The following is a 224,044-nucleotide window of genomic DNA, read 5'->3' on the forward strand; positions in this document are numbered from 1 at the left end:
ACATGCTGTCGGCTGTTGAACCGCCTGGTTCCGCCCTCCTGGGCGGGTAACTTTTTGTCCGAGCGACAAAAAGTCACCAAAAAGCGCGTTTACGGCCCTGCGGGCGGCCACTCTTATCGTAGTGGGCCGGGGCTCTCGTACGGGGCTGGGCTTCGTTGCAGAGCAGGACTGCCTGACGCCCTGGTGCGCCCGGTGGCTCGGAATTAATGCGATGTTTGAACGAGCCCAGAGCTGTGAGTGGCCCCTGCTGCTGGGGGCAACCTAGGGACGCCTTCGGCTGCGCTGCGCGCCGGCCTTAACGTGGCAGCGCTGGCGTCCATGTCCTGGCTTGCGCTTCGGCCTCGGCGTCGCACGCTTGGGGCCGCGCACACAAAGGTCTTGGTGCAGCGCCGGCAAACTGGCTGGCATTACTTCGTGGGGGCTCCGGCCCTCACCCCCGGCCCCTCTCCCGCAGGCGGGCGAGGGGAGCAAACAAGCGGGCAGGGAAAAAAGGCTGCGGGTTCACCCGCGATAGCGCCAAGCGAGCGCAGCGACGCGTTCCATGCGGCCCCCGACCTGAGAGGCTGCCGCCCACGATAGCGCCAAGCGAGCGTAGCGACGCGTTCCATGTCAGGGCCCCCGACCGGAGATGCTGCCGGCGCGCAGCGCAGCCGTAGGCGTTCCTACGTTGCCGCCAGCAGCAGAGGCCACCCACAGATCTGGGCTCGTTCAATCACCGCATCAATCCCAGCCACCGTGGCGCACCAAGGCGTCAGGCAGCCTTGCCCTGCAACGAAGCCCAGCCCCGTACGAAAACTCTCGCCGACTACGATAAGAGTGGCCGCCCGCAGGGCCGTAAACGCGCTTTTTGGTGACTTTTTGTCGCTCGGACAAATAGTTACCCGCCCAGGAGGGCGGAACCAGGCGGTTCAACAGCCGACAGCATGTCACCAGCAGCGACAGAGGGCGCTAAAACAGCCGACAGCATGTCATCAACAGCGACAACATAGATTCAAACAGACCGACAGCATGTCACCAGCCGCAACCCAAAAACCGATCAAGCCACCTCAACCACCCGTATCTCCACCAGCAACTTCTTAAGCTCGGGCACACAAGACCCACAGTTGCCGCCGGCCTTGACGCAGGCAGTGATCTCAGCCGGCGTCTTCAGATCATGCTTCCGCACCGCATCGCAGATGGTGTTACGCCCTACGCCAAAGCAGGAGCACACCGTCGGCCCGGTATCCGCACCTTTCTCCATTGGCTGGCCGAGCAGCAGGCCGATGCGGTCTGTGTCCTCGAGCCGCTCGCGGCCGAACAGGCCGGACAGCCAGGAACGCGACGGCAGTTCAGGCCGCGTCGACACATATACGCAGGCTTCAAGCCGGTCATTGACGACATAGCCAGCGTGGTACACGCCCGCGGTGCGGTCTTCATATTCGAGCCAGTCCGCTTCCGGATCCGTCACGCCGAGTAGTTCACGCGCCCACGCGGCACGGTCGGATACGGCTTCACGGCCAGCAAATTCGTAGCGCTGGAACTGGCGGCCTTGCACGCGTGTCCAGTACGTCAGCGCCTCGGCCGGCAACTCGCGCCGGCTCAGCACGAAGCCATGCCAGCTGACCCCGAACGGCTCTACCCGCACCGGTGTGTGCTTGAATTCCGGCTCGCCCGAGACCGGGTCGACCACCGGATTGACCAGCGCACCCACGCGCGCATCGGAACTGAACTGCCCGTTCCAGTGGATCGGAACAAACACGCTGCCGCGCGGAATCCCGCCGCCATGATGCACGCGCGCCACCATCGCGCCCCAGCGGGTACTGACGCGCGCCAGCTTGCCTTCGCCCACGCCGCACAGCAGCGCATCCTGAGGGTGCATGTCGACAAAAGGCTCGGGTAAGTGGTCGGCCAGCCGTGCCGATTTGCCGGTGCGCGTCATGGTGTGCCACTGGTCACGCACGCGCCCGGTGTTGAGGATCAGCGGGAAATCTTCGTCCGGCGCATTGGCTGGCGCGCGCGTTGGCGTGGCGACAAAGCGGGCCAGGCCGTCTGCATGCGCATAGCGGCCGTCGCCGAACAGTCGCTGCGAGTCAATCGCAGCGTTGGCAGGAACCGGCCATTGGACCGGCTCCAGGCTGTCGTATTCAGCCTTGTCCAGGCCGGCCAGCCCGCCGATGTCGAACACGCGCGGCGTATCGTCGTTGCGCCAGGCGCTCAGGCGCGCGTGCTCGTCGAAAATTTCGTGCGGCCCGGCATAGTCGAAGCCGGCAAAGCCCATGCGGCGTGCCACGTCGCACAAGATGTCCCAGTCGGCGCGCGCTTCGCCCGGTGCGGCCAGGAAGGCGCGCTGGCGGGAAATGCGGCGCTCCGAGTTGGTGACGGTGCCGTCCTTCTCGCCCCAGCCCAGCGCGGGCAGCAGCACGTGCGCGCCCGCGTTGGTGTCGGTGCGTTCGATGATGTCGCTGGCCACTACCAGTTCGCATTTGGCGAGTGCGCGGCGCACCTGGTCGGCGTCGGGAAGGCTGACCACCGGGTTGGTGGCGATGACCCAGACCGCCTTGACGCGGCCGGCTTCGATCGCCTCGAACAACTCCACTGCCTTCAGGCCGTTGTGGTCCGCCATCACAGGCGACTGCCAGAAGCTTTGCACGACGTCGCGATGCAGCGGGTTGGCCAGCTCCATATGCGCGGCCAGCATGTTGGCCAGGCCGCCGACCTCGCGCCCGCCCATGGCGTTGGGCTGCCCCGTCAGCGAGAACGGGCCCATGCCGGGCCGGCCGATACGGCCGGTCAGGAGGTGGCAGTTGATGATGCTGTTGACCTTGTCGGTGCCGGCGGAGGACTGGTTGACGCCTTGCGAGAACGCGGTCACGGTCTTTTCCGTGCCGGCGAACAGCGCATAGAAATCCAGCACTTCCTGCACACTGAGCTTGCAGGCGCGGGCGACGGCGGCCGGGTCGGAGCAATCGACGTCGGCCGCCTGCAGGGCTTCGTCGAGTCCCGCGGTGCTTGCGGCGATGAAAGTTGCATCGGTATGGTCTTCGCGTGCCAGGTAGCTGAGCAGTCCATTGAACAGCCAGACGTCGGTACCGGGACGAACCGCCAGGTGCAGGTCGGCCAGCTCGCAGGTGGCGGTGCGGCGCGGGTCGATCGCGACGATTTTCATCCCGGGGCGGGCTTCCTTGGCCTTGGACAGGCGCTGGAACAGGATCGGGTGGCACCACGCGGTATTGGAACCCACCAGCACCACCAGGTCGGCCAGCTCCAGGTCTTCATAGCTGCCCGGCACCAGGTCTTCGCCAAAGGCGCGCTTGTGGCCGGCAACGGCCGACGACATACACAGGCGCGAGTTGGTGTCGATATTGGCGCTGCCGATGAAGCCCTTCATCAGCTTGTTGGCGACGTAGTAGTCCTCGGTCAGCAACTGGCCCGAGACATAGAGCGCGACCGAGTCGGGGCCATGGCGGCGGATGATGTCGCTGAAGCCCTGCGCCACGGTATCGAGCGCACGGTCCCACGAAACCTGCTGCAGCTGGCCGTCGGCATCGCGCAGCTTGGGATGGAGCAGGCGGCCTTCCAGGTCCACGGTCTCGCCAAGTGCCGAGCCCTTGACGCAGAGCCGGCCCTGGTTGGACGGATGCTGCGCGTCGCCCGCGATCTCGACCTGGCCGTCGGCGCGCACCGTGGCACGCACGCCGCAGCCGACGCCGCAGTACGGGCAGGTCGTGGCGGTGGTAGTGGTCAGGGTTGCAGATACAACCGGGATGTCGGACAGGTTCACGCGTTCTCCGTGCGGGGTGCGTTATATGGCATTGGCAATGCTCAGGCAGCGAGCGCTTCGCACTGCGCCTTGCCGAACAGCAGGCGCTGGCGCAGCGCCCCAACCGGCGTGCGGCGCTGGATCATGTCGAAATACCACGGCCCGTCCTGCACGTCGCCGTACAGCACGGCGCCGACCAGGCAGCCATCCTGCAGCACCAGGCGCTTGTAGACGCCGCGGCGCGCGTCGCGCAGCACGAGGTCTTCGGAGCCTTCTGCACCGATGAAATCGCCAGCGGAATACAGGTCGACGCCGGTCACTTTCAGTTTAGTCGCGGTGGCCTGCTGCACGTAGCGGCGATGGCCGGCACCGGCGAGATGGGCTGCGCACACACGCGCCTGGTCCCAGATCGGCGCGACCAGCCCGAACGTAGCCTGGCGATGCTGGACGCACTCGCCGACCGCGTAGATGCGCGGATCGTAGGTCTGCAGCGTGTCATCGACGACGATGGCGCGTTCGCAGTGCAGGCCCGCGCCGGCGGCGAGTTCGATGTTGGGGCGCACGCCTGCGGTCATCACCACCAGGTCGGCCGGAATTTCGCTGCCGTCCTTGAAGCGCACGCCAGTGACGCGCTCGGTACCGAGGATCTCCGCGGTCTGCGCGCCCAGCAGGAAATGCAGGCCCTTGCGTTCCAGCGCGCCCTGCAGCAGCGTGGCGGCGGGCTTGTCGAGCTGGCGTTCCATCAGGCTGTCGGCCAGGTGCACCACGGTCACGTCCATGCCCTGGCGCAGCAGGCCGTTGGCCGCTTCCAGTCCGAGCAGACCGCCGCCGATCACCACCGCGTGGCGGTGATTGCGCGCGGCATGCAGCATGGTCTCGACGTCCTGGATGTCGCGGAACGCGATCACGCCTTCGAGCTGGTGGCCCGGCACCGGAAGGATGAACGGCTTGGAGCCGGTGGCCAGCAGCAGGCGGTCATAGCGCACCTCGCGTCCCGACGCGGAACGCACCACGCGGCGCGGTCGGTCGATCGACACCACGGGATCGCCGGCGAGCAGCTCGATGCCGTTCTCTTCGTACCATTCGCGCGTGTTGAGCATGATGTCCGCCACCGTCTTCTCGCCAGCCAGTACCGGCGACAGCAGGATGCGGTTGTAGTTGCCGTGCGGCTCGGCGCCGAACACCGTGATGTCGTACAGGTCCGGGGCGAGCCTGAGCAGCTCCTCGACGGTGCGCATGCCGGCCATGCCGTTGCCGACGACGACCAGCCGCGGACGGGCCTGGGTGGAATCGGACGGCGTCATGCCGGCATCTCCGGAGCTGGGCGTGAAGGCGGTGGTGAGCATCGGGGGCGCGACGAAAGAGGTGGATAAAAGGCGGATCAGGCGGCGAGTTCTTCCTCGGCCTCGCGCATCGCCACGCTGCTGGCGGCAACCCACACCTTGCCGTCGTAGACGCGCGCGCTGTAGGCGTTGACCGACTGCTCCGGCGCTTCCAGGCATTCGCCGGTGCGCAGGTCGAAGTGGTGCTTGTAGATGGGCGAGGCCACCACCAGGCGCTCGCCCAGGTTGCCCACCAGCCCGCGCGACAGCACCGCCGCCTGCGAGTTGGGATCGAAGTTATCGATGGCGTAGACCTCTTCGCCGCGGCCGATGCGGAACACGGCGATCTGCTTGTCATCGACCAGCGCGCACACACCAGTATTGGGCACGATATCGCGAACGGTGCAGACCGCGGTCCAGGTTTCCGGCTGGTGGGGATGGCTCATCACGTTCTCCTTGAATGCTTGCACGATCAGGCTGCTTTTGCGGGCACGGCGACCACGGGAATGTGGCCCAGCCGCGAACGCTGCAATTTCCGTTCCTCCGGCGTGGCCGGGCGGATCTGGCCACGTTCTTCGATGAAGACCAGGTTGTCGTCGCGGCGATCGCTGTTGACGAAATGGCGGAAGCGCTTGCGTGTCTCGGGATCGGTCACGGCCTTTTTCCACTCGTCTTCATAGGTGTCGACCACGTGCTGCATTTCGGTCTCCAACTCGGCGGCGATGCCGAGCTTGTCGTCGAGCACCACGGCCTTCAGGTAGTCCAGGCCGCCTTCAAGGTTGTCGCGCCAGACGCTGGTGCGCTGCAGGCGGTCGGCGGTGCGCACGTAGAACATCAGGAAGCGGTCGATGTAGCGCACCAGCGTGTCGTGGTCGAGGTCGCTGGCCAGCAGTTCGGCGTGGCGCGGCTTCATGCCGCCGTTGCCGCACACGTACAGGTTCCAGCCCTTCTCGGTGGCGATCACGCCGACGTCCTTGCCTTGCGCCTCGGCGCATTCGCGCGTGCAGCCCGATACGCCGAACTTGATCTTGTGCGGCGCGCGCAGGCCCTTGTAGCGGTTCTCCAGCTCGACGGCGAGGCCGACCGAGTCGCCCACGCCATAGCGGCACCAGGTCGAGCCCACGCACGATTTCACCGTGCGCAGCGCCTTGCCGTAGGCATGGCCCGATTCAAAGCCCGCAGCGATCAGCTCTTCCCAGATGAAGGGCAGTTCCTCGGCGCGCGCGCCGAACAGGTCTACGCGCTGGCCGCCGGTGATCTTGGTGTACAGGCCGTACTTCTTGGCCACCTGTCCGACGGCGATCAGGCCTTCGGGCGTGACCTCGCCGCCCGGCATGCGCGGCACCACCGAATAGGTGCCGTCCTTCTGGATGTTGGCCAGGTAGTAGTCGTTGGAGTCCTGCAGGCTGGCGTGCTCTTCCTTCAGCACGAACTCGTTCCAGCAAGAGGCCAGGATGCTGCCTACGGTCGGTTTGCAGATATCGCAGCCCATGCCCTTGCCATGCGCTTCCAGCAGCGCATCGAAGGTCTTGAACTTGCCCACGCGCACCAGGTGGTAGAGCTCCTGGCGCGAGAACGGGAAGTGCTCGCAGATGTGGTTGTTGACCGCCATCCCTTGCTTCTTCATCTCGGCCTTCATGATCTGCGTGACCAGCGGCACGCAGCCGCCGCAGGCGGTGCCGGCCTTGGTGCAGCTCTTGAGCGCGCCGATGCTGGTGGCACCGTCGCACACGGCGCCGCAGATATCGCCCTTGGAGACGTTGTTGCAGGAGCAGATCTGCGCGGTGTCGGGCAGCGCGTCGGCGCCCAGCGCCGGCCTGGCCTTGCCGCTGCTGTCGGGCAGGATCAGGAATTCCGGCGACTCGGGCAGCTCGATCTTGTTGAGCATCATCTGCAGCAGCGTGCCGTACTCGCTGGCATCGCCGATCAGCACGCCGCCGAGCAGGTACTTGCCGCAGTCGGACACCACCAGCTTCTTGTAGACCTCCTTGCGGTCGTCGCTGAACTGGTAGATGCGCGCGCCCGGCACAGTGCCGTGCGGATCGCCGATGCTGGCCACGTCGACGCCCATCAGCTTGAGCTTGGTGCTCATGTCGGCGCCGCCGAACTCGGCAGCCTCGCCGCGCAGGTGACGCGCGGCCACACGCGCCATGTCGTAGCCCGGGGCCACCAGGCCGTAGATCTTGCCGTCCCACAGCGCGCATTCGCCGATCGCGTAGATGTCCGGGTCGGAGGTGCGGCAATTGTTGTCGACCGAGATGCCGCCGCGCGCACCGACTTCCAGGCCGCTGGCGCGCGCCAGTTCGTCGCGCGGGCGGATGCCGGCCGAGAACACGATCATGTCGGTGTCGAGGTGGGTGCCGTCGGCGAACACCATGCGATGGGTGCCGTCCTCGCCGTCGACGATCTCGACGGTGTTCTTGCCGGTGTGCGCGGTCACGCCCAGGCCTGCGATCTTCTGGCGCAGCATGCGGCCGCCGCCTTCGTCGACCTGCACCGCCATCAGGCGCGGCGCGAACTCCACCACATGCGTCTGCAGGCCCATGTCGCGCAGCGCCTTGGCGCATTCCAGGCCGAGCAGGCCGCCGCCGATGACCACGCCGGTCTTCGAGCGCGCGCCGCATTCCTGCATCGCTTCCAGGTCTTCGATGGTGCGATAGACGAAGCAGTCCTTGCGGTCCTTGCCCGGCACCGGCGGCACGAACGGGTACGAACCGGTGGCGAGAATCAGCTTGTCATAGGACAGGGTCTCGCCGGTGGAGACCTTGACCGTGCGCGCGGCGCGGTCGATCTCGACGGCGCGGGCATTCAGGCGCAGCAGCATGTTGTTGTGCTGCTCGAAGAATCCCGCCGGCACCAGCGACAGGTCTTCGGCCGACTTGCCGGAGAAGAACTCGGACAGGTGCACGCGATCGTAGGCGGGACGCGGTTCTTCGCACAGGACGGTCACTTCCAGGTTTTCGGCGCCGGCTTCCGCCAGCGATTCCAGGAACTTGTGACCTACCATGCCGTGGCCGACGATGATCAGTTTCATGATGCTTTCCTTGTCCGGTAGTCAGTCTTTGCTGCCTGATGTTGCTATGGGGTGCTGTGGGGCGATGCGGGTACTCAGTTGGCCAGCGCGCTGTCATACAGCGCCTGCTCCTGGGCCTTGTGCTCGGCGCTGAAGCGGATGGCGATGGCGCACAGGGCAGCGATGGTGGCCAGCACGCCCAGCGCGGTCAGCGTGTGCTGCAGGTCGCCCAGGCCCTTGAGCAGGAAGCCCGCGGCGACGGCGCCTACGTTGCCGCCCGCGCCGATGATCCCGGCCACGCCGCCCAGCGCCTTGCGATCGATAAAGGGCACCAGGGCGTAGGTCGCGCCGCAGGCCATGTGGGTGAACAGGCCGAACAGCAGCATCGCGACCACGGCCAGCGTCACGCTGCCGGCCTGGGCGAACCACAGCAGGCCCAGGCCTTCGCCCAGGATCAGCACGAACAGCAGCGTGGCACGCGCATCCAGGCCGCGGCGGCGGGCCGCCTTGTCCGATAGCCAGCCACCCAGGGCGCGGGCAAACAACGCCAGCAGGCCGAAGCTGGCGGCAGCCATGCCGGCGGCCTTCAGGCTCAGGCCGAAGCGGTCCACGTAGTAGGAGGCGGCAATGTTGTGGATGAAGATCTCGACGCCGAAGCAGGCACCGTAGGTGATGAACAGCAGCCACACGCGGTAGTTGGCGCTGGCGGCGCGGAAGCTGGCCCAGCCGCCGCCGGCTTTTGCGTCCTTCGCGCCGTCCTTGCCGGTGATCGCGATGCCGCGGGCGCGCAGGTCCGAGTAGTTGCCTTCCGGGCAGTCCTGCGTGAAGCGCCAGTAGACGACGGCCATGATCAGCATCAGCACGCCCGGCACCACCAGCGCGAAGCGCCAGCCGAGCGCATGGTCAGCACCCAGCATCAGCACCGCGGCCAGCAGCAGCGGCATGATGGCCTGCGCGGCGCCACCGCCGGCATTGCCCCAGCCGGCCGAGGCCGCGTTGGCGGTGCCGACCACATTCGGTGCGAACATCACCGAGGTGTGGTACTGCGTGATGACGAAACTGGCACCGACCGCGCCGATCAGCAGGCGGAACACCAGGAAGGTCTCGTAGTTCTGCGCCAGCGCCACGCCCAGCACGGGCAGCGCGCCCAGCGTCAGCAGGGCGGTATAGGTCTTGCGCGGGCCGAAGCGGTCGCACATCGGCCCGATCACCAGGCGCACCAGGATGGTCACTGCCACCGCGGCAATATTGATATTGGCGATCTGGCCCGGGGTCAGCCCGAACTCGCCCTTGAGCACCGGCATCAGCGGCGCGCAGGCAAACCACGCGAAGAAACAGACGAAAAACGCCATCCAGGTCAGGTGGAAGGCGCGCATCTGCGGGGTGCTCAAGCTCAGCAGCTCGATGCGGGTGGCTTTGCCGGTCATCGTCACTTGCTCCAAAAAAACAAATGGCGTCCCGCGAGCCGACACATCGATGGTCTGATGAGACAGTTCAGGGGACGCCGTTGTCCTGACAGCCGCTACATGGGATAGCTGCTGCGCATGTGGGGTGGGCCGGTCGCCGTTGACGGGCCCGGACCACATTACGCAAAGGGTGTGCCAGCGCGTGAAGTGACGGCGGGGTGGGCTTTGGAACGCGCAGTGGCGCCGGCGGCAAGTCCCAATGCGCTGTGCTGGGGCGATCGGCGGATCGATGGCACAGTCATGGTGCAGTGCGGTGTGCCGTGCCGGTGCGGTGCAGCAAGAAACGGAAGAGGGTTATGCCTCGCCTTCGGTGCGGCGGGGAGCGACGGGGACGATCTGCATGTCGCGCGGAGACACCAGCACACCATCCTCGTCGACCAGCGCCGCGCGCACCAGCTTGCCGCTGGCCTGCGAGCGGATCTGGACCGGGCCTTCGCCGCAGGATGTCATGTGGCTGTCGCCCCACTGCATCAGGCCGATCAGCACCGGCAGCAACTCCACTGCCGCACGGGTGGGGCGGTACTCGAAGCGCTCGCGCTCGCCGGGCTCGCGGTAGCCGACCTTGCGCAGCAGGCCGGCTTCGGTCAGCGTCTTGAGCCGCGCGGACAGCACGGCGGGGGAACATTCGAGCCGCCTCAGGAAATCGTCGAAGCGCGTGACGCCGTGGAAAACGTCCCGCAAGATAAGAATCGTCCACTTTTCACCGACCAGCGATAGCGTGGCGGCGATCGAGCAATGGCGGAGGGCGGACTCAGTGACGTTCATGATGCAGGCAGCTTAGCATGCTGACTTCATTTGCAAAAGTCAGGTTATTGCCTATACTCTGGCTACAGATAATGTATTCAGGGGTGTGGCATGACAGGCAGGACCGGATCGACCGGAGCGACGACAGAGCAAGCCGCCAGCGAACCGCCGGCAGAAAGCTGGCCCGCGGGCCGGGGCGTGCAGCTGACAATGCGCCGCACCCGCGAGCAGGATCGCGGCGCGCTGCGGGCCATGGTTGACGGACTGTCGCGTGAAAGCCGCTACTTCCGCTTCCTCACCGGCGGGCGCGTGGTCGACGAGATCGTCGATGCGCTGGCCAGCCCGGCGCCTGGCAGCATGGCCCTGGTGGTGGTCGCACCCGACGCGCAAGGGACTCCGGCCATCGTCGCCAGCGCCGAATACGTGGTGACCGGCCGCGTCGCCGAATTTGCGGTGGTCGTCGCCGATGGCTGGCAAGGGCAGGGCCTGGGCCGGCGCCTGATCACGAAGTTGCGCGACCACGCCCGCGCGGCCGGCTTGCGCGCCATGCGCGGCGACGTGCTCAGCGAGAACCGCCGCATGCTGGCGATCCTGCGGGGCCTGGGCTTCAGCAGCCGCCGCAATCCAGAGGACAGCTTCCTGCACGAAGTCTCGATGACGCTGCGGGAGGAAGCCGGCAGCAGCCAGCGGCTGCCGGTGGACTGGTTCGGCGCGTACTGAGCGTTACGCCACGTCCCGGCCGGCGTCGCGCTTGCCGCGCGAAGTCGCCGTGCAACCGACCGAAGCGGTGATGATGCTGGCGATCGCCAGCCACTGCAGCGGGCTCAGCTGTTCATGCAGGAACACCAGCCCGGCCAGCGCGCCCATGGCCGGCTCCATGCTCAGCAGGATGCCGAAGGTACGCCGGTGCAGGCGCTTGAGGGCCACCATTTCCAGCGAATAGGGAATCGCGCTGGACAGCACGCCCACCGCCAGCCCCGCCAGCAGCAGCGGCGGGCTGAGCAGCGCGCTGCCGGCGTGCGCCACGCCAAATGGCAATACCACCAGCGCCGCCATGGTCAGCCCCAGCGACGTGGCCTGGCCGCCGTGTGCATTGCCGGCCTTCTGCCCAAATACGATATAGAGCGCCCAGCCCACGCCGGCGGCCAATGCATAGCCGATGCCAACCGGGTCGAGCGTTCCGGCAGCCTCGCCAACCGGCAGCAACAGCAGCAGGCCCGTCACCGCGCACGCAATCCACAGGAAGTCGATGGCGCGCCGCGACGACATCACCGCCACTGCCAGCGGTCCGGTGAACTCGATCGCAATCGCCAGCCCCAGCGGTACCGTGCGCAGCGACATGTAGAACAGCAGGTTGGTCGCGCCCAGCGCCGCGCCATACAGCGAGATCGCCAGCGCATTGGCGCGCGTCAGGGGGATGCGCCACGGCCGCCATACGCACAGCAGGATCAGCGCCGAGAAACTGACCCGGAGCGCCGTGGTGCCCTGCGCGCCGAGCGCGTCGAACAGATGCTTGGCGAACGACGTGCCGACGCACAGCGATGCCATCGAGCCGGTCAGGGCGAGGACGGCGATAAGGGTCGAGCTTTTTCCGGAGGCGGAGTGCGGCAATTGGAATCCTGGGGGAATGCTCGCGTCTGGTGCGCGATGCAGCCGCATCATGCGGCAAGTCCCCCCATGGCGCCATATACAGGTTCCGGTGCGCGGCGCTGTACAGTTGGTCCGGTCCGCAGGCGCTCAATGGCTGCGCGCTGCCGTCTTGCCCCGCTGTCTCGCGCCGCTTACCCGGCTGCGCTCTGCCGGCACGCCGTTCAGCGTGGCGCGGCGGCTACCGGTGCTGGCGCCTGCGCAGCGCGTGGCGCTGCCGGTGCCGGTGCCTGTGCCTGTGCCTGTGGCTGTGGCTGTGGCTGTGGCTGTGCCGGTGCCGGTGCCGGTGCCGTTGCCGTTGCCGTCGCCGGTGCTTGCGCCGCGCCTGGCGTTGCCGAAGCCGGCGCCCGCTGCGCGGCAGGTGCCGCCGGTCCGGGTGGCGCAGGGCGGGCGCCATTGCCCGTGTTGTCCGCCACCTCCCGCCAGCCGCCGCCAAGTGCCTTGTACAGCGATACCCGGCTGGTCAGCCCGGCGAGCTTGTACGTGACCAGCGACTGTTGCGCGGCATAGAGCTGGCGCTGCGCATCGAAGACGCCGAAGTAGTCATCGACCCCGTTCTTGAAGCGCATCTCCGACAGCCGCCGGGTTTCGCTGGTTTCGCGCACCAGCGCTTCCTGCGCCTTGACCTGGCGCTCATAGGTCGCGCGCGCCGCCATGCTGTCGGCCACTTCGCGGAAGGCGGTCTGGATGGTCTTCTCGTAGTTCGCCACGTTGATGTCCTTGCGCACGTTGGCGGCATCCAGTCCGGCACGATTGCGCCCGGCGTCGAAGATCGGCACCGTCAGCTGCGGCGCGAACAGCCAGGCCATGCCGCCGGAGAACAGCCCCGCCAGGCTGGTGCTGGCCACACCCAGCGCGCCGGTCAGCGAGATGCGGGGGAAGAACGCCGCGCGTGCGGCGCCGATATTGGCGTTGGCGGCCTTGAGCCGGTGCTCGGCGTCGAGGATGTCGGGGCGCCGCTCCAGCAGGCTCGATGGCAGCCCCTCCGGGAACTCTTGCATCAGCGTGCGCGGCTCGAGCGCGTCTGCCGCCGCGCCCGCGGCCGGATTGCCGCCCCCAGCGATCGACTTCGGCAACTGGGTGCCGACCAGCAGCGCCAGCGCGTTCTCGTCCTGCGCCACCTGCCGCGTGTACTGTTCCACGCCAACCTGTGCGGTCTGCACCTGGGTCTGCGCACGATGCTGGTCCAGTTGCGCCATTGCGCCCGCCTGGCGTCCGCGCTGCACCATCTCGGCCGCTTCCTGCTGAGACTTCAGTGTGTCCTGCGACAGCCGCAGCAGCTCGCGGTCCGCGCGCAGCGTCAGATAGGCGTTGGCAACCTCGGCCACCAGCGCGATCTGCGCGCTGCGGCGTGCTTCCTCGGTGGCCAGGTATTGCTCCAGCGCCGCATGCTTGAGGCTGCGCACCCGGCCGAAGAAATCGAGTTCGAATGCGGTAAAGCCGATGCCGGCGTTGTAGGTGGTGATCTGCTGCGACTGGCCCGGCGCGCGCAGCCGCGACGACAGGTGCTGCGACACCAGGCCGGCATTGGCCTCCACCGTCGGGAACTGCGCCGCGCGTTCGATCTGGTAGAGCGCGCGGGCTTCGTCGATAGAAAGCGTGGCTATGCGCAGGTCGCGGTTGTTCGCCAGCGAGAGTTCGATCAGCTGGCGCAGTTGCGGGTCGACGAAGACATCGCGCCAGCCGAGATCGGCGGCGGAAGGTCCGGGCGGCTGCACCGGCTGGGCAGGCTGGCCAGCCTGTCCGGCAGCGGTGCGGGCCTGCGGCGTGCGGTAGGCGGCGCCATCCGGAAACGCCGAAGGAATCGGCGCTTCCGGCCGTTGGTATTGTGGCTCCAGCGTGCAGGCTGCCAGCGCCAGCGACAGCGCCAACACCGAGGTGCGGGGCAGCAGGCGTGGTGTGCGGAAGGAGTGGCGGCTCAGGCTTGGCATGAAGGATTCCCGGAGAGTCAGTGAAAGGCAGTCATTGTTCAGCCCAGCAGCGCGCGCCGCATGAAGCGCGAGATCGCCAGCCGCGGCTGGCCCTGACGGGCGATGTTGTGTGCGGGATCGCTGAACAGCAGGCGGATCAGGCTGTGACGCGCGGCCATGTCGGTATGCAGCGCGATGCCGAGCAACTGGTGCTCGCGCCGTACCACGCGGCACGGAATCCAGCCGGTCTGCGCCAGCCACATCGCGCCCTCCGCGCCGGGCTGGAAGGCGGCAGCCAGCGGCGTAGTCACGGCCACGCCGTTGCAGGACAGGTCGCGCGTGGTGACGCGGTATTCGCGCCCGTCCACGCGCAGCAACGCCGCGGCGCGATGCGGAAAGCGCTCTTCCTTGCGCGGCCGCGGCAGCTCCACGCAGACCAGGAATGAAGCCAGGTACAGCATCAGCGCCACGCCGGTCCATACCGTATTGAAGGCCAGCCCCTGCGCATCGGCATCAACCACCAGCGCGCGGCCCAGCCCCAGCGCCGATAACGCCAGCAGGCCCGCGTACAGCGCCGCGAACTTGCCGTGGATCACCAGCTTCGAACGGTCCAGCCCCTTGTTGGTGACCTTGAACGGCCGCCCGAACGGCTTGAACATCGCGCTGACCAGCGACGCCGTGACCGCCAGCGACGCGACGATCTGCGTGACTTCGGTAAAGATCGGCAGCGCGCGCTGGCCGGTGATCCAGATGCTGTAGGCCCAGTACGCCACCAGCGCGGGCAGGCCATAGGCCAGGAACTGCAGCGGCTCGCCGTACAGCGTGGAGACGCCGAAATACCAGTACAGCAGCGGGCCCGCCAGCAGCATCAGCGTGAATGGCCGCGACATCCAGTGCAGCAGCCCATGCACGTAATGCAGCCGCTGCACCGCGGTGTAGCCGCGCCCGCGCAGCGGCCCGTCGGCGGTCAGTGCCACCTGCACCGTGCCCAGCCCCCAGCGGCTGCGCTGGCTGATGTACTCGGGCAACCCTTCGGCGGACAGCCCCACGCTGAGCCGCTCGTTCAGCCAGCGCGTGATGTAGCCGTGCCGCAGCAGCCGGTAGGTGAGGTGGATGTCTTCGGTGACGGTGCCGGTGGGGAAGCCGCCGACCTGCTCGATCAGGTCGCGCCGCACCACGAACGAGGTGCCGATGCAGAACGCCGTGCCCCACGCATCCTTGGCCGGCTGCATCACGTCGAAGAACGCGCGCTGCTCGTCGACCCAGCACTCGGTGGCGCGCAGGTTGTACTGGATCGGGTCGGCGTTGTAGTAGAACTGGGGCGTCTGCACCACGCCCACGCGCGGGTCGCCGAACAGTCCCACGGTGCGCAGCAGGATGTTGCGGTGGGGCGCGAAGTCGGCGTCGAGCACGAGGATGTATGGCGCGCCGCCGGCTTCGGCGCTGTAGCGCAGGCCGTTGTTGAGATTGCCGGCCTTGGCGTGGGTATTGTCCGGACGGGTCACGTAGTACGCGCCTACGCGGCCGCAGAATTCGCGCAGCCAGTCGCGGCGCGTGTCGTCGAGCACCCAGACGCGGAAATCTGGATAGTCGATCGCCAGCGCCGCAACGATGGTCTTTTCCAGGATGTCCAGTCCTTCGTTGTAGGTGGCGATGAAGATGTCCACGCGCGGCACGTGCGTGGCGCGGCGCAGCGCGGATTCGCCGGCGTCGGCCGCGGGCGAGTGGTTGCTGTTGCGGCCGAGCACCACGATCGACAGCAGCGTGTAGGCCAGCGTCATGCACTCGAACACAAAGAACACATGGGCCCAGGCGCTGGCGAAGGTCGGCTGCCAATCCGGCAGCGTCTCGCGGAGGCGCCAGGTCAGGTAGACCAGCAGCAGCATGCCGGCAATGCCGCCGAACAGGATGCGGTCCATCGGCCGGTCCTGGCGGCACAGCAGCGTCAGCAGCACCATCGCCAGCAGCACGCCGACGTTGATGGCCAGCAGCGACTGGTTCTCGAGGAAGAGGGTGAACATCGTCACTCCTTGCCAGGGGCGTTGGGGGTGTTGGGAGTATTGGGGGTGTTGGCACTGGCCGCGGCAATCGCTGGCGGCGGACACGACGGGTCCAGGCAGCCGCCGGGACGGAACGGATTCCAGCGCGCTGCCGCCAGCACGGCCCACGCGGTGGCGCCAAGGTGCGGAAGGTGGAAGTAGTAGAAGTCTTCAGTGGTCGACGTGGGCCCGATCGATAGCCCCGTGCTGATGCGCGCATCGGGCGTGGCGTAGAGCAGGCCCGAGGGAGCGCGCTGCGACAGCAGCAGCGGCCACAACGGATGCGCCTGTTGCGCGCGGCCGGCGGCCAGCAGCACCAGCGCGGCCTGGCCGGTGCCCTCGGTCCAGATGCCGTCCGGGCTGGCCTTGAAGCCATAACCCGCGCCGGCGCGATGGCGTGCGTCGACCCAGCTCAGCGCGCGGTACCAGTCCCGCGGCGTATCGGGCAGCGCGATCAGCGGCCACAGCACGGCATCGAGCGCGGACGGGCCGGCATTGAGGCCGCGGCCGTCGTCTTTCGTGCCGATCACGAAGCGGCCCTCGCGCGGCTGCCACATGGCATTGACAAAGCCGCGCGACAGCGCCGCGCCGTCGCGCCAGCGCGGGTCGTTGCGTAGGCTGGCGAGCCAGCTGAAGGCGGCATAGGTATCGACGTTGTGCTCGGTCGACTTCCAGCCCTGGCGGATCTGCTTGGGCTCGTGGCCGAAGAAGCCGCCGGTATAGGCCGCGGGTGCGCCGGTATCGGGCACGCTCGCGTGGACCCAGCCCATCAGCGCCGCGGCGCCGTCCAGGTAGCGTGCGTCGCGCGTGGCTTCGTGCACGGCGAGCAGCAGCAGCGCGGCCCAGGCGACATTGCCGGTGGCGGTGCCGGCCTGGTAGGCGTCCTCGAACCAGCGCTTGCTGGGCTCGTCCCACCAGCCGGGCAACGGTGCTGGCCCTGCGGGCAGCGGGCCGGCGCGATAGGCGTTGCGCAGCCGCGCGTCGCGATAGTGGCGGTCCTGCCGGCTGGCCTGCAGCACGGCGTCGGCAATGCGGCGCGCTTCGGCGGGACGCTTGCACGCGACCAGCGCGATGCCGGCCAGCGCGTTGTCGTAGACGAAGGCGGCGTTGCGCAGCGCCGGCACCAGCGGCTCGCCGCCCGGCGCGGGCTCGTAGCTGGCCAGGAACACAGGGCCCGTGCCGGCTTCGCGGCCGACCCGCTCGGTCAATGCCTTGCAGCCCTCGGCCAGCAGGGTTTGCTGCGACGCCAGCGCTTGCGCATGCGCGGCCGCCGGGGCGAGCGCCAGCGCGGCTGGCAGCAACAGCGCGGCGGCGAGCCGGCGCATGCGCGGTGGGGACAACGGTGGTCGGATCATGCTCGTCTCCGTGGTGTCCGTTCGGGTACGTTCAGGACGCTCAGGTCCGTTCAGGTCCGTTCAGGTCCGTTCAGCTCCGTTCAGGTCGGGGGGCTCAGGTCAGCGATGCGCGCAGCTGCCCCAGCCAGCTTTGATCCAGCGTCACGCGCGCCCAGCGGCCCATGCCACAGTGGCCGGAGGTCGCCGGCTTGGTACCGCCCGCGCTGGCCGTGGTCGCCGGAGCGGCTGCATTCGGCTTGTCCGGCAGCTTGCCCAGCGGCCGGTCGAGCTTGGCGATGACGTAGATCTCGTTCTTTTCGATCGGTGGGAACGGTACGAAGTAGCGCGCCTGGTCGCCGTCGGGCGCGCGCGGCAGGATCTCCGCCACCGATGCCGGCAGCGCCGCGGGCAGCCCGTCGACATGCACGTTCAGGCGCGCACCCGGCAACAAGTTGTCGCTGAGGCTGCGCGGGAACACTGCCACCACGCGCGTCTGCGCGCAGTTGCTGGCTCGCGCCAGCGTCGCGCCCGCTGCAACGCGCATGCCGGGCTGCGCGATCAGGTCTTCGATGGTGCCGGGCTCGGTCGCCCGGATCTCCAGGTTGGACAGCCGGTCGATGCGCTGCTGCTCGGTGGCGAGCAACTCGTCGACTGACTTGCCGTACGCCTGGAGTTGCTCCAGTTCGGCGGTCAGCTGCGCGGATTCGGCGCTCAGCGCCTGGCGCCGCTGCGACAGCGATGCGCTGGGGCCGTCCGCCGACGAGGCATAGACCTTGTTGCGCGAGGCTTCGCTTTCGCCGACGGCGCTGTCCAGCTCGGCTTTCACCGCGGCCTTGGCGTTGGTCAGCATCGACAACTGGTAGCGCGAAGCATTGGTGTAGGCCTCGCTCACCGCGCCGGCCCACTGCATGTTCTGGTTGCGGTTGACGATCTCCTGCTGCTGGTCCTCCTGCGCGGTGGCCGACGCCAGCCGTGCCTGCAGCGCGCGCACGCGCGTCGCATGCTCGCGCTGCGCGGCGCCGTTGTAGCGCTGCAGGTCCTGCTCGGTGGCGCCCATCAGCCGGCGATTCGATTCCAGGCGTGCCCGCGCGGAATCGTAGCGCTGCTGCGTATCGAGCTTCTTGCCGGTCAGTTCGACCAGCAGTGAACGGTCGATGTTCGGGTTCTGCACCGCCATCAGCGGCTGGTTGGCGGTGAAGCTCTGGCCCGCTGCCACCTTCTGCTGCATGACGATGCCTTCGACCGGCGAGGTCACCAGGCTGACGGGACTGTTGATCACCGCACGCTCCGATGAACGCGTAAACACATTTGGAAACATCATCGTCAGCACCGCCCACACGATGAACAGCACCACGCCATAGCCGGCCATGCGCGGCACGATATGCCACAGTGGGACGGCCACGGGATGCTGGCGCTGCACCAGGCCGTCGCCATTCGGCTGGGGCCGCGACGCCGGAGCCAGGGTGTGGCGCGGGGGCTGTGGAGGTTGAGGGGAAGAGGGGGACGGTGGGTTGTTGCGCTGGTCGGCCATGGTCTTTGTTCTCCGGCAAGCAATTCAAAAGCATCTCTCCCGGCTGCAGGCATCGCATGCCGGACGAGCAAATTCGCAGGCAAGCGCGTGGCGTCGCGCAAGGGCTGTCGCGCGATGCCCGGCCTGCAAGTCCCCAATTCAGCTTGTTGTCTGCAGCACGCGCGCTGCGGCAATCAGCCGCGGCGGCGCACCTTGCATCGGACCTCGGTCCGGTCCGTGGATTTGCCCGTTCTGTTTCGGGCAGCGTTGAACCGTGGCCATCGCTGCTGTGGGCAGCAGCGATGGCCACGATGTGGCAGCCTGTTGACGCGAAGAATCATTCACTCAGGCCGCCGCGCGTGAGTTAAGGCTAGTCAGTTGCCCCCTGGCTTGCTGTAAGAATGTGTAAGGGCAGGTCGTAGAACTGCTTAATACGGCCTTAAAACTGACAGTTTTCAATGGAGGACGCGACGGCTGCAGGCAAGGGCCAGGAACGTTGGCTGGCGCGGGCTGCAGAATTTCGGACAGGCGCTGACTGATCGCTTGCCAGGCGTTATGCGCGATCATCCGCAGCAAGCGGTGGGGCGACTTGTTCCAGCGGACGGCGTTCGGCATCGATGCCAAAACGCAACGCCAGCAGGCCGGCGACGATGACCAGTGCCGCACCGAGGCCATAGCCCGCGGCCACGGCTTCGCGGCTGCCGCTCTCGATCAGCGCGCCCAGCAACAGTGGCGCGATAAACCCGCCGGAACCGGTACCTACGGCGTAGAACACCGAGATCGCCAGGGCGCGCATTTCCAGCGGGAACACTTCGCTGGCGGTGAGATAAGCGGAACTCGCTGCCGCCGAAGCCAGGAAGAACACTGCCGACCAGCACAGCGCCTGCGCGCGCGCATCGAGCCAGCCTTCGACGAAGGCCCAGCCCGTCAGCGCCAGCCCGATGCCGGCCAGCACATAGGTCGCGGCGATCATGCGACGGCGTCCGATATGGTCGAATAGCGGACCCAGCAGGAAGGGTCCGGCGGCATTGCCAAGTGCGAACGGGAAGATGTATAGCGCTACCCTCGCTTCCGGAACGTGGTAGAAGCGCGTCAGCACCAGCGCATAGGTGAAAAAGATGGCGTTGTAGAAGAACGCCTGCGCCACCATCAGCGCCAGCGTGATCGTGCTGCGCTGGCGATAGCGCCGCAGCAGCAGGCGCATGACCTCGCCCACGCCGGGGGCAGCGCGCCGGCGCATCGCGACGGCGGCGCAATCGGATGCGACCGGCGGCAGCGGCCCATGGCTTGCCCGCACCTCGGCCTCGATCGCGGCGACCACGCGCTCGGCTTCTTCCAGGCGCCCATGCGTGGCCAGCCAGCGCGGGCTCTCGGGCACGTGCCGGCGCACCAGCACGATTGCCACCGCCAGCAGCGCGCCCAGGGCAAAGCAGGCGCGCCAGCCCCAGACCGGCCCGAGCACGCGTGCATCGAGCAGCAGCAGGCTCAGGCCCGCGCCCAATGCCGCGCCGAGCCAGAAGCTGCCGTTGATCGCCAGATTGACGCGCCCGCGCACGCGCGCGGGGATCAGTTCGTCGATGGCGGAATTGATTGCCGCGTATTCGCCGCCGATGCCCAGCCCGGTCAGGAAGCGGCAGGCGGCAAAGAAGGCAAAGCCCGGCGCGAACGCGGTGGCCAGCGTCGCGAGCATATAGACCGCCAGCGTGGCCAGGAACAGCCGCTTGCGCCCGAGCTGGTCGGCCATGCGGCCGAACACCAGCGCGCCGATGACGGCGCCGAGTATGTAGAGCGAGCCGGTCCAGCCGACCTGCGTCGCGCTCAGCCCCAGCGTGTCCGGACGCTCCAGCACGGCGCCGACCGAGCCCACCAGCGTGACCTCGAGCCCGTCGAGCACCCAGGCAATGCCCAGCGCGATGGTGACGCGCCAGTGCCAGCGCGACCACGGCAGGCGGTCCAGCCGCCCGGGAATGTCGGTGCGGAATGCGGTATCGAGCGGAAGGGTGGCGAGCGCGCTATCGGCTGGCGTTGCGTTCGGCATTGCCAACCAGTATAGGCGCCCGGCTTCAGCGGTACAGCACCGTGGGCAGCCAGAGGCCGATGCCGGGGAAGACGTACAGCAGCAGCAGCGCGATCAGCTGGATGCCCATGAACGGCAGCATGCCGAGGAAGATCTGGTTCAGCGTCACGTGCGGCGGCGCCACGCCCTTCAGGTAGAACGCGGCCATCGCCACCGGCGGCGACAGGAACGCGGTCTGCAGGTTCAGCGCCACCAGCAGGCCGAAGAACAGCGGATCGATGCCGAAGTTGTCCAGCAGCGGGATGAAGATCGGCATGAAGATGATGATGATCTCGGTCCATTCCAGCGGCCATCCGAGCAGGAAGATGATGATCTGCGCCAGGATCATGAACTGTACCGGCGACAGGTTCAGCGACAGCACCCACTGCTCGACCAGCGCCTGCCCGCCCAGCAGCGCGAACGCCGCCGAGAAGATCGACGAGCCCACGAACAGCCAGCACACCATGGCGCTGGTCTTGGCCGTCAGCAGCACCGATTCCTTGACCACGCGGAAATTGAGCTGGCGATAGGCGGCTGCCAGCAACGCACCGCCCAGCGATCCCACCGCCGCCGCTTCGGTCGGCGTGGCCAGCCCGAATACGATCGAGCCCAGCACCGCCAGGATCAGCAGCGCCAGCGGGAAGAACGAACCCAGCAGCATCTTGAAGATTTCCAGCCGGGCCAGGCTGAAACGCCAATAGAAGTAGGCGAGCAGCAGCAGCACCACGCCTGACGTGATCCAGAACCAGCGCGGTGCCGGGGTGGCCGCGCTTGCAGCGGGTGCCGGCTGTGCATCGGCTTGTGCGGCCGGTGTTGCAGCGGGCGTTGCAGCGGGAGTCGCGGGCGGCGTCGCGCCTGGTGCCGCGGTGCCCGCGGGAGCGTCTGGCGCCGGCACCGGCGATTCATCCGGCGGCGCCTGCAGATCATCCAGGGGTGCGCTGCTGTCCTCGGCTCCGCCAAGCGCCTGCGGCGCTTCGGCCGCGACGCTGGCGGCCGGCGCGGTCACTGCCTCGTACAGCGTGCCCATGATCACCGCGACGGCCAGCGCGGGCAGCAAGACGATGCCCAATTGGCGCGCGAACGCGGCGACGGATACGTCTGCATTGCGCGGGCCCTTGAATGCGCGCAGCATGCCGGCGCCGAAGGCGGGCAGTGCGCGTACCGCGCCGCCGGCCTGCAGCGTGCTGGCCAGCGCCGGCAGCGGCACCGCACGTTCGCCCTCGGACAGCGGCGGCGCCAGCGACGGCTTGAGCTTGGCGATGATCAGGATGTACAGGATGTAGAGCCCGGTCAGCATCAGCCCCGGGAAGAAGGCGCCGGCATAGAGCTGTACCACCGACACGCCCGCCGTGGCGCCATACACGATCAGCAGCACCGACGGTGGAATCAGGATGCCCAGGCATCCGCCGGCAGTGACTGCGCCGGCCGACAGCGTCGTGCTGTAGCCGGCGCGCAGCATCGCGGGAAACGCCAGCAGGCCCATCAGCGTGACCACGGCGCCGACAATGCCGGTGGCCGTCGCGAAGATCGCGCAGGTCACCAGCGTGGCCACTGCCAGCGAGCCGGGGATCCAGGCCAGCGCCAGGTGCAGGCTGCGGAACAGCTTCTCGATCAGGTTGGAGCGCTCGACCAGGTAGCCCATGAAGACGAACAGCGGGATCGAGATCAGCACGTCATTGGTCATGACGGCATAGGCCCGCTGCACCATCAGGTCCAGCGTCTGCTGCACCGCGATCTCGGGATTGGCGTGGCGATAGGCCAGCCATGAGAACAGCACGCCCATGCCCATCAGCGTGAACGCGGTAGGAAAGCCCAGCATGATCGCCACCACGATCAGCGCGAGCATCAGCAGGCCGAGATGCCCGTTGGTCCAGTCGCCAGGCGCGGGCATGAACCAGATCACGGCGCCGACAATCAGCGCCATCAGCGTCACGCCGAACCAGAGTTCCTTTCTCATCGCGCGGCGTCCTCGCGGTGGGGTGGCGGGGGCGTCTCGACCAGCTCGGCCGTGGGCGTGCCATGCACCATTTCCTTGAGCTTGTCGACGTCAACTTCCTCGACATCGCCTTCGCGCGGCGGCCATTGCCCGCGCCGCAGGCACAGCACGCAGCGGATGGTCTCGGCCACGCCCTGCAGCAGCAACAGCGCGCCGGCAATCGGGATCACCGCCTTGAACGGGTAGATCGGCGGCCCGTCCGCCGCGATCGATGAATGCTCGTTCTGCGCCAGCGAGACCTCGAAGAAATCGATGCCGGCCCAGGCCAGTGCGATCACGCCGGGAAAGAAGAAGGCCAGGTACAGCACCAGGTCGATCGCCGCCTGCATGCGCGGCGACAGGAAGCCATACAGGATATCGCCGCGCACGTGCCCGCGCTTGGCCAGCGTGTAGGCGCCGGCCAGCATGAACAGCGTGCCGTACAGCATGTTGCTGGCATCGAATACCCAGGCGTGCGGCGCACCGAGCGCGTAGCGCGAGAATACCTCGTAGCTGATCATCAGCGTCAGCGCGATGATCAGCCACGAGCCGGCCTGGCCGACGAAAGTGCTTACCCGGTCGATACCGAACAGCAGGCGTTGCACGATGGTGTCCCGGCGCTGCTCAGCTGCGCTTGGAGAAGTAGTGGCTTGTCGCCAGCCGGAAGTCGACGTTGGTGTCGTTCTGCCAGCGGGTGGCGCGCTGCGCGAAGGCCTTCATCGAGTCGTTGACCTTCTTGAACATCGGGTTTTCCTTCTCCTTGCGCGCCACGATCTCGTCCCAGACCTTGAGCTGCGCCTGCAGCACCGAGTTGGGCGTCGCATAGAACTTCACACCCTGCGCCTGCAGCGCCTGGTAGTCCTTGGAATAACGGTCGATCGCCTTGATCGACATTTCCGCCGACGCCGCCTCCACCGCGTTGGCGATCAGCGCCTTCATCTTGGCGGGCAGCGCGTCATAGCGCTTCCGGTTGAACAGGATCTCGAACTGCTCCGAGGGCTGGTGGAAGCTGCGCAGCATGCAGACCTTGGACACGTCCTGGAAGCCCAGTGCGCGGTCAGAACTGGCATTGTTGAACTCGGCGGCGTCGAGCAGGCCGCGGTCCATCGCCGGCACGATTTCGGCGCCGGGCAGCGCGTTCACCGCGGCGCCCAGCCCGGTGAAGATGTCGATCGACAGGCCGACCGTGCGGAATTTCAGTCCCTTGAAATCCTCCGGCTTGGTGATGGGCTTCTTGAACCAGCCGAGCGGCTGCGTCGGCATCGGCCCGTACAGGAACGAGACCACGTCGAGGTTCAGGCTGCGGTAGATCTCTTCCTGCAGCTGCTTGCCGCCGCCGTACTTGTGCCAGGCCAGCAGCATGTTCGGATCCATGCCCCACGCGGGGCCGGAGCCCCACAGCGCCAGCGCGGAGTTCTTGCCGTACCAGTACGCGATCACGCCGTGGCCGCCGTCGAGGGTGCCCTTGCTGACGGCATCGATCAGGTCGAACGCCTTGACCACCGCGCCGGCGGGCAGCAGTTCGATCTTCAGGTCGCCGCCCGACATGTTGTTCACCTTGGTGACGAAATCGCCGGCGAACTCATGGAAGATGTCCTTGGTCGGCCATGTGCTCTGCCAGCGCATGGTGACCGGGCCCTGCGCCTTGACGACTGCGGGGAATCCCATTGCCGCAGCGCCGGCTGCTGCCCCGGCGGCGCCGCCGAGAAAGCCGCGCCGCGAGACGCCACCCGCGCCGCCAGTTTCGGGAGCAGCCTGCTTCGCCTCTGTTTTCCTCGTCCTGGATGCCATGATTGCCTCCATGTGTGGGTGGAATGACCGCGAGCGCTGGCCATGGGCCGAGGCAGCTCGCCACTGTCTTGAACACCGGAAAAGTCGGGAAAATCGGGAAAGCGCCGGACCAGGAAGCTGCACGCGCGCTGTGCAGGGTGGCCCTTGATTACCTTCATGGTAGGAAATGGACAGAGAACCACAATCTAGGGATTACCCGCGCGGTGAGGGCTGGCTCACTTTAATGTTCCAGCGCGCGCGCTGATGCGGCATTGCGGCAAGATTCAGACGCGTGCAATCCCTACCGTGAACTCGCCCTCGAGCGCGCCGCCGGCTTCTCCCGGCTGGCTGACGCGCAAGGTGCTGGGCCGGCTGCCGGCAATCGGATCCCGCGTGGTCGGCCGCGTCGGCACCCCGTGCGCGCGGTAGGCAGGGTGGCTGCCGAGCACCTCGCGGCTGAGCGCATCGTCGAAATACAGCTGGCTGGTCAGGACTTCCGACCGCGCCAGCAGCACCTTGTAATGGATATGGATGGCGCGCGAGGGATACCAGCCGGGATAGATCGTGGTGAACGTCGCCACGCCGTCCGCGCCCGTGGCCTGCACGCCGCGCAGGTAGCGCGCCTGGCGGTTGGTGGTGCTTTCGCCGCTGTAGCTGCCATCGGCGTCGCAGTGCCAGACGCTGACCAGCGCGCCCTGGACGGGCGCGCAGCCGCGCTGCGCCTCGACCACGCGCAGCCGCAGCCGCAGCGGCTGGCCGGGGCGGCCGTCGCGGATGTCGGCACGCATCAGCGCGTCGTCAAGGTAAAAGGGCCCTTCGGTCGCCTCGGGGGTGAGCAGGCAGGCTGCCGGCGCCTGCGCGCCTGCGGTGCCGGCGCCGGCGAGCGCGAGCAGGCCCGCTAGTTCTTGCAGGAAGTGGCGGCGCGCGGTGTCGGGACGGGCTGTCCCGACAAAGCCGGCGGCAGGGTGCACGTCCATGTGGGTCAGCCGGTTGGGTGATGAGCGGGACGCCTCAGCGTCCCATGGCTTTCAGCATCGAGTAGCCGTGGCTGGTGATGCGTGGTTCCTGCCGGCAACCGTGCAGGACTTCAAGCTGGACCAGTTGTTTTTCGACCAAGGCATTCAGGTCGGTGGGATCGATCTGGCGGGAATCGCTCGAATCGAGGGAGTCGGGGCCGTCGCTCAATAGTTGTCCATCGGGCGCGCTCGTCCCCGAAGGATGAAACGGCGGGGACCAAGAGGCACTTCCGGAGAGCGTTTCCTAGTAGCAATAGCGTAGCAAGTTCATGCGGGCTCAGCACGTTCATCTCCTTGGCTAGAGGGGGCGTTTGCTGGGAGTCTGCAGGGCGCACGCGGCGCCCGCGCGAAGAAGCGCGCCGTGGAAACCATGGCACTTGCGGTGGTGCGTGCTGCGTTGCGGCGAGAATGCTGCAGCGCGGTGCCCATTCACATGCCCGGTCTCAGGCGGCTAGTTTCTTTGACGGCACCGGTAGCGCACGGTTCCTTGCCTGGGCGCGCCGTTACAAGTTGCCTCGCGGTCACCGGTGTCAGAACCATTATCGGCCAGCGACGATGACAGTGTGATGGCCATGCCGGCGGCGTGGGCTTGACCTGCGGCGCGCGTGGCCAGTCATTCGCTTTGGCACTGGATCCCATTCAAAACCTTAACTTCCGGCGCGCGGTGCCGGCGTGACAGAATGCAGCGCCCAGGGCGCACCTGCCGCGCGGCCATGGCCTGATTTTTTTTCTCATCCGCATTCCGCACGGAGATCCTTGCATGCTGGCCGCGCGCCTGCTCCTCTGCCTTGCCTTTGTCATCGCCATGCTGACCCACGTTTCCTCCGCTGCCGGCGCTTCGCCGGCCACCGAACTCCATGCCGCCGCGGCCAGCGGGGACACCGCACGCGTGCGCGCGCTGCTTGCCAGCGGGGCCACCATCGACGCCCGCGATGCGCAGGGACGTACCGCGCTGCTGGTCGCCACGCATCACAACCAGGTGCAAGCGGCAAAGGCGCTGATCGAGGCCGGCGCTGACGTCAATGCCAAGGATGCGATCCAGGACAGTCCCTACCTCTACGCCGGCGCGCGCGGCCACAACGAGATCCTGCGCATGACGCTGGCCCATGGCGCGGACCTGCGCAGCACCAACCGCTACGGCGGCACCGCGCTGATCCCCGCCGCCGAGCGCGGGCATGTCGAGACCGTGCGCATGCTGATCGCGGCCGGCGTGGATGTCGACCATGTCAACCGGCTGAAATGGACGGCACTGCTCGAAGCCATCATCCTCGGCAACGGCGGCGCCGCGCATACGGAAATCGTGCGCCTGCTGGTGCAGGCGCGCGCCAACGTGAACCTCGCCGACGGCGAGGGCGTCAGTCCGCTGCAGCATGCGCGCCAGCGCGGCTATGCGCAGATCGAGCGCATTCTCAGCGCCGCGGGCGCGCGCTGAGGTGCCGGCCGCTACGAGGCATTCACGCGACGCGTTGTGGCCAGCTCAGGTGAATCGCCGCAACCTTGCCTCATATATACTGTCAGTGTGCATACAAAATGGTGAAGGCGATGTCTCCGAGAGCAAAGCGCAACGCAACAAGTGAAAGTGGCAGTACGGCAACTGCGGTGCCGGAAGCGGATCCGGCCAAGGAACTGCTCTGGGCACGTCCCGGGTTTCTAGTGCGGCGGCTTCACCAGATCCACGTGGCGATGTTCTTCGAGGAGTGCAAGGCGCCCAATATCACGCCGGTGCAGTACGCCATCCTGACTGTGTTGTCGGTGCTGCCGGGACTAGACCAGACTTCGCTTGGGCAGGAAGTGGGACTGGACCGGACCACGACGATGGATGTGGTGCGCCGGCTGGAGGACCGCGGCCTGGTCGAGCGCCGCGAGAACCCTGCGGACCGGCGCACGCGCCATGTCCACCTGACGCGCGAAGGCAAGAGCGTGGTCACCTCGCTGCGTGCCGACATGGCGCGCGCGCAGGAGCGCATGCTGGCGCCGCTGAAGCCGGCGCAGCGAGAGGTGTTCATGGAATTGCTGGCGACACTGGTGGAAGCCAACAACCAGTACAGCCGCACCGTGCTGCGGAGCATGTAGGCAACAATGGCGGGCGCAATGCCCGCCGCTTCATTGCGGTGTGGCTCAGACCGGATAGACCAGGTCGTTCGCAATGATTGTGGTGTCATACACCACCTGCCGCTCGCGCAGCAGCAGCCTGCCGCCCTGGCGGCGGAAACGATCGTGATAGGTCCCGGCGAGGTGGATCGTGGTGGGACCTTCGACCAGCGTCTGCAACAGCATGAAGTTGGCCTGCGCCACGATCTCGCCGTCGGCGGTTTCATCGCTGACCCGCGTGTTGGTCACCAGGTGCAGGTTGTAGCGCGGCGCGAACATCTGCGTATTGGCGATCGCCGCGGCGCGGTCGCGCATCATGCCGATGCCTTCGGCATACACTAGCCCGACGGGCAGGTTGCGTTCGGCGTTCTCGCGCGCGGTGATGCGGTAGAGTGCATCGTCTGTGAAGAAGCCCGGCCAGTGCTCGACCATGCCGGCGTCCAGTGCCGCGCAATAGTCGGCGTGGAAGGCATCGATTTCCAGCCGAAGTTCGATCGCGCGCGCGGTGCCGAGGGTGCTCTCGCGATAGAGGGAGTAGTTCATCGGTTTCATTTGCTTTTGGATTCCCCGTCGGGCCGCGTTCAGAACCCCATCACGCCGCGATAGTACTGGTACATCGCGCGGATGGCGGATTCGGAGATCAGGGAACTGGACGTGCCGATCTGCTGCGCGTCCAGCTTGAGCACGTTGAGGTCGCTGCTGGAGCGGCGCACGCCTTCCTGCACAAACTTCATCGCCTCGTTGTCCTCCAGCCCGAGGAAGCCGGCGGGGCCCATCAGGTTGCCCTGGCGCAGGCGATGCTGCGTCATTTCCTCGCTATCGTCTTCGTAGCCGAACATGGTCCACAGCATCAGCATGCTGTCGGGGCCATTGGGCACGATCTGGCGCACGCCCAGCGTGTTCATCTCGCGCTGCACGATCAGGTTCGGCCAGATCGTCTGCATCGTCACCGACCACGGCGAGTCGAACTCGCGCACGTACTCCAGGAAGCGTTCGTCCTCCAGGTGCATGCCTTCGTGGTACGAGCGCATCTCCTTCTTGTTCTCGTCGCTGACGGCCGCGTATTTGTCTTCCTTCTTGGCCGATGCCATGGTGCCGTGGCGGCCATGCACGGGGTCGGCGATCATCGCCGACTCGTTGCCCGCCACCAGCAGGCCGAACACCACCAGGAAGGAGTGCAGCAGCGTGGCGTGGTATGGGTCCTTCAGGTTCTCGTGGTACATCTTCCAGTTGCACGGCAGTTCGTTCTTGTAATAGCCGAGCACCTTGAGCGGCTTGCCATTGAAGACCACGTCGAAATCCTTCAGGATCTCCGGCGTCATGTAGTCTTCCAGGCTTTCCATGTCAGGCGCATATGAGGCAAAGATCACGCCGTTGCGCGCCGCCACGTGCAGCTTCACCAGCCCGTGGTCTTCGTTGCGGAAGTCCTTGGGCATGCCGCCGGCGCGGTTGACGCCGCGCTTGAACGGAACGCCCTGCAGGTTGCCCTTAAGGTCATAGGACCACTGGTGGTAAGGGCAGACGAATTCCTTGGCGTTGCCCTGGCTATGGCGGCAGAATTCGGCGCCCCGGTGCGCGCACCGGTTCTCGAACACGTTGATGGAGCCGTCCTCGGCGCGCGACACGACTACCGGAGTCGCGCCGACATACGAGCGTTTGAAGTCCCCGGCGTGCGGGATTTCTGCTTCGAGCGCAACATAGTTCCATGAGCGGCCACGAAAGATTTTCTGCAACTCCAGGTCATGGACGGCCTGGCTGGTGTAGACCCAGTCGGGGATGTAGTGCAGCCCATCCTCGGGCCAGCGGCATTCATCCAGTCCCGGGTTCTTCTTGCCCAGCGTGTGCTGGATCACCGCTTGTGTCTGGTACATGTGGGTCCTCTCAGAGTGTGATGGAACTGTCTGCTTCGGCCTGGCGTTCGCGGACGACCTGCCGCAGCGGCAGCGTGTCGTCGCACAGGCGTGCCAGATGCGCCGAGATGTCGTGCCCGACCAGTGAGCGCAACTGGCGCAGGTCGCCGCCGGCATTCACGGCAATGGCATGGCGCAGGCGGCCTTGGCAGGTGCCGAACAGCATGAACTTCGGGGTGGCGTCATGGTGGGCAGCGCAGCCGCGCCACGCATAGACGAGGTCCGGATGCGCGGCGCCGATCATCTGCAGGTTGCAGCCAAACTGGTCGGTCCAGAACCACGGCAGCGCCGCGGGCTCCGCATCCATGCCAAGCATGGATGCCGCCGCGATACGTGCCTGTTCGTTGGCGTTTTGCCACGACTCGAGCCGCATTTCGGTGCCGAACAGCGGCTGGTACTGGCTGCAGCAGTCGCCGGCGGCGTGGATCTCCGGCGCGTTGGTGCGGCACCGATCGTCGACCTGGATGCCGCCGTTCTGGGGATGAAGCGCCAGGCCGGCGCCGGCGGCGAGCGTCACTTCCGGGGCCAGGCCGATGGCGACCACCACCAGCGGTGCGCGCAACACGGCGCCGCCAGCCAGTTGCAGATGCACGCCATCGCCGCTTGTGCCGCAAACCTCGATGCCGCAACCGAGGTGCAAGGTCACGCCTTGCGCCCGCACCCGGTCTGCCAGCCAGGTGCAAACCTCCGGAGGCAGGGCGCGGCCCAGCAGGCGCTCCGCGCTCTCGATCAGCGTGACCTTCAGGCCCATGCCCGCAGCGGTCGATGCGGTCTCGAGGCCAAGGAAGCCGCCGCCGATCACCACAAGTTCGCCAGCGCGCTGCATGGCGTCGCGCAGACGCGCCGCATCGTCGAGCGAGCGCAGGTAGTGCACATGCGGCGTACCCGGCGGCAGCGCGGGCAGCACACGGGCATTGCCGCCGGTGGCGAGCAGGCAGGCGTCGTAGCCAATGGCGCTGCCGTCGGCCAGGTGCGCGACATGCTGCGCGGCATCCAGCGCTGTGACGCAGGCGCCCAGCCGCAGTTCGATGTCCTGGTCGGCGTAAAAGCTGGCGGGGTGCACGCCGATCTTGCCGTCCTGTTTGACGTCCGCCAGCACGGACTTGGACAGCGGCGGGCGCTCATACGGCGCGTGCCGTTCACCGCCTGCCATGACGATGCGGCCGGCGTAGCCAAGGCCGCGCAGCGCGGCGGCTGCCATGGCACCGGCCTGGCCGGCGCCGACAATCAGGATGGGCGTGTGCTGTGTCATGATCGGCTCCCTTACAGCTCGACCCACACCCGGCTGTCCTCGATCTTGACCGGATAGGTGCGGATATCGCCGGTGGCGGGCGCGCACATTGCCTTGCCGGTGCGGATGTCGAAGCGCGCCTGGTGCAGCGGGCATTCGATGCAGCCGTCTTCCAGGTAGCCGTCCGACAGCAGTGCGTACTGGTGCGTGCAGACGTTGTCGGTGACAAAGAACGCGTCATCGCTGCGATAGACGGCAAGCTGGCGATCGCCCAGCGTCAGCGGCATCACCTCGTCGTTCTGCAGCGTGTCCGCCGCATCGATGTGAATCCATGCCATGGTCATCTCCGTAAATCTAATTTGTCAGTATGCTGAATATATAAGATCAGTGTACTGATGTTTGTGGCGCGAAATATCGTGGTTAACCCTGATTGGTTCGGGCGGTGCCGGGCGTGGCGGCGGCACTGTGCTGCAGCGTGGGACGTGCCTGCCAGCGCGCCAGGATCTCCCCCATGATGCCGCGGCGGAACGTCAGCACGCAGACCACGAAGATCAGACCGGTCACCATGCTGACCGACTCGCCCAGCGTATCGAACCAGCCGATCCCGGTCATGGCAGCCAGCGCATTGCCCGCATCGCCCAGCTTGTTTTCCAGCGCGACAATGACCAGCGCGCCGACCAGCGGGCCGGACAGGGTGCCCATGCCGCCAACCAGCGTCATCAGGATCACGGAGCCCGACATCATCCAGTGGACGTCGGTCAGCGTGGCGAAGCCCAGCACCAGCGTCTTGAGCGCGCCCGCCAGCCCCGCCAGCGCCGACGACAGTACGAACGCCAGCAGCTTGAACCGGTCTGCGTCATAGCCCAGCGAGATCGCGCGCGGCTCGTTCTCCTTGATCGCCCGCAGGATCTGTCCGAAGGGCGAGTCGACGATGCGCATGATGCCGAGGAAGGCTGCGACCGTGACCGCCAGTACGACGTAGTACATGGTGCGGTCGGACGCCAGCGGCAGCACGCCGAACAGGTCGCCGCGCGGCACCGCCTGCATGCCGTCTTCGCCGCCCGTCACCGGTGCCTGCAGGCAGAAGAAGTAGAACATCTGAGCCAGCGCCAGCGTGATCATGGCGAAGTAGATGCCCTGGCGGCGGATCGCCAGCGCGCCGAACAGCAGCCCCAGCAGTGCACCCATGGCGGTGCCGGCCAGCAGCGCCAGTTCCGGCGTGAGCTGCAGCGACTTCATCGCATACCCGCAGGCATAGGCCGAGCCGCCGAAGAAGGCCGCATGGCCGAACGATACCAGCCCGGTATAGCCCAGCAGCAGATTGAAGGCGCAGGCAAACAGCGCGAAGCACAGCAGCTTCATCACCAGCACGGGGTAGGCGCCCAGCCAGGGCGCGAGCAGCAGCGCCGCCAGCAGCAGTCCGTACGCGAGCAGCGGCCGCGTTGCGTAAGTGGGGCTTGCCATCATTTCTCCTTTCCAAACAGGCCGGCCGGTCGCACCAGCAGGACGCAGACCATGGCGACGAAGACCACGGTCGCGGAGGCCTCGGGGTAGTAGACCTTGGTGATGCCTTCGAACACACCCAATCCCAACCCGGTAAAGATTGAGCCGAGGATCGAGCCCATGCCGCCGATCACCACCACCGCAAAGACCGTGATGATCAAGTTCTGCCCGATCAGGGGCGACACCTGCATCACGGGCGCGGCGAGCACGCCCGCGAGCGCCGCCAGGCCCACGCCGAAGGCATAAGTCAGCGTTACCAGCAGCGGCACGTTGACGCCGAAGGCCTCGACCATGCGCGGATTCTCGGTGCCGGCACGCAGGTATGCGCCCAGCCGGGTCTTCTCGATCATGAACCAGGTGGCGAAGCACACCGTCAGCGAAGCCAGCACCACCCAGGCACGGTAGTTGGGCAGCACCATGAAGCCCAGCTGGCTGACACCGGTCAGCGCTTCCGGGGTGGGGTAGGGCAGGCCGGAGACACCATAGACCGAACGCAGCAAGCCTTCGATCAGCAGGCAGATGCCGAGCGTCAGCAGGAGGCCATACAGGTGGTCGAAGCGGTACAGGTGGCGCAGCATGGTGCGCTCCAGCACTACGCCCAGCGCACCGGCCGCGAGCGGCGCCAGCAGCAGCATCAGCCAGTAGTTGATGCCGAGGTAGTTCAGGCCCATCCAGGCCAGCACCGCGCCCAGCATGAACAACGCGCCATGCGCGAAGTTGATGACGTTGAGCAGGCCGAAGATCACGGCCAGCCCCAGGCTCAGGATCGCGTAGAAGGATCCGTTGACCAGCCCCAGCAGCAGCTGGCTCAGCAAGGCGGGCAGGGGTACTCCAGACAATTCCATGACAAGGTCTCCTTACACGCCCAGCAAGGCGTTGAGCGCGGGCATCTTCCGTTCCAGCTCGTTGGCGGCGAAGGCCTCCACGATGCGGCCGTGCTCCATCACAAAGAAGCGGTCCGCCAGTGGCGCCGCGAAGCGGAAGTTTTGTTCCACCATGACGATGGTGTAGCCGCGCCGGCGCAGCGTGGCGATCATCTTCGCCAGCTTCTGCACGATCACCGGCGCGAGCCCTTCCGAGATCTCGTCTAGCAGCAGCACGCTGGCGCCGGTGCGCAGGATGCGCGCTACTGCCAGCATTTGCTGCTCGCCGCCCGACATGCGCGTGCCCTGGCTCTTGCGCCGCTCGTACAGGTTGGGGAACATCTCGTAGATCTCGGCAACGGACATCGGCTCGCGCAGGCCTGTCGCGCCCGTCGCTGCGGCGAAGGCAGGCGGCAGCATCAGGTTCTCTTCGCACGAAAGGCTGGCAAAGATGGCGCGCTCCTCCGGGCAATAGCCCAGCCCCAGCGGGGCGATGCGATGCGTCTTCATGCCGATGGTTTCCTGGCCGAATACGCGCACCGACCCCTTGCGCGTGCCGACCAGTCCCATGATGGCGCGCAGCGTGGTGGTGCGCCCGGCGCCGTTGCGGCCCAGCAGCGTCACCACTTCACCCGGCCGGACCGCCAGGTCGACGCCGTGCAGGATGTGCGATTCGCCGTACCAGGCCTGCAGGCCCCGCAATTCCAGGGCCGGGGTGGCGGTTGCGGTCATGCGGCCTCCTGCTGGTCTTCCGTCGTTCCCATATAGGCTTCCTTCACCTGCGGATTGCGCGAGATCTCGTCATACGTGCCTTCGGCCAGCACGGCGCCGCGCTGCAGCACCGTGATGCGATCGACAATCGACGACACCACGCTCATGTTGTGCTCCACCATCAGTACGGTGCGACCCGCCGACACGCGCTTGATCAGCGCCGTCACGGTCTCGACGTCCTCATGGCCCATGCCCTGCGTGGGCTCGTCCAGCAGCATCAGCTCGGGATCGGCGGCGAGCGTGGTGGCCAGCTCCAGGGCGCGCTTGCGGCCATAGGCCAGTTCGGCCGTGCCCAGATGCGCGAAGCCGGCCAGGCCCACCTCGTCCAGCAGGTACATGGCGCGCGCATCCAGCCGCGACAGCGACCGCCCGCCGCGCCAGAAGTGCCACGACGTGCCCAGGTTGCGTTGCAGCGCGATGCGCACGTTCTCGAGCACGGTCAGCTGCGGGAACACCGCCGAAATCTGGAACGAGCGGATCATGCCGAGGCGGGCGATCTGCGCCGGGCGCAGCGCGGTGATGTCGGTGCCGTTGAAATGGATGGCGCCGGATGACGGGGCGTGGAACTTGGTCAACAGGTTGAAGCAGGTGGTCTTGCCGGCGCCGTTGGGGCCGATCAGCGCATGGATCGAGCCCCGCCGCACCGACAGGGTGACATCGCTGACGGCGGTAAAGCCCTTGAACGACTTGGTCAGCGCCTGCGTGCGCAGGATCACGTCTTGCTCTGACATCGGCGCGCTCACTTCTTGACCAGCGGGCATTCGCTGGCGGAGAGGGGACGGAAGGCCTCGTCGCCGGGGATCGTGCCGATGTACTTGACCAGGTCCCACGGGCCTTTCGATTCCGCCGGCGTCTTGGCCTGGGCCAGGTACATGTCGTGCACCATGCGGCCATCAATCCGGACCTTGCCGTTGCGCACGAAGGCGTCGTTGACGGGGAGGGCGCGCATTTTGTCCGCCACCGCCGGGCCCTCGACGGTCTTGGCGGCTTCCACGGCCTTCAGGTAGTGCAGCACGCCGGAGTAGACGCCGATCTGCCCGTGCGTGGGATACGCCTTGTGGCGCTTGTAGTAGCGTTCGACAAACTCCTTCGACTTCGTGTCGAGGTCGAGCCTGAACGGGTCGACGTAGGTCAGGCCCTGCGCGGCGGGCAGCCCCAGGCTCTTGATATCGGTGATGAAGGTGGACGGCGTGATCACTGTCTGGCCTGCCTTGATCAGTCCAAACTCGCCGGCGGCCTTGACGCCGTTGATCATGTCGTTGCCGGCATTGGCCAGCACCACGACCTTGGCCTTGGACGCCGACGCCGCGACCACCGGGCTGCTGAAGTCGCTGGCATTGAGCGGATGGCGCGTGCTGCCCACGTTCTTGCCGCCGCCGGCATCCACGGCCTTGCGGAAGTCGGCTTCCAGCGACTGGCCAAAGGCGTAGTCCACGGTGATGTAGTACCAGCTGTTGCGGCCCTGGTCGATCAGGCGCCGGACCAGCGGATACGACACCGAATAGGTGTCCCAGGCCCAGTGGAATCCCGTTGGCGAGCAGTTCTGGTTGGTCAGCGCCATGGCGCCGCCGGTGGAGACGATATCGATCTTCTGCTTCTGGCGCGCAACTTCCTGCACCGCGAGCGCGGTCGACGAGTTGGGGAAGTCGACCACCATGTCGACGCCGTCGGTATCGAACCAGCGGCGCGCCAGCGACGAAGCGATATCGGCCTTGTTCTGGTGATCCGCGGACAGCACAGTGACGGGCTTGCCCAGCGCCTTGCCGCCGAACTCCTCGACGGCCATCTGGGCGGCGACGACCGAGCCCTTGCCGGACAGGTCGGCATAGGAGCCGGACATATCGGTGATGACGCCGATCTTCACGCCGCTGGCGTCAGCCAGGGCGGGCGTGGCCTGCGCCAGGCCGAGCAGGGCGGATGACGCGGCAAGGGTGCGGAGGATGCGAGAGATGGACATGGGGGCTCCAGGTTGTCTGCGCGAAGGAATGGAAATTGGCGATGGCTGCATTCGCCCGACGCGGGCGCCATCGCTGCGCTCGCGCGGGAAATAATTCAGTATGCTGAATATATGCCGATGAAAAGGGCGGATTTCTCCGCCCTGCAAGTGCGCCGGGTGGCAGTGCTCAGGTGGAAAGGTCGCGCCCGCGCGTCTCCGGCACGAACACCATGCCGATGACGAAGGCGAGGCCGGCGATGACCACCGGATACCACAGGCCAAAGTACACGTCGCCGCTGGACACGTTCATTGCCGTGACCACGAACGACAGCATGCCGCCAACCCAGCCCGCACCAAGGTGGAAGGGCAGCGACAGCGAGGTGTAGCGCACCCTCGCCGGGAACAGCTCGACCATGAAGGCGGCCATCGGGCCATAGACCATGGCCAGGAACAGGATCGGCACCAGCAGCAATATGAACACCATCGGCGTATTCATCCTGGCCGGATCGGCGCGCTCCGGCCAGCCGGCCTCGACCAGTGCGGCCTTGATGGCGGCGCGGTCGTAGCCCTGCAGCGTGCGCTCGCCGATCCGCACTTCCGCCTGGGCCGGGTCGCTGGCCGGCACGAAGGTGTAGCCCACGCCCAGGTCGGTCAGGTAGCCGCGGATCTTGTCGCAGGCCGACACCGGTTCGCCGAACAGGCGCGCCTTGCAGTCGCCGGCGGTCACCTGCACCGTGCCTTGCCGCTGGAACTGCTCCAGCGCCGGATTGGCGTAGTGGGTCAGCCCCTTGAACACCGGCTGGGTGCATAGCGCAGCCAGCAGGCACGCCGCCACCATGATGTACTTGCGGCCGATGCGATCCGACAGCCAGCCGAAGAACAGGTAGCACGGCGTCGCCACCACCAGTGCGACCGCGATCAGCTTGTGCACGGTCTCGATCGGCACGTGCAGCGTCTTGTTGAGGAAGAACATGCTGTAGAAGTGGCCGGTGCCGAAGATCGCGCCAAGCCCGGCGGCTACCACGAACAGCAGCAGCACAGACTTCAGGTTCACCCACTGGGTGAAGCTCTCGCGGATGGGGGACTTCGAGGTGGCGTTGCCCGCCTTCATGCGCGCAAACACCGGCGATTCATGCAGCTTGCCGCGGATATAGACCGAGATCACCAGCATCACCAGCGACACGATGAACGGGATGCGCCAGCCCCACGCGCGGAATTCCGCCTCGGTCAGGAAGGTTTTGAGCAGGTAGACCACGAACAGCGAGGACAGCAGACCCAGCGTGGCGGTGGTCTGCAGCGAGCTGGTGTAGAGGCCGCGCTTGCTTGCCGGCGAGTGCTCGGCGACGTACGTGACTGCGCCGCCCACTTCGCCGCCCAGCGCCAGGCCTTGCAGCAGGCGGAGCAAAACCAGCAGCACCGTGGCGGTGATGCCAATCTGCTCGTATGTCGGCAGCACGCCCACGCCAACGGTGGCCACGCCCATCAACAGGATGGTGACCAGGAAGGTGTACTTGCGGCCGATCCGGTCGCCCAGGCGCCCGAACATCAGCGCGCCCACCGGGCGGATCAGGAAGCCGGCGCCGAAGGTGGCCAGGCTGGCCAGGAAGGCGGCCGTTTCGTTGCCCGGCGGAAAGAACAGTGCGCCGAAGTACACAGCCAGCGCTGCATAGATGTAAAAGTCGTACCACTCCATCAGGGCGCCGAAGGATGAAGCAAGGATGACCTTGCGTTCTTCGGCAGTCATGCCAGGGGCTGGGGCGCGCGTTTCGGCGCGAGTCAGGCTGATCGTCATGGCGGGGGCTCCTCTTGGTCAGGCCGTTGTCTCTATTGTTTGCTTCCCGGTGGTGCTGGCGTCGGTGGCGCGGTCGTTCATGACCCGCCACTGTGCAACGCCGCATCCCGTCCGGTGCATCAGTCAGTATGCTGATGAGAAGCGCAGTAGGCTGAGCAAAATGCGGGCCAATGCCGGCGCCGCCTGGTGTCTTGCGAAGGCGCCGGAAAGCCCGATTTAAATAGCTATTTCATATTGTCAGTATACTGATCATCTGGAATCAGTGTACTGAGCGCCCCCGGCCATCGTTATAGGTGTTAACCCTCCGCGCGGTGTCTGGACTTTTGAAAATCCGCTGACTAGAATCCGAAACTAATCAGTGTACTGATCAATTGGCGAGACAAGGCGTTTACGCACGCGGGACAAAGCTCGTCACGCAGCGATTCCATCCATCAGGAGCCCCCACCAGCATGACCTACGTGAAGAAGATCGCCCTGGAAGAGCATTTCATGACCCCCGGCTTCCAGGCTTACTCAAGAGGGTTCACGCAGCATATCGATCCCGCGGTGTTCGCCGAGCTCGGTCGCCGCCTTGCCGATTTCGACGAAGAACGGCTTGCCGAGATGGACCGGTGCGGTATCGACATCACCGTGCTGTCGCAAACCGGTCCGGGCGTGCAGGGCGAGCCCGACGCCGGCCTGGCGCTGGTCCGGGCGCGCGAGAGCAATGACTTTCTGGCGGCGCAGATCGCCCGTCATCCGACGCGATATGCCGGCTTCGCCGCGCTGCCGATGCAGGATCCCGAGCAGGCGGCAGCCGAACTGGAGCGCGTCGTGCTGCAGCTCGGCTTCAAGGGCTCGCTGGTGAACGGCCATACGCATGGGCGCTACTACGACGATCCCGCATACGACGCGTTCTGGGAACGCATGCAGGCGCTGGACGTGCCGATGTACCTGCATCCGACTGACGCTTCCGTTTCGCCGCAGGTGCTCGCCGGCCATCCGGAACTGTCCGGGGCCGCGTGGGGATGGGGCGTGGAAACCGCCTCGCACGCGCTGCGGCTGTTGTTCAGCGGCGTGTTCGACCGCTTCCCCAAGCTGAAACTTATCCTCGGCCATATGGGCGAGGGCCTGCCGTACCAGCGCTGGCGTTTCGATAGCCGCTTCGCGGTCTATTCGCATGGCGTCAAGCTGGAGCGTGCGCCGTCGGAGTACATCGGCAGCAATATCGTCATCACTACCTCGGGCGTGTGTTCGCACGGCGCGCTGATGGGCGCCATTGCCGAACTGGGACCTGAGGCAGTGATGTTCTCGGTCGACTACCCCTATGAATCCACCGAAGTGGCCGCGCGGTTCATCGACGGCGCACCGCTCGACGACACCACGCGCGCGCTGGTCTGCCACGGCAACGCGCGACGCCTGCTCAAGCTCTGACCGCACCAACCGGGAACCCCCATGCAAAAAGTCTTTCGTATCGGCCAGATCGTCCCCAGCTCGAACACGACGATGGAAACCGAAATCCCCGCCATGCTGGCGGCGCGCCAGCAGATCCGCCCGGAACGCTTCACCTTCCATTCAAGCCGCATGCGGATGAAGAAGGTGGTCAAGGAAGAGCTGGCGGCAATGGACGCAGAGTCCGACCGCTGCGCGGTGGAACTGAGCGACGCCCGCGTCGACGTACTCGGCTATGCCTGCCTGGTTGCGATCATGGCGATGGGCCATGGCTACCACCGGCAATCCGAGCAGCGCCTGAAGGCACATACCACGGCGAACGGTGGCGACGCGCCCGTCATCACCAGTGCCGGCGCGCTGGTGGATGCGCTGAAGGTAATGGGTGCAAAGCGCATTGCAGTGGTCGCGCCTTATATGAAGCCGCTGACCGAACTGGTCGTGGACTATATCCGCAACGAGGGCTATGACGTCGTCGACTACCGCGCGCTTGAAATCCCCGACAACCTGGAAGTCGGCCGCCACGATCCCGCGCGCCTGCCCGGCATCGTCGCGCAGATGAATACGCGGGATGCCGACGTGATCGTGCTGTCTGCCTGCGTGCAGATGCCGTCGCTACCGGCCGTGGCCAAGGTCGAGGCAATGACCGGCAAGCCGGTGCTGACCGCCGCCATCGCCACCACGTACGCCATGCTGCGCGCGCTGGACCTGGAGCCGGTCGTGCCGGGCGCGGGTGCGCTGCTGTCCGGCGCCTACTGAGGAACGGCCATGAGCACCTTTCAGTACGGAGGCCAGGTCCACGCCAACGGTATCCGGCAGCATTACCTGCGCTACGGCGGCAATGCGGGCGAGCGCGCCGCGCGCGATGCCGTCGTTATCGTGCCGGGCATCACCAGCCCCGCGATCACGTGGGGTTTTGTCGGCGAGCACCTCGGCACGCGCTTCGACACCTACATCCTCGACGTGCGCGGCCGCGGGCTGTCATCGGCGGAGGCGGAGCTCGACTACGGCCTGGATGCGCAGGCGCGCGACGTAACGGCCTTTGCCGAGGCGCTGGGCCTGCCGCGCTACAGCGTGGTCGGCCATTCGATGGGCGCGCGGATCGGCCTGCGTGCCGCGGCGGGACAACCGAGCAGGCTGGCGCGGCTGGTGATGGTCGATCCGCCCGTCTCGGGGCCCGGCCGTCGCCCGTATCCGGCGCAACTCCCGTGGTACATCGATTCGATCCGGCTGGCCCGGGACGGCACCGACCTGGAAGGCATGCGCCGCTTCTGTCCGACCTGGACCGACGAGCAGTTGCGCCTGCGCGCCGAATGGCTGCACACCTGCAACGAAGGCGCGGTGGTGCGCAGCTTCGAGGATTTCCACCGTGATGACATCCATGCGGAGATGCCGCGGGTCAGGGTGCCCACGTTGCTGATCACCGCCGGCCGCGGCGACGTGGTGCGGCCCGAAGACGTCGCGGAGATACGCACGCTGCTGCCAGGCATGCTGGTCAGCCACGTGGCCAATGCGGGCCACATGATCCCGTGGGACGACGAAGCGGGCTTTTATGCGGCGCTGGGGAATTTCCTCGGCGCGCCGCTGGCGCAATCATCGATCAAGGAGCCGACATGCCGGTAAGTGACCACCAGATGATCGAGGCCTGGCGCAAGGTGCTGGGGCTGTCCCGGCTGGAGCCGGGGCAAACGGTCACCATCCTGACCAGTGCCGCCACCCACCCCCAGACGCTGTCCACCGCGCTCACCGCCACCCAGTCGATGGGCGCCATCGTCAACCGGCTTGACTTGCCGCCCGTCAACGGCGAGAAGGCACTGAGCCGCGATGCGCTAGCCTATCTCGGCACCACGCCGCTGACCGGCAACCCGGCGGCCATCGCCGCGCTGAAGGCGAGCGACCTGGTGCTGGACCTGATGACGTTGCTGTTTTCGCCCGAGCAGCACGAGATCCTGCAAGGCGGAACCAGAATCCTGCTGGCCGTCGAGCCGCCGGAGGTGCTGGTGCGCATGGTGCCGTGCGAGGCCGATCGCGAACGCGTGAAGGCCGCCTCACAGCGGCTGGCAAGCGCGAGGGAAATGCACGTCGTTTCGCCCGCGGGCACCGACTTGCGCTGCCCGCTGGGTGATTTTCCTGCCATCAGCGAGTACGGCTTTGTCGACGAGCCCGGGCGCTGGGACCACTGGCCCAGCGGCTTCGCGCTGACCTGGCCGAACGAAGGCGCCGCCCACGGCACCATCGTGCTGGACAAGGGCGACATCCTGCTGCCGCAGAAGACCTACGTCACCGAACCAATCCGCCTGACGGTGGAAGCGGGCTTTGCGACGCGCATCGAAGGCGGGCTGCATGCCGAACTGCTGAGCGAGTACATGGCGTCGTTCAACGACCCCGAAGCGTACGCCATCTCGCATATCGGCTGGGGGCTGCAGCCGCGCGCGCACTGGTCCACGCTGGGCCTGTATGACCGCGAGGCCACCATCGGCATGGATGCACGCGCGTTCGAGGGCAATTTCCTCTTCTCGCTCGGTCCGAACAACGAGGCCGGCGGCCATCGCACCACGGCCTGTCATATCGACATCCCGGTGCGCCGCTGCACCGTGCGCCTGGACGGCGTCGACGTGGTGACCGCTGGCAAGGTGATCGACGGTTTCCGTTACCCGGAGGACAAGTCGTGATGCACAAGGAAATCGGCGCGTACCAGCGGCAGGGTTTCGGCAATGCGCTGGAGCTGGCTGGGCCCTTCGGGCTGCTGATCGTGGACTTCGTCAACGGCTTTGCCGATCCGGCGGTCTTCGGCGGCGGCAATATCCGTGATGCCATCGCCAGCACCGTGCCGCTGCTCGCGGTGGCGCGGCGCGAAGGCTGGCCGGTCGCGCACAGCCGCATCGTGTATGCCGATGACGGCGCCGACCACAACGTGTTCTCGATGAAGGTGCCGAACATGCTGACGCTGAAGGAGCATGCCTTCAACAGTGCCATCGTGGAAGAGCTGGCGCCGCGTCCCGGCGAACTGGTGGTGCGCAAGACCGTGCCGTCGGCGTTCTTCGGCACGTCGCTGGCGGCGTGGCTGACGCAGCGTGGCGTGCGCACGCTGGTGGTGGCCGGCGCAGTCACCAGCGGCTGCGTGCGCGCCAGCGTGGTCGATGCGATGCAGTACGGCTTCCGCCCGCTGGTGCTGTCCGACTGCGTGGGCGACCGCGCACTGGGGCCGCATGAGGCCAACCTGTTCGACATGGCGCAGAAATACGCAACGGTCGCCACGCGGGCGGACGGGCTTGCCGCCATCGGCGTGCGGGGATAGGCGCCCGAAGAGGCCGGCGGCCGCGGGGATGCGGTAAAGCCGCAATTGACAGGGCCGCCCGCATTTCCATAGGATTTTGGTCAGTATGCTGAATAAACCATGCTTATCACCGGAACGGACAGGGCAATGACATCTTCGATGGAACCGGATCACCGGGGTAGAGCCCGCGGCCAGGGCGTCGGCGCCCGCGTGGCGCGCAAGGAGGACGCGCGGCACCTGCACGGCAAGGGCCGCTTCGTGGCGGACATCGCCATGCCGGATCTGCAGGAAGTGGCGTTCCTGCGCAGCCCGGTGGCGCACGCCCGGCTGCTGTCGGTGACCAAGCCGTCCCGCCACGCCGGCGCGGTGATCGTGCGTGAAGACATGACGGCGGCCAGCGACATCGTCGCCGACTCCGCCTTTCCGTCCTACCAGCCCTCGGCACAGCCGCCGCTGGCCAGCAGCAAGGTGCGCTTCGTCGGCGAGCCGGTGGCGATGGCGTTCGCACCCACGCGCGCCGAGGCCGAAGACATCGCCGAGCAGATTGCCTTGTCGTTCGACGAACTGCCCGCGCTGGCCGATGTGAAGCAGGCGCGCCAGCTTGCCGGCGAGGTGCGCGTGCACGACCACTGGCGCGACAACACCTTCCTGACGCTCACCGCCGACAAGAACTTCGAGGCGCGTCAGCGCGAGGCCACGGTCGTGGTGCGCCGAGAGATCGACCTCGCGCGGCAGTGCATGGTGCCGATGGAAGGCAAGGCTGTGCTGGCCTACTGGGACCACCAGTTCGACCAGCTGGTGGTCTACAGCGCGACGCAGGTACCGCATATGATCCGCACAATCCTGGCCCACTGCCTGGGGCTGGAGCAGGAGCGCGTGCGGGTGATCTCGCCCGACGTGGGGGGCGCCTTCGGCTACAAGTGCGTGCTGCAGCAGGAAGAACTGTGCATCGCGTGGCTGGCGCTGACCTACAGGCGCCCGTTCCGCTTTATCGAGGACCGGCGCGAGCACCTGACCGCCGGCGCGAACTCGCGCGAGCACCACTACGACCTGACCGCGTATGCCGATGCGCGCGGCCGCCTGCTGGCGCTCGATGCAAAGATCGTGATCGATGGCGGCGCCTATTCGGTGTGGCCGTTCACCATCGGGCTGGAACCGGGGCAGGCGATCGGCAACCTGCCGGGGCCATACACGTTCGACGGCTACCGCTGCGAAACCACTTGCGTGGCGACGAACAAGCCGGGCTTTGTACCCTATCGCGGCGTGGCGCGTACCGGCGTCTGCTTTGCGATGGAGCTGATGATCGACGCCATCGCCCGCGAAGTGGGACGCGAGCCGTGGGAAGTCCGCTGCGAGAACCTCGTGCCGCCCGAGGCCATGCCCTATGTCAACGTCACCAACAAGCATTTCGACGGCGGCGATTACCCGGCCAGCGTACGCAAGGCCATGGAGATGATCGGCCTGCCCGCGATCCGCGCGCGCCAGAAGGCGGGGCCGCAGGGCAGAACCTATGTCGGCGTGGGTTTCGGCACCTACACCGAGCAATCGGCGCACGGCACCTCGGTGTTCGCCGCGTGGGGCACGCCGGTGATCCCGGGTTTCGATTCGGCAACGGTGCGCATCACGCCGGACGGCGGGCTGGAGGTGCGCGTGGGCGTGCATTCGCACGGGCAGGGCATGGAGACCACCTTTGCGCAGATTGCCAACGAGATCCTTGGCATCGATATCGCGCGGATCAAGGTCGTTCATGGCGATACCGGCCTGACGCCGTTCTCGACGGGCACGTATGCGTCGCGCTCGCTGGTGATGTCCGGTGGCGCGGTGTCGCGTGCCTGCAAGGCGCTGCTGCCCCGCCTGCTGAGAATCGGCGCGCATATGCTCGGCCAGCCGCAGGATGCTGCGGTGTTCCGAGATGGCGCCGTCGTGGCCGGGGATGCGGGCATTGCCGATATCGCGCGCATCGCCAACGCCTGGTACATCAACCCGCACCTGTTGCCGCCGGACGTCGACGCGCAGGGGCTGGAAGTCACGATGGGCTTCAAGCCCGCCGTCGATACCGGCAGCTTCACCTACGCCACGCATGCCGTAGCGGTGGAGGTCGATATCGACTCCGGCCACGTCGAGATCCTCGACTACGTAGTGGTGGAGGACTGCGGCACCATGATCAATCCGATGGTGGTGGAAGGGCAGACCTACGGCGGCGTGGCGCAGGGCATCGGCACCGCGATGTTCGAAGCCATGCACTACGACGGCAACGGTCAGCCGCTTGCGTCGACGCTGGCGGACTACATGCTGCCCGGGCCCACCGAGATCCCGTCGATCCGCATCCATCATTTCGAGACGCCGTCGCCGCATACGGAGTTCGGCGCCAAGGGCATGGGCGAGGGCGGGGCGATCGCGCCGCCGGCGGCCATCTTCAATGCCGTCAATGACGCGTTGCGCGATTTCGGCGTCGAGCTGAAGGAGACTCCGCTGACGCCGCGCAAGATCCTGGAAGCGCTGGATGCGGCAGAGGCCGATGCGCATAACCGGAAGGCTGCCTGACCGATGAAAGCCGTTGCATTTTCCTACCACGCGCCTGGCTCGCTGCCGGGGGCGCTGTCCCGCCTGGGCGCGGATACCGATGTATCCAAGGCCATGGGCGGCGGGCAATCGCTCGGGCCGATGCTGAACCTGCGCCTGACCCGGCCCGATACGGTGGTCGATGTGTCGGCGCTGCGCGAATTGGGCGACGTGATCGCAACCGCTGACGGCATCCGCATCGGCGCCTGCGTGACCCACGCGCAGATCGAGGACGGCGTGTTCGAACCGCTGCGCGGCACCCTGCTGCAGGCCGTTGCCGGCGGCATCGCCTACCGGGCGATCCGCAACCGCGGCACGGTTGGCGGCAGCCTTGCGCATGCCGATCCGGCCGCCGACTGGGTGGTGGCGATGACCGCGGTGGGCGCGCATATCGAGATCGCGTCCGCCGCCGGCACGCGCGAAGTGCCGATGGAATCGTTCATGCTCGGCGCCTACACCACGGTACTGGCCGATGGCGAGCTGATCGCGGCAGTGCGGGTGCCGCTGAAGACCGCGCACAGCCGCTGGGGCTACCAGAAGCTGTGCCGAAAGACCGGAGAATTCGCCGAGGCCAGCTGCGCCGCGTACTTCGACGCCAGCCGCCGCTTCGCCCGCATCGTGCTCGGCGCGCTGGACGGCCCGCCCATGGTGCTGCCCGGCCTGACGCGCGCCGTCGCGGCGCAGGGCGCGGCCGCGCTGACGGCCGATGCCGTCGCCGAAGCCGTCGCGCAAGCCGCGCCGGGCAAGGACGCGATCGACCGCAAGCTGTACCGAACCGTCGTGATGCGCTGCGTCACGCAACTGCTGAACTGAGGAGCGCGCCGTGCAGACCATCGAATTCACCGTCAACGGCCGCCGGGTGTCCGGCGCGTGCGCGGACCGGACGCACCTGGGCGACTACCTGCGCGACACGCATCGCCTGACCGGCACCCACCTTGGCTGCGAGCACGGCGTGTGCGGCGCCTGCACCGTGCTGGTGGACGACAAGCCGGTGCGCTCGTGCATCACCTTTGCCGCCGCCTGCCAGGGCGCCGACATCGTCACGGTGGAGGGCTACGAGGACGACGCGGTCATGGCCGATCTGCGCGCGGCCTTCAACCGGCATCACGCGCTACAGTGCGGCTACTGCACACCCGGGATGCTGGCCACCGCGCGCGATATCGTGCTGCGCCTGCCTGATGCCGACGAAGCGACCATCCGCCACGAGCTGTCGGGCAACCTGTGCCGCTGCACCGGCTATATGGGCATTGTCGCCGCGATCCGTTCGGTGCTGGACGCACGCCGCGCGGCCGCCGGCGTGATCGCACGGCACGCCAGCGCGGCCACCGCCACCGTGCCGTTCGAGGGCTTCACGGTCGCGGACGAGGTGCTCGGCTCGCAGCCGCATCTGGCGACGGCGGCCAGTGCCGAGCCGGAACGCTCGGCCGACCGCAAGGGCTGGTCGCGCATCGAAGGCGGCTTCGTCGTGCCCTATGCATTGGACGAGGTATGGGCCTTCATGGCGGACCTGCCGGCCGTGGCGGGCTGCCTGCCCGGCGCGGTGCTGACGGAAGTGGCCGGGGAGAAGGTCCGGGGCCATATCGCCATCAAGTTCGGCCCCATGTCGGCAAGGTTCGAGGGCGCCGCGCGCCTGCAGCGAGATGATGCGAACAAGCGCGGCATGCTGAAGGGTGCGGGACAGGACTCGCTCAGCAATTCCAAGGCGGCGGGCGATATCGCCTACCAGCTCAGGGCCTTGTCCACCGGCGAGACCGAAGTCGCGGTCGACCTGCAGTACTCGCTGCAAGGGCCGCTGGCCCAGTTCTCGCGCTCGGGGCTGGTGCGCGACTTCGTGCGGCGGATGATCGCCGACTTCGGCAGGTCGGTATCGCGCAGGATGGACCCCACGCTCTCCGATGCCGAGCGCAACCAGGCCGTGCGCCTGAACCCGGTGGCATTGTTCTTCGGCGTGCTGTGGGAGCGTCTGAAGCGCCTGTTCGGCGCCCGCTGAACAACGCTGGCCGGGGAGGCAGGGGCGAGGCGAGGGCTCCCTTGCCCGCCTCCCTTGCCCGCCTCCCTTGCCCGCCTTACCCCGGATGCACTACAACCAGTAGTGCGGTGGCAGTGGTCTTGCCGCCATTGGAGATCGCATGTGCGACATCAGCCGCATAGCGCGCGGTCTCGCCGTGCCGCAGCTTCTTCTCGTCGGCGCCGGCGCGCACCGTCATCGACCCGCCCAATACCGTCAGGTGTTCCTGCGTGCCGGCCTCATGCGGCTCGGAGGCGAGCACGCCGCCGGCCTGGATAGTCAGTTCATACCATTCGAAGCGCCCGGCCAGTTCGATCGGGCCGAGGATGCGCAGGTCGCAGCGGGTGTCGGGACTTTTCAGCGACGGGATTGCGTGCTGCTGGACCACCGTGATGCCGCCGCCGGGGCGCTCCGCGGCGCCGCCGGCGAGGAAGTCGGTCAGGCTCACGCCCAGCGCATTGGCCAGCCGCCACAACACTGCGACGGTCGGGTTGGCCAGGTTGCGTTCGATCTGCGACAGCATCGACTTGGATACGCCGGCGCGGCGCGACAGTTCGTCGAGCGACAGCCGCTGCTGCTGGCGCAGTGCCTGCAGCGCCAGGCCGACTGCCGGCGGGCCTTCGGCTTGCGGGGTCTGGGCCGGGGCTTGCGTCATGGATGGATGTTCGTTATATTGCGCAAAATGTTCGATATACAGAACATGTTCGATTTATCGATCGAATCCTAGCACATCCCCAGCACACCACTGCACATCACCGGGAGCCAGCCATGTCGAATGCCGAGGCATTCTACGCATCCATCCGCACCGAACTCGACGCGATCCGCGAGGCCGGGCTGTTCAAGCAGGAGCGCGTGATTGCCACGCCGCAGGGCGCGCGGGTGCGCACCACCGACGGCCGCGAGGTGATCAATTTGTGCGCCAACAACTACCTTGGACTGTCGTCGCACCCGCAAGTGATCGAGGCCGCGCACGAGGCGCTGCGAACGCATGGTTTCGGGCTGAGTTCGGTGCGCTTTATCTGTGGCACGCAGGACCTGCACAAGACGCTGGAGGCGCGGCTGTCGGCGTTCCTGGGCACCGAGGACACCATCCTCTATGGCTCGGCGTTCGATGCCAACGGCGGGCTGTTCGAGACGCTGCTGGGCGCCGAGGACGCGGTCATCAGCGATGCGCTCAACCATGCCTCGATCATCGATGGCATCCGCCTGAGCAAGGCGCGCCGCTACCGCTACCAGCACAACGACCTCGACGACTTGCGCGTGCAGCTGGAACAGGCGCGAGCGGATGGTGCGCGCTTCACGCTGGTGTTTACCGACGGCGCGTTCTCGATGGACGGCACCATCGCGCGGCTGGACGAGATGCGCGCGATCTGCGACGAGTATGGCGCGCTGCTGGGCATCGACGAATGCCACGCCACTGGCTTCCTGGGAGCGCGCGGGCGCGGCACGCATGAGCTGCGCGGCGTGTTCGGCAAGATCGACATCATCACCGGCACGCTGGGCAAGGCGCTGGGCGGCGCGTCCGGCGGCTTCACCAGCGCGCGCCAGGAAGTCGTGGCGCTGCTGCGCCAGCGCTCGCGGCCGTACCTGTTCTCCAATACCGTGGCGCCGGCGATCGTCGGGGCATCGATCGCGGTGCTCGATATCCTGGAAGGCAGCACCGAGCTGCGCGACCGGCTGGAACAGAACACGAAGTTCTTCCGCGCGGGGCTGGACCAGCTGGGCTTCGACGTCAAGGCGGGCGATCACCCCATCATCCCGATCATGGTCTACGACGCGGAGAAGGCGCAGCAGCTCGCGCAGCGGCTGCTGGAGCTGGGCGTGTACGTGGTGGGCTTCTTCTACCCGGTAGTGCCCAAGGGCCAGGCCCGCATCCGCGTGCAGATGAGCGCGCTGCATGACGAGGCCGCGCTGCAGGCGGCGCTGGATGCGTTCGGCCAGGCCGGCAGCGAACTGGGGCTGATCTGATGGCCGACGGCATTCCCAAAATCCTGATCGTCGGCGCCAACGGCCAGATCGGCTCGGAACTGGCGCTGGCGCTGGCCGAGCGCTACGGCCGCACCAGCGTCATCACCTCCGACGTGGTGCCGACCGGGCGGCATGTGCACATCACGCACGAGATGCTCAACGCCACCGACCGCGGCGATCTGTGCACCGTGGTCGAGCGCCATGGCATCACGCAGGTCTACCTGCTGGCGGCGGCGCTGTCGGCTACCGGCGAGAAGGCGCCGCAGTGGGCGTGGAACCTGAACATGACGAGCTTGCTCAACGTGCTGGAGCTGGCGCGGCAGACCGGGCTGGAACGCGTGTTCTGGCCCAGTTCGATCGCGGCGTTCGGTCCGACCACGCCAACCGTGGATACGCCGCAGAAGACCGTGATGGAGCCGACCACCGTCTATGGCATCTCCAAGCAGGCGGGCGAGGGCTGGTGCCGCTGGTACCACGCCAACCACGGCGTGGACGTGCGCAGCGTGCGCTATCCGGGGCTGATCTCGCACAAGACGCCGCCGGGCGGCGGCACCACGGACTATGCGGTAGACATCTTCCATGCGGCGGTGAAGGGCGAGCCCTACACGTGTTTCCTGAAGGAAGATGAGGCCCTGCCGATGATGTACATGCCCGACGCGCTGCGCGCCACCATCGAACTGATGGAGGCACCGGCGGAACGGCTGAGCGAGCGCGGCAGCTACAACATCGCGGGCACCACCTTCACGCCCGCGCAGATCGCCGCGGCGATCCGCAAGCATGTGCCGGACTTCGAGATCCGCTACGAGCCCGACTACCGCCAGGCGATCGCGCAAGGCTGGCCCGATTCGATCGACGATTCGGTGGCGCTCGCGGACTGGGGCTGGAAGGCGCAGTACGGCCTGGAGGAAATGGTCGCGGACATGCTGGCCAACCTGAGGGCGACGCTGGCTGCCTGAGCGCTACGGCACGGCAGCGTCGATCGCGATCCGCACACCTTCGCTGCCGACTGCCAGCGGACCGCTGCGCCCGATCAGGTCGCCCGACTGAGGCATGGCGTTTCCGCTCGCGGAAATGCGCGCTTCCACCACCACCTGCGTGTGTGCCGACAGCTTGCGGTCAGGCCGCATTGCCATCCCATCGTCCAGCGTGAACATCAGCGGCAGGTCGCGCGCCTGCCGGCGCACCACCGCCAGCGGCATGCGCGAGCCGTCGGCTGGCAGGGCGTAGACGAAGAGGGTGTCGCCCGGCTGCGGCGTGTGCCCGGCCTTTTCGCTGAGCGTGACCATGCCGGTAATCTTCGTTGGCTGCGCAGCGGACGTGCCGCGCGCCGCGGCGAGATTGGCAGAAACGCGCGCCGCAGTCTGCGAATCCGGGGGCAGCAGCCGGTGCAGGTGTTCCCAGTAGCCGATCGCCGCCTGCGTGTCGCCGCGTTCCGCCGCCGCGCTGGCCGCAAGTGCCAGGGCCTTGGGGTCATCCGGATCCAGCGCCAGCGCCCGCCTGATCTCAGCCATGGGCCGGCCTTGGAGCGAGCCGTTGTTGAGGCTGGCCAGCACGTCGGCGTAATCGGATCGCAGCGATGCCACCTCGGGCGCCAGCTCGACGGCGCGGGCGTAGGCCGCGGCCGCATCGGCATACCGCTCCAGCACGCTGTAGGAGCGCGCCAGCATGGCCCAGCCTTCGGGATCGGCCGGGGCTTCGCGCAGCCGCTGCGCCAGCTGGTTGACCATGCCTTCGACCTGCGCGCCGCTGAGCTGGTGCTGGCTGCCGCCGGCTTGCGGCATGTCATCGGCGCGCCAGAGCGCGACCGGGTTGCCCAGGTGCAGGTAGAGCAGGATGGCGGCGCTTGGCAACGCTGCCAGCAGCGCCGCGGCCAGCATCGGAGAAGTGCTGGCGCGGTGCGCGCCGGTGGCGGTGTCGGCGGCTTCATCCAGCAGCCGGCGGCCGAGTTCGTCTCGGGCTTCGGCATGCCGGGTTGCGCTCAGCGTCCCGGTGCGCAGGTCGGCGTCGAGTTCGCGCAACTGGTCGCGGTACAGGTCGACCAGCAGCGTGTGCTCCGGCGTGCCAGGGTCAGGCATGGCGTGGCGGCGCAGCAGCGGCCACAGTAGCCCGGCCATGGCGGCGGCGATCAGCGCGGCGGCGAGCAGCCAGAAGGTCGTCATGGTTGTCGGGGGGCGGAGGGATCGGCGGAGTCGTTGAGCAGGCTTTCCAGGTCGCGCCGCGCGCCATCGTCGAGTGCGGCGCCCATGCCGCGATGACGTGCGCGGGACCGCACGATCGCCCATGCGACGCCGGCTACCAACAGCAGCGGACCAAACCACAACAGCCACGTCAGCGGCCGCAGCGGCGGCTTGTACAGCACGAAGTCGCCATAGCGCTGCACCAGGTAGTCCTTGACTGCCTGGTCGCTGGCGCCGCCGCGCAACTGCTCGCGGATCTGGTGGCGCAGGTCGACGGCCAGGTCGGCGTTGGAATCGGCCAGCGTCTGGTTCTGGCACACCAGGCAGCGCAGTTCATTGGACAGCGCATGCACGCGCGCATCGAGCTCGGCCTCGGTCGGCGCGGCAGCCGCCAGCATCGGCAGGCAGCATAGCCACAATGCAAGCGCAGCGCATAGCCTACGCATGACCGCCTCCCGCCTGCAGTCGCTCGATCAGCGGGATCAGCTTCTGCTCCAGCACCTCGCGCGTGACGGGGCCGACCTGGCGGTAGCGCACCACGCCCTGCTGGTCGATGACAAAGGTCTCGGGCACGCCATAGACGCCGTAGTCGATGCCGACGCGCCCGTCGGCGTCGACCAGCGATGCCGTGTACGGATTACCGAGCCGCTGCAGCCAGTCGCGCGCGGCGCCGGCCTCGTCCTTGTAGTTCAGGCCGTAGAGCGGCACCGGCGCGCGCGCGGCGAAGTCGACCAGCACCGGGTGCTCGGTGCGGCAGGCCGCGCACCACGAGGCCCACACGTTCAGCAGCCACACCTTGCCGCGCATGTCAGCGGAAGCCAGCGTGCGGCCTTCCGGCTCCAGCAGTGGCAGCGTGAAGGCCGGCGCGGCCTTGCCGACCAGCGGCGAAGGCAGCTCGCGCGGATCGTGACGCAGCCCCGCCGCCAGCGCGACGGCCAGCGCGAGGAAGGCGGCGAGCGGCAGCAGGAAGCGGGTCATGCCGGCGTCTCCTCGTGCGTGGAGGCAAGCGCGGGGGCCGCGGGCGCATTCGTCGGTGCCGGAGCGGAGTCGGCCGCGACGCGGCGGCGCAGCCGGTAGCGCTTGTCGCACGCGGCCAGCAGGCCGCCCAGCGCCATCAGCACGCAGCCCGCCCAGATCCAGTCGACGAAGGGCTTGACGTGGATGCGCACGGCCCAGGCGCTGCCGTCGACATTCTCGCCCAGCGCCACGTACAGGTCGCGCGTCAGGCCGCTGTCGATCGCGGCCTCGGTGGTCGGCATGTCCTGGCTGCGGTAGATGCGGCGCTCGGGATAAAGCACTGCCACGCGCTTGGCGTCGCGCGATGCGGTCAGCGTGCCGCGCAGCGCGTCGTAATTGGGGCCGGCGGCCTGCCTCACGCCGGCGAAGCGGAAGTCGTAGCCGCCGACACTGACGGTATCGCCCGCGCGCATCGGCAGTTCGCGCAGGCTTTCCTGCCCGGTGACCAGCGTCACGCCCGCGATGAAGAGGCCGACGCCGGCGTGCGCCAGCAGCATGCCCCAGTAGCCGGGCGCGAGCTGGCGCAGTGCGCCAATCCACTGCCCCTGCTGGTGGCGCAGGCGTGCCGCCAGGCTCGCCACCGCGCTCAGCACGCACCAGGCCGCCAGCAGCAGCCCCAGCCCGGTCATGGCGGAGGCATTGCGCAGTACCAGCAGCAGCCCCAGGCCGATGGCCACGCTGGCGATGCCGGCCCAGCGCAGCCGCCGCGCCATGTCGGGCAGGCTGCCATGGCGCCAGCGCGCCAGCGGCGCGGCGCCCATCAGCAGCACCGCGGGTGCCATCAGCGGCACGAACACCTGCTCGAAGTAGGCGGGGCCGACCGAGATCTTGCCCAGCCCCAGCACATCGACCAGCAGCGGGTAGAGCGTGCCGAGCAGCACCGTGGCTGCCGCCACCGCCAGCAGCACGTTGTTGGCCAGCAGCAGCGATTCGCGCGAGATCGCGGCAAACTCGACACGCCGCGACAAGCGCGGCGCGCGCCACGCGTACAGCGCCAGCGCGATGCCGGTGACCAGGCCGAGCAGGGCCAGGATAAAGATGCCGCGCCTGGGATCGACCGCGAACGCGTGCACCGAGGTCAGAACGCCGGAGCGGACCAGGAAGGTGCCGAGCAGGCTCAGCGAGAACGTGAAGATCGCCAGCAGCACGGTCCACGCTCGGAATGCGCCGCGCTTCTCCGTGACGGCCAGCGAATGCATCAGTGCGGTCCCGGCCAGCCACGGCATGAACGAGGCGTTCTCGACCGGATCCCAGAACCACCAGCCGCCCCAGCCCAGTTCGTAATACGCCCACGCGCTGCCCAGCATGATGCCCAGCGTCAGGAAGGCCCACGCCACCGTGGTCCACGGCCGCGACCAGCGCGCCCAGGCGGCATCGACACGCCCGGCCAGCAGCGCCGCCACGGCAAAGGCGAAGGTCACCGAGAAGCCGACATAGCCCATGTAGAGCAGCGGCGGGTGGAATACCATGCCGGGATCCTGCAGCAGCGGATTGAGGTCGCGCCCCGCCATCGCCGGCGGCAGCAGCCGCACGAAGGGGTTGGAGGCAAACAGCAGGAACAGCAGGAAGCCTGCGCTGATCGCGCCCATCACGCCCAGCACGCGCGCCACCGCGGCCAGCGGCAGCTGGCGGCTGAAGCTCGCCACCGCCAGCGACCACAGCGCCAGCATCAGCGTCCACAGCAGCATCGAACCTTCATGCCCACCCCATACCGCCGCAATGCGGTAGGCAAGCGGCAATGCGCTGTTGGCGTTGGCGGCGACATAGCGCACGCTGAAGTCGTTGGCGACGAAGCTCCATGTCAGCGCCGCGAACGACAACGCCACCAGCGCGCATTGCACGCGCGCCGCCGGCCGCGCCACCGCCATCCACCCCAGCCTGCCGTGCGCCGCGCCCGCCAGCGGCACGGCTGTCTGCACCAGCGCGACCAGCAGCGCGACGATCAGCGCGAAGTGCCCCAGTTCGGCGATCATCGGGGTGCTCCCTGCACCGGCGAGCCGGCCATGCGGCGGTTCACCTGTTCAGCCTGCTTCAGCGCATCGGCGGCTTCGGGCGGCATGTAGTTCTCGTCATGCTTGGCCAGCACCTCGCTGGCGATGAAGGTGCCGTCGGCTTCCAGCTTGCCGCGCGCGACCACGCCCTTGCCCTCGCGGAACAGGTCGGGCAGCAGGCCGCGGTAGAGCACCGGGACCTGCCGCGCGGTGTCGGTGACGACGAAGCGCACGGTCATGCCGTCGCCTTCGCGCCGGATCGAGCCGGGTTCGACCAGTCCGCCAAGCCGGAAGCTGCGCGCCACCGGCGCCTCTTGCGCGGCCACCTGGCTCGGGCTGAAGAAGAACACCAGGTTGGAGCGGAATGCATTGAGCACCAGCGCCAGCGCGATGCCGCCGCAGGCCAGGGCCGCGGCGAGCATGCCGAAGCGGCGCTGGCGCGGCGTCATCGGCCCGTGCCGGCCTGCTTCGCGCTGATGCGGCAGCGGCGCGCCAGCAGCACCAGTTCCAGCGCCAGCAGCAGCGCGCTCATGCCGAACGCCCCGGCGATGAAGATGCCATGAACGCCATATGGCTGCACATGCTGCAACAGCGACGACAGGTTCATGATGTTTCTCCGCTGGCTGACGGTGTGGCGCACGGCGCTTCGCCGCGTTCGCGCAGGATGCAGCGCACGCGCACCAGCGCCACGGCGATGGTGTACATCCAGCACGCCAGCGTCATCAGCAGCATGCCGGCCAGCATAGTGGCGGCCATTGACGGTGCCGCAGTCAGGCTGACCGAAGCGCCCTGGTGCAGCGTGTTCCACCACTGCACCGAGAAATAGATCACCGGGATATTGACCACGCCCACCAGCGCCAGCACCGCGCAGGCGCGCTCGGCGCGGCGCGGCTCGTCGATGGCGGATTCCAGCGCGATAAAGCCTAGGTACAGGAACAGCAGGATCAGCTCGGAGGTCAGCCGCGCATCCCAGACCCACCACGTGCCCCATGTCGGCTGGCCCCACAGCGCACCGGTCCACAGCGCCAGCGCGGTGAACAGCGCGCCGGTTGGCGCCAGTGCCGAGGCCATCATCGACGACAGCCGTGTGCGCAGCACCAGCGCCAGCGCGCAGTAGCCGGCCATGACCAGGTAGATGAACATCGACATCCATGCCGCCGGCACGTGGATGAAGATGATGCGGTAGACCTCGCCCTGCTGCGCGTCGGTCGGCGCCACGGCAAAGCCGACATACAAGCCGGCGAGGGCGAACACCGCCGCCGCGGCGAAGAACCACGGCGCCATGCGTCCGGCCAGCGGATAGAAGCGCACCGGCGCGGCATAAGCCATCCAGCGGCCGGCGCTACGTGCGTGCGGCGTCTGGGCGGTGCGCAGCGAGGGCAGGGGCTGGCTCATGCCGGTGTCTCCATGGCGATGCGCAGCCCGGCGGCAGTGGCCAGCGGGCACAGGAACAGCGACAGCGCCAGGCATGCGCCCAGCAGCGAGAACTGCGGCACCACGTCGAGCCCGGCGTCGGCGGCCGCCGCGGCGCTGGCGCCGAACACCAGCACCGGCACGCACAGCGGCAGCACCAGGATACACAGCAGCACCGCGCCGCCGCGCACGCCCAGCGTCAGCGCGGCACCCACCGCGCCGATCAGGCTCAGCGCCGGCGTGCCGACCAGCAGCGAGGCTGACAGCAGCAGCGATGCATTCCACGGCAGGCCGTATTGCTGCGCCAGCACCGGTGTCAGCAGCAACAGCGGCAGGCCGCTGGTCAGCCAGTGCGCAGCGATCTTGGCCAGTACCAGCAGCGCCAGCGGATGCGGCGACAGCAGCAGCTGGTCGAGGCTGCCATCCGCGTGCTCCTGCGCGAACAGCCGCGACAGCGACAGCATCGACGCCAGCAGCGCCGTGACCCACAGGATCCCGGGCGCCAGCGCGCGCAACTGCTGCGGCTCGGGACCGATCGCCAGCGGGAACAGGCTCGCCGCGATGACAAAGAACACCACGCTGCCGAGCAGGCTGCCACGCCGGCGCCAGGACAGCGACACGTCGTGCGCGACGATGGCGGCCAGGGCGCGGGTCATGCCACCGGCTCCAGCCGCAGCACCGAGCCGCCGGCGCGCAGCAACTGGTGGGTGGCGATCACCGCCATGCCGCCGGCCGCCAGGTGCGCGTCGAGTTGCGCATCGAAGCGCGCGCAGGCGTCGGCATCCAGCGCCGCCACCGGTTCGTCGAGCAGCCACAGCGCGCGCCGCGCCAGCGACAAACGCGCCAGCGCCACGCGCCGCCGCTGCCCTTGCGACAGCGCGCGCACCGGCGCGTGCGCGACACGCTCCAGCGCCTGCGCGGCCAAAGCGCTGGCGACCGCGCCGGCCGCGTCGCTGCCGGCCATGCGCGCGGCAAAGCGCAGGTTTTCAGTCGGGCTCAGGTCCGGGTCGATGCCATTGGCATGGCCGACATAGGCCAGCGCCTGCAGGTAGGCCGGATCGCCGGCGCGCACCGGCCGGCCGTGCCAGTGCAGCTCGCCTTCGTCCGGCACGGCGAGGCCGCACAGCACGCGCAGCAGGCTGGTCTTGCCGCTGCCGTTGGCGCCCAGGACTTGCAGCAGGGAGCCGGGAGACAGCGCCAGGTCGATGCCGCGCAGCACCGGTCGGCCGGCGCGCGACAGGCCGAGCCCTTCACCGCTCAGTGCGGGCGCGGCGTCTGGCCGGACGGGCCGGGCGGCGGGTGGCAGCACGCGTCATTTCTCCTCGGCCTTGGATACGTCCGGCAGGTGGTGCGCGATACCCTTGTGGCAGTCGATGCAGGTCTTTTCCTTGTTGGCCAGGTAGGTCGAGTGCATGGCCTGCGCGCGCGGGCTCTGGCGCGTGAAGTCCATCGACTGGTAGTCATGGCAGTTGCGGCATTCCAGCGAATCGTTGGCCTTGAAGCGGGCCCACTCGTGCTGCGCCAGCGTGAGCCGGTGCGCCTGGAACTTCTCGCGCGTGTCGACGGTGCCGAAGACCTTGGCCCAGACCTCCTTGGAAGCCTGCATCTTGCGGGCCATCTTGTCGGTCCAGTTGTGCGGCACGTGGCAGTCCGAGCATTTGGCGCGAACGCCGCTGCGGTTGGTGAAGTGGATGGTGCCCTGCAGTTCCTGGTAGACGTTGTCGCGCATCTCGTGGCAGCCGGTGCAGAACTGCTCGGTGTTGGTCAGTTCCAGCGCGGTGTTGAACGCGCCCCAGAACACCAGGCCGGCAATAAAGCCGCCCAGCGTCAGGAAGCCCAGGCTGAAATGCGCACTGGGCCGGTTGATGGTCCGCCAGTAGCGCTTGAGCAGGTCGAGCATGGCGCGCATCCGCAATGAGGTTGATGTCGTGGCCGTGCGCTGCTATTTGGCCGCTCCCTTGGTGTCGGCCGCTCCTTTGGCGCCGGGCTTGCGCTTGAGCATCTGCTCGACATCGATGAAGGTATTGCCCACCAGCGGCTTGGCGTCTGCCTGCGGCACGTGGCACTGCGTGCAGAAATAGCGGCGTGGCGACACGTCGGCCAGCACGTTGTTGTCGCGGTCCATGTAATGCGTGATGCTGACCGGGATCGCCTGGGTCTCTTCGGTACGGGTGCGCGCGTGGCAGAACATGCAGCGGTTGAAGTCCTTGTCGACCTGGTAGCCGTCGATCTTGTGCGGGATCGTCGGCGGCTGCATGGTGTAGTTGCGGTTGCGGCGGAGGTCCTTGTTCTCGGTCGGGTACAAGATCGGCGCCTTGGTTTCGTTGCCGATGGGCGTGGACCCGCGCATGGTATCCACCAGCCCCTGCTGCTGCTGCTGCTGCTGCTGCTGCTGCTGCTGCGCGCGCGCCGGCGGCGGCAATGCCGCCAGCACTGCCAGCAGCAGCGAGGACAAGGCCAGCAGTGGCATCCAGGATCGACTCGGTTTCATGGCGTCTCCTGTTGTATCGGCCGCGCTAGACCTTGACGATCTTGACCGCGCACTTCTTGAAGTCGGTCTGCAGCGAGATCGGGCAGGTCGCGTCCAGCGTCACCTTGTTGATCAGCTGGCTGGCGTCGAACCACGGCACGAACACCAGCCCGCGCGGCGGCGCGTCGCGCCCGCGGGTTTCCAGGCGCGAGCGCATGCGCCCGCGCCGCGATACCACTTCCACTTCCACGCCGCGGCGCAGGCCCATGGCCTTCGCGTCCTCGGGGTGCATGAACACCACCGCGTTGGGGAAGGCGCGGTACAGCTCGGGCACGCGGCGCGTCATCGAGCCGGAATGCCAGTGCTCCAGCACGCGCCCCGTGACCAGCCAGTACGGATACTCCTTGTCGGGCGATTCGGCTGGCGGCTCGTAGGGCAGGGCGAAGATCACCGCCTTGCCGTCGGGGTTGCCATAGAACTGGTAGCCGGTGCCGGCCTTCACGTAGGGATCGCTGCCTTCGCGGTAGCGCCAGCGGGTTTCCCTGCCGTTGACCACCGGCCAGCGCAGGCCGCGCGCCTCATGGTAGGCGTCGAACGGCGCCAGGTCGTGGCCATGGCCGCGGCCGAAGCTGGCGTATTCCTCGAACAGCCCCTTCTGCACGTAGAAGCCGAAGGCCTTGGCCTCGGCGTTGTTGTACTCGGCGTTGACTTCCTTGAGCGGGAACTTGTCGACCTGCCCGTTGCGGTAGAGCACGTCGAACAGGGTCTTGCCACGGTATTCCGGCTTCTTCGCGATCAGGTCGGCGGGCCAGACGTCCTCCACCTTGAAGCGCTTGGAAAACTCCATCAGCTGCCACAGGTCCGAGCGCGCCTCGCCCGGCGCGTCGACCAGCTGGTGCCAGAATTGCGTGCGGCGCTCGGCATTGCCGTAGGCGCCTTCCTTCTCGACCCACATCGCGCTGGGCAGGATCAGGTCCGCCGCCAGCGCGGTGACTGTGGGGTAGGCTTCCGACACCACGATGAAGTTGGCAGGATTGCGGTAGCCCGGCAAGCCTTCTTCCATCAGGTTGGCCGCCGCCTGCATGTTGTTGTTGACCTGCACCCAGTAAGCATTGAGCTTGCCGTCCTTGAGCATGCGGTTCTGCAGCACGGCGTGGTAGCCCGGCTTGTCGGGAATGGTGCCCGCCGGCAGCTTCCAGATGCGCTCGGCTTCTTCGCGGTGCTTGGGATTGGTCACCACCATGTCCGCCGGCAGCCGGTGCGAGAAGGTGCCCACCTCGCGCGCGGTGCCGCACGCCGACGGCTGCCCGGTCAGCGAGAACGGGCTGTTGCCCGGCGTGGCGATCTTGCCGGTCAGCAGGTGCAGGTTGTAGACCATGTTGTTGGCCCAGCTGCCGCGCGTATGCTGGTTGAAGCCCATGGTCCACAGCGACATCACCTTGATGTTGGGATCGGCATAGAGCTCGGCCAGCTGGTCGAGCTTGGCCTTGGGCACGCCCGACAGCTTGCTGACGGTGTCTGCATCGTACTTGGCCACGAAGCGCGCGAAATCATCGAACGTGATCGGGCGCGAGGCGCCGGGGTCGGCCGCGTTCTTGGCCGCCTTCTGCAGCGGATGCTCCGGGCGCAGCCCATAGCCGATGTTGGTCACGCCCTCCTTGAAGACCGTGTGCTTGTTGACGAAGTCCTTGTTGACCTTGTTGTTCTTGATGATGTAGTGGGCGATGTAGTTCATCATCGCCAGGTCGGTCTGCGGCTTGAAGATGACCGGGATGTCGGCCAGGTCGAAGGAGCGGTGCGTGAAGGTCGACAGCACCGCCACGCGGGTCTTCGGATAGCTCAGGCGCCGGTCGGTGATGCGGGTCCACAGGATGGGATGCATCTCGGCCATGTTCGAGCCCCACAGCACGAAGGCATCTGCGGCCTCGAAATCGTCATAGCAGCCCATCGGCTCGTCCATGCCGAAGGTGCGCATGAAGCCCTGCACCGCGGAGGCCATGCAGTGGCGCGCATTGGGATCGATGTTGTTGGAGCGGAAGCCGGCCTTGTAGAGCTTGGACGCGGCATAGCCTTCCCAGACGGTCCACTGGCCGGAGCCGAACATGCCCACCGCGGTCGGGCCCTTCTCTTTCAGCACGCGCTTGAACTGGTGCTCCATCTCGTCGAAGGCGCGCTCCCACGTGACCGGCGCGAATTCGCCGTTCTTGTCGTACTTGCCGTTCTTCATGCGCAGCAGCGGCCTGGTGAGCCGGTCCTGGCCGTACATGATCTTCGACAGGAAATAGCCCTTGACGCAGTTCAGCCCCTTGTTGACCTCGGCCTGCGGGTCGCCGTTCGTGGCCACGACCTTGTTGTCCCTGACCGCCACCGTGACCCCGCAGCCGGTGCCGCAGAAGCGGCACGGCGCCTTGGACCATTTCAGCCTGGTCATGTCGCTGTCGGTGACAAAATTCGCGGCCCCCGCGGGCAGCGTGACGCCGGCCACCGATGCCGTCGCGGCGACGGCGGTCTGCTTGATGAAATCGCGGCGGGAGATGTTCATCTTGCGCCCTCCTCGTAGATGGTCTCGCTCATGGCTTCGGCGTCTTCGTTGTGCTGGTAGACAAGCGCGGCCGACAGCACGCCGGGGAGCTGGTGGAGGTAGGTGAGGTGCGCGGCAATGGCGCGCGAAGTGGGCGCTTCGATGGTGACCACGAGCTTGCCCGCATCGCTGGCGGCGTGGACCTCTGCGCCGGTGAGGGACTCGATGGCGCTGCGCACCTGCGCCACGCTGGCCGGATGCGCGTGCACGACGATGCCGGCAATATGCCACTCGTCACTGGCTGGCAGCGGCTGGATGGGGATTGCACATCTGGCTGCGGGCATGCGGAACCTCCGGTTCAATGCCGTTTCAGTCTGTGCTGCAGCTTGTTTTTATCTTGCAACATCGCGCCAATGGCGCGCCGCGCGTTCAGTGCGTTGGGGGGCCGCTGACCAGCTGGGTCATCCAGACAATGAACCCATAGCCTGCCACGATGATGACGGAAAGCACCGGCACCATCACGGCGGTCAGGAACAGGAAGCTGCGCAGTTCTTCCTTCTTGCGCTGCGGATCTTGGACTTCCCCGGTTTCCATCATGGCTCGACGTAATCGGTGAACATGGTCAGGGGCAAGGCACCTGATGCGTAACACCATTAAAGGAAGCTAGGCCGAAGGTGTCAAGACTGCACTCGTGCGGCGTTCTGGCGGCTTATGCATGTCCTGTGCAATGTCTGTGCAGTTCGCGGCGTATTGCTGGGTCGTCGCCCCGGGGAGGCCTACAGGCCAAGGCCATCCGCGCTTCCGATACCCGGCTCGATCGAACGCGATAGAACGGGCGGCCGCGCCGCCCGTGTGGCGCGCCTACTGGTAAGTCACCACCATCATCAAGCCATCCGGCTTGCCGCGTTGCGCGCCAGGCTGGCTGCGGAACACGGGTTCCATGTGCAACTTCGCCGTCGCGACATGCGCACGCGCGCCGGCCCGCACCGGCCGCGCAGGCACTGGCGCCGCGACCGTCCGCCCCGAAGCGTCGACGCAGCGCGCCTGCACATGTGCCGCTGTTGGCGTGAAGGCACACGACGGATTCGCGATGGCGCCGCGAAACGTTATCGTGCCGGTCTGTGCCGCCGCGACGCCGCCCAGCGCCAGCGCCAGGACTCCACCCGCTATCAGTTGCCCGGTGATGCTGGGAACTTTCCCGCTTCGATTTATGGATCTCATGTCATCACTCCGCTGTCGGTGTAGTGCGATGCAAGCCCCCGGGCGATGCGGTGCTGCCACTGCACGGCCGGAAGGGACAGTGCATGCGCTATCTGATGTTAGTGGCCGCAATAGCAATTTCTTGAGATTTGGAACAATGCTGTGACCATTGTTCCGTCGAGCGGGGCGCAGGGCGCGACGGCGCCCTGCGTGGATTCAGCCGGCCTCGGTGTCTTACCGCACGATCAGGCGCGAGCGGGCGAAACCGGCATGCGTGCGCAGCGCCTGCATCAGTTGCTCGGACGGCACGCGGTCGAGATCGGTCACCACATAGCCGGTGGTGCCGCGTGTCTGCAGGTGCTGGCCGGTGATGTTGACCCCCTCCTGCGCCAGCAGCGTATTGAGCGCGGCCAGCGCACCCGGCGCGTTGCCGTGCACGTTGAGCAGTCGCGCCGGTGCCTGCAGCGGCCCCGGATCGACCTCGGGGAAGTTCACCGCACCGATGGTGCCGCCGGTCGCCAGGAAGTGCGCCAGCTTGGCTGCGACCTCGGCGCCGATATTTTCCTGCGCCTCTTCGGTGCTGCCGCCGACGTGCGGAGTCAGCAGCACGTTGGGCAGGTTCTGCAGTTCGCTGACGAACGGATCGTTGTTGGTCTTGGGCTCTTGCGGGAACACGTCGATGGCGGCGCCGCCCAGGCGTTTCTCGCGCAGCGCCGCGGCCAGCGCGGCAATGTCGACCACGCTGCCGCGCGAGGCATTGATCAGGATCGCGCCGGGCTTGAACGCCGCCAGCACGCTCGCATCGATCATGTTCTTGGTGCGCGGCGTGGCCGGGACATGCAGAGTCACCACCTCGGCCTGCGACACCGCTTCTTCAAGCGAGCCCGCGGCACGCGCGGAGCCGTGCGACAGCCGCGCCAGCACGTCGTAGTAAACCACGCGCATGCCCATCGACTCGGCCAGCACGCCGACCTGCGAGCCGATATTGCCGTAGCCGACGATGGCGATGGTCTTGCCGCGCGCCTCGAAGGCGCCGCTGGCGCCCTTGGCCCACTTGCCGGCATGCGCCAGCGTGTTTTTCTCCGGGATCCGGCGCAGCAGCATCACCGCTTCGGACACGACCAGCTCGGCCACCGAGCGCGTGTTGGAAAAGGGCGCGTTGAATACCGGGATGCCCGCGTGCGTGGCGGCTTCCAGGTCGACCTGCGAGGTGCCGATGCAGAAGCACCCGATCGACAGCAGGTCCGGGGCGCTGCGGATATCGTCGCCGCGCAGGTGCGTGGCCGAGCGGATGCCGACCACGTCATGGCTGGCCAGTACCTCGCGCAATTCAGGACCGGCCAGTGCGCCGGTACGGCGCTCGACCTGCAGGCCGGCTTCAGCCAGCCGTGCGGTGGCGCTTTGATGGATGTTCTCGAGCAGGATCGCAGTGGTCACGTTCGTCTTCCGCCTGGAGGGATGGGTATACCCTCTATTCTGCGCGCAAAACGGCACCGGACCCGGGGAGTCCCTGCTGCCGGCAATGACACCGGCAATGACGCCGGCGTTGTCACCGGCACGCCTGGGGCAACGCGCCCGTGCGTTGCCCCGTGCCGGCTCAGCGCGAGCGGCGCGAGTCGCCGCCGAGCGGGTCGACGATGATCATGGTCTGGCGCAGTACGCCGCCGTCATCGAAGTAGGCGCTGAAATGCGCGGACTGCAGGCCGTCCTTGTACATCCGCCACGACCACGCTTCGCGCTTCATCAGGGGATAGTACTGGATGGGTTCGCGGGGCAGGCCGAAATGCTCCTGCACGTCCTTCTTGGTCCAGACATTGACCTGGGCGCGGTAGACCTCCGTTTCGGTCAGCATCTGGCGGTAGCTGGTGAGCCTGCCGCCGGCATCGAAATCGGCGGCGTAGACCTCGTGGCCGAAGGGTTGGCGCGACCACAGCCAGCGGGTGGTGCCGTCGGCCAGGCGGAAGGTCTCGGTGGGTGGCCCGAAAGTCTGGCGCACGGTACTTTCCGGGCTGCCGATCAGCTTCTGGCCGGTCTGTACGGGCTGCAGCGTGGTGCAGCCTCCGAGCGTGCCGGCCAGCCATGCGGCCGCGCACAGGCGGCCGGCCAGCCGAAGTTGCATGCGAAGCTGCATGGCGTTCTCCTGCGGGCGTCATGCCCGCATCCGCCATTCTCCGACCAGTGCGACGGCAGGCGCAAGGTATCCGGCGTGCCGTGACGCCGGGCGCCGCCGGGACGATCAGCAGCGGCCCTTCTTGGCCTGCCCCGGCGGGCAGAAGGACTCATTGCCGTACGCGTCGACGCGGCAATTGCCCTTCTTGGCCTGGCCCGGCGGGCAGCCGGGACCGCCGCCGCCATAGGTGTCATACGGTGCGACCACGCAGCCGCCGAGCAGGACGGTACAGGCAGCGAGCAAGGCGAGGACTGGTTTCATTGATTTTTCCTTATTGTGGGGATCCGGATGCGCCCGAGGATAATGCTTCGGCCTGTCGTCAATTGTAAGGAATCGTGAGCACGCAAGCCGCGCGCGGGCGCCGGAGAGGATGCTGCGCAGGCGTGCGGGGATATCCCCGCACACGGCGCTACGGCAGGTGCCGGCCGGGCGGCAGGGCCGCCGGCGCGCCGTTGGGCCGCGCGGCCTGGCTCGCCGAGCCTTGCCGGCGCGCCATGCCAGCCCTGGCCTGCCCGGAACCGCGAGGCGCAGCCAGCCGGCGGTCGCCGTCGATGCGCTCCGCCGGCGCGGAGAATGCCCCGATCCTGACGGGCTCCCCCATGCCGCCGGTGACGTGCTGCGCCTGGGCGATGCCGGAGGCCGCGGCCAGCAGCGCGGCGGTAACAAGGGAAAGGGCGGGGAAGCGAGGCATGGAAGGTTCCGGTCGTCGGTGCCGTACGGCGCGCAAGCGATGTGTCGCGGCTTCGTGCAGGCGGCGGGAGCATAGCCGAGCTCCCGGGGGCATGTGTGTAATCGATTGTTATCCGGCGGCCATCAGGCTCCTCTCATTCGGAGTTGTTTCGAGCGAGGGCGAATTACTCCGGCACTGACTTGACCGGCAACGACCAGTCTTTGTTATCAGTCATCCTATAACATTATGGCAAATCGCCAAATGAAGGTCCTGGCCAAGGCTAAGGGATAACGCTGACCGTCCTTGCGGCGAATATCGGCAAGGCATTGCGCGCTAAGGCGCTTGCGCCAGGTTTGCCCCGGGTAATCCCCAGCACAATCTTTGCCGCAACCTCGTACAATGTTGTACGACAACGTATTACACAAGCCAGCGGAGACCAATATGCGCGAGAACCGGATCCGGAAGATGTGGGCGGCAGGCCAGGCCGTGGTGAATGGCTGGCTGTCCATCCCCAGCGCCTTTGCCGCCGAGACCATGGCCCACCAGGGCTGGGACTCGCTCACCATCGACCTGCAGCACGGCGCGCTCGACTACGCCGATGCCCTGGCACTGCTGACCGCGATCTCGACCACGGACACCGTGCCGGTCGTGCGCGTGCCATGGAACGAGCCCGGCATCCTGATGAAGGTGCTCGACGCCGGCGCGTACGGCGTGATCTGCCCGATGGTCAATACCCGGGCCGACGCCGAGCGCCTGGTGGCCGCCACGCGCTACCCGCCGCTGGGCTCGCGCAGCTTCGGGCCGATCCGCGGGCTGCTGTACGGCGGCGCCGACTACGCGCAGCACGCCAACGACACCGTGGTGGTGCTGGCGATGATCGAGACCCGGCAAGGGCTGGAAAACCTGGACGAGATCCTGTCCGTCGACGGCCTCGACGGCGTCTATATCGGCCCGTCCGACCTGTCGCTCGCGCTTGGCTGCCGGCCGACCTTCGACGACGTCGACCCGCCGGTGGCACAGGCCATCGAGCACGTGGTTGCCCGTGCCAGGGCGCACGGGCGAGTCGCGGGCGTCCATAACGGCGCGCCGGCGGCGGCGCTGCGCCGCATCGGGCAAGGCTTCGGCTTCGTCACGGTCAGTTCCGATGCGCGGCTGATGGCCGCGGGGGCGCAGCAGGTCATGGCCGAGATGCGCGCCGGACAGCCACGGCAGGCCGCAGCACCGGCGCCCGACAGCGGAGGCTACTAGGCCGTCCGGATCCAAACAACACCGAACCGTACCGATCGCAAGGAGAGCAAAACGTGAAACTCGGATTCATTGGCCTTGGCATCATGGGCAGCCCCATGGCGCAGAACCTGATCGCCGGCGGGCATGAAGTCAGGCTGTCGAGCCGCAGCGGCGCGCCGCAGGCGCTGGTCGACCTGGGCGGCATCGCCTGCGCGTCGGCCCGCGAAGTGGCGCAGGGCGCCGACATCGTTTTCCTGATGGTGCCCGATACCCCGCACGTGGAAGCGGCGCTGTTCGGCGAAGACGGCGTGGCAGCCGGCCTGAGCGAGGGCAAGATCGTGGTCGACATGAGCTCGATCTCGCCGATCGCCACCAAGGGCTTCGCCAGCCGCATCAATGCGCTGGGCTGCCGGTACCTCGATGCGCCGGTGTCCGGCGGCGAGGTTGGCGCGCGCAACGCCACGCTCTCGATCATGGTCGGCGGCCCGGAAGACACGTTCGCGACCGTGCGCCCGCTGTTTGAACTGATGGGCAAGAACATCACGCTGGTCGGTGACAACGGCGCCGGCCAGACCGCCAAGGTTGCCAACCAGATCATCGTGGCGCTGAACATCGAGGCCGTGGCCGAGGCGCTGCTGTTCGCCGCCAAGGCCGGCGCCGACCCGGCGCGCGTGCGCGAGGCGCTGATGGGCGGCTTTGCCTCGTCCAGGGTGCTGGAGGTGCATGGCGAGCGCATGATCAAGCGCACCTTCGAGCCCGGCTTCCGCATCGGGCTGCACCAGAAAGACCTGAACCTCGCGCTGTCCAATGCGCGCGAGATGGGCCTGTCGCTGCCCAACACCGCGACCTGCCAGGAACTGTTCAACGCCTGCGCGAGCCACGGCGGCGCCGGCTGGGACCATTCCGCGCTGGTGCGCGCGCTGGAGCTGATGGCCAACCACGAGATCGGATCCTGACTATGACTGCAACCGCAACGTCCAGCCAGCCCGCCGACAGCATCGCCTGGATCCGGCTGTCTTCCAGCTACCTGCCGCTGGCCACGCCGATCAGCGACGCCAAGGTGCTGACCGGCCGGCAGAAGCCGATGACCGAGGTGGCGATCCTGTTCGCCGAGATCCGGACCGCCAACGGCCACGAGGGGCTGGGCTTCAGCTACAGCAAGCGCGCCGGCGGCCCCGGGCAGTTCGCGCACGCGGCGGAGATCGCGCCGGCGCTGATCGGCGAAGACCCGAGCGATATCGCGCGGCTGTGGGACAAGCTGTGCTGGGCGGGCGCGTCGGTCGGCCGCAGCGGCCTGTCGACGCAGGCCATCGGCGCCTTCGACGTGGCGCTGTGGGACCTCAAGGCGCGGCGCGCCGGCCTGTCGCTGGCCAAGCTGCTGGGCGCGCATCGCGATGCGGTGCGCTGCTACAACACCTCGGGCGGTTTCCTGCATACGCCGCTGGACCAGCTGATGGTCAATGCCGCGGCCTCGGTCGAGCGCGGCATCGGCGGCATCAAGCTGAAGGTGGGCCAGCCCGACGGCGCGCTCGACATCAAGCGCGTGGCCGCGGTGCGCGAGCACCTGGGCGACGCGGTGCCGGTCATGGTCGACGCCAACCAGCAATGGGACCGCCCGACCGCGCAGCGCATGTGCCGCACCTTTGAATCGTTCAACCTGGTGTGGATCGAAGAGCCGCTCGACGCCTACGACCACGAAGGCCACGCCGCGCTGGCGACGCAGTTCGACACCCCGATCGCCACTGGCGAAATGCTGACCAGCGCCGCCGAGCACTGGGACCTGATCCGCCACCGCGCCGCGGACTACCTGATGCCCGATGCGCCGCGGGTAGGGGGCATCACGCCCTTCCTCAAGGTGGCGGCGCTGGCCGAGCATGCAGGGTTGATGCTCGCGCCGCATTTTGCGATGGAACTGCACGTACACCTTGCCGCCGCGTATCCGCGCGAGCCGTGGGTCGAGCATTTCGACTGGCTCGAGCCGCTCTTCAACGAGCGCCTGCAGATCAGCAACGGCCGCATCCAGGTACCGACCGCGCCGGGGCTGGGCCTCAGCCTCAGCGAGCAGGCCAGGGCGTGGACGCGCCAGCAGGCGGAATTCGGCCAGCAACCGTAACCACGACCAGCCAGACACAAGACACACAGCAATACAGGAGACAACCCATGAAAAAGCTGATCGCATCCCTGCTGCTCGGCGCAGCCATGGCCACCGCGCACGCCGCCTGGCCGGAAAAACCCGTCACGCTGCTGGTGCCATTCCCCGCGGGCGGCTCCAGCGACAACGTCGCCCGCATCCTGGGGGCCAAGATGCAGTCGCAGTTCGGCGGCAGCTTCGTGGTCGACAACAAGCCGGGCGCGGCCGGCATGATCGGCGCCGCCATGGTCAAGCGCGCGCCGGCCGACGGCTACACGGTGTTCGTGTCGTCGCTGGGCCCGTTCGTGATCGGGCCGCACTTGACCAAGAATGCCGGATACGATCCGCTCAAGGATTTCGACTACATCAGCGTGGCGGTGCAGGCGCCCAATGTGCTGGCCGTTCCCGCCAGCTCGCCGCACAAGAGCCTGCAGGACGTGATTGCCTACGAGAAGGCCAATCCCAGCAAGATGACCTTTGCCTCGGCCGGCAACGGCACCAGCGACCACCTGACCGCCGAGCTGTTCTGGCAGCAGACCGGCACCACCGGCCTGCACGTGCCGTACAAGGGCGGCGCGCCGGCGCTGAACGACCTGCTGGGCGGGCAGGTCGATGCCACCTTCATGAACATCAACACCGCGATCCCGCATATCAAGGCGGGCAAGCTGCGCGCGCTGGCCATCACCAGCAGCAAGCGCTCGCCGATCCTGCCGGACGTGCCGACCATGGACGAGGCGGGCGTGAAGGGCGTGACGGTCTATTCATGGCAGGCCGTGGCGGCGCCGAAGGGGCTCGCCCCGGAGATCAAGGCCAAGCTGCATGCGGCCGTGGTCGCGGCGCTCAACGATCCCGCGGTCAAGCCCAAGCTGCTCGACCTGGGCTTCGAGATCGTCGCCAATACGCCGGAGCAGTTCGCGGCATTCCAGGCGTCGGAGTATGCGCGCTGGAAGAAGGTGATCGAGGTGGGCAAGATCACGGCCGACTGAGCGCAGGCTGTCAGACCCCTGGTTTGCTCCCCTCTCCCGCTTGCGGGAGAGGGGCAGGGGGTGAGGGCGGGCGCCTGGCAAGCACGATGCCGGTTCGCTCCGTGGATACTCCGGCCCTCACCCCCACCCCTCTCCCACTTCGCGGGAGAGGGGAGCCATGGCGAGGGGCGGCAGCAAGCGCCATCCCATTTGCCCATTTGCCCGTTTGCCCGTTTCCAATTCTCAGCGCTCAGCCCCGCGCCAGCCGCTTGAGCGCCGCGGGCTCCAGCAGTTCGATCTGCCGGTACTGGCGCCGGATCCACCCGGCGTCTTCCCATGACTGCAGGTACTTGGCCACCGTCTGGCGCGAGCGGTTGACCATGTCGCCCAGGTCTTCGGCGCTGATACGCACGACATGGTCGGTGCGGTCGGCCAGCTCCAGCAGCCGCGCCGCCATGCGCGCATCGACCGGCGCCTGCGCCGCGCTCTCGGCGTGGTCGAAGGCCACGCGCAGCCGCGCGCAGATCTGCTGCACGATCAGGTGCATTCCCTCGGGGTGCTGCGCCAGGATCCGGTCGAACGCGCGCCGGTCCAGCACCAGCAACTCGGTATTGCCGACCGCGAAGGCGTCATGCGTGCGCGGCTTGCCGTCGAGCAGCGAGATCTCGCCGAACCACCGGCCGCGCCCGATCACCGAATACACCGACTCGCGCCCGCCGCTGCTGACCCGGCTCATGCGCACGCGTCCCGACACCACCATGCAGAAGTAGGTCGGCGGATCGCCGCGCGCGAAGACCATCTCGCCATCGGCAAAGCGCAGCCGGCGTGCTGCGCCGGCCACGGCGTCGAGCACGCCGGGCGGCGCATTGCGCAGCCAGCCGCTGGCCAGCACGCCGCGCGGCAGCGCCCGCGCGGGTTCGATGCGCTTCACTTTGCTCGCCACCTGTCCTCTCATTGCCGTTCCGGTTGAGCCGAGATTGTCCAATACTTAACAGACTTTGGCACGGTGCGCCGCGACAATGCCTGCGTCCAGTCACACAACTCACCCCCGGGAGACCACGCAGATGGCGCAGATCCAGCTCGTCGATTCAGTAAGAGACCGCGTTTCCGACGCGGAATGGCAAATGCGCGTCGACCTTGCGGCGGCCTACCGGCTGGTGGCCCACTTCGGCTGGGACGACCTGATCTTCACGCATATCTCGGCGCGCGTGCCCGATGCGCCGGACCAGTTCCTGATCAATCCGTACGGCATGATGTTCGACGAGATCACCGCGTCGAGCCTGGTCAAGGTCGACCATGAGGGCCAGCCCGTGCTGGAGACGCCATACGACGTCAATCCGGCCGGCTTCATCATCCACAGCGCGGTGCACGAGGCACGTCCCCAGATCGGCTGCGTGATGCACACCCATACCTCGCACGGCGTCGCCGTCTCGGCGCAGCAGGCGGGCCTGCTGCCGATCTCGCAGCAATCGATGTTCGCGCTGACCGGGCTGGCCTACCACGACTATGAAGGCGTGGCGCTGCGCGAGGACGAGAAGGCGCGCCTGGTGGCCGACCTGGGCAGCTGCAAGCAGATGATCCTGCGCAACCACGGCCTGCTGACGTGCGGGCGCACCGTGTCCGACGCGTTCCTGACCATGTACACGCTGGAGTCGGCGTGCCGCATCCAGATCCTGGCGCAGAGCGGCGGCACGCCGCTGACCATGGTGCCGGAATCCGCCAGCGCCAACATGGGCCAGCAGGCGCGCCAGGCCACCAAGGGCAAGGGCTCCAACCTGGCCTGGCCGGGCCTGCTGCGCCGGCTCGATCGCATCAACCCCGACTATCGCAACTGAAACGCAACCGAGCCGCAACCAACCATGGCCATTCTTGTTCACCTGCCGTCGTTCATGGCGGTCCCCATCACGGCCTTGCTGCGCGAGCAAGCGCCGGATATCACCGTCTGGAACGGCCGCGAAGTCGCGGTGCCTGAAGAGGTCGAGGCCATCATCGCCTGGGGCCTGAAGCCGGGCGTGCTGCCGGCCTATCCGAAACTGCGGCTGGTCTGCGCCGCCACCGCCGGCGTTGACAAGCTGCTGGCCGCGCCCGACCTGCCGCAGGACATGCCGGTCACGCGCATTGTCGATCCCGGCCAGCAGACCGGCATCGCCCACTTCGTGCTGGCCATGGCGCTGCGCCATACCCGTGAACTGGGTGTGTATGCCGAGCAGCGGAGCCGCGGCGAATGGCAGCGCCATCGCGGGCGCGCGCTGTCGCGCTGCCGCGTGGGCGTGCTGGGACTCGGCGAGATCGGCAGCGAGGTGGCGCGCATGTTCGCGGCCATCGGCTTCCCGGTGGCGGGCTGGAGCCGCAGCCCCAAGCACCTTCCCGGCGTGGCGGACTTCACCGGCGACGTCGGGCTGAATGCCATGCTCGCGCAGACCGATATCCTGGTCTGCACGCTGCCGCTGACGCCGCAGACCAACGGCATGCTCGACCGCTCGACGCTGTCGCGGCTGCCGCAGGGCGCTTACCTTATCAACGTGGGGCGCGGCGAGCATGTGGTCGAAGCCGACCTGCTCGCGCTGATCGACGAAGGCCACCTTTCCGGCGCGGCGCTGGACGTGTTCGCCAAGGAGCCGCCGTCAGCCGACGACCCGGTCTGGACCCACCCGCGCATCGAAGCGACGCCGCATATCGCCGCCGATCCGTCGTACGAGCTGGTAGCGCAGCAGTGCATCGAAAACCTGCGCCGCGCGCGCGACGGGCGGCCGCTGCTGAACCAGGTAGACCGGCAGGCCGGCTACTGAGCGGCGCGCCAGCGTTGCATCAGAGCGGCGCGGGCTGCGGGGCCGCCGGCGCAGCGGCCGCGGCGGCTGGCTTGCTGCCGGCACCGCTGTAGGAGAAGTACTTTGCCTTGGCGTTGCGGGCCCAGTAGGCCACGGTGAAGTGCTTGCCGTCACGGCCGTACAGCAGTTCCAGGCTGCCATTGGCTGCGGCCCATTCCGCATAGCCGTTCTCCGCGGAGGCTTCGGTCTTGCGCAGCGAGGCGTAGCGCGCATCGAGCTTGCCGCGCACGTCTTCCAGCGCCGAACGGTCAAAGGTCATGGTGATCAGCGCCACCGTATCCTGCGCGTCGCAGTTCAGCGTCACGCGCGCGAGGCCAGGCAGGTGGAAGCGCTCCAGGTGCTTGAGTTCCACCGTATCGCCGCCGGCCCATTCGGACTTGCCGGTGCGGGCGTGGTTTTCCGCCGGGGCAAGCCGTGCGCATTTCGACTTGCCGAGCTCCAGGCCGAGCGGCGCCGCGGTGTTGGCGGCGGCAGCGGTGGTGGTGGTGGTGCCGGTGCTGGCGGTGGTGGTGGGGGGGGTGGCATTGGCGGCCGCGGGCGGTGCGGCATGCGCGGCAAAAGCTGCAAACGCGGCCAGCAGGGCGGCGCAGAGAGGGAGAGCCTTCTTCATCTTTGGGGTGCTGAACGGATTCACGGGTTCGGATCGATAGGTTAGCGCGGATTCTACGGCTTTTCCCGTGCGCACCGGGGGGACACAACACAACCTGACCCGACCGCAGTCGTCACGCAGCTTCCTACCGCCGTTGCGCCAGCCAGATCCCCGCCCCGATCGCCGTCAGCCCGACCCCGTGGTACCACCGCGGCCAGTCGCCCAGCAGCAGCGTGGACAGCAGCGCCGCGAACACCGGTGTCAGGGTGATGAAGAACACCGGCAGCTGCGCGCCAGCGCGGGCAATGGCGCGGTCCCAGGCGAAGTAGGCCAGTAGCGAGGGAATCGTCGCGACGTAGAGCAGGATCGCGGCGACCTTGCCGTTCCATGGCAGCGGCTGGTCTTGCGCCATCAGTTCCCATGCCGTCACCGGCGCGCTCGCTAGCACGCCGGTGACGATCTGGGCGAACAACAGGACCGGCAGCGGTACGTCGGGACGCTGCTTGCGCAGCAGCCAGGTATAGGCGCTCCAGGCAATGGTTGCCGCCAGCATATAGAGGTCACCGGGCACGAGGTCGAGCTGGGCCAGCCGCGCGGGCTCGCCGCGCACCAGCACGAAGGATACGCCGACCAGGCACAGCAGCGCGCCGGCGACTTGCAGCGGCTTGACCTGCTCGCGGAAGCACAGTGCGCCAATCACGATCAGGAACAGCGGCGTGGACGCACCGATCAGCGTCACGTTGATCGGCGTCGACGTGGTCAGCGCCAGATACTGCAGGGCGTTATAGCTGCCGATGGACAGCACGCCCATGGCCATGATGACGCCGGCGTGCCGGCGCAGCGCCGCACGATGTTCCAGCACGCCGCGCCAGGCAAATGGCGCGAGCAGCAGGCCAGCCAGCACCCAGCGCACGGCGTTCAGCGTGATCGGCGGAATCGTGCCGGCGGCGATGCGCCCGACGATGGCGTTGCCGGCCCAGCTCAGCGGCGGGAAGGTCAGCAGGAACAGGGTGGTCCAGTCGATGCGACCGGAGCCGGCGCGGGTTGCTTCCATGGCGAAGGCGGTGTTGGCGAATCGCGCATTATCCGCCAACACCGGCATGGTACGCAGCGGCGGGACCGCAAATCAGGCGTTGGTCTTGCGTCCCACGCTGCGGATCAGCTGCGTGACCCGCGTCATGTACTGGTCGAATGCCTGGTTCGCCTGGGCCTGGCTGTCGATGGGTCTGGCGACGGTGCGTCCTTCCGCCTCAAGCTTGCCCAGGATATCCGGCCTGGCCAGCGCTTCGCCGATCGCCTTGCGCAGGACCGTGACCCGTTCCGCGGGCGTGCCTGCCTTGACAAAGTAGCCGCCGCCGATGGTGTATTCGAAGTCGGGAATCTGCTTGCTTTGCGAGATCAGCGGGATATGCTTCAGCGCCGGCGGCAGTGCCCGGGAAAAGCTGGTCAGGATGCGCAGCCGGCCCTGCTGCTGCATGGCGTCGAAGCTCGACTGGTAGGGCAGGATGGCGAAGTCGACTTCGCCGCCGGCCAGGCCCTGCAGTGCCGGTGCGCCGCCCTTGTACGGCACGTGCAGCAGCGGTGCGCCGAGCCTTGCGGCCAGCGCGTCGCCCATCAGGTGATAGATCGAGTCGATGCCGACGGTCGCGTAAGTCTGCGGCTTGGCCTTGCTCTGCTTTGCCAGGTCGAGGAATTTGTCCAGGCTGTCGGCGGCCAGGCCGTTTCTGACCATCAGCACGATATTGGCATCGCTGATCGGCGCGGCCAGCATGAAGTCCTGCGGCTTGTAGCGCGCGGCCGGGTTCAGCAGCGGGGCCAGGAATACTTCATTGATCGAGCCGTGGAAGAAAGTGTAGCCATCGGCAGGCGCCGCCAGTACCTTGTTGGCGCCGATCAGCCCGGTGCCGCCGCCGTAGTTTTCGACCACGACCTGCTGCCTGACGCTCTTGGCGATCGATTCGCCGAAGATCCGGGCCGAGGTATCGCTGGCCCCGCCGGCCGGATACGGCACCACCAGCGCCAGGGGCCGGGCGGGGAAGTTTTCAGCGGCAAGCGCGGGTAATGAGCCCAGTGCGCCCAGTGCCGAGCTGCCGGCGGCACAGCCGGCCAGTTGCAGGAAGCTGCGGCGGTTCAGTGAATACATGAAGACTCCCGAAAAAAGCGATGCTCAAACCAGGTAGCTCTGCGCCAGGTGTGCCCAGAATGCGGCGCCCACGGGCAAGGCCTTGTCATTGAAGTCGTACAGGGGGTTGTGGACCATGCAGCCGCCGTCCTCGCCCAGGCCGTTGCCGAGCCGGATATAGGCACCGGGCCGCTGTTCCAGCATGTAGGCGAAGTCTTCGCTGCCCATGACCGGCGGGCGCTCGACCACATTGTCGGCGCCCACCAGCCGGATGGCTGCCTCGCGCGCGTATTCGGTCTGCGCGGCATGATTGACCAGCACCGGGTACTTGCGCTCATAGACCACCTCGGACTGGAGCTGGTAGCTCTGCGCCTGCGCCGCGACAAATTCGCGGATGCGCGTTTCCACCAGCGTGCGCACCTTCGGGTCGAGCGTGCGCACGCCGATCTTGATGGTCGCGTTTTCCGGCACGACGTTGTAGGTGCTGCCGGCCTGGATCGAGCCCACGGTGATGACGGCGGACTTCAGCGCATCGATCTCACGGCTGACAATCGACTGCAGGCCCAGCACGATGCTGGCCGCGCATTGCATCGGATCGATGCCGTGGTGCGGCATGGCGCCATGCGCGCCGCGGCCGCGCAGCGTGACCGTGGCGCGGTCGAACGATGCCATTGCCGGCCCGGCGATTACGCCGATCTGGCCGACCGGCATTCCTGGCGAGTTATGCAGCGCGTAGACCTCGTCACATGGAAAGCGCTCGAACAGGCCGTCTTCCAGCATGCGCAGCGCGCCGCCTTCGTTCTCCTCGGCTGGCTGGAAGATCAGGTTCAGCGTGCCATTGAATTCGACCGACTCGGCCAGGTATTTCGCCGCGCACAGCAGGATCGCCGTGTGCCCGTCATGGCCGCAGGCGTGCATCTTGCCGGCAATGGTGCTGGCGTAGGCCAGGCCGGTCTGCTCCTGGATCGGCAGCGCGTCCATGTCGGCGCGGATGCCGATCGCCCTGGTGCCGTTGCCCTTGCGCAGGGTGCCGACCACGCCGGTCGTGCCCAGGCCGCGATGCACCGCGAAGCCCCACGCCGCCAGTTGTTCTGCGACCAGGTCGCTGGTGCGACGCTCCTCAAAGGCGAGTTCGGGATGGGCGTGGATCTGGTGGCGGATCCGGACAAACTCGGGCGCGATGGCCTGGACGGCCTGCTGCAGGCTGGCGGTGGGGGACTGGGTCATGGTTGTCGGCGTACGTGGTCTTCCGGCCTATTCTCTACGCCCTTGGTCGCGGCATCCATGACAATGTTGAGGCAAAAACGTTGTATAAATAGCAACAATCAAAAAAGGGGGCCCGGCATGATCGGGGCGTGACCAGGCGAAGAAGGAGCAAAGACATGGATGACGTGCTGGACCGCAAGCGGGCGATGTGCCTGCTGCAGATCATCGAAACCGGCACGGTGCGCGGCGCCGCCGAGGTACTGGAGCTGGACCCCTCGGTGGTAAGCCGAGCGGTGGCCAAGCTGGAGCAGGACACCGGCCTGACGCTGCTGGAACGGCGCGGGCGCGGCGTGGTCGCCACCGACGCGGGGCGCCTGCTCGCCCTTTTCGCGCGGCGCCAGCAGGATCTCAACGACACCTTCCTGGCCGAGGTCAACAACCTGAAGAATGCCCAGCGCGGCCATGTCGAACTGGTCTTCGGCGAGGGCTTCGTCGACCTCGTGCTCGAGCCGGTGCTGCAAGGCTTCCTGAGCAAGCACCCGGACGTCACCTGCAGCATCCAGGTGGCAGGCACCGACGAGACCGTGCGCCATATCCTGGAAGACCTGGCGCATATCGGCTTCGCCTTCCAGCCGCCCGATGACGTGCGCCTGCGCTCGCACTATTCGCGGCTGTCGCCGATCCGCGTGCATGTGCGCAAGGACCATCCGCTCGCGCGGCGCCGGCGCGCGCTGACGCTGGCGGACCTGGCCTCGCACCAGGGAGCGGCCCTGGCGGAATCGTTCGGCGTGCGCAAGCACGTGCAGGCGGCGGAGCTGGACGAGCACATCACGCTAAAGGCGATGCTGGTGACCAACTCATTCAAGGTGCTGTGGGAGTTTGCCGCGATGGGGCTGGGTTACATCCTGACGCCGCGCTCGGTGCCGCTGAAGGGCGCGCAGTTCAGGGAACTGGTGTCGCTGCCGCTGGCCAATCCGATCCTGAACAACAGCCGCATCCACATCCTCACGCGGGCGGGCAGGCACCTTTCGCCGGTGGCCGGCAGCATGCTGCGGCACGTAATGAAGGCGTTCCCGCAGATCTGATGGGCGGGGCAGGCATCGTTGCAACAGATGCAACGGATACCTGCTTTCTTGTCACGTCCGGGCGCCGGCGAATCCGCGGTGCCGACGCTGGCACCGGCGCTGGCCGACGCCCTGCTCGCCGCCACGGGCGAATGCATTCGCGCACTGCCGCTGGCGCGGCACGTCTGCGCGCCGGGGGAGCGGCGGCACGCCGCGCCCTCACGCGTGCGCGCCGTCCAGGTAGGGATCGATCGCGCGCGCCGGATCGGCGGAAGGGCCGGTGCGGTCCAGGCCGGCAATGGTGCGTGCGCCGTCGCTGTACGGATCGACGTTGCGAGCCCCATCGGCAAACGGGCTGCGTGCGTCCTGCACACCGCGTGCGCCATCGGTGAACGGGCTGCGGGCGTCCTGCACGCTGCGCGCGCCATCGGCGAACGGGCTGCGTGCATCCTGGACGGCGCGGGCGCCATCGGTGAACGGGTCGCGCGCGCTCGGTGCGGCTTGTGCGCCGGCGGCGGCAGCGGCCAGGGCGATGGCGAAGACGATGCGTTGGGTGAATTGGGTAGCCATGATCGGTTTCCTTCAGGTCAGTGGATCTGCGTCGGGTTTGCGTATCTGCGGGGCCGGGGCTTCGTTTTGCCGCTGGCCACGAGAAGCATTTAAGGAGACCGGTGTATCTGCCCTGTAGCGGATTCCGGACGATTCTGTCAGGACTCGTATCGATGCCGGTCGCGGATACAAAGCGGTACAAACGCGTGCCAGGAATGCCGTTGGCGAGCGGCAATCTGCCGTGTCCGCGCCGTACCGGGCGGCGCGCCTGTCACACGAAAGGGCGGGCTGAAGTGCGCTGCGCGCGCCTTCGAATGCATGGCAGTCCAGGGATTCAGTGCGGACCGGCGGCACGTCGCGCGCAATCCCACGATCCGGGGCACAATGGCGTGGCATCAAAGCCCATAATGCCACCTTTACTGCCACGCAAGGACGCCGACCATGCATCACGTAGCCCTCGCCTTGTACCCAGGCTTCCAGGCGATGAACCTGGCGGTCACAACGGTGCTGGAGTTCGCCAACCGGTCCCTTGGCACGCCGCTGTACCAGGTCCATCTGCTCTCCGAGCAGGGCGGACCGGTGATGTGTTCCGGGGGCTTCGCCGTCAGCACCGAGCCATTCGGCAGGCGCCGCTTCGATACCGTGCTGGTGGTCGGCAACAACGACATCACGCCCACCCCGCCGGCGCTGGTCGGGTTCCTGCAACGTGCGGCGCGCACCTCGCGGCGCATCGGGGCCACCTGCACCGGTGCCTTCAACCTGGCGGAGGCTGGGTTGCTGGATGGCCGCCGCGCCACCACGCACTGGTACTACGCGGAGCAGCTGCGGCGGCGCTTTCCCAACGTGGGCGTGGAAGAGGACCGTATCTTCATCATCGACGGCCCGGTGTGGACGTCGGCCGGCATGTCCGCCTGCATCGACCTGGCGCTGGCGCTGGTGGAGAAAGACGCCGGCGGCGCGGTCGCGCGCGACGTGGCGAAAAAGCTGGTCGTGTACCACCGTCGTGCCGGCGGGCAATCGCAATTCTCGGCATTGCTCGACCTGGAGCCACGCTCCGACCGCATCCGTGCCGCGCTGGACTTTGCCCGGCAGAATCTGCAAGCCGAGCTTTCCGTGGAGCAGCTGGCAGAGGCGGCGCATCTGAGCCCGCGGCAGTTCGCGCGCGCATTCCGGGACGAAACCGGCCAGACGCCGGCGAAGGCTGTCGAGCACCTGCGCGTCGAAGCAGCGAGGCTCATGATGGAGAGCGGGCGCCACGCCATCGACGTGGTGGCGCGGGATACCGGGTTCGGCGACCGCGAGCGCATGCGGCGCGCGTTCCTGCGGGCCTTTGGACAACCGCCGCAGTCGATCCGGCGCCTGGCGCGCGGCGTCGAACCGCAGGCGGCTTAGCGGGCGTCATGAGCCTGCCAGGCATCCGCTACGCTGGTTGCAACGTATTTGTAATAACCACCTAACGCAATTGCACTGGCCCCTGTCGGGCTCGCGCCGCGTCCGTCACGCCGGCGCCGCATACTGCCCGCGCAACTTTAAAAAGTGCGTGCGGATCTACGGCACGTTTGTTGCTGGACAAGGGCAGGTGAGCCATCCGGCCCGTCACCTATCCACGTCCCCACGGACATCACCAAGGAGCCGCCATGAATATCGTCTGGCTAGTTGGCGCAGTTGTCATCATCCTCGCGGTGCTCAGCTTCTTCGGCCTGCGCTGATCGATGGCTGGCAATCGCCTGGCGCTGCCGCGGTTCGTCACCGCTTTCGCGGCGCCGACTTACTCGTTTTTATTTTTCTTCCTTCGTACTGAGGGGCGCGTACCGGGCGCGCCCTTACAGTTCCGGCGTGCCCAGCGCCCGGCTGATGCGCAGTGCCGCCAGCGTGCTGATCACGCCAGACAGCAGGTAGAGGCTGACCGCCACCAGCCCGAACAGCGACGACAGCCCCAGCGCCACCAGCGGCGCAAATGCGGCGCCGAACAACCAGCCGAAATCCGTGGTCAGCGCCGCCCCGGTGTAGCGGAAGCGGGGTTCGAAGTTGGAGGTCACTACGCCCGCCGCCTGCCCGTACGACAGTCCCAGCAGGCCGAATCCGACCAGGATGAAAATATTCTGGCCGGTGGCGCTGCCGCCCAGCAGCCACGGCGTGACCAGGCTGAAGACACCGATCAGCACTGCCATCGTCGCCAGCGTCGTGCGGCGCCCGATGCGGTCCGCCAGCCAGCCCGAGATCAGCGTGCCGATAAACGCGATAAAGCCACCAGCGATCTGCACAGCCAGCACCTCGGAAATGGTCTGCGCCTGGTGCAGCACCGCCCACGACAGCGGAAACACCGTGACCAGGTGGAACAGCGCGTAGCTGGCCAGGGCCGCGAACGCGCCCAGGAAGATGTTGAAGCCCTGCGCATTGACCATCTGCAGCGTGCTGATCGGCTCCAGTTCGTCTTCTTCGAGCAGCTGCGTGTATTCGTGCGTGACCACCAGCCGCAGCCGCGCGAACAGCGCCACCACGTTGATGGCGAAGGCCACGTAGAACGGATAGCGCCAGCCCCATTCGATGAATTCCTGCGGCGTCAGGCTGGTATGCAGGAACAGGAACAGCGACCCGGCGATGATAAAGCCGGAGGGTGCGCCAAGCTGGCCGACCATTGCATACCAGCCACGCTTGTCTTCCGGCGCGTTCAGCGCCAGCAGCGAGGGCAGGCCGTCCCAAGAACCGCCGAAGGCGATGCCCTGCAGGAAGCGGAACAGGGCCAGCAGGTAGATCGACGCGGCCCCGATCGACGCGTACGACGGCAGGAACGCAATCCCCACCGTGGCGGTGCCAAGCAGGAACAGCGACGCTGTCAGCTTGATGCCGCGGCCCCAGCGTCGCTGGATGCGCATGAACAGCGCCGTGCCGAACGGCCGTCCGATGAACGCGAAGGAAAAGATCGTGAAGCTGTACAGCAGCCCGGCCAGCTCGCTCGCGAACGGAAAGTAGACCGCCGGGAAGACAAGCACGGAAGCGATGCCGTAGACGAAAAAATCGAAGTACTCCGACGCCCGCCCGATCACCACGCCTGTGGCGATTTCGGCAGGTGCCACCTCATGGTGGCCTGGGGCCGGAGGTGCGGTCGGCGACGCTCGGTGCTGGTGGGACAGGCTGGCCATCGTCAGTCTCCTCTCGAAGGGGAGTGCTTCGATACTGCACTTAATCTCGCACAGTCACAAGAATAGCGCCTAAACTGCCATAGAAAATCGAAAGGTGGATTCATCGGTGCCTGCCGATATCCCTCAGACGCCACTTCCGTGACTATGGGCCACTTCGACATTGCAGTCCCGCATTCCCGTGTGCCGAGAAGACTACTGCAAGGATGTGGCGCGGTAGTCATGGTGGCTTGCCTGTCCGGCTGTGATGCAGTGCTGCTCTCGCCATCCGGCGACATGGCGGTGCGGCAGCGCGACCTGATCATCATCGCCACCTGCCTGATGCTGCTGATCATCGTGCCGGTAATCATCCTCACGCTGGCATTCGCGTGGCGCTACCGCGAAAGCGCGACCGACGCGCCCTACAACCCCGACTGGGACCATTCCACGGTGCTGGAACTGGCAATCTGGGCCGCGCCGCTGCTGATCATCATCGCGCTGGGCGCGGTAACCTGGGTCAGCACCCACCAGCTCGATCCCTACCGCCCGCTCACGCGCATCGACGCCAACCGGCCCGTCACCGCCGAGGTCAAGCCGCTGCCGGTGCAGGTGGTGGCCATGGACTGGAAGTGGCTGTTCCTGTATCCGGAGCAGGGCATCGCCACGGTCAACGAGGTGGCAGCGCCGGTGGACCGGCCCATTGCCTTCCACATCACCGCCACCTCGGTGATGAACGCATTCTTCGTGCCGTCGCTGGCCGGCATGGTCTACGCCATGCCCGGCATGGAAACCAAGCTGCATGCCGTGATCAACAAGCCCGGCGAGTACGAGGGCATGTCGGCGAACTACAGCGGCGAGGGCTTCACCAACATGCGCTTCAAGTTCCACGGGCTGTCGAACGAAGACTTCGACCGCTGGATCCAGCAGGTCAAGTCCTCGGGCCAGGGCTTGTCGACGGATGCTTACCTGCAGCTCGCGCAGCCCAGCGAGCGCGTGCCGGTGCAGCGCTACGCCAGCGTGGCGCCCGGCCTCTATGACCTGATCCTGAACCGCTGCGTGAGCGGCGGCCGGTGCCTGGCCGACACCATGGCACTCGACCGCAGCCGCGGCAAGTTCGACCCGTCGCGCGAGATCTGCACCGCGAGCAATACCCAGGCGGTTGCGCCTGCGTTCGCGGCCGGCGTTGCCCGCAACGAGGGCCGGCTGCTGCTGCAGTAAGGCGCGGATCTCCCGGTTTTTCATTTATCCCAGCGGTACTGGCCAGCTACCATCGGCCACGGTTGGTTACTTCAGGCCCCAGGTGACAAACATGCCCGAGCGCTCGGAACTCGCCAATTTGATCTTCGGACGGCTGACGTGGGAAGCCATCCCGCTGCATGAGCCCATTCTGATCGGCACCTTCATCGCGGTAGTGCTGGGCGGGCTGGTGCTGGTCGGCGCGGTCACCAAGTATGGCCTGTGGGGCTATCTCTGGCGTGAGTGGTTCACCAGCATCGACCACAAGAAGATCGGGATCATGTACGTGATCCTGGGCATCATCATGCTGCTGCGCGGGTTTGCCGACGCGGCCATGATGCGCATCCAGCAGGCCATCGCCTTCGGCGACAACGCTGGCTACCTGCCGCCGCACCACTACGACCAGATCTTTACCGCGCACGGCGTGATCATGATCTTCTTCGTGGCCATGCCGCTGGTCACGGGGCTGATGAACTTTGTCATGCCACTGCAGATCGGCGCGCGCGACGTCGCGTTTCCCTTCCTCAACAACTTCAGCTTCTGGATGACCACGGGCGGCGCCATCCTGGTCATGATGTCGCTGTTCGTCGGCGAATTCGCGCGCACCGGCTGGCTGGCGTATCCGCCGCTGTCCGGGATCATCCACAGTCCGGATGTCGGCGTCGACTACTACATATGGTCGTTGCAGGTGGCCGGGGTCGGGACATTGCTATCCGGCATCAACCTGCTAGTGACCATCGTCAAGATGCGCGCGCCGGGCATGACGCTGATGCGCATGCCGATCTTCACCTGGACCGCGCTGTGCACCAACGTGCTGATCATCGCCGCCTTCCCGGTGCTGACCGCCGCGCTGGCGCTGCTGTCGCTCGACCGCTACGTCGGCACCAATTTCTTCACCGCCGACCAGGGCGGCAGCGCGATGCTGTACGTCAACCTGATCTGGATCTGGGGCCACCCCGAGGTCTACATCCTGGTGCTGCCGGTGTTCGGCATCTTCTCCGAAGTGGTCGCCACCTTCTGCCGCAAGCGCCTGTTCGGCTATGCGTCGATGGTCTATGCCACGGTGGTGATCACGGTGCTGTCCTACCTGGTGTGGCTGCACCACTTCTTCACCATGGGGTCGGGCGCCAGCGTCAATTCGTTTTTCGGGATCACGACGATGATCATCTCGATCCCGACCGGTGCCAAGATCTTCAACTGGCTGTTCACGATGTACCACGGCAAGATCCGCTTCGAGGCGCCGATGCTGTGGACCATCGGCTTCATGGTCACCTTTGTCATCGGCGGCATGACGGGGGTGCTGCTGGCGGTGCCACCGGCGGATTTCTCGCTGCACAACAGCCTGTTCCTGATTGCCCACTTCCACAACGTGATCATCGGCGGCGTGGTGTTCGGGCTGATGGCCGGCATCCATTACTGGTTCCCGAAGGCGTTCGGCTATCGCCTGGTCTCGTCGTGGGGCAAGGCCTCGTTCTGGTTCTGGCTGACCGGCTTCTACTTCGCCTTCATGCCGCTGTACTGGCTCGGGCTGCTTGGGGTGACGCGCCGGATGAACCGTTTCGACGATCCGTCGCTGCAGATCTGGTTCCAGATCGCCGCCTTCGGTGCCGTGCTGGTCGCCATCGGCATCGCCTGCTTCATCATCCAGCTGGTGGTCAGCTTCCTGCGCCGCGAGGAGCTGCGCGACCTGACCGGCGACCCGTGGAACGGCCGCACGCTGGAATGGTCCACCTCGTCGCCGCCGCCCCAGTACAACTTCGCCTTCACGCCGGTGGTGCACGACACCGACGCCTGGTGGCACATGAAGCAGAACGGCTACACGCGCCCGCTGCAGGGCTTCAACCCCATCCACATGCCGAAGAACACCGCGGCCGGCATCGTGCTGGCGGGGCTGTCCACGCTGTGCGGCTTCGCGCTGATCTGGCACATCTGGTGGCTGGTGGTGGCGGCGTTCGCGGCGACCATCATCGGCGCGATCATCCATACCTTCAACTACAAGCGCGACTACTACATTCCGGCCGACCAGGTGGTCCGGACCGAGTCGTCGCGCACACAACTGATGGCAGGCCATGGTTGAGACCACCTATCCCCAGTACGTGAGCGGCACCTCCACGGCGGATGAAGTGCCGCCGGGGGGCTTCACCTTCCACCTGGCCGAAGAGCACCACCCGCAGAACGGCACGCTGCTCGGGTTCTGGCTCTACCTGATGAGCGACTGCCTGGTCTTTGCGTGCCTGTTCGCCGGATATGGCGTGCTGGGCCGCGAATACGCAGGCGGGCCGAGCGGGGCCGAGCTGTTCGAGCTGCCGCTGGTGGCGCTGAACACCACCTTCCTGCTGCTGTCTTCGATCACCTATGGCTTCGCCATGCTGCAGGTGCAGCAGAACCGCATCGCCGGCACGCAGATCTGGCTGGCGATCACCGGGGTCTTCGGCGCGGCCTTCCTGGCGGTCGAGCTGTATGAGTTCGCGCACCTGATCCACCAGGGGGCCGGGCCGCAGCGCAGCGCGTTCCTGACCTCGTTCTTCGCGCTGGTCGGCACGCACGGGCTGCACGTGACCTTCGGCATCATCTGGCTGATCGTGCTGATGACGCAGGTGGCGCGGCACGGGCTGATCACCGCCAACAAGCGCAGGCTGATGTGCCTGTCGATGTTCTGGCACTTCCTGGACGTCGTCTGGATCGGCGTCTTTACCTTCGTCTACCTGATGGGGGCCCTGCCATGAGCGCACACGACGAGACGCTGGACGGCCACGGGCATGGCCACGAGCACGAGGAAGACGTAGGGCCGCACGCCACGCTGGGTGGCTACCTGACCGGCTTCGTGCTGTCGGTCTTCCTGACCGCGGTCCCGTTCTGGCTGGTGATGGGCGGGGTGTTCGAGAACTCCCGCACTACCGCCATCGTGATCCTGCTGATCGGCGCGGTGCAGATCGTGGTCCACATGATCTACTTCCTGCACATGAACGCCAAATCGGAAGGCGGGTGGAACATGCTGTCGCTGATGTTCACGCTGACGCTGGTGGTCATCACGCTGACCGGATCGCTGTGGGTGATGTTCCACCTGAACAGCAACATGATGCCGAAGATGCATCATGAGCGCACCGTGGCGCCGGGTGCGACGATCGTGCCGCCCAAGACCCCGTAGTCCCGCATGCTTGCTAATGGGCCGCTGCCTTCTGTGCGCGGCCCTGCGCACGTTGCCCCGCGGGATGGGAACCCGCTGCCCCGACCAGCAGCCAGCAGCACAGTTGCACCGAGCGCTCCATCAGGCGGCGCCGCCCGGCGCTGTCGGCTTCGATGTAGTCGACGCACTGGTGGAACAGGTAGGGCACGACATAGGCGCAGAATTCATCGATGAGCGGACGCGAGAGTTGCGGACACAGTTCGAGCCGCTCGATGTCGTCGGCCATCTCGGCGGCAATGTCGTCCAGCACCGCGCGGATTGCCGCACGCAGTGCCGGCTGCGGCCCGGTGATGCCGCATACTCCCACCACGAACGCATCCGGGTGATGCCGGGCATACAGGAACAGCGCCTCGCACGCGCGGCTGGCCACCTCCTTGGGGTTGTCGCGCGCGGCCGCCCAGCGCACCGAGCGCAGCATCGGCCGCAACTCGGCGCTGACCTCGGCCACGGCGATCAGCGCCAGGTCTTCCATGTCCTGGAAATGCCGGTAGAACGTATTCGGGTTGAGGTCGGCCTCGCGCGCGATCTCGCGCAGCTTCAAGGCTGCGAAGCTGCGCCTGGCGGCGGCCAGCTTCAGCGCGGCGTCGATCAGGCGGCGTTTGCCGTCGGCAATGGCTTCCATGCGTATTAGTAGTGATGCTCGGTTTTTGGTCGACACGCTGCGTTGACACGGTGTCTACGGTTGTCTACCCTTCGCCGAGGTAGACAGTTGTCTACGTTAGACGAAGCGGCGGCAGATGGCAATCGTCCCGCCGGCCCCGGACCCTTACCGCGCACGCCCCCGAGCCATGCCGCAGCCAACCGTGTCACCGGGCGCCGACGCCCTTGCCCAGCCAACGCATCCCGCCGCCCCGTCGGCGGCCCGGCCGATCCCGCGCGATCCCGGCTGGCCGCTGGTCGGCAACCTGCTGCAGATCAAGCCGGGCGCGGTGGGCCAGCACCTGCTGGCGCGCAGCCGCCACCATGACGGCATCTTCGAGCTGGACTTCGCCGGCCGGCGCGTGCCGTTCGTGACGTCGGTCGCGCTGGCTGCCGAGCTGTGCGACGCGGCGCGTTACCGCAAGTACATCGGCCCGCCGCTGTCCTACCTGCGCGGCATGGTCGGCGACGGCCTGTTCACCGCGCACACCGACGAGGCCAACTGGGGCAAGGCGCACCGCATCTTGATGCCGGCGTTCAGCCAGCGCGCGATGAAGGGCTATTTCGACGTGATGCTGCGCGTGGCCAACCGGCTGGTCGACAAATGGGACCGGCAGGGCCCCGATGCCGACATCGCGGTGGCCGACGACATGACGCGGCTGACGCTCGACACCATCGCGCTGTCCGGCTTCGGCTATGACTTCGACTCGTTCGCCAGTGCGCAACTGCACCCGTTTATCGAGGCCATGGTCGGCGCGCTGGAGGAGGCGATGTCCAAGCTCACGCGCCTGGGCCTGCAGGACCGTTTCATGCACGCGGCACACCGCAAGTTCGACGACGACACGCGCTTCATGCGCGAACTGGTCGACGACGTGATCAAGCGCCGCCGCGCCGCCGATGAAGGCGGGCGGCAGGGCGCCGCCATGGACTTGCTCGGGCTGATGCTCGAGGCGCGCGATCCCGACACCGACCAGCGCCTGGACGACGAGAACATCCGCAACCAGGTCATCACCTTCCTGATCGCCGGCCACGAAACCACCAGCGGGCTGCTGACCTTCGCCCTGTACGAGCTGCTGCGCAATCCCGGCGTGATGGCGCAGGCGTATGCCGAAGTGGATGCGGTACTGCCCGGCAACGCCGCGCCGGTGTACGCCGACCTGGCGCGGCTGCCGGTGCTCGACCGCGTGCTCAAGGAAACGCTGCGGCTGTGGCCCACCGCGCCCGCCTTCGCCGTCGCGCCGTACCAGGACACGCTGCTCGGCGGCCGCTACCTGATCCGCAAGGACCGCCGCGTTTCCGTCGTGCTGACCGCGCTGCACCGCGACCCCGAGGTCTGGGCCGATCCCGAGCGCTTCGACATCGACCGCTTCCTGCCGGATAACGAAGCCAGGCTGCCGCGCCACGCCCACATGCCGTTTGGCAACGGCGAACGCGCCTGCATCGGCCGCCAGTTCGCGCTGACCGAGGCCAAGCTGGCGCTGGCGCTGATGCTGCGCAATTTCCAGTTCACCGATGCGCACGACTACCAGTTCCGTATCAAGGAAACGCTGACGATCAAGCCAGACGGCTTCACCGTCCGCGCGCGCCGGCGCCGGCCGCACGAGCGCATCGTCGGGATACCGGTCGCCGGAGAAGAACAGGCGCCGCTGGCCGGCGCGGAAGTGCAGGGCGCGGGCCGGCCGCTCGCCGTGCTGTGCGGATCCAGCCTGGGCACCGCGCGCGAACTGGCCGAGCAGGTCCACGCCGGCGCGCTTGCAGCGGGCTTCGACGCCACCTTGCGCGACCTCGACGAGATTGTCGATGCGTTGCCGACCAGCGGCCTGGCCGTCATCGTTGCCGCCACCTACAACGGCCGTGCGCCGGACTCGGCGCGTCGCTTCGAGGACCTGCTCGAAAGCGGCGCAGCCAGCGGATACCGCGCGCCGGACCTGCGCGTTGCGGTGCTGGGCTGCGGCAATTCGCAATGGCCGACGTACCAGGCCTTCCCGCGCCGGGTATTCGAGTTCTTCGCCAGCGCCGGCGCCACGCCACTGCTGCCGCGTGGCGAGGCCGATGGCAACGGCGACTTCGACCAGGCCGCGGAACGCTGGCTGGCGTTGCTGTGGCAGGCGCTGCAGGGCGGCGACGGCACCAGCGGATCGCCACAAGCGCCGGCGGTGCAGGTACGGCTGCGAGGTGTGGCCGAGATCCGTGCGACGACGCTGCCGCCCAATACACAGGGCTTCACGGTCCTGTCGAACACCGAACTGGTGAGCGATCCCGACGGCCTGTGGGACTTCACGTGCGAGGCGCCGCGGACATCCACGCGCGACATCCGGCTGCGGCTGCCGGAAGGCGCGTGCTACAACACCGGCGACCACCTGGCCGTCTATCCGCAGAACCGGCCTGAAATTGTCGCGGCGCTATGCGAGCGGATCCATGTCGACCTGGACGCTATCGTCACGCTGTCCGCCGCGCCCGGCGGGGCACGCGGGCTGCCGGTTGGCGAGGCGCTCTCCGTGCGGCAATTGCTGACGCATTTCGTGGAGCTGCAGGACGTCGTGTCGCGCCAGACGCTGCGCAGCCTGGCGCAAGCTAGCCGTTGCCCGTTCACGCGGCAGTCGCTGCAGCAGCTTGCCTCGGACGACGAAGCGGCCGGCTATGCCGCGCAGGTCGCGCAGCGCAGGCTGGGTCTGGCCGATGTTCTCGACCGGTTTCCTGCGATCGAACTGGACCTGGCCGGCCTGCTTGCCTGCACCGTGCCGATGCGGCCGCGGTTCTACTCCATCGCGTCGTCGCCGCTGGTTTCGCCTGACATGGCGACCATCACCGTCGGTACGGTCCGCGCGCCGGCGCTGTCGGGCCGCGGCTTGTTCCGCGGCGTGGCTTCCACCTGGCTGCAGGGCCTGGCGCCCGGCGCGGTGATAGCGGGAGCGATCCGCACGCCCAATCCGCCGTTCGCGCCTGAGGCGCCGGACGTACCGATGATCCTCGTCGGGCCCGGGACAGGCATCGCACCGTTTCGTGGCTTCCTCGAAGAACGCGCAGCGCAGCAGGCCGCGGGAAAGGCGGTAAGGCCGGTGCAGCTTTACTACGGCTGCCGGCATCCTGCGCACGACTGGCTGTACCGTGAGGACGTCGCGCGCTGGCAAGAGCAGGGCGTGGCCGAAGTCCATACGGCGTATTCGGTCGTCGATGGCGTGCCGCGCTTCGTGCAGGATCTGCTCTGGCAGCGCCGGGAAGACGTCTGGGCGCAGCTGAACGCAGGCGCCGTGTTCTATGTGTGCGGCGACGGCCGGCAGATGGCGCCGGCGGTCAGGCAGGCGCTGATCCGGATCGCCGCGGAGCAGGGCGGGATGACGGAAGCGGCGGCATCGGACTGGCTCGCGGCGCTGGTAGCGGCCGGGCGTTACCGGCAAGACGTGTTTAACTGACTAGCGTTACGTCACCGCGCCCGGCAGGTGCCGTCAGATCACAGGGAGATGCAACTGGCCATCCGTGCCAAGCACACGGCCATCGGGCGTCGCCGGCAGATGGGTGAGTTCGAACGCCAGGATCTGCGGCGGCGTGCGATAGATGCCGCCATGAATCGAAGACATGGCGCTGGCGTCGAGGGGGCGGTGACCGGCAAGGTCGCGGATGATCAGGGTGCTCATGACAGTTCTCCCGAGGATTGGCGAGCGGGGCGCTCTGACAGGGGAATTGCAATCCTCGTGCCTGTCGGGAGTTAGCTCATTTCCGGCATGTAAGCGGCTGGGAGGTGATGGTGACGGCGCGGCGATCATGCGCGGTGTTGGGTGGCGCCGTACACTGGTGCGATCGGGGAGGGGCGCGGTGCCAACACCGGCGTGTTCGCTCCCGGTCTCGAGCATGGCCAGCATGCTGCCAAGGCTGGCGCCGAGTCCCCTCGAGGGAGGAATTAGAATCTTGGCGCAGGCCCACACTCTTCAGGAGAACTCATGTTTGACCACGTCAAATTCGGAGTCAGCGACTATGCAGCGAGCAAGGCGTTCTTCCTCAAGGCACTCGAACCGCTCGGCGTAGTTGTTGTCTCGGAGGGGCCGCCGACGTACGGCGTCGAGCTCAGCGCGAAGCGCAAGGCTTCATTGTGCCTGTTCCAGACCGAGGAGAAGCCAGCGCATCTTCACCTGGCATTCATGGCCGAGAATCGCCAGCAGGTCGAAGCCTTCTATCGCGCGGCTCTGGAGGCGGGCGGCAAGGACAACGGTGCGCCTGGTCTGCGCCCGCACTACCACGCGAACTACTATGCGGCGTTCGTCATTGGTCCGGACGGGCACAACATCGAAGCGGTTTGCCAGGAACCCGCAGCCCTGACCTGACTTGATCAGCAGAACCCGCGGGACAGGATGGCGGGCGAGAAGCCGTTGCCGCCCTGTCGAACCTCTGCCGGATCACCCGCGCATCCGCAACAGATCATCGTAGGAGACCAGCTTGCGTTTCTCGTTGGAAAGGGTCTTTCGCCTGGACGTCGAACGGGCTGGCTGGCCGCGCTCGAACTTGGCGGCGGCACGTGCGTCCTCCCGCGCGTAGGTCTGGGCGGTCTTCGCTTCCGCCTTCAGGCGATCGGCTTCCAGCCGCGCGGCAGAGCGCTCCTCCCGGGCAATATCCTGCACCGCCGACATGATCTCGGCTCTCAGCAACTCGCGCCTTTGCCTGGCAGCGGCGCGGGCAGCCTGCAGTTGCTCTTTCCTCTGCCGCAGCCAGTCCCTCCGGTTAACCGGCGCAGGCCTGGCCTCTGGCGGCACGCTCAGGCGCAAAGCCCTGCTGATTGAAACTTTCTCAGCCAGCGTGCGCGGCGTTTCCTGCTTCGCATCACTCACGCTGCATCACTCCTCCGGCATCGCATAGATGCGGTCCATACATCACCAGTTGAAGTCCGTTAACTCATCCGCACAACCTTACCATAGGACTCAATCCTGGGTCCGACGCGCTCCCTGGCGTCGGTAAAGCGCAGCAGAGGGCCTGACGCCCTCTGATCTCACGATACGGCGGATCCCGCTCTATCGGGCTGTTTCGCGCAGCGGCCGGAATGCAGACCTCAACTCCGCGCTAAACAACTCCGGCTCTTCCCAGGCCGCAAAGTGACCGCCCCTGGCAACCTGGTTGTAATAGACCAGGTTGGGATACGCCCGCGCCAGCCAGGCCTTCGGAGGCCGGTAAACCTCGCCGGGAAAGACGGTCACTGCCGCCGGAACGGTAACGGGGCCGCCCTTTGCCGGTGCGGTGCTCGTTTCCCAGTAGATCCGTGCGCTGGATTCACCGGTGTTCGTCAGCCAGTAGAGCGAGATATTGTCGAGAATCGCGTCCCGGCCGAGCGCCCGTTCGGGATCGCCGCGCGTATAGACCCAGTCGGCCAGCTTGTCATAGATCCAGGCCGCCAGCCCCACCGGCGAATCGGCCAGGCCAATGCCGATGGTTTGCGGCCGCGTCTGCATCAGGGCGGCGTAGCCGAATCCCTTGTTGAGGAAATCCCTCGCCTCGTCGAAGACCTGTTTTTCCTCGGCGCTCAGGTTCGGCGGGGCGGGTTCGCCGGTCTTCAGCGCCATCGCGAGCGCGGGCGGCAGCGTCGTGGCGCGTTCGATGCGGTTGACGTGGATGCCGAGCAGCCCTTCGGGCGCGAGCCGCCCAAGCGCGTCGGAGATGATCGCGCCCCAGTCGCCGCCCTGCGACAAGTACCGCGCATAGCCAAGCCGCTTCATCAGCACGTCCCACGCGCGGGCGATGCGGTCCGGGTTCCAGCCGGTGTCCTTGGGCTTCTGTGAAAAGCCGAAGCCCGGCAGCGACGGGATCACGAGATGGAACGCATCGGCGGCGCTGCCGCCGTACGCGGTCGGATCCGTCAACGGGCGGATGCTGTCGAGCAGTTCGAACACGGAGCCCGGCCAGCCGTGCGTCATGACCAGGGGCAGCGCGTTCTCATGGCGCGAGCGGACATGGATGAAGTGGATATCCACACCGTCTATGTTCGTCACGAACTGAGGCCAGGCATTCAGCCTTGCCTCGGCCTTGCGCCAGTCATGCCCGGTGGCCCAGTAGCGCACGAGCGGCCGCAGCTTGTCGACTTGTACGCCCTGGGACCGGTCAGGAACGGTTTCCGGATCGGGCCACCGCGTTGCCATCAGGCGGCGGCGCAGATCGTCCAGGGCCGACTGCGGGATGCGTGCGCGGAACGGGCGGATCGCGTCCGACGCCACGGCGCGCGCTGGCGCGGGCTGCGCGGCGAAAGCCAGGCGTGACGAAAACAGCGAGAGCGCCGCGCCCGCCGCGCCGCCCAGTAACAGGGACCGGCGCGACGGGTCGGTGGCGTCATTCGACGATTTGGCGTTCATGGGATGCTCTTTCATTGCGCGTTCGTCGAGCGGGACGGCTTGGCGGGTACCAGCAACGGCACGTCTTTCCTGCCGAGTAATCATTACGGGATGGTCCAGATTGAGAGTGTGGTGTGCCACGCGGAGTCAAGCGTCGCCGGCGTGGCGTGTACCGGCGGCGCGATGCAAGCGGACCGGATCGGACTGATGACGGGAGCCGCCTGCTGATGCGATTCAACGAAACGCGGCGCGAACGTCTGCCACGGTTCGATGGGGATCCTGCAGATGCGGGTAGTGCCCGATGCCCGGCAGCGCGGTGAATTCCGCATGCGCCTTCCGCGCGAATTCGATGCCCATTTCTTTCCGGATATAGAAGTCCTTCTCACCCCAGACCACCTTGACCGGTGTCTTCAGCCGGTGCAGGTTCGCCTCCAGAAACGCCTGGTCCCGCGTGAAGTGCGAGTAGTAGTGATAGAAGGCGTCGGCAGACGTCATCGCGCCGTGACTCCATCCGCGGGCCATGTCGTCCTGGAGTTCGGGCGAGATGTCGAACTGCGCTTGCGGCGGCAGGCCGCGCCGGTACGCGTTGCGCAGAACGTCGTCGCGGCTCCTGTTCAGCTGGGCGCGAGCCTGTTCGGCCGACGGCTGCGATTTCAGGCTTTGCAGGCTTTCGTACATGTACTGCGGCCTGTCGAACGGGGCGAAGTCGCCCACGATGATCGTTCTCGCAATGTCCGGCGCCTCGAGCGCCAGCAGCAAGGCCGGCAGCGCGCCGATATCGGTTGCGTAGATGGTCAGCCGCGACGTATCGATGCCCGCCTTGCGGATGTATGCCTGCAGGACTCGGGCATAGTCCCGCGGCGCATAGGAGAACTTGTCCGCAGTCGGGCGCGATGAAAGCCCATAGCCAGGCCAGTCGATGGCATGCACTTCGAAGTCATCGCCCAGCGACAGGGCGATGTCCTTCCATGCGTAAAGGGTTTCGGGGAATCCATGCAGGAACAGGACGGTTCCCTTCGCGCCGGGTTGGTGCACGACCATCCGTCTCAGCGAGATGTCCGCATCGATCTCGATCCATCCGATATCGGGCTGTTGTGCCTGCGTGCCGACGCCGGGGGCAGCATGGGCGATGGCCGGCGCCACGGCGGCGCCAAGGATGAAAACGAAGGCAAGCAGCCGCTGCAGCAGGAGTCTGGGCATGTCAGTAGATCGTGGAAACGGCATGCCGCATCAATGGACCCAGCGCTCGACCTGCGCTTGCAGGCGCGGCCCGACCAGCAGGATGGCAGGAATCACGATCACATAGCCGATGCCCCACGAGCGCAGCCACGTCAGCGCAAAACCTTCCGAGAATCCCATGTTGAGAGCAAGCAGGGCGAACGAGATGATCCCCGTGGTCACGACACCCATCGACAGCGCGAAGGCGACTTTCCGTTTCAGTTGCACGTTCATGGCTACTTCCTTTGGATAAAAAATACCGTTTGGTATATTTTTGGTCAAAAAAAATCAGGCGAGGTCGATGACGGTTTTCTTCACCGCCGACATGACGGCCTGGTTGTAAGCCGCGTTGCCGGTGAGCCGGGAAATCATGATCGCGCCTTCGATCAATGCAATCAGCGTGATCGCGGTCGCCTCGGGGTCGACGTCGTTCCGGAACTCCCTGGAGGCTATGCCCCCCTTGATGACCGCGACGAGATTCGCCTTCCAGCCCCGGAACGCTTCCATGGCCTTGTCGCGCAGGGCAGGGTGGGTGTCGTCGGCTTCAATGGCGGTGTTGAGCAGCGGGCATCCGCCCTTCGGGAAGCAAGCGGGAAGGTTCTCGAACACGCCAGTCAGCGCGAGCAGCTTGTCCTTGCTGGTGCTCTTGGCGGCCATCTGGTCCCGTACCGACGATTGCGCCTGCTTCCAGTTGTAATCGAATGCGGCCAGCGCCACTTCTTCCTTGTTGGCAAAGTTACCGTAGACACTGCCCTTGGTCAGGCCGGTGGCTTCGGTCATGTCTGCGAGCGAGGTTCCGGCATAGCCCTTGGTATTGAAAATGGGCGCCGTCTTCTCGACGATCAGCTGGCGGGTGCGTTCGGCTTTGTTCATGCACGCCAGAATATACCAATCGGTATTTTTGTCAAGGGCAGCCCGCGCAAGTGAAGGGTGGTCCATGCCGCATGAACGGTTTGCCGAGGCACGCACCATGGTTCCTAATCCTGCTGCTGCACTTCCGGCGGGCGGCGGAAGCTGATTGCCAGGCGGTTGAAGGCATTCATCAGGCTGATCGCCATCGTCAGGTCAGATAGTTCTTTTTCGCTGAATACCGCCGCAGTCCTCTGGAACACGTCGTCCGGAACGTGCGTCTCCGATACGCGTGTCACCGATTCCGCCCATTCGAGCGCGGCCTGCTCACGTTCACTGAAGAGGTCGCCGGCCTCGCGCCAGGCTTGCACGAGCGCGAGCCTGGTGACCGACACGCCCTTCTTCACCAGGTCACGCGTGTGCATGTCCAGGCAGTAGGCGCAGCCATTGATCTGGCTGACGCGAAGATAGGTCAGCTCCACCAAGGTGCTGTCGAGCCCCGACTGCAGGATGTAGCCATAGACGTTGCCAAATGCCTTCACGCCGCCAGGAGACGCTTTCGTGTAGTCCAGTCTCATTTCGCGCTCCCTTCGTACGTAGTCAGATCCTTCTCGTTGCTATCCATGACGAACACGGCCAACAGCTTCGCCGGCTTTGTGCGGCTCGCGTTGCGGCTGACCTGATGATGCGATCCCGGCTCCTCGTGAAAGCTTTCGCCAGCCTTGTAGACGCGCTCCGGGCCATCGTCCACCTTGCTCGCAATGCTGCCCGAGACCACATAGGCATAGATGAACGCCGACCTGGCGTGGTAGTGCGGCAGGGAGGCGCCGCCCGGCGGATACGAGACTTCAACGGCGACGATCGATTTCCCCGGGATGTTCGGGATCGACCGCGAGAAGTTCTCCTTCACCGTTTCAGTGGGGCCGTGCGCGGCCGCGATGCCGCTGAAACTTAGGGCGGCTGCCGCCATGAGCGGTAACAGGATGCGTTGGGGTTTCATCGGTATCTCCTTGGTAGAGCCTCTGGCTTGTAACTACGACTGATAAAGTCGCAGTAAAGATAGTGGATCGTCATCGAAAGCGCAAGCCCCGACGCGCAGGTTGGCTTCGCGTCACCGGCGAAAAAAACTTGCGCTTTAAAACTACGACTCGTATGATCGTAGTTAAGGGGCGCGCCTGCGGCTCCCTGTTACACGAAACCGAGGTTGATTCAGGAGTTGAAGATGTCCAAACGTATTCTTGTCATTGGCGCCGGCTTTGCCGGCATGTGGAGCGCACTGGCTTCGGCCCGTCTGCTTGACCAGGTCGGGCGCACCGACGTGGAAATCGCGCTGGTCGCACCGGAACCCGTACTACACGTCCGCCCGCGTCTCTATGAGCAGAACCCGAACGGGATGAAGGCGCCGCTGCAAGAAATCTTCAAGGCCGTCGGCGTACGGTATATCCGGGGCAAGGTGGAACATATCGATGTCGCGAGCCGCGAAGTGAGCATTGCGGCCGTCGGTGCGGAGGGTTCGCACCAGCGCCTCAGCTATGACCGTCTGGTACTTGCCGCGGGAAGCCGGTTGTTCCGTCCGCAGATTCCCGGGCTGGACCAGCATGCATTCAATGTCGACCAGGTCGCCGACGCGGCGGAGCTCGAAGCGCATATCCATGGCCTGGCCAGTCGCCAGGAAAGCGCCGGGCGCAATACGGTGGTAATCGCGGGTGCCGGCTTCACCGGAATCGAGACCGCCGCGGAAATGCCGGCCCGCCTGCGCGAAGTGCTGGGCGAGAACGCCGCCGTGAACGTGATCATGGTGGAGCGCAATGCCGAGGTCGGACCTGACCTGGGCCCGGGGCCGCGGCCGGTGATCACGCAGGCGCTGACCGAACTGGGCGTGACCTGGAAGCTTGGCTCCGGCGTCGCGGCCGTCGATGCGACCGGCGTCACCCTCGAGAACGGCGAGCGCATCGAGGCGGATACGGTGATCTGGACCGCCGGCGCCCGCGCCAGCGAACTCACCGCGCAGATTCCGGCGGAGCGCGATCGCCTCGGCCGGCTGCACGTAGATCGCGATCTCAGGGTGAGGGGTGTCGATTCGGTGTTCGCCACCGGCGATTGCGCGTACGCCGCGACCGATGATGAAGGCAACTTTGCGGCGATGGCCTGCCAGCACGCGATCAGCCTCGGCCGTTCGGCAGGGCACAACGTGGCGGCGGACCTCGTTGGCGCAGCGCTGATGCCGTATAGCCAGCCGAAGTACGTGACCTGCCTGGACCTGGGGCCGTGGGGCGCTGTCTACACGGAAGGCTGGAACCGGGAGGTCAAGCTGACCGGAGGCGTGGCCAAGGCACTGAAAACGCAGATCAATACCAAGTGGATTTACCCGCCGAGCGCTAATCGTGCGGAAGCCCTGGCGCTGGCTGACCCGCTCCTGCCCGTGGTTGCCTGACGGGGCGCAGAGAGCAGGGAGGGCGATCCGGTGGATCGCCCTTTTTCATTTGCATCCGCGCAGTCGCCTGGGCGGAAAGATGAAGCCCGGAAACAACTGTGGTGGAAGCAGACCACGGTGTCGATCATGGCTGCCTGCAACCCGGTGCGCACGCGCTCGCTGAGGCAAATCCGACCGCAGTTGCAGAAGTCGCTGCAATGAGGCCGGAAATTGATGCATGGGTTTCGTCAGACCGAAGGCTTCTTTTGCGAATCGTGAATTCACATTGCGCTCACGGTCGCCTTATCGTCCCCGATGCCGTGATGGAACTACGTCATCGGAACACGGTGTGACCGATAAAGGAGACGAGGATGAAGCAGGCTTTCGACGGGCTGGCAGTAGTGGTGACGCGGTTGGCAGCGGCGGTTGGTGTTGCGGTTATGGCAGCCCCGGGCGCAGCGTTGGCGGCGTATCCCGACAAGCCGATCCGGCTGATCGTGCCGGCCGCCGCGGGTGGCACAACGGATATCGCATCGCGCCTGGTCGGCAAGCGCATGGGCGAGTTGCTTGGCCAGCCGGTGGTGGTGGAAAACCGCGCCGGCGGAGGCGGCATCATCGGCGCGCAGGCGCTCAGGCAGTCTGCCGCCGATGGCTATACCCTGATGATGGGAAATATCGGGCCCAATGCCATCAACTACAGCCTGTACCGGCAGTTGCCCTACCGCGCGGAGGACTTTGCGCCGATCACCATGGTGGTGTCGGTGCCCAATGTACTGGTGGTCAATGCCAGCGTGCCGGCTCGTACCGTGGCCGAACTGGTCGCGCTGGCCAAAGCGCAGCCCGGCAAGTATTCCTTTGCCTCCTCAGGCACCGGCCAGTCGGTCCATCTTTCCGGCGAGCTGTTCCGCAAGCGCACCGGCACCGACCTCATCCATGTTCCCTACAAGGGCGCGGCACCGGCCGTGGCCGACCTGTTGGCCGGGCAGGTCACCATGATGGTGGACAACCTTCCCAGTTCGCTGCCGCATATCCGGTCCGGCAAGCTGCGCGCGCTGGCTGTGACCAGCGCCAGCCGCGTGCCCGAGCTGCCTGACGTGCCCACGATGAAGGAGGCCGGCGTGGACGACTTCCAGGTGACCGCATGGTTCGGCCTGGTGGCACCGGCCGGCACGCCGCAGGAGATCATCGGCCGGTTGCAGAAGACCGTGGCCGGCATCCTGGACGAGCCCGAGGTCAAGGCAAGACTGGCGGAGCTGGGCGGCGTGCCCGGCGGCGATACGCCCGCTCACTTCGGCAACTTCATCAAGAGCGAGCGCGAGCGCTGGGCACGCGTGGTCAGGGACACCGGCATTCCGCAGCAATAAGCCAACAGGCCGGCCGGACCTGGCTGGCCGCCACGAGGCCATCAACATGATCGACAAGACTGTGGCATCACTGGAGCAAGCGGTGGCCGGCATCACTGACGGTGCCACCGTGCTGGTGAGCGGCTTCGGCGGCTCCGGCATTCCCGGAGCGTTGCTCGACGCGCTGCTCGCATGCGGTGCGCGCGATCTCACCATCGTCAACAACAATGCCGGCAACGGCGACACGGGCATTGCGGCGCTGATACGCGCCGGGGCGGTGCGCAAGGTGATCTGCTCCCATCCGCGTTCCAGTAATGCCGAAGCCTTTATCGAAGCCTATCGCGCCGGCAAGGTGGAGCTGGAATGCGTTCCGCAAGGCACGCTGGTGGAGCGCATGCGTGCCGCCGGCGCAGGGCTGGGGCCGTTCTTTACGCCGACCGCGTATGGCACGGCGCTGGCAGAGGGCAAGGAAACGCGCGAGATCGATGGCACGGGTTATGTGCTGGAGCAACCCTTGCGCGGCGATTTCGCGCTGGTCAAGGCGCATCGCGCGGATCGCTGGGGCAACCTGGTCTACCGCTATGCGGGCCGCAACTTCGGGCCGGTGATGTGCACCGCGGCGCGCCACACCATAGTCCAGGTCGATGAAATCGTGCCGCTGGGCACGCTGATGCCTGAACAAGTGATGACGCCTGGCATCTTCGTCCACGCCGTGGTGCAGACCGGAGAACGCCATGCCGCGTGAGATGCCGCTGTTCCAGCAACTGCCCCGGCTCAGCCGCCACGCCATGGCGCGCATTGTGGCCGCCGACATTCCGGACGGCAGCTACGTCAATCTCGGCATCGGCATGCCGACGCTGGTGTCGGACCAGCTGCCGCGGGACCGGGAGATCATCCTGCACAGCGAGAACGGCATCCTTGGCATGGGCCGGGTGATCCGCGACGGTGCGGCCGATCCCGACCTGATCAACGCCAGCAAGGAGCCGATCGCGTTGCTGGCGGGCGCTTCCATCTCCGACCATGCGATGTCCTTCGCCATGATGCGCGGCGGCCATCTCGACGTCACCGTGCTGGGCGGCTTCCAGGTCTCCGCCAGGGGCGACCTGGCCAACTGGTCAACCGGTGAGCCCGACGCGATCCCCGCCGTGGGCGGTGCCATGGACCTGGTGGCAGGAGCGGCCAGGCTCTTCGTGATGATGGAGCATGTCACCCGCGACGGCCAGCCCAAGATCGTGGAGTGCTGCAGTTATCCGCTTACCGGCCTCGGCGTGGTGGACCGCATCTACACGGACCTGGCTGTGATCGACGTGCAGCCCGGCGGCGGACTGCTGGTCACCGGCCTGGCCGAAGGCGTGTCCTTCGACGCGGTGGCGGCGCTGAGCGCGGCGCCGCTCATGTTGAGTGCGCAGTGCCGGGTGTTGCGCTAGTCCGCGCCAGGCCGATCTCGGCTTCCAGCATTTCGAGGTCCTGCGCCGATACCTGCAGCCCCTCGCTGCGCGCCCGTAGCGCCTGTGCCGCTTCGCGCTCGCCCGGCATCGCGATCGCATCGAAGCCGTCGGCGAGGGGCGAGGCCTTGGCGCGGCTGACCAGTTCGTCGGCGCGCGCGAAGTAGTCGCCAAGCGGCAGCCCCGCATCGGGCCTGAATGCGATAAACGCATGCCCGACGTCCTGCGGCTGGGTGAAGTCGCTGTTCTGGTTGCGCACCTGGCCGCCGAAGGCAGCACCGGACATCACGCCCGCCATCAGCTCCATCATCAGCCCGAGCCCCGATCCCTTGGGCCCCGCCATCGGCAGCACCACGCCATCGATGGCGGCGTTGGGATCTGTGGTGGCCTGCCCGGTGGCGTCGAGCGCCCAGTCCCCCGGGATGGTTTCGCCGCGGCGCGCGGCGCGGCGGATCTTGCCGAAGGCCACCACGGAAGTCGCCATATCCAGCACGATCGGCGTGCCGCGGGCCGGCGCGGCAAAGGCAAACGGGCTGGTGCCGAGGAACGGCGTGCGCCCGCCCCACACTGGCATCAGCGGCGGCGCGTTGGTCAGCACCAGCGCGCCGAGCCCCGCGTCTAGCAGCCTGCTGCAGGTATGTCGCCGCCATGCCGAAATGATTGCTGCGCGAGGCCAGCACCAGGCTGATGCCATGCCGGCGCGCGCGCGCGATCGCCTCATCCATCGCTTTACGGGCGACGATGTAGCCCATGCCATTGTCCCCATCGACATGCGCCGTCGCACCGTCGCCAGGTGTCACCGCCAATGTTGGCGTGGGGTTGACCAGGCCGAGACGCAGCCGCCTGGTATAGACCGGGATGCGCCCGATGCCGTGCGAGGCCACGCCGCGCGCGTCGGCGTCGACCAGGCAGCCGGCAACGTAGGCGGCATCGCCGGCGGGCAGGTAGGCCGCGAAGATGTCGGTCACGGCTTGCAGGAGTGAGGAATAGGGCGTCGGGCTAGTGTCCACGGTCATACCTGAAAAAAGGGGGAGTCGGGCAAGCGCGCGCATCAGCTCAGCTTGATCTGCGCCTCTCGGATCAGCGCGCCCCACTTGGCGTGTTCGGCGCGGATATGCGCGGCGAAGGCCGCTGGCGAGGTCGGCGTCGCGACGCTGCCTTCCTGCTTCAGGCGCTGCTGGACGTCAGGACGCGCCAGCACCTGCAGCGTGGTGGCGGACAGTTTCGCCGTGATGTCCGCCGGCAAGCCTGCCGGCGCGACCAGGCCCAGCCAGGTGGTGGCCTCGAAGCCGGCGAAGCCCTGTTCGGCGACAGTCGGTACCGACGGCAGCGCCGACAGCCGCTGCGCAGAGGTCACCGCCAGTGCACGGATACTGCCCGCGGCCAGCTGCGGCATCACCGAGACCGTATTGCCGAAGTAAGCCGGCACCTGTCCGCCCAGCAGGTCGTTCATGGCCGGGCCCGCGCCCTTGTACGGCACCTGCATGACCCGGACCCCCGCACGCCGCGCCAGCATTTCGCCGGCCAGGTGTCCGACCGTGCCGTTGCCGGCCTGTGCGATTCCCGTCTCGCCGCTGCGCGCCCTGGCTTGCCGCAGGAAGTCGGCGAGGGTGCGGAACGGCGAATCCTGACGCACGACCAGTACCACGGGCTGGGCCGCCACGCCGGCAATCGCCGTGAAATCCTTCAGCGGATCAAACGGCATCTTCGGATAGAGGCCCGGATTGATGGCGAGATTGGCGGCCTGGCCCATGCCGATGGTGTAGCCATCCGGCACGGCCTTCGCGACCATGTCCAGGCCGATATTGCCGCCGGCACCCGGCTTGTTGTCGACCACCAGGGTCCAGCGCGCCAGCGTGGTCAGCTTCTCCGCGATCAGGCGCGAGGTGGCATCGGTGCCGCCGCCCGGGGGAAATGGCACCACCAGCCGGATGGGCTTCTGCGGCCAGGGGCCTTGCGCGCGTGCCAGGCCGGAAGCGGCAAGCGCCGCCGCGGCGCCGCACTGGAGGAATTGGCGTCGTTGCATCGTGGTCTCCGTCATCGTTTTGGTTTCGCCGGGGAGGATGCCGCTCAAACCGGCAGGCCCTTGGCCCGCAGCGTGGCATCGAAGCGTTCCGGATCCGAGGTGCCGGCCGCATTGCCGGCGCGGATCTGCGCTTCCTTCTGCAGGTGGGCGCGGGTGCGCTCCAGCACGTCGGCCGCCTGCGCCGCCGGTATGGCGATCACGCCGTCGGCGTCGCCGACGATCAGGTCACCCGGCATCACCGCCATGCCGGCGCAGACCACCGGCACGTTGATCTCGCCGGGGCCGTCCTTGGTCGGGCCGCGATGGGTGTTGCCGCGCGCGAAGATGGGCATGCCGTCTTCGGCCCATTCCAGGACATCGCGAATGGCACCGTCGATCACCAGGCCGCCGAGGCGCCTGCTCACGCACGTGGTGCGCATCAGGCCGCCGACCAGCGCCTGGGCAAGATCGGCGCCGCCGTCGATGACCAGCACGTCGCCCTCGCGGACCATCATCAGGGCCTTGTGGATCATCAGGTTGTCGCCGGGGCGCACCCGAACGGTCACGGCGGGCCCGCACAGCACGGTTTCCGGCCGCCGGTGGTACGGGCGCAGTCCGATCGTGCCGACCTGGCGGCTCATGGCATCGCCGATCGCCGCCACGGGCAGCTCGCGGAACGCCGCCAGCAGCGCGGGGGCGAAGCCGTCGGCGCAGGGGTTGATCCGGTATCCCGCCGGCCAGGACAGGGCGGTGGCTTGCTCGGTGCTCATTGGGGTCTCCTTGGAAGGCATCGTGGATTGGGTAAGGGGAGGTGGCCGGCGCTGGTCAGGCGCTGCGCCGCAAGGCCGCCAGGACGCCGGGGTTGACGCACCACGCCGGCTCGGGCGGGGTCCCCTGCAGGTGGCCGAGCACATTGCGCACGGCCCCGCTGGCCATGGCGTCCAGTGCCGCGGGCGTGGAGCCGCCCACATGCGGGGTCAGCACGACGTTGTCGAGGGCCAGCAGCGGGCTGTCCGCGGGCAGCGGTTCGATGGCCATGGTGTCGAGCCCCGCGGCATGGAGCCGGCCGCTGCGCAGCGCGGCGACCAGCGCCGTTTCGTCGACGACCTCGCCGCGCGCGGTATTGACCAGGATCGCGCCCGGTTTCATCGCGGCCAGTTGCGCCGCGCCAATCAGGCCGCGCGTGTGCGCGGTCAGCGGGACATGCAGGCTGGCCACATCGCTGGCGGCAAGGAGGGCATCCAGGGAATCGCAGCAGTCGACATCGGCGGGGCGTGCCGCGGCCCCGGCCAGTGCGGGATCGAACGCCGCGACGCGCATGCCCAGCGCCAGGCACACGCGCGCGACGCGCTGCGCCACTTGGCCAAAGCCGACCAGGCCGATGGTGCGGCCCTGCAGTTCCACGCCGTCCTGCGCGCGTGACCAACGGCCCGCGCGCAGCTCGCGATCCATCCACGGCACGCGACGCGCCGCCGCGAACATCAGCGTCAGGGTCAGTTCCGCCACGGACTGCGCATTGGCGCCCGGCGTCACATAGACCGGAATGCCCCGTGCGGTGGCGGCGGCGACATCGATGTTGCTGACGCCGACGCCATGCTTGGAGATCACCTTCAGCGTCGGGCAGGCGTCGATGGCCGCGCCGGTCAGCGCGACCGTGCGCGAGATCACCGCGTCCACCGGCAACGCCCGGAGCAACGCATGCAGCGCTTGCGGGCTGTCGGCGTCGGGCAGGTAGTGGACGCTGGCATTGGCGGCTTCCAGCAGGCGGACGCCGGCGCCTGCCAGGCGCGGCGCGGTAACAAGGACGGTGTAGGGCATGACTCGGAGCGGTTAGGGGATGCAGCAATTCTTTCCCGCCGGTTCGATGCCGTCCAGCTTATAATTTTTTGGTTTTGATAAACGAAAGTAATCAGTCGTGCTGCGGCCGGCTGCATGCCACGGAGCGCTGCCATGGACCTGCGTGACCTCAAGTACTTCCTGGCCGTGGCCAACGCCGGCAACTTCCGCCGCGCCGCCGAGCTGGTGCACCGCAGCCAGCCGACGCTGACCAAGGCGGTCGACCGGCTCGAGTCCTCGCTCGGCGCGGCGCTGTTCGAGCGCGACGGCCGGGGCCAGAAACTGAGCGCGGCAGGGGTTGCGCTGCGCGCCCGCGCCGCCGGCCTGCTGCAGGAAGCCGACCTGGTCCGTGACGAGGTCGGCGCCATCGCGCGCGGCGTGGCGGGCACCGTCAGGCTGGGCAGCGGACCGCTCGGCGCCGAATACCTGCTGCCGCCCATCTGCAGGATGCTGCTGCGCGAAGCCCCCAACGTGGTGCTGCAACTGAGCATTCGCCACAACTACGAATTGCGTGACGACCTGCGTGAAGGACGCGTGGACGTGATCCTCGGCTTCGTGCCGGACCAGCAGGATGACGAATTCCATTGCGAGACGCTGCTGAAGGACACCGTCGTGGTCGCGGCGATCAAGGGGCACCCGATCTTCCGCGTGCGCAAGCCCGGGCTGGAGGCGCTGGCCGGCTATCGCTGGGCGCTGCCCAACCGCGCGGTGCCGAGCCGGAACTGGCTCGACCAGACCATGGAATCGCGCAACCTGCCGCGGCCGGTGGTGCAGATCGAGACCAACTCGATCCCGCTGATCCCGCGCGTGGTGGCCGATACCGAACTGCTGACCTTTGTCTCGCGGCGCACCTTGCGCGCGAGCGGTGACGATCTGGTGGAAGTGCCGCTGCCGGCGGCCACGCTGGTGCGCAACTTCGGCGTGACGTTCCGCAAGGGCGCGCCGCTTTCTCCGGTGGCGGACAGGCTGATCGGTTTGCTGCACGAATTCGGCAAGACGTTGTTCGAGCGGCTGGACTGAACTCCGTTCTGGGCTATCTGGTTCGATCCAGCTTCGGCATCCTGCTGTTGTTGCCTGACGGAGCGCAGGAAGAGAGGAGGGCGATCCACTGGATCGCCCTCTCTGCATTGCGCATCCCCGCAGTCATCCGCGCGGAGAAGCATCGGCTCGACGCGCATGGATTTTCACCGCGACCTGTTTCACCGCGTGGATGGAGCGCCCATATAAATCCGGGCCAGGCAAGGACGCCTATAGTGGAAGAGAGACACCGCCGCCCGCTGCCGACGTCATGCCATCCCGAAAGACAGCTTTCCGCGCCCTGGTGGCGATCTGCGTGATTGCCGGGTTGTTGTTCGCCCCACTCCCCTGGCAGCCTATGACAAGAATCCACAGCGAAGCCACGATCCGGCGGCCACCCGCGGAGGTATTCGCATATGTGTCGACCCCTGCCAACTGGCCGGCGTGGCATCCGTCATCGCTGGCGGTACACGGCGCCACCGATCATTCGCTGGACGTTGGAGAGCAGGTGACGGAAGACTTCAGGGTGGCGGGGCGCGAGGGAACCGTGGTCTGGAAGGTGGCGGAGCGCCGGGCTCCGACCTTCTGGCGCATCGACGGCACTATCGATGGCCGGAAAGCAGGGACGGTGACCTATACGCTGACATCGGCTGGCACCGGCACTCGGTTCGAGCGCGAGTTCACCTACCAGGCACCGACCTTGCTGTTCTCGTTGCTGAACTGGGCGGCGCTGCGCAAACAGGTCGATGCCGAGTCGGCGGAAGCCGTGCAGCGCCTGAAGGTCAAGCTCGATGGCGGCGCGCAGCTGGAGTAACTGCCGCTACGATATGGTGCGGCTTATGATTGCGTGCTTTCGATAAATGAAAGTAATCACACGCGCCGACGCCCGACTGCCTGCGCGTGACGCCTCCGCGTGTCCCGCCGGGCGCATGGGGTAATGCGATCCCGCGAGCGCCGTCCGGCTTGTACTTCGGCGTGGATGATGTAATACGTATCCAAGCCGTGACCTCGCGCAGAAAATCGGCCCGTGCCCGACGTGCAGCGAGCGGCCGCCAAACGACCCGGGCTATGCCCCGTCATCTCCTCGGGGGGGACTGATGGAACAATTGCTGGTTGACGCCGTAATCTTCCTCGCCGCGGCGCTGATCGCCGTGCCGCTGTCGGTGCGCTTCGGCTTTGGCTCCGTGCTGGGCTACCTGGTTGCCGGCGCAGTGATCGGCCCGTGGGGGCTGAGGCTGGTCACGGACGTCAACTCGATCATGGACGTGTCCGAGCTGGGCATCGTGCTGATGATGTTCATCATTGGCATTGAAATGGAATTCGAGAAGCTGTGGGCGATGCGCCGCTCCATCTTCTGCTATGGCGGCATCCAGGTCGCGCTGTGCGCGGCGCTGCTTGCAGTGATCTTCATTGTCTTTGGCGTGCAGTGGCGCGTCGGCGTGGCGGCCGGCTTCGCGCTGTCGCTGTCTTCCACGGCGATGGTCATCGCGATCCTGGAGCAGAACCGGCTGATGGACGCGCCCGTCGGGCGCTCCAGCTTTGGCATCCTGCTGTTCCAGGACATTGCCGCGATCCCGATGATTGCGCTGCTGCCGCTGCTAGCGCCGGTCGCGGCGGACGCCGGCATGTCGAGCGGCTGGGCTTCGGCGGCGAAGGCGCTGGCCATGATCGCGGCGGTGGTGGTGGTCGGGCGCTTTATGCTGAAGTATGTGCTGCGCATGATCCAGCGCAGCGGCACGCGCGAGATCTTTACCATCTTCGCGCTGCTCTGGGTCATTGGCATCGCGCTGCTGATGCATGTGGTCCACCTGTCGATGTCGCTTGGCGCATTCCTGGCCGGCCTGTTGCTGGCCGGTTCCGATTGCCGACACGAGATCGAATCGGACATGGCACCCTTCAAGGGCGTCCTGCTTGGCCTGTTCTTTATCGCGGTCGGCATGTCGATCGATTTCTCTGTGCTGGCCAGCAAGCCGCTGCTGGTGGCGGTGCTGGTGGTCGCACTGGTCGTTGGCAAGTTCCTGGCGCTGATGTACCTGGCGAACCAGATCGAATTGCCGCGCCAGCATCGCGTCTACTTTGCCATCCTGCTGTCGCAGGGCGGCGAGTTCGCCTTTGTCGTGATGGGCGCCGCGCAGGCGGCGAACCTGATCGATGCCGAGCAACTCTCCGTCGTCACGGTCGTGGTGGCGCTGTCGATGGCGACGACACCGCTGCTGTTGCTCGCCCACCGCAAGCTGCCGCGCAGCCACGCTGCACCGCGCCAGGCCGAAGCGGATGGCCCGTAACCTGTCGGACCTGCCTGCGCCGCAAGCCAACCGATCGCGCCACGGAGGTGCCATGCGATGACTGTCCTGAACTGGCTGCGCCGCCGCGGCAAGCATTCTGACGGCGCGCGCGATGCGGAGCGCGCCGCGCTGGCGGAGCGCGTGACCCGGCTCTGCCCGTACGTGCGACTGGTAGGCGGCTATCGCAAGCGGCTTGCGCCGGCGCTGGCTATCGCAGACCGGTACGTGCGCGATGTCGTGGCGGGCTTGCCGCCGGCTTCGGCGGCAAGCGAAGCCGCCTGGAACAGCGATCCGTATATCCATGCCTTCTTTGCGACGGCACAGGACGTCATGCCGGTGTTCAGCCGGTCGTCGGACCTGCGCGACTATTTCAGCGGCTCGGCGTCGGCCACCGAGGCCTATTGCGTGCTCGGGATGGAAAAGCAGGAACGCCACACGCTGGGCGTGGCGCTGGAAGGCGAGGTCATGCGCACGGAGGTGCCCCGGACCACGGTCAGCTTCACCGATCACCGGGTCAGGATCTGCGCGGCGACCGAAGCGGCGCTGCGCGAGGAGATCGCCAGCCGCATGCTGGACCAGTTCGCGCTGCAGGCACTGGCCGAGGTCGCCGGCGGCACTACCCGCCGCGACCGCATCGAGCGCGAGCAGGCGTTGCTGACCACGCGGCTGCACCTGCTGGAGAAGCAGGGCGTCGGCATGCGCAGCGTGCTTGGAGAAGGCGACGGCACGCAAGCGGACGAGTCAGAGCGGCTGCGCGAGCAGGTGGCACAGAACGAGGCCGCGCTCGCCGCCCTTGGCGGACCTGATGGACATGATGGACCTGAAGCACCTGGCGCACAGGATGGCCGGGCCGGCATGCCGGAGCGGCAACTGCAGGCGCTGGTCGACGTGCTGACGCATGCCGAAGCCAGCTTCACGGTAGAGCGGCAAGCGGTGCGGCTGAGCCCCATGAACATCGTGCTGGCACCGGGCAGTGCCGGGCCCGCCGCGGACCTGCAGTTGATGACTGCACGGGTTCCGGGGAATCCGCCGCTGGTCCGGACTTTTTCGCTGGTGTGCGTGGCCCGCGCCGGGATGCTGTCGCCGATGCAGCTGCTCGATGAGGCCGCGCGCATGCTGTAACGTTAAAATCAGCTCGACACTGATTTTACTCCAAAGGCTTAAGCGTGGCACTCCAGCAGGGATTCATCCTGACCCGGCATTGGCGCGATACCCCGGCCGGCACCGAGGTCGAGGTCTGGCTGGCCACCGACGACGGGCCGCGCCGGCTGCGCCTGCCGTATCAGCCGTCGGTTGCATTCATCCCCGAGGCACAACGCGAGCGTGCCGAGGCGCTGCTGCGCCGCGAGCGCGAGGCCGAGTTGCGCCCGCTGAAGCTGCAGGACTTTCGCGGCAGGCCGGTCATCGGCCTGTATTGCCAGCAGCATCGGCAGCTGATCCAGCTGGGCCGTTCGCTGCGAGATGCCGGCATCGACGTCTACGAAGCCGATATCCGCCCGCCCGAGCGCTACCTGATGGAGCGCTTCATCACGGCGCCGGTGTGGTTCGAAGGGGAACCGGACGGCGCGGGCGCCATGCGCAATGCCCAGCTGAAGCCCTCGGCGGATTACCGGCCGAGGCTGCGGCTGGTGTCGCTCGATATCGAAACCAACGCATTCGGCGAACTGTATTCGATCGCGCTCGAAGGCTGCGGCCAGCGCCAGGTCTATATGCTGGGCGCCGCGCCGCAGGAGCCGGCCGCCGACGATTTCTCGCTCGAATACTGCGCGACACGGCCGGAGCTGCTGGAGAAGCTGAACCAGTGGCTGGCCCGTCACGACCCCGACGCGATCATCGGCTGGAACCTGGTCCAGTTCGACCTGCGCGTGCTGGTCGAGCATGCGCGGCGCTTCCAGTTGCCGCTGCGCCTCGGCCGCGGCGGCGCGGAGCTGGAATGGCGCGAGCACAACGCGCAGCAGCACTATTTCGCCAGCGCGCCGGGCCGGCTGATCATCGATGGCATCGAGGCGCTGCGGTCGGCCACGTGGAGCTTCCCGTCGTTCAGCCTGGAATCGGTGGCGCAGACGCTGCTCGGCGAGGGCAAGGCGATCGACAATCCGTACGACCGCATGGATGCCATCGACCGCATGTTCGAGCAGGACAAGCCGGCGCTGGCGCGCTATAACCTGCGCGATTGCGAGCTGGTGACGCGCATCTTCGAGAAGACCGAGCTGCTGTCGTTCCTGCTGGAGCGCGCCACGGTCACGGGGCTGGCGGCGGACCGCAGTGGCGGGTCGGTGGCCGCCTTCACGCATCTCTACATGCCGCTGATGCACCGCCAGGGCTATGTCGCGCCCAACCTCGGCGAGCTGGCACCGGAGGCCAGCCCCGGCGGCTTCGTCATGGATTCGCGGCCGGGACTCTATGAATCGGTGCTGGTGCTGGACTACAAGAGCCTCTATCCGTCGATCATCCGCACCTTCCTGATCGATCCCATTGGCCTGGTCGAGGGACTGGCGCATCCGGACGATGCCGACTCGGTTCCCGGCTTTCGCGGCGCGCGCTTCTCGCGGACGAAGCATTGCCTGCCGGCGATCGTCGCGCGGGTCTGGCAGGGCCGCGAGGCGGCCAAGCGCGACCGCAACAAGCCGCTCGCGCAGGCGCTCAAGATCATCATGAATGCGTTCTACGGCGTACTGGGGTCAAGCGGATGCCGTTTCTTCGATCCGCGGCTGGCGTCGTCGATTACCATGCGCGGGCACGAGATCATGCGGCAGACGCGCGCGCTGGTCGAGGCGCGCGGCTACGAGGTGATCTATGGCGACACGGATTCCACCTTCGTCTGGCTGCGCCGCGCGCGCACCGAGGCCGATGCGCAGCAGATCGGCCGCAGCCTGGTGGCCTACGTCAACGACTGGTGGCGCGACCACCTGTGGCAGACCTACGGCCTGGAAAGCGCGCTTGAACTGCAATTCGAGACCCACTTCCGCCGCTTCCTGATGCCGACCATCCGCGGCACCGACCTCGGCAGCAAGAAGCGCTACGCCGGCCAGGTGGAGCGGACCGACGGCACGGTCGAGATGGTGTTCAAGGGGCTCGAGACGGTGCGCACCGACTGGTCGCCGCTCGCGCAGCAGTTCCAGCAGACGCTTTACGAGAAGGTCTTCAACCGCGAGCCGTACCAGGACTATGTGCGCGACATCGTGCGCCGCACGCTGGCGGGGGAGCTCGACGAGCAACTGGTCTATCGCAAGCGGCTGCGGCGCAAGCTGGAGGAATACCAGCGCAATGTGCCGCCGCACGTGCGCGCCGCCCGCATCGCCGATGACTACAACGAGCGCCACGGGCGCCCGCGCCAGTACCAGCAGGGCGGCTGGATCAGCTATGTGATGACCACGGCAGGGCCGGAGCCGCTGGAATGCCGGTCCGCGCCGATCGACTACGACCACTACGTCGGCAAGCAATTGCAGCCGATTGCCGATGCGATCCTGCCGTTCCTGGACGACGATTTCGAGCGGCTGCTGTCGGGGCAGATGACGTTGTTCGCGCAGTAGGACAGCGTTGCCGCCCCTGGCACGTCAGGCACCAGCCCTGTCGATCGCGGCCATCAGGTCGCCAGGATGGACCATCAGTTCGCGCACTTGCCACAGCGTGGGATATTGGTTCAGCACGCTGTGCCAGCGGGGCGATTCCAAAAGCTGGTGCCAGACCGGTTCAAGCGCGGCCGAATCCGCCGTTTGCGCGAGCGCCAGCCCGCTGGCGTATTCAAGGCTTGCCTGTGCCGACAGCAGCTGCATCCGGCTGGCGGCGCCGAGCAGGCGCGGACTGGCTTCGGCAGGCGCATCGCAGCAATACAGCACCATGCCGGCAAGGCCGGCCGCGTCGGCGTGCAGCGCGCTGAGCGAGGCGCCCTGGAGGCGTACCGTTCCTTGCTGCGTCTCGAACGCATAGACCGCATCCTTGTCGGCCTGTGCCAGCAGGCGCAAGCCGCGCAGCAGCTTGGGCAGGTCGGTGGTGGCGGCATCGACGGAGGCCTTCGCCTCCGCGAGCAGGCAGATCTCCCACGCGGGTGCTTCCTCGACCGGCAGCACTTGCCTGAGCAGCACCGCATCCCATTCGGTCTTGGCGCGTTCATGCGGGGCGGGGATCGAAGCCGGTACGCGCATGGAGGTCACGACGCGGTATGACGCCGGCGCTTGCCCGGCCTCGTTGAGCCGCCGCGCCAGTGCCGCCAGCGCCTGTGAGGCCTGCGCTTCGACGGCGGCGCCACGCTGCCGGGCGGCGACGCCTCGCGCACTGGCGCCGGCGCTGCCGGAACGGGGGCCATGCCGCTCCCACAGCATCCGGTACCGGCGCACCAGGTCATCGGACGCCAGCGCTTCAAGACGCTGCAGGCGCTTCAGCGCGGGACTGTCGAGCAGCCGGGCCAGGCCGGGGGCGCCGTTCGCGATCTCCGGCATATCGGGCAGGCCTTGCACGGCATCGCGCAGCGCGGACCACGACGACGCGGCGGCGCAGGCGTGGAGCCGGGCCAGTGCCTCGCGCCACGGACCTGGCACGAGGCGTTGCTGCCGGCCCGGATGGGCGATCGCATTGACGGCGGCCCAGATTTCGCGGCGGTCCTGGGCGGCGCCCGCCGACAGCGATGCGTACTCGCGCACGTGCGGCGCCCGGTGCCGCATGACCATGGCCTGGAACACCGGGTCGCCGCCATCCGCGCGCAACGCTTCGCGGATCAGGCTTGCGAGCGCCTCGATGAAGCGTTCCTGCAGGGCCGCGGCGGGAGTTTCGCCGCGTGCCAGGGCGGCGCGGGCCTGTTCGACTGCAAGCGCGAGCGTCGTGGCCGGGCTGGCTGACTGCGGTTCGGGAATGGCGGCGGCGCTTGCCGGCACGCGATAGCGGCGCGCGACGGTGCGAAGCGTTGCATCGAGTAAGGCAGGCGCGGACAACGGTGGCATGGCAAAGGACGGTACGGGGTCGGCACAGGGTTGGCGCAGTGGCGACGCACGCGGACCTGGTCAAGTCTCGGCAATCCGCAAGGGTTTGTCCATCGCAGAGACGGCTCACTGTATGCTAATTCCAAATTTCCGACATGCGGCGCGTTGCCGGAGATCCGGACGCGAGCGCCGCTGGCCGCATGGGCGTCGCGGCGTTTCCACAGCGCGGTCCGTGCGCTTCCTTAATCGGCTTGCGCCGTAATAGAATCGGGCCTTTACAAATACCGTGCGGGGTACCGACAGGCTTGACGCGTCCTGTCGCCAGGGTCCCGGCATGACAACGATTCCCGGCGACAGCGTGGCCGGGCAGGGCGGGTCGATTCACACCGTATGCACGCATTCACGTATGACGCCGTTCTGGCGAACGACGAAGCGGAATGGACCCGCGACGACGAGGCGGAGCGCGCGCTGCCATCCCCCGCCGGTCTGCACGGTTGGGGCTTGCTGGAAGCATCGGAAGGACTGGCCCTGCATGTCAGCGAGACCGGCCAGATCCTGCACGCTACCCGTGCGTCGGGCGCGCTGCTGGGCCTTCCGTACGCTTACCTGACCCGCGCGGCCATGCGCGACATTCTTCCCCAGGCAGAATACGAACGCACCGCTGCGCTGTGGCAGGGCTGCCTGCTCGATGGCCAGGCCCGGCGGACAACCGTACGGTTCACCGATGCCTCGGCCGGAAGCCGCTGGCTCGACATGCGGATCCGCCGCGACACCGGCGAGGCCGGGCAGGCCTCGCTGCTGCTGTTCGGGACCGATGTCACGGCGTGGATGCAGAAGCTGCAGCAGCTGACGGAGCAGTCGCAGATCGATCCGTTGACCGGGATCGGCAACCGCGACCTCATTCGCAGCCGGATTGAACAGTACCTGGCCGGGGAGCATCCGGCGGGACGCCGGCTTGCCGTCGCGCTGATGGACCTGGACGGATTCAAGAAGATCAACGATTCCCTCGGGCATGGCGCCGGCGATGCCTTGTTGAAGGAAATGGCGGCCCGGTTGCGAGGCGTGCTGCGCGGGACCGACACCGTGGCGCGGCTGGGCGGCGATGAGTTCGTATTGCTGCTCGAGAACATTGCCACCGACGAGGCCGCCGCCGACATCCTGGAACAGGTCATGCGGATATGCCGGCAGCCTTTCCAGCTGTCGGCGCGCCAGATCCGCGTCACCACCAGCATCGGGCTGGCCTTCGCCACCGGCTGCCAGGACTCCGATGCCGAGCTGCTGCGGCGCGCTGACCGGGCCATGTACGAGGCGAAGGCGCTCGGCGGCAACCGGTGTTTCCGCTATTCGCCGGAATTCGACGAGAAGCTCAACGAGCAGTTCCGCATCGAGCAGGACCTGTTCGAGGCCGTGCATAACGGCGAGTTGTCGCTGCAATACCAGCCCATCGTCAGCCTCGACGGCAGCAACCTGTGCGCGGTCGAGGCGCTGATGCGCTGGGACCGGGCCGGCCGCGCGGTGTCTCCCGAGGTCTTCGTGCCGGTCGCGGAAAACAACGGCCTGATCCATCATCTCGGTGCCTGGGCGCTGCGCTGCGCCTGCGCCCAGCTTGCCATGTGGGACGCAAAGGGTGCGCGTGTCGGCTACGTTTCGGTCAATGTGTCGCCGGTGCAGTTCAGCCATCCGGGCTTTGCCGACCAGGTGCGCAGCGCAATCCGCGATACCGGTGTCTGCGCCGGCCGGCTGGTGCTGGAAATCACCGAAGGGGCGCTGATGACCGATCCCGAAGCGGCGGGCGACGTGCTGACGGCGCTGCGGGCGCTGGGCATCCGCTTTGCCGTGGACGATTTCGGCACCGGCTACTCCAGCCTGTCGTACCTGCGCCGGTTTCCGCTGTCGGCGCTGAAGATCGACCGCAGCTTTGTCGCCGACATGGTCGACTCGCCGCACGCCCAGGCCATTGTCTATGCGGTGCTGTCGCTTGCGCGCGAGCTTGGCCTGGAAGCGATCGCCGAGGGCGTCGAGTCGGCGCGCCAGCGCGAACTGCTGGCCGCGCAGCGCTGCGAGATGGCGCAGGGCTGGCACTACGGGCGCGCCATGAGCCCTGCCGACCTCGAGGCCGCATTCGCGGCGGGCAAGTGGCGGCTGGTTGCCCCGACCCGTTGGCCGCGGTGAGGCATGGCCATGGATAAGCAGGTATTCCTCGATCAACTCTGGGCCAGGCTCTCCGAGCAGGGCGATTTTCCGACGCTGCAGTATTCGATCGATCACGTCTTCAGTTCGCTGAATGCGGACCTGAACGTCGGCGAGATGGCCAGCAGCATCCTGTCGGACTTCAGCCTGTCGCAGAAGGTCATCCGCCTGTCGAACTCCGCCATGTACCGGTCGTTCGGCGGCGAAGTCACCACCGTTTCGCGCGCAATCATGGTGCTGGGCGTGGATACGGTCATCCACCTGACGCTGGGCGTGCGCGTGCTCGATTTCTTCCAGACCGTGCCGGAGAACCGGCCACGGGCAGCGCAAGCGCTCAAGCATGCCATGGTCGCGGCGGAATTCACCCGGACCCTGGCAGAGTCACGGCGCATTCCCGACGGGGAAGAGGCCGTGGTCTGCACGCTGATGCACCACGTAAGCCGGCTGCTGCTGATCCTGTATGTGCCGGAAGCCTGGGACCGCATTGCCGCGATGTGCGCGGCCGGTGAGCAGGCCGGTGCACCGATCAGCGAGGACGAGGCCTGCCGCGAAGTCGTCGGGGTGACACTTGACGACATCGCCAGGGCGGCTGCCGTCAAATGGCGCCTGCCTCCGCTGATCGCCGGCGCCATGAGCGCGCGCCCGCTGCCGGACGGCGCCATGCCCGAGCAGCACGCCGACTGGCTGGGCGCAGTCGCGCGCTTGTCATCGCACGCCGCCGAGTCGATCCTCTCGGGCCAGGCCGATGCGCTGGCCGACGGTCCGCTGCAGGACGACAGCCCTCTGCTGGCCGAGGCGCAACGGCTGGGCCTGGAGCCGGCGCACCTCGGGCAGGCGCTGGTACAGGCCAGGGCGCTCACGACCTCGATGGCAGCCACCGACGCCGCCAGCCAGGCCGGGGATGACGCCGCCGACCAGGGCGGCAAGCCCGCCGACGCGCTGGCCAGGCTGCAGCGCGCCGTCGCGGAAGTCCGGCAGGAAGGCGGGGCGATGTCGATTGCCGAGCTGGCGCCATTCGCGCTGGAATCCGCGATGCGCGCGCTGAATTTCTCGCACTGCTTCCTGATGCTGCTCAATCCATCGGCCAGGCGCTTCGGTGCGCGGCTGGCCTTTGGCGAAGGCATGCGCGACAAGCTGGGCCAGCTGTCCTTCGAGGAAGGCTTCGTTCCGGACGTGTTCCACTTCGCCACGCTGGCGGACCGGCCTCTGCTGATCGAGGACACCTTTGACAGGGAGGCCGCGCACCGTGTGCCGCGCTGGTATCGCGAGGCCATGCCCGAGGCCCGCGCGCTGCTGCTGATCCCGGTGCGGGTGCGCAACCGCTGCGTGGCCCTGATTTGCGGCGACTGGGGCGGGACGCGCTTCACCGGTGCGCTGAGCGCGGAGGAGGCCGATGCGATCGTCGAGCTGGCAGCGGAGATTTCGGCCGCTTTCCTGCGATCTGCGCCGGCGCGATAGGCGGAAGGGGCTGGCGTCGCTGGCGCCCCCGCGCCCAGGCAGCCGGTGAATTCCAGGCCGCAATGAACGGCGCCGTGGTGCTGCGCTGGAACGGCGCCGTGGTGCTGCGCTGCACACATGGATTTGTGGCGCGCCAACGCACACAATGCCTGCATGAGAGCTTCCCTGCATCCTGCCCGCGCCGTCGCCATGGGGTTCCTGCTGGCCATCGTGGCGGGCACTGTGCTGCTGATGCTGCCCTGGTCGCGCGACGGGGGAGACAACGTACCGTGGCTGATCGCCTTCTTCACGGCGGTGTCCGCGGTGTGCGTGGCCGGACTGGTCGTGGTCGATACCGGCACGTACTGGTCCGGCTTTGGCCAGGCCGTCATCATGGTGCTGTTCCAGCTTGGCGGATTCGGCATGATGACGGCGTCGACGCTGCTGGGGCTGATGGTCAACCGCTCGCTGAGGCTGCGCACCAGGCTGCTGACCCAGGCCGAAACCCGCGCGATCGGGCTGGGCGATATCGTCGGCGTGGCCAGGCTGGTGCTGGTGGTGACGATCGGAATGGAACTGCTGCTGTCCGCCTGGCTGGCGTGGCGGCTGTATTCCGTCTATGGCGCGCCGTGGGGCGACGCCGCCTGGAACGGGCTGTTCCATGCCATTTCGTCCTACAACAATGCCGGCTTCTCGACACATGCCGACAGCCTGGTCCGCTATGCCGCCGACCAGTGGGTGCTGCTGCCAGTGATGGTGGCGGCGCTGGTCGGCGGCATCGGCTTCCCGGTGCTGCACGATCTGCGCAACAAGACCTTCCGCCCGCACCGCTGGTCACTGCACAGCAAGCTGACGCTGGCCACCACCGGCGTGCTGTTCCTGGTGGGGCTGGCCGGCGTGCTGATGTTCGAGTGGACCAATGCGCGCACGCTCGGCCCGATGGCCGCGGGGCAGAAACTGTTGTCGGCGGCCTTCGCCTCGGTCTCCGCGCGCACCGTCGGCTTCAACACCATCGACATCGGCGGCCTGACCCATGAAAGCATGGCGCTGCACTACTTCCTGATGTTCGTCGGCGGCGGCAGTGCCAGTACCGCGGGCGGGGTCAAGGTCGGCACCATCGCGATCCTGGCGCTGCTGGTGATTGCCGAGATCCGCGGGCGCGGCGACAGCGAAGCCTTCGGGCGCCGCGTCAGCAGTTCGGCGCAGCGGCAGGCGATCACGGTGCTGGTGCTGGGCAGCGCGCTGACGACGATCGGGACGCTGGCCATCCTGTTTGTCACGGAATTCCCGACCGACCAGGTCATCTTCGAGGTCATCGCGGCCTTCGGCTCGGCGGGCCTGTCGACCGGCATCACCGCCGACCTTCCGGCTTCCGCCCAGCTGATCCTGGCCGGGCTGATGTACGCCGGCCGGGTCGGCACCATCACGCTCGCGGTTTCCCTTGCCATGGGCGAGCGCCGTACGCCGTACCGTTACCCCGAGGAGCATCCAATTGTTGGCTAGATTGTTTTCCGAGCAGTTCGCCTTCTCGGCAGGCGACAGCGTGGCCGTGATCGGGTTAGGGCGCTTCGGCGGTTCCGTGGCGCAGTCGCTGATGCGGCTGGGCCATGACGTCATGGGGATCGACCGGGATCCCGACCTGGTGCAGCGCTGGTCCAATGTGCTGACCTGCGCGATCCAGGCTGACTCGACCGATGTCAACGTCATGCGCCAGCTCGGGGTGGCGGATTTCTCGCACGCCATCGTGGGCATCGGCACCGACATGTCGTCAAGCCTGATGACGCTGATGGCGCTGACCGAGCTGCAGATCAAGGACATCTGGGTCAAGGCGTTTACGGCCGAGCACGGGCAGATCGCCGAGCGCATCGGTGCGCACCACGTCGTCTATCCGGAAGCCGACATGGGCGCGCGGGTGGCGCACCTGATCACCGGCAGGATGATCGATTTCATCGAATTCGACGACGGCTTCGCGATCGCGCGGATCCACGCGCCGGCATGCACCCATAACAAGACCTTGCTGATGTCCCATGTCCGGGAGCAATTCGGCGTGACGGTGGTAGGCATCAAGCGCGGCAGCGCGGAGTTCGAGCACGCCACGGCGGCCACCATGGTCCTGCCCGGCGACCTGCTGGTGGTGTCGGGGCTGACCAGCAAGATCGAGCGATTTGCCGGCAGTTCGGAAAAGGGGTAGGGCAGGGGTAAGCGCCGCGGTTTGCCGTGTTGGAAGAAAGCGGTGCGTCAGGCGGCAGCCGGCTCTTCGACGGATAGCGCCGATTCGAGCCGATTGCCCCCAGCGATTTCGCGCGGCTCAGCCCGCGGTTTGCGGCGGCAAGCCCGTCGGCCAGCGCCGGCACTTCGTCGAACTGCGCGCACCCGGGGAGCCTACGGCGCGGGCGTCAAGCCTTGGGCGGGCGCCCCGTCTTCACGGCTTCGAGCTTCCTGATTGCCGCCAGCAGTTGCTTCGGCGACTTTTCGGCCAGCAACAACAACGCGGCACGAAGAATTTCGCTCTTCTTGATACGGACGCCGCTTTCCTGGCAGCGCCCTTTCAGTTCGGCGATCTTCTGGTAGTCCGACTTTGGCATCGTGAAGCTGTCGCGCACGACCTTTTCGCGCTTGGGCGCAGCCGCCTTCCTCGCCGGTTTCGCGTTCGAGCGCGAGTCAGCCTTTGTTGCCTTGGCCTTTTCAGCCTTTGCCGGCTTCGCGGCCTTCACGGCTTTTGCGGCTTTGGCGGGCTTCACAGCTTTTGCGGCCTTCACGGCTTTTGCTGCCTTCACGGCCTTCACGGCCTTCACTGCCTCTACTGCCTCCACGGGCTTCTCGGCCCTTGCAGCCTTCGCAGGCTTGGCAGCCTTCGTGGCTTTCACAGCCCGCGCGGCCTTTTCAACCTTGGTGGTCTTTGCAGCTTTCACGGGCTTCCTGGCCTTTGCGGTCTTCGCAGTCCCGGCAGCCTTCGTGGCCTTCACCGCCGTGGCCGCCTCTGCAGCCGTGGGAGCGTTCGCCACCTCGGTGCCATCGGTGCCCTCAGTGGCTTGCGGCGCGTTGGCCGCGGTGGCTTCCATGGCCTGCGGTTCGGTCGGTTCTTCCTTTCCAGCCTGCTTCGTCACGTCCGGTTCCTTCCCGGTGGGCTTGGCGCTGGTCGGGAAATAAAACACTTGCTCCGTGGGAGCCTTGATGATCGGCGAGTTCACTGTGGTCGTGGCATGAAATATCGGGAAAACAGTATATACCGTTTCAGAGTCAGTTCCTGATGGCGGGGCCCCCACATCAGGTGACGAAAGCCCTGCCTTTCCACCCGACATCGTCGTGTCCGCAAAAAATCAGTTGCGGACACGATGTGAATCCACTTTACTCAGTTGACTGTGTTTTGACATCAACGCTTTCACGTATCAACGGCATGAAACGCGAGGTCAATGCCATGTCGATACCGGCCTACTTCCTGCAGTACTACGTCAAAAGCCTGCACAGCCTCGAAGGTGCGCAGGAACACGTATGCCCGCACTGCCTCGCACGCCTCCAGGCAGGCGAGCGCGCCATCGATCAGGGCCTCGCGTTCGCGTACTTCTGCGAGCACGACGCCTCGCTGTACATCGCACGCGCGATGCCTGACTCGTGGATTGAATTGAGCGTGTCGGGCCCGCTGACGCCTCGCCTGGTCGGCAAGATCCTTGCGCAAGAGAATGCTGGCAGGTTCCGCATGGCGTATCAGACGGTGCAGTGACACGAGGGCGAACGCGCGGCAGCAAAGCTGGAGGGGGCTGTCCGACCAAGACGAGGAAGCGCTTCCTCACCTTGGGGTGAGCCCGGCCACACTTGTGCGGCATAACAGGCAAGTTCGGATTTCCATCCGGTCATTCCAAGGCGCTGCTGCTACACGGCTTATCGTTCCCACAAAAAGTTTCACTTCACTTCGCCCGTTCCGTCATAGAAGATTCCCCAGCATCTCCATCGCTGGCCTGAGTCCGCACGCGGCCAGCCGATTGTCCAGTCAACCGGGAGTACTCCATGGCACGCATACCGGCCCTGACCCTGCTCGTCATCGCGCTCGCGGCCTGCAGCAGCAGCCCGCCCGCGCCGCCAAAAACCGCCACGCCTGCGTCAGCGGCCGCATCCGCCGCGGCACCGGCCGGCACCGCGCAGGCACAGGCGCAACCCCAGCCGAACGCAGTCGACCCCGCGGCGATCCAGGCGCTCAACGACATGGGCAAGTACCTGCAGTCGCTGCGCCAGTTCGAGGTGTTTATCGACCTCTCGGGCGAACGGGTCCTGCAGGACGGCCAGAAGCTGCAGCACACCGCCACGGCGGACGTCGATGTGCAACGGCCGGACCGGCTGCGCGCGCTGATGCGCAGCGCGCGCTCGCAGCGCGACCTGATCTATGACGGCAAGCTGGTCACGCTGTACTCGCCGGCGCAGAAGTCGTACTCGCAGGCCAGCTTCAGCGACAACCTCGGGGTATTGGCGCAGCGGCTGCGCGAGCGCTTCGGCGTAGAGATTCCGTCGGCCGACCTGTTCCTGTGGGGCACGGCCGCGGCGCCGCTGGACAACATGGAATCGGCCATGAATGCCGGCCAGGACATCGTCGGCGGCGAGCTGTGCGACCACTATGCCTTCCGCCAGGGGCAGCTCGACTGGCAGATCTGGATCGCCGCCGGCAACCGTCCGCTGCCGCGCAAGCTCGTCATCACCAATCGGTCCGACGAGGCCAGGCCGCAGTCGGTCACGCTGTACAAGTGGAACCTGAATCCGAAGCTCGGCAATGCAGCGTTCGCCTTCACGCCGCCCAAGGACGCCAGGAAGGCGGAGTTCGTTCCACTGAAGGCCACCCGGTAACGGGGCCATGGACAAAAGGAGCATTGCCATGACCTACACATTCGCAAGGCCGCTCGCAGTGTGCACGGCCGCGCTCGTGCTGGTGGCGTCCGGCTGGACATCGGTGGCCGAGGCCGCCCGCGGCGACAGGGGGGGCGGGCATGCCGCTGCTGGGGGACATGCCGCAGGCGGGCAGCGCGCCGCTGCCGGCGGCGCCAATCGCGAAACGCGGCAGGTGAACAACCAGCGTGCCGACGTGCGCACCAACAACGTCCGCAACACCAGCGTCAACAACGTCAACGCCAACCGCAACGTCAACGTCAATACCAGCCGCAATGTCAACGTGAACGTCGAAAACGGCGGCTGCTGCGGCTGGGACAACGATTACCACCCGGTGGCGACGGCCGCGGCGGTGACGGCCACTGTCGCCGTGACGTCGGCGGTGGTGGGTTCCATGGTGCGCTCGGTGCCGCCCAGCTGCGTGCCGGTCAACTACGGCGGCATGGTCTACCAGCAGTGCGGCAGTACCTGGTACATGCCGCAGGGCGCGCAGTATGTCGTGGTCAATCCGCCATACTGATGGCGCGCTTACCCGTAGCGCCGCTGCAGGTCATGGAATGACAGCAGTTCGCCCGCCATCGCACTGGCGGCCACGGTGGGCGGACTGGCCAGCCAGACCTGCCCGGGCCCCGAGCGCCCGGGGAAATTCCGGTTGATCGAACTCACCGTCACCTGCCCGGCCCGTTCCGACGAACCCGGGCCGCAGTTGGCGCACGCCCCGCACGACGGTTGCAATATGCGCGCGCCGACCGCATGGAACGTCTCCATGTAGCCCTGGCGGATGCAATAGTCCCGGACGTCGGTGGTGCCAAACTGCAGGTAGAGCGTGACATGCGACGGCAGCCGCAGGCCGCGCTGCACCGCCCAGTGCAGCACCCCGTGGTACAGGTCGAAATCCTCGCGCTTGCCGGCGGTGCAGGAGCCGCCATAGGCGATATCCACGCGCACGCGCTGGTCCAGTTCGGCCAGCGGCAGGCCGTTGCCCGGATCGCCGGGGCGAGCCACCATCGGGCCGAGCGCGCCGCAGTCGAGTTCGATGGTGGCAGCGAAGGCGGCATCGTCGTCGCTGCGCATCCACGGCTCGATCACGAAATCCATGCCGCGTCGCTCCCGGAGGAAGCGCACGGTCTGCGCATCCGGCGCGACGATGCCGGTGAAGCCGCCCAGCTCGGCGCACATGTTGGTCAGCGTGGCGCGTTCGTCGATGGACATTGCCCGCACGGCGGGACCGGTGAACTCGAACACCTTGCCGACCCCGGCGCCTGCCTTGATCTCGGCCCGCGCCAGCAGATGCAGCACGACGTCCTTGGCCGTGACGCCCGGCGCAAGCGCCCCGTGGAGCGCGACGCGGATGCCCTGCGGCATGGTCATGCGGACCGCACCCGTCACGAACGCATTGGCCATGTCGGTCGTGCCAACGCCGAAGGCCACGCAGCCGAGCGCGCCGCTATGCGGGGTGTGCGAGTCGGTGCCCACCACGACCTGTCCTGGCAGCGCATAGCGCTCGGCCATCATCGCGTGCGAGATGCCTGCGGCATGGCTGCCGTCGTCGCTGCCGTCGCCGCTGAGGGAGGCTTCCTCCGTCAGCGTGCGATGGCATCGCAGCCGGTAGGCGTCGACGAACTCCCGCTGCGCCGCGCACATCCGCGCAACGTTGTCGACCAGCCCGCCACGCACATGCGCGGGGCTTTCATTGACATAGGAAGTATGGTCCTCGAATACCACGATGCGCCCGGCATCCTTGAGCCGCAGCGGCTTGCCGAACGTGGCGTGCAGCATGTGGGCGCACATGCCGGTGTAGTACTCGTGGATAAAGCGCCAGTCTGCGCGCACGAAGATGCCGTCGCCCGGTTGCGGGCCCGCCGGGGATACGGGCGTCACGGGCGTCGCCAGCAGGTGGCGGTGGACGATCTTCTCGAACAGGGTTTGCGGCGCCGCGGGCGGCGTCGCGGCTGCCGGTTCGACCTTGCCCAGGTATTGCTGGCCGAACTTCAGCAGCCCGCCGCTGAGCAGGATGGCGGCGGCCAGCGCGTCGCGCCCGGCCACCAGCGTTTCCGCGGCGATCGGCTCGCCGGCCTGCAGGCGCGCAAGCAGGCCGAAGTCGGTCGAGGTGAACAGCCCGATGTTGTCGGCGTTCTGGCGGTAGATGCGCTCGAAGCTGCGCGCGATCACCAGCCGAATGCCGGCGAGCTTTTCTGCCGCCGGGCTATGCTCGCGCGACGATCCCTTGCCGTAGCGGTTGCCCGCGACCGTCACCGAAAAGCCGCCCTCGCGGATCGCGCCGGGCGCGACCGGGCAGGTGCCGCCGACCTTGTAGCCGGTATAGGGATAGCGGCCGAGCTTGTCGTCGTAGTGCGTCAGGACCGGCACCGGTGTGATCTCGTCGGTGGACACGTCGTCGCGCAGGGGCCCGGATTGCTCAAGGGTCAGGGCCTCGCCGTGCAACTGGCGCGCCATGGCATCCGCCGAATCGGCGAGGAACAGGATGCGGCCTGGGAAATCGGGGGCGCTCATGGGGGTCTCCGGTGGCATATCGGTGGCACTTTACCGGCGGCATCGCGCCGGCATGAAGCGCTGATCCGGCATGTCTGCTATCTGGGGCTGGCATATCAGGGTTAACCCATGTGTTCGTGTGGTGCGTGCGGCAGGCATGTGCGCAGCGGTTAGTATCGGGCGACACGCGACTCGCGACCTGCCGCCCGGCATCCTGAAGACCATGCACCGCATCGACCCCGTCAATATCCAGCTGTTCCTGGCCGCGGCACGCGAAGGCTCGATCAAGCGCGCGGCGGAAACCGAACACATCGCGCAGTCGGCACTGAGCCGGCGCATCGCCGAACTGGAGCGCAGCCTCGGCGTGGTGCTGTTCGTGCGTTCGCCCGCCGGCGTGGTGCTGACCGATGCCGGCGCCCGCGCGCTCGAGCTGGGCCGCAAGCTGAACGAGGACATCGCCAGCTTCGCGCGCGAAGTGCAGGATCTTGGCGACCAGGTTGCCGGCGTGGTACGCGTGTCGGCCAGTCCGTCGGCCATCATCGGCTTCCTGCCGGAGCGGCTGCATGCGTTCAAGGCGGCGCATCCGCTGGTCGAGATCGCGCTGTACGAACGCTCCACGGCCGAATCGATCCGCGCCTGCCTCGATGACCGCGTCGACATCGGCATCGGCGTCGCGGCCAAGACGCCTGGTGGCCTGGAGTCGTGGCCGTTCGCCAGCGATCCGCTCAATGTGGTGCTGCCGTCGTCGCACCGGCTGGCGCGGCGCAAGCGCATCCGCTATGCCGAAGTGCTGGAGCATCCGCTGGTGGTGGTGCAGCCCGGCGGCGCGCTCGACCAGGAGCTGCGCGAGCAGGCAGCAAACCTGCGCCTGCCGTTCAACCAGAGCGTGACGGTGTCGAGCTTCGAAGCCGCATGCCGCATGGTCGAGGCCGGCCTGGGCATCGCCGTGCTGCCGGCCAGCGCCGGCGCTGCCTATGCCGGCACGCGCGGCTTTGTGCGCGTGCCGCTCGACGAGCCGTGGCGCGAGCGGCAACTGCTGATCTACGCGCCCTACAAGCAACCGCGGCTGCGCGCGATCGCGGCCATGATCCGCGCGCTCCAGCCAGGCACCGTTGAGGGTATGCCGGCCTGAGATATCCGGTCCAGCGGATTAGCACTCTGCCGCGCAGCGGCGCAGCACTACACTCCGACGCAAAGCCACCGCCCACGGTGCTATGTCGATAAACGGAGACAAGGAATGCGGACAACGCTGTTTCGGCGGGCGTGCCATGCGCTTGCGAGTATCACCACTCTGGCCGTGCTGGGCGGCCTGCCCGGCGCGGCCAGCGCGCAGGAAACCAGGCCGGTCAGGCTGATCGTGCCGACGCAGCCGGGATCGCAGGCCGACGCCGTGGCGCGCGCGCTGAGCCAGCCGCTGGGCAAGCACCTGGGCCAGTCGGTGGTGGTCGAGAATATCGCCGGTGCCGGCGGCGTGCCGGGCACGCAGCAGATCGTCAGGGCGCCGAAAGACGGGTCGACGCTGGGCCTGATCTCGTCGAACCACGTGATCAACCCGTTTATCTACAAGAACCTGCCTTATGACTCGCTCAAGGACATCACGCCGATCACGGTGATCGGCACGCTGCCGCTGGTGCTGGTCGTCAATCCTTCCGTCAACGCGCAGAACACCCGCGAACTGGTCGCGCTACTGAAGTCGAAGCCGGGCGAACTCAACTATGGCTCGTCGGGCAACGGCACGGTGCTGCATCTGGCCGGGCAGCTGTTTGCCAGCGAAGCGAAGGTCGATATCAGGCATGTGCCCTACAAGGGCGCCGGCAACTACACCACGGATCTCGTCGGCGGCCAGGTACAGGTGGGCTTCCTGACGGTGCAGGCGGTGCTGCCGCTGCTCAAGGCCGGCAAGCTGAAGGCCATCGCCGTGTCGACCGCGCAGCGCGTGCCGGCGCTGCCGGATGTGCCGACGCTGGCGGAGTCAGGCCTGCCGCGCTACAGCTTCGATGCGTGGCTGGCGATTGTGGGCCCCGCGGGCCTGTCGAAGTCGAATGTGTCGGCGCTGCAGTCCAGGATCCAGGCCACGCTGCAGGAGCGCGAAGTGCAGGAGCACCTGGCGGGGCAGGGCGTGGTCGTGGCGGCCACGGGTGCCGACGCGGCCGTGCCGTTCTTCCGCAGCGAGCTGGACAAGCATGCGCGGATCGTCAGGCAGGCGGGAGCGACGCTGAACTAAGGCAACGCGCCTGACACCGGGGCCCGTCGCTTGCGGCGGGCCCTTTCCCTTTTCTTTTCCGCCCCTTACAGCGCGGCGCAATCCTCGGGATCGGCGACGGCAGCACGCGGCACCGGCTTCGGCAGGCTTGCCACGGGCTTCGGTACCGCTTGCCCGAGGCCGGGAGCCATTGCCTGTCCCAGGCGCGCACCGCGTTGCAGCGCCACGTGGACGGCTCCGCCCTTGCTGCGGACGCCGAGGGCCTTGTAAAGGGCGTTGCAATGGCACTTGACCGTGGCTACTGAAACGTTCAGCTGCCGGCTGATGGTCTTGGCGGGATAGCCGCGTGCGAGCAGTACCAGGATTTCGTACTGGCGCGGCGTGAGGCCGAGTACGTGGGCCTCGCCGGGCGAACGCGGGTCGGCAACAGTTGCCGTGGTCGCAACGGCGCTGCCTTTGGCGCTGCGCTCCTTGTTGCCATTGGCACTGTCCTGGCGCGCCCCATCGTGCGATGCCGGTGAAATCCCCGGCGAAATCCCCGGCCGCTGGCTGAACGGACCCAGGCTGACCTGATAGCCGCTGGCGACCAGCCGGATCGCGGCTTCCAGCACATCGGGACGCAACGATTTCGGCAGGCAGCCCACGACGCCCGCCGTGACCTTGTCATCGATCCAGTTCTGGGGCGCGACGTCGCACAGGACCAGCAGCCGCGCCGCGGGCCAGGTCCTGCCGACCTGGCACAGCAGCTGCCATGCTGCCTCGAGATCGTCCGGCAGGCCGAGCACGACCAATGCGATGGCTTCGCCGGCAGCGCGGCGCCCCGCGAGTTCCGCCGGGGCGACGGTGACGACCTCGCCGACGGCGTCTAATTCTTCCAGCGTCCTGCGCAACGCCACCCGCAGCAAAGCGTGGGATTCAATCAACAGCACCTTCATTGCACACTTCTCTCATGCGCGCGGACGCGGCACCGCTGCCGCGGCAGGGAGCGGCATGCGGCGGGGCGCATCCGGCCCGTGGTTCAGGCGGCGGCTCGCGTTGCGACTGCCGACGCGGTGGCGTGGCTCAGCCTGGATTGCGCAAGCTCGACCGCCTGCTGGAAGCGCGCTTGCGCGAGTTGGGCAAGGCTGGCCTGCGTTTCGGACGCGATTTCGAACAGCTGCCGGGTGTAGGCGCAGGCCTTGTCGGCGGCAACGGGAGTCAGGCCGTTCTGCATGTCGAGGACCTTGCGCAGGTCCCTGCTGGCCAGCAGCGCCTGCGTGCGTTGCTGGCTTTCGTCGAAGGCCGCCTGCGCGGCCTGCAGGTTCAGCTCGGCGATCCGCTGGAAGCCGGCAAACAGGATGCTGGAGTAGGCGAAGCAGTCAGCGAAGCCGCCGTGGCTGACATCGAACTGATCGGGCGCGAAATCGGGCATGCAATGGTTTCCTTGTATCCGCCGGGGCCTGGTGCCCGACGACAGGTTTGCTGGTGGACGCACGGCCGGTGATGTGCGTCGAAGGAGACGCCCGGCGTGCTGCGTTGCATCATTCGCGCCCAATTCTAGAGTAAGCACTCTAAACAATGTGGGCTGCAAATCTAGGGGGATTCCCCGATGGTTTCGGCGTCAACCTGTCGTGCTCGTATGAAGGTGTGTCGTTCACCAGCGGCTACTACGATGTCGATATCCGCCATGGCTACGCGCACTGGTGGACGCTGCGGTGCGAGACAATCGCGCCGCTGGCTTCTCCCACCTATCTCGAAAAGCGCCGCGCGTGGCGCGCTTTCTCGCCTGGCTCGACCGCCAGTTGCCGGCGCCGCGCTGAACGCGTGAAGCCCCGCCGAGCGGCCGGCCGGGTGAACGAAGCGGCGCGCTTCGGGAGCGCCGCCGCCGACGTTTGAAAATGTCTCAGCAATAGCTGAGGCAGACCGCGTTGCGGCCCACAGGCGCATCGCCCTGGTCCTTCCCGCTTGCGCGGGAAGGACCTTCACATCCCGGCCAGGGCGTGACGCAGCAGCAGTGCCGACAGCACGAACATCGTCACGCCGATCAGCCCGTCCAGCACTCGCCAGGCCCACGGCCGCGCAAACCACGGCGCCAGCCAGCGCGCCCCGAATCCCAGCAGCCCGAACCAGAACAGGCTGGCCGAACTCGCGCCCGCCACGAACCAGCCGCGCAGCGCCGCCGGCTGCTGCGCGCCGATGCTGCCGACCAGCAGCACCGTGTCGAGATAGACATGGGGATTGAGCAGCGTGAACGCCGCCGCCTGCGCCAGCGCGGCACCGCGGCTCAGGCCGTCGTGTCCGGCCGCCGCGCGCAACTGGTGCGGCTGGCGCGCGCGTTTCAGGGCCCGCCATCCGTATAGCGCCAGGAACGCGGCACCTGCCAGCGCCAGCGCGCGCGCCAGGCCGGGGCTTTCGCCCAGCGCTTGCGCCATGCCCATGACCCCTGCCGCAATCAGCAATGCGTCCGCGACGGCGCAGAACAGCACCACGCTGCCGACATGCTCGCGGCGCAGGCCCTGGCGCAGCACGAACGCGTTCTGCGCGCCGATGGCGACGATCAGCCCCAGGCTCAGGGCCATGCCCTGGAGCGAGACCGACAACGGAAGCAGCGGGAGAGAATAAGTGGCGAATGGCGTCATCATGGGCGCAGCTTGCCTGCCTGCACCAATGAAGACAAACTATCTTTACTTTATTCAGTTTAGAAAAACTTAAGGACTTAAGGCGATGCTGGACTACTCGGCGCTCTCCGCACTGGCCGCCGTGGTGCGCGAAGGCAGCTTCGAGCGCGCCGCGCGCGCGCTGCATGTCACGCCATCGGCCATTTCCCAGCGCATCCGGCTGCTGGAAGAGCGGCTGGGCTGCGCGCTGGTGGTGCGCGACCAGCCGTGCCGTGCCACGGAGACGGGGCGCAGGCTGTGCCAGCATGTCGACCGGGTGCGGCTGCTCGAGCAGGACCTGCAAGGCGCGCTGCCGGCACTGGCGCCTGCGGGCATCGCGCGCGTCGCGCTGCCGATCGCGGTGAATGCCGACAGCCTGGCGACCTGGGCCGCGCCGGCCATCGCAGCCTTCGCCGCGGCCAGCCCCGTGCTGATGGAAGTGGCCGTGGATGACCAGGATCACACCACCGAATGGCTGCGCAGCGGCGCCGTGCTGGCCGCGGTGACCGCGACGGCGCGCCCGGCGGCGGGCTGCAACAGCCGGCCGCTCGGGGCGATGCGCTACCTGGCGGCCGCCAGCCCGGCCTTCGTGCGGCAGCATTTTGCCGGCGGCGTGGGAGCCGGCACGCTGGCAAAGGCCCCCAGCCTGGTGTTCAACACCAAGGACGAACTGCAGGTGCGCTGGGCGCGGCGGCTGTGCCATCGGCACGTGGAGTTGCCCCGGCACACGCTGCCTTCCTCGCAGGCATTCGTGACCGCGGCGCTGGCCGGCATGGGCTGGGGCCTGCATCCGCAGTCGCTGATCGCGCAGCATCTCGGCGACGGCTCGCTGGTCGAGCTGGTGCCCGGCACGCCGCTGGACGTGCCGCTGCACTGGCAATACGCGCGTGCCGCGTCCGGCCTGCTCGACGGCCTGAGCCGCGAGGTCCTGGCCGCCGGCCGCGCCGCGTTGCTGGCGCCCTGACTTGCCTGCGGCAATGCGCCGGCGTGCCGGTGTCAGTCGTGCAGGTGCTCGTCCACGAAACGCCGGAACAGCGCCATGCTCGGCGCCTCGGTCCGGCCCGCCAGCGTGAAGAACGCATAGCGGGGGCCGTCGTCGACCGCGGGCGTGGTCGCCAGCTCGCACAGCTTGCCCCCGGCGATTTCCGTCCGCACCGCCGCGACGATGCTGAACAGGATCGCGTCCGAGACCAGCACGGCCTCCACGAGGCTGCGCACGTTCTCGCAGCGCAGGCTCAGGCAATGCTCGGGGTCGGCACGCGGGCCGAAGCGCTTGACCAGCCCGCGCGCGACTTCCGGGCTCAGCAGCGCCGACGCCAGCGGATAGCGCATGACATCGTCGAAAGTCACGGGCTCGCCGGCGGCGGCCTGCTGCAGCAGCGGATGGCCCGCGCGGCAGATGAAACGGCCCTGAAGCTGCGCCAGCAGTTCATGGCGCAGGTCGGTGGCCGGCGCCACGCTGGTGACCTCGACGATGACCGCGTCCAGTGTGCGCTGGCGCAGCTGGATCATCAGCGCGTCGGAAGTGCCGAGCGACACCGCCACCTGGATGCCGGGGTGGTGCATGGCCATGTGGCGCAGAAAAGGCGTCATCAGCACCGCGCCGGGGCCTGCGCCCAGCCCGACGCGGATGGCGCCGAGGTGGTGGCGGTGGAACAGTTCGACGCTGCGATGCAGCTCGGCCTCCTCGAACAGCATGCGTCGGGCCCGCTCGGCGATCAGTTCGCCCAGCGGGGTCAGCACGTTGCGCCGGCCATGTCTGTCGATGAGCTTGCCGCCGAGCTCGTCCTCCAGCGCCTGGATGCTGCGGCTCAGCGCCGACTGGGTCAGGTGCAGCCGTTGCGCCGCGCGGCTGAACGATTCCACGTCCGCCACCATGAGCAGGTGCCGCAGGTGTTTGAGGTGCATCGATACCTTGTGAATGAGTTTTATGAATAAATTTTAGACGAGTAATGCATTGGACACATAGCAGGCCGCCCGATACGATCCGTCGCACAAACACACACAAAGCGACGCAAGGCGCCGAGGAGACTGCCATGACCCGAATCCGATACCAGAACATTGCCCGCCGGCTGCTGCGCGCGGCGGTGACCGGCCTGCTGTGCGCGGGGCTGGCGCCGGCCTACGCCTATCCTGACCGCCCCGTCACGATGCTGGTGCCGTTCCCGGCGGGCGGCCTGTCGGACGTGGTCGCCCGCAACCTCAATGCGCCGCTGGGCCGGCAGTTCGGCCAGCCGGTCATCGTCGAAAACCTGGGCGGGGCCGGCGGTGCGATCGCCGCGCAGAAGATGCTGCATGCACCGGCCGACGGGCACCTGCTGCTCCAGGCCGGTCCCGGCGAACTGGTCACGACGCCGCTGGCGAACGCGGCGATCAAGTACAAGAGCGAGGACTTCCGGCTGGTCCACATGGTCGGCGCGGTCGACCTGGCCATCCTGGTGCGCAAGGACCTGCCGGTGAAGGATGTCGATGAACTCGCGGCCCATGCCGCGCAGGCGGCCCGGGCGGGCAAGCCGCTGACGTATGCCAGCGTGGGCATCGGCTCGCTCTACCACCTGCTGGGCGCGCACCTGTCGCAGACCATCGGCGCGCCGATGACGCACGTGCCTTACAAGGGCGGCGCACCCGTGATCCAGGACCTGGTGGGCGGCATCGTCGATATCTTTATCTCGCCGTTCGGCAAGCCCGACATCGAGCGCATGCGCACCGGCCAGGTCAGGATGCTGGCGGTGCTGTCTCCGACTCGGCTCGACGCGGTCAGGTCCGTGCCGAGCGTCAATGAAAGCAGGGCGCTGCGCGGCTTCAACTACTCGACCTGGGCCGGCGTCTTCGTGAAGAAGGACACCGCCGAGCCGGTGGTGCAGGCGCTGCACAAGGCGCTGGCGCAGACGCTGGCCGACCCGGCGGTGCGTGCCAGCCTGGATGCCGCGAACCTGCCCGCGTCCCGTCCGGCATCGCTGGCGGAAAGCCAGAAGGCCTACCAGCAGAGCATCGACCAGTACCGCGGCATCGCGCGTGCCATCGGCCTGCAGCCGCAATGAAGGACGCCGTGCATTCCCTGCTGGCAGCGCTGCGGGACAGCGCGGAAGCGTTCGTTGCCATCCGCCGCGATCTCCATCGCCATCCGGAACTTGGCTTCGAGGAACACCGCACCAGCGACATCGTGGCCAGCCTGCTCGCCGAATGGGGCTATGAGGTGGAGCGCGGGCTCGGCACCACCGGCGTCGTTGGCCGGCTGCGTCGGGGCAGCGGCGGCCGCCGTCTCGGCATCCGCGCCGACATGGACGCGCTGCCGATGGCCGAAGCCACCGGGCTGCCCTATGCCAGCTGCCATCCCGGCGTGATGCATGCCTGCGGGCACGACGGGCATACCGCCATGCTGCTTTGCGCCGCCAGGCATCTGGCGCGGCACGGCAATTTCAGCGGCACGCTGAACCTGATCTTCCAGCCGGCGGAGGAAGGGCTGGGCGGTGCGAAGCGGATGATGGAAGCGGGGCTGTTCGACAAGTACCCGTGCGATGCCATCTTCGCCATGCACAACGTGCCCGGCACGGCGCCGGGCCGCTTGCTGCTGCGCCAGGGCGCCGCGCAGGCCTCGGCTGACAGCGTGACCATCACGCTGGCTGGCATCGGCGGCCACGCGGCGTTCCCGCACAACGCCGCCGACCCGGTCGTGGCCGGCGCTTCGATCGTGATGGCGTTGCAGACCATCGTGGCGCGCAATGTCGATCCGCTGCAAACCGCGGTGGTCACGGTGGGCGCGTTCCAGGCGGGCACCGTCTCCAACATCATTCCCGCGCAGGCCGTGCTCAGGCTGAGCGTGCGCGCGCTGGACCGGCGCGTGCGCGACCAGCTCGAGCAGCGCATCCGCGAACTGGTCGCCGCGCAGGCACAGAGTTACGGCGTGAAGGCGCGGATCGACTACGAGCGTGGCTATCCGGTGCTGGTGAACACGCCGGCGGAAACGGCGTTGGCAAGCCAGGTTGCGCTGGAGCTGCTGGGGTCCGGCCAGGTCGACTGCCAGGCGCCGCCGATCGCTGCAAGCGAGGACTTCGCCTTCATGCTGGACGCGGTGCCCGGCTGCTACCTGTGGATCGGCAATGGCGAGGGAGCCGAGGGCGGCTGCATGGTGCACAACCCCGGCTACGACTTCAACGACGGCAACATCCCGGTTGGCGCGGCGTACTGGGCGCTGCTATGCGAGCGCTTCCTGGTGGACCAGCCCTGGCCGGCGCACGTGGCGAGCGCGGCGGAATCGGCGCGCGGCTAGGCCAGCCCGCCGCTCTGCTGCAGGCACTATGGTGCTGCCGTGGCGGCTATCAGCCAGGTGATGATGAAGGAGGCGAAACCGCCGAAGATGGTGACCGCCAGGTCGCGGGAGGAGGCTTGCGCCTGACGCGCAACGCCTGGCGCAAGCCTCCGCACTACATCACCCGGCCGAACCACCACAGCGACAGCAGCCCCGCCATCGCTGCCAGCAGCGCGCCCAGCGCGGTGAAGAACGCGGTGACTTCCACCTGGTCGCGCTTGTCGAGGGCCAGTTTCGCGTTGAGCGCGCTGTACACCTTCTTCAGCTGCGCCGTGTCTTCCAGCCGGAAGTACTCGGCTCCGGTTGCGTTGGCGACCTGCTTCAGCACCTTTTCGTCCAGCCTGACGCGGGCCGACATGCCGTCGACCGACAGCACCACGCCCTCTGGCGTGCCGACGCCCACGGTATAGACGCGCACGCCGTAGGTGGCGGCCAGCTCCGCGGCCTGCAGCGCGCCCGGGCCGGCGTTGCTCTCGCCGTCGGAGAACACCACGATCGCGCCCGCGGCGTACGAGCCGGGCGTGACGGGCTCCGTGTCGCTGTCGCCGGAGGACGAGGAGGCGCTGCCCGGGCCTGCCGGCTTCTTCGGCTGCGGGTTGTCGTCATTCATCAGGCGTTCGGCCTCGTTGGTGGCCTGCGGCAGCAGCGCAGTCAGCGCGATCAGCACGCCATTGCCAAGCGCCGTGCCGCCCTGCGGCTTCAGGCGCTCGATGGCGGCAGCCACGTCGTCCTTGCTGCGGGTCGGGGCCTGCGCCACGGCCGCGGTGCCCGCCATCGCCACCACGCCGACGCTGACGCTGGCGGGCTGGTCTTCGAGCAGGACCCGGGCGGCCTGCTGCGCCGCGCGGATGCGGGTGGGCTTGATGTCCTGCGCGCGCATGCTTCCGGACAGGTCGATGACCAGGATCACGGTCTTGATGCGCGAGGGCAGCGTCAGCAGGGCCTGGGGCCGGGCGATGGCGACCAACAGCGCGGTCAGCGCCAGCAGCGTCAGGGCCGGTGCCACATGGCGGCGCCAGCCCGCGCCGCCGCGCAGGGGCACGCCGACAGACTTCAGCGCGGGATAGTGCACGGTCGCGCGCCGGCGCCGCGCGTCCAGCCACAGGTAGCCGCCCGCCAGCACCAGCACGGCCGCGAGCCCCCACAGCATGCTCGGCCACAGGAAGCTGAAGACGGGCAGGCGGGTTATCGCATCGGTCATGCCGCCCCCCTGGCGGTTCCTTGCCGGTGGCGCCGCTGGCGCGTGAAACTCAGCAGCGCCAGGTCCAGCCGGGCGTAGGTCGACAGCGTCAGGCATTGCACGCCGGCGCGCGCGAAGGCCTGGTGCAGCTCGGCCTCGCGCGCCTCGGCCACCGCGGCGAAGCGCTTGCGGAAAGCCGGGTCATGCGTGTCGACGAAGATCTGCTCGGCGCTCTCGGCGTCCTGCAGCACGACCAGGCCCAGGTCGGGCAGCGCCAGTTCGAGCGGATCGACCAGCCGCACCGCGACCACTTCATGGCGCCGCGCCAGCATGCCGAGCGCTGCCTGCCAACCCGTCGCGCTGATGAAGTCGGACACGACGAACACCACCGAGCGCCGCCTGGCCACCAGGCGTGCCTGCTCCAGCAGGTCGCGCAGGCGGGTCTCGCCAGGGCAGGCCGCCGGCGTGGCATGCATGCGGTCGAGCACGTGCAGCAGCTGGCGCCTGCCCGAACGCGCCGGGATCACGGTCGCGGCCTTGCCGGTGGCGCCGCCATGGAGCACGGCGCCGACGCGGTTGCCATAGCGCGTCAGCAGCAGCGCCATCACCGTGGTGAAGTCGGTGAGCAAATCGCGCTTGCGCACCGTGCCCGAGCCGAACTCGACCGACCCGCTCAGGTCCAGCACGAACCACGCGGAGACATCACGGTCTTCCTGGAACTCGCGCACGTGCGGGGTTTGCAGCCGCGCGGTCACGTTCCAGTCGATATGGCGCACGTCGTCGCCGGGGCGGTATTCGCGCAGGTCGGCCAGGTCCAGCCCGAAGCCGCGGAACAGCGTGCGGTAGTCGCCCTGCAGCAGGCCGTCGAGGCGGCGCACCACGGTCCATTCGAGCCGGCGCAGCAGGGCCTCGGTCTGCTTCGACCCGACCGCGGCCACTGCGGCGTTGGCGCCTGCGGGGGCCGCGGAGGCCACCGCGGCCTCCGCCTGCCGGCGGCGCCTAGCGCTCAGCCGCCCGAACATGGGATTCCAGCGGCCGCTCGGGGACCGGCTGCGCCTGCAGGATGCGGCCGACAAGCTGGTCGGCCGTGACGCCATCGGACATGGCCTCGTAAGACAGCGCCAGGCGGTGGCGCAGGACGTCGGGCACCAGGTCGGCCACGTCTTCCGGCAGCGCATAGTGCCGGCCGCGCAGGAAGGCCAGCGCGCGCGCGCCTTCGATCAGGCCGATGGTGGCGCGCGGGCTGGCGCCGAAGGCGATGTAGCGGTCCATGTCTTCGACGCCGTAGCTGCCGGGCTTGCGCGTGGCCGCGACCACGCGCACCGCGTACTGGATCAGCGCGGGATCGACATAGACCTTGCGGCACGCCTCCTGCAGCTCGGCCAGGTGCTCGGGCGTGGCGACCGCGCCCACGTTGATGCGCGGGCCGGTGACGCGGTTGACGATCACGACTTCTTCTTCCTCGCTCGGGTAGCCCACCAGCACCTTCATCATGAAGCGGTCGACCTGTGCCTCGGGCAGCGGATAGGTGCCTTCGGTCTCGATCGGGTTCTGTGTGGCCATGACCAGGAAGGGCGAAGGCACGCGGTGCGTCTCGCCGGCGATGGTGACCTGCTTTTCCTGCATGACTTCGAGCAGCGCACTCTGCACCTTGGCCGGCGCGCGGTTGATTTCGTCGGCCAGCAGCAGGTTGGCGAAAACCGGGCCGCGCACGGTGGAAAACTCCCCGGTGCCCTGGTTATACATGCGCGTGCCGATCAGGTCGGCTGGCAGCAGGTCGGGCGTGAACTGGATGCGCTTGAACGTGCCGCTCATGGTCCGCGCCAGCGTGTTGACCGTCAGCGTCTTGGCCAGCCCCGGCACGCCTTCGACCAGCAGGTGCCCGCCGGCAAGCATCGCCACCAGCACACGTTCGAGAAAGTGGTCTTGCCCCACGACCACGCGCTTCACCTCGTACAGCAGGCGTTCCATCAAGTCTGCGCTGTCCGCAGCGTCCCTGGCTTGGTCGTTCATAGGCCCCCACGTTTCAGAAAGGAGAAGATCCGATGGCAACGCCGGCGCTCTCGATGGTGACGGCAAAGCCGATACCGAGGAAAGTGCCGCTCTGGTTAGGGTTGAGGATGGCGGTGACGATGCCGATTACTTCGCCGTCCATGTTCACCAGCGGCCCGCCCGAATTGCCCGGGTTGGCGGCTGCGTCGAACTGAATGAGCTTGTCCAGGCTCTGCTTGCGGTCGGGCGAGACGAAATGGCGGTCGAGCCCGGAAACCACGCCCGCCGACACCGACGGGCCGATGCCGAAGGGGAAGCCGACCGCCACGACTTCGCTGCCGGGCGCCAGTTCACGGCTGGAGCCGAGTGTCGCCGCCGGCAGGTCGTCGGGAATGGTCTTGGGCCGGACCACGGCGAGGTCTTTTTCGGGGAAGGCCTGCACCACGGTGGCTTCGGCCATGTGGCCATCGTGGAACCTGACCTCCAGCCGCTTGGCATCGGCGACGACGTGGTAGCTGGTCAGCACCATGCCGGTTTCGGTCACGACCACGCCCGAGCCGATGTGGCGCGCTTCGCGCTTGCCGCCGGCCGGATCCTTGCCGGCGGGCGGTTCGCGCCTGGCAAGCTCGTCCTGTGGCGCAGGCTGCGAGGCTGGCGACGATTTGCGCCGTGTGGCAGGGGGATCACGCTTGGCCTTCGGCGCCGAGGCCGCTTCCACGGGATCTTCCTCCAGCGTGTAGCTGCGGATCTCGACCACCGATTCGCGGACCGCCTCGGCCGCCCTGGCGGTGCGCGACGGCAGGCTCTTGGTCTGCAGTGTGTGCAGCACCGCGGCGTCGATATCTGACTGCTTGAGCACGCGTGCTGGCGGCTGCGACCGCAAGGCGATGGCCGCGCCCGCTGCGACGACCACGACGACCGCCGCCGAGACCAGCCCGTAGATCGTCACCCGTTTCATCGCAGCCCCCCAGGTCCCGTCCCGCCTTAAAAAATACAGTACCATCCTCTTAACCACGCGCCAAGGAGCAGGGCATGCAGTTTCTCTGGCCGCAGATGCTCTGGTTGCTGCTGGCGCTCCCGGTGCTGGCAGCTGCCTACCTGTACCTGCTCGCGCGGCGCAAGAAATCCGCCCTGCTGTATGCCAGCCTTGCGCTGCCCCGCGCCGCGCTCGGCCCGCGCCAACGCCTGCGGCGTCACATCCCTCCATTGCTGTTCCTGGTCGCGCTGGGCGCGGCGCTGCTGGCGTGCGCGCGGCCCACCGCAACTGTCACGCTGCCGTCCGACACCATCACGCTGGTGCTCGCCATGGACACCTCGCGCAGCATGGAGGCCACCGATGTGCCGCCCACGCGCATCGCCGCGGCGCAGCAGGCCGCGCGTGACCTGATCGTGGGGCTTCCGGCCAGCGTGCGGCTCGGCATCGTCTCCTTCGCCGCCACCGCGACCGTGGTGCTGCCGCCGACCAGCAACCGCCAGGACATGCTCGACGCGCTGGATCGGGTCCAGCTGCAGCGCGGCACCGCCACCGGCAGCGGACTGATCCAGGCGCTGGCGGTGCTGTTTCCCGACGACGGCATTGACCTGGAGGCGATTCTCTTCAGCGACAGCGCGGCCCTGTTCGGCCGCGCGCCGTCGCTCGACGAGGCCGCCGCCGCGGAGGCCGCCCGCAAGCGCGAGCAGGGGCGCCAGCCGATGCAGCCGGGCGCGTACCGGCATGGCGCGGTGATCCTGCTCAGCGACGGCCGCCGCACCACCGGCCCGGACCCGATCGACGCCGCGCGCATGGCGGCCGAGCGCGGCGTGCGCGTCTATACCGTGGGCTTCGGCTCGCCCCAGGGCGGCGGCGTGCCGGAGTCGAGCCTGGCGTACTTCATGCAACTCGACGAACCAGCGCTGCGCGCGGTGGCGACGCTGACCGGCGGCGAGTACTTCCAGGCGGGATCGGCCGCCGACCTGACCAAGGTCTATCGCCAGCTCAGCGCCCGTTTCGCGCTGGAGCGCCGGGAAACCGAGCTCAGTGCGCTGTTGTCGGCGGCAGCGGTGCTGCTGCTGGTGCTGGCATCCGCGCTGTCGCTGCTGTGGTTCCGGCGCTGACCGGCCGCTGACCGACGTGCGCAAGCGCAGGCTGCATCACGCCCTGAGGGGCGTAGCGGTCATTTCATTGCCGGCGTAATCGGCGGCGTTTGTCCGCGCAAGCCGGCGCGGTGCCCGGGGACAGTACAATGCCGGACGCTTGTTTTACCGGATCTGCCTTTCCCGCCACCCGACCGCTTCGCCCATGTCCAATCTCATCGTCCACGGTGGCACGCCCCTGCGCGGCCGCATCATCCCTTCGGCCAACAAGAATGCAGTGCTGCCGGTGCTTTGCGCCACGCTGCTGACCGACCAGCCGCTACGCCTGCACGGCGTGCCGGACATCACCGATGTCCGCAAGATCCTCGATATTTTCCGCATGCTGGGCAGCGATGTCCGTCTCGACGAAGCGACCGGCACGCTTGACCTGCACCACCGCGACACCACCTTCGACGCGGCCACGCACCGCCTGCCGGAAGAAATGCGCTCGTCGATCATGCTGGTGCCGCCGCTGCTGGCCCGCTTCGGCGTGGCGCGGCTGGAAGACAACGTCAAGGGCTGCACGCTGGGCGTGCGCGAAATCGACCCGCACGTCGACATCTTCCGCTCGTTCGGCGGCGCAGTGGAGCGCGCCAGCGGCTCGCTGCTGGTGCGCAGCGGCGGCCCGCTGAAGCCCACGCACCACTGGCTCGACTATGCCTCGGTCACCACCACCGAGAACTTCGTGCTGTGCGCGGCGGCCGCCGAAGGCGAATCGACGCTGACCAATGCCGCGTCCGAGCCGCATGTGCAGGAGTTCTGCCGCTTCATGCAGATGATGGGCGCCGACATCGACGGCATCGGCACCTCGCGGCTGACGGTGCGCGGCGGCGCCCGGCTGCGCGGGGGCGAGTTCACGTTCGAGGAAGATTTCCACGAAATCACCACTTTCCTCGCGCTGGGCGCGATCACCGGCGGCGACGTCGTGGTGCGCAACAGCACGCCGGACAATTTCCCGCTGATCGACCGCACCTTCGCCAAGTTCGGCGTGCAGGTGGTGCATGAGGACGGCTGGTCGCGCGCGCTGCTGCAGGGGCCCCTGAAGGTGCAGACGCCTTTCACCAGCAATGTGCTGACCAAGGTGGAGGCCGCGCCGTGGCCGTACTTCCCGGTCGACCTGCTGCCGATCTTTATCGCGCTGGGCGTGCGTGCGCAGGGCAATGCGATGTTCTGGAACAAGATCTACGACGGCGCGCTCGGCTGGACCGGCGAGCTGTCGAAGTTCGGTGCGCATGTGTTCCAGTCGGACCCGCACCGGCTGATCACCTTCGGCGGCAACCCGCTGACCCCGGCGGTGGTGGAAAGCCCGTACATCATCCGCGTCGCGATCGCGCTGTTCATGGTTGCTGCAAGCATCGAAGGCCGCTCGGAAATCCGCAACGCCACGCCGATCCGGCGCGCGCATCCGCGCTTTGTCGAGAACCTGCGCAGCCTCGGCGTCCATGTCGAGTGGACCAGCGAGGAATGATTCAAAGCTCGGCCGGCAGCGCACCGCGTTGCCGGCATCATTGATCGCCACATTGACTTCGCCGGCGCTGGTGTGCCGGGATTGGACGCGCTGGGGTTGGAAGCGCTATTCCCGGCTGGGAACCCGCCTCGCCGATTCGCCGAAAATCCAGGTCAGTGCCACGCCGGCCGCGAGTGCGTCCTTTTGCCGGACCAGCGGACTGTTGTCGAAGGTGGCGCCGTCGAGGCGGTCATAGCGCAGGAACGCACCCAGCCAGACGTGGCGGAAGCGGTGCGACAGTGTCGCCATCGCCATGCTGCCCGCGTAGCCGCCGTGGGCCGCGTAAGCCGGGCGCGTAGCGGTCGCGAACTGCGCCTCGACCGCATAGAAGTACTGGTTGTAGCGTGCGGTGGCGAACAGCGGCCCGGCCGTGACGCCCAGGTTCCAGCCCGCGAAGCCGCCCACGTTGGCGATGTCCAGATGCAGGTTTGGCGAGAAGATCCAGCCGATTGCTCGGGGCGACGATTCCACGGTCAATGCCAGCCGCACCGGCAGCCGCAGGTCGAGGCGGATGCTGTCCGAGCCGGAGTGCCATAACGTCAGGTTCAGCGAGGGGCCGATTTCCACGGCGGTCTTCAGGTCGGGCATGCCGCGGCGCGCGTCGTCGTCGCCGCTTTTCACCGGCAGCGAGAGTCCCAGGCTGACGTTGAGCTCGACACGGTCGCTGTCGAACAGCTTGCCGCGCACGCCATTGCGGTCGGCGCGCAGGTGCTCGCCACGGTAGATGAAATAGGGCACGGGAAGCAGCAGATTTGCGCGTTGGTCCGAGCCGCGGTAGTGCGGCAAGGTGATACCGCCCAGACCAAGGCCGGCTTCCCAAAGCGGGCGCTCCACTTCATCGAGGTCCTGTGCCGCGCAGGTCGTGCCGAATGTGGCGGCGGCGAGCGCCAGCGCGCCGCAACGCCTGTGCCGCCGCTTGCCGTACCGGGGAGATTTCACGCCGCGCAAGATTTACACGCCTGCCTCGCCGCGCCCCCTTTTCAGTCCCGGCGGTTCCAGCCGGGCGGATATAGCGGATGACGTAACGCGGCATACACCAGCACCACGGTTGCCACGGCGGTTATCCAGTCAAGCAGGTCCATAACCCTCCTTGCGGCCCCCGGCGACTCGCATGCGCGGGGGAATGCTTCCACCATAGCCGAGCCATGGCGGCAGGGGAACCAAGGTATGCGCAGAACCCTATGCCGCCAGCGCGATCGTTCGGCAATCTTGGACGCTGCGTGCAAGCGCGGGGGGCTGCTCAAACGGACGGAAGTAACTAAGCTGCGTTCGAAGCACCTTCCAGCGCTGCAATACCGATCCAGCAGGAGATACCATGACGCAACGCATCAACTACATCAAGCAATCCCCCGAGCTGTTCAAGAAGTACCTGGAATTCACCACGCTGCTCGACAACAGCTCGATCGAGGCGTCGATCCGCGACCTCGTCGAGATCCGCGCCTCGCAGCTCAATGGCTGCGCCTTCTGCCTCGACATGCACGTGAAGCAGGCTCGCATCCGCGGCGAGCGCGAGCTGCGCCTGCACCATGTGGCGATCTGGCGCGAATCGACGCTGTTCCAGCCGCGCGAACGCGCCGCGCTGGCATGGACCGAGGTGCTGACCAACCTGCCGGCACCGGGCGTGCCCGACGATGTCTATGAGCGCGTGCGCGAACACCTGTCCGAGCAAGAACTGTCCGACCTGACCTTCCTGGTCATGTCCATCAACGGCTGGAACCGCTTGAACGTGGCCTTCCGTACCGTGCCGGGTTCTTCCGACAAAGCCTACGGCCTCGACAAGGCCAACCTGGAATAGCCATCGCGAAACGCGCCAGACAATACGGCATCGCCGCACTGGTACTCGGCGGGCTGCTGGCCCTGCAGCCGGCCGTGGGGCGCCCCCGCTTACTTCTGCTGTGGCGTCCCGGCAGTGGCGTCAGGCGACCGCGGGGGATCGTCGATCCGCCGGATCTCGATGCGCTGGACCGACCGCACATGGCGTGCGCCGCGGCTGGTGTCCTGCAGCGAGACCAGTGCGATGCGTCCTTCGCGGTCGTCCAGCGGCTTGCCGTCGCGCTCGTAGTAGACCAGCACGCCGTCGCCGATCGGGCTCAGGTACAGCTCGGCCCAGGAGAACACCGCCTGGTAGCCGTCGGTCGCGGTGACCACCACGATGCTGCGGCGCAGGTCGTGGCGCTTCGGTTCGGTGGGGAAGGCGCAGTCAAGGATCTCGCGCAGCCGGACGCCGACATAGCGGCGGCGTGCCGGCTCCCCGGCCTGCGCCTTGCCGTTTGCGCCACGGATCTTGCGCACGTCGTCAAGCTGGTGGCGCGGCATGGTGCGCAGGTCGGCGACGGTCAGGTCGAGCGGATTGGCGACGTTGCCGCCGACGTGGACGGATTCGGAAACCTGGGCGAAGGCCGGGCCCCACAGCAGCGTGGCAGCCAGCAATGCGGCCTGGACGGTGAGCCGTGGCATGGGTTCCTTCGAGAATTGACGGCGGGTGCCGCAGCGTTGCGCGACGCGCGCATACCGTAACTTATTGCCGCCCCGCGGACTTGGCAAACGCTTTATTTCGTCAGCCGCTGATCTCGGTCGATGAGCCCATCAGCTGCCGCACGCATGGATCAGGAATTCCCGCAGCGCATCGGCCGGCTTGCCCAGCTTGCGCCCGGGCTGCCACAGCATGCCGACCTCCATGTCCGGCACCGCGTTGGCGATCGGCCGGGCTTCGATCTGCTTGCCTTCCAGCGACCACGGCCGGTACACCATGTCGGACAGCACGGTGACGCCGAAGCCGTGCGCGACCAGCCCGCGCAGTGCCTCCATCGACCCGGTGCGGAAGGCGACGTTGGGCGAGAGCCTCAGGCTGCGCCAGTAGCGCATGGTCGATTCCTCGGCCTCGTCGACCGTGATCAGGATGTACGGGTAGGCCGCGATGTCGCGCAGCGACGGTCGTTCGATCTCCAGCAGCGGATGGCTGGCCGAGGTCCACAGCTGGCGCCGGGAGCGCATCAGCGTGTGGCGTTTGAAGCGCTGCGGCCGTTCCAGGTTGGACAGCAGCGCGATGCCCAGCTCGATTTCGCCCGCCAGCACGGCGCGCTCGATATCCGGCCGGTCCATGTCGAGCAGGTCCAGCTCGATGTCCGGGTAGTTGGTGCGGAAGCGCGCCAGCAAGCCCGGCAGGAAGTAGCCGAGCACGGTATAGGAGGCGGCCAGCCGCACGCTGCCTTGCAGGCCGTGCACCTGGAAGCGCGGCTCGCGCAGCGCATCCTCGACCGAATCCAGGATCTGGCGCGCATGCTGGTAGAACAGGTGGCCTTCCGCCGTCAGCGTCACGCCGTGCGGGCGCCGCTCGAACAGGCGCACGGCCAGCCGCTGCTCCAGCGCCAGCACGGCATTGGTCACCGCCGACTGCGATACGTGCTCCGCGGTGGCCGCCATCGAGAACTGTCCGGTTTCCGCCGCCGCGACAAAGTAGCGGAACTGCCGCAATGTGATTTCCTTGGCAAGTCTCTCCGAGGCTTCGCGCGCCTTGGCCATGATCGTCTCCGCGATATCCGTTTTGCGGATATCAGGTCTTTGAATTCTTGATTTTACGATAGCCGGCGGGGTTCCTACACTGCTCCGGACACCAGAATACAAAGCACGGAGACATCGTGAACGCACCCCTTCCCCACGCCCTGCTCGACACCCTCGCCAGCGCCAGCCTGGACGACAAGTACACCCTGGACAAAGGCCGCGTCTACATGAGCGGCGTCCAGGCGCTGGTCCGGCTGCCGATGCTGCAGAAGGCGCGCGACCGCGCCGCCGGGCTGAACACGGCCGGCTTTATCTCCGGCTACCGAGGCTCGCCGCTGGGCGGCGTCGACCAGGCGCTGTGGAAGGCCAAGCAGCACCTGGCTGCCAGCGACGTGGTGTTCCAGCCCGGCGTCAACGAGGACCTGGCCGCCACCGCGGTGTGGGGTTCGCAGCAGGTCAACCTGTTCCCCAACGCCTCGCGCGATGGCGTGTTCTCGATGTGGTACGGCAAGGGCCCGGGCGTGGACCGGTCCATCGACGTGCTCAAGCATGCCAATTCCGCCGGCTCGTCGCGCCATGGCGGCGTGCTGCTGCTGGCCGGCGACGACCATGCCGCCAAGTCCTCCACCGTCGCGCACCAGTCCGAGCACGTGCTGCAGGCCGCCGGCATCCCGGTGCTGTATCCGGCCAACGTGCAGGAATACCTCGACTACGGCCTGCATGGCTGGGCCATGAGCCGCTATTCCGGCCTGTGGGTGTCGATGAAGTGCGTCACTGACGTGGTCGAGTCGACCGCCTCGGTCGAGATCGACCCCGACCGCGTGCAGGTGGTGCTGCCGCAAGACTTTGCCATGCCGGCCGGCGGCCTCAATATCCGCTGGCCCGATACCCCGCTGGAACAGGAAGCGCGGCTGCTCGACCACAAGTGGTATGCGGCGCTGGCCTATGTCCGCGCCAACCGCCTGAACCGCGTGGTGCTCGACTCGCCCAACGCGCGCTTCGGCATCATGACCGCAGGCAAGGCGTACCTGGACGTGCGCCAGGCGCTGGCCGACCTCGGCCTCGATGACGAGACCTGTGCCCGCATCGGCATCCGCGTCTACAAGGTCGGCTGCGTGTGGCCGCTGGAGGCCCACGGGGCGCGTGAATTCGCCACCGGCCTGGAAGAAATCCTGGTGGTGGAAGAGAAGCGCCAGATCCTGGAATACGCGCTCAAGGAAGAGCTGTACAACTGGCGCGAAGACGTGCGGCCCAAGGTGTTCGGCAAGTTCGACCAGCGCGGCAACGACGGCGGCGAATGGTCGGTGCCGCGCGGCAACTGGCTGCTGCCGGCGCACTACGAGCTGTCGCCGGCGCTGATCGCCAAGGCCATCGCCCGGCGGCTGGAGCGCTTCGACCTGCCGGAAGCCGTACGCGCCCGCATCGCCGCGCGCGTTGCGGTGATCGAGGCCAAGGAGCGCGAGGCCATGCAGCCGCGCATCTCGGCCGAGCGCAAGCCGTGGTTCTGCTCGGGCTGCCCGCACAACACCTCCACGCGCGTGCCGGAAGGATCGCGCGCGCTGGCCGGCATCGGCTGCCACTACATGACCTTGTGGATGGACCGCAACACCGACACCTTCAGCCAGATGGGCGGCGAAGGGGTGGCGTGGACCGGCCAGATGCATTTCACCGGCGACAAGCACGTGTTCGCCAACCTGGGCGACGGCACGTATTTCCACTCGGGGCTGCTGGCGATCCGCGCCTCGATCGCGGCAAAGGCCAACATCACCTACAAGATCCTGTTCAACGACGCGGTCGCGATGACCGGCGGCCAGCCCATCGACGGCGTGCTGACCGTGCCGCAGATCGCCCATCAGGTGCTGGCCGAGGGCGCGAAGAAGTTGGTCGTCGTCACCGACGAGCCGCAGAAGTATGGCGACGGCAGCATGCTGCCGTCCGGCGTGACCGTGTTCCATCGCGATCAGCTCGATGCCGTGCAGCTGGAGCTGCGCGACACCGAGGGCGTCACCATCCTGATCTACGACCAGACCTGCGCCACCGAGAAGCGCCGGCGCCGCAAGCGCGGCACCTATCCGGATCCGGCAAAGCGCGCCTTTATCAACGATGCGGTCTGCGAAGGCTGCGGCGACTGCTCGGCCAAGTCGAACTGCCTGTCGGTGGAACCGCTGGAGACGGAACTGGGCACCAAGCGCCGGATCAACCAGTCGTCGTGCAACAAGGATTTCTCCTGCGTCAACGGCTTCTGCCCCAGCTTCGTCACCGCCGAGGGCGCGCAGGTGCGCAAGCCGGCGGCGGCGGGAGGCAAGGGCGCCGGCGCTGATTTCGAGGCGCTGCCGATGCCTTCGCTACCCGCGCTGGAACGGCCGTACGGCGTGCTGGTGACGGGCGTGGGCGGCACCGGCGTGGTGACCATCGGCGGCCTGCTGGGCATGGCCGCGCACCTGGAGCGCAAGGGTGTCACCGTGCTCGACATGGCGGGCCTGGCGCAGAAGGGCGGGGCGGTGATCAGCCACGTGCAGATCGCACCGGCGCCGCACGACCTGCATGCCACGCGCATCGCCACCGGCGACGCGCGGCTGGTGATCGGCGGCGACGCCATCGTCTCCGCCTCGGCCGAGGTGCTGTCCAAGACCCGGCACGGCGTGACCGCCGCGGTGGTCAACAGCGCCAACACCCCGACCGCCGAGTTCATCAAGAACCCGAAGTGGCAGTTCCCCGGCGCCAGCGCCGAGCAGGACCTGCGCAACAGCGTGGGCGAGGCCAGCGCCTTTATCGACGCCAGCGCCTGGGCGGTGACGCTGCTGGCGGATGCCATCTACTCCAACCCGCTGCTGCTTGGCTTTGCCTGGCAAAAGGGCTGGATCCCGCTGCAGCATGCCAGCCTGCTGCGCGCGATCGAGCTCAACGGCGTGTCGATCGACAAGAACCGGCAGGCGTTCGAATGGGGCCGGTATCTCGCGCACCACGGCGAGGCCGCGCTGCGCCAGAACAAGGCACTGCTGCCGCATGCGCCGAGTGCGCCGGCTGCCCAGGTGGTGGCGTTGCCGCAGACGCTCGACACGCTGATCCGCAAGCGCGAGGCAATGCTGACCGACTACCAGGACGCCGCGTACGCCCGGCGCTACCGGGACGCGGTCGAGCGCATCCGCGGCGCCGAGCAGAAGCTGGGCACCGACCGCAAGCTGCCGCTGACCGAAGCGGTGGCGCGCAACCTGGCCAAGCTGATGGCGTACAAAGACGAGTACGAGGTGGCACGCCTGTACGCCGATCCGGCGTTCCTCGACAAGCTGCGCGCGCAGTTCGAAGGCGAGCCTGGCCGCGACTACCAGCTCAATTTCTGGCTGGCTCCGCCCACGCTGGCGAATGCGGGCAAGACCGACAGCAAGGGCCATCCCGTGAAGCGCCGCTTCGGCCCACGCACGCTGACCGCCTTCCGCCTGCTGGCCCGCCTGAAAGGCCTGCGTGGCACCGCGTTCGACGTGTTCGGCAAGACCGCTGAGCGTCGTGCGGAGCGCGCGCTGGTGGCCGACTACCTGGCGATGGTCGACGAGTTCGCCGCCTCGCTGGACGCCGACAAGCTCGACACCGCGCTGGCGCTGGCCGCGTTGCCCGACGATATCCGCGGCTACGGCCACGTCAAGGAAGCCAGCATGCAGGCTGCGGCCACGCGCCGCGAAGCCCTGCTGGCGCAGTATCGCGGGGTGGCGCGCCGGGCCGCGGCCTGAGCCTTGCCGGCGTGCGGGCGGAGGAAAACCTGGGGGAAAGCCCGGGCTGGCCGGACCTGACATGGTCCGGCCACAATCGGCTATCCTGCCGGCTGCACCCGGAGACTCCCTTGACGCAAGACCCAGCCTTCCACCGCAAGACCGCCACCGACGATGACCTGACGCTGCGCCGCGAGACCATCCGCTGGATGGCCGAGCTGCCCGAAGCGGTCCGCCCGGTCGAACTCGGGCGGGCCTTCCCGCGGATCATCAATACCATCGCCGCCAAGTGGTTTGATGCGGTCGGTTGCCGGCAGTACCTGAACGGCCTGCAGTTCGACGACCGCGGCGGCCGCCAGGGCTTCTCGTTCGCGATCGTGCAGGAGATCGCCGCGCTGCGCGAGCATTTCGACGCGGTCTATCCGCCGGACCATGATGTCTGGCGGAAGGCCTTCGATGCGGGTCAGCGCTGAGCGGGCCGGCAGGGCCGGCACTGGGCCGGCTTGCCGGCGGGCACGGCGTCCCCATGCGAGACTCGCAGGGAAGTTGCGCATCGTCATCATTCGGCGGGAAATTTATTTAACTCGGCTTCCACAGAATTCACTTCCAGCCGGCAAATGTCCTCTGCGATGATGGCTGCCGCACAGGATCCGCGGGTCTTGTCGCCATCGACCACGCGCCACCGCCGCCCCGGATGACGGAATGCCGAAGGAACTGGATCTGGCCACACCACCGAATGGCTCGGCCTCACTGCTCGGCAAGTGGTGGGGCTTCGCGGTCAGGTTTCCGCACCGCATCGTTGTGGTGTCGTTCGGCATCGCCATCGTCCTGCTGCTGCTGATCCTGTTCCGCGGCCTGCTGCAGGCGCGCGACCGGGACATCGAGTCGCTGCAGCAGACGCAACGGATGCGGGTGCAGGCCATCGATGCCTTGCTCAACCTGGAAGCGGAGCGCCTGCGCAGCCTGCGCAACTACGCCGGGCACCTGTTGCGGCTGCAGCAACTCGAGCCGTTCCATCCCGACGCGGACCTGCTGCAGGCGTTCGAACGCCGTCATGCCGACACCTGGACACTGCCTTCGCATGGCGACGCGGCGGTGGTCGGCGTGGGCGAGGCGCAGGTCGGGGGACTCGACGGCTTTGCGCGCAACGACGCGGAGCTGATGCGGGGCCTGGATATCGCCCGTGCGATGAGCCACCTGCTGGGGGCGACACCCGCGGGCTCGACGCTGCAGCGGCGCATAACCTATGTGTCCCGCAACGGCTTCGTCGTTTCGCGCCCGTCCATCGGCGAAGGGCAGGTGCTTGCCATGCTGCGCCGCCATGCCGCGGCCCCTTATTTCCATGAAAACGCGCCGCGCCCGGGCCGGAACGGGATGCTGACGTGGGCGCTGGCCGAGGCGTCGGACGGCAGCGGCGACCAGTCCTTGCTGCTCAGCCTGCCGGTCTACCTGGGCCAGGCATTCCGGGGCGTGGTCGTCTCGGAGATCGCGCGGCGCAGCCTGGACGAGTTGCTGGGCAGCGCGCCCCATGACGCCGTGCGCGGCTTCCTGGTCGACCGCGACGGCGGGCTGGTCGGCGCGAGCGCGCGCAGCGTCAGCCGCGGCGAAACCCTGGCCGGCGTGCTCGGCGAAACGATGGCGGCCGGCACGGTCGCCCGCATGTTCCAGGCCGGCACAGGCATCCTGCGGCAGCCCGACGGCAACCGGCTGATCTTCCGCAAGCTGGCGGACAGCGACCTCGTCATGATCGATGTGGTGTCGACGCACGACGTGATGCTGCGCAGCGCCGCGCGCCTCAGCGGCGCGGTGGGGGCCGGTGCCGCCGCGCTGGCGCTGCTGCTGTGCCTCACGCTGATGGTGGTGCATACGCTGTTCGGCCATTACCTCGCGCGCGGCGAAGCGCTGCGCGCGCTGGCGGAAACCGACGCGCTGACCGGCCTGGCCAACCGCCGCGTCTTCACCGCGCGCTTTGCGCTTGAATACGCGCACTGCGCGCGCGAGCAGCTGCCGATCGCGCTGATCATGCTCGACATCGACCACTTCAAGCGCATCAACGATCATTGGGGCCACCCCAGCGGCGACATCGTGCTGCGGCAGGTGGCGCAGGTATTGCGCACCCGTGTGCGCAGCGTCGACCTGGCGGCGCGGCTGGGCGGGGAGGAATTCGCCATCCTGCTGCCGCGTACCGGGGTAGCCGATGCCGCCGCGGTGGCGGAACAATTGCGGGAGGCCGTGGGCGACCTGTCCTGCGAGCCTGCTGCGGACGCCATCGGCAAGGGCAATATCCGCTTCACGGCATCGTTCGGCGTGGCGCAGATCGTTCCGGACGGCACCAACGATCTCGAAGCGCTGGTGCTCGTAGCGGATCAGCGGCTGTACGCCGCGAAAGCCGGCGGGCGCAACCGGGTGGTGGCGCAGCAGGCAGCGGCCTGAAGGCCGAAGTCACGAAGCAGGTCTGTGACAAGATCCTGGCGCAGGCCAAGTCGATGTTCTGTGACTGGCCACGCCAGGCGCCCGTGCCTTCATTTTCCGACACTGTCATCGCGGCGTGATAACGTCGCGCGAGGCAAATTTCATGTGAAGGGAGCAGGCATGCAAGCGGGCATTGTCGAGGCGGGCTATGGATCGGACCCGGTCGGCCTGGTCAGCGGTTTCCTGTTCGCGCCCGGCGGGGCCGTGCGCGAGATCGATTCGCAGGGCGCGGCGGTGTGGCTGCAGCAGGCGCCGCCGGCTGCAGCGCCCGAGCGCCCCTTCGTCTGGCTGCATTTCAACCTGTCGCACAGCGCCTGCGAGCGCTGGATGAAGGCGCATCTCGGGCTGCCGGACGAGTACTTCGAGGCGCTGCGCCAGGGCTCGCGCTCGACCCGGATCGAGCGTCTGGACGCGGCCTTGCTGGCCGTGGTCAACGATGTGATCTACAACTTCGGCGTCACATCGACGGACATCTCGACCATGTGGGTCCACGCCGACCGCCGCCTGCTGGTCACGGCCCGGGCGCGCCCGCTGCGCTCGGTGGACCGGCTGCGCGAGGCGGTGCGGCATGGCGAGGTCTTCCGCTCGCCGCTGGACCTGATGGTGCACCTGCTGCGCGACCAGGCCGATGTGCTGGTGCAGATCGTGCGCGAGACCGGCGTGAACGTCGACCAGATCGAGGACCAGTTGCTGTCGCAGCGCCTGCAGGGCAACCGGGCCGACCTGGGCGCGATGCGGCGCGGCCTGGTGCGGCTGCAACGGCTGCTGGCGCCGGAGCCGGGCGCGCTGTTCCGGCTGCTGAACCGGCCGCCGGCGTGGCTGCAGGAAACCGACCTGCAGGAGCTGCGCGAATCGACCGAAGAGTTTTCGCTGGTGCTCAACGACCTTGCCGCGCTGGTCGAACGCATCAAGCTGTTGCAGGAAGAGATCGCCGCCAAGCTCAACGAGCAGACCAACCGCACGCTGTTCACGCTGACGATGGTGACGGTGCTGGCGCTGCCGATCAATATCGTGGCGGGCTTCTTCGGCATGAACGTGGGCGGCGTCCCGCTGGCCGAGCATCCGCACGGCTTCTGGGTGCTGGTGGCGCTGGTGGCCAGCTTCACCGTGCTGGCGGGGCGCTGGGCCTTCCGCAAGCAGCAGGCTTAGGCGCGCCCCGGCCGGGCCGGCATGCCGCCAGCGTGTGCCGGATGCCCTCGGCGTATGGCGTCTTGCGGATCGGCCCGATCAGCCGCTGCAGCGCGGCATCGTCCAGGATCAGCGGGTCGGTCATCAGGTAGTGCATCTCGACCAGTTCGCGCATGAACGGGTTGAACAGCCCGAGCAGGCGCAGCATGCCCTTGCCGGCGACGCGCAGCCTGAGCCGGCGGCCGGTCTGCCTTTCCATCTCCGACACCAGCTCGCGCTGTGTTGTGACGCCGGCGCCGGCCAGGTGCCAGATCCTGCCGAAGGCCGCCGGCGTGTCGGCCAGCCGCGCCACCACCGGCCCCACGTCCGGCACATAGACGAACTCGTGCGGCGCGTCGATCGGCCCGATCAGGTCCGCGGTGCCGCCACCTGCGGCAGCCTGCGCGGCGCGGTGCAGCAGGCTGGCCTGCACGCCCGGGCCGTAGAAGTCGGGCAGCCGCAGCACCGTGGCGCGGATGCGGCCGGCGGCGTCGGCCTGCATCAGCAGGTCTTCCTGCGCCTTGCGCATGCGGCCCTTGAAGGTATGCGGCGCGCGCGGGTGGTTCTCGCTGACCGGATTGCCGCCCTGGACGCGCCCATACGGGTAGACCGTGCCGATCAGGACGAACTGCCTGACGCCGGCAGCGACCGCGCCATCCAGTGTCTTGCGCAGCAGTTCCGGGTGCAGGTCGAAGCGCCAGTAGTCGACGCCGACCATGTAGACCAGCGTGTCGATGCCGCGCGCCGCGGCCTGGACGGACGCCGGCGAGTCGGGATCCCAGGTGACGATCTCGGCGAGCGGGTCGGCCCCGAAGGCCTGGTGCAGGCGCGCCGTAGCGCGGCCGACCACGCGATACGGCTCGCCCCGGATTGCCAGCGCGGCGGCGATGCTGTGGCCGATGGCGCCAGCGGCGCCAAAGAGCGCGATCTTGGACATGGGAGTCTCCTTTGTTGGGCAGTGCCGTGATCCGATGCAGGCCAGTCTGCGGCCACCTGAGCAAAAAGAAAATTACCTATAATCGGCTGGTCGCTAAACAAAAATGCATAGCCATGGCCGGCGAACCGAACTGGGAGTGGTACCGCACCTTCCTCCACGTGCTGGAAACCGGCTCGCTGTCGGCTGCCGGGCGCGCGATGGGGCTGACGCAGCCGACCGTCGGCCGCCATATCGACAGTCTTGAGGCCGCGCTGGGCCTGAAGCTCTTCACGCGCTCCTTCGACGGCTTCGCCCCCACCGACGCCGCGCACGCACTGCGGCCCTATGCCGCCGGACTAGCCGCCACCGCGGCGGCCATGCGGCGCGCCGCCAGCGGGCACGGCGCAGGCGTGCGCGGCACGGTGCGGCTGTCGGCGAGCGAAGTGGTCGGCGTCGAAGTGCTGCCGCCGATCCTCGCCGCACTGCGCGAAGCCCACCCGGCGCTGGAGATCGAACTGGTGCTGTCGAACCGCGTCGACGACCTGCTGCATCGCGAAGCCGATATCGCCGTGCGGATGTTCCGGCCCGAGCAGGATGCGCTGGTGGCGCAGCGCGTCGGCGGCATCGAACTGGGGCTGCATGCGCATGAGCGCTACCTGGCCGCGCACGGGGTGCCGCAGTCGCTGGAGGAACTGCCGGGGTTTGCCGTGATCGGTTTCGACCGCGAGACGCCGTTCATCCGCCGCTTGCTGGAGCGCTTTCCGGCTTTCTCGCGCCAGCGCCTGGCCTTTCGCGCCGACAGCGACCTGGCCCAGCTGGGCGCGATCCGTGCCGGGGTCGGCATCGGCGTGTGCCATTCCGCGCTGGCGGCGCGCGACCCGCGGCTGGTCAGGGTGCTGCACAGCGAGTTTTCCGTGGCGATGGATACCTGGGTAGCGATGCATGAGGACTTGCGCGGCAGTGCGCGCTGCGCGGTGACCTTTGCCGCGCTGGCCGCGGGGTTGCGCGGCTACGCGGGGAAGGGACTTAGCCGCGGCGCCGATCGGGGCCTTGCTGCGGTGTCACGCCTGTTGCCTTGATCATCCGGGCCACCACCGGATATCCGGCTAAAGATCCACCGCTACCGAAGCCAGGACGGTCCGCGGGTCGGCCGGCGCAAGCCCGCCATAGGCATCGACTGCGGCCCATCCGCGCCGGTTCAGCACATTGCGCACGCTGATGCGGAACGTTGCCGTATGCTGGCCGAGTTCGGCGCGATAACGCAGGCCAAGGTCGAAGCGGGTCCAGGCGGGAATGCGCTGGGTATTGGCAGCGTCGACGTACTGCCCGCCGGTATAAGCCATGGCGCCGGTCAGCGTCAGGCCTGGCAACCACGTCGTATCCCATTCGACGCCGAAATTGCCTTGCAGCGATGGCGCGCCGATAGGCACCTTGCCCTGCGAGACGGAGCTCCGGGTGATCGTGGCATCCAGCCACATCGCGCTGGCGTTGACGCGGATACCTTGCAGCGGCGCGCCGTAGAAACCCAGCTCAATGCCGCGATTCCGTTGTTCCCCGCCGACTGCGAACACGCCCCCCGACATCTCGCCGCCCGGCTTCTTGATCTGGAAGACGCTGGCCGTGGCGATCAGGCGGCCTAGTTCTGCCTTGGCCCCGAGTTCGTACTGGATCGCGCGATACGGCGCGAACACTTCGCCGGCATTGGTCGCCGATGTTGGCGCGGTATCTCCCTTGCTGAGTCCCTCGATGCGGTTGGCGTACAAGGCAATGTTGTCGTGCGGGTGAACCACCACTCCTAGCATGGGCGTCACGGCGCCCTGGCCGTAGCGGGCCGTCGTCGCGCCATCGGGGCCGAAGTTGTCTGAACGGATGCGCTGATAGCGCAGCCCCAGCGTCAACTGCAGCCGACTGTCCCAGGCAGTCAGGGTATCGACCAGGGCCATGCCGGAGAGCGTGGTCTGGGAGATCTTTGGCACATCGTCTGGTGCGGCGATCGACTGCGGCGGGAGCGTCACCGGCGCATAGATATTGGTCAACGACGTCACGCTGGAATTCACCAGGCCGCGCTCGAGCTGATCGCGGTAGCCGCTGAACGCGAGTCCGATCCGGTGCCTGACCGGGCCGGTGTCGAACGTTCCACGCAAGCCTGTCTCCGCGCTGGCCCGCGCGACATTGAAGCGATAGTTGGTATCGAACACGGCCACATCGCCCTGTTCATTGACGATGGTGGGCGCGATTGCGAACAGCCGGGCTACGCGGGTACGTCCGCCGCCGGCGTGGACAAAACCCTCCAGTTGCTCGCTGAATTGATAGGCAGCACGCAGCAGCGCGGACTGATCGCTGATCCCGGACGACTCCCACGACTGCGAGATATTGCGACGGCCGTCCGGCGCGTCGGGAACGCCGATGCCAGGCACGATGTGGAGCAAACGCGAGGGCGCGGCGATGGACTCGCGCTGGACGATCGCGTCGAGCGTCGCGCGCAAGCGGCTGTCCTGGTAATCGAGCGCCAGCGCACCCACTCCGGCGCGGCGCGATTGCTGATCGAGCCCTGTGTCGCCGCTGCGATAGCCGCCATTGAAGCGCACCCCGAACTCCCGCTTTGGGCCGAACCGGCGGCTCAGATCTACTGATCCTCCGATTTGCGCGGCCGATGCATAGCCCGCGCCGATCTGCGTCGCATCCATGCCAGTGGCGCGTTTCGGCACGATATTGATGCCGCCGCCGACGCTGCCGCCCGGTGCCATCCCCGTCAGGACGGCCGCCGGGCCTTTGATCAGTTCGATCCGCTCGACGTAGCCGGTGGATACGCGATAGTTGGACGCCACGCCGTACATGCCGTCGAACGCTATCTCGCCAAAGTTTCCGTTGCTGAAGGGAAATCCGCGAATCGTGTAGGCATCGAGAATGCCGCCAGGCTTGCTGACCGAACGCACCGACGCATCGCTCTCGATCATGTCGCCGACCGTGCGCGCCTGCTGATCCTGTATCGCCTGGGCCGTGTAGCCGACCGTGCTCACGGGCGCGTCCATGACATCGGTATTGCCCAGCAGCCCCAGGCGCGTCACGCGTGCCAGTTGACCGCCTGAGACAGTGGCAGGATCGCCTGGCAGCATGGAGCCGGAGACAGTGACTGTCGGCAGGGTCTGCACCGCCTCGGCCTTCCCGGCCAGCGACCCTTCGCGCTTGCGTACCCGATACCCGCCGTCAGGCAGGGCCACGGCTTCCAGGCCGCTGTCAGCCAGCAATTCCCTCAGTCCGTCCGGAATGGTGAACCGACCCCGCAGGCCCGGGCTTTGCAGGCGGCCAAGCATCGCGGCGTCGTAGGCGATGTCGATTCCCGACAGCTGCGCGAAGCGGATCAGCGCCGAATCAAGCGGGCCGGCGGTGATGGCGTACATGCGGCTGTCGGGCGCGCTTGCCAGCGCACTTACCGGCGCACTTACCGGCGCACTTGCCGGCGCTTGCGCCGCGGCATCGCGCACCGGCGCCGCCAACGCGAGCGCCAGCGCGACGATGACCGACAACGTAGTCGCACGGCAGCTCGCGGTCATGGCCCTCGCATCAGAAATCCACGGTCATCGACGCCAGTACGGTGCGCGGCGCACCGAGCGACACCGTGCCGAACGATGCCACGCCCGACCAGTATCGACGGTCGAACGCATTGATCACGCTGGCGCGGAAGGTGGTGGCCTTGCCTGCCACCCTGGTGCGATAGCGGGCGCCGAAGTCAAAGGTGGTCCAGGACGGCACCGACTGCGTATTGGCCTGGTTCACATAGGTCTTGCCGGTGTAGTTGACCGCGCCTGTCAGCGTCAGGCCCTGCAACCAGGGCAGGTCCCACTCCGCGCCGAGGTTGGCCATGACGTTGGGCACGCCAACCGGGCGGTTGCCCTGCGTGGCAGCGCTGTTGGTCTTGGTCAGTTCGGCGTCCAGCAGCGTTACGCCGCCCAGCAAGCGCACGCGCTTGAGTACTTCGCCCGACACCGTCAGTTCCAGCCCCTGGTTGCGCTGCTCGCTGTCGACGGCGTAAACCGTGCCGTAGAGCTGGCCGCTCGGCTTGGTCATGCGGAATGCTGCCAGCGTGGCGAGCAGCGATCCGCTGTCGACCTTCACGCCAACCTCCTGCTGTTTGGTCTTGTACGGTGCGAACACCTGCCCGGCGTTCGAAGCCGTGGCCGGTGCGATATCGCCCTTGCTCAGGCCTTCCACGTAGTTGGCGTAGAACGACACGTGGCGCCACGGCTTGAATACGATGCCCGCCAGCGGCGTGACGGCGCTCTCCTCATAGGCGGCCGATTTCGCGCCGGTGGCCGCGACGTAGTTATTCGACTCTACGTTCTGGTAGCGCAGGCCCAGCGTCAATGCCACGCGCTCATCCATCGCGCTCAGCGTATCGATCAACGCCACGCCGGACAGCGTCGAATCCGACACCTTCGGCACAAACTGCGGCGCGGGGATGGACTGGGCCGGCCGCGCCACCGGCGCGTAGATGTTCGATTGCACCGGGGTGCCCGACACATTGGCATTGGCAATGCGGTCCGAGTACAGGTTGGCCTGCAGCGCCAGAGCGTGGCGAACGGGGCCGGTGTCGAACTTCGCGCGCACGCCGGTATCGAACGATGAACGGTTGATCTGGAAGCGCCAGCGCTGCATGGCCGACGACGTATCGCCGGCCGCATTGAGGATCGTCGGCGTCTGGTCGGACAGGCGCGCGACGTCGGAACGCGTGCCGCCGGCGTCGGCGAACACGGTCACGTTGTCGGCCACGTCATATTCCACATGGAGCAGCGTGGAGACGTCGTTCGACTTCCACCAGCCCCAGGGCTGCGTCACGTTGCGGCGGCCATCCGGCGCCGCGGGCACCGGGAGGCCGCTGGCTACCAGGAACGGGCGCGTGGGCGCATCGATCCATTGGTACTGCTCGATCAGGTCGAGCGAGGCGCGCAAGCGCTCGCCGCGATAGTCCAGAGACAGCGCGGCGACTTCGGCTCGCGACTTCTGGTTGTCCAGCGGCGTCGGCCCCTGGCGGTGCAGGCCGTTGAAGCGGATGCCCCATTCCTTGGCTTCACCGAAACGGCGGCCCAGGTCGACGGCGCCGCCGACCTGGGCGTCCGAGGTGTAGTCCAGCGTGAAGCGGGTGAGATCCGTGGCTCCGGCACGTTTCGGCACGATGTTCACCACGCCGCCCACGCCGCTGTTCGGCGACATCCCGTAAAGCATCGCCGCCGGGCCCTTGAGCACCTCCACGCGTTCGATGTACTCGGTAAACAGATGGTAGTTCGGCGACACGCCATAGACGCCGTCAAACGCCACTTCAGACAGGTTGCCTTCATTGATCGGGAAGCCGCGGATCATGAAGGAGTCAGTCACGCCGCCGATCTGGCCCGTGAAGCGTGTCGACGGGTCGCCGCCCAGTACCTCGGCCAGCGTCACGGCCTGCTGGTCTTCGATGCGCTGCGCAGTGTAATTGGAGGTAGCGAATGGCGTGTCCATGACGTCACGGTTGCCGAGCAGGCCGAGCCGCCCGCCACGCGCCGTCTGGCCGCCGGCATAAGGCCGGGGCAGCTCGCCCGAGGGCTCGGCGGCAGCCGTCACGGTCACGGCCGGCAAGGTGGTCGCGGCCTGCGGTTCGGCCGTCTCGGTCTGCGCCCGCAACGCCGGCGACGCGCCGGTGGCCCCGACGGCAAGGCAGAACAACGCGGATCGCAATGCAGCCGTCATCGGGCTGAGCGCGGGAAGGGAATGCTGAAGGTCGTTGGCAGGCATGATTCTCTGTTCCGGCAGTAAGGTGAGTTGCGTTACTGCCTGTAAAGCCGGACGAGAATCCAGATCCCCTCACTTTTTCTGAAATAATTTTCCTGGCACGTGCCGAGAAGGTGTCAGTGGAGGTCAGCGGTGATTAGCGGCCCTCTGCCGGCCCCACCATGACCCAGAAGCGGGTGCGATACGACACCCGGATCGGCTGCGAATGGGCCAGGAAGCGCAGCGCGCGATCGGTATCGGCAATCCGGTAGGCGCCCGACACCCGCAGGTCGGCCACGCGCGGATCGCAGACGATGCGGCCGGTGCGGTAGCGCGCCAGTTCAGCCAGCACATCGGCCAGGCGCATGTCATTGCCGGCGATCACACCGTTCGCCCATCCATCCGCGGCGATTGTCGGCGAGATCGCCTGGCCCGCTGCCGCGTCCGACATTTCCCAGGTGGTGCCAGGCTCGGCAACGCCGCGCGCCGCGCCGCTGCCGGGATGCATCTCCACCGCGCCTTCCTGCACGCTGATGCGCGCATGATCGGCGTCGATCCGCACCACAAAGCGCGTGCCGAGCGCGCGCAGCGAGCCGAACGGCGTCTGCACCCAGAACGGCTGCGCGGCAAAGCGCGCGTCGTGGCCGGTCGTCACCAGCACTTCACCGCGCCGCAAGGTCAGGACGCGACGGTCGGGATCGAAGCGGGTGCGGATCGCGGTATCGGTATTGAGCACGACCGTGGTGCCGTCTTCCAGATGCAGCGTGCGCTGCTCGCCGGTGCCGGTGCTGGCGTCGGCCAGCCAGCGCTGCCACGGCGCGAACCGGCTCGCCGCCGACACGGCCAGCACCGAAACCCCACCGAAAGCCAGCGTCTTGAGCGCCTTCCGGCGGGCTCCGGCGCCAGTCTTGCGCATGGCATCGGCGGCTTGCAGCGTGGGCAGGGCCAAGCCCGTCGGCACCCTGGTGAAATCGTCGCGCAGCGACTGCATGCGCTGCCAGGCAAGCGCATGGCGCGAATCGGCCTGCAGCCATTGCGCGAAGCGCTCGCGCGCACCCGCGTCGGCCTCGCTGAACTGGAGCCGGACGGCCCACTGGATGGCCTGGTCGACAATGTCCGATGGGACCGACGGCGGCGAAGTGGACGTTGCAGCGCCGCGCGAGGTGGCGTCAGTCACCGAAGCGCACGGTGTAACAGTGCCGCAGCGCCGTGCCGATATAGCGCTCGGCGGTCGACAGCGACACGCCCAGCCGTTCGGCGATTTGCCGGCAGGTCAGTCCTTCAAGCTGGGCCCACAGGAATGCGCTGCGCACCTTGGGCTTGAGCGCATCCAGCAAGCGGTCGATTTCGATCAGCGCCTGGAGGAAGGCAAGGCGGCTTTCAGGCGAGGGCGCGTGCGCCTCGGGGAGTTGCGCCAGGGTTTCCAGCCAGGCGCGCTCCAGCGCGCGCCGGCGCCAGTGATCGATGACAAGACCGTCGGCGATCCGGCCCAGGTAGATGCGCGGTTCCCTGATCGGAGCCAGGTCGCGGTGCAGCAGGCGCAAGAACACATCCTGCGCCAGATCGGCCGCATCGCACGCGTTACCCAGCTTGCGCCGCAACCAGCCTTGCAACCAGCCGTGGTGATCGTGGTAGAGCTCGTTGACCTGCGCGTGGATCACGGGTTCAGCGGCGGCCATGGCAACCAGGCGCCTCGCGGAGACTCCCGGCCTTGGCGGGAGGTAGGGTCGGCATGAGAAACGTCTTTGTCGGCATGGATGCGAAGTCAGGCTTACCTTCGCGAGAGAAGCTGCGGATGGTTGGCTAAATGTAACTCATTCTCAGTTAGAGGGAAAGCGGGCGTTGTGAACGGGAGACAGGACAGCGGGGTTCGCCGCCGTTGCTCGCGCTAGCCGGAGCGCTGCTGGCGCAATGTGTGAGTGCGGGCGGCGACATAGGGCAGGTTTGCCGCGACGAAGAACGCCAGCAGCAGCGCGCCCGCGCTCCATGCGAGCGCCGGCACCCACGGCATCAGGCTGGCCAGCATCGTGCCCCTGGCGGCGCCGGACGCCACCATGGCGATGCGCAGGAAAGCGGCGATGGCAAGCACGGCAAACACCAGTCCGGTGAGCCTGCCTTCGCGGCCCACATGCCCGGCATCGAGTGCGGCATTGGCCGCCGCGCCGAACATGAGGCCCCACATGCCCCCGGCCACGCATTGCGCGGCCAGCACCGCCTGCAGCGACGCGGCGGCAATGAAGCCGGACAAGGCCAGCGTGCCCAGTACCGATGCGGCGAGCAGCAGCACGCAGGCAGGAAAGCGCCGCAGCCATGGCGTCTCGGGCAGCAGCACGCACAGGGCGAAGCCGATCCAGAACGCCGGCATCACCCGCACCAGCTCGGCGCTGGCAACGAAGCGCAGGTAGGCCGGCCCCGAATTGATCGCGGTGTGGACCTGGAAGCCCAGCGCGAGCAGCCAGACCGCCGCGAACAGCAGCCACAGGCGCCGCGGGCCGGCGCTGGCAGTCGGCGCCGCGTCGGCACGCTCGCTTGTCGGCGCCGGCTCCACCCAGCGCAGCGCCACCACGGCCAGCACCAGTGCCGCGCTGGCCGCGGCGAAGGGGATCAACGGCGAAGCCTCGCGCAGCCGCGCCGTCAGCACCGGTGCCACCGCGCCGGCCAGGCCGATGCCGAGCAGCGACGCCAATATCAGGAACGACGAAGCCGATCCCTGCAGCCGCCGCGCGATGATCACCATGGGCGGCGCGCGCAAGGCCGAAGAGGTGGCGGCCCACAGCGCGGTCAGGGCAAGCAGCAGCACAGGCGAGGAAGCCGAAGGCAGCAGCACGAACGCCAGCGCGGAAACCACCGACAGCGCCAGGATCCAGCCGCCGAGCCGGCGCATGCCATTGGCGACACGGTCGGCGGCGATGCCCAGCGCCAGGTCCATGGCGACGAAGATCACCTGGTCCATCACCAGGATCCACGCCACGTGCGCGCGCGGGATGCCTGCCTGCGTGGCCAGCTGCGGCAGGAACGCGACGTAGAGGGTCCACGTGACCGCCAGCAGGAACTGCACGGAGCAGAAGATCAATGCGCGCATGCTGCCCACCTTGCCCGGTGTGTTTCCTTGGAAGGATAGGGCAAGGAGGGAGGTAAAGCCGGGGGAGGGCTCAGTAGTCGCTGAGCTTGTCGCCGTTGACCTCGACGAGCTGGTCCAGTCGCAGCGCCTCGCCCGAGCTGAGCGAGACAAACTCCGCCCGCTCGCGGCTGAAGATATCGGTGATCGTCGCCGTCACCTGCCGCGCAGCGCCATCATCGTCGCGATAGCGGATCACGGCGGGCCGGCGCATGGTGGCCACGGCTTCGAGCAGGTCGTGGAATTCGCAGCTGATCGGACTGTACGGGGTGGATGCGTGGTTCATGTCAGTAGCTCGCAATGCAGGGCGGTCGCCGGCACGTCTTCAGTCGCCGGGCCGGACCGACCGGATCAGGTTGTTGCGCAGCGTCGCCACCGCCTTCTGCAGGCGTGCGAACTCCTCCGGCGCCAGGCCAGTGGCGCCGGCCAGGCTGCCTTCGAGGCGCTTTTCGCGCAGGCGCCGCCCGTTGCGGGTCAGGCTGACCCGCACCTGGCGCTCGTCCTCGGGATCGCGCTGCCGCTCGACGTAGCCCATGGCTTCCAGCTTCTTCAGGATCGGCGTCAGCGTGTTCGATTCCAGGAAAAGCTTTTCGCCCAGGCTGCCCACGGTCTGGTTGTCTTCCTCCCACAACGCCACGATGGTGATGTATTGCGTGTAGGTCAGGCCCAGCTGTTCAAGGACGGGCTTGTACGCCTTGCCGAATGCCAGGTTGGCGGAATAGACGGCGAAGCAGAGGAAATCGGACAGCTTGGGGTCCGCGGCGGCGGCCTTGTCGGTGGCTTTCATGGTCTGGCTCCCGTGCCTGGATGACGCTGCGGGAAATTATAGGTCGTATGCGATTGTATCGCGAAGGCGGTAACAGGTTCCGACCCATGGGCGCCGGTCCGCGCCTTGGCGGGCACGGACCGGCGCGGTGCGCCTGCGTCAGCCGGTGATGACGTTGATCGCCACGTCGATGTTGCCGCGTGTGGCCTTGGAGTACGGGCAGATTTCATCGGCGGCATGCGCGACCGCCGTCGCCACGTCGTGCGGCACGCCTGGCATGCGCACGTTCAGGCGGGCCTGCAGCAGGTACTCGCTGCCGGTCTGGCCCAGGTCCACCTCGATCTCGACGGCAAGGTCGGAGGGCAGCGTCAGCTTGTGCGTCTTGGCCGCAAGGGCCACCGCGCTGATGTAGCACGCCGACCACGCAGCGGCAAACAGACGCTCGGCGGTGGGATGCGCATCGCTGCCATCGAAGACATGGGTCGGGTTGGCCTCGGTGCCGGGCGACGACAGTCGCATGTCGACGGTGCCGTCATGTCCGCGGGGCGTGTTGCCGGCGGCGCTGAACGTGGTGTAGGTCTTGCCGCTGGCCAGGACTTTGGCGATCTTGCTCATGGTGGGGTTCCTCTCGGTGGGGTTTGGGTTTTATAATCGTATGCGATTACATCGCATACGATATATATCGGCAAAAAACAATCAGCTTCCGCTGATCGATTCGCAAGCGATTCAATCGCATGCGATGGAAAGCATGATGGGATATGGCCCGGCCGAAGTCAAGGAGAATTTACGCGTCACCGTGCAACTGTGCGCTTGCCCGCCTCAGTCTTCCTCGACAAAGAACTCGATCGCCTCCTGGCCGGCATCGCCGGGCGGGGAGAACGTGATCCAGCCGTGGCCCCGCAGCGTGATCTCGTCACGGCGCAGCATCAGGCTGTCTTCACCATCGATGCGGACGTGGGTGCCGTTGGAGCTGCGGTCGATCAGCACGAAGCGGCCGCCGCGCGGCTCGACCGTGGCCTGGAAGCGCGACACCTGCCGGTCCAGGATGACGATGCTCATGGTGGAGTCGCGGCCGATGGTCAGCGGCGCCGAGGTGGCGTCCATCTCGAACAGGGTGTCGCGGTAGCGCAGCGACAGGAACAGCGAGCGGCGCACGGCGACGTCCGGCGCGACCAGGGTCAGCTCGGTGTTCTGCTGCCAGATCGCCTCGTACAGCTCGATCAGCTGGTGCTTGCCGCGCACCTGGATCGGATAGAGCGCGCGCGTCATCTGCCGCAGCGGTGCCGACAACTGCTCCACCGCATGCTTGCTGGTGATGATCTGCCCGCGCGAAGCCAGCTTGACCAGCCGCGCCGCCAGGTTGACCGTGTCGCCGAACACGTCGCCGCCTTCGTCCGACAGGATCGGGCCATGGTGGAAACCGATATGGATCGACAAGGCAATGCCGGCGATGGGCGCCAGCCCGGCCACGCCTTCCTGCATGTCGAGTGCGGCCTGCATCGCATGGTCGGCGCCGGGGAACAGCACCATGATCTCGTCGCCGATGGTCTTGACCACGCGTCCCTGCGCCAGCGCGGCGCGCGCCTTCATCAGCCCCAGGCAATGGCGGATGGCGGCGAGTGCCACCGCGTCGCCGGCCTTGTCGTAGAGCCGCGTGCTGTCGCAGATGTCCGCGAACATCACGGCGCCGTCGCATTGGTCAGCTGGCGAACCTGGATCCTTTTGCATCACCGGCGATGTTGTCAGATTTTCCGGGCGGGCCGCGCGCGGCTACCTCAGGCGCGCGCCACGTCTGCATGATAGGAATTCCGATGCCGGATTGCTGCCCCGCACGCATTCGCCGCCAGTGCGCGAACGCGCAGGTGTGGCGTGGCGCCGACTAGAATGAATCAGCCTGCTTTTGTCCCTGCAACCCGTGAGGAAGATGCCATGGCGGAAATCGAGAAAGACAAGGTCGTCGGGGTGCTGAACCAGATACTGGAAGCCGAACTCGCCGGGGTCGTGCGCTATACGCACTATTCCTTCCTGGTGTTCGGCTTCGGCCGCATCCCGGTGGTGTCCTGGCTGCGCGAGCAGGCCAGCGAATCGTTGCTCCATGCGCAGCAGGCCGGGGAGTGGATCACCACCCTGGGCGCGTATCCCTCGCTTGGCATCGCCGCGCTGCTGGACAGCCACACCACCGACATCGGCACCATCCTGCGCGAATCGCTGGCGACCGAGCGGCGGGCGCTGGACCTGTACCGCCAGCTGCTGGCGCTGGTCGAGGGCCGCTCGGTGGCGCTGGAAGAATATGCGCGCGAGTCGATCCAGCTGGAGGAGCTGCACGCCGGCGAGGTCGAGAAGATGCTGCGCAAGCCCGGACAACCGTAAGCCCGTGCGTGCCCCGGCCAGGGCGCGCCTGTGGCCCCGGGTGACGGAAAGGTTGCCCGAGTCCCCTGGCTCGCCTAGACTGGATTTCGGCCGGCACGGAGCGCAACGCTGGCGTACCGATGTGAACCTTTGCGGCTTGTGCCGCAGGGAGACGATCGATGTTGCCCACGCCCATTTCCGAGAAAGCGCTGTCCCGCGGATTGCTTGACGTCCTGATCCGCGCCGGGCTGATCGCCGTCCTGGCGGTCTTCTGCTTTCAGATCTTCCACCCGTTCGTCGACCTGCTGCTGTGGGCGGTGATCCTGGCGGTCACCATGTACCCGCTGCAGGTCAGGCTGCGCGCGCGGCTGGGCGGCCATGACGGGCGCGTCGCCACGCTGATCGTGGTGCTGGTCCTCGCCATCATCCTGGTGCCGACTTACCTGCTGGGCGCGGCCCTGGTCGAGTCCGTGGAGAACGCCATCGCCATGGTCAGGGACGACCGCGTGCGTATCCCGATGCCGGCGGAGTCGGTTGCCGCCTGGCCGTTCGTCGGGGAGCGCCTCTATGACTTCTGGCTGCAGGCTGCCACTGACATGACCGCGGTGATGGAAAAGCTGATGCCGCAACTCAAGGGCTTCAGCCTGGCGCTGCTGGGCAAGCTCGCCGGCGTCGGCGTGGCCCTGCTGGTGCTGCTGTTCGCGCTGATCATCGCCGGCATCATCATGGCCTATGGCGAGGAAGGGACCCGCAGTGCCAGGCAGATCGCCTCGCGCGTGTTCGGCCCGGAGCGCGGCCCGCGGCTGGCCATGCTGTGCACTGCCACCATCCGCGCGGTGGCGCAGGGCGTGGTGGGCATTGCCTTCATCCAGATGCTGCTGATCGGCGTCGCCTTCGTGATCAAGGGCATTCCCGGCGCCGGCCTGCTGGCGCTGGCGGTGCTGCTGCTCGGCATCATGCAGCTGCCGGCGACGCTGATCACCATCCCGGTGATTATCCTGGTCTTTGCCAATGAGGGCGCCACCGGGGCGGCCGTGATATTTGCCATCTACACCTTTATCGCGGGACTGGCCGACAACGTGCTCAAGCCGCTGATGCTCGGCCGCGGCGTGGACGTGCCGATGCCGGTGGTGCTGATCGGCGCGCTGGGCGGGATGGTGACGGGCGGCGTCATCGGGCTGTTTATCGGCCCCGTGATGCTGGCGGTGGCCTACCGGCTGTTCTGGCAGTGGGTCGAAGACCAGCCGCCTGCGCAGCCTGCCCAGCCGGTGCCCGAATCGATCGAGCAGACCGCGGAATAGTGCTGGCCGGTTCGCCCGATGCCCGCCCGCAACCGGCCGAACGGACTGCTGCTGGCCGGCGTGCTGTGCCTGGGCGCGTGCGCGCGCGTGGGGCCAGACTTCCAGCCGCAGCGCGAGGCGTGGACGCCCACATGGGACAGCCCTGCGCTGCAGGGCACCATTGAGCAGCGCCCCGCCCCCGACCTGCGGCAGTGGTGGCAGGTATTCGGCGACCCGACGCTGGAGCGCCTGATCGCCGAGGCCGATGCCAACAACGCCGGACTGCGCATCGCCGGCCTGCGCGTGATGGAAGCGCGCGCGCAGCTCGGCATCGCCCAGAGCGGCCGCTACCCGCAGCTGCAGCAGGTGAGCACCGACGTGCTTTACACCGCCAGCCGCCAGGCCGGCGGACGCAACCCGCAGAACAGCCGCTTCTGGCAGTTCAGCGCGGGCTTCGACATCGGCTGGGAACTGGACTTCTGGGGGCGCTTCAGCCGCGCCATCGAATCGGCCGATGCCGCATACTTTGCCGCGCGCGCCAATCACGAGGATGTGCTGGTACTGCTGCGCGCCCAGATGGCCGAGACCTACTTCGCGCTGCGCACCGCCGAGGCGCGGCTGCGCATCGCCCGCGACAACGCCCGGCTGCAGCAGCGCAGTTATGAAATCACCGAACGCCTGTTCCGCAGCGGCGAGACCGACGAGCTCGACCTGCAGCAAGCCAAGACGCAGTACCTGGGCACGCTCAGCAGCATCCCCGAGTTCGAGGGCCAGATCCTGCGCACGCGCAATGCGCTCGCGGTGCTGGCGGGCCACCCTCCCGGCGCGCTGCCGGAGCTGCCGGATCTCGCGGAGCGGGAAGGGGCGCTTCCGCTGATCGACCGCGCCGTGGTGCAGGACGTGCCCGCCAGCCTGCTGGTGCGCCGACCGGATGTGCGCGCCGCCGAACTGCAGATCGCGGCGCAGTCGGCGCTGATCGGCGTGGCCGAGGCCGATCTCTACCCGTCGCTGTCGCTGCTGGGCAGCATCGTCTGGTCCGCCAGTACGCTGGCCGGCACGCCCAACACGCTGGCGCTGGTCGGCGGGCCCAGCCTGCGCTGGAACGTGTTCGACTATGGCCGCATCCGCAACAACGTGCGGGTGCAGGACGCACGCCTGCAACAGCTGATCGTGGCCTACCAGGACGCGGTGCGGCAGGCCGCGCGCGAAGCCGACGATGCCGCCAGCGGCCTGCTCAAGGCGCTGGAGCGCGAACAGATCCTGCGCGAAGGCACCGTTGCCGCCAACCGTTCGCTGTCGCTGGCCAACTCGCTCTATCGCGAAGGCTATTCCGACTTCCAGCGCGTGCTGGACGCGCAGCGCGCGCTGGCGGCGCAGCAGGATGCCTACGTGCTTAACCGCAGCAGCGCCGTGAGCAACCTGATCGCGCTGTACAGGGCGCTGGGCGGCGGCTGGCACAGCGAACTGCCTCTGGTCGACCCGGCGACGCGCCAGCAGATGCAGCAGCGCACCAACTGGGGCGACCTCTTCGACCAAGCCGAACGGCCGGCCGTGCCCGACGGGGCGGCGGGCGTTCCGGCGACACCACGGCAGGTGTCCAACGCGGAGGCCCGATGAGCGACACGCCACAGCCCGCAGCAGTCCCGCCGCCAGCGCAGCCACCCGCGCCCCCGCCGCCCGCAGCGGCACCGGCCGCCGATCCGGCCAGGAAAGGCATCCGCTGGGTGCTCGTGCTGATCGCCGGGAGCCTGGTGTGGTATCTGCTGGCCGACCGGCTTACGCCCTATACCCAGCAAGCGCGCGTGCAGGCCTTCGTGGTGCCGGTGGCGTCGGAGGTGGCGGGGCGCGTGACGCGCGTCCATGTGCGCAACAACCAGGACGTGGCGGCTGGCACGGTGCTGTTCGAGGTTGACCCGCAGCACTACCGGATCGCCGCCGACCGCGCGCGCGCCGACCTGGAGTCGACGCGCCGGCAGATCGGCGCCAGCACCGCCGGCATCGAATCGGCGCAGGCGGCGCTGCGAGCGGCGCGCGCCAACGAGGTCAAGGCGCGCCAGGACAGCGAACGCCTGGAGCGCCTGTACAGCGAAGATCCGGGCACCATATCGCTGCGCCGGCTCGAGATCGCGCGTGCCAGCCTGGAAGCGGCTACCGCGCAGGTGGCCGCGGCCCGCGCCGAGGTCCAGCGCGCGCGCGAGCAGGAGGGCGGCAGCGCGGAAGACAATGCCAAGCTGCGCAGCGCCGCCGCCGCGCTGGAAAAGGCCGAGCTGGACCTGGCCAACACCAGCGTGCGCGCGCGCTCGGCCGGGCTGGTCACCGACCTGCGCACCGAGACCGGCCAGTTTGCCGCCGCGGGCCATCCGGTCATGACGCTGATCACCATCCACGACGTGTGGATCAACGCGGAGATGACCGAGAACAACCTTGGTCACGTGGTGCCCGGCACGCCCGTGGCGATCGTGCTGGATGCGCTGCCGGGGCGGATCTTCACCGGGCGCGTGCGCAGCGTCGGCTACGGCGTCAGCGTCGGCGGGCCCCCCACGCAGCCCGGCAGCCTGCCGACGGTGCAGAACAGCCGCGACTGGCTGCGCCCGGCCCAGCGTTTCCCGGTGACGGTCGAGTTCGATCCTGGCCAGTTGTCGTCGCTGCGCGGCGTGCGCGTTGGCGGACAGGCGGAAGTCATGGCATTTCCAACGGAAGGCAATCCGCTCAACCCGCTCGGCCGCGCCTTTCTGTACCTGATGAGCTGGCTGTCCTATGTCTACTGACAGCCCCGCGCCGGGGCCGCCGGCACCTTCACTGCCTTCGCCGCCTTCGCCGCGCGCACGGCGCGCGCTGCGCCTGGCCAGCGGCACCGCGTGGTGCCTGGCGGCCAGCTTCGGGCTGGGCCTGCCGATCCCGATGCTCGCGCCAGTGCTGGCCATATTCCTGCTCGCCAGCATGAACCGCCCGCTGGCGTTCAAGGCCGGCGTGGGCCTGGCGCTGGTGACGATGCTGACCACCGGCAGCGGCCTGCTGCTGATTCCCTTGCTGCGCCACTATCCGGCGAGCGGCGTGCTGCTGACCGGCCTGTGCCTGTTCCTGGCATTCCGCTACGGGCTGCGCGGCGGCAACAACCTGGTGTCGACCTTCCTGGTGGTCGGCCTGACCATGATCTCGGCGGCAGGCACCTTCGACTTCGGCCTGGCCGTGACGGTCATTGCCGCGCTGGTCAAGGGGCTGCTGCTGGCGGTGCTGGCGCTGGCGCTCGGCCACTGGCTCTTTCCCGAGCCAGCAGGCGTGCCCCCGGCGCCCCCGGCCAGCGCGCTGCCGGACGACCTGGCGGCGTGGGTGGCGCTGCGGGCGGCGCTGGTGGTGATGCCGGCCTTCCTGCTCACGATGACCGATCCCGCCATCTACATGCCGATCATCATGAAGGCGGTCAGTCTGGGCCGGCAGAGCTGCACCACCTCGGCGCGCAACGCGGGCCGCGAGCTGCTGGGCTCGACGCTGCTCGGCGGCCTGCTGGCGATCGTGTTCTGGGGCGCGCTCAGCCTGTTCGTGCACCTGTGGATGTATTTCCTGTGGATGCTGCTGTTCGCGCTGCTGGTGGCGCGCAAGCTCTACGGGTTCAGTCCCACGCGCCAGGCGCCGGGCTTCTGGCTCAATACGCTGGTGACGCTGGTGATCCTGCTGGGGCAGTCGGTGCAGGACAGCGCGGCCGGCAAGGACGTCTATACCGCCTTTATCGTGCGCATGGGGCTGTTTATCGGCGTCACGCTGTACGCCTGGCTGATGATCGAGCTGCTCGACCAGCCGCGCGCGGTGCGCAGCGCGGCACGCTGATACGGGCGCCGCGTTCTATCCCAGCGCCAGTCCGCCATGCGCCAGCAACTGGCGGAAGACCGCCAGCTGGGTATCGCCGGTCTCCGCCAGGCGGTGGCACACGTGGACGTGGGCGTCCATGTCGCTGTGGCCGCGCAGCGCGTCCTTGCACTCGCGCTCGGAGATCTCCAGATGGACCCCCGTCAGGATGGCGCGTCCGTAGCCGACGCGCGCGGCCACGATCGCCGGCGGCGTGCCCGCCATGCCCGTGTAGACCGCCAGCACCTGCGTATCGGGGCCGGGCTCGCCCCCGAAATCGAACAGGCAGCCGCCGTGGTAGTGCGTGTAGAGCGAGACCGGCGCCGGCGTCAGGTGGCCGGTGGTGCGGATCTCCACGGCGGCGGCGGTGCGCGGCGTGCCGTCGTACAGGCGCCCGCCGGTGAGGTCCGGCAAGGAGCCGACCGCCACCGCGTCGACAAAGCGCAACTCGCGCGCACCGCAGATCGCGCCCGAGGTGCCGGCGTGAAAGGCAAGTTCGCGGCACGCGTAGTAGGCGCCGGCGCAGATGCCGAGGTAGACGCCGCCGCGTTCGACAAAACTGCGGATGCGCGCATTGGGTGCGCCATTGAGCGCCGCGCAGTAGGGCAGGTCGGCACCGCCTGGCATGACAAACATCACCGCGTCGTCGAACAGCGTGGCGTCGTGGCGGATATCGTCGGCCATGACCGCGCGGATTTCATAGGCGCCGGCCTGCAGCTGGTGGCCGATGGTGCGCATCAGGCAGGCGGTCCAGTCGGAGGCGCCGGCGTCGACATAGGTCAGGATCTGGGGCTTGGACATGCTGGTCGTGGCGATTTGCTCGGGGTGGCGCGGGCAACGCGCGCCCCTGGCTTGCTTTCTACCTCAGTTTTCGCGCTGGCGCAGTACCGGCTTTCCCGGGGCGTGAGGGTTCAGGCTTCTGCTTGCGCGCCGGCGCGGCCGACCGCGCCGCCATGGTTTCGCGTACGGCTTCGCGCACGCATTCCGCCAGCAGCGCCGCGGCGCGCGTCTGGCCGGCACCTGCCTGCGCGATCACCAGCGGCTGGCGCACCGTTTCCTCCAGGATCGGCTTTTCCACGACACTGGCCGACTGGCCGGACGCTGGCGCCTGCGTGATCAGCAGCGCCGAACCCAGCCCGTTCGCCACCATGCTGCGCGCCAGTTCCAGCGAGGTGGCGCGGTAGCGCACCTCAGGCTGCAGGCCGAACTGCCAGAACGGCGCCATCAGGAATTCGCGGCTGTGCGGCAGGTCGATCAGGATCAGCGGCTCGCGCGCCAGCGCGTGCAGCGAGATCGCGGCCTTGCCGCGGGCCAGCTTCGAGCCGGCCGGCACCAGCCCGTAGGGCCGCAGTTGCGCCAGCACCTCGCGGCCGATCTCGGCAGGCAGCCCCACGTCGTAGGTCAGCGCCAGCTCGATCTGGCCGCCATGCAGCCAGTCTTCCAGCTGGGCCAGGTCGCCCTCGACAAAACGCACGGCGAGCCGGGGATAGCGCTCGCGCGCCACGCGCAGCACCGCCGGCAGGTAGGCCGGCGCCAGCGTGCGGAACACGCCGATGCGCACCTCGCCGGCGTCGCCGTCGCCGCTCTGGTCGACCTCGAATGCCGTTGCCGCGCCCAGGATCTGGCGCGCTTCAGCCAGCTTGCGTGTCCCGAAGCGGGTCAGGGCCAGCCTTGTGCCCGCATCGCGGGCGAACAGGGCTTCGTCGAACAAGGCTTCCAGCTCGCGGATGGCGACCGAGATGGAGGGCTGCGAGACATTGAGCAGCCGCGCGGCGGCCGTGGTGCTGCCGGTTTCCGCCGTGGCGGCGAAGTAGCGCAACAGGCGCAGCGAGATGCGCGAGGAGCGCAAGGACCGCACGGACTGCGACGGAGACGGCTGCGATGTCATTAGAAAATCCTATAGGTACTACTAGAAATCAATATTTTACTTGATACCCAGCGCTGCGCAGAATCGGCCCACAAGCCCTGGAGGAGCAAGACCATGACGCAATCCAACCTGCCTGATTTGCCCGATCTCCCGCTAGCCGGCCTGCGCGTGATCGATTTCTCGCGCGTGCTCGCCGGCCCCTATTGCACCGCGCTGCTCGGCGACCTCGGCGCCGAAGTCATCAAGGTGGAGCCGCCCGGCGGCGACGACTATCGCGCGGTCGGTCCCTTCGCCGAGGGCAAGAGCGGCCTGTTCTCTGCGATGAACCGCAACAAGCAGAGCATCGTGATCGACCTGAAGACGCAGGACGGTCTGGCGGTCGCCCGCGCGCTATGCCGCGGTGCCGACGTGGTGGTGGAAAACTTTCGCCCCGGCGTGGCGGACAAGCTCGGCATCGGCTACGCCGCGCTGCGCGAACTGAACCCGTCGCTGGTCTATGCCAGCGTGTCGGGCTTCGGCCAGACCGGCCCGGAATCGCACCGACCGGCCTACGACATCATCCTGCAGGCGATGTGCGGGCTGATGGACGCCACCGGCGCGCCCGACGGCGCGCCGACCATGCTCGGCGAGGCCGTGTCCGACGCGGTCAGCGGCCTGTTCGCCTCGTGGGGCGTGCTGGCCGCGCTGCTGGCGCGCGCGAAGACGGGCCGCGGCACGCATGTCGATGTGTCGATGTTCGACGCCACGCTCAGCCTCAGCGCCACGCTGGTCGCGCGCTACGCGGCCACCGGGCTGGCGCCGCGCCGTGTCGGCAACCGCCATCCGTCGTCGGCGCCGTTTGGCGCGTACCGCGCCGCGGATGGCTTCTATGTGGTGGCGGTGCTGAACAACAAGCTGTTCCAGGCGCTCGCCGACGCCATCGGCCAGCCCGCGATGGCGCAGGACCCGCGCTTTGCCGATGACGAGACGCGTTGCCGCTTCGAGTCCGACCTGCGCGCCATGCTGGAAAGCTGGTCGGCCACGCGCACTGTCGCCGAGGTGAACGCAGTGCTCGGCGCCGCCGGCATCCCGGTCGCGCCGATCCGCAATGTCAGGGAAGCGCTGGAAAGCGAACACGCGGCGCATCGCCGCCTGCTGACCGAGGTGCCCGACACGGGCGGCGGCACCGTGCGGCTGCCGTCGCAGCCGGTCAAGTTCTCCGCGTACGGCGCCAACCGCGTGACGCCAGCGCCGGCACTGGGCCAGCACACCGAGGCCATCCTGGCCGCGCACGATTTCGATAAGGAGAAGCAACATGCATAAGCGAATGGGCGTCGAAGCGGAAGACCTGGAGATCGCCGATGCGATCGGCCGCTTCGCGCAGAGCGAACTGGCCCCGAACGCCGCCGAAGTGGACCGCGCGGAAACCTCCACCACGCGCTACGTGCCCCAGCTTGCCGAACTCGGCCTGATGGGCATGAACCTGCCGGAACGCTGGGGCGGCACCGAAACCTCGCCGGTCGCGCTGATCCTGTCGCTTGCCGAAGTCGCGAAGGCCTGCGCTTCGACCTCGTCGATGATCGGCGCGCACTACCTGGCCACCGACTCCATCCTGATCGGCGGCGACGACGCGCTGCGCGATCGCTACCTGCCGGATGCTGCCGCCGGCCGCAAGCTGGGCGCGTTCGCGCTGACCGAGCCGCGCGCCGGCTCCAACCCCGCCGACATGGCCACGCGCGCCACGCCGGAAGGCGACGGCTACCGACTGCGTGGCGTCAAGCATTTCATCTCCAACGCCGACGCCGCCGACTTTATCGTCGTCTACGCCAAGACCGATCCCGCGGCCGGCACGCGCGGCATCAGCGCCTTCGTGGTGGATCGGCGCAGCGCCGGCGTGGACATCGCGCCCGCCGAGAAGCTGATGGGCATCCGCGGCGCACCGGCGCACGAGGTGGCGCTGGATTGCTTCGTCCCCGCCGCAAACCGGCTGGGAGCGGAAGGCAGCGGCTTCCGCACCGCGATGAAGGTGCTCGACAACAGCCGCCTCGACGTGGCCGCGACCAGCCTCGGCATCAGCGAAGCGGCACTGGCGTGCGCGGTCGACTGGGCCAGGCAGCGCCAGGTCGGCGGCGAGCCGCTGGCGCGCAAGCAGGGCCTGCAGTGGATGTTCGCCGACATGCGCACGCGGCTGGAAGCGGCCTGGCTGCTGACGCTGCAGGCGGCGGTGCGGCGCCGCGACGGCGAGCCTTTCACCGAGCATGCATCGATGGCCAAGCTCTATGCCTCGGAGACGGTCGCCTTCGTCACCGATACCGCATTGCAGATCCACGGCGGCTACGGCTTCACGCGCGAGATGCCGCTGGAGCGGCTGGTGCGCGATGCGCGCATCCTGCGCATCTACGAAGGCTCGTCGGAGATCCAGCGCACGGTGATCGCGCGCGCGGTGCTGGGATAGGGGGCGCAGGCGGGGCGCCGCGAACGCCCCGCCCGCATACGGCGATCTCGCCCATTCAGGAAAACGACAAGGGCGCCGCCGCCAGCCGCTGGTTATAGTCAGCGGTGGGACAGGGGGTATCGCCCCTGGCGCGTTTGGTGCGCAACCAATGCGCAATCAATGCGCAATCGGCATCAATGCATGCGCGTCCCGAATCAATCCGAATGACCGGAGCGGCGGGGCTGCGGGCGGCCCTGCAAAGGGGGAGGCATGGATGTCGAATTGCAGCGCGCCATACTGAACAACATCCCGGACCAGGCCTGGCTGAAAGACGCCGGCTCGCGCTACGTGCTGGTCAATGACGCCTTCATGGCCGCATGCGGAAGGACCGAGGCGGAGATCGTGGGCAACACGCCGGACCAGGTCTGGTCGGCGGAATGGGGCCAGGTCTATCTCGATACCGACAGGGCGGTAGTCGACAGCGGCGAGCGCCACCGCTACGAGGAGAGCCGGCATGGCAAGGACGGCAGCGTGCGCTGGTTCGACACCATCAAGATGCCGATCCGCAACCCGCGCGGCGAGGTCATCGGCACGGTGGGGATCTCGCGCGATATCACCGACCGCAAGCGCTCCGAGCAGGAACTGCTGGCCTCGCGCGCGCAGCTGCGCGAGCTGTCCGCGCATCTGCAATCCGTGCGCGAGGCCGAACGCACCCGTATCTCGCGCGAACTGCACGATGAGCTGGGGCAGTCGCTGACGGCGCTGCGCCTGGGGCTCAGTTTCATCGAGGCGCAGCAGGGGCCGGCTGCCGACGACGCGTACCGCAAGCACGTGCAGATGCTCAAGGAGATCGCCGACTCGACCGTGGAAGCGGTGCAGCGCATTGCGGCCGACCTGCGCCCGCCAGTGCTGGACGAGCTGGGACTGGCCTCGGCGATCGACTGGCTGGTCGAGTCACTGGCGGAGCGCACCGGCATTGCCTGCGAAAGGGCGCTCCAGCCGGTGGCGGATCTCGGTGCGGAAGTCAGCACCGCGGTCTTCCGGATCGCGCAGGAAGCCCTGACCAATGCCTGCCGCCATGGCCAGGCCGATCGCGTCCGCGTCGAACTGGGCGAAGCGGGCGGCATGCTGCGGCTGGTGGTTGCCGACAACGGCTGCGGCATCGATGCCTCCGTCACCGGCCGCCGGCGCAGCCTGGGCTTGCTCGGCATGCGCGAGCGTGCGCGGATGCTGGGCGGCAAGCTGTTGGTGAGCAGCGAGAAGGGCCACGGCACGCGCATCGAGGCGCTGATTCCGCGCGACGCCGGCGTTGCCGGGGCTACCGGGGCTACCGGGGCTACCGGAGGAGACGCCAGATGATCCGCATCCTGCTGGCCGATGACCACACCATCATCCGCGACGGGCTGAAGAAGATCCTGTCCACGGTGCCGGACATGGAGGTGGTGGCCGAGGCCGCCGACGGCAATGAACTGATCGCGCTGCTGCGCGCCGGCCTGCCGGACGTGCTGCTGCTCGACATGTCGATGCCGGGCCGCAGCGGCATCGTGCTGATCCAGCAGCTGCAGGCCAGCTATCCGGCGCTGCCCGTGCTGGTGCTGAGCATGTACCGCGAGTCGCAGTACGCGGTGCAGGCGATCCGCGCCGGCGCCGCCGGTTATCTGACCAAGAATGTCGAGTCGGACCAGCTGATCGGCGCCATCCGCAAGGTGGCGCGCGGCGGCACCGCGGTGTCGGCCGCGATCGCCGACAAGCTGATCGGGCAGGCGCGGCAGCTGGCGGTGTTGCCGCATGCGCGGCTGACGGCGCGCGAACTGCAGGTGTTCCAGATGCTGGCCGAAGGGCAGGGCATCAATGAAATCGCGCTGACGCTGTCGCTCAGCGGCAAGACGGTCAGCACCCACAAGGCCAACATCCTGGCCAAGCTGGAGCTTACGTCGACTGCCGGGCTGGTGCACTACGCCATCCGGCACGGGCTGCTGGCGGACGCGGGGGAGGTCGGCGAGGTGAGCGATATCCCGTAGGTTTGTGCGGCGCATCTAGGCCGATCCTTAGGTCGAATTCAGCCGATCCTGATGCAGCCGGCGCGCGCCGGCACCTACGCTTCAGGTCACGGGGCAGCTGCTCCGCCAGAACGACAAGACCTGAGGAGACACGCCATGCAGCTGGATCTGCTGATCCGGGACGCGTGCGTCCGCGACGACGCGCCCCTGACCGATATCGCCATCCGCGACGGGCGCATTGCCGCCATCGAACCCGGCATCGACGCGCCGGCGCACGAAGTGATCGAAGCCGGCGGCCGCGCCGCCATCCCGGGCCTGGTGGAGCCGCATCTGCACCTGGACAAGGCGCTGCTGCATCGCCGGCTGCCCGCCAGGCTGGGCACGCTCGACGAGGCCATCCGCGTCACCGGCATCCTGAAAAGCAGGCAGCAGCGGCATGACGTGCTGGACCGCTCGCGCCAGGTGCTAGACATGGCGGTCAGGCATGGCACCGTGGCGATCCGCGCCCATCCCGACGTCGACCTGATCCAGGGGCTGATCGGGGTGGAGACGCTGCTGGAGCTCAAGGCGGAGTACCAGGACCTGCTCGACCTGCAGATCGTGGCCTTCCCGCAGGAAGGCATCCTGAAGTCGCAGGGCACGCGCGAGCTGATGATCGAGGCCATGGACATGGGCGCGGACGTGGTCGGCGGCTGCCCCTACAACGAACTGAGCTGGGCCGATACCGTGCGCCATATCGACATGGTGTTCGAGCTGGCACAACGCTATGACGCGCCGGTCGACATGCATGCCGACTTTGCCGACGACACTGCCGACCAGCGCTTTGCCGCGGTTGACTACATCGCTCGGAAGACCATCGAATGCGGCTACCAGGGCCGCGTCTCGCTCGGTCATGTGACCAGCCTGGGCGCGCTCGACACGGCGCAGCTGGAGCCGCTGGTGGCGCAACTGCGCGAGGCCGGCATCAGCATCGTGACCCTGCCCGCGACCGACCTGTACCTCGGCGGGCGCAAGGACGCGCAGAACCAGCGCCGCGGGCTGACGCCGGTGAAGGCGCTGCATCACGGCGGGGTCAACGTCGCGTATTCGTCCAACAACATCCGCAATGCCTTCACGCCGTTCGGCAAGGCCGACATGCTGCAGATCGGCAACATGCTCGCGCACGTGGCGCAGTTCGGCGTGCCGGAGCACCAGCTCGCGGTGCTCGGCATGGGCACGCACAACGCCGCGCGCGCGATCGGGCTGCACGACAGCTATGGCCTCGAAGTGGGCCGGCAGGCCGATATCGTGATCCTCGACACCCTCAAGGTGGCTGACGCGCTGATCGACATTCCGCCGCGCCTGTGGGTAGTCAAGCGCGGGCGGATCACGGTGGTGACGCAGCACCGCTGCGACATCCGCCGGCACCGCTGCTGCGCGCACTGAACCGCCCCATACCTTTCAAGGCTTTCAAGGAGACGATCATGAAGAAGCTGCCTGCCGAAGTCGTGGCCTCGCTGCTGGCCATCACCACCGTTCCCATTGCCGCGCATGCCTCGCACCTGCCGCCGTGGGCCATCTTTATCAGCTGGGCCGCGACCTTTGCCATGGGCGGGCCGACGCCGGAGAACCTGAGGAAGATCTGGCCGACCTTGCCGGTGGGGTCGCTGTTCGCGTTCGTGATCGTGCTGTGCTTCCGGCAGGCCGCCGAGCAGTTCTCCGGACCGGCGCTGATCGCGGCGGAGATGGTGATCCTGTTCACGCTCAACGCCAGCATGATGTTCCTGGCGCGCGCCTTCTACACGCTGCGCTTCATTCCCGGGATGTTCTTCGGCTTTGCCTCGTACTTCGCCACGCTGTTCGGCGGTTTCGGGCCTACGCCGGGCGACCCCGTCGCCGCGCTTGGTGCCGTCGTCGCCATGAATGCCCTGGGCCCCGCTTATGCCTGGATCAAGGCGCGCTACTCGGCGCCGGAAAGCCTGGTCGAGCGCCCATGGCAGGCGCGCAAGCGCGAGGCCTGAGCCGCCATCGCATCGTCATCATCATCGCGGCTGCCCGCGCGGCGACAGCTCGGGGCAGCCGATTCGGGGGAATGGGTATGGAATACAGCGGCATGGAACATACGATGGAAATCGATCCCTGCGGCGGCACCTCGCGCAGGGCTTTCCTGGCAAGTTCGGCAGCGCTGGCGGGCAGCACGATCCTCGCGCCGGCAAGCGCCGAGGCGGCGCAGGACGCCGCGCCCGCGGCGCGCAGCGGCCTGGCGCATTCGGATGCGGGCATGGTCACCAGCCCGCATGGGCTCGCCAGCCAGGCCGGGCTGGAAGTGCTGAAGGCTGGCGGCAATGCGATCGAGGCCGCGATTGCGATCGGCGCGGTGCTGAGCGTGACCTATCCGCATTTCACCGGGCTGGGCGGCGATGCCTTCCTGGTGATCAGCGACCGCGACGGCAATGTGCGCTCGTTCTCCGGGATCGGGCAGGCCGCCGCCGAAACGCCGGGCTACAGCGGCACAATACCGTTGCGCGGGCCGGGTGCCGCGCTCACCGCGGCCGCGACGGTCGCGATCTGGGACCGTGCCTTTGCCTTCAGCAAGAGCCAGTGGGGCGGTACCCAGTCGTGGTCGAGCCTGCTGGGGCGCGCCACCGAGTACGCCGCCAACGGTTTCCCGGTCACGCCGTCGCAGTGCTTCTGGCAGGAGTTCCGCGCCGCCGACCTGCCGGCCTGGGGCGGCTTCGGCCGCGTGTTTGCTCCCGACGGGCGCATGCCTAAGCCGGGCGAAATGTTCCGCCAGCCCGAGCTGGCGCGCACGCTGGACCGGCTGGCGGCGGAGGGCGGACGGGAGTTCTATGAGGGCGATATCGCCGGCCGGCTGGCGGCAGGGCTGGCGCAGGCCGGCTCGCCGTTGCGCGCCAGCGACCTGGCGCGCTGCCAGGCGCGCGAGGAAGTACCGCTGCGCGTGGCCTATCGTGGCGGCGAACTGCTGGGCCTGCGCCCGCCCACGCAGGGCGTGACGACGCTGGAGATCATGGGGATCCTCGATCGTTTCGACCTGTCGGCCGTGCCCGAGGGCAGCGCCGACTACTATCACCTGCTGGTCGAAGCCGTGAAGCTGGCGTTCCTGGATCGCAACCGCTACGTTGCCGATCCCGATTTTGTCGACGTGCCGGTGGACCGGCTGCTGTCGCGCCGGCACCTGGATGCGCAGGCGCAACGCATCCGCATGGCCCGGGCCATGCCGTGGCCGCATGTCTACCAGCACGGCGATACGGTGTATATCGGCGCGGCCGACCGCGAGGGCCGTTGCGTCAGCATGCTGCAGACGGTGTATTTCGACTGGGGCAGCGGCGTGGTGGTGGGCGACACGGGCGTGCTCTGGCACAACCGCGGCGCGTCGTTCAGCCTCGATCCCGCCAGCCCCAACGTGTTGCAGGGCGGCAAGCGGCCCTTCCACACGCTGAACCCGGGCATCTTCCTGAAAAACGGCCGCCCGCGGCTGCTGTACGGCACGCAAGGCGCCGACGGACAGCCGCAGACGCTGGCGGCGGTGCTCACGCGGATGATCGACTACGGCATGGACCCGCTGACCGCGCTCGGCCGGCCGCGCTTCCTGCTGGGCAAGACGTTCTCCGACAGCCGCGACAGCCTCAAGCTGGAGCAGGACGCCGGCAGGCAGGTGTTCAGTGATCTGGCGGCGCGCGGCCACCAGCTGAGCCCGATCCCGGCGCAGAGCCAGTTGGCCGGGCATCCGGGCGCGATCCGGATCGGACCGAAAGGGCAGCTTGCCGGCGCGCACGACCCGCGCAGCGACGGACGCGCGCTGGGACTGTAGCCGGCGCGGTGCTAGCCGCGTCCGCGCAGCGGCTTCAGCAGATGCGACAGCCCGTTGTGGTCGAGTTCGTGCATCAGCGCCAGCAGCCCGCCAATCTCCCCTGGCGGGAAGCCTTCGCGGGCGAACCAGTTCAGGTAGTTGCCCGGCAGGTCGGCAATCACCGTGCCCTTGTGCTTGCCATAGGGCATGGTGACGCTGACCAGCCGCTTCAGTGCGTCGGAATCGAACGGAGTCATGGTGGCGTCCAGTCGGCAGGGCGCTACGCTACCACAGCTTGCGCGCGCCATTGACGCGCGGGACGCACGCGAGTCTGGCGTCAGGCGCCGTCGAGGAAGGTGCTGCGCTGGCCCAGGCGGCTGCCGAGCGCATCGGGGGCCAGGCTCATGCTGGCGGGATCGACGGCGCCAGCAGGTGCGGCTGCCCGCATCGGATCGACCGGGGCCGGGGCCATGCCCGGCTGCGCTGGCTGGCCTGCCGGTGCGTACGGGCTGGCTGCGCCCGGGGCCTGCGCGACCTGCGCGGACGGTGCGGTGGCCGGCATGGCTTGCATCGGTTGCGCGGACGGCGCCGGCTGGGTGGCTTGCATCGGTTGCGTGGCTTGCATCGGCTGGGCCGGTTGAAGGGGCTGGGCCTGCTGTGCGAACAGCGGGTAGGACGCGACCATCGCGCCAGCCATCAACAGGGATTTCGCCAGATGTTGCTTCATGCGTGTACCTCCAAATTAGCCTTCAGGCATGGGAAAGGCCACTTTAGCGCCGAGCCACCTGACATTCTGTTTGTTTTTGCAACGGTGATTTACCAGCCTTGCCATGCACGCTTGAGCGGGTTAATTACGCGCGCGATGCCAGCGCCACCGCTTCCACCTCCACTTTGAGTCCGAAGTGCAGCGGGCCGGTGGGCACTACCGCGCGCGCCGGCCGCGCTTCGCCGGCCCATGCGGCGTAGATCGCGTTGAAGGCAGGCCAATTGTCGATGCTGTCGACATAGACGCGCACCTGCACCAGCGCGCCGACGCTGCTGCCGGCCGCGGCCAGCGCAGCTTCGACGTTGGCCAGCACTTGCATGGCCTGCTCAGCGAACGGCGCGTCGACCAGCTTGCGGCCGTCCGGCGTGACCGGCAGTTGCCCCGAGATGAAGACCATGCCGTTGGCGACGGTGGCGTGGCTGTAGTGGCCGCCTGGGGTGGCCAGGGTGTCGGGGGAGATCGTCCGGATCGTGCGGTCGCTTGTGTTGGCGCTTGTGTCAGGTTTACCAGCCATGCAGTCGGCTCCATTCGGTAGTCTCGCCGTCGGCGGCGAGCGCGTGGTACGTGGGGAACTGCGCACCGGTGGCGCAGGCGTGATTGGGCAGGATACGCAGCAGCGTGCCGACCGGGAAGCGCGCGGCGATATCGCGGTCGGGCCCACCCTCGCGCGACAGGATGCCATGCTCCTGGTTGGCACCGCTCAGCACATAGCCGTCGATGGCCGCGCCGTCGAGTGCGCACACCTGGCCGTAGCCGAAATCGCGCTTCTGCTTCTGCGTGCCGCGGTCGCGGCTCATCGCCATCCAGCCTGCGTCGACGATGGCCCAGCCCTTCTCCGGCTGGTGCCCGATCACCGTGGTCAGCACGCTCAGCGCGATGTCGCCGGCGGCGCATACGCCCACGTTGTGCATCACCAGGTCAAGGAAGACGTAGACCCCCGCGCGCACTTCGGTCACGCCTTCCAGGCTTTGCGCGGACAGCGCGGTGGGCGTCGAGCCCACGCTGACCACGGCGCACGGCAGGCCGGCCTCGCGCAGCCGCTGCGCCGCATGCACGCAGCCGGCGCGTTCCTGTTCGGCCATCGCTGCCAGCGCGTCGGGCGTGTCCAGGTCGTAGCTGGAGCCTGCGTGCGTCATCACGCCGCCCAGGCGCATGCCGCCTTCGTGCAGCACGGTGCCGACTTCGATCAGCGCCGGCTCGTCCGGACGGATGCCCGAGCGGTGGCCGTCAGTATCGATCTCGATCCAGACCTCGAACGCCTCGCCATGCGCCGCGCCAAAGGCAACGATGGCGCGCGCCGATTCGGCGCTGTCGGTGACGATCTTGAGTTCGCAGCCCTGGCGCCGCAGCGCCAGCGCCTGCGGCAGCTTGCTGGCAACCATGCCGACACCGTAGAGGATGTCGGTGATGCCATCGGCAAAGAAATGCGCGGCTTCTTTCAGCGTCGAGACGGTGATGCCGCTGGCGCCGGCATCGATCTGCGCGCGCACGACCGGGGTGCATTTGCTGGTCTTGGCATGAGGGCGGAAGCGCACGCCGAGCGCATCCATGTGCGCCTGCATGCGGTCGATATTGCGCTGCATGCGCACGGTGTCGATCACTGCCGCGGGCGTTTCGAGTTGCGCCAGCGGGGTGCGGGAAATGGTCATGTCGTTCACGATGGGTTCAGTCGAGGTTCAATCCAGCAATTGGCCCCTTGCTTTCAGGGCTGGGCGGGCGGCAGCGCGGATGCGGCGCCGCGACCAGAGGTTCCCAGTGTAGGAAGCAAACGGTAGCCCGTGGTTAAATGGCGGAACATCAATCGTTAAGCTGAAGTGAATGATCCAGATCGAGGACCTGCGCCTGGTCGATGCGCTCGCGCAGTCGCCGTCGCTGAGCGCGGCGGCGCGTTCGCTCAATGTGACGCCACCCGCGCTGTCGGCACGGCTGCGCAAGCTGGAGGCCACGCTGGGGCTGGCGCTGGCCACCCGGACCGCCAGGCGGCTTAGCCTGACGCCCGAGGGCGAGCGCTTTGCGCGCGAGGGCGCTGCGCTGCTGGCGCAGCTGGAGGCATTGCCGGAGTCGTTCCGGCGCGAGGACAGCCGGCTGACGGGCACGCTGCGCGTCGTCGCGCCGTTCGGCTACGGGCGGCACCACCTGGCGCCGCTGCTGGCGCGCTTTGCCGAGCGCCACCCGGGCCTGCGGCTGCAGCTGGACCTGCGCGAGACGCCGTGGCCTGACCGCCATGATTCGGATGCGGTGATCCATATCGGCGCGGTGCGCGACTCGTCGTGGATCGCGCGCACGCTCGCACCCAATGCGCGCTGGGTATGCGCGAGCCCCGGCTACCTGCGCCAGCACGGCACGCCCGCCGAGCCGCGCGAGTTGCTGAACCATGCCTGCATCTGCATCCGCGAGAACGATGAGGACGTGACGCTATGGCGCTTCCGCCGGCAGGCAACCCATGCCGCCAGGCGCTCGCCCGCGCGGGAAACCGTGCGCGTGGTGCCGGCTTATACCAGCAACGACGGCAGCGTCGCGCGCCAGTGGGCGGAGCAGGGGCTCGGGCTGGTGCTGCGCTCCGAATGGGATACCGCCGATGCCATCGCGCGCGGCGCGCTGGTGCGGGTGCTCGCCGACTGGGAGTGCGACAGCGCGCCGGTGACCTTGCTGGTGCCCACGCGGCGCGGCCGCACGGCGCGCGTGCAGGCGCTGATGCAGTTCCTGGAGGAGGGGCTGGGCGGCGGGCAACGCGGCCGGCCGGACGGCAAGGGCCGCCGCTAGCGCGGAAAGTGCCAGTGCGGTTACACGTTGCTACGTGGCTAACGATCTGCGAACACCTGCGGCCGCGGGGCGCCGCTACATTGCCGGGCAGGAGGACATCACCATGCGAAGCATCCTGGCGGCCTGCGCTCTGGCAGGCGTGGCAGTCATGGGACCGGGCACCGCCCAGGCCCGCGTCAACGTCGATATCGGCATCGGCATTCCGGGCTATGCCGTGGCGCCGCCCCCGGTCTACTACGAGCCGGCGCCGGTCTATGTGGCACCGCCGCAACCGGTGGTCGTGGAACCCGCTTACTACGACGACTGGCGCGCCCGCGCCTGGCGCGAACAGCAATGGCGGGAGCGCAAGTGGCGCGAGCGGGAATGGCGCGAGCAGAGGCGGCGCGAGCGTGAATGGCGCCGCTGGCACGAAGGCTACGACGACTGAGTGATGCCGGCGGCAGATGCGGGAGATCGCGTCCGATCGTCTGCGCTTCCTGCCGCTTCCTGCCGCTTTCGGTGCCGGTCGGATGAACCGCGGGTTCCGGCCGCCTTGACTCGGGTCAAGGTCCAATCGGTCTTGCGGCCTAGACTGGATGCAATCAAGACCGAAGCGAGGGCATCATGGCCTACGACAGCATCCTGGTCCATCTGGACGGCAATCCACAGTCCTCCCGCCGCCTGCTCCTTGCCGGCCGCCTCGCCAGCGCTGCCGGCTGCCCGCTGATCGGTTTGCTGGCCGGGCGCGTACCCGACCCCGGCTGGTCCTACCGCATGGACGACGCCCGGCGCTGCCTGGCCGAAGACCAGGAACGCCGCCGGCTGCAGCGCGAAAACATGCATTGCGCCTTCGAGGCCGCCACCCGCGAACTTGGGGTCGTGGCCGAGTGGCGTGCGGTCGATCGCGACCCCGTCACGCTGGCGCTGCGCGAAGCGCGCGAGGCCGGGCTGATCGTGTCCGGCCAGTACGATGGCGACAACGTCGAAGGCCCGGTTGCCGGGCAGCTGCTGGAAGCACTGCTGCTGGAATCCGGCCGGCCCACGCTGGTGGTCCCATGCGCCGGCGAGTTCAGCGCCATCGGCACGCGCGTGCTGCTGGCCTGGAACGGCAGCCGCGAGGCCGCGCGCGCCCTGCACGACGCGCTGCCGCTGCTGGCCGGCGCGCAAGTCCGCGTACTCGGCGCCCATACCGCCGCCAAGGAGTTGCGCGCCGATGCCACGCCGGTCAGCCACGCGGTGCGGGTGCTGGAGCGGCAAGGCGCGTCGGTCGAGGTCGAGCACGGTCCCGGCGGCGCCGACCTGACCATCGGCGAGCTGATCCTGTCGCGCGCCGCGGACTTTGGCGCCGATCTGATCGTGATGGGCGCCTATGGCCATGGCCGGCTGCGCCAGCTGGTCCTTGGCGGCGTGACCCGCGTGCTGCTGCAGTCGATGACCGTGCCGGTGCTGTTCTCGCACTGAAGCCCGCGCCGCCGCAACCTCCTTGCCGTCTTACTTCAGCTGCGAGGCAAATTCCTCGAGCTGCGTGATGCAGATATTCCAGCCCTCGTGGAAGCCCAGCTCTTCATGCTGCTTGCGCGTGGCTTCGTCCGGATGCATCACGCGCGCGGTGTAGCGCGTGCCGTCGCCTTCGTCTTCCATGGTGATGACCGCGGTCATCGACAGCCATGGCTTGGCCGGGCGATAGCCCGCCACCAGCGCCGACGTGGAGACGATGCGCTCCATCGGCACCACCTCCAGGAAGCAGCCGGGGTTGTCGCTGGTGCCGCCATCAGGGCCCTGCATGAAGGTATGGAAGGCCCCGCCCGGGCGCATGTCGAAGGCGCGCACCTCGGTGGTCCAGGGCCTGGGGCACCACCATTGCTTGAGCAGTTCCGGATCGCTCCACGCGCGCCAGACCTTGGCGCGCGGCGCCTTGAGCAGGCGCGAGATGACCAGGTCCTGGGCGGCTTCAGGGCTTGCGTTGTTTCCGTTCGGCATCAGACAGTTCCTCCTGGTGAAGCGCTTCGACAAAGGCGGCGAGGCGGTCGGTGCGGGCCTCCCAAAGCGCATGTTGATCGGCCAGCCATTGCTGCGCTTCGGACAGCGGCCGCGGCACCAGCTCGCAGGTGCGCACGCGCCCCGTCTTGCGCGAGCGGACCAGGCCGCTGCGCTCCAGCACCTGCAGGTGCTTGAGGAACGAAGGCAATGCCATCGCGAACGGGGCTGCCAGTGCCGAAACCGTTTCCGGACCGCGTCCGAGCATGCTGACGACGGCGCGGCGGGTGGGATCGGCCAGCGCGTAGAAGACGTCGGACAGCTCGGGAACGGCGGGTAGGGCGGATTGGGCGGCGTAATGGTTAGCCATGTGGCTAAGTATAGGGGTGACGTCGCGTCTGGCAAGGAATCAATGCAAACGCCCCGGCGATGGCCGGGGCGCGAGTTGCCGGATGGAAAAGTTATTGCTGACGCACGTATGCCGCCAACGCGCGTACTTCTTCCGGCTTCAGGCTGGCAAACGGCGGCATCGGCACGGCGCCCCACTTGCCGTTGCTGCCCCCGCGGATGCTGGCTTCGAGCTTCGCCTGGGCCTGCGCATCGTCCTTGTAGCGCACGGCGACCTCATGGTAGGCCGGTCCGACCACCTTCTGCGTCACGCTGTGGCAGCTCAGGCAGGCATTCTTTGCCAGCAGCCCCTGCACGTCGACGCTGGCAGCGGCGGCGCTGGGCGCAGGCGCAGCCGGCTTGCCGGCCTTCTGCGCAATCGCCACGATGTCGGGATCCTTTGCCTTGGCCGAGCCATAGGCCACGGCCAGGTAGGCGCCGAGCTGCTCGACCTCGGCATCGTCGATCGGCGCGCCGTAGGCCTGCTGCATCTTCTTCATCTCGGCGGTCCACTGCGCCAGGCTCAGGCCGGGCGGCTGGTAGGAGACGTAGTCGGCCGAATGGCAGATCGCGCATTTCTGCATGGCGATGCCGTAGCCGGGCAGCTTGGCGGGTTTGAGCTTGACGTTCTCCGCCGGCAGCCTGATGTCTTGCGGCGCGGCGCCGGCATGGCCGGCACCGAGCAAGGCGAGCGCCAGCAGCGCGGGGGCGATGGTTGCTTTCATGGCGCGTTCCTCAGGCGATGGTGACCGGCGTGGCTTCGATGACATTGCGGCGGTAGCCGGCGGGGTTCCAGTTGGCCTTGGCCGGCTGGGTCTCGCCGTTGTTGCTGGTCGCGCGCACCATCAGCACCGCGGGGCCCTTGCGGGCGAACTTCACCGGCAGGTGCCACGCGCGGAACGAGAAGCGGCCCAGGTCTTCGCCCAGCTTTGCGGCCTGCCAGTTCTGCCCGCCATCGACGGAAACCTCGACCGTGCGGATGCCGGAGCCTCCGTCGAAGGCAATGCCCTTCAGCGCCACGGTGCGGTCGGCCGGAAGCCTGGCGCCGCTTTCGACGCTGGTGATAAAGCTGCGCACGGCCAGCGTCGAGATCGGCTTCGTCTTGGCCGCCGGCGTGCCGGGGGCCACGCACTGGCAATCGTTGTCCGGCACGCGATAGCCCTTGGTCATGAAGAACGCGTCATGGCCCTCGAACGGGTGGTCGAGCACTTCGATCTCGGACAGGTGCTTGATCCAGTAGGTGCCGAAATACCCCGGCACCACCAGCTTGAGCGGATAGCCGTTGAGCAGCGGCAGGTCTTCGCCGTTCATGCCCCAGGCCAGCAGCGGCTCGCCGTTCATCGCGTGCGCGATGTCGAGCGACTTGCGGAAGTCCGGCGTGCTCGGCAGCACCGGCGTATCCATGCCGTTGAAGGTCACCACCTTGGCGCCGGCCTTGACGCCCGCATGCTCCAGCACCTTGCGCAGCGGCACGCCGGTCCAGCGCGCATTGCCCATCGCGCCGTTGGCCAGCTGCGCGCCGAACACGCGCGGCTCGGCAAAGCCGCGGCTGTTGCCCGAGCACTGGTTCACCGCCACCACCTCGACGGGATCGGCCAGCTTCTTGAGTTCATCCAGCGACAGCCGCAGCGGCTTGCCGACATGGCCGCCCACGCTCAGCCGGTAAGTGTTCAGGTCCACCGACAGCGGGATGTTGGCCAGGTGATAGCGCACGAAGAAGGCGTCGTTGGCCGTGATCGGCCCTTCGTTGAACGCGGAGAAGGGCGTTTCCAGGTGTGGCGGGCGGGTGCTGACACGCACCAGCGGGCGCTTGCCGGGATAGCGCACCAGCGGGCGCGGGCCGTCGGCGAGCGTGACGCCGTCGGTCGCCTTCGCGGCAAGGGCGCCGAGCGGCGAGGCGACCAGCGCCAGCCCGCCGACATGGCGGACAAAACGGCGACGGGCGGGCGCGGGGGCAGGCTGAGGGGGCGTGTGCGGGGCGCCGGCAAGGTCGGCGGGCGTGTTCTTGTCTCGCATGGGGGCTTCTCCTTGGCGCTCGCGGGAGTGCCCGCGATGCGTTGTGGCGCTCACTTTGCACCCATGGTGTTAGCTTGTGAAACGGGTTTTCCTGCTAGCGGTTATCGATTGAATCGATATAGGGAAAACACCGCCGTTGGCGCTGGCGGAAACCGCTTGCGTCCCGGATTCGCTTTTCCTACATTTACCAAAACGTTTTTGTTAGCGGAAATTCATAACATCTGAGGCGAACTGCGCACAGACGCAGCGGCTGGCCACCGGCCACCGCACAACGCCCGGCACACCAAACGAGGAGCCTATTCATGTCCCACGCCGCCCCCGCGCCGGTGGACGAACTGCTGCCATGGCGGCGCCTGTTCGTCTTCGGCCTCCAGCATGTCCTTGTCATGGCCGCGTCGCCGATCGCGTCCGTGTTCCTGATGAGCAAGGCGCTCAACTTCCCGCCGGCGCTGGCGGTGCAGCTGCTCAGCGCCACCTTCGTGATCTGCGGCCTGGGCACGCTGCTGCAGTCGCTGGGCAAGCGCGGCATCGGCGCCAGGCTGCCGTTCGTGATGCTGCCCGGCGGCGCGCCGATCGTGCTGTTCATCCTGATCGCGCAGCAGACCGACGTGCAGACCGCGACCGGCGCGGTGATCCTGACCGGCGTTTTCTACTTCTGCGTGCTGCCGGTGTTCCGGCGCTGCCTGCGCTATTTCCCGCCGGTGGTGGTGGGGACGATGCTGCTGCTGGTAGCGATCAACCTGGCGCAGGTCTCGGGACGGCTGGTCGCGGGTCATCCCGCCGCGGGCGCCACGGTCGATCCGCTCAACCTGCTGCTGGCGTTTGCCACCATCGCCTGCACGGTGGCCGCATCGCGGCTGCTGACGGGGATGCTGGCGCAGCTGGCGATCCTGCTGGGATTGCTGGGCGGCGCGCTGGTGGCGGTGCTGACCGGCGCCTTCCATGTCGGCAATGTGTCGATGACGCCGGTGATCGCGCTGCCCACGCCGTTCCCGTTCGGCATGCCGACCTTCGACGTGGTGGCCGCGATCCCGCTGATGGTGTTTGCGGTGATCTCGATGGTGGAGGCCACCGGCCAGACGCTGGCGATCAGCGACGCGGTCGGCAAGCCGGTGGACCAGCAGCGCGACGTGCCGCGCACCATCCGCGCGGATGCGCTGACCTCGCTGGTGGGCGGGATGTTCGGCACCTCGCTGATCATCACCAGCGGCGAGAACATCGGCATCGTCCGTGCGACCGGCGTGCGCTCGCGCTTCGTCACCGCGGTGTCGGGCGCGATCCTGGTGGTGTTCGGGCTGCTGGTGCCGGTGTCATCGCTGATCAGCGCGATCCCCGAGGCAGTGGTCGGCGGCACCGGGCTGGTGGTGTTCTGCATCGTCGGCACCATGGGCATCGACATGCTGCGCAAGGTCGACCTGCGCCATCACGCCAACATGTATGTCGTCGCGGTGGCGCTGGCCGTGGGCCTGCTGCCGATCCTGGTGCCCGGCATCTACGGCGGGCTGCCGGCCAACCTGCGCATCCTGGTCGGCAACGGCGTGGCCATGGGCGCCATTACCGCCGCGCTTCTCAACTTCCTGTTTTTCCACACGGGCTTGCGTGCCGCGGCACCGGCCCCGGCGGTCGGCGATGATGCCGCCGCCACGCACTGATCCCGATTCCTGAATCGCAATGACTCGACACGATGCAACCCTGCCGGCCTGGCCCGGCAATAACGCCCCGGCGCTCCGGCCGGACCTGTTCACGCAACCCCGCATCCTGCTGCCGGAATGGACGCTGCTGCGCCAGGGCGCGGTCCGCGGGCATGCCGTGGTCGTGGAGGATGGCTGTTTCACCGTCGTGGGCAGCGCCGATGAGGTGAAGGCGCGCTTCCCCGGGCTGGAAACGCTGCCGCTGCCGCGCATGCTGCTGATGCCGGGCATGATCGACACGCACCACCACCTGACCCAGTCCTTCGGCAAGTCGCTGGTGTTCGGCGAGCCGTCGGAGATATTCCGCCGCGTCTGGGTGCCGCTGGAGGGCAGCCTGACGGCGGAGCACCTGTACCTGTCTTCCAAGCTGGCGGCGCTGGAAGCGCTGCGCGGCGGCTTTACCACCGTGGTCGATGCCGGCACGCGCAGCGACGCCGGGCTGGATGCGATCGCGCGCGCGGTCACCGATGCCGGCGTGCGCTGCGTGCTGGGGCTGATCTGCAACGACAAGCCCGGCGCGCAGACGCTCGACGCCGCGCCGATCCTGCGCCGCGCCGCCGCGCACCTCGACAAGTACGCGGGCGACTCACTGGTGGCGCCGTCGCTGGCGATCTCGATCCCCGAGGTCGCCAGCGACGCGATGCTGCACCACGTCTACCAGCTCTGCGCCGAATCCGGCCGCATCTTCCAAACCCACGCCAACGAGCACCTGGTGGCGGTAGAGCGCTCGCTCAACGCCTGCGGCCGCCGGCCCATCGAACACCTGGCGGCGGTCGGCGCGCTGGGCCCGGCGGCGCTGCTGGCGCATGCCACGCTGGTGACGCCGCACGAGATCCGCCTGCTCGCCGATACCGGCGCGGCGGTGGCCTACAATCCCGTGGCCAGCGCGTGGAAGGGCAACGCGGTAGCGCCCGCCGAAACCATGGCGACCTTCGGCGTGCGCCTTGGCCTCGGCACCGACGGCACCCGCAGCGACGCCTTCCGCCTGCTCGACTACGCCGAGTCGGCGCAACGCTTTGCCTTCGGCATCGGCGTGGGCGATTCTTCGTGCGGCGCCGGTTGGCGCTGGGTCGACATGGCCACGCACGATGCCGCCGAGGTTGCGGGACTGGGCGCGCTCACCGGCGAGATCGCGGCGGGCAAGCGCGCCGACTTCCTGCTGGTCGACCTTGACGTGCCCGAGCTGGCGCCGTCGTGGGACCTGACCTGGGAGCTGGTGCGGCTGGCCAACCGCGACCAGATCCGCGCGGTCTTTGTCGACGGCAGCCTGCGGCTGTGGCAAGGCTGGCCCACCGACTGGGATGCCCGCGCGCTGATGCAGGCCATCCACGAGATGGCCGCGGACACCGTCGCCAACGCACCGATCCGCAAGCTGCATGAAACGGCCGACGTGCATCGCGCCCGCCACGCCGTCCCGGCAACCGGCGAGGCAGCGTGACGATGGACATGACGTGGTTCAGTGTCGGCGTGGCGGTCTTCACCGGCGCGCTGGTCCAGGGCGCGACCGGCATGGGCTTCGCGCTGATCGTGGTGCCGGTGCTGGCGCTGGCCGCGCCGGCGATGCTGCCCGGCGCATTGCTGCTGGCGATGCTGCCGCTCAATGCCTACGTGGCCTGGCGCGAGCGCCATGCCATCGACCTGCGCGGCGCGGGCTGGATCAGCGCCGGGCGGCTGGCCGGTACCTTCGGCGGGCTGTGGGTGCTGGTGGCGATGCCGATGGCGTGGCTCAACGCGCTGGTCGGCGGCAGCACCATCGCCGCCGCGCTGGCGTCGCTGCTGGCGCCGGCCTTTACGCCGGGGCGCCTGACCTTTGCCTCGACCGGGCTGATCACGGGTGTCACCGAGACCGCCACCGGCGTGGGCGGGCCGCCGCTGGCGCTGGCCTACCAGCACGCACCGGTGGCGACGCTGCGCGCGACCGTGGCGCTGTGCTTCCTGGTGGGGGAGGTGATCTCGCTGGTGGTGCTGGCGCTGAGCGGCAAGCTCGGCATGGAGCAGGTGCTCTACGCCGCCGGCCTGTTGCCGGTGCTGGGCGTCGGCATGGTCGCCAGCCACCTGGTGCACCGGCGCATCAACCAGCGCATGCTGCGCATCGGCGTGCTGGTGTTCGCGCTGGTGTCGGGCGCGGTGGTGCTGCTGCGCGGCTAGGCAGTCAGGCAGTCAGGCAGTTGGCGTAGACGAGGCCCGCACCACCAGTTCAGGGGCTGGCCCGGCGATCACCGTGCGGCTGCGGTCGCCGGACAGGTGGGCAAACAGCAGCTCCACCGCCAGCGACGCCACCCGTTCCAGGTGCAGGTTGACCGCGGTGATCGGCGGCTGCGCGCCGCGGGCGCGGATACCGTCGTAGCGCGTGACCACCAGCACGTCCTCGGGCACGCGCTTGCCCAGGCTTTGCAGGTGGGCCATCGCGCCCACCGCGAACGCATCCACCGGCGCGCACAGCGCATCGAGCTGCGGCATCTGCGCCAGCAGCTGCGCGCAGGCATCGGCACCGCCGGCTTCGCCGCGTTCCTCGGGCGCCTTGACGATATGGCAGGGCAGGCCGGCCGCCTGCGTGAACTCGCGATAGGCGCGTTCGGTTTCCACGTACGACTGGCGCGGCGCGGCGCCGATCATCAGGCCGATATGCCGGCGGCCATGGCCGTGCAGGTGCTCCAGCAGCAGGCGCGCGGTTTCGGCCGATTGCAGGTCGATGCAGGGCACCGGCGTTTCGGTCAGCGGCTCGCGTCCGATCGACACGATGCTGACGCCGCGCTCGCGCAGCCGCGCGATATGCGGGTCGCCGGCAATCGGCTCGATCACGATGGCGCCGTCGATATCGAGCGTATCGAGCAATCCGCCCGCGCCTTCCAGCGGCGGCACCAGCACCACGCCGAGTCCGCGGCCCATTGCCGCTTCCGCGGCGATCGCCGCCACTTCCATCATGAAACCCAGCCGCGAAGTGCCGCCCGCCACTGCGAACGGCATCGACGACAGCAGCGCGATGCAGTTGGCGCGCCCCGACTGCAGCCGCTGCGCGCGCACGCTGGGCCGGTAGCCCAGTTCCGCGGCGATGCGCTTGACCCGTGCGCGCGTGGCCGGGTCCAGCACGCCGCGGTCGTTCAGCGCGTGCGAGACCGTGGTCAGCGACACGCCGGCGGCGCGGGCGACGTCGTGGATGGTGAGGCGGCGGGGGCGGTCTGGCGTGGAATCGGTCATGCCGGGTTTGAGCGAGGGATCAGGGCGGAGCATACAACAGCGGCCAGTGCAGGTCAGGCGGGGCAGCGCCGCGCGCCTTGCCTGGCCGGCGCCGACGACAACTCCCTCCAATGCTCGCGCGTGAAGGCGTAGAGCGTCTCGAGCGCCGGCGACAGCGAGCGCGCCGCCATGCGCGCGATGCCGTAGCGGCCGCAGCGGCGCGGGTCGGGCGGCATCGGCACTTCCGCCATCAGCCCCGCCGCGCGTTCCTGTCGGGTGATCGACAGCACGCCGAACAGCAGCGTGTCAGTAGCCAGTGTCACGCTGCGCAGCATGTCGAGGTTGTCGCAGTGCAGGGTGAAAAGCTTGTCCGGTGCGGCCTCGGGACCCCACAGCTCGGCCAGCTGGCGGCTGACGATGGTGCTGAGGGTGGTGGTCGCCACCGGGTAGGCGCGGATCGTCTCGATGTCGATGCGCCGCTTGCGCAGGATCGGATGGCCGGCGCGGCACACCAGCCCGGCGGGCAGCTCGCCCAGCGGTTCCAATTCGATGTCGTCGGCGGCGCGCAGCACGTAGGCGTCGCCGACGATGGCGTCGATGGTCTCGCGCCGCAGGGCGTCGAGCAGCGCAGTGGTGGCGCCGGTCTCGGTGCGGACCTTGATGCGCGGGTGCGCCTGCGCCATGTGGATCAGGAACGGCGTCAGCAGCAGCGCGGCGGGCGCGGGCGCCACGCCGATCGTCAGCGAGCCTTCCTCGCCGCCGCGCAGCAAGTCAAGGTCGCGACGCAGCTGGCGTTCCTCCAGCCGCATGCGGCGGGCGCGCTCGGCCACCAGCTCGCCGAACACCGTCAGGCGTGCGCGCCGAGCGCCGCGGTCGAACAGCGGCGCTTTCAGCTCGTGCTCCAGCGCGCGGATGCTGCGGCTCAGCGCCGGCTGGGTCAGGTGCACGGCGCGTGCGGCCTCGGAGAAGGTGCCGTGCTCGACGATGGCGAGCAGGTGCAGAAGTTTCTGGGTGTCCATGCGGAATCCCATGCGTGTTGGTTATGGGAGCGGTTCGATATTTGCATTTGAATCATACATTGGCGCTCCCTATGATGACCGGAAACCAGCGCGGGCCCCATGCGGCAGGCACCGCGCACCGTGATCGGAAAACACCGGAGACAACACATGCTCAAGCTGTTCATCGGCCTCGGCATCCCGTATATCGGGGTGATCGGGCTCTTGCCCTGGGTGGCTTCGGTCGAGCGCTTCGTGCTCGGCGTGCCCTTTATCTATGCCTGGATCTTTGCCTGGTTCGTGCTGACCTCGGGCTGCATGCTGGCCTGCTGGCTGCTGTTCGACCGCCATGCCGCCGAAGCGGTGCATGAAGCGTGAGGGGCCAGCCATGACTACAGCGGTATTTCTCGGCTTTATCGTCTTCTCGCTCTATCTCGCCATTCGCTCGAAGAAGGGCCACGGCGCGCAGAGTGTCCATGACTTTTTCGTTGCGTCGCGGCAGTTCGGCGCCTACCTGGTGTTCTTCCTGGCGGCCGGCGAGATCTACAGCATCGGCACCATGGTGGGCTTCCCCGGCGGCATCTATGCCAAGGGGCCGACCTATGGCGTCTGGTTCCTCGGCTACATCCTGCTGGCTTACCCGCTCGGCTATTTCCTTGGGCCAAAGATCTGGCAGGCGGGCGCGCGCTATAACGCGATCACGCTGCCCGACCTGTTCAAGGGCCACTACGGCAGCCGTGCGCTGGAACTGATCGTCGCCGGTTCTTCGATCCTGTTCCTGTTGCCGTGGGGCCAGTTGCAGTTCACCGGGCTGGTGGCGGCGCTAAAAGGGCTGGGCTGGGAGTTCGATCCCGTGTACCTGGTGCTGATCTCGGCGGCGCTGGCCTTTACCTATATCGCCATATCCGGCGTGCGCGCGTCGGCCTACATCGCCATCCTGAAAGACATCCTGATGGTGGTGGCGATCGTCGCCACCGGCGTCGCGGTTGGCTGGAAGGCCGGCGTGGGCGATGTCTTCCATGCCGCCAGCCTGCAGGTCAGCAACCAGATGAACGACACGCAGCTGCGCTTCTCGATGAGCACCATGCTGTTTCAGGCGCTGGGCTTCTACGTGATGCCGTTCGCGGTGCAGAACTTCTTCACCGCCAAGAGCGCCAACACCATCCGTCGCACGCAGGTGGCAATGCCGCTGTACATGCTGATGTACCCGTTCCTGGTGCTGGCGTCGTACTACGCGATCAGCCAGAACCTGCAGCTGGCCTCGCCCAACGAAGCGTTTTTCGCGGCGGCGGTGCGGCTGCTGCCTGACTGGCTGCTCGGGCTGGTGACCGCCGGCGCGGCGCTGTCGGGACTGCTGGTGCTGGCCGGCATCTGCCTGGCGATCGGCCCGATCGTCACGCGCAACCTGCTGCCGGGCATGCCCGAGCAGCGCCAGAAGCAGGGCGCAAAGGTGGTGATCGTGGTGTACCTGGTGCTGTCGATCTCGATGACGCTGGCCACGCCCAACCTGATGCTGACGCTGATCAACACCACTTACTACGGCGTGACGCAGTTCTTCCCTGGCGTGATCGTGATCCTGTTCTCGCTGAAGGTGCGGCCGGTGGCGATTGCGCTCGGCATCCTTAGCGGGCAGGGGCTGGCGATCGCGCTGTACGCGCAGCAGGCCGACTTCGGCGGCATCAACCTCGGCCTGGTCAGCCTTGCGGTCAACCTGCTCGTGACCGTGCTGGCGAACTACGCGCCGCGCCTGGCGCGCGTGCAGCCGGCCTGATCCTTACGACTCATGCAAGCAGCGATGACTAAGAACGACACGGCTAACGACACGGCGCGCACGCAGGTATTCGTGGCGCGCAAGATCCTCACGATGGACTCGGCACAGCCGGAAGCGACCCATGTCGCGGTACGCAATGGCCAGATCCTTGCGGTCGGCGGCGCGGCGCAGATGACGCCGTGGATTGACGCGGAGGTGGTCGACACCTTCCGCGACAAGGTACTGATGCCCGGCATGGTCGAAGGCCACTGCCACCTGATGGAAGGCGCGATGTGGGACGCGGTCTACGTCGGCTACTTCGACCGCCGCGATCCCGATGGCAGGCTGTGGCGCGGCTTGCGCACGCTGGACGATGTCATCGACCGCCTGGCCGAGGCCGCCGGCAAGCTGCAAGGCGCCGGCACGCCGCTGCTGGCCTGGGGCTTCGACCCGATCTACTTTGGCACCGCGCGGCTGTCGGTGCGCGAGCTGGATCGCGTCTCGGCGACGCGGCCGGTGGTGGTGATGCATGCCAGCGTCCATCTGATGAACGTCAATTCGTCGATGCTGGCGCTGGCCGGCATCGACGAAGACACCGACATCGATGGCGTGCACAAGGATGCGGACGGCAAGCCCACCGGCGAGCTGCAAGAGTTTGCGGCGATGTTCCCGGTGCAGCGCGTGATCGGCCGCGGCCTGTCGCTGGCTGCGGCGGAGGACGCGGAGGCGGTGCGCCGCTTCGGGCGCGTGGCGCAACTGGCGGGCGTGACCACGGCGACAGACCTGGTCAACGACCTCTCGGCCAAGGGCCTGGAAACGCTGCAAGCGGTGACGTCGGATGACGGCTTCCCGCTGCGCATCGTGCCCGCGTTCGCGCCGCAGCGCGACGCGCGGGGCGGGCCCGAACGCGTGCGGCGGGCTGCAGCCGCCGGCTCAGACAAGCTCCACTTCGGCCCGGTCAAGTTCATCGTCGACGGCTCGATCCAGGGCTTTACCGCGCGGCTGCGCACACCCGGCTACGCCGGCGGCCAGCCCAACGGCCTGTGGCTGATCCCGCCGGAACAGTTGCTGGACGCGTTCGCGCCGTTCCACCTGGCCGGGCTGCCGCTGCATATCCATACCAACGGCGACGAAGCCACCGAGGTCGTGCTCGACACGCTGGAGGCGCTGCTGTCACGCCATCCGCGCGCCGGCCATCGCCATACGCTGCAGCACTGCCAGCTTGCCGATGCCGCGCAGCTGGCGCGAGCGAAGCGCCTCGGCGTGTGCATCAACTTCTTCGCCAACCACCTGTATTACTGGGGCGATGCCCATGCCACGCAGACCGTGGGCCCGGCGCGTGCCGCGCGCATGAACCCGGCAGGCACCGCGCAGCGCCTCGGCATTCCGTTCGCGATCCATTCCGATGCGCCGATCACGCCGCTGAACCCGCTCTTCACGGCGTGGTGCGCGGTACAGCGCCAGAGCGCCTCGGGCCGTGACATGGGCGAGGCCGAGCGGCTGACGGTGGCCGACGCGCTTTATGCGGTGACGATGGGCGCCGCTTACACGCTCGGACTCGACCATCGCATCGGCAGCATCGCGCCCGGCAAGCTGGCCGACTTTGCCGTGCTGGAGGACGATCCCGCCGCCGTGGATCCTGCGCAACTCAAGGATGTGCGAGTGTGGGGCACGGTGCTGGGCGGCCGCGTGTTCGAGGCGCCTTCGAGATGAACGCCCGGCTTCCGATCCCGCTGGTCGTCGTCGGCGGCTACCTGGGCGCGGGCAAGACCACACTGCTGAACCGGCTGCTGGCCAACGTGCGAGGGCTGCGCATTGCCGTCCTGGTGAACGACTTCGGCGAGATAAATATCGACGCCGCGCTGATCCGCACGCGCAGCGACGATGTGATCCAGCTGGAGAATGGCTGCGTGTGCTGTTCTATCGGCGGCCGGCTGGCTGAGGCCCTGGTGGCGATCGCCGACCGCGATGCGCGGCCCGACCTGCTGGTGATCGAGGCCAGCGGTGTGTCAGACCCGCAGCGCATCGCACAGATCGGCCTGCTCGATCCGGCGTTCCGGCTCAATGCGGTGCTGGTGGTGGTGGATGCCGCCGCCGTGCATGACAGCCTGGCCGACCCGCTGGTCGGCGAGATGGTGCGGCAGCAGATCGCGGGCGCATCGGTGGTGGCGCTGACCAAGACCGACCTGTGCGCTGCCGGTGGTGCTGCGGCAACGACCGGGACCGTCGGTACGCTTGCGCCACGCGCCACGGTGCTGGAAGCGCGCCATGGCGACCTGCCTCTGTCAGTCTTTATCGACGCGGCCATGCCCGCGCCAGCCGGCACCGGCGTGCTGCAGGCGCATGCAGGGTGGCAGCGTCCCGCGCCACATGCCGGCATCCGCAGCATGGCCTACCGGACCGGCCGCGGCTTTGACAAGGCGCGGCTGCGACAGGCACTGCTGACGCCGCCCGTGCGCCTGCTGCGCGCGAAGGGCCTGGTCAGGCTGGCGGCCGATCCGCGGCTGCACGAGGTACACGTGGTCGGGGGCAGGATGCGGATGCGGCCCCTGCCGCGCGGCGAAGCTGGCGAGTCCAGCGAGTCCGCGCTGGTATTCATTGGCGCCTTCGATGCCGCGGGAGCGGATGCCATTTCCGCCAGCATGGCGTCTGCACTGGCCTGAAACAGAAGGCGTCAGGTATGGAATTCGTCCTTTGGGGGCATCGCGAGGAGGGCGGCCGCACTCAGCCAGCTGCGCTCGAATTCCGCGCCAACGTCTGAAGCGCCGTCCGCCGGAGCCGGCTCTATCCAAACGTCTCCGCATAAAGAGCCACCAGCCAGTCGACGAACACCCGCACGCGCGGAGACAGCTGCCTGTGATGCGGATACAGGGCCGACACCGGCAGGTCAGGGCTCGGCCAATCGCTCAAGACCTCGACGAGCCGCCCCTCGCGCAAGGCCTCGTCGACGTGGAAGCGCGGCACCTGGATCAAGCCGCAGCCGCGCAAGGCGGCCGTGACGTAGTTCTCGGCATCGTTGACGGACATCCATCCGGCCAGCGAATACGACTGGAGCTGCCCATTGACGTGCAGCTCCAGCGGATAGCTGGCCGCGCCGCTGCTCGAGAAGAACTTCACGACTTCGTGCCGGGAGAGCTGGTCGGGATGTTGCGGGATGCCAGACGCTTCCAGGTAGGCCGGACTGGCACACACGACTTGCGGCATGAGCGCCAGGCGCCGCGCAACGAGGGAGGAATCTCGCGGCGTGCCCGCGCGGATGACGCAATCGACGCCCTCCCGTACCAGGTCCACCAGGCGGTCACCGCCGGATACCACCAGGTCGATGCGCGGATAGCGCGCCCGGAATTCGTCGATGCGCGCCAGCACGATCCTGGTGGCGTGGGTACCGTGCATGTCGACACGCAAGACCCCGCGCGGATTCGCCGCCACGTGCTGCAGAGACGACTCGGCGTCGTCGAGTTCAGCCAGCAGGTGGACGCAACGTTGGTAGAAGGCCTGGCCGTCGAGCGTTGGCCTGACCTGCCGCGTCGTGCGTTCGAGCAGCCGGACGCCGAGGCGCATCTCGAGCGCCTTGATGGCATGGGTAGCGGTGGCGCGCGGGATATCGAGCGCCGCCGCGGCGTGGCTGAAGCTGCCCAATTCGACGATGCGGGTGAACAATTGCAGGGAATCGAAGCGGTCCACAGGAAGGAACTATTGTTGAGGCTGGTTGAATTGATATGGCGATTTTGCACCATTTATCTAGCCTGCACGAACAACCACAATTTGCTCCAACGGCATGTCGCCTTGTCCCTTCCGGAGCATTCCCATGGATTCCCAGACTACGAACAACCACCAGAGCGGCCATTGTCACCGGCGGATCGCGCGGCATCGGCCGCGCCGTCGCCTTGCGGCTCGCTGCCGACGGCTTTGCCGTCGCGGTCGGCTATGCCGGCAATGTGGCGCACGCCCAGGACACCGTCGCGGCGATCGAATCGGCCGGCGGCCGGGCCATCGCGATCCGGGGCGATGTCGGAAGCCCTGATGATGTAGCCCGCCTTTTCGCGGAAACGAAGGCCGAATTCGGCGGCATCGACGTAGTGGCCAACTGCGCCGGCGTGATGCCGATGGCACCGATCGTGCCCGCCAGCCTGGCCGACTTCGACAAGGTCATTGCGACCAACTTGCGCGGCACGTTCCTGGTGTTGGCGCAAGCGGCCGAAAACCTTCGCGCCGGTGGGCGCATCATTGCGGTGTCAACCAGCGTCATCGCCAAGTCATTTCCTTCCTATGGGCCGTATATTGCGTCCAAGGCCGGCGTGGAGGGACTGGTCCGCGTGCTGGCCAACGAGCTTCGCGGACGCGGCATCACCGTCAATGCCGTTGCGCCAGGGCCGGTGGCCACCGAGCTGTTTCTCGATGGCAAGAGTGCGGAGCAAATCGACCAGATCGCGCGGCTCGCTCCGCTCGAACGGCTCGGGACGCCCGAGGATATTGGCCGCGTCGTGTCGTTTCTTGCTGGCGAAGATGGTGGCTGGATCAACGGGCAGGTGCTGCGCGCAAACGGAGGATTCGCATAAGCAACCGTGGCAACCGTGCCGCACCCGTGAAATCCTCACGGCACACGTCAGGTATGGAACTCGCCGGTGGGAGCATCCGCAGAAGGTGGCCGTTCCCAGCCGCTGCGCTCGAATTCCGCAATTACCTGCGCGCCGAGCAACAGCAGCGTCGCGGCGATCTCCAGGCTCAGCAATACCACGATCGCGGTGGTCAGCGAGCCATAGACCCGCCCCACCTGCGACAGCGTGGTGAAGTACCACACCAGCGCATGACGCGAGATCTCCCACAGCACCGCGGCGAGCACCGCGCCGCACAGCGCATGGCGCAAGGACAGCCGGCCGACCGGCATCACCATGTAGATCGACGTCAGCATCAGGATCTCGCCAAGGAAGCCGAGCAGGTAAAGGAGCGTGGTGGAAAGCCGGTCGAGCGACCAGTCATGGCCCAGTACTTCCACGTGCCGTTCGCCAATGGCGATCAGCCCGCCCGAGACAACTGTCACCAGCAGCAGCCCCAGGCTGAGCACCGCGATATAGCAGTAAGGCAGCACCGCCGAGATCAGGAAATGCCGGCGCCGGATGGCGACGCGATGGACGAAGATCACTGACATGGCGTTTTCCAGCACGGTGAACGCCAGCGAACTGAAGAACAGCATCGTGCCGAGCAAGACCCAGCCGACGGTGCCGCGGGTGCGCAGGAACGACGCCAGCTCGGGCACAAGCGCCCGGGACTGTCCGGGCACCACCCACTCCAGATAGCGCGCCAGCGTCGACAGCAACAGCCGCGGGTCGATCACATGCGACAGTGCGATCACCATCAGGATCAGCAGCGGCACGATCGACAGCAGCGCGTAGTAGGCCACCGCCCCGGCCAGCAACAGGCCCTGGTTGGCGCGGAACTGAACCAGCGTGCGCCACAGGAAGTTCCCCGGATGACGGAGCAGGTCGCGGACGCGGGCGTCGAGAAGCTGCATGGCGGGCACAGAGAGGGCAGGTGCCGACATTATGCGTCGGCGGGCGCGCAAGTGCCCGGCCTGTGGTGCCGGCAGCGCCCGCGCCACAGCGGCTTGCGCCCGCGGAATCAGACCTCGATGTCGATGGTCTGGCCCAGGTGCGGCGGGTTGCTGGCCGCGACCGGCTGGGGCATGGCCTGCAGCAGTGCAGCCATGCCTTGTGCCTGCATGTCCAGCGACTTGCGCAGCATCAGCAGGCTTACCGGATCGGCGCCCGGATCGCCCGCCAGGCCGGCGGTGACGTTGGAGATTTCCATGGAGAGGTTTCCTTGGTGAAGGTTGGGAGAGACGGCGGGATAGAACTTCCGCCAGCACCCAATGACGGCCCCGGCCGTCCAAACCTTGAGGGCGGCGCCTGTTCTCAAATGCTTCCGGCACCACCGAATATCACAGTTCGTGACATTCATTAAGCACTTTCCAGGGTAGCTTTCAGGCTTCCCCGCGACAATTGTCCATGTTTCTCGGGCGCTGCGCGGTCGTTGATCCCCGCCGGAGCGCCGCCCATGGGCAATCGTTCGCTGTTCCTTTCCTCCCGCACCGTTTCCCTGCGTGGCGATGGCCTGCCCCAACTCCTCGGCCAGATCGCCCTGACCGTGGCCCGTGTACGGGGCACCGAAGGCCTGAACAGCCTGTTCACCTATACCGTCGATGTGAAGACGCCGGACGAACTGCACACGCTGTCCGGCCCGGCCGCCAATCTTGACCTGGCGGCGATGCAGGGCAAGGTGCTGACGCTCGAGATCGAACTCGACGGCGCGGGCACCGGCCTGGCCGGTCACCTCGGCGCCGGTACGCGTGAAATCACCGGCATCGTGACCCAGGTCGAGGGGCCAAGGCCTGAGGGACGCCACTTTGTCTACCGCCTCACGCTGCGGCCGTGGCTGTTCCTTGCCACGCTCACCTCGGACTTCAAGATTTTCCAGCAGAAGACCGTGGTCGAGATCTTGCAGGACCTGCTGGCCGACTACAGCTTCCCGGTCGAGAACCGCCTCGACGTGGCGCGCTATCCGACGCGCGAATATCAGGTGCAGTATGGCGAGACCGATCTTGCGTTCTTCGAGCGCCTGACCCAGGGGTGGGGGATCTCATATTTCTTCGAACACAGTGGCGGCCATCATCGCCTCGTGCTCACCGACGGCAATGGCGCCTTTCGCCGCTTTGAAAGCCCTGCCTATCACACGCTGACCTGGCGTTCGTCCGCCGATCGGGCCGATGCCGAGCACCTGTACGGCTTCCATGTTCAAGACCAACTGGTGTCCGGTAAGTGGACCAGCACCGACTACGATTTCGTGAAGCCGCGCGCCGACCTGTTGGTGGTCAGCCATGACCCGCGCGACACCGTTCACGCCGAAGGCGAGATCTACGAGTACCCCGGCGACCACGCTCAGCCGGCCACCGGCAACGAGCCATGGCGCGCGGGCGAAATGCTCGCGCGCATTCGCATAGAGACGCCACCGTGGTCGGCCCCGAGGGGGAGCAGGTGTGGGTCGATGAATTCGGGCGCATCAAGATTCAATTGCACTGGGACCGCACCGGCCGGCGCAACGCCAACAGTTCGTGCTGGGTGCGGGTCTCGCAGGTCTGGCAGGGCGACCAGTTTGGCGCGAGCCACCTCCCGCGCATCGGTCAGGAGGTCATAGTCGACTTTACCCATGGCGATCCGGACTGCCCGATCGTCACCGGCCGGCTGCCCAACCGTGCCAACCTGTGGGTGCTGCCCGGCCAGCACGCGCTGTCGGGCTTCCGCAGCAAGGAACTCTTTGGCGAGCGCCACAACACCTTTATCCAGGACGACACCCAGGGCGAGATCCAGACCCAGCTCGGCAGCGACCACCAGGCGTCGATGCTGAGCCTGGGCTATATCACCCGCATCCCGGATGCTGACGGACGCCGGGACAAGCGCGGAGAAGGGTTCGAGCTGCGCACCGACGGCTGGGGCGCACTGCGCGCCGGCTCAGGCCTGCTGGTCAGCACCGAGGCCCGGCCCGATGCCCGGGGCCATCATAAGGATCTGCCGGAAACCGCGCAGCGCCTTGCCAGCGGGCAGGCGTTGCAGCAGGAACTGGGCGAGGCCGCCGACTACCAGCGCGCCCAGGACGGCCAGCAGGCCGGCGTGGCCGATGCGCTCAAGGCCCAGCACGACACCTTGAAAGGGAGCCGCGAGCAAGGCGAATTCGCCGCACCGCACCTGGCGCTGGCCAGTCCCGCCGGCATCGCCGCGACCGCGGCCGAAGACATCCACCTGCGCAGCGAGCGGCATACAGCCCTCACGACCGGGCAGCACCTGTCGATCGCCACCGGCAAGAGCTGGCTGGCCAGTGCGAGGGAAATGATCGTGCTGTTCGCGCGCAAGGCCGGCATGCGCTTCTTTGCGGCCAAGGGCAAGATCGAGATCCAGGCGCAGAGCGATGACATCGAGGTCATTGCGCAGAAGGTGCTGCGCCTGATCAGCGCGCAGGAGCGTATCGAGATTACGGCCAGGAAGGAAGTCCTGATCAATGGCGGCGGCAGCTACGTGCGCATTAATGCCGAGGGCATCGAGCATGGCACGCTGGGTACCTGGAAGGCGCATGCCAACTCGCATGCCATGCCCGGGCCGAAGTCGATCGGGCAGGCCATGCCGCTGCTGCCGCAGACCGAGGCCAGGGTAGCCGAGCATTTTGTGCTGGCCGAACTGGGTACCGGACTGACCCTGCCGGATCAGCCCTATCGCATCACCCTGGATGACGGCCGCGTGATCGCCGGCGTCACCAATGCGCGCGGGGAGACCGCGTTGGCGATGGCGGCGGTGGCGCAGGTGGCGCGGCTGGAATTCCTGTCGGCGAGCGAGTCCGGCAAGGTCTTGGCGGTGCACGAACCGATGCTGATGCAGGATGTGCGGCACGCCGCAGTTGCCGCGCCGAATCCGGAACGGCGCTCCACGCAGGTGGGGGGCAAGACGGCGGAGAAGGCCGGGCGCGAGCCGACCAGCGAGAACAAGCAGCCGATGCTGGTTACCTGCGATCCGCACAACTTTGGGCTGCGCTTCTGTGAAATCGCCATTGATCCGGTCACGGGCAAGCCAGGCGAAAGCGGTCGGCCGTTGCGCAAGGATGTGGTCTATACGGTTGCCAAGGGCTATACCGCGGCTATCAAGCCGGTGCTGCAAGGCATCGATTGGGGCACGATGAGCTGGCCGCTGTCGGATACTGAGACAAAAAGCTTGGCCAAGAAAATCCAGCCGTTGGTTTTCGGTGCACTGCGCAGCGGGCCGTTTGGCTTGCCTGACGGAATTGCAAATGGATCCCCCAGCTCAGGGGCGCTACCTGCGATCACGATCGTTACCGACGAACAATTGCAAGCGTTGCACCTGGTGGCCACTGCCAATGCGGGCTTTCTGCGCCAGCTTTGGCAGATTGCCGTGACACCCAAGACGATCGAGCCGCTGCTCACTGCCCGGGACCCGGCTAGCCGGGATATCGCGCAGAAGGTGCTGGCCGACGCCCTTTATCACGAAGCCAGGCACTGCCAGCAGGAATTCTGGATGGCGGCCCTGATGCAGCAGTTCCCTCAGGACTATGCGCGCGTGCCGCATATGCAAGAGTTCTACAGGGAGTTTTTCCACAAAGGGGTGTTCACGCTGGCCGCCAAACAGGCGATTCCAAAAGATCCGCTGGTGTTGAGGGGATTGCATCGGATGCTGGCGGGGCACTACTACTGGCTACTGGCCGGTCTGCGCGAGGGGCGGCTGGAATACAAGGCCCGGAACCCTGGCGTGCCGCTCTTCGGAGACGCCTTCTATGACGCCGAGTTGCAGGCGGCGCGGCAATTCGCTTACGACTTGCTGCAGACCGTCGGCGCGGGAGGCGTTTCCATCAATGTCGACACCATGGTGAACCATGACACAGGATATCGGGCACAACTGCACGAAGACGACGCGTTTGTTTGCGGTGAGGTGGTCCAGTCGTACTGGGATAGCCGCAATGGCACTCCTTTGTTGCGTAACCCTGGGACTTGCACAAGAGAGTTCTCCGAAGCCGCCGGCGGTACGGGAGGCCACGGTCATGGCTGAGCGCTACACCGACCAGCAGCGGCAGGTCGTGCGCGAGATCCTGCAGGCAGCCATGCGCTTGCTGCGTGACGACGTGCCACTGGAGAAGGTCAAAGCGGTCTTTGGGAAGAACTGGGATATCTCACCGTTGCCGGGCAATCCGTTTGCCAAGGAATACAACTTCTCCCACCTGATGCTCCCAAGAGTGTCCATGGTGCTCTACACGGGGGATGACCCTGATGACTTCCGCGAAGATCGCACCAAGGCGGCAGTAGTGCCGACTTTTTTTTCGATTCACTTCACGCCGCTTCTGGACGAGCTTGCAATCGAAGAGCTGGAGCGGCTGCTGCAACTGAAGGTAGGTAGTTACCAGTTTTCGGAAAGCCATGTCGTACCGTACAACCGCTTCCTGCCCGACCCGCTCACGCCGTTTGCGGAGCCCTACCGTTACCAGGCGCTGGAGGTGCCGGGCAGCAAATTTCCGGTGGATGTCGAGCTTGACTATATCCGGCCGGGGGCACGGCCCCCGGAGCAGGGCGGTCTGACCTCGACAGTGCTGGCTGAAATACGCATAAAGCGCGACTACCCCGTGCTCACCCAGGAAGAGCGCAAGGCGCGGTCGCGCGAGATGCCGGTGTCGCTGCGCCAGCGCTACGGCCCCTTGCCGATGAGCGGCGATATGTGCCACGCCACAGGAAAATATGTGCCAATCTTCCCGGACGGGCGCCACTACACGCATCGCTTCACTGGCAGCAGTGTGTTCCAGCTGTCGGCGGACATGCTGTTTCCCAAAGCGCCGGTCTGGAACAGTGCGACCGGACAGGACGAGTGGCATGAAGTCTGGTGGCACAACCTGGGATGAGGTGATCCCGTTTTTACTCCGATGAACTCCCTGTCTTTTCCGCAATGCGCCGCTACACCAGCGTCTGAGCCGCCACCTGCTGCGCCCCCGCCGCCCGCCGCAGGCAATCCAGCATCGCCGCCACCGCCGCGCGCGACTCGCCATCCGCGCGCCAGTACATCGACACCGAGCCGAACCCCGCCAGCCGCAGCGGCACGATGCGCAGCGCGCCCAGCTCTTCGAGCCGCCGCGCGGTGCGGTGCGAGGCCAGCCCGACCATGTCGCTGTTGTTGAACAGGGTCAGGTTCAACACGGTGGAATTGCTTTCCACGCAGTCCGCCGGCAGCGCGCGCCCGGCGCTGGCCAGCGCGCCTTCCAGCGCATTGCGGATCGGTGTGCCGCGTGGCCAGACCACCCAGCGGTGGCGGTACAGGTCGTCCCAGGCCACCTTGCGGCCCTGCAGCAGCGGGTGCCGCGGCCGGGCGACGAAGTGGATCGGCTCCATGTAGAGCGATTCGGTCCGCATCTGCGCATCTTGCAGCTCCGGCGCCGAACGGCCCACCACGATATCCAGTTCGCTGCGCGCGAGTTGCCCCATCAGCCGGTCCATGGTGGTTTCCAGCAGCCGCACGCTGGCGCGCGGCATCTGCTGCAGCAATTGCAGCGCGGCCAGCGGCACCGTGTCCGCCGCCGAGGCGCCAGAGGTGCCCACCACCACCAGCCCGCTGCCGCCGTCGCGCATGGCCTGCAGGTCGTCGCGGGCGGTATCGAGCTGGGCCTCGATCCGGCGCGCGTGCTCGATCAGCGACTCGCCGTAGGGCGTGGGCCGCAGGCCGCGCGCCTGGCGCTCGAACAGCGGCAGGCCGATATCGTCCTCCAGGTCTTTCAGCCACTTGGAAAGCCCGGGCTGGGTGGTGTTCAGCATGGCGGCGGACTGGCTCATGTTGCCGGTCTCGGCCAGGCTCAGCAGCATCTGCAGGTTGCGCAGGCGAAGTCTCTGGGTCCAGTCCATGGGTGTGAGCTATACGGTAAATCGTATCGATAAGATGAAATCTTCATTTCAAATCTTATAGGGCGCGAAGTATAACGACAACAAGACGGTGCGCAATCAATCAGGCACCCACAAGTAGCGCTCCCCATACCGAGCAGAAGTTACGGAGACAGCATGTCCGAGCACACCCCAGATCCGGCCCGCGTGGCCTACTACGAAGAAATCGGCCGCAGCCACATGACCCCGCTGTGGGAGTCGCTGCACGCCCTCGTGCCGCCGCAGCCGCGGCCGCAGATCGTTCCCGCCATCTGGAAGTACGCGCAGATCCGCCCGCTGGTGATGCGGGCCGGCGGCGTCATCAGCGCCGAGGAAGCGGTGCGCCGCGTGCTGGTGCTGGAGAACCCCGGCATCCCTGGCAAGTCCAGCATCACCTCCACGCTGTATGCGGGGCTGCAGCTGATCCTGCCGGGCGAGATCGCCCCCAGCCACCGCCATACCCAGTCGGCGCTGCGCTTTATCGTCGAAGGCAAGGGCGCCTGGACCGCCGTCAATGGCGAACGCACCACCATGCATCCGGGCGATTTCATCATCACGCCGTCGTGGACCTGGCATGACCATGGCAACCCCGCCGTGAAAGATGGCGGCGAGCCGGTGGTGTGGCTCGATGGGCTGGACATCCCGCTGGTGCAGCAGTTCGACGCCGGCTTTGCCGAGAACTACCCCGAGTCGCAGCAGCCCGTGACCCGCGCCGAAGGCGACAGCTTTGCCCGCTTCGGCCACAACATGGTGCCGGTGCGGCACCGCGTGACCGATCCCACCTCGCCGATCTTCAGCTACCCGTACGCGCGTTCGCGCGAGGCGCTGGACCAGCTCTACCGCAACGGCGAACTCGATTCCTGGGACGGCGTCAAGCTGCGCTATGTCAACCCGGCCACCGGCGGCTGGCCGATGCCGACCATCGCCACCTTCATGCAGTACCTGCCGGCGGGCTTCCAGGGCAAGACCTACCGCAGCACCGACGCCACCGTGTACAGCGTGGTCGAAGGGCGCGGAACGGTGCGCATCGGCGATGCGCAGTTCCAGTTCGAGCCGCGCGACGTGTTCGTTGCGCCGTCGTGGGCGCCGGTGCAGCTCGGCGCGCTGGAAGACGCCGTGCTGTTCAGCTATTCCGACCGGCCGGTGCTGTCCGCGCTGAACCTGCTGCGCGAGTCTCGCACCTGAGTCGCGCACCTGACTCCGACAATCCTGAAAATTGCCGCCGCGCGCGGTGCCGGCCGGCACCGCCGGGCCGGCGCTCACCTGACAGATCCCTGGAAACCTTGACCATGTCCTACGTCTTCACGCCCCCCGCCACCGTTGCCATCCCCGTTGCCGGCAGCGATGACCAGTTCGCCGTGCGCCGCGTCTACTGCGTGGGCCGCAACTACGCCGCCCACGCCCGCGAAATGGGCTTCGATCCTGACCGCGAGCCGCCGTTCTTCTTCTGCAAGCCGGCCGACGCCATCGTCCCGGTGCAGGCCGGCACCACGCTCGACTTGCCCTATCCGGCGCAGACGCAGAACTATCATTACGAGGCCGAGCTGGTGGCCGTGATCGGCAAGGGCGGCTCGGATATCGCCGTCGAGCAGGCGCTCGAGCACGTGTGGGGCTACGCCGTCGGCCTCGACATGACCCGCCGCGACCTGCAGATGAAGATGCGCGAGATGGGCCGCCCCTGGGAAATCGGCAAGGCCTTCGACGCCTCGGCGCCGGTTGGCCCGATCCACCGCGCCAGCGACATTGGCCATCCGCAGCAGGCCAGCCTCTGGCTGACGGTCAACGGCGAGACCAGACAGCGCAGCGATGTGTCGCACCTGATCTGGTCGGTGGCCGAGACCGTGGCCTACCTGTCGCAGTTCTTCCGCCTCGAGCCGGGCGACGTCATCTTCACCGGCACTCCTGAAGGCGTGGGCGCGGTCAAGGCCGGCGAAACCATGGTCACCGGCGTCGACGGTCTGGGCGAACTGACCGTGCGCGTGGTCTGACCTCGCGCCACGCTCAGCACACAGGCAATACGACCATGCAGCTCTACAGTTTCTTCAACAGCTCGACGTCCTACCGCGTGCGTATCGCGCTGGCCCTCAAGGGCCTGCCGTACGACTACCTCGGCGTCAATATCCGCACCGGCCAGCACCGCGAGGCGGAGTATGTCGACGGCATCAATCCGTCCGCTTCCGTGCCCGCGCTGGTCGATGGCGACTTCACGCTGGGCCAGTCGTTCGCGATCATCGACTACCTGGACGCGCGCCATCCCGAGCCGCGCCTGCTGCCTCAGGACCCGGAGCAGCGCGCGCGCGTGCTGGAGCTGTCGATGCTGATCGGCTGCGATATCCACCCGGTCAACAACCTGCGCGTGCTGCGCTACCTGCAAGACGTGCTGAAGGTCACGCCCGGGCAGAAGGACGACTGGTACCGCCACTGGATCGACGAAGGCATGGCCGGCGTGGAACGGCTGCTGGCACGCCACGGCCACGGCAACTGGTGCTTCGGCAATGCGCCCACGCTGGCCGATGTCGCGCTGGTGCCGCAGGTGGCCAACGCGCTGCGCATGGGCTGCGACCTGGGCCGCTACGAGCGCGCGATGGCCGTCTACGCCCACGCCAGCACCCATCCCGCCTTCGCCCAGGCCGCGCCAGCGCGCCAGCCCGATTACACCGCTTAAGCACCGCCTAAGCACCGCCTGACGCCAGCGGCGCAGGCCAGGAGACAGACATGAGCAGCACCCACAACGCCAACAACGCGACCGGCAAGGTCCTCATCATCGGCGGCGGCATCGGCGGCCTGGCCGCGGCGCTTGCGCTGGCACGCCAGGGCATCCGCATCGAACTGCTGGAACAGGCCGAGCAGATCGGCGAGATCGGCGCCGGCATCCAGCTGGCCGCCAACGCCTTCGCCGCGCTCGATGCACTGGGCGTGGGCGAGGCCGCGCGCGGCCGCGCGGTCTTTACCGACTACCTCAGCCTGCGCGACGCCATCGACACCAGCGTCATCGCGCAGGTCGATGTCGGGCAGGCTTACCGCGAGCGCTTCGGCAACCCGTATGCGGTGATCCATCGCGCCGACATCCACCTGTCGATCCTGGAAGCGGTGCAGGACCACCCGCTGATCACCTTCCGCACCAGTACCCGCGTCGAGCAATTGCTGCAGGACGACAACGGCGTGACCGTGATCGACCAGCATGGCGAACACCACCGCGGCGATGCGGTGATCGGCTGCGACGGCGTCAAGTCCGCGATCCGCCAGGCGCTGATCGGCGATGAAGCGCGCGTGACCGGGCACGTGGTCTACCGCGCGGTGGTCGACGTGGCCAACATGCCGCAAGACCTGCAGGTCAACGCCCCCGTGGTATGGGCCGGCCCGCACTGCCACCTGGTGCATTACCCGTTGCGTGGCGGCCAGCAGTACAACCTGGTGGTGACCTTCCACAGCCGCGAACAGGAAACCTGGGGCGTGCGCGACGGCAGCAAGGAAGAAGTGCTGTCGTACTTCGAGGGCATCCACCCGCTGCCGCACCAGATGCTGGACCGCCCGACCTCGTGGAAGCGCTGGGCCACCGCCGACCGCGATCCGGTCGAACGCTGGAGCTTCGGCCGCGCCACCATCCTCGGCGATGCCGCGCACCCGATGACCCAGTACGTGGCGCAGGGCGCCTGCCAGGCGCTGGAAGATGCCGTGACGCTCGGCGCGGCGGTGAAAGCCGCGGATGGCGACTACGCAGCCGCTTTCAAGCTGTACGAGCAGGCCCGCATCCCGCGCACCGCGCGCGTGCTCTATGCCGCGCGCGACATGGGCCGCGTCTACCACGCCAAGGGCGTCGACCGGCTGGTACGCAACAGCCTGTGGACCGGCCGCACGCAGGCGCAGTTCTACGACGCGCTGCAATGGCTGCACGGCTGGCGCGCCGACAAATGCCTGAGCCCCACGCCCTGGCTGTAAGCCGCTGACCGCGGCGTTCCTTTCCACGCTGAAAACCCTGATAGCGAGCTGGCGGCCGACGGAGCCGCCGGCCCTCTCTCGCCCGCAAATCCTGGCAACAAGGAGGAGACACCATGCCTGCCAGCCAACCGCTCAACGTCACCGCGTTCATCGACCGCCAGCCGCTGTCGGCGTTCCAGGTGACCATCGTCGTGCTGTGCTTCCTGATCGTTGCCGTCGACGGCTTCGATACCGCCGCGATCGGTTTTATCGCGCCCGCCATCCGCGCGGAATGGCAGCTGACGCCGGCACAGCTCGCGCCGCTGTTCGGCGCCGGGCTCGGCGGCCTGATGGCCGGCGCCTTCCTGTTCGGCCCTCTGGCGGACCGGTTCGGCCGCAAGGGCGTGCTGGTGCTGTCGGTGCTGTTCTTCGGCGCGGCCAGCCTGGCTTCGGCATGGTCGAATGACCTGTGGACGCTGGTGCTGCTGCGTTTCCTGACCGGCCTGGGCCTGGGCGGCGCCATGCCCAACGCGATCACGCTGACCTCCGAGTTCTGCCCGGACAAGCGCCGCTCCTTCCTGGTCACCACCATGTTCTGCGGCTTCACGCTGGGCTCCGCGTTGGGCGGCCTGGCCTCGGCCGGGCTGATCGACGCCTTCGGCTGGCGCTCGGTGCTGGTGGCCGGCGGCGTGCTGCCGCTGCTGCTGGCGGTGGCGCTGGTCTGGATGCTGCCCGAATCGGTGCGCTACCTGGTGATGACCGGCAAGTCGCGCGAGCGTATCGTCGCCACGCTTCAGAAGATCGCTCCGCATGAAGACCTGCGCGGCGCCACCTTCGCGGTCAGCGAGCAGCGCGCCACCACCTCGCCGGTGCGGCACCTGTTCCGCCCCGAGCTGCTGCGCGGCACGCTGCTGTTCTGGCTGACGTTCTTCATGAGCCTGCTGGTGATCTACCTGCTGTCGAGCTGGCTGCCGACGCTGCTGCGCGGCACCGGGCATTCGCTGCGCACGGCGGCGCTGGTGACCACCATGTTCCAGGTCGGCGGCACCGTGGGCGCCATCGCGCTGGGCTGGCTGATGGACCGGATCAATCCGCACTACGTGCTGGCCTCCAGCTATTCGCTGGCAGCGGTGTGCATCGCGGCGGTGGGCAGTGTTGCGTCCGAACCGGTTGCGGCGGGGTTTGCGGTGTTCCTGGCGGGGTTCTGTATTTCCGGGTCGCAGGTGGGGGCCAATGCGTTGTCGGCCAGCTTCTATCCGACCGATTGCCGTGCCACCGGCGTGAGCTGGGCCAACGGGGTGGGGCGCATCGGCTCCGTGCTCGGGTCCGTGGGTGGTGCGACGATGCTGTCGATGGGGCTGGGGATGCCGGCGCTGTTCGTGCTGGTCGGGGTGCCGGCGTTGATTGCGGGGGTGTCGATGCTCTCGCTGGGGGTGGTCAGGCGGGAACGGGTGGCGGAGCGGCTGGCGGTTTGAAATGCAACCGAAGCGGTATGCCTGCCGCTCGGCTTTCTCCCCTCTCCCGCTCGCGGGAGAGGGAGCACGCAATCAGCTCGGCGTCGGTCGTGATCGCCGCGCCATCTCATTCCACGTCAATCACCCGCCCCGGACAAAGGATCCCGTTCGGGTCCATTGACCGTTTCAGCAACCGCATCAACCCCAGCGCCTCGGGCGTGCGCGAATGCCCGAGGAATGGCTTCTTGTGCGTGCCGATGCCATGCTCGGCGGAAATGCTGCCGTCGAACTCGCGCACCTTGGGGTAGAGCACCTCGCTGATTTCATGCTCGGGAAAGTCCTTGGCCGTCGCGCCAGGCAGATAGACACTGACATGCAGGTTGCTGTCGCCCACATGCCCGAAGTTGACCAGCTCCGCATGCGGCCAGCGCGCCAGCACCGCCGCGCGCAGGCTCTCGGCGAAGCGGCCGATCTGGCCGATCGGCAGGCTGACGTCGTAGGCGGCATTGGGCGCCCACATCACCGGAAACTCGGCGACCGCGTCGCGCAGTTTCCAGAAGCTCTCGGCTTCCTTCTCGCTGGATGCCACTGCGGCGTCGGTAATCAGGCCGGATTCCATCGCCGTTTCCAGCATCAATTCGAAGGCCGCGCCGTCCTGTTCGGCGTCATTGCCCTGCAGGTCGACCAGCACATAGAAGGGTGAGCCGGCCGGCAGCGGGGCGCGCACGCCTGGTACGCGCGTGGTCACCAGTTCATAGAAATCGGCCCACATCGCCTCGAAGGCCGAGACGCGGCCGGACAAACGGCGCTGCGCATGGCGCAGCAGCGCGACCACGTCTTCATAGCTGCGCAGCGCGCACAGGGCGGTCTGCGTGCAGCCCGGCAGTGGTGCCAGACGCAGCACGGCCCGCGTAATCACGCCGAGCGTGCCTTCGCTGCCGATAAAGAGCTGGCGCAGATCGTAGCCGGCATTGTTCTTCTGCATCTTGTTGAGCGAGCTGACCACGGTGCCGTCGGCCAGCACCGCTTCCAGCCCGAGCACCTGATCGCGCATCATGCCGTAGCGGATCACGCGGTTGCCGCCCGCGTTGGTGGCGATATTGCCGCCGATCTGGCAGCTGCCGCGCGCACCCAGGTCCACCGGAAAGAGCCAGTCCGCCGCGCGCGCGGCATCCTGCGCGGCCTGCAGCGTGGTGCCGGCCAGTACGGTCATGGTGCCGGCCTGCGCGTCGATCTCTTCCACGCCGCGCATGCGCTCGAGCGACAGAACCAGTTCACCGCCGGCGGGCGTGGCGGCGCCCGCCAGGCCAGTCAGCCCACCCTGCGGTACCACCGGCTGCCGGTGGCGATTGCAGATGGCCAGCACCGCCGACACCTCGGCCGTGCTGCGCGGCCGTGCCACCGCGAGCGGCGGCTGCGGATCCAGCGGTGCGTACCAGTCCTTGCGGAAGCGGGTTTCGATGGCATCGCCAGCTTGCAGGCCGGCGGGATCGAGTACGCCGGCCAGTTCGGCCAGCAGGGCGGAGGGGTCTTGCACGGGTGCCATCGGGGTCTTTCCGGTTAAGGGAGTCGGTGGAGCGAGGGAGAGCGGGGAGCGCGCCTATGCGCAGCGAAGAATGCTAGGCAAGGCCGTGCACGGTGATAAGAGCCAATCGGCGCCGGCGCGGTGGCACCACCGCGTGCCATCCTGCCTCGTCACGCACCGCTCCATGCTTCGTGGTTGATGCGCGCGCTGAATTCACGCGGGGGCTGGCGCGTGCGCGCCAGGTGCTCCATGGCCGGCTCGATGACTTCGGCCAGCTTGTTGAAAGCGGGGCCGATGTCGTCCTCCGGCACGCAGGCGTAGCCCAGCAGCAGCCCCTGCCGCGCCCGCTGCTCGTCGCTGTAGTAGCGCGACAGCGGCCGTGCCGACAGGCCCTGCGTACGCGCCGCCATGCTGATGCCGAGATCGTCGGCGCCCGGCGGCAGGTGCATCACCAGGTGCAGCCCGGCCTCATGCGTGGAGGTGGGCCAGTCCTGGCCGAAGCGCCTGGCGATGGCCTCGCGCAGCAGTCCCTGGCGCTGCGCATAACGCTGGCGCATGCGGCGCAGGTGCGTGGCGTAGTGGCCTTCCTCGATAAAGTCCGCCAGCACCGCCTGCTGCATCAGCTGTCCCTCGCGGAACAGTTCCGACAGGCCCGTGGCGAAATGCGGAGCCAGCGGCTTGGGCAGCACCATGAAGCCCATGCGCAGTCCGGGAAAGAGCGTCTTGGAGAAGGTGCCCATGTAGATCACCCGGTCGTGCTCGTCCAGGCCTTGCAGCGAAGCCAGCGGCCGCCCCTCGAAGCGGAACTCGCTGTCGTAGTCGTCCTCGACGATCCAGGCGCCGCGCTGCCGCGCGTACTCAAGCAGCATGCGCCGCCGCGTCAGGCTCATCACGGTGCCAAGCGGGTACTGATGCGAGGGCGTCGCAAAGATAAAGCGGGGCGGGTCCTGCAGCGTGGCGGCGTCGGGCGCGATGCCTTCGTCATCCACCTGCACGGGAATCACATCGACGCCCGCATTGGTCAGCAGGCTGCGCGTGCCCCAATAGCCGGGATCCTCCATCCATGCCTTGTCGCCCGGATCGGCCAGCAGGCGCGCGATCAGGTCGATGGCCTGGTGGATGCCGGTGGTCAGGATGATCTGCTCGGGCTCGCAGCGCACCGCGCGCGCCAGCCGCAGGTGCTCGGCCAGCACGCGCCGCAGCGGCATATAGCCGCCGTGGTGGGCGTAGGTCAGCAACTCCGGGCGCGGATTGCGCCAGTGCTTGTTCAGCAGCCGCGCCCAGGTCGCGTGCGGGAACAGCGAGACATCGGGCACGCCCGCCATGAAGGCGCCCCATTGCCGGTCCGATGCACCGGCGTTGGACACAAGATGCATCCCGCGCCGCGACAGATCGAAACGGTTTGAGTTTTGCTGCACTGCGGGCACAGGCGTGGTGCCAATCCGGGCACCAGGCTTGTGCAATGCACTATGGTCGGGAAAAGTCTGCGAGACAAAGGTGCCACGTCCCGTCGATGCCGTGACGTAGCCTTCCGCCAGCAACTGCTCATACGCGTACAAAACGGTATTGCGGGAAACCCCTATCTCCGTCGCCAGCAGCCGCGATGCGGGCAGCTTGCTGCCCGCGGAGATAGAGCCAGCAAGGATTTCCTGGCGAATCAGCTCATACAGCTGGCGGTTCATATGTGTCCCGTTGCGCTCCGCCTGCGCCCCCGCCGGACGCTCCAGCCGCTGCAGCAACAACTCGGACAGAATCGTTTCCTTCAAAGTGGCTCCAGCAAATATCGTGAATATGGACCTATGTATGGTACCAACGATCGTTTAATTTTCCATCCGTGGCCGGCGTCATCGCGAAGTTATTGTCGGTGGCGCCCGATGCGTCGGCATCGCGTCCCCTTCATGCGTCCCTTCATGCGCCCCCTATGCGCCCACGTTCGCCAGGAGCTTTCATGTCAGGTCCCGATTCCTTCACGGCCAGCCCGTCCTCCGACGCGGTGGCGCTACCCACCACCGCCGAGCTCTCGCAAGCCGTGCGCGACCTCCTGCCCTATATGGTCGAGACGCTGTCCGGCTTCGTGGCGGCCAGAAGCCCGTCTGGCGAAGAGCAGCCGGCGGCCGACTTCATCGAAGGCGCGCTGGCCGAGCTGGGCCTGGCTTGCGAGCACATCGCGCTGCGCACCGAGGACATCCGCCACCTGCCGATGTATTCGCCGGCGTGCTGCCCGGATGGCGGCCGCTACAACCTGCTGGCGACGCATCGGCCCAGCCGCAAGGGCGGCCGCTCCGTGCTGTTCAATGGCCATCTCGACGTGGTCCCGACCGGTCCGGAATCGATGTGGAGCCAGTCGCCGTTCGCGCCGGTGGTGAAGGACGGCTGGCTCTACGGCCGCGGCGCCGGTGATATGAAAGGCGGCATCGTGTGCGCGCTGGCCGCGTTCAAGGCGCTTGCCAGCCTGGGCCTGCAGCCGGCCGGGGCGGTGGGCTTCAATGCGGTGCTGGAAGAAGAGAACACCGGCAACGGCGCGCTTGCCACGGTGGCGGCGCTGCGCGGCGCGGTCGGTGCCGGCAAGCTGGCGTCCTTCGACACCGTGATCATTCCAGAGCCGCTGGGCGAGAGCCTGATGAGCGCGCAGGTCGGCGTGTTCTGGATGTTCATCGACCTGACCGGCAAGCCGGCGCACGCGGCCTACATGACCAGCGGCGTCAACCCGGTCGAGGCCGGCATCGCGGTGATGGAAGACCTGCGCCAGCTCGAAGCGGAATGGAACCGTCCGGAACGCCGGCCGGCGGCATACCGGGACCACGCGCACCCGATCAACTTCAATCTCGGCCAGATCCAGGGCGGCGAGTGGAACTCGTCGGTGCCGTGCACCTGCATGCTGGGCGTGCGCATCGGCTTCTTCCCCAACATGGATATCGACGAGGCCAAGGCCACGGTGGAAGCGCGCATCCGCGCGACCGTCGAGCGCCTGGCCAGCAATCTCGAACTGCGCATCCGCTATGAGGGCTTTCACGCCCCCGGCTGCGAATTCGATCTCGACGTGCCCAGCATGCAGGCGCTGGGCGAAGCGCACCGCAAGGTCAACGGCACGCCGATCCGCCGCGAGGCGACCACGGCGACCACCGATGCCCGGCATTTCCGCATCGGCCTGGAAACGCCGGTGACCTGCTACGGGCCCGAGGCCCGCAATATCCACGGCATCGACGAGTCGGTGTCGCTGGACAGCATGGTGCGAGTGACCACGACGCTGGCCCAGTTCCTGGTGGACTGGTGCGGCGTGGAACCGGCCGGCGACGCGGCCTGAAGAAGCCGCGCGCAAGCACAACCGGCGCTGCCATCCCGAAGCCATCAACAAAACGAGCCAAACTGAGGAACTGCCCGATGAACCGATTCACGATGCGACTGACCAAGAGTGTGCTGTCGATGGCCCTTGCCGCCACCGGCCTCTCGCTGCTGCCGCTGGCATTGCCGGCCGGCAATGCCATGGCCCAGACCAAGGGCGGCACGCTGTCCGGTATCGTCCAGCCCGAGCCGCCGATCCTGGTGAGCGCGATGAACTCGCAGGCGCCGACCCAGTATGTCGCCGGCAAGATCTACCAGGGCCTGCTGACCTACAGCCCCGACCTGAAGCCGCAGCCGGAACTGGCCAAGTCGTGGACCATTTCGCCGGATGGCCTGACCTATACCTTCGAGTTGCAGAAGGGCGTGAAGTGGCATGACGGCAAGCCGTTCACCTCCGCCGACGTGGTTTTCTCGATCGACAAGATGCTGCGCGACGTGCACGTGCGCACGCGCGCGGTCATCAACAAGTACATGGCGTCGATCCGTGCGGTCAACGACAGCACCGTCGAGATCAAGCTGAAGGAGCCGTTCCCGCCGTTTATCTCGATGTTCGAGACCGGCACCATGCCGATGATGCCCAAGCATATCTACGACGGCACCGACTACCGCAATAACCCGGCCAACCAGAAGCCGGTCGGCACCGGCCCCTTCATGTTCAAGGAGTGGAAGAAGGGCGCCTATATCAAGCTGGCGAAGAACCCCAACTACTGGAAGGCGGGCAAGCCTTACCTGGATGAGCTGGTGTTCTACGTGATCCCGGATTCCGCCTCGCGTGCGGTCGCCTTCGAGAAGGGCGACGTGCAGGTGCTGCGCGGCGGCGATGTCGACAATGTCGACGTCAAGCGCCTGCGCGCGCTGCCCAACGTGGAATACACCACCAAGGGCTGGGAAATGTTCTCGCCGATGGCCAGCATGCTGCTCAACGAGCGCAAGCCGCCGTTCGACAACGTCAAGGTGCGCCAGGCGGTGATGCACGTGCTCAACCGCAAGATGATCGTCAACAACATCTTCTTCGGCATGGGCAAGCCGGCGGTCAGCCCGTTCTCGTCGACCACGCTGTTCTTCGACAAGAACATGCCCGAGTACGACTTCAACCTGAAGAAGGCGCGCGAACTGGTCAAGGCGTCGGGCGTCGACGTGGGCAAGTATCCGGTCAAGATCCTGTCGACCTCGTACGGCGCCAACTGGGACCGCCTGGACGAATACGTCAAGCAGATGCTCGAGCAGCTCGGCTTCAAGGTCAGCATCGAGTCGGCCGATGCCGGAACCTGGTCGGCGCGCCTCAGCAACTGGGAGTTCGACCTGACCACGACTTACACGTACCAGTATGGAGATCCCGCGCTGGGCGTGGAGCGGCTCTACGTGACGCGCAATATCGTCAAGGGCACACCGTTCGCCAACGTGCAGGGCTACAGCAACCCGAAGGCCGACGAGCTTTGGGCCAAGGCCGGTTCGACCATGGACACCGCGGAGCGCCAGAAGCTGTACAGCGAGTTGCAGAAGATCCTGGTGACCGACGTGGCCAACGCCAACCTGTTCGAGGTGGAGTTCCCCACGCTGTACCGCAAGCACGTCAAGAACCTCGTGACCACCGCCATCGGCCTGAACGAGTCCTTCGACAACGTCTCGATCGAGAAGAACTGAGCGAGACCGGAGCCACTGCCCGCGCCTGAGCCGGCGCGGGCAGGCAGCCCTGAAGCCTGAAATCCGCTGCCATCGCCGCCGCCCCGCATCGGGAACGGCGAGGGCCAGCCGCATCCCAGTGCCGTGGTGGCCAGCCCGGCCGCCAGCGTGGAGCAAGCCGTGAACTTTCTATCCTTTCTTGGCGCCCGTCTCGGAAAGGCCGTCGTGGTCGTCCTTGGCGTGGTCGTCATCAACTTCTTCCTGATCCGGATGGCGCCGGGCGACCCGGCCACCGTGATGGCGGGCGAAGCCGGTGCAGGCGACGCCGCCTTCGTTAACCAGCTGCGCGAGCAGTTCGGGCTCGACAAGCCGGTGATGACCCAGCTCGGCATCTATCTCAAGGGCGTGGCGCAGCTTGACCTGGGCTACTCCTACCGCAACCACCTGCCGGTGCTGGACCTCATCCTCGACCGGCTGCCCGCGACCTTCCTGCTGATGAGCGGCGCCTTCCTCTTTTCCATCGTGCTGGGCGTGCTGCTCGGCGTGATCGCGGCGCGCACCCGCTACGAAAACCGCCGCCGCTGGATCGACAGCGCGGTGATGTCATGCGCACTGCTGCTGTATGCGACGCCGCTGTTCTGGCTGTCGCTGATGGCCATCATCCTGTTCTCGGTGGTGCTCGGCTGGCTGCCCGCCTTCGGCATGGAGACCATCGGCGCCGGCTACACCGGCCTGGCCCGCGTCAAGGACGTGGCGCTGCACATGATCCTGCCGACGGTGTCGCTGGGCTGCTTCTTCATGGCCGTGTACGTGCGCCTGACGCGCGCTTCCATGCTGGAGGTGATGGGCATGGACTATGTCAAGACCGCGCGAGCCAAGGGCGTTCCCGCCGGCCGCGTGATCCGCGTGCATGTGCTGCGCAACGCGCTGCTGCCGGTGATCACCTTTGCCGGCATCCAGCTTGGACAGATGGCCGGCGGCGCGGTGCTGACCGAAACCGTGTTCTCGTGGCCGGGCATCGGCCGGCTGATGTTCGATGCGCTGCTGCAGCGCGACTACCAGCTGCTGCTCGGCATCTTCTTCGTGACCTCGGCGCTGGTGGTGTTCTTCAACCTGGTGACCGATGTGATCTATCGCTTTATCGACCCGCGCATCGCCGCGGGCGGCAAGGGAGCCACCGCATGAAAGCCTTCCTGCAACGTTATTGCCGCAACTATGGCGCGGTGATCGGCCTGCTGGTGCTGTTGGGAGTGCTGGCACTTGCCGTGCTTGCGCCGATCTTCTATGAAGAGTCGCCCTGGCTGATGGTGGCCGAGCCGCTGGTGCAGCCGTTCACCGACCCGGCGCTTCCCTTCGGCACCGACATGCTTGGCCGCGACATCACCGCCGGCATGCTGTACGGCGCGCGGGTCTCGCTGCTGGTGGGCGTGATCTCCACCGCGGTGGCGCTTGCCGTCGGCATCGCCGTGGGTTCGGTGGCAGGCTATTGCGGCGGCCGTGTCGACGATGCGCTGATGCGCATTACCGAGTTCTTCCAGACCATTCCGCAGCTGGCGATGGCAGTCGTGATCGTGGCGATCTTCAATCCGTCGATCTATTCCATCGTCGCCGCGATCTCGGTGGTGTCGTGGCCGCCCGTGGCGCGCCTGGTGCGCGGCGAGTTCCTGTCGCTCAAGCAGCGCGAGTTCGTGCAGGCCGCGGTGGTGATCGGGCAAAAGCCGGTGCGCATCATCGCCACGCAGATCCTGCCCAATGCCATGTCGCCGATCATCGTGTCGGCCTCGTTCATGGTTGCCACGGCGATCCTGACCGAATCGGCGCTGGCCTTCCTGGGGCTGGGCGATCGCAACATGATGAGCTGGGGCTTCATGATCGGCGCGGCGCGCACCATGATCCGCGAAGCGTGGTGGATGAGCGTGTGGCCCGGCGTGGCGATCCTGCTGACGGTGCTGTCGATCAACCTGATCGGCGAGGGCCTGAACGACGCCATGAACCCCCAGCTGCGCCGCCGCGGCGAGTGAGCGCCCGCCTGGACTAGCAAAGGACAAAGTGATGAAGACCAGCGACCAAGCGCCCCTGCTGTCGATCCGCGATCTCTCGATCGCGCTGCCGGCGGGCGGCGACCGGCCCTACGCGGTGCGTGATATCTCCTATGACCTGCATGCCGGCGAGATTCTTTGCATCGTCGGCGAATCGGGATCCGGCAAGTCGATGAGCGCCAATGCCATCATGGGCCTGCTGCCGACCTACTTGAAGCCAGAGGAAGGCCAGATCCTGTTCAAGGGCCGCGACCTGCTGACGCAGGACGAAGCCACGCTGCTCGGCATGCGCGGCAAGGACATGGCCATGGTGTTCCAGGAGCCGCTGTCGGCGCTGAACCCGGTGATGACCGTGGGCGACCAGATCGCCGAGGTCATGCGCGTGCACAACGCCTGTCCGGGCGAGGCGCGTACGCGCCGCGTGCTCGAATTGCTGGAGTTTGTCGGCCTGCCCGATCCGGCCACGCTGATGCATGCCTATCCGTTCCGCCTGTCCGGCGGCCAGCGCCAGCGCGTGGTGATCGCCATGGCGCTCGCGCTCGAACCGGCGCTGCTGATCGCCGACGAGCCGACCACCGCGCTCGACGTCACCACGCAGGCGCAGATCCTCGACCTGATCCGCCGCATCCAGGCCGAGAAGGGCATGGGCGTGATGTTCGTGACCCATGACTTCGGCGTGGTCGCCGAGATTGCGGACCGCGTGGCGGTGATGGAAAAGGGCGTATTGGTGGAGATGGGCAGTGCCGATCAGGTGTTGAACCGCCCGCAGCATGCCTATACCAAGCGCCTGATCGGCGCGGTGCCTCATGGCCGTGCATGCGAGCGCGGACGCAACGAGGCCGAGACCGTGCTGGAAGTGCGCGACCTAAGCAAGACCTATGTGACCGGAGGCGGCCTCTTCACCAAAAAGCGGGTTGTGCATGCGGTCGATGGCGTCAGCTTCACGGTGCGCCGCGGCGAAACGCTGGGCATCGTCGGCGAATCCGGCTCGGGCAAGTCGACTATCGGCAAATGCCTGCTGCGCTTGACGGAAATCGATGGCGGTGCGCTGCTGTTCGACGGCCAGGATATCGCCCGGCTGTCCGAGCGCCAGTTCCGCCCGCTGCGCCGCGACGTGCAGATGATCTTCCAGGATCCATTTGCCTCGCTCAACCCACGCCATACCGTCGGGCGCATCATCACCGACGGCCCGGTCGCCAACGGCGTGCCGCTGGCGGCCGCGCAGGCGCGCGCGCGTGAGCTGCTACAGCTGGTGGGGCTGGAGGCCTCGGCGTTCGACCGCTATCCCAACCAGTTTTCCGGCGGGCAGCGCCAGCGCATCGGCATCGCGCGCGCACTGGCGCTCGAACCGAAGCTGCTGGTGGCCGACGAGTCGGTCTCGGCGCTCGATGTCTCGGTGCAGGCGCAGGTGCTGGAGCTGCTGGCCGACCTGCAGAAGCGCCTGAACATCGGGCTGATCTTCATTACCCATGACCTGCGCGTCGCCGCGCAGATCTGCCACCACGTGATCGTGATGCACAAGGGCCGCGTGGTCGAGTCCGGCCCGCCGGGGCAGATCTTCGACGCCCCGCAGCATGCCTATACCCAGCGCCTGATCGGCGCGATTCCCGGCAAGGAATGGGATCCCACATTGATCCGCGCCGCCGCCTGAGGGGCGCGGGCACCAACCACGTCGCAACCGCAAAGACAACTGGAGAGAAGTGATGAAGAACGCCGAACTGGTTCGCCGCAAGGACGCCGCCACCCCGCGCGGCGTGGGCGTGATGTGCAATTTCTACGCCGAGCGCGCGCTGAATTCGGAGATCTGGGATGTCGAAGGCAAGCGCTATATCGACTTCGCCGCAGGCATCGCCGTGCTCAACACGGGCCACCGCCATCCGCGCCTGGTCGAGGCCGTCGAGCAGCAGCTGGGGCGCTTCACCCATACCGCCTACCAGATCGTGCCATACGCCAGCTATATCGAGCTGGCCGAGAAGATCAACCGCCGCGCGCCGGGCCGCTCCGCCAAGAAGACCGCCTTCTTCACCACCGGCGCCGAGGCGGTGGAAAACGCCATCAAGATCGCCCGCGCCGCCACCGGCCGGCCCGGCGTGATCGCCTTCTCCGGCGGCTTCCACGGCCGCACCATGATGGGCATGGCGCTGACCGGGAAGGTCGCGCCGTACAAGATCGGCTTCGGGCCGTTCCCGGGCGAGGTCTACCACGCGCCGTATCCGTGCGCGCTGCACGGCGTCAGCACCGAGGACTCGCTCAAGGCGCTGCAGTACCTGTTCAAGGCGGACATCGATCCCAAGCGCGTGGCTGCCATCATCTTCGAGCCCGTGCAGGGCGAGGGCGGCTTCAACGTGGCGCCGGCGGAGTTCGTGCGCGCGCTGCGCGCCGCCTGCGACGAGCACGGCATCCTGCTGATCGCCGATGAAGTGCAGACCGGCTTCGGCCGCACCGGCAAGCTGTTTGCGATGGAGCACTACGACGTGGCGCCTGACCTGACCACCATGGCCAAGAGCCTGGCCGGCGGCATGCCGCTGTCGGCAGTGTGCGGCCGCGCCGAAGTGATGGACGCTCCGGCGCCCGGCGGGCTGGGCGGCACGTATGCCGGCAACCCGCTGGCTGTGGCGTCGGCGCTGGCGGTGCTGGACGTGCTCGAAAGCGAAAAGCTGATCGAACGCGGCGCCGAACTGGGCCAGCGACTGATGACGCGCCTGGAAAGCCTGCGCCCGCGCGTGCCGCAGATCGCCGAAGTGCGCGGCGTCGGCGCGATGGTGGCGGTGGAATTCCGCCAGGCCGACGGCAGCCCGGATCCGGACTTTACGCGCACGGTGCAGAACCGAGCGCTGGAGAAGGGCCTGCTGCTGCTGTCGTGCGGCGTGTACGGCAACGTCATCCGCTTCCTGTTCCCGCTGACGATCCAGGACGCGGTGATGAACGAGGGCCTGGACATCCTGGCCGAGGCACTGACGCGCTGACCTGTCCATTTCCATCAATACCAACGAGACTACCCATGCAACTCAAGGACTCCGGCCTGCTGCGTGCGCAGGCCTATATCGCTGGCAGCTGGCAAGCTGCGGACAGCGGCGCCACCTTCGCCGTTACCGATCCCGCCAGCGGCGCGCTGATCGGAACCGTGCCCAGCATGGGCGCGGCCGAAGCTCGCCGCGCTATCGACGCCGCGCAGGCAGCACAGGCTGGCTGGCGCCGCAAGACCGCGCGCGAGCGCGCCACGGTGCTGCGCGCCTGGTACGAGCTGATGCTGGCGCATGCCGACGACCTCGCGCTGCTGATGACCACCGAGCAAGGCAAGCCGCTGGCCGAAGCGAAGGGAGAAGTCGTCTATGCCGCCTCCTTCCTCGAATGGTTCGCCGAGGAAGCCAAGCGCGTCAGCGGCGACGTGCTGGCCACGCCCGCCAGCGACAAGCGCCTGGTGGTGGTCAAGGAGCCGGTCGGCGTGTGCGCGGCGATCACCCCGTGGAACTTCCCGCTCGCGATGATTACCCGCAAGGCCGGCCCGGCGCTGGCTGCGGGCTGCGCCATGGTGCTCAAGCCGGCCGAGGACACGCCGCTGTCGGCGCTGGCGCTGGCCGTGCTGGCCGAGCGCGCAGGGCTGCCGGCGGGCCTGTTCAGCGTGATCACGGGCGACGCCATCGCCATCGGCGGCGAACTGACCGCCAATCCGGTGGTGCGCAAGCTGAGCTTTACCGGCTCGACCGAGGTGGGCCGCATCCTGATGCGGCAGTCCGCCGACACCATCAAGAAGCTGTCGCTGGAACTCGGCGGCAACGCGCCCTTTATCGTATTCGACGACGCCGACCTCGATGCGGCGGTGGAGGGCGCTATCGCCTCCAAGTACCGCAATGCAGGGCAAACCTGCGTTTGCGCCAACCGGCTCTATGTCCACGACAAGGTCTATGACGCTTTCGCCGAAAAGCTGGTGGCGGCAGTGGCAAAGCTGAAGGTCGGCCACGGCGTCGAGCCGGGCGTGCTGCAGGGCCCGCTGATCAACGAGGAGGCGGTGGCCAAGGTGGAATCGCATATCGCCGACGCGCTCGGCAAGGGTGCGCGCCTGCTGACCGGCGGCAAGCGCCATGCGCTGGGCGGTACCTTCTTCGAGCCGACCGTGCTGGCCAACGTGACGCCCGCGATGCGCGTCGCGAGGGAGGAAACTTTCGGCCCGCTGGCGCCGTTGTTCCGCTTCTCGACCGACGAGGAAGCGGTCGCGATGGCCAACGATACCGAATTCGGACTGGCCTCCTATTTCTTCAGCCGCGATATCGGCCGCGTCTGGCGCGTGGCCGAGGCGCTGGAATATGGCATGGTCGGCATCAATACCGGCCTGATCTCCAACGAGGTGGCGCCGTTCGGCGGCGTCAAGCAGTCGGGCCTGGGCCGCGAGGGCTCGAAGTACGGCCTCGACGAATACCTGGAGATCAAATACCTGTGCATGGGCGGGGTGGACCGGTGAGCGCGCCGCAGGACCGGCCCAAGGCCGTCGGCACCGTGCAGGTCGACAACGAGTGCGTGGTCGTGACCGAGTGGCGCTTCGCGCCTGGCGCCGAGACCGGCCAGCATCGCCACGGCTACGACTACGTGGTGGTGCCGATGACTACTGGCGCGCTGCGCCTGCAGACGCCGGCGGGTGAGGTCACCAGCCAGCTGGTCGCCGGCCAGGCCTACTACCGCCCGGCGGGCGTCGAGCACAACGTCATCAATGCCCACGAAGGCGAATGCGTGTTCGTGGAAATCGAGATCAAGCCGGCGGCCGGTTCCGCGGGCGGAGGAAGTCGCGAATGAGCGCTACTAGCCAAGCCAATTCCACCCTGCGCGAGCGCAGTGGCGGGCAGATCCTTGTCGAGCAGCTGCGCATCCAGGGCGTGCGGCGCGTGTTCCTGGTGCCGGGCGAAAGCTACCTGCCCTGCATCGATGCGCTATACGACCACCAGGACGCGATCACGCCGATCGTCTGCCGGCAGGAAAGCGGCGCCGGCTACATGGCCGAAGCCCACGGCAAGCTGACCGGCGAGCCCGGCGTTTGCTTCGTCACGCGCGGCCCAGGCGCGACCAATGCCAGCATCGCCGTGCATACCGCGTTCCAGGACTCCACGCCGATGATCCTGTTCGTGGGCCAGGTCGGCAACGACTTCTACGAGCGCGAAGCCTTCCAGGAAATCGACTACCGCCGCATGTTCGGCCAGATGGCCAAGTGGGTCGCGCAGATCGACCGCACCGACCGCATCCCCGAGTTCATCGCGCGCGCCTTCGCGGTGGCCACCAGCGGCCGGCCCGGCCCGGTGGTGCTGGCGTTGCCTGAAGACACGTTGTGGGGCAAGGCCACCGTGGCCGACATGCCGCGCTACGTGCGCAGCCACGCCGCGCCCGCGCCGCACGCGCTGGCGTCGCTGGCCGCCATGCTGGAACAGGCCGAGCGCCCGTTCCTGATGATCGGCGGCTCCGGCTGGACCCCGGAGGCGATGCGGCAGATGGAAGGCTTCGCCGAACGCTTCGGCTTGCCGGTGGGGCTGGCGTGGCGCCGGCTGGAGTGCTTCGACAACCACCATCCCAACTATGCCGGCCATGTCGGCTGGGGCATGGGCGAGGCGTTGCGCGTGCGCATCCGCGAGTCGGACCTGCTGATCGCCGTCGGCACCCGCATGGGCGAGGCCACCACCGAGGGCTATACCGTGGTGGAAAGCCCGCTGCCGCGCCAGCGGCTGGTGCATGTGTATCCCGATCCGGAGGAGCTGGGCCGCGTGTTCCGCGCGGAGGTGCCTGTCGTTGCCGACGTCGTCTCGTTCGCGGCCGCGGTGGACGGCCTGCGCCCGGCGCGCGAACACAACCGCGCGGCCCTGGTTGAGCGCGCGCGGCATGATTACCTCGACAGCCAGAAGGCTCTGCCTGCTCCAGGTCCGCTGAACCTGAACCAGGCCGCCTGCCTAGTGCGCGAGCGCCTGCCCGAGGATGCCTGCATCACCGTCGGCGCCGGCAACTACGCGGTTTTTCCGCACACCTATTATCGCTACAAGGGCGTGGGCACCAGCCTGGCGCCCACGGTGGGATCGATGGGCTACGGGCTGCCGGCGGCGATCTCCGCCAAGCTGGAGCACCCGGACCGCACCGTGGTCTGCTATGCGGGCGACGGCTGCTTCCAGATGAACCTGCAGGAGCTGGGCGTGGCCATGCAATACCGCCTCGGCATCGTGGTGCTGGTGTTCAACAACGGCATCTGGGGCACCATCCGCGCCCACCAGGAACGCGAATTCCCGGGCCGGACCATCGCGCTGGGCTTCGAGAACCCGGAATTCGCCGAGCTGGCGCGCGCCTACCGTGGCTA

Annotated in this window: 203 protein-coding genes and 4 pseudogenes (1 of these 207 cut by a window edge); 97 read left to right on the forward strand and 110 right to left on the reverse strand. The window is 67.5% G+C overall.

What is annotated here, in order from left to right; all coding sequences use genetic code 11:
* Positions 1 to 1,036 precede the first annotated feature (1,036 nt).
* The 6 genes from VSR71_RS14875 to VSR71_RS14900 form a co-directional block, all read right to left on the reverse strand.
* On the reverse strand, positions 1,037 to 3,760 hold the full coding sequence (locus tag VSR71_RS14875; RefSeq protein WP_342914627.1) for a molybdopterin-dependent oxidoreductase: 2,724 nt from the start codon (positions 3,758 to 3,760) through the stop codon (positions 1,037 to 1,039).
* Between the two features lie 41 nt (positions 3,761 to 3,801).
* Complete coding sequence (locus tag VSR71_RS14880; RefSeq protein ID WP_342914628.1) at positions 3,802 to 5,043, reverse strand: NAD(P)/FAD-dependent oxidoreductase; 1,242 nt, start codon at positions 5,041 to 5,043, stop codon at positions 3,802 to 3,804.
* A 77-nt stretch (positions 5,044 to 5,120) separates the two neighbouring features.
* Positions 5,121 to 5,507 (reverse strand): nitrite reductase small subunit NirD, encoded by a 387-nt coding sequence (gene nirD / locus VSR71_RS14885; RefSeq protein WP_342914850.1) that lies wholly within the window; start codon positions 5,505 to 5,507, stop codon positions 5,121 to 5,123.
* A 26-nt stretch (positions 5,508 to 5,533) separates the two neighbouring features.
* Positions 5,534 to 8,095 carry a nitrite reductase large subunit NirB gene (gene nirB / locus VSR71_RS14890; RefSeq protein WP_342914629.1) on the reverse strand — a complete coding sequence of 854 codons (2,562 nt, stop codon included), beginning with the start codon at positions 8,093 to 8,095 and terminating at the stop codon, positions 5,534 to 5,536.
* Between the two features lie 74 nt (positions 8,096 to 8,169).
* A complete protein-coding gene (locus VSR71_RS14895) occupies positions 8,170 to 9,501 on the reverse strand; it encodes an MFS transporter (protein ID WP_342914630.1) in 1,332 nt (443 codons plus the stop codon).
* Positions 9,502 to 9,834: 333 nt separating this feature from the next.
* Positions 9,835 to 10,305, reverse strand: a complete 471-nt coding sequence (locus VSR71_RS14900; RefSeq protein WP_342914631.1) for a helix-turn-helix domain-containing protein — start codon at positions 10,303 to 10,305, stop codon at positions 9,835 to 9,837.
* A gap of 189 nt (positions 10,306 to 10,494) precedes the next feature.
* On the opposite strand from VSR71_RS14900, the gene VSR71_RS14905 reads away from it, so the two are divergent.
* The gene (locus VSR71_RS14905; RefSeq protein WP_428979405.1) at positions 10,495 to 11,004 is read left to right on the forward strand and encodes an N-acetyltransferase family protein; all 510 of its coding nucleotides are present in this window, start codon (positions 10,495 to 10,497) and stop codon (positions 11,002 to 11,004) included.
* A gap of 3 nt (positions 11,005 to 11,007) precedes the next feature.
* On the opposite strand, the gene VSR71_RS14910 is transcribed toward VSR71_RS14905, so the two are convergent.
* The 11 genes from VSR71_RS14910 to VSR71_RS14960 form a co-directional block, all read right to left on the reverse strand.
* A complete protein-coding gene (locus VSR71_RS14910; protein WP_428979413.1) occupies positions 11,008 to 11,832 on the reverse strand; it encodes an EamA family transporter in 825 nt (274 codons plus the stop codon).
* A gap of 263 nt (positions 11,833 to 12,095) precedes the next feature.
* Complete coding sequence (locus tag VSR71_RS14915) at positions 12,096 to 13,862, reverse strand: efflux transporter outer membrane subunit (protein WP_342914634.1); 1,767 nt, start codon at positions 13,860 to 13,862, stop codon at positions 12,096 to 12,098.
* Positions 13,863 to 13,900: 38 nt separating this feature from the next.
* Positions 13,901 to 15,862, reverse strand: coding sequence for a glycosyltransferase family 2 protein (locus VSR71_RS14920; protein WP_342914635.1), 1,962 nt, complete (start codon positions 15,860 to 15,862; stop codon positions 13,901 to 13,903).
* A gap of 2 nt (positions 15,863 to 15,864) precedes the next feature.
* Positions 15,865 to 17,235 carry a hypothetical protein gene (locus VSR71_RS14925; protein WP_428979406.1) on the reverse strand — a complete coding sequence of 457 codons (1,371 nt, stop codon included), beginning with the start codon at positions 17,233 to 17,235 and terminating at the stop codon, positions 15,865 to 15,867.
* A 94-nt stretch (positions 17,236 to 17,329) separates the two neighbouring features.
* Positions 17,330 to 18,745: an HlyD family secretion protein gene (locus VSR71_RS14930; RefSeq protein ID WP_342914636.1), complete on the reverse strand. Its 1,416-nt coding sequence runs from the start codon at positions 18,743 to 18,745 to the stop codon at positions 17,330 to 17,332.
* Between the two features lie 532 nt (positions 18,746 to 19,277).
* A complete protein-coding gene (locus VSR71_RS14935; protein WP_342914637.1) occupies positions 19,278 to 20,762 on the reverse strand; it encodes an MFS transporter in 1,485 nt (494 codons plus the stop codon).
* A gap of 25 nt (positions 20,763 to 20,787) precedes the next feature.
* Positions 20,788 to 22,737 (reverse strand): TRAP transporter large permease, encoded by a 1,950-nt coding sequence (locus tag VSR71_RS14940; protein WP_342914638.1) that lies wholly within the window; start codon positions 22,735 to 22,737, stop codon positions 20,788 to 20,790.
* Positions 22,734 to 23,360 (reverse strand): TRAP transporter small permease subunit, encoded by a 627-nt coding sequence (locus tag VSR71_RS14945; RefSeq protein WP_342914639.1) that lies wholly within the window; start codon positions 23,358 to 23,360, stop codon positions 22,734 to 22,736. The genes VSR71_RS14940 and VSR71_RS14945 overlap by 4 nt, the downstream gene beginning before the upstream one ends.
* Before the next feature lie 19 nt (positions 23,361 to 23,379).
* Positions 23,380 to 24,423: a TRAP transporter substrate-binding protein gene (locus VSR71_RS14950; protein WP_342914852.1), complete on the reverse strand. Its 1,044-nt coding sequence runs from the start codon at positions 24,421 to 24,423 to the stop codon at positions 23,380 to 23,382.
* 386 nt (positions 24,424 to 24,809) lie between these two features.
* Positions 24,810 to 25,502 (reverse strand): intradiol ring-cleavage dioxygenase, encoded by a 693-nt coding sequence (locus VSR71_RS14955; protein ID WP_342914640.1) that lies wholly within the window; start codon positions 25,500 to 25,502, stop codon positions 24,810 to 24,812.
* A 34-nt stretch (positions 25,503 to 25,536) separates the two neighbouring features.
* On the reverse strand, positions 25,537 to 25,710 hold the full coding sequence (locus VSR71_RS14960; protein WP_342914641.1) for a hypothetical protein: 174 nt from the start codon (positions 25,708 to 25,710) through the stop codon (positions 25,537 to 25,539).
* Positions 25,711 to 26,301: 591 nt separating this feature from the next.
* Between VSR71_RS14960 and VSR71_RS14965 the strand changes: the two genes are divergently transcribed.
* Positions 26,302 to 26,973, forward strand: coding sequence for an ankyrin repeat domain-containing protein (locus VSR71_RS14965; RefSeq protein ID WP_342914642.1), 672 nt, complete (start codon positions 26,302 to 26,304; stop codon positions 26,971 to 26,973).
* A gap of 110 nt (positions 26,974 to 27,083) precedes the next feature.
* Entirely contained in the window at positions 27,084 to 27,614 is a 531-nt protein-coding gene (locus tag VSR71_RS14970) for a MarR family winged helix-turn-helix transcriptional regulator (protein ID WP_063241938.1), read from the forward strand.
* A gap of 45 nt (positions 27,615 to 27,659) precedes the next feature.
* Here VSR71_RS14970 and VSR71_RS14975 read toward each other — a convergent pair whose 3' ends face one another.
* From VSR71_RS14975 to VSR71_RS15020, 10 genes are all read right to left on the reverse strand, one after another.
* Positions 27,660 to 28,175 (reverse strand): aromatic-ring-hydroxylating dioxygenase subunit beta, encoded by a 516-nt coding sequence (locus VSR71_RS14975; protein WP_342914643.1) that lies wholly within the window; start codon positions 28,173 to 28,175, stop codon positions 27,660 to 27,662.
* A 38-nt stretch (positions 28,176 to 28,213) separates the two neighbouring features.
* Positions 28,214 to 29,503 carry an aromatic ring-hydroxylating dioxygenase subunit alpha gene (locus VSR71_RS14980; protein ID WP_342914644.1) on the reverse strand — a complete coding sequence of 430 codons (1,290 nt, stop codon included), beginning with the start codon at positions 29,501 to 29,503 and terminating at the stop codon, positions 28,214 to 28,216.
* A 10-nt stretch (positions 29,504 to 29,513) separates the two neighbouring features.
* Entirely contained in the window at positions 29,514 to 30,794 is a 1,281-nt protein-coding gene (locus VSR71_RS14985) for an NAD(P)/FAD-dependent oxidoreductase (protein WP_342914645.1), read from the reverse strand.
* Between the two features lie 11 nt (positions 30,795 to 30,805).
* Entirely contained in the window at positions 30,806 to 31,111 is a 306-nt protein-coding gene (locus VSR71_RS14990; protein WP_115682929.1) for a non-heme iron oxygenase ferredoxin subunit, read from the reverse strand.
* A gap of 82 nt (positions 31,112 to 31,193) precedes the next feature.
* A complete protein-coding gene (locus tag VSR71_RS14995) occupies positions 31,194 to 32,237 on the reverse strand; it encodes a branched-chain amino acid ABC transporter permease (RefSeq protein WP_342914646.1) in 1,044 nt (347 codons plus the stop codon).
* The gene (locus VSR71_RS15000; protein WP_342914647.1) at positions 32,237 to 33,121 is read right to left on the reverse strand and encodes a branched-chain amino acid ABC transporter permease; all 885 of its coding nucleotides are present in this window, start codon (positions 33,119 to 33,121) and stop codon (positions 32,237 to 32,239) included. Before VSR71_RS15000 ends, VSR71_RS14995 begins: the two co-directional genes overlap by 1 nt.
* A 12-nt stretch (positions 33,122 to 33,133) precedes the next feature.
* Positions 33,134 to 33,871, reverse strand: a complete 738-nt coding sequence (locus tag VSR71_RS15005; protein WP_342914648.1) for an ABC transporter ATP-binding protein — start codon at positions 33,869 to 33,871, stop codon at positions 33,134 to 33,136.
* The gene (locus VSR71_RS15010; protein WP_342914649.1) at positions 33,868 to 34,641 is read right to left on the reverse strand and encodes an ABC transporter ATP-binding protein; all 774 of its coding nucleotides are present in this window, start codon (positions 34,639 to 34,641) and stop codon (positions 33,868 to 33,870) included. Before VSR71_RS15010 ends, VSR71_RS15005 begins: the two co-directional genes overlap by 4 nt.
* Positions 34,642 to 34,649: 8 nt before the next feature.
* Entirely contained in the window at positions 34,650 to 35,867 is a 1,218-nt protein-coding gene (locus VSR71_RS15015; protein WP_342914650.1) for an ABC transporter substrate-binding protein, read from the reverse strand.
* 166 nt (positions 35,868 to 36,033) lie between these two features.
* On the reverse strand, positions 36,034 to 37,638 hold the full coding sequence (locus VSR71_RS15020; protein WP_342914651.1) for an MFS transporter: 1,605 nt from the start codon (positions 37,636 to 37,638) through the stop codon (positions 36,034 to 36,036).
* A 449-nt stretch (positions 37,639 to 38,087) separates the two neighbouring features.
* Here VSR71_RS15020 and VSR71_RS15025 point away from each other — a divergent pair, with 449 nt between their 5' ends.
* The 8 genes from VSR71_RS15025 to VSR71_RS15060 all read left to right on the forward strand — a co-directional run bounded on the left by VSR71_RS15025 (position 38,088) and on the right by VSR71_RS15060 (position 46,894).
* On the forward strand, positions 38,088 to 39,050 hold the full coding sequence (locus VSR71_RS15025; RefSeq protein WP_342914652.1) for an amidohydrolase family protein: 963 nt from the start codon (positions 38,088 to 38,090) through the stop codon (positions 39,048 to 39,050).
* A gap of 21 nt (positions 39,051 to 39,071) precedes the next feature.
* Positions 39,072 to 39,824, forward strand: a complete 753-nt coding sequence (locus VSR71_RS15030) for an Asp/Glu racemase (protein WP_342914653.1) — start codon at positions 39,072 to 39,074, stop codon at positions 39,822 to 39,824.
* 9 nt (positions 39,825 to 39,833) lie between these two features.
* Positions 39,834 to 40,688, forward strand: a complete 855-nt coding sequence (locus VSR71_RS15035) for an alpha/beta hydrolase (protein WP_342914654.1) — start codon at positions 39,834 to 39,836, stop codon at positions 40,686 to 40,688.
* Positions 40,679 to 41,737: a 2,5-dihydroxypyridine 5,6-dioxygenase gene (locus VSR71_RS15040; RefSeq protein ID WP_342914655.1), complete on the forward strand. Its 1,059-nt coding sequence runs from the start codon at positions 40,679 to 40,681 to the stop codon at positions 41,735 to 41,737. Before VSR71_RS15035 ends, VSR71_RS15040 begins: the two co-directional genes overlap by 10 nt.
* Positions 41,737 to 42,363, forward strand: a complete 627-nt coding sequence (locus VSR71_RS15045; RefSeq protein ID WP_342914656.1) for an N-carbamoylsarcosine amidohydrolase — start codon at positions 41,737 to 41,739, stop codon at positions 42,361 to 42,363. Before VSR71_RS15040 ends, VSR71_RS15045 begins: the two co-directional genes overlap by 1 nt.
* A 138-nt stretch (positions 42,364 to 42,501) precedes the next feature.
* The gene (locus VSR71_RS15050; RefSeq protein WP_428979414.1) at positions 42,502 to 44,886 is read left to right on the forward strand and encodes a xanthine dehydrogenase family protein molybdopterin-binding subunit; all 2,385 of its coding nucleotides are present in this window, start codon (positions 42,502 to 42,504) and stop codon (positions 44,884 to 44,886) included.
* 3 nt (positions 44,887 to 44,889) lie between these two features.
* Positions 44,890 to 45,717 (forward strand): FAD binding domain-containing protein, encoded by an 828-nt coding sequence (locus tag VSR71_RS15055; protein WP_342914658.1) that lies wholly within the window; start codon positions 44,890 to 44,892, stop codon positions 45,715 to 45,717.
* 10 nt (positions 45,718 to 45,727) lie between these two features.
* Positions 45,728 to 46,894, forward strand: a complete 1,167-nt coding sequence (locus tag VSR71_RS15060) for a xanthine dehydrogenase family Fe-S subunit (RefSeq protein WP_342914659.1) — start codon at positions 45,728 to 45,730, stop codon at positions 46,892 to 46,894.
* A 76-nt stretch (positions 46,895 to 46,970) separates the two neighbouring features.
* On the opposite strand, the gene VSR71_RS15065 is transcribed toward VSR71_RS15060, so the two are convergent.
* Positions 46,971 to 47,567, reverse strand: coding sequence for an XRE family transcriptional regulator (locus VSR71_RS15065; protein ID WP_342914660.1), 597 nt, complete (start codon positions 47,565 to 47,567; stop codon positions 46,971 to 46,973).
* A gap of 113 nt (positions 47,568 to 47,680) precedes the next feature.
* Here VSR71_RS15065 and kbl point away from each other — a divergent pair, with 113 nt between their 5' ends.
* Positions 47,681 to 48,880, forward strand: a complete 1,200-nt coding sequence (gene kbl / locus VSR71_RS15070) for a glycine C-acetyltransferase (protein WP_342914661.1) — start codon at positions 47,681 to 47,683, stop codon at positions 48,878 to 48,880.
* The gene (locus tag VSR71_RS15075) at positions 48,880 to 49,836 is read left to right on the forward strand and encodes an L-threonine 3-dehydrogenase (protein ID WP_342914662.1); all 957 of its coding nucleotides are present in this window, start codon (positions 48,880 to 48,882) and stop codon (positions 49,834 to 49,836) included. The genes kbl and VSR71_RS15075 overlap by 1 nt, the downstream gene beginning before the upstream one ends.
* 3 nt (positions 49,837 to 49,839) lie before the next feature.
* On the opposite strand, the gene ccmI is transcribed toward VSR71_RS15075, so the two are convergent.
* From ccmI to VSR71_RS15170, 19 genes are all read right to left on the reverse strand, one after another.
* Positions 49,840 to 51,039 carry a c-type cytochrome biogenesis protein CcmI gene (gene ccmI, locus VSR71_RS15080; RefSeq protein ID WP_342914663.1) on the reverse strand — a complete coding sequence of 400 codons (1,200 nt, stop codon included), beginning with the start codon at positions 51,037 to 51,039 and terminating at the stop codon, positions 49,840 to 49,842.
* Positions 51,036 to 51,503 (reverse strand): cytochrome c-type biogenesis protein, encoded by a 468-nt coding sequence (locus VSR71_RS15085; RefSeq protein ID WP_342914664.1) that lies wholly within the window; start codon positions 51,501 to 51,503, stop codon positions 51,036 to 51,038. Before VSR71_RS15085 ends, ccmI begins: the two co-directional genes overlap by 4 nt.
* Positions 51,496 to 52,035, reverse strand: a complete 540-nt coding sequence (locus VSR71_RS15090) for a DsbE family thiol:disulfide interchange protein (RefSeq protein WP_342914665.1) — start codon at positions 52,033 to 52,035, stop codon at positions 51,496 to 51,498. The genes VSR71_RS15085 and VSR71_RS15090 overlap by 8 nt, the downstream gene beginning before the upstream one ends.
* The gene (locus tag VSR71_RS15095; RefSeq protein ID WP_342914666.1) at positions 52,032 to 54,047 is read right to left on the reverse strand and encodes a heme lyase CcmF/NrfE family subunit; all 2,016 of its coding nucleotides are present in this window, start codon (positions 54,045 to 54,047) and stop codon (positions 52,032 to 52,034) included. The genes VSR71_RS15090 and VSR71_RS15095 overlap by 4 nt, the downstream gene beginning before the upstream one ends.
* A complete protein-coding gene (ccmE, locus tag VSR71_RS15100) occupies positions 54,044 to 54,514 on the reverse strand; it encodes a cytochrome c maturation protein CcmE (protein ID WP_342914667.1) in 471 nt (156 codons plus the stop codon). The genes VSR71_RS15095 and ccmE overlap by 4 nt, the downstream gene beginning before the upstream one ends.
* Entirely contained in the window at positions 54,511 to 54,672 is a 162-nt protein-coding gene (locus tag VSR71_RS15105; RefSeq protein WP_342914668.1) for a hypothetical protein, read from the reverse strand. Before VSR71_RS15105 ends, ccmE begins: the two co-directional genes overlap by 4 nt.
* Positions 54,669 to 55,460, reverse strand: a complete 792-nt coding sequence (locus tag VSR71_RS15110; RefSeq protein WP_342914669.1) for a heme ABC transporter permease — start codon at positions 55,458 to 55,460, stop codon at positions 54,669 to 54,671. Before VSR71_RS15110 ends, VSR71_RS15105 begins: the two co-directional genes overlap by 4 nt.
* On the reverse strand, positions 55,457 to 56,134 hold the full coding sequence (gene ccmB / locus VSR71_RS15115; protein ID WP_342914670.1) for a heme exporter protein CcmB: 678 nt from the start codon (positions 56,132 to 56,134) through the stop codon (positions 55,457 to 55,459). Before ccmB ends, VSR71_RS15110 begins: the two co-directional genes overlap by 4 nt.
* Positions 56,131 to 56,784: a cytochrome c biogenesis heme-transporting ATPase CcmA gene (gene ccmA / locus VSR71_RS15120; RefSeq protein WP_428979415.1), complete on the reverse strand. Its 654-nt coding sequence runs from the start codon at positions 56,782 to 56,784 to the stop codon at positions 56,131 to 56,133. Before ccmA ends, ccmB begins: the two co-directional genes overlap by 4 nt.
* A 6-nt stretch (positions 56,785 to 56,790) precedes the next feature.
* Entirely contained in the window at positions 56,791 to 57,378 is a 588-nt protein-coding gene (locus VSR71_RS15125) for a cytochrome c3 family protein (RefSeq protein WP_342914671.1), read from the reverse strand.
* 42 nt (positions 57,379 to 57,420) lie between these two features.
* Positions 57,421 to 57,969: a nitrate reductase cytochrome c-type subunit gene (locus VSR71_RS15130; protein ID WP_342914672.1), complete on the reverse strand. Its 549-nt coding sequence runs from the start codon at positions 57,967 to 57,969 to the stop codon at positions 57,421 to 57,423.
* 25 nt (positions 57,970 to 57,994) lie between these two features.
* Positions 57,995 to 60,490: a periplasmic nitrate reductase subunit alpha gene (gene napA / locus VSR71_RS15135; RefSeq protein WP_342914673.1), complete on the reverse strand. Its 2,496-nt coding sequence runs from the start codon at positions 60,488 to 60,490 to the stop codon at positions 57,995 to 57,997.
* On the reverse strand, positions 60,487 to 60,813 hold the full coding sequence (locus tag VSR71_RS15140; protein WP_084254812.1) for a chaperone NapD: 327 nt from the start codon (positions 60,811 to 60,813) through the stop codon (positions 60,487 to 60,489). Before VSR71_RS15140 ends, napA begins: the two co-directional genes overlap by 4 nt.
* An 85-nt stretch (positions 60,814 to 60,898) precedes the next feature.
* Positions 60,899 to 61,063 carry a periplasmic nitrate reductase, NapE protein gene (gene napE / locus VSR71_RS15145; protein ID WP_342914854.1) on the reverse strand — a complete coding sequence of 55 codons (165 nt, stop codon included), beginning with the start codon at positions 61,061 to 61,063 and terminating at the stop codon, positions 60,899 to 60,901.
* A gap of 267 nt (positions 61,064 to 61,330) precedes the next feature.
* Positions 61,331 to 61,690 carry a hypothetical protein gene (locus VSR71_RS15150; RefSeq protein WP_342914674.1) on the reverse strand — a complete coding sequence of 120 codons (360 nt, stop codon included), beginning with the start codon at positions 61,688 to 61,690 and terminating at the stop codon, positions 61,331 to 61,333.
* 213 nt (positions 61,691 to 61,903) lie between these two features.
* A complete protein-coding gene (gene serA, locus VSR71_RS15155; protein ID WP_428979407.1) occupies positions 61,904 to 63,106 on the reverse strand; it encodes a phosphoglycerate dehydrogenase in 1,203 nt (400 codons plus the stop codon).
* A 160-nt stretch (positions 63,107 to 63,266) separates the two neighbouring features.
* Positions 63,267 to 63,800 (reverse strand): hypothetical protein, encoded by a 534-nt coding sequence (locus VSR71_RS15160; RefSeq protein WP_428979408.1) that lies wholly within the window; start codon positions 63,798 to 63,800, stop codon positions 63,267 to 63,269.
* Between the two features lie 105 nt (positions 63,801 to 63,905).
* Positions 63,906 to 64,100, reverse strand: coding sequence for a hypothetical protein (locus tag VSR71_RS15165; protein ID WP_342914676.1), 195 nt, complete (start codon positions 64,098 to 64,100; stop codon positions 63,906 to 63,908).
* A gap of 148 nt (positions 64,101 to 64,248) precedes the next feature.
* Complete coding sequence (locus tag VSR71_RS15170; RefSeq protein ID WP_342914677.1) at positions 64,249 to 64,530, reverse strand: hypothetical protein; 282 nt, start codon at positions 64,528 to 64,530, stop codon at positions 64,249 to 64,251.
* 420 nt (positions 64,531 to 64,950) lie between these two features.
* Between VSR71_RS15170 and VSR71_RS15175 the strand changes: the two genes are divergently transcribed.
* The 4 genes and pseudogenes from VSR71_RS15175 (at position 64,951) to VSR71_RS15190 (ending at position 68,853) form a co-directional block, all read left to right on the forward strand.
* On the forward strand, positions 64,951 to 65,757 hold the full coding sequence (locus VSR71_RS15175) for an HpcH/HpaI aldolase family protein (RefSeq protein WP_342914678.1): 807 nt from the start codon (positions 64,951 to 64,953) through the stop codon (positions 65,755 to 65,757).
* 32 nt (positions 65,758 to 65,789) lie between these two features.
* A pseudogene (gene glxR / locus VSR71_RS15180) lies at positions 65,790 to 66,692 on the forward strand (2-hydroxy-3-oxopropionate reductase); the annotation flags it as partial.
* 2 nt (positions 66,693 to 66,694) lie between these two features.
* Positions 66,695 to 67,849 carry an L-talarate/galactarate dehydratase gene (locus VSR71_RS15185; RefSeq protein ID WP_342914679.1) on the forward strand — a complete coding sequence of 385 codons (1,155 nt, stop codon included), beginning with the start codon at positions 66,695 to 66,697 and terminating at the stop codon, positions 67,847 to 67,849.
* A gap of 47 nt (positions 67,850 to 67,896) precedes the next feature.
* Positions 67,897 to 68,853, forward strand: coding sequence for a tripartite tricarboxylate transporter substrate binding protein (locus VSR71_RS15190; protein ID WP_342914680.1), 957 nt, complete (start codon positions 67,897 to 67,899; stop codon positions 68,851 to 68,853).
* Between the two features lie 229 nt (positions 68,854 to 69,082).
* Here VSR71_RS15190 and VSR71_RS15195 read toward each other — a convergent pair whose 3' ends face one another.
* Positions 69,083 to 69,763: a Crp/Fnr family transcriptional regulator gene (locus tag VSR71_RS15195; RefSeq protein WP_342914681.1), complete on the reverse strand. Its 681-nt coding sequence runs from the start codon at positions 69,761 to 69,763 to the stop codon at positions 69,083 to 69,085.
* Between the two features lie 133 nt (positions 69,764 to 69,896).
* On the opposite strand from VSR71_RS15195, the gene VSR71_RS15200 reads away from it, so the two are divergent.
* A complete protein-coding gene (locus VSR71_RS15200; RefSeq protein ID WP_342914682.1) occupies positions 69,897 to 70,667 on the forward strand; it encodes a class II aldolase/adducin family protein in 771 nt (256 codons plus the stop codon).
* Positions 70,668 to 70,691: 24 nt separating this feature from the next.
* On the forward strand, positions 70,692 to 71,621 hold the full coding sequence (locus VSR71_RS15205; protein WP_342914683.1) for a glyoxylate/hydroxypyruvate reductase A: 930 nt from the start codon (positions 70,692 to 70,694) through the stop codon (positions 71,619 to 71,621).
* A gap of 19 nt (positions 71,622 to 71,640) precedes the next feature.
* On the opposite strand, the gene VSR71_RS15210 is transcribed toward VSR71_RS15205, so the two are convergent.
* The 4 genes from VSR71_RS15210 to VSR71_RS15225 form a co-directional block, all read right to left on the reverse strand.
* Positions 71,641 to 72,270, reverse strand: a complete 630-nt coding sequence (locus tag VSR71_RS15210; protein WP_342914684.1) for a hypothetical protein — start codon at positions 72,268 to 72,270, stop codon at positions 71,641 to 71,643.
* Between the two features lie 124 nt (positions 72,271 to 72,394).
* Positions 72,395 to 73,303 carry a DMT family transporter gene (locus tag VSR71_RS15215; protein ID WP_342914685.1) on the reverse strand — a complete coding sequence of 303 codons (909 nt, stop codon included), beginning with the start codon at positions 73,301 to 73,303 and terminating at the stop codon, positions 72,395 to 72,397.
* 72 nt (positions 73,304 to 73,375) lie between these two features.
* Positions 73,376 to 74,392, reverse strand: coding sequence for a tripartite tricarboxylate transporter substrate binding protein (locus tag VSR71_RS15220; protein ID WP_342914686.1), 1,017 nt, complete (start codon positions 74,390 to 74,392; stop codon positions 73,376 to 73,378).
* A 24-nt stretch (positions 74,393 to 74,416) separates the two neighbouring features.
* Positions 74,417 to 75,598, reverse strand: a complete 1,182-nt coding sequence (locus VSR71_RS15225; RefSeq protein WP_342914687.1) for a M20 aminoacylase family protein — start codon at positions 75,596 to 75,598, stop codon at positions 74,417 to 74,419.
* A 155-nt stretch (positions 75,599 to 75,753) separates the two neighbouring features.
* Between VSR71_RS15225 and VSR71_RS15230 the strand changes: the two genes are divergently transcribed.
* Entirely contained in the window at positions 75,754 to 76,662 is a 909-nt protein-coding gene (locus VSR71_RS15230) for a LysR family transcriptional regulator (RefSeq protein ID WP_342914688.1), read from the forward strand.
* A 198-nt stretch (positions 76,663 to 76,860) separates the two neighbouring features.
* Here VSR71_RS15230 and VSR71_RS15235 read toward each other — a convergent pair whose 3' ends face one another.
* Complete coding sequence (locus tag VSR71_RS15235; protein ID WP_342914689.1) at positions 76,861 to 77,211, reverse strand: hydroxyquinol 1,2-dioxygenase; 351 nt, start codon at positions 77,209 to 77,211, stop codon at positions 76,861 to 76,863.
* 420 nt (positions 77,212 to 77,631) lie between these two features.
* Between VSR71_RS15235 and VSR71_RS15240 the strand changes: the two genes are divergently transcribed.
* Positions 77,632 to 78,582 carry a GlxA family transcriptional regulator gene (locus tag VSR71_RS15240; protein ID WP_342914690.1) on the forward strand — a complete coding sequence of 317 codons (951 nt, stop codon included), beginning with the start codon at positions 77,632 to 77,634 and terminating at the stop codon, positions 78,580 to 78,582.
* A 431-nt stretch (positions 78,583 to 79,013) separates the two neighbouring features.
* Here the strand turns inward: VSR71_RS15240 and VSR71_RS15245 are convergent, their stop codons facing one another.
* Positions 79,014 to 80,333, reverse strand: coding sequence for an MFS transporter (locus VSR71_RS15245; protein WP_342914691.1), 1,320 nt, complete (start codon positions 80,331 to 80,333; stop codon positions 79,014 to 79,016).
* A 219-nt stretch (positions 80,334 to 80,552) separates the two neighbouring features.
* On the opposite strand from VSR71_RS15245, the gene cyoA reads away from it, so the two are divergent.
* The 4 genes from cyoA to cyoD all read left to right on the forward strand — a co-directional run bounded on the left by cyoA (position 80,553) and on the right by cyoD (position 84,693).
* Positions 80,553 to 81,527 carry a ubiquinol oxidase subunit II gene (gene cyoA / locus VSR71_RS15250; protein ID WP_342914692.1) on the forward strand — a complete coding sequence of 325 codons (975 nt, stop codon included), beginning with the start codon at positions 80,553 to 80,555 and terminating at the stop codon, positions 81,525 to 81,527.
* Positions 81,528 to 81,618: 91 nt separating this feature from the next.
* The gene (cyoB, locus tag VSR71_RS15255; RefSeq protein WP_342914693.1) at positions 81,619 to 83,622 is read left to right on the forward strand and encodes a cytochrome o ubiquinol oxidase subunit I; all 2,004 of its coding nucleotides are present in this window, start codon (positions 81,619 to 81,621) and stop codon (positions 83,620 to 83,622) included.
* The gene (gene cyoC, locus VSR71_RS15260; RefSeq protein WP_342914694.1) at positions 83,615 to 84,271 is read left to right on the forward strand and encodes a cytochrome o ubiquinol oxidase subunit III; all 657 of its coding nucleotides are present in this window, start codon (positions 83,615 to 83,617) and stop codon (positions 84,269 to 84,271) included. Before cyoB ends, cyoC begins: the two co-directional genes overlap by 8 nt.
* Positions 84,268 to 84,693, forward strand: a complete 426-nt coding sequence (cyoD, locus tag VSR71_RS15265) for a cytochrome o ubiquinol oxidase subunit IV (RefSeq protein ID WP_342914695.1) — start codon at positions 84,268 to 84,270, stop codon at positions 84,691 to 84,693. The genes cyoC and cyoD overlap by 4 nt, the downstream gene beginning before the upstream one ends.
* Positions 84,694 to 84,706: 13 nt before the next feature.
* Here cyoD and VSR71_RS15270 read toward each other — a convergent pair whose 3' ends face one another.
* Positions 84,707 to 85,354 carry a TetR family transcriptional regulator gene (locus VSR71_RS15270; RefSeq protein ID WP_342914696.1) on the reverse strand — a complete coding sequence of 216 codons (648 nt, stop codon included), beginning with the start codon at positions 85,352 to 85,354 and terminating at the stop codon, positions 84,707 to 84,709.
* 166 nt (positions 85,355 to 85,520) lie between these two features.
* Between VSR71_RS15270 and VSR71_RS15275 the strand changes: the two genes are divergently transcribed.
* Positions 85,521 to 88,784, forward strand: a complete 3,264-nt coding sequence (locus VSR71_RS15275) for a bifunctional cytochrome P450/NADPH--P450 reductase (RefSeq protein WP_342914697.1) — start codon at positions 85,521 to 85,523, stop codon at positions 88,782 to 88,784.
* A 33-nt stretch (positions 88,785 to 88,817) separates the two neighbouring features.
* Here VSR71_RS15275 and VSR71_RS15280 read toward each other — a convergent pair whose 3' ends face one another.
* Entirely contained in the window at positions 88,818 to 89,006 is a 189-nt protein-coding gene (locus tag VSR71_RS15280) for a hypothetical protein (protein WP_342914698.1), read from the reverse strand.
* Positions 89,007 to 89,309: 303 nt separating this feature from the next.
* Between VSR71_RS15280 and VSR71_RS15285 the strand changes: the two genes are divergently transcribed.
* Positions 89,310 to 89,690, forward strand: a complete 381-nt coding sequence (locus VSR71_RS15285; RefSeq protein ID WP_342914699.1) for a VOC family protein — start codon at positions 89,310 to 89,312, stop codon at positions 89,688 to 89,690.
* 72 nt (positions 89,691 to 89,762) lie between these two features.
* On the opposite strand, the gene VSR71_RS15290 is transcribed toward VSR71_RS15285, so the two are convergent.
* The 7 genes from VSR71_RS15290 to VSR71_RS15320 form a co-directional block, all read right to left on the reverse strand.
* Positions 89,763 to 90,191 (reverse strand): hypothetical protein, encoded by a 429-nt coding sequence (locus VSR71_RS15290; protein WP_342914700.1) that lies wholly within the window; start codon positions 90,189 to 90,191, stop codon positions 89,763 to 89,765.
* 180 nt (positions 90,192 to 90,371) lie between these two features.
* On the reverse strand, positions 90,372 to 91,715 hold the full coding sequence (locus tag VSR71_RS15295; protein ID WP_342914701.1) for an epoxide hydrolase family protein: 1,344 nt from the start codon (positions 91,713 to 91,715) through the stop codon (positions 90,372 to 90,374).
* Between the two features lie 198 nt (positions 91,716 to 91,913).
* Positions 91,914 to 92,822 carry an alpha/beta hydrolase gene (locus tag VSR71_RS15300; protein ID WP_342914702.1) on the reverse strand — a complete coding sequence of 303 codons (909 nt, stop codon included), beginning with the start codon at positions 92,820 to 92,822 and terminating at the stop codon, positions 91,914 to 91,916.
* Between the two features lie 87 nt (positions 92,823 to 92,909).
* Entirely contained in the window at positions 92,910 to 93,131 is a 222-nt protein-coding gene (locus tag VSR71_RS15305; RefSeq protein ID WP_133095308.1) for a DUF2798 domain-containing protein, read from the reverse strand.
* A gap of 54 nt (positions 93,132 to 93,185) precedes the next feature.
* Positions 93,186 to 93,869, reverse strand: a complete 684-nt coding sequence (locus VSR71_RS15310; protein ID WP_342914703.1) for a TetR/AcrR family transcriptional regulator — start codon at positions 93,867 to 93,869, stop codon at positions 93,186 to 93,188.
* A gap of 5 nt (positions 93,870 to 93,874) precedes the next feature.
* Positions 93,875 to 94,324: a carboxymuconolactone decarboxylase family protein gene (locus VSR71_RS15315; RefSeq protein WP_342914704.1), complete on the reverse strand. Its 450-nt coding sequence runs from the start codon at positions 94,322 to 94,324 to the stop codon at positions 93,875 to 93,877.
* Positions 94,321 to 94,746, reverse strand: coding sequence for a cupin domain-containing protein (locus VSR71_RS15320; RefSeq protein WP_342914705.1), 426 nt, complete (start codon positions 94,744 to 94,746; stop codon positions 94,321 to 94,323). Before VSR71_RS15320 ends, VSR71_RS15315 begins: the two co-directional genes overlap by 4 nt.
* Before the next feature lie 222 nt (positions 94,747 to 94,968).
* On the opposite strand from VSR71_RS15320, the gene VSR71_RS15325 reads away from it, so the two are divergent.
* The 4 genes from VSR71_RS15325 (at position 94,969) to VSR71_RS15340 (ending at position 98,929) form a co-directional block, all read left to right on the forward strand.
* Positions 94,969 to 96,180, forward strand: coding sequence for an NAD(P)/FAD-dependent oxidoreductase (locus tag VSR71_RS15325; protein ID WP_342914706.1), 1,212 nt, complete (start codon positions 94,969 to 94,971; stop codon positions 96,178 to 96,180).
* A gap of 419 nt (positions 96,181 to 96,599) precedes the next feature.
* Complete coding sequence (locus VSR71_RS15330; protein ID WP_342914856.1) at positions 96,600 to 97,523, forward strand: tripartite tricarboxylate transporter substrate binding protein; 924 nt, start codon at positions 96,600 to 96,602, stop codon at positions 97,521 to 97,523.
* A 46-nt stretch (positions 97,524 to 97,569) separates the two neighbouring features.
* Entirely contained in the window at positions 97,570 to 98,247 is a 678-nt protein-coding gene (locus tag VSR71_RS15335; RefSeq protein WP_342914707.1) for a 3-oxoacid CoA-transferase subunit A, read from the forward strand.
* The gene (locus tag VSR71_RS15340; RefSeq protein ID WP_342914708.1) at positions 98,237 to 98,929 is read left to right on the forward strand and encodes a 3-oxoacid CoA-transferase subunit B; all 693 of its coding nucleotides are present in this window, start codon (positions 98,237 to 98,239) and stop codon (positions 98,927 to 98,929) included. Before VSR71_RS15335 ends, VSR71_RS15340 begins: the two co-directional genes overlap by 11 nt.
* Here the strand turns inward: VSR71_RS15340 and VSR71_RS15345 are convergent.
* The 5 genes and pseudogenes from VSR71_RS15345 to VSR71_RS15365 all read right to left on the reverse strand — a co-directional run bounded on the left by VSR71_RS15345 (position 98,895) and on the right by VSR71_RS15365 (position 102,770).
* Positions 98,895 to 99,545 (reverse strand): Ldh family oxidoreductase, encoded by a 651-nt coding sequence (locus tag VSR71_RS15345; protein WP_428979409.1) that lies wholly within the window; start codon positions 99,543 to 99,545, stop codon positions 98,895 to 98,897. The two genes, VSR71_RS15340 and VSR71_RS15345, sit on opposite strands and share 35 nt — an antisense overlap.
* 73 nt (positions 99,546 to 99,618) lie before the next feature.
* A pseudogene (locus tag VSR71_RS35315) lies at positions 99,619 to 99,999 on the reverse strand (Ldh family oxidoreductase); the annotation flags it as partial.
* Positions 99,999 to 100,973 (reverse strand): tripartite tricarboxylate transporter substrate binding protein, encoded by a 975-nt coding sequence (locus VSR71_RS15355; RefSeq protein WP_342914710.1) that lies wholly within the window; start codon positions 100,971 to 100,973, stop codon positions 99,999 to 100,001. The gene VSR71_RS15355 and the pseudogene VSR71_RS35315, both read right to left, overlap by 1 nt.
* A gap of 44 nt (positions 100,974 to 101,017) precedes the next feature.
* Positions 101,018 to 101,722 carry an RraA family protein gene (locus VSR71_RS15360; RefSeq protein WP_342914711.1) on the reverse strand — a complete coding sequence of 235 codons (705 nt, stop codon included), beginning with the start codon at positions 101,720 to 101,722 and terminating at the stop codon, positions 101,018 to 101,020.
* A 55-nt stretch (positions 101,723 to 101,777) separates the two neighbouring features.
* Positions 101,778 to 102,770, reverse strand: a complete 993-nt coding sequence (locus tag VSR71_RS15365; RefSeq protein ID WP_342914712.1) for a hydroxyacid dehydrogenase — start codon at positions 102,768 to 102,770, stop codon at positions 101,778 to 101,780.
* Between the two features lie 132 nt (positions 102,771 to 102,902).
* Between VSR71_RS15365 and VSR71_RS15370 the strand changes: the two genes are divergently transcribed.
* The 5 genes from VSR71_RS15370 (at position 102,903) to VSR71_RS15390 (ending at position 109,623) form a co-directional block, all read left to right on the forward strand.
* A complete protein-coding gene (locus VSR71_RS15370) occupies positions 102,903 to 103,808 on the forward strand; it encodes a LysR family transcriptional regulator (protein WP_342914713.1) in 906 nt (301 codons plus the stop codon).
* A gap of 355 nt (positions 103,809 to 104,163) precedes the next feature.
* The gene (locus VSR71_RS15375; protein WP_342914714.1) at positions 104,164 to 104,619 is read left to right on the forward strand and encodes an SRPBCC family protein; all 456 of its coding nucleotides are present in this window, start codon (positions 104,164 to 104,166) and stop codon (positions 104,617 to 104,619) included.
* A gap of 283 nt (positions 104,620 to 104,902) precedes the next feature.
* A complete protein-coding gene (locus tag VSR71_RS15380) occupies positions 104,903 to 106,090 on the forward strand; it encodes a monovalent cation:proton antiporter-2 (CPA2) family protein (protein WP_342914715.1) in 1,188 nt (395 codons plus the stop codon).
* Positions 106,091 to 106,147: 57 nt separating this feature from the next.
* On the forward strand, positions 106,148 to 107,212 hold the full coding sequence (locus VSR71_RS15385) for a hypothetical protein (RefSeq protein ID WP_342914716.1): 1,065 nt from the start codon (positions 106,148 to 106,150) through the stop codon (positions 107,210 to 107,212).
* Between the two features lie 44 nt (positions 107,213 to 107,256).
* The gene (locus tag VSR71_RS15390; RefSeq protein ID WP_342914717.1) at positions 107,257 to 109,623 is read left to right on the forward strand and encodes a DNA polymerase II; all 2,367 of its coding nucleotides are present in this window, start codon (positions 107,257 to 107,259) and stop codon (positions 109,621 to 109,623) included.
* A gap of 24 nt (positions 109,624 to 109,647) precedes the next feature.
* Here the strand turns inward: VSR71_RS15390 and VSR71_RS15395 are convergent, their stop codons facing one another.
* Complete coding sequence (locus VSR71_RS15395; protein WP_342914718.1) at positions 109,648 to 111,027, reverse strand: 3-deoxy-D-arabino-heptulosonate 7-phosphate synthase; 1,380 nt, start codon at positions 111,025 to 111,027, stop codon at positions 109,648 to 109,650.
* Positions 111,028 to 111,396: 369 nt separating this feature from the next.
* Here VSR71_RS15395 and VSR71_RS15400 point away from each other — a divergent pair, with 369 nt between their 5' ends.
* The 4 genes from VSR71_RS15400 to VSR71_RS15415 all read left to right on the forward strand — a co-directional run bounded on the left by VSR71_RS15400 (position 111,397) and on the right by VSR71_RS15415 (position 116,824).
* A complete protein-coding gene (locus tag VSR71_RS15400; RefSeq protein ID WP_342914719.1) occupies positions 111,397 to 113,178 on the forward strand; it encodes a GGDEF domain-containing protein in 1,782 nt (593 codons plus the stop codon).
* A gap of 9 nt (positions 113,179 to 113,187) precedes the next feature.
* On the forward strand, positions 113,188 to 114,654 hold the full coding sequence (locus VSR71_RS15405) for an HDOD domain-containing protein (RefSeq protein WP_342914720.1): 1,467 nt from the start codon (positions 113,188 to 113,190) through the stop codon (positions 114,652 to 114,654).
* Positions 114,655 to 114,771: 117 nt separating this feature from the next.
* On the forward strand, positions 114,772 to 116,136 hold the full coding sequence (locus VSR71_RS15410) for a TrkH family potassium uptake protein (protein ID WP_342914721.1): 1,365 nt from the start codon (positions 114,772 to 114,774) through the stop codon (positions 116,134 to 116,136).
* Complete coding sequence (locus tag VSR71_RS15415) at positions 116,126 to 116,824, forward strand: TrkA family potassium uptake protein (RefSeq protein WP_342914722.1); 699 nt, start codon at positions 116,126 to 116,128, stop codon at positions 116,822 to 116,824. The genes VSR71_RS15410 and VSR71_RS15415 overlap by 11 nt, the downstream gene beginning before the upstream one ends.
* Before the next feature lie 205 nt (positions 116,825 to 117,029).
* Here VSR71_RS15415 and VSR71_RS15420 read toward each other — a convergent pair whose 3' ends face one another.
* Complete coding sequence (locus VSR71_RS15420) at positions 117,030 to 117,824, reverse strand: hypothetical protein (RefSeq protein ID WP_342914723.1); 795 nt, start codon at positions 117,822 to 117,824, stop codon at positions 117,030 to 117,032.
* Between the two features lie 206 nt (positions 117,825 to 118,030).
* On the opposite strand from VSR71_RS15420, the gene VSR71_RS15425 reads away from it, so the two are divergent.
* From VSR71_RS15425 to VSR71_RS15435, 3 genes are all read left to right on the forward strand, one after another.
* Entirely contained in the window at positions 118,031 to 118,354 is a 324-nt protein-coding gene (locus tag VSR71_RS15425) for a hypothetical protein (protein ID WP_342914724.1), read from the forward strand.
* A 284-nt stretch (positions 118,355 to 118,638) separates the two neighbouring features.
* Entirely contained in the window at positions 118,639 to 119,466 is an 828-nt protein-coding gene (locus tag VSR71_RS15430) for a DUF2092 domain-containing protein (RefSeq protein ID WP_342914725.1), read from the forward strand.
* Between the two features lie 28 nt (positions 119,467 to 119,494).
* Positions 119,495 to 120,025, forward strand: a complete 531-nt coding sequence (locus VSR71_RS15435; RefSeq protein ID WP_342914726.1) for a hypothetical protein — start codon at positions 119,495 to 119,497, stop codon at positions 120,023 to 120,025.
* 8 nt (positions 120,026 to 120,033) lie between these two features.
* Here the strand turns inward: VSR71_RS15435 and VSR71_RS15440 are convergent, their stop codons facing one another.
* Entirely contained in the window at positions 120,034 to 122,019 is a 1,986-nt protein-coding gene (locus VSR71_RS15440; RefSeq protein WP_342914727.1) for an aconitase family protein, read from the reverse strand.
* A gap of 202 nt (positions 122,020 to 122,221) precedes the next feature.
* Between VSR71_RS15440 and VSR71_RS15445 the strand changes: the two genes are divergently transcribed.
* A complete protein-coding gene (locus VSR71_RS15445) occupies positions 122,222 to 123,130 on the forward strand; it encodes a LysR family transcriptional regulator (protein WP_342914728.1) in 909 nt (302 codons plus the stop codon).
* Positions 123,131 to 123,235: 105 nt separating this feature from the next.
* Positions 123,236 to 124,222: a tripartite tricarboxylate transporter substrate binding protein gene (locus tag VSR71_RS15450; RefSeq protein ID WP_342914729.1), complete on the forward strand. Its 987-nt coding sequence runs from the start codon at positions 123,236 to 123,238 to the stop codon at positions 124,220 to 124,222.
* Positions 124,223 to 124,287: 65 nt separating this feature from the next.
* Here the strand turns inward: VSR71_RS15450 and VSR71_RS15455 are convergent, their stop codons facing one another.
* Both VSR71_RS15455 and phaP read right to left on the reverse strand, forming a co-directional pair.
* Entirely contained in the window at positions 124,288 to 125,136 is an 849-nt protein-coding gene (locus VSR71_RS15455; protein WP_342914730.1) for a response regulator transcription factor, read from the reverse strand.
* 83 nt (positions 125,137 to 125,219) lie between these two features.
* Positions 125,220 to 125,612: a TIGR01841 family phasin gene (gene phaP, locus VSR71_RS15460; RefSeq protein WP_342914731.1), complete on the reverse strand. Its 393-nt coding sequence runs from the start codon at positions 125,610 to 125,612 to the stop codon at positions 125,220 to 125,222.
* Between the two features lie 146 nt (positions 125,613 to 125,758).
* Between phaP and VSR71_RS15465 the strand changes: the two are divergent.
* Positions 125,759 to 125,941 (forward strand): annotated as a pseudogene (locus VSR71_RS15465) (LysR substrate-binding domain-containing protein); the annotation flags it as partial.
* 221 nt (positions 125,942 to 126,162) lie between these two features.
* On the opposite strand, the gene VSR71_RS15470 reads toward VSR71_RS15465, so the two are convergent.
* Positions 126,163 to 126,822, reverse strand: coding sequence for a LysE/ArgO family amino acid transporter (locus VSR71_RS15470; protein ID WP_428979410.1), 660 nt, complete (start codon positions 126,820 to 126,822; stop codon positions 126,163 to 126,165).
* A gap of 82 nt (positions 126,823 to 126,904) precedes the next feature.
* Here VSR71_RS15470 and VSR71_RS15475 point away from each other — a divergent pair, with 82 nt between their 5' ends.
* The gene (locus tag VSR71_RS15475) at positions 126,905 to 127,801 is read left to right on the forward strand and encodes a LysR family transcriptional regulator ArgP (protein WP_342914732.1); all 897 of its coding nucleotides are present in this window, start codon (positions 126,905 to 126,907) and stop codon (positions 127,799 to 127,801) included.
* Positions 127,802 to 127,833: 32 nt separating this feature from the next.
* On the opposite strand, the gene VSR71_RS15480 is transcribed toward VSR71_RS15475, so the two are convergent.
* Entirely contained in the window at positions 127,834 to 128,745 is a 912-nt protein-coding gene (locus tag VSR71_RS15480; RefSeq protein WP_342914733.1) for a LysR family transcriptional regulator, read from the reverse strand.
* A gap of 128 nt (positions 128,746 to 128,873) precedes the next feature.
* Between VSR71_RS15480 and VSR71_RS15485 the strand changes: the two genes are divergently transcribed.
* Both VSR71_RS15485 and VSR71_RS15490 read left to right on the forward strand, forming a co-directional pair.
* A complete protein-coding gene (locus tag VSR71_RS15485; protein ID WP_342914734.1) occupies positions 128,874 to 129,878 on the forward strand; it encodes a tripartite tricarboxylate transporter substrate binding protein in 1,005 nt (334 codons plus the stop codon).
* The gene (locus tag VSR71_RS15490; protein ID WP_428979411.1) at positions 129,875 to 131,107 is read left to right on the forward strand and encodes a M20 aminoacylase family protein; all 1,233 of its coding nucleotides are present in this window, start codon (positions 129,875 to 129,877) and stop codon (positions 131,105 to 131,107) included. The genes VSR71_RS15485 and VSR71_RS15490 overlap by 4 nt, the downstream gene beginning before the upstream one ends.
* A 154-nt stretch (positions 131,108 to 131,261) precedes the next feature.
* Here VSR71_RS15490 and VSR71_RS15495 read toward each other — a convergent pair whose 3' ends face one another.
* From VSR71_RS15495 to VSR71_RS15510, 4 genes are read right to left on the reverse strand one after another with little or no spacing between them, the layout of a single operon-like run.
* Positions 131,262 to 132,347: a vWA domain-containing protein gene (locus tag VSR71_RS15495; RefSeq protein WP_342914735.1), complete on the reverse strand. Its 1,086-nt coding sequence runs from the start codon at positions 132,345 to 132,347 to the stop codon at positions 131,262 to 131,264.
* The gene (locus tag VSR71_RS15500) at positions 132,344 to 133,348 is read right to left on the reverse strand and encodes a DUF58 domain-containing protein (RefSeq protein WP_342914736.1); all 1,005 of its coding nucleotides are present in this window, start codon (positions 133,346 to 133,348) and stop codon (positions 132,344 to 132,346) included. The genes VSR71_RS15495 and VSR71_RS15500 overlap by 4 nt, the downstream gene beginning before the upstream one ends.
* On the reverse strand, positions 133,326 to 134,339 hold the full coding sequence (locus VSR71_RS15505; RefSeq protein WP_342914737.1) for a MoxR family ATPase: 1,014 nt from the start codon (positions 134,337 to 134,339) through the stop codon (positions 133,326 to 133,328). Before VSR71_RS15505 ends, VSR71_RS15500 begins: the two co-directional genes overlap by 23 nt.
* A gap of 13 nt (positions 134,340 to 134,352) precedes the next feature.
* Entirely contained in the window at positions 134,353 to 135,276 is a 924-nt protein-coding gene (locus VSR71_RS15510; protein WP_342914738.1) for a trypsin-like peptidase domain-containing protein, read from the reverse strand.
* Between the two features lie 74 nt (positions 135,277 to 135,350).
* Here VSR71_RS15510 and VSR71_RS15515 point away from each other — a divergent pair, with 74 nt between their 5' ends.
* Positions 135,351 to 136,412: a VWA domain-containing protein gene (locus VSR71_RS15515; RefSeq protein ID WP_342914739.1), complete on the forward strand. Its 1,062-nt coding sequence runs from the start codon at positions 135,351 to 135,353 to the stop codon at positions 136,410 to 136,412.
* Positions 136,413 to 136,596: 184 nt separating this feature from the next.
* A complete protein-coding gene (locus tag VSR71_RS15520; protein WP_342914740.1) occupies positions 136,597 to 137,898 on the forward strand; it encodes a UDP-N-acetylglucosamine 1-carboxyvinyltransferase in 1,302 nt (433 codons plus the stop codon).
* A 105-nt stretch (positions 137,899 to 138,003) separates the two neighbouring features.
* On the opposite strand, the gene VSR71_RS15525 is transcribed toward VSR71_RS15520, so the two are convergent.
* Positions 138,004 to 138,876, reverse strand: coding sequence for a MipA/OmpV family protein (locus VSR71_RS15525; RefSeq protein ID WP_342914741.1), 873 nt, complete (start codon positions 138,874 to 138,876; stop codon positions 138,004 to 138,006).
* A 376-nt stretch (positions 138,877 to 139,252) separates the two neighbouring features.
* Here VSR71_RS15525 and VSR71_RS15530 point away from each other — a divergent pair, with 376 nt between their 5' ends.
* Entirely contained in the window at positions 139,253 to 139,732 is a 480-nt protein-coding gene (locus VSR71_RS15530) for a carboxymuconolactone decarboxylase family protein (RefSeq protein ID WP_342914742.1), read from the forward strand.
* Between the two features lie 89 nt (positions 139,733 to 139,821).
* On the opposite strand, the gene VSR71_RS15535 is transcribed toward VSR71_RS15530, so the two are convergent.
* Entirely contained in the window at positions 139,822 to 140,394 is a 573-nt protein-coding gene (locus VSR71_RS15535) for a molybdopterin-dependent oxidoreductase (RefSeq protein WP_342914743.1), read from the reverse strand.
* A gap of 129 nt (positions 140,395 to 140,523) precedes the next feature.
* Entirely contained in the window at positions 140,524 to 141,459 is a 936-nt protein-coding gene (locus VSR71_RS15540; RefSeq protein ID WP_342914744.1) for a LysR substrate-binding domain-containing protein, read from the reverse strand.
* Between the two features lie 116 nt (positions 141,460 to 141,575).
* Between VSR71_RS15540 and VSR71_RS15545 the strand changes: the two genes are divergently transcribed.
* The 4 genes from VSR71_RS15545 (at position 141,576) to VSR71_RS15560 (ending at position 148,763) form a co-directional block, all read left to right on the forward strand.
* The gene (locus VSR71_RS15545; protein ID WP_342914745.1) at positions 141,576 to 145,163 is read left to right on the forward strand and encodes an indolepyruvate ferredoxin oxidoreductase family protein; all 3,588 of its coding nucleotides are present in this window, start codon (positions 141,576 to 141,578) and stop codon (positions 145,161 to 145,163) included.
* A 110-nt stretch (positions 145,164 to 145,273) separates the two neighbouring features.
* Positions 145,274 to 145,615 (forward strand): hypothetical protein, encoded by a 342-nt coding sequence (locus VSR71_RS15550; protein ID WP_342914746.1) that lies wholly within the window; start codon positions 145,274 to 145,276, stop codon positions 145,613 to 145,615.
* A gap of 229 nt (positions 145,616 to 145,844) precedes the next feature.
* Positions 145,845 to 147,575 carry a diguanylate cyclase gene (locus tag VSR71_RS15555; RefSeq protein WP_342914747.1) on the forward strand — a complete coding sequence of 577 codons (1,731 nt, stop codon included), beginning with the start codon at positions 145,845 to 145,847 and terminating at the stop codon, positions 147,573 to 147,575.
* Positions 147,576 to 147,734: 159 nt separating this feature from the next.
* Complete coding sequence (locus tag VSR71_RS15560) at positions 147,735 to 148,763, forward strand: transporter (RefSeq protein ID WP_342914748.1); 1,029 nt, start codon at positions 147,735 to 147,737, stop codon at positions 148,761 to 148,763.
* Here the strand turns inward: VSR71_RS15560 and VSR71_RS15565 are convergent.
* Positions 148,717 to 149,718 (reverse strand): NAD-dependent epimerase/dehydratase family protein, encoded by a 1,002-nt coding sequence (locus tag VSR71_RS15565; RefSeq protein ID WP_342914749.1) that lies wholly within the window; start codon positions 149,716 to 149,718, stop codon positions 148,717 to 148,719. The two genes, VSR71_RS15560 and VSR71_RS15565, sit on opposite strands and share 47 nt — an antisense overlap.
* Before the next feature lie 113 nt (positions 149,719 to 149,831).
* Between VSR71_RS15565 and VSR71_RS15570 the strand changes: the two genes are divergently transcribed.
* Entirely contained in the window at positions 149,832 to 150,776 is a 945-nt protein-coding gene (locus tag VSR71_RS15570; RefSeq protein WP_342914750.1) for a LysR family transcriptional regulator, read from the forward strand.
* 27 nt (positions 150,777 to 150,803) lie between these two features.
* Here the strand turns inward: VSR71_RS15570 and VSR71_RS15575 are convergent, their stop codons facing one another.
* From VSR71_RS15575 to VSR71_RS15615, 9 genes are all read right to left on the reverse strand, one after another.
* Complete coding sequence (locus VSR71_RS15575; protein WP_342914751.1) at positions 150,804 to 153,224, reverse strand: TonB-dependent receptor; 2,421 nt, start codon at positions 153,222 to 153,224, stop codon at positions 150,804 to 150,806.
* Positions 153,225 to 153,261: 37 nt separating this feature from the next.
* Positions 153,262 to 155,466: a TonB-dependent siderophore receptor gene (locus VSR71_RS15580; RefSeq protein WP_342914752.1), complete on the reverse strand. Its 2,205-nt coding sequence runs from the start codon at positions 155,464 to 155,466 to the stop codon at positions 153,262 to 153,264.
* Between the two features lie 133 nt (positions 155,467 to 155,599).
* On the reverse strand, positions 155,600 to 156,619 hold the full coding sequence (locus VSR71_RS15585) for a FecR domain-containing protein (RefSeq protein ID WP_342914753.1): 1,020 nt from the start codon (positions 156,617 to 156,619) through the stop codon (positions 155,600 to 155,602).
* Positions 156,612 to 157,121 (reverse strand): sigma-70 family RNA polymerase sigma factor, encoded by a 510-nt coding sequence (locus VSR71_RS15590; protein ID WP_342914754.1) that lies wholly within the window; start codon positions 157,119 to 157,121, stop codon positions 156,612 to 156,614. Before VSR71_RS15590 ends, VSR71_RS15585 begins: the two co-directional genes overlap by 8 nt.
* A gap of 209 nt (positions 157,122 to 157,330) precedes the next feature.
* A complete protein-coding gene (locus VSR71_RS15595) occupies positions 157,331 to 158,524 on the reverse strand; it encodes an MFS transporter (RefSeq protein ID WP_342914755.1) in 1,194 nt (397 codons plus the stop codon).
* Between the two features lie 70 nt (positions 158,525 to 158,594).
* Positions 158,595 to 158,846: a hypothetical protein gene (locus VSR71_RS15600; protein ID WP_342914756.1), complete on the reverse strand. Its 252-nt coding sequence runs from the start codon at positions 158,844 to 158,846 to the stop codon at positions 158,595 to 158,597.
* Positions 158,847 to 158,885: 39 nt separating this feature from the next.
* Positions 158,886 to 159,347 (reverse strand): MarR family transcriptional regulator, encoded by a 462-nt coding sequence (locus tag VSR71_RS15605; protein ID WP_342914757.1) that lies wholly within the window; start codon positions 159,345 to 159,347, stop codon positions 158,886 to 158,888.
* 138 nt (positions 159,348 to 159,485) lie between these two features.
* Positions 159,486 to 159,941, reverse strand: coding sequence for an Ohr family peroxiredoxin (locus VSR71_RS15610; protein ID WP_342914758.1), 456 nt, complete (start codon positions 159,939 to 159,941; stop codon positions 159,486 to 159,488).
* A gap of 204 nt (positions 159,942 to 160,145) precedes the next feature.
* Positions 160,146 to 161,054, reverse strand: a complete 909-nt coding sequence (locus tag VSR71_RS15615; protein ID WP_342914759.1) for an adenylate/guanylate cyclase domain-containing protein — start codon at positions 161,052 to 161,054, stop codon at positions 160,146 to 160,148.
* A gap of 201 nt (positions 161,055 to 161,255) precedes the next feature.
* On the opposite strand from VSR71_RS15615, the gene VSR71_RS15620 reads away from it, so the two are divergent.
* From VSR71_RS15620 to VSR71_RS15640, 5 genes are all read left to right on the forward strand, one after another.
* Positions 161,256 to 161,696 carry a ferritin-like domain-containing protein gene (locus tag VSR71_RS15620; RefSeq protein ID WP_342914760.1) on the forward strand — a complete coding sequence of 147 codons (441 nt, stop codon included), beginning with the start codon at positions 161,256 to 161,258 and terminating at the stop codon, positions 161,694 to 161,696.
* Between the two features lie 158 nt (positions 161,697 to 161,854).
* A complete protein-coding gene (locus tag VSR71_RS15625; RefSeq protein WP_342914761.1) occupies positions 161,855 to 162,976 on the forward strand; it encodes an AI-2E family transporter in 1,122 nt (373 codons plus the stop codon).
* Positions 162,977 to 162,994: 18 nt separating this feature from the next.
* Entirely contained in the window at positions 162,995 to 164,572 is a 1,578-nt protein-coding gene (locus VSR71_RS15630) for a TolC family protein (RefSeq protein WP_342914762.1), read from the forward strand.
* Entirely contained in the window at positions 164,569 to 165,723 is a 1,155-nt protein-coding gene (locus VSR71_RS15635; RefSeq protein WP_342914763.1) for an HlyD family secretion protein, read from the forward strand. Before VSR71_RS15630 ends, VSR71_RS15635 begins: the two co-directional genes overlap by 4 nt.
* Entirely contained in the window at positions 165,713 to 166,780 is a 1,068-nt protein-coding gene (locus VSR71_RS15640) for a DUF2955 domain-containing protein (protein ID WP_342914764.1), read from the forward strand. Before VSR71_RS15635 ends, VSR71_RS15640 begins: the two co-directional genes overlap by 11 nt.
* A gap of 15 nt (positions 166,781 to 166,795) precedes the next feature.
* Here the strand turns inward: VSR71_RS15640 and VSR71_RS15645 are convergent, their stop codons facing one another.
* Together VSR71_RS15645 and VSR71_RS15650 are read right to left on the reverse strand one after the other, a co-directional pair.
* On the reverse strand, positions 166,796 to 167,599 hold the full coding sequence (locus tag VSR71_RS15645) for a BPL-N domain-containing protein (RefSeq protein ID WP_342914765.1): 804 nt from the start codon (positions 167,597 to 167,599) through the stop codon (positions 166,796 to 166,798).
* A 58-nt stretch (positions 167,600 to 167,657) separates the two neighbouring features.
* Positions 167,658 to 168,686, reverse strand: coding sequence for a LysR family transcriptional regulator (locus VSR71_RS15650; RefSeq protein WP_342914766.1), 1,029 nt, complete (start codon positions 168,684 to 168,686; stop codon positions 167,658 to 167,660).
* Between the two features lie 93 nt (positions 168,687 to 168,779).
* Here VSR71_RS15650 and VSR71_RS15655 point away from each other — a divergent pair, with 93 nt between their 5' ends.
* From VSR71_RS15655 to ggt, 7 genes are all read left to right on the forward strand, one after another.
* A complete protein-coding gene (locus VSR71_RS15655; protein WP_342914767.1) occupies positions 168,780 to 169,967 on the forward strand; it encodes a CoA transferase in 1,188 nt (395 codons plus the stop codon).
* Positions 169,960 to 171,099 carry an acyl-CoA dehydrogenase family protein gene (locus tag VSR71_RS15660; RefSeq protein ID WP_342914768.1) on the forward strand — a complete coding sequence of 380 codons (1,140 nt, stop codon included), beginning with the start codon at positions 169,960 to 169,962 and terminating at the stop codon, positions 171,097 to 171,099. The genes VSR71_RS15655 and VSR71_RS15660 overlap by 8 nt, the downstream gene beginning before the upstream one ends.
* A gap of 249 nt (positions 171,100 to 171,348) precedes the next feature.
* On the forward strand, positions 171,349 to 172,437 hold the full coding sequence (locus VSR71_RS15665; RefSeq protein ID WP_342914769.1) for a PAS domain-containing sensor histidine kinase: 1,089 nt from the start codon (positions 171,349 to 171,351) through the stop codon (positions 172,435 to 172,437).
* The gene (locus VSR71_RS15670) at positions 172,434 to 173,099 is read left to right on the forward strand and encodes a response regulator transcription factor (protein ID WP_342914770.1); all 666 of its coding nucleotides are present in this window, start codon (positions 172,434 to 172,436) and stop codon (positions 173,097 to 173,099) included. The genes VSR71_RS15665 and VSR71_RS15670 overlap by 4 nt, the downstream gene beginning before the upstream one ends.
* Positions 173,100 to 173,234: 135 nt before the next feature.
* Positions 173,235 to 174,503: an amidohydrolase family protein gene (locus tag VSR71_RS15675; RefSeq protein ID WP_342914771.1), complete on the forward strand. Its 1,269-nt coding sequence runs from the start codon at positions 173,235 to 173,237 to the stop codon at positions 174,501 to 174,503.
* A gap of 38 nt (positions 174,504 to 174,541) precedes the next feature.
* Positions 174,542 to 175,078, forward strand: coding sequence for a DUF1097 domain-containing protein (locus tag VSR71_RS15680; RefSeq protein ID WP_342914772.1), 537 nt, complete (start codon positions 174,542 to 174,544; stop codon positions 175,076 to 175,078).
* Positions 175,079 to 175,170: 92 nt separating this feature from the next.
* Positions 175,171 to 176,889, forward strand: a complete 1,719-nt coding sequence (gene ggt / locus VSR71_RS15685; protein ID WP_342914773.1) for a gamma-glutamyltransferase — start codon at positions 175,171 to 175,173, stop codon at positions 176,887 to 176,889.
* Positions 176,890 to 176,900: 11 nt separating this feature from the next.
* On the opposite strand, the gene VSR71_RS15690 is transcribed toward ggt, so the two are convergent.
* The 4 genes from VSR71_RS15690 to VSR71_RS15705 all read right to left on the reverse strand — a co-directional run bounded on the left by VSR71_RS15690 (position 176,901) and on the right by VSR71_RS15705 (position 179,283).
* Positions 176,901 to 177,125, reverse strand: coding sequence for a DUF3820 family protein (locus VSR71_RS15690; protein WP_063240740.1), 225 nt, complete (start codon positions 177,123 to 177,125; stop codon positions 176,901 to 176,903).
* Positions 177,126 to 177,205: 80 nt separating this feature from the next.
* Entirely contained in the window at positions 177,206 to 177,595 is a 390-nt protein-coding gene (locus VSR71_RS15695; protein ID WP_342914774.1) for a hypothetical protein, read from the reverse strand.
* 124 nt (positions 177,596 to 177,719) lie between these two features.
* The gene (locus tag VSR71_RS15700; RefSeq protein WP_342914775.1) at positions 177,720 to 178,148 is read right to left on the reverse strand and encodes a RidA family protein; all 429 of its coding nucleotides are present in this window, start codon (positions 178,146 to 178,148) and stop codon (positions 177,720 to 177,722) included.
* Entirely contained in the window at positions 178,138 to 179,283 is a 1,146-nt protein-coding gene (locus VSR71_RS15705) for a DSD1 family PLP-dependent enzyme (RefSeq protein ID WP_342914776.1), read from the reverse strand. Before VSR71_RS15705 ends, VSR71_RS15700 begins: the two co-directional genes overlap by 11 nt.
* A gap of 169 nt (positions 179,284 to 179,452) precedes the next feature.
* Between VSR71_RS15705 and VSR71_RS15710 the strand changes: the two genes are divergently transcribed.
* From VSR71_RS15710 to VSR71_RS15720, 3 genes are all read left to right on the forward strand, one after another.
* Positions 179,453 to 180,397, forward strand: a complete 945-nt coding sequence (locus tag VSR71_RS15710; protein WP_342914777.1) for a LysR family transcriptional regulator — start codon at positions 179,453 to 179,455, stop codon at positions 180,395 to 180,397.
* A gap of 103 nt (positions 180,398 to 180,500) precedes the next feature.
* On the forward strand, positions 180,501 to 180,824 hold the full coding sequence (locus VSR71_RS15715) for a hypothetical protein (RefSeq protein WP_342914778.1): 324 nt from the start codon (positions 180,501 to 180,503) through the stop codon (positions 180,822 to 180,824).
* 176 nt (positions 180,825 to 181,000) lie between these two features.
* Positions 181,001 to 181,837, forward strand: coding sequence for a universal stress protein (locus VSR71_RS15720; protein WP_342914779.1), 837 nt, complete (start codon positions 181,001 to 181,003; stop codon positions 181,835 to 181,837).
* 30 nt (positions 181,838 to 181,867) lie between these two features.
* Here VSR71_RS15720 and VSR71_RS15725 read toward each other — a convergent pair whose 3' ends face one another.
* The 4 genes from VSR71_RS15725 to VSR71_RS15740 all read right to left on the reverse strand — a co-directional run bounded on the left by VSR71_RS15725 (position 181,868) and on the right by VSR71_RS15740 (position 184,756).
* Entirely contained in the window at positions 181,868 to 182,356 is a 489-nt protein-coding gene (locus VSR71_RS15725) for an SRPBCC family protein (RefSeq protein ID WP_342914780.1), read from the reverse strand.
* A complete protein-coding gene (locus tag VSR71_RS15730; protein WP_342914781.1) occupies positions 182,328 to 182,723 on the reverse strand; it encodes a metalloregulator ArsR/SmtB family transcription factor in 396 nt (131 codons plus the stop codon). Before VSR71_RS15730 ends, VSR71_RS15725 begins: the two co-directional genes overlap by 29 nt.
* A 91-nt stretch (positions 182,724 to 182,814) precedes the next feature.
* Positions 182,815 to 183,465, reverse strand: a complete 651-nt coding sequence (locus VSR71_RS15735; protein WP_342914782.1) for a c-type cytochrome — start codon at positions 183,463 to 183,465, stop codon at positions 182,815 to 182,817.
* A gap of 10 nt (positions 183,466 to 183,475) precedes the next feature.
* A complete protein-coding gene (locus tag VSR71_RS15740) occupies positions 183,476 to 184,756 on the reverse strand; it encodes a molybdopterin-dependent oxidoreductase (RefSeq protein ID WP_342914783.1) in 1,281 nt (426 codons plus the stop codon).
* A gap of 302 nt (positions 184,757 to 185,058) precedes the next feature.
* On the opposite strand from VSR71_RS15740, the gene VSR71_RS15745 reads away from it, so the two are divergent.
* Genes VSR71_RS15745 through VSR71_RS15755 form a run of 3 tightly spaced genes read left to right on the forward strand, consistent with a single transcriptional unit; the run spans position 185,059 to position 188,595 of the window.
* Positions 185,059 to 186,408, forward strand: a complete 1,350-nt coding sequence (locus VSR71_RS15745) for a uracil-xanthine permease family protein (RefSeq protein ID WP_342914784.1) — start codon at positions 185,059 to 185,061, stop codon at positions 186,406 to 186,408.
* A 19-nt stretch (positions 186,409 to 186,427) separates the two neighbouring features.
* The gene (locus tag VSR71_RS15750; protein WP_342914785.1) at positions 186,428 to 187,885 is read left to right on the forward strand and encodes an amidohydrolase family protein; all 1,458 of its coding nucleotides are present in this window, start codon (positions 186,428 to 186,430) and stop codon (positions 187,883 to 187,885) included.
* A gap of 2 nt (positions 187,886 to 187,887) precedes the next feature.
* Positions 187,888 to 188,595 (forward strand): sulfite exporter TauE/SafE family protein, encoded by a 708-nt coding sequence (locus VSR71_RS15755; protein ID WP_209757903.1) that lies wholly within the window; start codon positions 187,888 to 187,890, stop codon positions 188,593 to 188,595.
* A 12-nt stretch (positions 188,596 to 188,607) separates the two neighbouring features.
* On the opposite strand, the gene VSR71_RS15760 is transcribed toward VSR71_RS15755, so the two are convergent.
* Both VSR71_RS15760 and VSR71_RS15765 read right to left on the reverse strand, forming a co-directional pair.
* Positions 188,608 to 189,645 carry a LacI family DNA-binding transcriptional regulator gene (locus tag VSR71_RS15760; RefSeq protein ID WP_342914786.1) on the reverse strand — a complete coding sequence of 346 codons (1,038 nt, stop codon included), beginning with the start codon at positions 189,643 to 189,645 and terminating at the stop codon, positions 188,608 to 188,610.
* A gap of 53 nt (positions 189,646 to 189,698) precedes the next feature.
* Entirely contained in the window at positions 189,699 to 190,643 is a 945-nt protein-coding gene (locus VSR71_RS15765; RefSeq protein ID WP_342914787.1) for a LysR family transcriptional regulator, read from the reverse strand.
* Between the two features lie 147 nt (positions 190,644 to 190,790).
* Between VSR71_RS15765 and VSR71_RS15770 the strand changes: the two genes are divergently transcribed.
* The 4 genes from VSR71_RS15770 to VSR71_RS15785 are packed head-to-tail and all read left to right on the forward strand — an operon-like array spanning position 190,791 to position 195,032.
* Positions 190,791 to 190,997: a DUF3311 domain-containing protein gene (locus VSR71_RS15770; protein WP_209806142.1), complete on the forward strand. Its 207-nt coding sequence runs from the start codon at positions 190,791 to 190,793 to the stop codon at positions 190,995 to 190,997.
* A 10-nt stretch (positions 190,998 to 191,007) separates the two neighbouring features.
* Positions 191,008 to 192,390, forward strand: coding sequence for a sodium:solute symporter family protein (locus VSR71_RS15775; protein ID WP_342914788.1), 1,383 nt, complete (start codon positions 191,008 to 191,010; stop codon positions 192,388 to 192,390).
* A gap of 24 nt (positions 192,391 to 192,414) precedes the next feature.
* Positions 192,415 to 194,082, forward strand: a complete 1,668-nt coding sequence (locus VSR71_RS15780; protein ID WP_342914789.1) for an amidohydrolase — start codon at positions 192,415 to 192,417, stop codon at positions 194,080 to 194,082.
* The gene (locus VSR71_RS15785; RefSeq protein ID WP_342914790.1) at positions 194,079 to 195,032 is read left to right on the forward strand and encodes a GTP-binding protein; all 954 of its coding nucleotides are present in this window, start codon (positions 194,079 to 194,081) and stop codon (positions 195,030 to 195,032) included. The genes VSR71_RS15780 and VSR71_RS15785 overlap by 4 nt, the downstream gene beginning before the upstream one ends.
* Before the next feature lie 121 nt (positions 195,033 to 195,153).
* On the opposite strand, the gene VSR71_RS15790 is transcribed toward VSR71_RS15785, so the two are convergent.
* On the reverse strand, positions 195,154 to 196,053 hold the full coding sequence (locus VSR71_RS15790; RefSeq protein ID WP_342914791.1) for a LysR family transcriptional regulator: 900 nt from the start codon (positions 196,051 to 196,053) through the stop codon (positions 195,154 to 195,156).
* 35 nt (positions 196,054 to 196,088) lie between these two features.
* On the opposite strand from VSR71_RS15790, the gene VSR71_RS15795 reads away from it, so the two are divergent.
* Positions 196,089 to 196,928, forward strand: coding sequence for an SDR family oxidoreductase (locus tag VSR71_RS15795; protein ID WP_342914792.1), 840 nt, complete (start codon positions 196,089 to 196,091; stop codon positions 196,926 to 196,928).
* Positions 196,929 to 196,975: 47 nt separating this feature from the next.
* Here VSR71_RS15795 and VSR71_RS15800 read toward each other — a convergent pair whose 3' ends face one another.
* Together VSR71_RS15800 and VSR71_RS15805 are read right to left on the reverse strand one after the other, a co-directional pair.
* Positions 196,976 to 197,881, reverse strand: coding sequence for a YihY/virulence factor BrkB family protein (locus VSR71_RS15800; protein WP_342914793.1), 906 nt, complete (start codon positions 197,879 to 197,881; stop codon positions 196,976 to 196,978).
* Between the two features lie 107 nt (positions 197,882 to 197,988).
* A complete protein-coding gene (locus tag VSR71_RS15805) occupies positions 197,989 to 198,177 on the reverse strand; it encodes a YjfB family protein (RefSeq protein WP_342914794.1) in 189 nt (62 codons plus the stop codon).
* A 246-nt stretch (positions 198,178 to 198,423) separates the two neighbouring features.
* Between VSR71_RS15805 and VSR71_RS15810 the strand changes: the two are divergent.
* The 3 genes and pseudogenes from VSR71_RS15810 to VSR71_RS15820 form a co-directional block, all read left to right on the forward strand.
* A pseudogene (locus VSR71_RS15810) lies at positions 198,424 to 199,308 on the forward strand (phage late control D family protein); the annotation flags it as partial.
* A gap of 20 nt (positions 199,309 to 199,328) precedes the next feature.
* Positions 199,329 to 201,971 carry a type VI secretion system tip protein VgrG gene (locus tag VSR71_RS15815; protein WP_342914795.1) on the forward strand — a complete coding sequence of 881 codons (2,643 nt, stop codon included), beginning with the start codon at positions 199,329 to 199,331 and terminating at the stop codon, positions 201,969 to 201,971.
* Complete coding sequence (locus VSR71_RS15820) at positions 201,964 to 202,812, forward strand: hypothetical protein (protein WP_342914796.1); 849 nt, start codon at positions 201,964 to 201,966, stop codon at positions 202,810 to 202,812. The genes VSR71_RS15815 and VSR71_RS15820 overlap by 8 nt, the downstream gene beginning before the upstream one ends.
* Before the next feature lie 52 nt (positions 202,813 to 202,864).
* Here the strand turns inward: VSR71_RS15820 and VSR71_RS15825 are convergent, their stop codons facing one another.
* On the reverse strand, positions 202,865 to 203,803 hold the full coding sequence (locus VSR71_RS15825; protein ID WP_342914797.1) for a LysR family transcriptional regulator: 939 nt from the start codon (positions 203,801 to 203,803) through the stop codon (positions 202,865 to 202,867).
* A gap of 153 nt (positions 203,804 to 203,956) precedes the next feature.
* Here VSR71_RS15825 and gtdA point away from each other — a divergent pair, with 153 nt between their 5' ends.
* The 5 genes from gtdA (at position 203,957) to VSR71_RS15850 (ending at position 209,211) form a co-directional block, all read left to right on the forward strand.
* On the forward strand, positions 203,957 to 205,003 hold the full coding sequence (gtdA, locus tag VSR71_RS15830) for a gentisate 1,2-dioxygenase (protein WP_342914798.1): 1,047 nt from the start codon (positions 203,957 to 203,959) through the stop codon (positions 205,001 to 205,003).
* A gap of 104 nt (positions 205,004 to 205,107) precedes the next feature.
* A complete protein-coding gene (locus tag VSR71_RS15835) occupies positions 205,108 to 205,806 on the forward strand; it encodes a fumarylacetoacetate hydrolase family protein (protein ID WP_342914799.1) in 699 nt (232 codons plus the stop codon).
* 35 nt (positions 205,807 to 205,841) lie between these two features.
* Complete coding sequence (maiA, locus tag VSR71_RS15840) at positions 205,842 to 206,483, forward strand: maleylacetoacetate isomerase (RefSeq protein ID WP_342914800.1); 642 nt, start codon at positions 205,842 to 205,844, stop codon at positions 206,481 to 206,483.
* A 50-nt stretch (positions 206,484 to 206,533) separates the two neighbouring features.
* On the forward strand, positions 206,534 to 207,757 hold the full coding sequence (locus VSR71_RS15845; protein WP_342914801.1) for a 3-hydroxybenzoate 6-monooxygenase: 1,224 nt from the start codon (positions 206,534 to 206,536) through the stop codon (positions 207,755 to 207,757).
* Positions 207,758 to 207,870: 113 nt separating this feature from the next.
* Positions 207,871 to 209,211 carry an aromatic acid/H+ symport family MFS transporter gene (locus tag VSR71_RS15850; protein WP_342914802.1) on the forward strand — a complete coding sequence of 447 codons (1,341 nt, stop codon included), beginning with the start codon at positions 207,871 to 207,873 and terminating at the stop codon, positions 209,209 to 209,211.
* 106 nt (positions 209,212 to 209,317) lie between these two features.
* Here VSR71_RS15850 and VSR71_RS15855 read toward each other — a convergent pair whose 3' ends face one another.
* Positions 209,318 to 210,736, reverse strand: coding sequence for an FAD-binding oxidoreductase (locus VSR71_RS15855; protein WP_342914803.1), 1,419 nt, complete (start codon positions 210,734 to 210,736; stop codon positions 209,318 to 209,320).
* A 149-nt stretch (positions 210,737 to 210,885) separates the two neighbouring features.
* Positions 210,886 to 212,481 carry a PLP-dependent aminotransferase family protein gene (locus VSR71_RS15860; RefSeq protein ID WP_342914804.1) on the reverse strand — a complete coding sequence of 532 codons (1,596 nt, stop codon included), beginning with the start codon at positions 212,479 to 212,481 and terminating at the stop codon, positions 210,886 to 210,888.
* Positions 212,482 to 212,663: 182 nt separating this feature from the next.
* Between VSR71_RS15860 and VSR71_RS15865 the strand changes: the two genes are divergently transcribed.
* The 9 genes from VSR71_RS15865 to VSR71_RS15905 all read left to right on the forward strand — a co-directional run.
* Positions 212,664 to 214,019 (forward strand): ArgE/DapE family deacylase, encoded by a 1,356-nt coding sequence (locus VSR71_RS15865; RefSeq protein ID WP_342914805.1) that lies wholly within the window; start codon positions 212,664 to 212,666, stop codon positions 214,017 to 214,019.
* A gap of 77 nt (positions 214,020 to 214,096) precedes the next feature.
* Positions 214,097 to 215,701 (forward strand): ABC transporter substrate-binding protein, encoded by a 1,605-nt coding sequence (locus VSR71_RS15870; protein WP_428979412.1) that lies wholly within the window; start codon positions 214,097 to 214,099, stop codon positions 215,699 to 215,701.
* A gap of 159 nt (positions 215,702 to 215,860) precedes the next feature.
* Positions 215,861 to 216,865: an ABC transporter permease gene (locus tag VSR71_RS15875; RefSeq protein WP_342914806.1), complete on the forward strand. Its 1,005-nt coding sequence runs from the start codon at positions 215,861 to 215,863 to the stop codon at positions 216,863 to 216,865.
* On the forward strand, positions 216,862 to 217,701 hold the full coding sequence (locus tag VSR71_RS15880; protein WP_342914807.1) for an ABC transporter permease: 840 nt from the start codon (positions 216,862 to 216,864) through the stop codon (positions 217,699 to 217,701). Before VSR71_RS15875 ends, VSR71_RS15880 begins: the two co-directional genes overlap by 4 nt.
* A gap of 31 nt (positions 217,702 to 217,732) precedes the next feature.
* A complete protein-coding gene (locus VSR71_RS15885) occupies positions 217,733 to 219,370 on the forward strand; it encodes an ABC transporter ATP-binding protein (protein WP_342914808.1) in 1,638 nt (545 codons plus the stop codon).
* Between the two features lie 52 nt (positions 219,371 to 219,422).
* Entirely contained in the window at positions 219,423 to 220,685 is a 1,263-nt protein-coding gene (gene gabT, locus VSR71_RS15890) for a 4-aminobutyrate--2-oxoglutarate transaminase (RefSeq protein WP_342914809.1), read from the forward strand.
* Between the two features lie 35 nt (positions 220,686 to 220,720).
* Positions 220,721 to 222,178 carry an NADP-dependent succinate-semialdehyde dehydrogenase gene (gabD, locus tag VSR71_RS15895; protein ID WP_342914810.1) on the forward strand — a complete coding sequence of 486 codons (1,458 nt, stop codon included), beginning with the start codon at positions 220,721 to 220,723 and terminating at the stop codon, positions 222,176 to 222,178.
* Entirely contained in the window at positions 222,175 to 222,507 is a 333-nt protein-coding gene (locus VSR71_RS15900; RefSeq protein ID WP_342914811.1) for a cupin domain-containing protein, read from the forward strand. Before gabD ends, VSR71_RS15900 begins: the two co-directional genes overlap by 4 nt.
* On the forward strand, positions 222,504 to 224,044 hold the 5' portion of the coding sequence (locus VSR71_RS15905) for a thiamine pyrophosphate-binding protein (protein WP_342914812.1). It continues 181 nt past the right edge of the window; 1,541 of the gene's 1,722 nt are visible here — the first part of the coding sequence; its start codon is at positions 222,504 to 222,506; its stop codon lies off the right edge, out of view. Before VSR71_RS15900 ends, VSR71_RS15905 begins: the two co-directional genes overlap by 4 nt.

The organism is Cupriavidus oxalaticus, assembly GCF_038900635.1.
Taxonomy (GTDB): domain Bacteria; phylum Pseudomonadota; class Gammaproteobacteria; order Burkholderiales; family Burkholderiaceae; genus Cupriavidus; species Cupriavidus oxalaticus_B.

What these genes read in the sequence shown, in the direction of transcription:
- VSR71_RS15235 (WP_342914689.1), bottom strand. Translation starts at nt 77,211, where the DNA reads ATGGCTACCCAATTCACCCAACGCATCGTCTTCGCCATCGCCCTGGCC.
- VSR71_RS15040 (WP_342914655.1), top strand. Translation starts at nt 40,679, where the DNA reads ATGCCGGTAAGTGACCACCAGATGATCGAGGCCTGGCGCAAGGTGCTG.
- VSR71_RS14980 (WP_342914644.1), bottom strand. Translation starts at nt 29,503, where the DNA reads ATGTACCAGACACAAGCGGTGATCCAGCACACGCTGGGCAAGAAGAAC.
- VSR71_RS15780 (WP_342914789.1), top strand. Translation starts at nt 192,415, where the DNA reads ATGACTAAGAACGACACGGCTAACGACACGGCGCGCACGCAGGTATTC.
- VSR71_RS15620 (WP_342914760.1), top strand. Translation starts at nt 161,256, where the DNA reads ATGGCGGAAATCGAGAAAGACAAGGTCGTCGGGGTGCTGAACCAGATA.
- nirD (WP_342914850.1), bottom strand. Translation starts at nt 5,507, where the DNA reads ATGAGCCATCCCCACCAGCCGGAAACCTGGACCGCGGTCTGCACCGTT.
- VSR71_RS15490 (WP_428979411.1), top strand. Translation starts at nt 129,875, where the DNA reads ATGAAGGACGCCGTGCATTCCCTGCTGGCAGCGCTGCGGGACAGCGCG.
- VSR71_RS15075 (WP_342914662.1), top strand. Translation starts at nt 48,880, where the DNA reads ATGGCCGACGGCATTCCCAAAATCCTGATCGTCGGCGCCAACGGCCAG.
- VSR71_RS15310 (WP_342914703.1), bottom strand. Translation starts at nt 93,869, where the DNA reads ATGGTGCGTGCCTCGGCAAACCGTTCATGCGGCATGGACCACCCTTCA.
- napA (WP_342914673.1), bottom strand. Translation starts at nt 60,490, where the DNA reads ATGAACATCTCCCGCCGCGATTTCATCAAGCAGACCGCCGTCGCCGCG.
- VSR71_RS15355 (WP_342914710.1), bottom strand. Translation starts at nt 100,973, where the DNA reads ATGCAACGACGCCAATTCCTCCAGTGCGGCGCCGCGGCGGCGCTTGCC.
- VSR71_RS15565 (WP_342914749.1), bottom strand. Translation starts at nt 149,718, where the DNA reads ATGTCCAAGATCGCGCTCTTTGGCGCCGCTGGCGCCATCGGCCACAGC.
- VSR71_RS15795 (WP_342914792.1), top strand. Translation starts at nt 196,089, where the DNA reads ATGGCGATTTTGCACCATTTATCTAGCCTGCACGAACAACCACAATTT.
- VSR71_RS15825 (WP_342914797.1), bottom strand. Translation starts at nt 203,803, where the DNA reads ATGGACTGGACCCAGAGACTTCGCCTGCGCAACCTGCAGATGCTGCTG.
- ccmB (WP_342914670.1), bottom strand. Translation starts at nt 56,134, where the DNA reads ATGACCCGCGCCCTGGCCGCCATCGTCGCGCACGACGTGTCGCTGTCC.
- VSR71_RS15800 (WP_342914793.1), bottom strand. Translation starts at nt 197,881, where the DNA reads ATGCAGCTTCTCGACGCCCGCGTCCGCGACCTGCTCCGTCATCCGGGG.
- VSR71_RS14915 (WP_342914634.1), bottom strand. Translation starts at nt 13,862, where the DNA reads ATGCCAAGCCTGAGCCGCCACTCCTTCCGCACACCACGCCTGCTGCCC.
- VSR71_RS15735 (WP_342914782.1), bottom strand. Translation starts at nt 183,465, where the DNA reads ATGAAAGCAACCATCGCCCCCGCGCTGCTGGCGCTCGCCTTGCTCGGT.
- VSR71_RS14930 (WP_342914636.1), bottom strand. Translation starts at nt 18,745, where the DNA reads ATGGCCGACCAGCGCAACAACCCACCGTCCCCCTCTTCCCCTCAACCT.
- VSR71_RS15805 (WP_342914794.1), bottom strand. Translation starts at nt 198,177, where the DNA reads ATGGAAATCTCCAACGTCACCGCCGGCCTGGCGGGCGATCCGGGCGCC.
- VSR71_RS15055 (WP_342914658.1), top strand. Translation starts at nt 44,890, where the DNA reads ATGAAAGCCGTTGCATTTTCCTACCACGCGCCTGGCTCGCTGCCGGGG.
- VSR71_RS15850 (WP_342914802.1), top strand. Translation starts at nt 207,871, where the DNA reads ATGCCTGCCAGCCAACCGCTCAACGTCACCGCGTTCATCGACCGCCAG.
- VSR71_RS15110 (WP_342914669.1), bottom strand. Translation starts at nt 55,460, where the DNA reads ATGAGCCAGCCCCTGCCCTCGCTGCGCACCGCCCAGACGCCGCACGCA.
- VSR71_RS14925 (WP_428979406.1), bottom strand. Translation starts at nt 17,235, where the DNA reads ATGATCCGACCACCGTTGTCCCCACCGCGCATGCGCCGGCTCGCCGCC.
- VSR71_RS15710 (WP_342914777.1), top strand. Translation starts at nt 179,453, where the DNA reads ATGATCCAGATCGAGGACCTGCGCCTGGTCGATGCGCTCGCGCAGTCG.
- VSR71_RS15450 (WP_342914729.1), top strand. Translation starts at nt 123,236, where the DNA reads ATGCGGACAACGCTGTTTCGGCGGGCGTGCCATGCGCTTGCGAGTATC.
- VSR71_RS15340 (WP_342914708.1), top strand. Translation starts at nt 98,237, where the DNA reads ATGCCGCGTGAGATGCCGCTGTTCCAGCAACTGCCCCGGCTCAGCCGC.
- VSR71_RS15885 (WP_342914808.1), top strand. Translation starts at nt 217,733, where the DNA reads ATGAAGACCAGCGACCAAGCGCCCCTGCTGTCGATCCGCGATCTCTCG.
- cyoD (WP_342914695.1), top strand. Translation starts at nt 84,268, where the DNA reads ATGAGCGCACACGACGAGACGCTGGACGGCCACGGGCATGGCCACGAG.
- VSR71_RS15165 (WP_342914676.1), bottom strand. Translation starts at nt 64,100, where the DNA reads ATGAAACCAGTCCTCGCCTTGCTCGCTGCCTGTACCGTCCTGCTCGGC.
- cyoA (WP_342914692.1), top strand. Translation starts at nt 80,553, where the DNA reads ATGGTGGCTTGCCTGTCCGGCTGTGATGCAGTGCTGCTCTCGCCATCC.
- VSR71_RS14975 (WP_342914643.1), bottom strand. Translation starts at nt 28,175, where the DNA reads ATGAACTACTCCCTCTATCGCGAGAGCACCCTCGGCACCGCGCGCGCG.
- VSR71_RS15400 (WP_342914719.1), top strand. Translation starts at nt 111,397, where the DNA reads ATGCACGCATTCACGTATGACGCCGTTCTGGCGAACGACGAAGCGGAA.
- VSR71_RS15580 (WP_342914752.1), bottom strand. Translation starts at nt 155,466, where the DNA reads ATGCCTGCCAACGACCTTCAGCATTCCCTTCCCGCGCTCAGCCCGATG.
- VSR71_RS15625 (WP_342914761.1), top strand. Translation starts at nt 161,855, where the DNA reads ATGTTGCCCACGCCCATTTCCGAGAAAGCGCTGTCCCGCGGATTGCTT.
- VSR71_RS14920 (WP_342914635.1), bottom strand. Translation starts at nt 15,862, where the DNA reads ATGTTCACCCTCTTCCTCGAGAACCAGTCGCTGCTGGCCATCAACGTC.
- VSR71_RS15455 (WP_342914730.1), bottom strand. Translation starts at nt 125,136, where the DNA reads ATGAAGGTGCTGTTGATTGAATCCCACGCTTTGCTGCGGGTGGCGTTG.
- VSR71_RS15755 (WP_209757903.1), top strand. Translation starts at nt 187,888, where the DNA reads ATGGACATGACGTGGTTCAGTGTCGGCGTGGCGGTCTTCACCGGCGCG.
- VSR71_RS15000 (WP_342914647.1), bottom strand. Translation starts at nt 33,121, where the DNA reads ATGGAATTGTCTGGAGTACCCCTGCCCGCCTTGCTGAGCCAGCTGCTG.
- VSR71_RS15785 (WP_342914790.1), top strand. Translation starts at nt 194,079, where the DNA reads ATGAACGCCCGGCTTCCGATCCCGCTGGTCGTCGTCGGCGGCTACCTG.
- maiA (WP_342914800.1), top strand. Translation starts at nt 205,842, where the DNA reads ATGCAGCTCTACAGTTTCTTCAACAGCTCGACGTCCTACCGCGTGCGT.
- VSR71_RS14970 (WP_063241938.1), top strand. Translation starts at nt 27,084, where the DNA reads ATGTCTCCGAGAGCAAAGCGCAACGCAACAAGTGAAAGTGGCAGTACG.
- VSR71_RS15430 (WP_342914725.1), top strand. Translation starts at nt 118,639, where the DNA reads ATGGCACGCATACCGGCCCTGACCCTGCTCGTCATCGCGCTCGCGGCC.
- VSR71_RS15205 (WP_342914683.1), top strand. Translation starts at nt 70,692, where the DNA reads ATGGCCATTCTTGTTCACCTGCCGTCGTTCATGGCGGTCCCCATCACG.
- VSR71_RS15085 (WP_342914664.1), bottom strand. Translation starts at nt 51,503, where the DNA reads ATGCGTAGGCTATGCGCTGCGCTTGCATTGTGGCTATGCTGCCTGCCG.
- VSR71_RS15325 (WP_342914706.1), top strand. Translation starts at nt 94,969, where the DNA reads ATGTCCAAACGTATTCTTGTCATTGGCGCCGGCTTTGCCGGCATGTGG.
- gtdA (WP_342914798.1), top strand. Translation starts at nt 203,957, where the DNA reads ATGTCCGAGCACACCCCAGATCCGGCCCGCGTGGCCTACTACGAAGAA.
- VSR71_RS15030 (WP_342914653.1), top strand. Translation starts at nt 39,072, where the DNA reads ATGCAAAAAGTCTTTCGTATCGGCCAGATCGTCCCCAGCTCGAACACG.
- VSR71_RS15280 (WP_342914698.1), bottom strand. Translation starts at nt 89,006, where the DNA reads ATGAGCACCCTGATCATCCGCGACCTTGCCGGTCACCGCCCCCTCGAC.
- VSR71_RS15765 (WP_342914787.1), bottom strand. Translation starts at nt 190,643, where the DNA reads ATGGACACCCAGAAACTTCTGCACCTGCTCGCCATCGTCGAGCACGGC.
- VSR71_RS15160 (WP_428979408.1), bottom strand. Translation starts at nt 63,800, where the DNA reads ATGCAGCTTCGCATGCAACTTCGGCTGGCCGGCCGCCTGTGCGCGGCC.
- VSR71_RS15820 (WP_342914796.1), top strand. Translation starts at nt 201,964, where the DNA reads ATGGCTGAGCGCTACACCGACCAGCAGCGGCAGGTCGTGCGCGAGATC.
- VSR71_RS15220 (WP_342914686.1), bottom strand. Translation starts at nt 74,392, where the DNA reads ATGTATTCACTGAACCGCCGCAGCTTCCTGCAACTGGCCGGCTGTGCC.
- VSR71_RS15855 (WP_342914803.1), bottom strand. Translation starts at nt 210,736, where the DNA reads ATGGCACCCGTGCAAGACCCCTCCGCCCTGCTGGCCGAACTGGCCGGC.
- VSR71_RS15335 (WP_342914707.1), top strand. Translation starts at nt 97,570, where the DNA reads ATGATCGACAAGACTGTGGCATCACTGGAGCAAGCGGTGGCCGGCATC.
- VSR71_RS15605 (WP_342914757.1), bottom strand. Translation starts at nt 159,347, where the DNA reads ATGAAAGCCACCGACAAGGCCGCCGCCGCGGACCCCAAGCTGTCCGAT.
- VSR71_RS15175 (WP_342914678.1), top strand. Translation starts at nt 64,951, where the DNA reads ATGCGCGAGAACCGGATCCGGAAGATGTGGGCGGCAGGCCAGGCCGTG.
- VSR71_RS15845 (WP_342914801.1), top strand. Translation starts at nt 206,534, where the DNA reads ATGAGCAGCACCCACAACGCCAACAACGCGACCGGCAAGGTCCTCATC.
- VSR71_RS15770 (WP_209806142.1), top strand. Translation starts at nt 190,791, where the DNA reads ATGCTCAAGCTGTTCATCGGCCTCGGCATCCCGTATATCGGGGTGATC.
- VSR71_RS15750 (WP_342914785.1), top strand. Translation starts at nt 186,428, where the DNA reads ATGACTCGACACGATGCAACCCTGCCGGCCTGGCCCGGCAATAACGCC.
- VSR71_RS15010 (WP_342914649.1), bottom strand. Translation starts at nt 34,641, where the DNA reads ATGTCAGAGCAAGACGTGATCCTGCGCACGCAGGCGCTGACCAAGTCG.
- VSR71_RS14985 (WP_342914645.1), bottom strand. Translation starts at nt 30,794, where the DNA reads ATGACACAGCACACGCCCATCCTGATTGTCGGCGCCGGCCAGGCCGGT.
- VSR71_RS15870 (WP_428979412.1), top strand. Translation starts at nt 214,097, where the DNA reads ATGAACCGATTCACGATGCGACTGACCAAGAGTGTGCTGTCGATGGCC.
- VSR71_RS15275 (WP_342914697.1), top strand. Translation starts at nt 85,521, where the DNA reads ATGCCGCAGCCAACCGTGTCACCGGGCGCCGACGCCCTTGCCCAGCCA.
- VSR71_RS15105 (WP_342914668.1), bottom strand. Translation starts at nt 54,672, where the DNA reads ATGAACCTGTCGTCGCTGTTGCAGCATGTGCAGCCATATGGCGTTCAT.
- VSR71_RS15530 (WP_342914742.1), top strand. Translation starts at nt 139,253, where the DNA reads ATGACGCAACGCATCAACTACATCAAGCAATCCCCCGAGCTGTTCAAG.
- VSR71_RS15140 (WP_084254812.1), bottom strand. Translation starts at nt 60,813, where the DNA reads ATGCCCGCAGCCAGATGTGCAATCCCCATCCAGCCGCTGCCAGCCAGT.
- VSR71_RS14895 (WP_342914630.1), bottom strand. Translation starts at nt 9,501, where the DNA reads ATGACCGGCAAAGCCACCCGCATCGAGCTGCTGAGCTTGAGCACCCCG.
- VSR71_RS15035 (WP_342914654.1), top strand. Translation starts at nt 39,834, where the DNA reads ATGAGCACCTTTCAGTACGGAGGCCAGGTCCACGCCAACGGTATCCGG.
- VSR71_RS15445 (WP_342914728.1), top strand. Translation starts at nt 122,222, where the DNA reads ATGCACCGCATCGACCCCGTCAATATCCAGCTGTTCCTGGCCGCGGCA.
- VSR71_RS15510 (WP_342914738.1), bottom strand. Translation starts at nt 135,276, where the DNA reads ATGAAACGGGTGACGATCTACGGGCTGGTCTCGGCGGCGGTCGTCGTG.
- VSR71_RS15835 (WP_342914799.1), top strand. Translation starts at nt 205,108, where the DNA reads ATGTCCTACGTCTTCACGCCCCCCGCCACCGTTGCCATCCCCGTTGCC.
- VSR71_RS15330 (WP_342914856.1), top strand. Translation starts at nt 96,600, where the DNA reads ATGGCAGCCCCGGGCGCAGCGTTGGCGGCGTATCCCGACAAGCCGATC.
- VSR71_RS15125 (WP_342914671.1), bottom strand. Translation starts at nt 57,378, where the DNA reads ATGCTCGACCTGCTCAAGCGCTACTGGCGGACCATCAACCGGCCCAGT.
- VSR71_RS15570 (WP_342914750.1), top strand. Translation starts at nt 149,832, where the DNA reads ATGGCCGGCGAACCGAACTGGGAGTGGTACCGCACCTTCCTCCACGTG.
- VSR71_RS15505 (WP_342914737.1), bottom strand. Translation starts at nt 134,339, where the DNA reads ATGAACGACCAAGCCAGGGACGCTGCGGACAGCGCAGACTTGATGGAA.
- gabT (WP_342914809.1), top strand. Translation starts at nt 219,423, where the DNA reads ATGAAGAACGCCGAACTGGTTCGCCGCAAGGACGCCGCCACCCCGCGC.
- VSR71_RS15020 (WP_342914651.1), bottom strand. Translation starts at nt 37,638, where the DNA reads ATGACGATCAGCCTGACTCGCGCCGAAACGCGCGCCCCAGCCCCTGGC.
- VSR71_RS15665 (WP_342914769.1), top strand. Translation starts at nt 171,349, where the DNA reads ATGGATGTCGAATTGCAGCGCGCCATACTGAACAACATCCCGGACCAG.
- VSR71_RS15425 (WP_342914724.1), top strand. Translation starts at nt 118,031, where the DNA reads ATGAAACGCGAGGTCAATGCCATGTCGATACCGGCCTACTTCCTGCAG.
- ccmE (WP_342914667.1), bottom strand. Translation starts at nt 54,514, where the DNA reads ATGACGCCGCGCCAGCGCCGCTTCGGCATGCTCGCCGCGGCCCTGGCC.
- VSR71_RS15695 (WP_342914774.1), bottom strand. Translation starts at nt 177,595, where the DNA reads ATGAAGCAACATCTGGCGAAATCCCTGTTGATGGCTGGCGCGATGGTC.
- VSR71_RS14880 (WP_342914628.1), bottom strand. Translation starts at nt 5,043, where the DNA reads ATGACGCCGTCCGATTCCACCCAGGCCCGTCCGCGGCTGGTCGTCGTC.
- VSR71_RS14905 (WP_428979405.1), top strand. Translation starts at nt 10,495, where the DNA reads ATGCGCCGCACCCGCGAGCAGGATCGCGGCGCGCTGCGGGCCATGGTT.
- VSR71_RS15745 (WP_342914784.1), top strand. Translation starts at nt 185,059, where the DNA reads ATGTCCCACGCCGCCCCCGCGCCGGTGGACGAACTGCTGCCATGGCGG.
- VSR71_RS15690 (WP_063240740.1), bottom strand. Translation starts at nt 177,125, where the DNA reads ATGACTCCGTTCGATTCCGACGCACTGAAGCGGCTGGTCAGCGTCACC.
- VSR71_RS15720 (WP_342914779.1), top strand. Translation starts at nt 181,001, where the DNA reads ATGGCCTACGACAGCATCCTGGTCCATCTGGACGGCAATCCACAGTCC.
- VSR71_RS15230 (WP_342914688.1), top strand. Translation starts at nt 75,754, where the DNA reads ATGGATGACGTGCTGGACCGCAAGCGGGCGATGTGCCTGCTGCAGATC.
- VSR71_RS15700 (WP_342914775.1), bottom strand. Translation starts at nt 178,148, where the DNA reads ATGGCTGGTAAACCTGACACAAGCGCCAACACAAGCGACCGCACGATC.
- VSR71_RS15730 (WP_342914781.1), bottom strand. Translation starts at nt 182,723, where the DNA reads ATGGCTAACCATTACGCCGCCCAATCCGCCCTACCCGCCGTTCCCGAG.
- VSR71_RS15130 (WP_342914672.1), bottom strand. Translation starts at nt 57,969, where the DNA reads ATGAAACCGAGTCGATCCTGGATGCCACTGCTGGCCTTGTCCTCGCTG.
- VSR71_RS15595 (WP_342914755.1), bottom strand. Translation starts at nt 158,524, where the DNA reads ATGCGCGCATTGATCTTCTGCTCCGTGCAGTTCCTGCTGGCGGTCACG.
- VSR71_RS15225 (WP_342914687.1), bottom strand. Translation starts at nt 75,598, where the DNA reads ATGACCCAGTCCCCCACCGCCAGCCTGCAGCAGGCCGTCCAGGCCATC.
- VSR71_RS15405 (WP_342914720.1), top strand. Translation starts at nt 113,188, where the DNA reads ATGGATAAGCAGGTATTCCTCGATCAACTCTGGGCCAGGCTCTCCGAG.
- VSR71_RS15240 (WP_342914690.1), top strand. Translation starts at nt 77,632, where the DNA reads ATGCATCACGTAGCCCTCGCCTTGTACCCAGGCTTCCAGGCGATGAAC.
- VSR71_RS15725 (WP_342914780.1), bottom strand. Translation starts at nt 182,356, where the DNA reads ATGCCGAACGGAAACAACGCAAGCCCTGAAGCCGCCCAGGACCTGGTC.
- VSR71_RS15190 (WP_342914680.1), top strand. Translation starts at nt 67,897, where the DNA reads ATGAAAAAGCTGATCGCATCCCTGCTGCTCGGCGCAGCCATGGCCACC.
- VSR71_RS15315 (WP_342914704.1), bottom strand. Translation starts at nt 94,324, where the DNA reads ATGAGACTGGACTACACGAAAGCGTCTCCTGGCGGCGTGAAGGCATTT.
- VSR71_RS15045 (WP_342914656.1), top strand. Translation starts at nt 41,737, where the DNA reads ATGCACAAGGAAATCGGCGCGTACCAGCGGCAGGGTTTCGGCAATGCG.
- VSR71_RS14910 (WP_428979413.1), bottom strand. Translation starts at nt 11,832, where the DNA reads ATGGCATCGCTGTGCGTCGGCACGTCGTTCGCCAAGCATCTGTTCGAC.
- VSR71_RS15320 (WP_342914705.1), bottom strand. Translation starts at nt 94,746, where the DNA reads ATGAAACCCCAACGCATCCTGTTACCGCTCATGGCGGCAGCCGCCCTA.
- VSR71_RS15065 (WP_342914660.1), bottom strand. Translation starts at nt 47,567, where the DNA reads ATGACGCAAGCCCCGGCCCAGACCCCGCAAGCCGAAGGCCCGCCGGCA.
- VSR71_RS15775 (WP_342914788.1), top strand. Translation starts at nt 191,008, where the DNA reads ATGACTACAGCGGTATTTCTCGGCTTTATCGTCTTCTCGCTCTATCTC.
- VSR71_RS15520 (WP_342914740.1), top strand. Translation starts at nt 136,597, where the DNA reads ATGTCCAATCTCATCGTCCACGGTGGCACGCCCCTGCGCGGCCGCATC.
- VSR71_RS15480 (WP_342914733.1), bottom strand. Translation starts at nt 128,745, where the DNA reads ATGCACCTCAAACACCTGCGGCACCTGCTCATGGTGGCGGACGTGGAA.
- VSR71_RS15440 (WP_342914727.1), bottom strand. Translation starts at nt 122,019, where the DNA reads ATGAGCGCCCCCGATTTCCCAGGCCGCATCCTGTTCCTCGCCGATTCG.
- VSR71_RS15740 (WP_342914783.1), bottom strand. Translation starts at nt 184,756, where the DNA reads ATGCGAGACAAGAACACGCCCGCCGACCTTGCCGGCGCCCCGCACACG.
- VSR71_RS15610 (WP_342914758.1), bottom strand. Translation starts at nt 159,941, where the DNA reads ATGAGCAAGATCGCCAAAGTCCTGGCCAGCGGCAAGACCTACACCACG.
- VSR71_RS15385 (WP_342914716.1), top strand. Translation starts at nt 106,148, where the DNA reads ATGACTGTCCTGAACTGGCTGCGCCGCCGCGGCAAGCATTCTGACGGC.
- VSR71_RS15475 (WP_342914732.1), top strand. Translation starts at nt 126,905, where the DNA reads ATGCTGGACTACTCGGCGCTCTCCGCACTGGCCGCCGTGGTGCGCGAA.
- VSR71_RS15270 (WP_342914696.1), bottom strand. Translation starts at nt 85,354, where the DNA reads ATGGAAGCCATTGCCGACGGCAAACGCCGCCTGATCGACGCCGCGCTG.
- cyoB (WP_342914693.1), top strand. Translation starts at nt 81,619, where the DNA reads ATGCCCGAGCGCTCGGAACTCGCCAATTTGATCTTCGGACGGCTGACG.
- VSR71_RS14965 (WP_342914642.1), top strand. Translation starts at nt 26,302, where the DNA reads ATGCTGGCCGCGCGCCTGCTCCTCTGCCTTGCCTTTGTCATCGCCATG.
- phaP (WP_342914731.1), bottom strand. Translation starts at nt 125,612, where the DNA reads ATGCCCGATTTCGCGCCCGATCAGTTCGATGTCAGCCACGGCGGCTTC.
- VSR71_RS15485 (WP_342914734.1), top strand. Translation starts at nt 128,874, where the DNA reads ATGACCCGAATCCGATACCAGAACATTGCCCGCCGGCTGCTGCGCGCG.
- VSR71_RS15370 (WP_342914713.1), top strand. Translation starts at nt 102,903, where the DNA reads ATGGACCTGCGTGACCTCAAGTACTTCCTGGCCGTGGCCAACGCCGGC.
- VSR71_RS15880 (WP_342914807.1), top strand. Translation starts at nt 216,862, where the DNA reads ATGAAAGCCTTCCTGCAACGTTATTGCCGCAACTATGGCGCGGTGATC.
- VSR71_RS14995 (WP_342914646.1), bottom strand. Translation starts at nt 32,237, where the DNA reads ATGGCAAGCCCCACTTACGCAACGCGGCCGCTGCTCGCGTACGGACTG.
- VSR71_RS15675 (WP_342914771.1), top strand. Translation starts at nt 173,235, where the DNA reads ATGCAGCTGGATCTGCTGATCCGGGACGCGTGCGTCCGCGACGACGCG.
- VSR71_RS14990 (WP_115682929.1), bottom strand. Translation starts at nt 31,111, where the DNA reads ATGGCATGGATTCACATCGATGCGGCGGACACGCTGCAGAACGACGAG.
- VSR71_RS15495 (WP_342914735.1), bottom strand. Translation starts at nt 132,347, where the DNA reads ATGACCGATGCGATAACCCGCCTGCCCGTCTTCAGCTTCCTGTGGCCG.
- VSR71_RS15365 (WP_342914712.1), bottom strand. Translation starts at nt 102,770, where the DNA reads ATGCCCTACACCGTCCTTGTTACCGCGCCGCGCCTGGCAGGCGCCGGC.
- VSR71_RS15245 (WP_342914691.1), bottom strand. Translation starts at nt 80,333, where the DNA reads ATGGCCAGCCTGTCCCACCAGCACCGAGCGTCGCCGACCGCACCTCCG.
- VSR71_RS15600 (WP_342914756.1), bottom strand. Translation starts at nt 158,846, where the DNA reads ATGAACCACGCATCCACCCCGTACAGTCCGATCAGCTGCGAATTCCAC.
- VSR71_RS15380 (WP_342914715.1), top strand. Translation starts at nt 104,903, where the DNA reads ATGGAACAATTGCTGGTTGACGCCGTAATCTTCCTCGCCGCGGCGCTG.
- VSR71_RS15660 (WP_342914768.1), top strand. Translation starts at nt 169,960, where the DNA reads ATGCATAAGCGAATGGGCGTCGAAGCGGAAGACCTGGAGATCGCCGAT.
- VSR71_RS15210 (WP_342914684.1), bottom strand. Translation starts at nt 72,270, where the DNA reads ATGAAGAAGGCTCTCCCTCTCTGCGCCGCCCTGCTGGCCGCGTTTGCA.
- VSR71_RS15705 (WP_342914776.1), bottom strand. Translation starts at nt 179,283, where the DNA reads ATGACCATTTCCCGCACCCCGCTGGCGCAACTCGAAACGCCCGCGGCA.
- VSR71_RS14950 (WP_342914852.1), bottom strand. Translation starts at nt 24,423, where the DNA reads ATGGGATTCCCCGCAGTCGTCAAGGCGCAGGGCCCGGTCACCATGCGC.
- kbl (WP_342914661.1), top strand. Translation starts at nt 47,681, where the DNA reads ATGTCGAATGCCGAGGCATTCTACGCATCCATCCGCACCGAACTCGAC.
- ccmI (WP_342914663.1), bottom strand. Translation starts at nt 51,039, where the DNA reads ATGACGACCTTCTGGCTGCTCGCCGCCGCGCTGATCGCCGCCGCCATG.
- VSR71_RS15640 (WP_342914764.1), top strand. Translation starts at nt 165,713, where the DNA reads ATGTCTACTGACAGCCCCGCGCCGGGGCCGCCGGCACCTTCACTGCCT.
- VSR71_RS15170 (WP_342914677.1), bottom strand. Translation starts at nt 64,530, where the DNA reads ATGCCTCGCTTCCCCGCCCTTTCCCTTGTTACCGCCGCGCTGCTGGCC.
- VSR71_RS15615 (WP_342914759.1), bottom strand. Translation starts at nt 161,054, where the DNA reads ATGCAAAAGGATCCAGGTTCGCCAGCTGACCAATGCGACGGCGCCGTG.
- VSR71_RS15090 (WP_342914665.1), bottom strand. Translation starts at nt 52,035, where the DNA reads ATGACCCGCTTCCTGCTGCCGCTCGCCGCCTTCCTCGCGCTGGCCGTC.
- VSR71_RS15655 (WP_342914767.1), top strand. Translation starts at nt 168,780, where the DNA reads ATGACGCAATCCAACCTGCCTGATTTGCCCGATCTCCCGCTAGCCGGC.
- VSR71_RS15410 (WP_342914721.1), top strand. Translation starts at nt 114,772, where the DNA reads ATGGATTTGTGGCGCGCCAACGCACACAATGCCTGCATGAGAGCTTCC.
- VSR71_RS15200 (WP_342914682.1), top strand. Translation starts at nt 69,897, where the DNA reads ATGGCGCAGATCCAGCTCGTCGATTCAGTAAGAGACCGCGTTTCCGAC.
- VSR71_RS15015 (WP_342914650.1), bottom strand. Translation starts at nt 35,867, where the DNA reads ATGTCCATCTCTCGCATCCTCCGCACCCTTGCCGCGTCATCCGCCCTG.
- VSR71_RS15185 (WP_342914679.1), top strand. Translation starts at nt 66,695, where the DNA reads ATGACTGCAACCGCAACGTCCAGCCAGCCCGCCGACAGCATCGCCTGG.
- VSR71_RS14935 (WP_342914637.1), bottom strand. Translation starts at nt 20,762, where the DNA reads ATGCCGAACGCAACGCCAGCCGATAGCGCGCTCGCCACCCTTCCGCTC.
- VSR71_RS15560 (WP_342914748.1), top strand. Translation starts at nt 147,735, where the DNA reads ATGCAAGCGGGCATTGTCGAGGCGGGCTATGGATCGGACCCGGTCGGC.
- VSR71_RS15285 (WP_342914699.1), top strand. Translation starts at nt 89,310, where the DNA reads ATGTTTGACCACGTCAAATTCGGAGTCAGCGACTATGCAGCGAGCAAG.
- VSR71_RS15005 (WP_342914648.1), bottom strand. Translation starts at nt 33,871, where the DNA reads ATGACCGCAACCGCCACCCCGGCCCTGGAATTGCGGGGCCTGCAGGCC.
- VSR71_RS15535 (WP_342914743.1), bottom strand. Translation starts at nt 140,394, where the DNA reads ATGCCACGGCTCACCGTCCAGGCCGCATTGCTGGCTGCCACGCTGCTG.
- VSR71_RS15500 (WP_342914736.1), bottom strand. Translation starts at nt 133,348, where the DNA reads ATGTTCGGGCGGCTGAGCGCTAGGCGCCGCCGGCAGGCGGAGGCCGCG.
- VSR71_RS15680 (WP_342914772.1), top strand. Translation starts at nt 174,542, where the DNA reads ATGAAGAAGCTGCCTGCCGAAGTCGTGGCCTCGCTGCTGGCCATCACC.
- VSR71_RS15025 (WP_342914652.1), top strand. Translation starts at nt 38,088, where the DNA reads ATGACCTACGTGAAGAAGATCGCCCTGGAAGAGCATTTCATGACCCCC.
- VSR71_RS15095 (WP_342914666.1), bottom strand. Translation starts at nt 54,047, where the DNA reads ATGATCGCCGAACTGGGGCACTTCGCGCTGATCGTCGCGCTGCTGGTC.
- ggt (WP_342914773.1), top strand. Translation starts at nt 175,171, where the DNA reads ATGGAACATACGATGGAAATCGATCCCTGCGGCGGCACCTCGCGCAGG.
- VSR71_RS15650 (WP_342914766.1), bottom strand. Translation starts at nt 168,686, where the DNA reads ATGACATCGCAGCCGTCTCCGTCGCAGTCCGTGCGGTCCTTGCGCTCC.
- VSR71_RS15760 (WP_342914786.1), bottom strand. Translation starts at nt 189,645, where the DNA reads ATGACCGATTCCACGCCAGACCGCCCCCGCCGCCTCACCATCCACGAC.
- VSR71_RS15715 (WP_342914778.1), top strand. Translation starts at nt 180,501, where the DNA reads ATGCGAAGCATCCTGGCGGCCTGCGCTCTGGCAGGCGTGGCAGTCATG.
- VSR71_RS15295 (WP_342914701.1), bottom strand. Translation starts at nt 91,715, where the DNA reads ATGAAAGAGCATCCCATGAACGCCAAATCGTCGAATGACGCCACCGAC.
- VSR71_RS15630 (WP_342914762.1), top strand. Translation starts at nt 162,995, where the DNA reads ATGCCCGCCCGCAACCGGCCGAACGGACTGCTGCTGGCCGGCGTGCTG.
- VSR71_RS15590 (WP_342914754.1), bottom strand. Translation starts at nt 157,121, where the DNA reads ATGGCCGCCGCTGAACCCGTGATCCACGCGCAGGTCAACGAGCTCTAC.
- VSR71_RS15470 (WP_428979410.1), bottom strand. Translation starts at nt 126,822, where the DNA reads ATGATGACGCCATTCGCCACTTATTCTCTCCCGCTGCTTCCGTTGTCG.
- VSR71_RS15540 (WP_342914744.1), bottom strand. Translation starts at nt 141,459, where the DNA reads ATGGCCAAGGCGCGCGAAGCCTCGGAGAGACTTGCCAAGGAAATCACA.
- VSR71_RS15360 (WP_342914711.1), bottom strand. Translation starts at nt 101,722, where the DNA reads ATGAGCACCGAGCAAGCCACCGCCCTGTCCTGGCCGGCGGGATACCGG.
- VSR71_RS15865 (WP_342914805.1), top strand. Translation starts at nt 212,664, where the DNA reads ATGTCAGGTCCCGATTCCTTCACGGCCAGCCCGTCCTCCGACGCGGTG.
- VSR71_RS15555 (WP_342914747.1), top strand. Translation starts at nt 145,845, where the DNA reads ATGCCGAAGGAACTGGATCTGGCCACACCACCGAATGGCTCGGCCTCA.
- nirB (WP_342914629.1), bottom strand. Translation starts at nt 8,095, where the DNA reads ATGAAACTGATCATCGTCGGCCACGGCATGGTAGGTCACAAGTTCCTG.
- VSR71_RS15815 (WP_342914795.1), top strand. Translation starts at nt 199,329, where the DNA reads ATGGCGCGCGGGCGAAATGCTCGCGCGCATTCGCATAGAGACGCCACC.
- VSR71_RS14940 (WP_342914638.1), bottom strand. Translation starts at nt 22,737, where the DNA reads ATGAGAAAGGAACTCTGGTTCGGCGTGACGCTGATGGCGCTGATTGTC.
- VSR71_RS15635 (WP_342914763.1), top strand. Translation starts at nt 164,569, where the DNA reads ATGAGCGACACGCCACAGCCCGCAGCAGTCCCGCCGCCAGCGCAGCCA.
- VSR71_RS15515 (WP_342914739.1), top strand. Translation starts at nt 135,351, where the DNA reads ATGCAGTTTCTCTGGCCGCAGATGCTCTGGTTGCTGCTGGCGCTCCCG.
- VSR71_RS15150 (WP_342914674.1), bottom strand. Translation starts at nt 61,690, where the DNA reads ATGAGATCCATAAATCGAAGCGGGAAAGTTCCCAGCATCACCGGGCAA.
- gabD (WP_342914810.1), top strand. Translation starts at nt 220,721, where the DNA reads ATGCAACTCAAGGACTCCGGCCTGCTGCGTGCGCAGGCCTATATCGCT.
- VSR71_RS14955 (WP_342914640.1), bottom strand. Translation starts at nt 25,502, where the DNA reads ATGGACGTGCACCCTGCCGCCGGCTTTGTCGGGACAGCCCGTCCCGAC.
- VSR71_RS15050 (WP_428979414.1), top strand. Translation starts at nt 42,502, where the DNA reads ATGGAACCGGATCACCGGGGTAGAGCCCGCGGCCAGGGCGTCGGCGCC.
- cyoC (WP_342914694.1), top strand. Translation starts at nt 83,615, where the DNA reads ATGGTTGAGACCACCTATCCCCAGTACGTGAGCGGCACCTCCACGGCG.
- VSR71_RS14900 (WP_342914631.1), bottom strand. Translation starts at nt 10,305, where the DNA reads ATGAACGTCACTGAGTCCGCCCTCCGCCATTGCTCGATCGCCGCCACG.
- VSR71_RS15215 (WP_342914685.1), bottom strand. Translation starts at nt 73,303, where the DNA reads ATGGAAGCAACCCGCGCCGGCTCCGGTCGCATCGACTGGACCACCCTG.
- VSR71_RS15670 (WP_342914770.1), top strand. Translation starts at nt 172,434, where the DNA reads ATGATCCGCATCCTGCTGGCCGATGACCACACCATCATCCGCGACGGG.
- napE (WP_342914854.1), bottom strand. Translation starts at nt 61,063, where the DNA reads ATGGAAACCGGGGAAGTCCAAGATCCGCAGCGCAAGAAGGAAGAACTG.
- VSR71_RS15375 (WP_342914714.1), top strand. Translation starts at nt 104,164, where the DNA reads ATGACAAGAATCCACAGCGAAGCCACGATCCGGCGGCCACCCGCGGAG.
- VSR71_RS15645 (WP_342914765.1), bottom strand. Translation starts at nt 167,599, where the DNA reads ATGTCCAAGCCCCAGATCCTGACCTATGTCGACGCCGGCGCCTCCGAC.
- VSR71_RS15305 (WP_133095308.1), bottom strand. Translation starts at nt 93,131, where the DNA reads ATGAACGTGCAACTGAAACGGAAAGTCGCCTTCGCGCTGTCGATGGGT.
- VSR71_RS15435 (WP_342914726.1), top strand. Translation starts at nt 119,495, where the DNA reads ATGACCTACACATTCGCAAGGCCGCTCGCAGTGTGCACGGCCGCGCTC.
- VSR71_RS15395 (WP_342914718.1), bottom strand. Translation starts at nt 111,027, where the DNA reads ATGCCACCGTTGTCCGCGCCTGCCTTACTCGATGCAACGCTTCGCACC.